Source organism: Klebsiella sp. 141203 (assembly GCF_032601985.1).
GTDB classification, from domain to species: Bacteria; Pseudomonadota; Gammaproteobacteria; order Enterobacterales; family Enterobacteriaceae; genus Klebsiella; species Klebsiella aerogenes.
This window is the reverse complement of record NZ_JAQIRL010000003.1, coordinates 571,191-801,876: the sequence shown is the minus strand read 5'-3', so window position 1 is coordinate 801,876 and position 230,686 is coordinate 571,191. Positions and strand designations below refer to the sequence as shown.

Genomic DNA, 230,686 nt, shown 5'->3' with positions numbered 1-230,686 from the left:
GCAGCAGGCAAACCTGGCCGGCCTGGTTGATGCCGACGAAGCGGTGCGGCATCGCGGCGGCGCGCATGGCGTTGATCGCCGTCGCCAGGCTGCCATCGGTACCGTTTTTAAAACCAACCGGCATCGACAGACCGGATGCCATTTCACGGTGAGTCTGCGATTCAGTGGTACGCGCGCCGATGGCGGACCAGCTGAACAGATCGCCAAGGTACTGCGGGCTATTAGGATCGAGCGCTTCTGTCGCCAGCGGCAGGCCCATATTGACCAAATCAACCAGCAGACGACGCGCTATCTTGAGACCGCCTTCAACATCAAACGAGCCATCCATGTGCGGATCGTTAATCAGCCCTTTCCAGCCAACGGTGGTACGTGGCTTTTCAAAATAGACGCGCATCACCAGGTAGAGGCTATCGCTGACCTCTGCGGCAAGGGCTTTAAATCGACGAGCATATTCGATAGCAGCTTCCGGATCGTGGATTGAGCAAGGACCGCAGACCACCAACAGACGCGGATCGCGGCCGGCAATAATGTTGGAAATAGTCTGGCGGGAATGCGCGATCTGCGCTTCCTGCTCCACGGTTAACGGGAATTCGGCTTTCAGCTGATCCGGGGTAATCAGAACTTGTTCATCGGTAATATGTACGTTATTCAGCGCGTCTTTTTGCATGATGGCGATCCTGTATAGCTCGTTTGCGATAGTTGTTGCCTCAGCGGGCATGACGTAACCATACCATATAAAGTAAAGATATCAATCCATATTACGTAAACATTAATTTACACCAGCAAAATAATTGACATTGGATTAGCAGAAAACTGTTCACATAAATGTACACGTAACGAAAGACTCTTTTTGCCGCCGCGCTTTACGCATTCCTTTACTAAAATTCCTGGTAAGGATTATCTCAAAGCGGCCGGGGCAGCTAATGACGCTTTTTGCCAATAATGCTATTCTCCGCTCAGGCAACTGCGAACTGCGTTTCCCGTGCAATAACGATTTGACGGACCCGTTAATGAAAGAGTTTTACCGTCTATTTTTGCTTTTCTTTTTGCTCATCGCGGGAGTTCCCGCTTTTGCCGCTGAGACATCTGAGAACGTTCGCGCCATAGTTTCGGGGATTGTGACTTATACGCGCTGGCCAAATTTATCCGGCCCGCCGAAGTTATGCGTTTTTTCCACCTCCCGATATATCCGCAGTTTGGCTCAGGAAGCGCCGGAAAATTTACCTTATCAACCGGTGATAGTTCGAAATTCACAGGAAGCCCTAAAGGCCAGCTGCGACGGTTTGTATTTCGGCAGCGAAACCCCGGATCAGCAGTCTGCATTAACAAAAAAATATGGCTCCCGTCCTCTATTACTCATAGCGGAACAAAATACCGATTGCTCTTTTGGCAGCGCTTTTTGCTTGCTCATAAATGACGATAGGGTGAGGTTTTCCGTTAATCTGGATGTCCTGACGCATAGCGGTGTACGGGTCAATCCGGACGTACTGATGCTTGCCCGGAAGAAATCACATGAATAAGGATTTTTCTCAGGCCCCGCGCCCCACTTTCAAAAACGCGTTACGCCGAATCAGTATGATAAGCGTAGTGATTTCGATGACGCTGGTCTGGCTTTTGCTCAGTGCCGCCTCTGTCATCACGTTAAAACAGTACGCGCAAAAAAATCTTGAGCTCACCGCGGCAACCATGGGCCGCAGTCTCGAAGCGGCGCTGGTTTTTGGCGATGCTACCGCCGCAGAAGATACGCTGGCGACGCTTGGAAGACAGGGACAATTTTCCGAAGCTATGCTGCTGGACAGCCGTCAGCGCCATTTCGCCGATTGGCGTAATGACGCCTTAGTTAAAAACGAAAAATTCAGTGGTTATATTAGTAAATGGCTGTTTCCTGAACCGACCGTCCAGCCAATCTGGCATCAGGGGAAAATAATCGGTGAGCTTCGTCTGAAGGCGCTCGATCGGTTAATCAGTCATTTTCTTGGTACTTCGCTGATCGTGTTGACCGGTAGTATTCTGCTGGCGTCCGTTATCGCCCTGATGCTCACCCATTCTCTGCACCGCGGTATTGTCGCCGCACTGCAAAGTATTACCGAAGTGGTACATGATATCCGCGAAAACCGCCATTTCTCGCGCCGTGTACCGGAAGAGCGTATTGAGGAATTCCATCTCTTCGCCCAGGACTTCAATAGCCTGCTCGGAGAAATGGAGGATTGGCAGCGTCAACTACAGGCGAAAAATGCGCAACTGCTGCGCAGCTCGTTGCATGATCCACTAACGGGATTGGCGAATCGCGCGGCGTTTCGCAACGTCATCGGGAAGCTGATGGACGATGACGCGGCACGTCATAGTTCGGCGCTGCTGTTTCTTGACGGCGATAATTTCAAACTCATTAACGATAACTGGGGACACGCCGCCGGCGATAAAGTCCTTATTGAGGTCGCCAGCCGCCTGATGGCATTCGTTGGCGACCAACACCAGGCATGGCGCCTGGGCGGCGATGAATTCGCCATTTTATTGCACGATGTGCATACAGAAACCGAAGTCCAGGCGCTTTGCGCAACGCTGTCCGAACAGTTTCTTCAGCCATTCAACCTCCACAATGGCCACACGGCAACGCTCTCTCTAAGTATTGGCTATGCTTTGACCTGGGAACACACCTCGGTGGAGGAGCTGCAGGAACTGGCCGATCAGAATATGTATCGGATGAAAAACCAGCGTTTTCATCACACACAAAAATAAGAAGGAATTACTATGCTCAGGCAATTTATTGCGCCCACTCTTCTGGCTGCATTTCTCCTCACTGGGTGCCAGGCGCCAGGTAAGTTCTCGAAAGAACAGGTCGCGGCAATGAAGTCTTACGGCTTTACCGAAGCCGCCGGTGATTGGTCTTTAGGTTTGTCTGACAGCATTCTGTTTGACAAAAACGACTATCGCCTGCGTCCCGACAGCCAGCAGCAAATCCACAGTATGGCCGCACGGTTAGCTGAAACCGGTATTACCCATAGCCGTCTTGAAGGTCATACCGATAACTACGGCGAAGACAGCTACAACGAAGCGCTGTCATTAAAGCGCGCCAACAGCGTGGCGGATGCCTGGGCTGAAGGCGCGAAGATTCCGCGCAGTAATTTAACCACCCGCGGGTTAGGTAAAAAGTACCCCATCGCCAGCAACGATACCGCGGCAGGCCGTGCTGAAAACCGCCGCGTTACCGTGGTGATCAGCACGCCTTAAGTACGTTAGTCTACCGACTTTGCCAGCCTCATCGCTGAAGCCGCGCGCCAGCGCAGGTAATCAACCACGAGGCACGCCGCGAGGCTGACGCCCATCAGCGGCACCGCCAGCCCGAGCAGGAGCGCTATTAACAGCGCAAGCGCCCGGGCGGCGACACTTAACCCCAGCCACGCTTGCACCAACGTTTGTGCAGGATTAAACGCACTCTGCGCCGGACGGCGGATCCACCACAGGCGATAGCCGACGACGATCATGACGCACAGGGCCAACCCGAATGCCACCAACAGCAACTGGTTCGCCACCCCGAACAGTAAACCCATATGAAAATCGACGCCCCAACGGGTCAGCTTAGCCATCAACGGGAAATTGCTAAAGCGGGTACGATCCACGACTTGTAACGTCTCGCCATCGATGGCCACCGCATCGACCCGCGTCGGCCAGCTACGGTCAATTTCATTCACCGTCCACGCCATCCCCGCGCCTTTTGGCGGCCGGATCTCCAGCTTGCTGGCCGTCAACCCTGCGGCCTGCGCCACCTGTAATACGCTATCGAACCGATCCGCAGTCACTTTCACCTGTGGCTCATCCATTGCCATATGCGCCATGTGGTGCCCGGCGTGCGGATCGGGCGGCATCGCCTCCCCGCCATGAAGTTGCGTATTGACCTGCGGCGTTAGCCAGCCAAACGCGGCGCGCATCTTATCGACGTTACCGCCCGCCCACTGCGACCAGGTTAAGCCGGTGGCGGAAAACAGTAACATCCCAACCAGTAACATCCAGCCCAGCATCACGTGCAGACGGCGGGTATTTTGCAGCCGATTATTTATCCGCCGTTTCGGACGGGTCATCGCCCATAGCGCAATACCGCCCAACGCCGCAACCCATATCCAGGAGGCCGCCAGTTCGCTGTACAGTCTGCCGCCGTCGCCCAGCAGCAATGATTTATGCGCGTAATCAATCCACTGGCGCAGCGGTAAAATACCGCTGGTACCGTAAACCGTCAGATCGCCTTTGACCCGTAGCGTCACCGGGTCAACAAAAATAGCCCGGTTTTCTGATTCCCCCAGCCGCGGGTCGGCAAACATCACCCGCGTCGTTTCGCCGGCGGTAATACCCGGGCGCACGGCCTGCAGGCGGAGGTTGTTTTGCGTAGCCTCTTTGGCGACGGCAATTTGCGCGCTAAGCGGCTGTTTTTCGCCGTTGAGCGAGCCCTGTAAGGCCTCATGGTACAGCCAGTTTTCCAGTTGCGGCGTGGCGACATACAGCGTGCCGGTCAAGGCCGCGACAAAGATAAATGGTCCAATAAACAGACCAATATAGAAATGGAGGCGCCGCAGCAGGTTTAACCATGCCGCGCGCGAGGTGCAGGTTGTCATACTCTTCCTTTTTTAAAGCAAAAGAGGTCGTTGCGCAGTACGCAGATTCATTTTTATTAAAGGGAAAAAGCAGACAGCCGCGGCGGCGCGCGGGTTTCAGGGTAGAGCCAGGGGAAGTAGTGCCAGTGTTTTAATACCGGGCGAGAAGCCGGCAGGCGAATGCGCCGCAGGATCATGGCGAAGAACAGCGCCAGCGCGAACAGCAGCCCCGGTACGTGCGCTAATAGCACGCAATAGCCGCAGGCTTCGGCGTGATCAACCGGCATGCTATGCGCCGGCTGTGACGCGCTGTCAGCGCCGTGCATCATGGCCATCTCATGCCCGGACATCCCATCATGAGACTCGCCCATCGGCATAGCATGATGCATGCCCGGCATTGCGCTCATTGGATCTTTCTGTAGCGATATGGAGATCAGCGGCGCCACCACGATCAGCAGGATCGCAAACAGCGCCAGCCAGCCGGCCCGCCGTTGAAATGCTGATTGTGAAAAAATAGTGCCGTTCACCGCCCCTCCGAAATCCGGGCGATATTGTAATTGATTTACATCAAAATAGTTAAAATTTAGATAAAAAAAGGGCCAGCCATCTGGCCAGCCCTTTCTATCAGGATGTCGCGAAAGCGAATCTTAGTTAAGACGCTCTTTGATACGAGCAGACTTACCGGTACGCTCACGCAGGTAGTACAGTTTAGCTTTACGTACAGCACCACGACGTTTAACAGCAATGCTGTCAACTACCGGAGAGTGAGTCTGGAAGACACGCTCAACGCCTTCGCCGTTGGAAATTTTACGAACAGTGAATGCAGAGTGCAGACCGCGGTTACGAATAGCGATAACCACGCCCTCGAATGCCTGCAGACGTTTTTTGGAACCTTCAACAACCCATACTTTCACTTCCACGGTATCACCCGGACGGAAGGAAGGTACGTCCTGCTTCATCTGTTCTTGTTCAAGTTGCTTAATAATGTTGCTCATAATTTAATCTCTTATCCTGGGTAAACTGATATTGGGGGCTCACGCCTGCCCATCATGTTTATGCTGCTGTTGCGCGTGTTCGCTTTTGAACTGCGCCAGCAACTTTGCTTGCTCTTCAGTCAGAGCCAGGTTTTCCAGAAGTTCAGGTCTTCTAAGCCAGGTGCGGCCCAGCGACTGCTTCAGACGCCAGCGACGTATCTCAGCATGGTTTCCCGACAGCAATACTGGCGGTACTTCCATCTCCTCTAACACTTCAGGACGGGTATAGTGCGGGCAATCCAGCAACCCATCAGCAAAGGAATCTTCCGTTGCTGAGGCTTCATGTCCCAGTACTCCCGGAATGAACCGGGAAACGGAGTCAATCAGCGTCATTGCCGGTAACTCACCACCGCTGAGAACGTAATCGCCGATTGACCATTCTTCGTCAATTTCGGTTTGGATTACGCGCTCGTCTATCCCTTCGTAGCGACCACACACCAGAATCAGTTTCTGATTCGTTGCCAGTTCGCTGACGCCCGCTTGATCAAGCTTGCGTCCCTGAGGTGACAGATAAATCACCTTTGCGCCTTCACCTGCCGCGGCTTTTGCTGCATGAATGGCATCCCGTAAGGGTTGAACCATCATTAGCATCCCCGGTCCGCCGCCGTAAGGACGATCGTCCACGGTACGGTGCCGGTCATGAGCGAAGTCGCGAGGACTCCAGCTTTCGATGCTCAGCAGGCCATTTTTTACTGCCCGGCCAGTTACCCCGTAATCGGTAATTGCGCGGAACATTTCAGGAAACAGGCTAATTATGCCAATCCACATAGCGCCGTCTTTTACCGTTTATCCGGAGAATTTAAAAACCAGGATCCCAATCTACTTCGATAGTACGAGTAGCGAGATCGACTTTCTTGATAACCTGCCCATCGAGGAACGGAACCAACCGCTCCTTGATGCCAAATGCATCTTTCAGGTTTGCCTTAATGACGAGAACGTCATTCGACCCGGTTTCCATCATATCAATGACTTTACCCAGGCTATAGCCTTCGGTGGTAACTACCTGGCAGCCCATCAGGTCTTTCCAGTAATAGTCGCCCTCTTCCAGCGCCGGCAGCTGCGATGAATCAACGATAATTTCGCAATTAGTCAGGAGATTCGCCGCATCACGATCGTCAATGCCTTTCAGCTTGATGATGATGTCCTGATTGTGGTGGCGCCAGCTTTCCAGCTCAACAACCTGCCACTGACCCGCCTTCTGGATTAACCAGGGCTGATAGTCAAAAATGCTTTCAGCGTCTTCGGTGGAGGAAAACACTCTGAGCCAACCACGGATACCGTAGGAAGAACCCATTTTGCCCAATACAATCGGATCAACAGGTGCTTGTGCGGTGTGTTGCTTGCTCATCATGACCACCGTGACAGATTAAGCTGCTTTGTTAGCGGCTTTGATCAGCGCGGCAACGCGATCGGAAACAGTAGCGCCCTGGCCAACCCAGTGAGCGATACGATCCAGATCCAGGCGGGTGCCTTCTTCTTTCTCGGTAGCGATCGGGTTGAAGAAGCCAACGCGCTCGATGAAGCGACCGTTGCGTGCATTACGGCTGTCGGTGACAACAACCTGGTAGAACGGACGCTTTTTAGCGCCGTGACGTGCTAAACGAATAGTTACCATAACATCCTCTTGTGTGAATAAAACAACCGGGCCCCATCGAGGAACGGAGCCCGGTGTCATATTAAAAGCCCGAAAATTTTACTGATTTCTGGGAAAAATGCAATCAGCATCTTGGTACTGAGCATTAAACAAGGGATAGAAGGCGTATATCGGTGCAGCTAGTTTAGTTCCGGCGTGCGCGCAGAAAGCGGAGCGTACACGTAGTACGTGAGCATTTCGAGCACACCCCGGAGCTAAAATGGCAAACAAGATAGCCTTATACCCTTGTTTTTAGCGGCCAGGGAAACCTGGCGGCATCATCCCTTTCATCCCGCGCATCATCTTCATCATGCCGCCTTTCGACTTCATCTTCTTCATCATGCGCTGCATGTCGTCGAACTGCTTCAGCAAGCGGTTCACGTCCTGCACCTGCATCCCGCAGCCGGCGGCGATACGGCGTTTACGCGAGCCTTTAATGATTTCCGGCTTGGCGCGCTCTTTCATCGTCATCGAGTTGATGATCGCTTCCATACGCACCAGCACTTTGTCGTCCATCTGCGCTTTCACGTTATCGGGAATTTGCCCCATGCCAGGCAGTTTGCCCATCAGGCTGGCCATGCCGCCCATGTTTTTCATCTGGCGCAGTTGCTCAAGGAAGTCGGTCAGGTCGAAACCGTCGCCTTTCTTCAGCTTGGATGCCAGCTTCTCGGCCTGCGCGCGGTCAACTTTGCTCTCGATATCTTCGATAAGCGACAGCACGTCGCCCATGCCGAGAATACGGGAAGCGATACGGTCCGGATGGAACGGCTCCAGCGCTTCGGTTTTCTCGCCGACGCCGAGGAATTTAATCGGCTTGCCGGTGATATGACGAATCGACAGCGCCGCACCGCCGCGGGCGTCGCCGTCCACTTTGGTCAGCACTACGCCGGTCAAAGGCAGCGCTTCGTTAAAGGCCTTCGCGGTATTCGCCGCATCCTGACCGGTCATCGCATCGACGACGAACAGCGTCTCAACCGGATTAATCGCGGCGTGGACCTGTTTGATTTCGTCCATCATCGCTTCATCGACGTGCAAACGGCCGGCGGTATCCACCAGCAGCACGTCGTAGAATTTAAGCTTCGCTTCTTTCAGCGCCGCGTTGACGATATCAACCGGCTTCTGGCCAACGTCGGACGGGAAGAAATCCACACCGACCTGCTCTGCCAGCGTTTCCAGCTGTTTAATCGCCGCCGGGCGGTATACGTCCGCGGAAACGACCAGCACTTTTTTCTTGTGCTTCTCGCGCAGGAATTTGCCCAGCTTACCGACGCTGGTCGTTTTACCCGCACCCTGCAGGCCCGCCATCAGGACGACGGCCGGCGGCTGCGCGGCTAAATCCAGCGTCTGGTTTTCTTCGCCCATCGCCGCAACCAGCTCGTTGCGGACAATCTTGACGAACTCCTGACCTGGCGTCAGGCTTTTATTGACTTCATGGCCTACCGCGCTCTCTTTGACGCGGCTGATGAAATCACGCACCACCGGAAGCGCGACGTCGGCCTCCAGCAGCGCCATGCGCACTTCGCGCAGGGTGTCTTTAATGTTGTCTTCGGTAAGGCGTCCGCGGCCGCTAATGTTGCGCAGCGTACGCGACAAACGATCGGTTAAATTATCAAACATTGTCTCTCGCCTGAGGTGGAAACGGTCGGTCGCCGCAGCGACACAAAAATACGAATTTGGCGCAGTATAACACGACATAAACCTGAATGTGCTGCAACGGTTGGAGCAGACGTCGCGTGACGCTATACTGCTTCTCTTTCTTATTTAGTCAACAGTCGACGCTCCTATGCCTGTGTTTGCTCTACTTGCCCTTGTCGCCTACTCCATCAGCCTTGCGCTGATCATCCCTGGCTTGCTGCAAAAAAACAGCAGCTGGCGGCGGATGGCGATTCTCTCCGCGACGATAGCGCTGATTTGCCACGCCTTCGCGCTGGAGTCACGTATTTTCCCCGGCGGCGAAGGTGGGCAAAATCTCAGCTTACTTAACGTCGGCTCGCTGGTCAGCCTGATGATCTGTACGGTGATGACCATCGTCGCCTCGCGTAATCGCGGCTGGCTATTGCTACCGATCGTATACGCGTTTGCGCTAATCAACCTCGCCTTCGCCACCTTCGTGCCTAACGAGTACATCACCCACCTCGAAACCACTCCGGGGATGTTGGTGCATATCGGCTTGTCGCTCTTTGCCTACGCCACGCTTATCATCGCCGCGCTATACGCGCTGCAGCTGGCGTGGATTGACTATCAGCTTAAAAATAAAAAGCTGGCTTTCAGCAGCGAAATGCCGCCGCTGATGAGTATTGAGCGTAAAATGTTTCATATCACCCAGGTTGGCGTCGTGCTGCTGACCCTGACGCTGTGCACCGGGTTGTTCTATATGCACAACCTGTTCAATACCGAAAATATTGATAAAGCGGTGCTGTCTATCGTGGCCTGGTTTGTCTATATCGTACTGCTGTGGGGGCACTACCACGAAGGCTGGCGCGGCCGCCAGGTGGTCTGGTTTAACGTCGCCGGAGCCGGGCTGCTGACCCTGGCTTACTTTGGCAGCCGCGTCCTGCAGCAGTTTGTTAGTTAAAGACTAAGGAGTCTCTCCTGGAACACATTTCTACCACCACGCTGATCGTCACGCTGATCATCATGGTGATTATCTCCGCCTATTTCTCCGGTTCCGAAACCGGCATGATGACGCTGAACCGCTATCGGCTGCGCCATATGGCGAAACAAGGCAACCGCCCGGCTAAGCGGGTGGAAAAGCTGCTGCGTAAGCCGGATCGCCTCATTAGCCTGGTGCTCATCGGCAACAACCTCGTCAATATCCTGGCCTCGGCGCTGGGAACCATCGTCGGCATGCGTCTGTACGGCGACGCCGGCGTGGCTATCGCCACCGGCGTGCTCACCTTTGTCGTGCTGGTGTTTGCCGAAGTCTTACCTAAAACCATTGCCGCCCTGTACCCGGAAAAGGTCGCCTACCCCAGCAGTTTCCTGTTGGCGCCGCTACAGGTACTGATGATGCCGCTGGTGTGGCTGTTGAACACCATTACCCGCGTACTGATGCGCATGATGGGCATTAAAACCGATCACGTCATTAGCGGCGCATTAAGCAAAGATGAACTACGAACGATTGTGAATGAATCCCGTTCACAAATCTCACGGCGGAATCAGGACATGCTGCTGTCGGTCCTGGATCTGGAAAAGGTCAGCGTTAATGACATCATGGTGCCGCGCAATGAGATCGTCGGTATCGATATCAACGATGACTGGAAATCTATCGTCCGCCAGCTAACCCACTCGCCGCATGGCCGTATCGTGCTGTATCGTGATTCGCTGGACGATGCCATCAGCATGCTGCGCGTCCGTGAAGCCTATCGTCTGATGACGGAAAAGAAAGAGTTCACAAAAGAGATCATGTTGCGAGCGGCAGATGAGATTTACTTTGTGCCGGAAGGTACGCCGCTCAGCACGCAATTGGTGAAATTCCAGCGTAATAAAAAGAAAGTCGGCCTGGTGGTCGATGAATATGGTGATATTCAGGGGCTGGTCACCGTTGAAGATATTCTTGAAGAGATCGTGGGAGACTTCACCACCTCGATGTCGCCGACCCTTGCCGAAGAAGTGACGCCGCTTAATGACGGCTCGGTGATTATTGACGGCGGCGCCAACGTACGGGAAATCAACAAAGCGTTCAACTGGCACCTGCCGGAAGACGACGCGCGTACCGTTAACGGCATTATTCTGGAAGCGCTGGAGGAGATCCCAGTCCCTGGAACCCGCGTACGTATCGAACAGTATGATATCGATATTCTCGACGTACAGGACAATATGATTAAGCAGGTGAAAGTGATGCCGGTGAAATCATTACGCGAAAGCGTGGCGGAATAGCGCAGCCAGCAAAGAACAACGGTGAACTTCGGTTCGCCGTTTTTTATTTAAAGCCAATAAAAACGGCCACCCGCAGGCAGCCGTTACTGGCGAACTAACGAATTACTTCGCTTTCGCGACGGTTACCATCGCGGCGCGAATAGTACGACCGTTCAGGGTATAACCCTTCTGCATCACGCCCAGCACGTTGCCGGCAGCCACATCGTCAGACTCGACCATCGCGATGGCCTGATGCACGTTAGGATCCAGCGGTACGTTGGTATCGGCAACCACTTCCACGCCAAACTTACGCACGACGTCCAGCATCGATTTCAGAGTCAGTTCGATCCCTTCAACCATCGGCGCCATATCCGGGTTAGCTTTATCAGCCACTTCCAGCGCGCGATCCAGGCTATCGATAACCGGCAGCAGTTCGTTAACGAACTTCTCCAGGGCGAATTTATGCGCTTTCTCGATATCCTGTTCGGTGCGACGACGCAGGTTGTCTTCTTCCGCTTTTGCGCGCAGCATCACATCACGTTCACGCTTTTGCGCTTCGGCCAGCTGTGCTTCCAGATTCGCAATTTTTTCATCGCGCGGATCCACCTGCTCAGCAGAAACCTCAGGCTCTACCGCCTCTACGTTGTCGTGCTGCTCCGTGATAATTTCTTCCGGGGCTTGCCCCTCAGGCGTTTTCTGTTCTTTACTACTCATGAATTTCTCCGCGTTTTTTTCGCATTCATCTCGCTAACTTCGCTTATTATGGGGATCAGTTTCCGGGATTCAAGGGAAGCAGACAGATTGTCATCATTCATTTAACCCAAGGACATCCAGATCATGAAGAACCATTTCAAGTGTATCGGCATTGTGGGACACCCTCGTCACCCAACCGCCCTGACCACACATGAAATGCTCTGGCGCTGGCTATGCGGCAAAGGCTATGAGGTGCTGGTCGAGCAGCAAATCGCCCATGAACTCCAGCTTAGCAATGTTAAAACCGGCACGCTGGCGGAAATCGGCCAGCAGGCGGATCTGGCGGTGGTGGTCGGCGGCGACGGCAATATGCTCGGCGCGGCGCGTACCCTGGCGCGCTATGACATCAACGTCATCGGCATTAACCGCGGCAATCTTGGTTTTCTTACCGACCTTGACCCGGATAACGCGCTCCAGCAGTTGGCCGACGTACTTGAAGGCCACTATATCGCCGAAAAACGTTTTCTGCTGGAAGCCCAGGTGTGCCAGCATGACTGCCAGAAGCGGATCAGCACGGCTATCAATGAAGTGGTGCTGCACCCGGGTAAAGTCGCGCACATGATTGAGTTCGAGGTCTATATCGATGAAGTGTTCGCCTTCTCCCAGCGCTCCGACGGCCTGATTATCTCCACGCCTACCGGTTCGACGGCCTATTCGCTCTCGGCCGGCGGCCCTATTCTCACGCCTTCTCTGGACGCCATCACCCTGGTACCGATGTTCCCGCATACGCTATCAGCGCGGCCGCTGGTGATTAACGGCGATAGCACCATTCGCCTGCGCTTCTCGCAGCGCTGCAACGATCTGGAAATCAGCTGCGACAGCCAGATTGCGCTACCCATCCAGGACGGCGAAGATGTGCTCATCCGCCGCTGTGATTATCACCTCAATCTGATTCACCCGAAAGACTACAGCTATTTCAATACATTAAGCACTAAGTTGGGCTGGTCGAAAAAATTGTTCTGATTTTACAAGCTGCCTCTTTACTGGATAAAAAACCAGTCTATACTGTACGAAAACACAGTAATGGTTTTTCATACAGGAAGGCAGCTATGTTGGCGCAACTCACCATCAGCAATTTCGCTATCGTTCGTGAACTGGAAATTGATTTTCACAGCGGCATGACCGCCATCACCGGGGAAACCGGCGCCGGGAAATCCATTGCCATCGACGCGCTGGGGTTGTGTCTCGGCGGCCGAGCCGAAGCTGACATGGTGCGCCGCGGCGCCAGTCGTGCCGACCTGTGCGCGCGCTTCGCGCTGAAAGATACCCCTGCCGCCCAGCGCTGGCTGGAAGAGAACCAACTGGAGAGCGGGCGTGAGTGTTTACTTCGCCGCGTGATCAGCGCTGACGGTCGCTCCCGCGGTTTTATCAACGGTACCGCCGTGCCTCTTTCTCAGCTTCGCGAGCTGGGTCAGTTGCTTATCCAGATCCACGGCCAGCATGCCCATCAGTTACTCACCAAAGCCGAACATCAGAAAACCCTGCTTGATGGTTATACCGGTGAGTATGCGCTTACTCAGCGCATGGCGGAACGCTACCGCCAGTGGCACCAGAGCTGCCGGGAGCTGGCGCAGCATCAGCAGCAGAGCCAGGAACGCGCCGCCCGCGCAGACCTGCTGCAATACCAGCTCAAAGAGCTGAACGAATTTAATCCTCTGCCGGGCGAGTTCGAACAGATTGACGAAGAGTACAAACGTCTGGCCAACAGCGGCCAGTTGCTCAGTACCTGTCAGCATGCGTTAACGGTACTGGCCGACGGCGAAGAGGCCAATTTGCAAAGCCAGCTTTATACCGCTAAACAGCTGGTTAGCGAGCTGGTCGGCATGGATAGCAAACTCTCCAGCGTGCTCGATATGCTGGAAGAAGCCTCTATTCAACTCAGCGAAGCGACCGATGAGCTGCGCCACTACAATGACCGTCTCGATCTCGACCCTAACCGTCTGTTCGAACTGGAGCAGCGCATTTCCCGGCAGATCGCGCTGGCGCGTAAGCATCAGATTGCGCCGGAAGAGCTGCCGGCGTTCTATCAGGCCATGCTGGATGAGCAGCGTCTGCTGGACGACAGCGCCGGTTCGCTGGAATCGCTGAGCCAGCTGGTCGTTGAGCATCACCGCCTGGCGCTGGAAACGGCGCAAGAACTGCACGCCCTGCGTCAGCGCAGCGCCGATGAACTCACCCAGTTGATTACGGAAAGTATGCACTCACTTTCTATGCCGCACGGCGTGTTTGCCATTGATGTCGCCTTTGATGAACGCCATCTGACCGCCGAAGGCGCCGACCATATTGAGTTCCGCGTCACCACCAACCCGGGGCAACCTCTGCAGCCGATCGCTAAAGTGGCCTCCGGCGGCGAGCTGTCGCGTATCGCACTGGCTATTCAGGTTATTACCGCTCGTAAAATGGAAACCCCGGCGCTGATTTTCGATGAGGTCGATGTCGGCATCAGCGGCCCGACGGCGGCGGTTGTCGGCAAACTGCTCCGCCAGTTGGGAGAATCCACGCAGGTCATGTGCGTGACTCACCTGCCGCAGGTTGCTGGCTGTGGTCACCATCATTTCTTTGTCTGCAAAGAGACCGATGGCGAGATGACCGAGACACACATGCATGCGCTGGATAAACGCGCCAGACTGCAGGAACTGGCCCGTCTGCTGGGCGGTAGCGAGGTGACCCGCAACACCCTGGCGAACGCGAAAGAGTTGCTTGCGGCGTAAACTTTTTGATTTTCACAGAGTCATAGTGAACAGCAAATTGCCAATAGACCTGCAGTCGAAGGTTCCCAACCGGGCAAAGGTCTATTATTATCGGCATATTACAGATGAGCCACGTATTGCTCGGGCCCAAAAAGGAATCAAATCACTATGCGCTGTAAAACGCTGACTGCTGCCGCAGCGGTTCTCCTTATGTTGACCGCAGGCTGTTCCACTCTGGAACGAGTGGTTTACCGTCCTGATATCAACCAGGGTAACTATCTGGCACCAACCGATGTCGCAAAAATTCGTGTCGGCATGACACAACAGCAGGTTGCTTATGCGCTGGGTACGCCGATGATGTCAGATCCATTTGGTAGCAACACCTGGTTCTACGTTTTCCGCCAGCAGCCGGGCCATGAGAAAGTGACCCAGCAGACCCTGACCTTGACCTTCGACAGCAGCGGTGTGTTAACCAACATTGATAACAAACCGGCGCTGACCAAGTAATCTCAGGCCAGTAGAAATGCAAAAAGCGCTCAATGAGCGCTTTTTTTAATTGTGCATTCCCGCTTATTTCTCAGCGTGCTTTTCAGCCCGCTGCCGACGCAGCTCTTTCGGGTCAGCAATCAGCGGGCGATAAATCTCTACGCGGTCGCCATCATGGACTTCGTCGTGCAGCTTGACCGGACGGCTGTAGATGCCGACTTTATTCTTCGCCAGATCGATATCTTCGCGCAGCGCCAGAATGCCGCTTGAGATAATCGCCTGCTCGACCGTCGCCCCAGCCTGCAGCTTCACGCGTTGCAGGTACTGTTTTTCCGGCAGCGCATACGCGACTTCAACCACAATATTAGCCGACACGATACACCTCTTTGGCGCGCGTGGTGAACGCCTGCACCATATTGGCGGCCAGCTCTTTAAAGATGCGACCAAAAGCCATTTCAATCAGCTTGTTGGTGAACTCAAAATCGAGATGAAACTCAATTTTGCACGCATCCGGGCTGAGCGGAATAAACTTCCAGCCGCCAATCAGCTTTTTGAACGGCCCATCGACCAGGCTCATCAGGATACTCTGGTTATCGGTCAGCGTATTACGCGTCGTGAAAGTCTTGCTGATGCCGGCCTTGGACACATCAACCGCCGCCGTCATTTGCGTCGGCCCGGCCTCCAGCACTCGGCTACCGGTGCAGCCAGGCAGGAAATCGGGATAGGACTTCACATCATTTACGAGTTGATACATCTGTTCCACGCTGAAAGGCACCAGCGCAGTACGGCTAATCTGAGGCATAGCAGGTTCCACATTTAAACACGGGACAAATAATATCATTTATCTGCTGCTAAAAAAAACGCTGTACCATAACTCGTGCTAAGATAGCCCATTACGCCTCGCAGGAAGGATTGAGGTAACAATGTTTAGAACTAGCGATGACTTCAGGACATTATGACTAAGAAAAAAGCCCACAAACCTGGATCAGCCACCATTGCGCTGAATAAACGCGCCCGTCACGAATACTTTATCGAAGATGAATACGAGGCAGGCCTCGCGCTGCAGGGTTGGGAAGTGAAATCTCTGCGTGCCGGCAAAGCCAACATCGGCGATAGCTATGTCATTCTGAGAGATGGCGAAGCCTATCTTTTCGGCGCCAACTTCACGCCAATGGCGGTCGCCTCCACGCATTACGTTTGCGATCCGACCCGTACCCGCAAGCTGCTGCTCAATCAGCGCGAGCTCGATGCGCTTTACGGCCGCATCAACCGCGAAGGTTATACCGTCGTCGCCCTGTCGTTGTACTGGAAGAACGCCTGGTGCAAAGTGAAAATCGGCGTGGCGAAAGGTAAGAAACAGCACGATAAACGCACCGACGTGAAAGATCGTGAATGGGCGGTCGATAAGGCGCGCATCATGAAGAACGCCGGGCGGTAATCCCCCCTTTCTGCGGGCCAGCTCCCTCTGGCCCCATGCTATATTGCTGTTGTCGCTGATTTTTCACTCGATATGCCGCCAGAATCCTCGCTTCGGGGGCTGGTAACCACCTTCATAAATCTGTTATACTTCAAGTACACATTGGGGCTGATTCTGGATTCGACGGGATTCGCGAAACCCAAGGTGCATGCCGAGGGGCGGTTGGCCTCGTAAAAAGCCGCAAAAAAATAGTCGCAAACGACGAAAACTACGCTTTAGCAGCTTAATAACCTGCTTAGAGCCCTCTCTCCCTAGCCTCCGCTCTTAGGACGGGGATCAAGAGAGGTCAAACCCAAAAGAGATCGCGCGGATGCCCTGCCTGGGGTTGAAGTGCTAAAACTAATCAGGCTAGTTCGTTAGTGGCGTGTCTGTCCGCAGCTGGCGTGCGAATGTAAAGACAAACTAAGCATGTAGTACCGAGGATGTAGGAATTTCGGACGCGGGTTCAACTCCCGCCAGCTCCACCACTTTTTAGTTGTTTGAAGTTCAATGAAGTCTACTAAGCCCGCACAGCACAAGCTCTGCGGGCTTTTTTACGTCTATTGTCGTCCAGTGAGAATTGCTGAGAACTACGAGTTATGGCACCCTGAATGGGACCCACTAAGAAGGGTCCAAAAATCGAGGGTCCCAAATGGCAAAAATCGCTAAGAAGCTCACTGACACTGAAATCAAAAGCACCAAGCCAGCCGATAAAGAAATCAACTTGTTTGACGGAGATGGTTTGATTCTACGAATCGCTCCTTTGGCGAAAGGAGGCAAGAAAAATTGGTATTTCAGGTATGCAGTACCAGTGAGCAAGAAAAGAACCAAAATGAGCCTTGGGACATATCCTCACCTTACCCTTGCAAGAGCCAGAGCCTTACGTGATGAATATCTCTCCTTTCTGGCAAATGGTGTTGATCCCCAAATCCATAACAACGATAAGGCGAAGGCATTAAAGAGTGCTACTGAGCACACTCTCCAAGCCGTAGCGCGGAAATGGTTAGATGAGAAGGTAAAGACATCAGGTATCTCACAAGACCATGCAGAAGACATCTGGCGCAGCTTAGAGAGAAATGTCTTTCCTGGTCTGGGTAATGTCCCTATCAATGAGATCCGACCTAAGCTCTTAAAACAACACCTTGATCCTATTGAGCAACGAGGCGTATTGGAAACTCTACGCCGTATCATTTCACGTCTGAATGAAATCTTCCGGTGGGCAGCCACTGAAGAACTTATTGAGTTCAACCCGGCTGACAACCTTGGTCAAAGATTCAGTAAACCAAAAAAGCAAAATATGCCTGCCCTTCCCCCAAGCGAATTGCCAAGGTTTATGGAATCTTTGACGAATGCGTCAATCCGGTTGGAAACACGTATGCTAATTGAATGGCAATTGTTGACATGGGTTCGTCCGGGTGAAGCTGTTCGCGCAAGGTGGTCTGATATTGATACAACCAACAACATTTGGAACATTCCTGCTGATTTTATGAAAATGAAAAAGCCTCACAAAGTTCCTTTGAGTAAAGAAGCTTTGCACATCCTTGAATTAATGAAATCAATAAGTGGACATAGAGAATGGGTTTTCCCTAGCATTAAAGCGCCTCTTAACCATATGCATGAACAAACAGCCAACGCAGCTATCATCCGAATGGGGTTTGGAGGCGAGCTTGTAGCTCACGGTATGCGTTCTATTGCAAGAACAGCGGCAGAGGAGTCTGGTAAGTTCAGAGCTGAAGTTCTTGAGGCAGCGCTTGCCCACTCAAAAAAAGATGAAATTATCGCAGCATACAATCGTGCAGAATATCTGATAGAGCGACAGAGTTTGATGCAATGGTGGAGTGATTACGTTCAAACTCAAAGAGCTAAAGCTATCGCTGCTTGACTGATACAGGGGATTAGCAAGAAGGATAGGGATAGCCTGAAATGCCCATATGCTGACGAATGCCCCGTAGCTAAAACATGCTCTCGAATTAAAAGCGCACATGTACATAAAACCAGTATAAAAACATAAGGTTATATAACTAAACTTTGATACGTATGCTTCCATATGTTTTTAGTGTTTGATATGGTGAAAAAAAGATACTGATGTTTTTTTATGCTTTCATTGCTTGTTTCCTTAGTGGGCTACCATATGGATTTCTTTGAAAAAACTAATGCTGACAAAAATTCAATAGGTTTTACCTATCAAGATTACGTTGCTTTAAAACATGCCTTAGAGCTTAAACCAGAAGAACACATTGGGATTGAAGTTTATGACGATCTCCATCTTGAGAGCATCGAGGGTCATAAAACTTTGGTTCAAGTTAAACATTCAATTAACAAGTCTAATATAACTAATAAAGACATAGACTTATGGAAAACATTATATAATTGGTCAGAGGCGATTAAGACCATAGGCGACAAAAGCATTAGCCTTATTTTTTACACTAACAAAGGTCTTACCTTAGAGCCTGGTATCGTGCAACTTTTGACTAACGACACTAAGGACATTGAAAAAATAAAAGATGAAATAGAAAAGATAGAACAAGATCATAAAAATAAGTCAGATGACCTCTATAAGTATATTTCTATCATAAACTCACTCGATAGCAATTCTTCTAAACGTTTATTTAATAGTATAAGTTTTCAACACAGCGAAGATGGGATCATCCGCCAAATAAAAACATTACTAAAAACATTAGCAATCCCTGATGATAAAATAGATGATGCTTTTAATTATATTTCAGGTGCTTTTTTTAAACATAAATATGATTTGGTTAAAAATCACACCAAAATAAATATAAGTTATGATGATTTTCGAAATAATTTGGGAATAGATAGGATTATTCAAATTTCAAGAAATTGTATAAATAATTTCGACCAATACTACGATTTTGAATCTGCATACCCAACTAACGTTGAGTCAAAGATATCTTACAAACAACTCAAAGATTTGGATTTGAATAGCGATTCAATCGTAAAATATATAAATGAAATGGCCAAAACAGAAGCTTTCATTCAAAAATTGCAAAGCTCTGGAGATTTAACAACTCAAGAAGAAAGACTAATGTATCTAAAAGCGCTTGATGAATGGCAATCACGTCATTCAGCAACGTATATACGAAGCCGTTTTACAGAAATAAATGAAGATCATCTTAATAAAGCCTTCTCTGTCTATACTGAATTGACAGGAAATTGTAATATTGTGTTGGATAAAAATCAATTACCTAAATCTATGACTACAGGAACGTTCTTGCTCCTTTCAGATAAGCCCAAAATAGGATGGCTTCAAAACTGGGAGTCAGTCTATAAATGAAAATATATAACAATGAGCTTTTGGGTATATTCTCTTTGCAAGAGGTGTTATCAATAGCATCAAATATTGAAATAAGCAATGCAATGCTAATTTTACCAATTATATTTCATAAAAAAAGCTTAGATTACCTTGCCCACAAGAAAACCAATACACTATCTTTTCAAGATCTACTATTAACCAAGCCCGAAATAATAGTATCCATAAATAAAAGATTCTATAATTTCCTTCCATCCTCAGTTAATTGTGTTTCATTGTGCCTTGAAAATGGAATAGCTGAATTAGAACACGGTAAATTAGCATTTAAAAACAAGTTAATATTAGATAATGCGATCCCGTTTATTGGCAAAAGAGCCGTAAAAATACAGGCAGCATCTATAAATGTTGCACGTTTATTATTAGAAGAACCACACAATATATATGACATTTGTGGAGTTAGATTATAATGCAGATTACTAATATTTTAATATGGCAAATTGATTCAACCTTGAGGAATTTAGAACTTGAGGAAAATAAGGTAAATGTAATAACAGGTGATTCTGGCAAAGGGAAATCCTCAATACTGGCTATCATTGATTATTGCCTTTTATCCTCATCATCTGATGGTATATCAAAAACAAATGTCGATAATTTTGTAAATTGGTATGGGATTAGATTAAGTATAAACGGTAAATATTTCACTATTTGTAGAAAAGCGACACACTTTGAAGAAGATGATCTAGTTTACTTTGACAAAAATGGAGACATTCCACAAATCCCTATTAACAATATCAAAAAGGATGTTTTAAAGGAACATCTGAATTATGAGTTTGGTATTAATAGTTCTCTAAAAATCCCTTATGGTGGTAGATTCATACAACAAGGGTCAAAAGTATCCTATAGATATTTTATCCCGCATTGCTTTATAGATCAAACAACACTAACCTCTTCAGAACATCTTTATTCGAAAATCTCCGATTTAAAGACAAGAGAGCGTATTGACCGAACCTTTGACATGGCTCTTGGCAGTGAAAACGCCGAAACTATGATAATGAGAACGCGGTTAGAAGAATTACAAAGGAATCTTGCTCGTATCGAATATAAACAGTCGGCTAGCAAAGACTCTTATTTCAATTTCGAAAGTGAAATAGAATCACTATACGACAGGGCGTATTATTTTGGTTTAATAAATGAAAGCAGCAAGAATGAACCAACTGTAAGTGATAAACTTGAAAATTTGAAAGCGATAGTTAATTACAAGGATATAAACGAAATCCCAGCAATTAATGAAAGAACAAAAATTGAAAAAGAACTTTTCCTCTTAAAAAAAGAACTGACAGACATTAATGAATATATAGAAACAAATACTGAATATAAGAAGTTTTTAAAAGACAACCAAGACTCTCTTTTAATAGCCAAATATTTAGATGATAATTATAGCGAAATATTATATACAAAAAACATCTATTCAATCATTAAATCCTTATTGAACCAAAGCTCAGAGATAAAAAAGGCTATAGCCGAAAAAGGACAAAACTCACTCATATCAAAAACAAATGCTAAGAGAAAAGAGTTAGAACTTAAAATATCATCCTTGAATAAAAAACTTGCAACTGTTAGTGATGAAAAGATCACACCAATCGAGCTTTATCGGTTCATGGGTGAACTCAGCTCTGAAATTAAACGGATAGTTGTTCTCCCTAAATATGATTATACTGATACTATAGAAAAGATAACTACTAAAATTAATGAGTTAGAAAGCAAGATAACAGATAATAATGCCTTTAAAGAATATACATTGAGTTTACTGAACGGAAAAATAAAGGAAATATTCAAACGGATGCCTTTAAAAGGATTTGAGGATGCAACTCCGATATTCAACAAGGCAAAAAAAACACTTGATTTGATAAATAAAAATCAAGTTGAAAAAATGATAGATATTGGAAGTGCTTCTAACTATATGTATGTACATGTAGCTTATTTCCTTGCACTTCACGAATTGGTAAGAGATAGAAAAGTACCGTGGGTTCCACGATTCTTAGTCATTGACCAGCCCAGCACTCCATATTTTAGTACTGCTGGTAAAAAAACTGATGACTTTGCAAGTCTTGATGCAGCCCTAAATGAAATTAATTCTTTTGTTGAGAAAATGCGGCCTCATGGTGGTTTCCAAATAATACTGTTAGAGCATATTGAAGAGTCTTATTGGCTTGACAGAGAAATGACGAACTTTACGCTTGTTGATAATGAATTAAGAGGCAATTATGGTTTAATTCATTTCAAATAAAATCGTACAGAGATTATGAGGGCACTATGATTGCATACATAGTGCCACAACTTATCAGCTACGAGGTTTGTAACCAACATCCAGAAAAAAAATTTGAAAGCTCTGAACGTGTTATTTCAATATGATAGGAATGAAGCCTGCATCACTATTCATTGATACAAATGAGTATTGCATGTTTCGAATAACCACATGCACCTAATAATGCCCTCACTATTACCGAAGCTCAAAAACATGCATTAAATAAGCACCAATGCGCTTACCATCCGAATCTGGTTTTGGGCGAGCTTGTAGTCAATGGTATGCTGTCTAATACAAGAACAGCGGTAGAAGCGTCTGGTCCGTTTAGAATTGAAGCACTTCAAGCTACACTTACACATTTCAAAGAAGTTGAAATATGCAACCGCTCTTCAAGTCCTATAGATTCTTTCGCAATATCAGTTGTGTACGTATGTCCTCTAATTTCTTATGCAAGATACTTCAATAGTTTTCTGGCAGCTCAAAAGCGAGCACTCTAGATCCCCCGCAAAAGCTTTTTGCCGTTACCTTGATGATTATATGGAACTAAGAACCTTATGGTTCAAAAGGGATAAAGAGGTTGTAGTTGTTTAAAACACGATCAACGCTGTTGGAAGTCTATTCGCTTTTGACTGGTCGGGGAAAGGGTGATGGGTGATGGGTGATAAAAATCATAAAAATAGCACAAAAATTTATGCTGATTTGCCAGCTAATAAGACAGTGATCTATTTTTAACCATTGAATCAAAGGCTTATAATTCGAGAGAATTACAAGCCACTTTTCATTCAAGAAACTAATGCTTTATTTGCTGCTAAAAAGCGCTTAAGCTGATTAGTTTTTCGATTCACCTGTTTAGCTTGCTTCATTTCAAGAGCATTACGAGCATTACTGATTACAACAGCGTCATCTCTAGTGAAAAAATTATCATTCGTAAGAGCATCAGGATGTTTTTTTACCGTCAATATGATCGTGCGTTTCGTTTTGTTAGACATAACCCCCTCCGCAACTTTAACAAAATGACTTCATGAAATTATATTGTTGTCCATATAATGAACTTCTAATTAATTCAGATAGTTCCTCTAAAAGAATAGCAAACTTACTGTCAATGTCAAGAATAATTTCTTCAGAACAAGGTAAGCTTTTATCCTCAATGTAAAGACATTCACTATAATGTGAATTGAAGGAAATACTGATTAAAGCAAAGACTTCATCCGAACCATATTGAAAAATTGGATAACACACCCTTGTTTTATTAGCGGAATAAGAAACAGTTATTGATTTTTTTCGCCAGGAGGTAAGGCACTCATTCTTTACCTGTTTTTTATCATTTGATGCGAAATGAAAAACATGATCACTTTGATGAACATACTGGAATATAAAAGGAATTGTAGGCTTATCATTAGAGGGTATTTTTTTTATTATTTTTTGAACATTTAAAAAACCCTTAGCCCATTTGCCTATAGATATAATTTCGCTATCATCAGCAGTTATCGAAGCATATAACCAAATTTTTGTTGTTGACGTAAGTGGAAGATCCCTTCCAAAATAATATAACAATGACTCAGCTCTACCATAGATTAATCTTCCCACTTGATTTTTGGATAAGCTAGAATTATATAAATGCGTCAAATTATGAGAATTAAAAAATTTTTTCGCTTCGTAATAACCACTTTCGTACAGCTGATCTAATTGGGACGATCTTATGTTAAGATCTAATGTATTGATCTCCGCACTGATTTTTATAGGCACTGCTATTCCTTCTACCACATTAGATATTATGTTATTACTAGCATCCAATGCAGCATAAACCATATTTTTGATATGTTTGAATATATTATACCCTCGAAGGTTTTTACTATCCTGAACCGAAGAAACGAGATCGAATGCATAGACAGGCAATCTTTTGTGTTTCTTTTTGTGAAAAATATATGATGGTAAATTACATGAAAGCCCACCATCAACCAAATAATACCCGTTTAATTCAGTTGGCTCGAAGAAAACTGGAAATGCACAGGAAGCACATATCGCTTGTATAACACAAGTATTAGGTGTATCTGCATAGGAGAATTCGATCGCTCTTCCACTGAAGACGTCGGTTGCAATCACACGTAAATCAACTCCTGTTTGATTAAAGTGCTCAATAAAAGTAACTGAGCCAAAAGCTCCCCTATCTTGCGGAAAATAATATCCTAAATTTATTTTAGCCCCGGCTAAATTAGCAAGAAGTCTTACAAGATTATCTTTAGGGAATAGTCCTCTATCTTTATTAAGTTTATTAAATAGTTTTCTTACATCCTTAAACATTTTTATAACAGGTAATCTTGACTTAACTTTGGCGTAATAAAACAACTTCGAAGACAAACCTCTTTTCAAGCCAGATGAATCTATATTCGAAACATCATTATAAACCATTTTTAAATTTTTAATGCTAGAGGCAGTTTCGTTGTTTGCAAATCGTTCAAAATCTAAATTTTTTAATTCATCATAAATTTCTTTACCTGAATATCCTATTGAAGCTAGGAAAGCAATTATTGCACCGGCTGAAGTCCCTGCGTAGCCAACAAAATTTATACCCGATTCATTAGCTGCATCTAAAACACCAGTGAAAGCAAAACCCTTTATCCCGCCACCCTCAAAAACAGCATAACTTTCTAATTTAACCATCTATGAATCCTTACTAAATTTAATAATAAAATTTAAAAGCAAGGGCTAACTCTCCGAAGCGCTTTGCTTTCTTCGATGAGTTGCCTCTTGCTTTCAATAGCTTCGCTTTGAAAGATGTAAAACGAAGCTCCTGAAATAACATCAACTGAAAACATATTCTTTCATTGGGAGATCTTCAGTTGAAGCAGCTCCAGGAATGCTCAACCACTGCCATATTTGTTCTTGCGTAATTGAACCTGAAAGCAATCTTAAAAATGCCTCTCCCAGATCATGAGCTTCAACGACTGATAATCTTCCACATGCTTCAATTACCGATAAAACACTTGGATCAACTCCTGGATGACAGAGGGTTACGCAAAAATGGTCATTTAATCCATGAAGTTCAGAAGCTCTAAGTACATCAGAAGCAGCATTCAAATCAACCAAGTTTCCCCCCAATTTTGATTTTAATTCAACTACAAGCCCTGGAGAGTTTGACAAGTTTAATAAATAATCTGGAGCGCCTAATTTTTTACCATCGTCCAGTTTCGTATAATATATACCAGTTAACTTCAGTAATTCTTCAAAAGCTTGTTCATATTCAACACCCCGTGTAGAATAATAGTTTACGAAATATTTTTCCAAACCTATTTTTTTGGCTTTATAGATATGCCGTTCAGCCGCAAGATTCCTCTGGTTTACTTTCCAAACCTTAGATGCGTCTCTTAACCAATTAGATTTTTTGTGAGGCGTCGGTTTTACATTACGAAATAGTCCTAGCCTAAATTCTTCTGCATCCTTTTCTCCTTGTGAAAGGATTTCAGGACGACTAAATTCGCTAGAAGCTATATTTAACATTTCTACACGAGTTAGTTTGAAGCCTCTCTCTGGAAAGATTTTATTTAGAGAAGTCAACCATAATGCATCATCAGTAAGACCAGTGTTGACCCTATACGCGAGACGGCCTAGAAATCGTGGAAGAAATTTGAGGTTATTTACTATTTGATCATTGAGAAAATCAGGGCGTAATTCAGAAGCTACTCTTGTATCTGCGCAAGCTATAATTACCGATGATACCCCTTTAAGAAGCCATGTTAAGTTTCTATATAGTTCGTTGAGTGTACCCGCAGTAAGTGCATCTAACGATTTTTCAAGCTTACGTAGTTGCTCGCCCTCGATCCAACTAAATGCCAATTTAGCAGCATTCAAGGATGGTAAGTTGGCCTTCCACACAGTTTCATACATTGGTATATTTAAACTAGTTGGATCTAGTAGAACGCTTTTACCTAACATATAAGGAAGATATCTTGTAGCTTTACGCCCCTGATAACTTACGAATTCAGGGCAAGAGAAACAAGCATAAAAAATAGATAGAATTAGTCTGCTATTATTTATAGCAGATTTATTCTCCAAAATGGTCTCGGAAAACCATTCTGAGTTATGGGCAAAAAATTTGAGTAGATTTACACCAGATTCAGGCTTAAATCCTGCAAGGGATATAGCTTTTCCAAACGCAGTTGCATGTAACTTTCCAGTTTCAGTCTTGATCAATAAACCCTCTTTAATTAACATATCGAGTGAAACATCAAGACAATCGCCCCATTGATTAAAGCTTTTTAAGTTAGTATCTTGTTCGACTAGACCACTAAGCGTATTAAAAACAATATCTTTGAGATCAACTATATTATCAGAAAGCCCTGAAGATACTAATTGTAATACTAAACCTTCAAAATTTCTTGGTGCTATTCTACTTTTTAAAGGTGGCATGTCCCCGAACTTTAAATATTTTAGCGCTTGTGTGCGTTCAGTATTATCTTTCGTAAAGAAAATAATATTCCCCTCTACATGTTCAGTGCCCATCCTTCCAACACGTCCTGCCATATTATGAAATTCAGAGCTACTAATAGGAATACTTTTTCCTAAGTCGAAATCCCATCTTTTCCACGAAGCAAAAAATGCTGTACCTAAAGGAAAGTTCACTCCAGCAGCGAGAGTTGAAGTTGCGAAAATGACATCAATTTCATTATTTAGGATTTTCTTTTCTATGATTTCCCGTTCTTCATCGATAAGATCCGCACTATGGTAAGCAACGCGATATTGAACAAACTCTTTCAACATGTTATTAGCAAAAGTCTCAGGAACACCATCAAAATCTAAGCTCATTTGTGAATTTAGTGGTATTTTATGTTCTTTAATTAAAGACTCAGCGAGGGTATATGTTTCCTTTTTGGTCATACAGAAAACAATGATGGGTATCTGTCCCCGATTATTATCGATATAATTCTTTATTGCACTTGCTATTCCAGTGGCTGGCGTTGGATTTCTAACTGACTTGATTTGCTCAGGAAATTGAGTGTTACAACTATATATTTCACCATCATGAGAACGGCACTCATATTGTAAATGTCTTTCTCTTGTGGTTGTATAAATTAAATCTATGTCTAACCATTCTGATAATTTTATAGCATCACGATTATCCAGAACTGCCGACAGACCGACTAACTGCGACCAACCAGCTCGTTTGATTAACGTTAGTAAGATTTCAACCTGCTGGCCCCGATGCTCGTCCCCGATGAGTTGAATTTCATCGCATACAAAAACTGTTCTTGTCATGCTCTTAGGAACGCCAGAAGCAGACAATATACCCAAATATTTTTCGTATGTGGCAACCATTAATCTTGTATTTAATGGTGTAGGAACTGGGTTTCCTATGGCATCCTCAATTACATCTCCGGTTGCCAGAGCTAAAGCGGTCGGGTCATCATCGAGAAAATCTTTAAGCAATTGTTTTTTAAAGTCTTCGAATTTTTGACGAGCCAATGCTCTATGCGTAACCAAAAAAACAGCGTTATCTCCGTCTAAAAGGCCCTTAGTCAGAGCGATCATACCGATCAATGTCTTACCTGTCGAAGTTGGTGATACAACCAGGACACTGCCGCCTCGACCTACTCCTTTTTCAAGGCTGTCATATTGAACATCAGTAAGGCAAATTTCATCATCTTCAGTGTAAAACAGGGGTTTACATTTTTTCAAATCCAAACCGCTATTAGCAGGTAAGCCGTACCTCATACTCCCTCACTTAATCGTTAATTAACAATAACTTAGGGCATATTGTTTAGAATAACTACCGCTTCTTAGTTACATAATGACACACCTTAAAAAAAACTCAATGTCAATGAGAATATACTTATTGATTTTTTGTTCATGTCGTCCTGCCTCAACTATAAGAATTATTATTAAATCCTTACCAAATAATATTTTCAACATTGACTATTTCATTAATTATGTTAATAAAAGATCATCATTTGAAAAGGAGTTCATATGGTCAAAAATAATACTTTTAATATATTAGATGTGAGTAACCATTCCCGTAATCGAAGCTTGAATAAAGCTAAGTTCTCACAAAAACAACTTCGTTCTCATTGCATCAGTGTCAGGCTTAATAATGAAGAGTTAATGCTTCTCAACGAGAAACGTGGCCGTCATCGTAAAGGCGAATGGCTTCGCTTATCTTTACTCAATATACTTCCTACTGTCGTTCCAGCTATCAATATTGATGCCTGGAAATCGCTTAGCGAAATTTCACAGAAGCTGAACAAGATTGTGGCTCATCTTGATAACAAGAGCCATGAAAGCTCTCTGACGCAAACAGAACTCTTCGCGGTGAAGCGTCAGATCTCAGAGCTTCGCTTGCATTTAATTACCGCTGATTTGTGGAGAGCACCTTCTGATGAAAGGGATGCATAAAATCAAAAGAGGTAAGAGCTTCGCTGGCGTAGTGCTTTATGCATTACAGCCTGCTTCTCATCACAAAGTTGATCCAGTTGTTATAGGTGGCAATATGATGGGGAGCCTCGCTAAAGAGCTAATAGCTGAGTTTGGTGCTACAAAAGCACTTCGCCGTGATGTGGTCAAACCCGTATGGCATAATTCGCTTCGCTTGTCGAAGAACGAAGCGCTGACAGATGCTCAGTGGTCAAAAATCGCTGATGACTATATGAAGCGTATGGGTTTCTCTGAAACGCATCTCAGATGCTATGTGTTGCATGATGATAAAGATGGCCAGCACATCCATATCATCGCCAGCAGAGTGTCTATTGATGCCGGAAAGCTCTACCTCGGCAGGAATGAGAACCTGGCAAGCACGAGAATAATTCAGCAACTTGAAAGAGATTACAATCTGACAAGAACCAAAGGACCGAAAGCATCTCCAGCAGCGCCCTCACCTAAACCGAAGCTCAAAAAATCCCGTAATGAGATGATGATAGAGAAGAGAACGGGTGAGCTATGCCCAAAAGCAATCATCCAAAACGCTCTGGAAGTATTCCTTGCCTATAAACCGTCAACCACTGAGTTTGTGCATCAGCTTGTCGCACAAAACATCAGAGCAATCCCGAACATCGCTTCTACTGGACGCATGAACGGCTTCTCATTCGAATACAACGGGATTGTGTTCAAAGCATCTCAATTAGGAAAAGGGTATTCTTGGGCTGAATTACAAAACAAGATCGATTACCAAGCTGAACGCGATAGTGCATTCTTGTTTAAACTGAGAGCCTCTGCCAGCGAATCCCCTAATAAAGCTATTACCCCTGAAATCACAGCAGAAGGCGCTACAGCAACGCTTCTCTTGGAAACTGGTGCTAAAGGCTCGATAGCAATCGGGGAGTTAAAAGAGACTCCCAAGCGAAGCTATACGATTTCAACATTTAGATGGCTGGAAACCATCCCCTATCTCCAAAACATCATTGCTATGTTGAAAAACCTAAAAATCCCCACGCTGAAACGCCCTAAAAAACACAAAACCATCACTGGCATGAGGGTGGTAGAGATTACACCTATCCCCCAAAAAAACCTCATCGAATCTGCACCTCAATCCAAAAGAAGTTCGCTTTCAATGTAAGACTGGCAAGCCTTTTTTGATAAATACAGCCCAACACATTGATCGCTTATACCGATCGATAACCCACCTCTGATAGTTTTTAACTATCATTGATCCGTGATCGATCGGTACAAGTGATTTGCCTTTCCTGCAAACTCAGTCAAAATGTCAATTTACAAGTATTCATCTAATAGACTGATTTAACTAGTCTATTTTCTTATTCCAATAAGAAGAAGGTTTTGAAATGGCAGATACCATCTCATGTGTATTCCTTGATTTCTCCATAAAACGAATATGACTTCATTCAGAACACATAGGAACTTGTATGAGTATCTCCACTACGAAACACCATAACATTGGTCTGTCTGAGCTACAGCAACAAGAAATCATTACTAATAAATTCGAAGGTGAAACTTACACGTTCGTTGAGACTTTCTCTGGCACAGTCATCGATTCCGATCCAGGAAATGGTCAGATCTGGGTAAAAACCGACGCTGGGGATAAGAAGCAGATTTCCGACTATGGTATCCCGTTCAGAAATTCACACACTATCTATAAATACGAGCTTCGCCAGTATAGTCAGAATGGTTCATATGATGTGTATAAAGATGCACTTATCGTTAATAAAAAAACGGGTGAACACAAGGTAAACTTAAAAAGGAAAACCATTATTATCCCCGCTTTTCTGACAATGTTATTTCATACTGCCTCCACAGCATCGTATTACAGAGCTATGCCTGTTCCAAAGATGCTCACCGTTATTTTTATTTTACTTTGTGCTGCTGCGCTTATTTCATTTCTCACACTGCCTTGGGGATTTAAAGACGGCTATATGTGGAGCGACCACAAATACATCTGGTTTACATATCTTTTCTCAAGAATTGGAAGTTTTATTTGTATCAGATGGATTAAAAGAAGAAGCAAGAAATTTGATCATGAACTAAGAAACCTTATCGATTTAATAAAAAGATAAAAATTATCAGCAACAAAGAGTTAGCCCGTAGGTTCCTATTACGGGCTTTTGAATAATCACAATCCATATTTTCTTTTCTTCTCTTTGATGTATAACTCTCTTTTTAGGGTAGAAGCCTCATGTTTCCTTCTCTCATTAATGTAGACTTTTTCGGTTCTACTGCCATTGCTCACAATGAAATCGATAAGTGAAGAACATACACTTTTCATTCGTCCTTTATCGATCATGTCATTTTCAATTTTATTGATATAGCAATAATAAGAAAGAAGCAAAAAACTCAATACCACTTCCCTGTTTGAGAACGTTAGCTTTTCTATTTCAGACTGGTATTTAATGTAAAAACCGGCACAAAACAGGTATGATTGCTCTATAATTTCCTTTTCTTCAAAGCCTGATTCAGAGAGTTTATCAACGAATCTATCAAGCAAAAGAAGATACCTTTCCATGAGATTAATATTTACTTTTTCCATAATATGCATCCTTGCAATTTATTTTGGTCATCCTGACAATTAAAGAAATATCATAATTATTAATCATGTCAATAGTTATAACCTATCAAATTATATTTAAATATCTTTTACGGGTAAGGGTCTATTAAGCTCTTCAACTGTTATTTGCTTCAAATGACAATTATAAAGCCATATCTTGAACTGCTCTAAATATCTGTTATTTAATGCTATCAAAGCTTCGTTTTCAGTTTCGAGCCTTTTTATTCTCTGACAAGCGATTTCTAAATTAGCAGGCTTAATAGAACATTTTTCTTTAATACCACACTTGAGGACCTTCTTTTTTGAATTAAAACAATCCGATACCTTGACATGACTACTTAAAGATTGTCTTGAAGGTCTCTTACCAATGACCTTTACTAACTTGTCGCATAAAGCATCCCAGGTTAGCTTCTCATCTTTATTCCAGTTATTTATAACATTTGTTATGCTTTTTTCATCATAACCAGTAATATGTTTAGCCATTTATTCTCCTTTTATTATTTTAGTTTGAAACTCATACCATTTTTCAGCATTGACATTCCCATCATTTTTATCATGATATGTTTTTTCAATAATTTTATTATGAATTACCAATAGGCGGTCATCATCCTTTCCAGAGTCTTGTATTGGATAATAACCACATAGGTCAAAAGCATATGAGTGCTTGCAGTAACCATGCTTAGTAACGAGCACAGCTCCATCATTCAAAGAATCGAAATCAGTTATGTCCATGATCGCTATTTCTTTTTTCCTATGGCTATTACTTGCCTCGATTGTCGTTTTTTCTCTTATGAGTTTAGTCATTTGTAAGTGTGATCGGTGATCATAAGAAACATTTTGAGAAATAAGCTTACGCCCGGACCATCGAGCGATGCTAAACTCATCCATGCCATTAATTTGAGAAAAAGTATTCAACAGATGCCTTAATTGATGAGTTTTAATAGAATAGGGAATACCATCCTCATTGATATAGCCGTGTCTTTTGAACAGGTTTGTAGTGCCTTTAATACTTGCAAAAGCATTAATATCCATTCTAAAAAACTCAGCTGTTGGTCTGAAAAAAGATGTAAAATATTTTCTTTTCTTCTGACATAGTTGCCTGTCAAATAAAAGACATAAAGCATTTGAATATTTAATTCTTTTTTCTTCATCGTACCAAGGAAAATTCTGAGGCTTTGTGATAACGAGTGCATATTTGGATGACTCAGTGCCTTGACCTTCCATTGTTCTTGAGGCAGACCTTGCATGGTTGGACAGTTTTTTTAATCGGGCTATCGCCTTTTGAGCTATAGGGACCATTACTGTAGGAATCCATTTGATATCCCCAGCATAACCCTTTGCTGAAAAAAATCTTAAACCATATCGTTCAATGCCTTTGTCATCTTTTTCAGTAATCTCACAATCCGCTGGAAGACTTAAAATTTCTGAAATTCTTCCTGGAGCACACATGAGTAGTGCAAGAACAGAAGTAGTGAAAATGTCCCTTGTAGACAATTGGTTTTCATCTTTTGAGAAAATCTCAGCAATAGCTATTATGGATTTTATGTCTGGTAGTTTTGAGTGTCCTTCGAGTGAAGGTTCATAACCTTTCCAGCTCTGAGTTATTTTATACCTTAACGGATTTACCCAGAAAAAGTATGATGAGGTCGTCATTCTGTTTCCAGTTAAAAATGAACATAGTTTCTCAAGTTCTTTACCAATTCCAACTGCTTGTACTTTTGAATATTTGGCAGATGCTAACCTTGCACATTCATCAAATATGCTATTATTACACTTGATAACATTAGCTTCTCCGCATGATTTCATTAAAACAAACTCAATGATTTTCAACATTGACAAAGTATTCTGGTTTGACTTTGACTTGTTAAACGAGTGAATATGCAACATATAAGCTTTAGCAAAATCAATGAAACCACCATCTAATCTATCCTTGCTATTTCGATTATTGTTCATGTCAAACTTATTGAATCTATAATATCTCTTCCATACATTGCTTTCCCATGAAATCGCGAACTTCGAGTTAAAAATATTACTCTTACAAAATTCAATAAATTCATCAACATTTGAACTCGGATTATTAGCATTGACTGGCTCGAATAAGATTATATTGGTCATTGGGAACTCCAGGCTCTAAAGTTTTTACAAGTGAAACATTCAATTTGGTCGTTTTTACCATTTAAAAATCCGAATGAATTTAAAACATATTCAGTAAAGAGCTTCTTGTTTTTTGACTGTTCTTCTCCAAGAAATATCTTTGATAGCGGTTCAAAAAAAGGATTAAGCATCTTGTCTATATAATGAACATTGTCTGGACAATTTTTTATGTATATCCCTGATGAGTTTATAGATTTATGGTCTAATGCTTTAGCGATTACTTCAACTGATGCTCCTTCCTTTGCTAAACGAGTTCCCAGGGTATACCTAAATCGTCTTGCATTAATTCGTATAGGGCCGTTATTACTTGATGACCCAATGTTGAATTTAGTAGTCAAATTATTTAGTTTGTTTGAGATGAAAGAATTCTTCATATGTAAAAAATCAGTTGTCATGATGGTATCTAAACTTTGGCCAGTATCAATTAATACATATTGTTTAATGTCCATGAGTATAGGTAATTCATTTTTTAAATGACTAATATTCCTCTTGACCCTACCTTCGATATGTTTCTGGTTCTGATCAATCAAGGTTATAAGTTCCTCATACAGGCTATCGTCGATTCTCATCATGCTGAACACACTTCTGAAGTTCTTCCTTTGTTTTACTTTCGGTATATTTAGAAAACAACCCTCTTCCGTTCTGATGAGATCTTTCGCTTTCAACGAAGTTAGCTGTGATGGCCTCCTTCCCGTTGTTGCTAATAGAATAACGTAGCAATAAATAAACAGAGGGATTTTATCTTCTTTCAACAATTTTCTGATACTTTCAAGTATGATTTTCAGCTCTTCTTCCGTTAGTGGTCCACTATTCGGATCTCTTCGTTTAACGGCTTCCCCTGTTAAATTAGGTTTAATGGTTATTTTTTCCAGCATTCTTAGAGCTGAGTTATCTACTCCTTCATAACCGAGTTTTTTCCATTTACTAAGAAAGTTCTTTATTGAATTTAGCTTATAGTTTTTCTCAGGACCTAAGCTAACATTAAATTGATAAACCGCTTTGGAATTAATCATTTCAAGATCCATCAATCTTAGCCATTGGCTAAAGATGTGATTTATATTCTTTATGTAGCCTGCACTATATTCAGACGAAAAATATGCCAAGGTATTAAGATAACCAACACGCATCGACTCTGGCATTTTATCGGCAACCTTATGTGGGTAAACACAATTATTTATATCTAATTGCCATTTACTATCAGAAATCCTGAAGCTATACCCCTTCATCATTGAAAATAAATTATTATCTTTTTTTAATGTGCTTGTTTTCATTTCATACCTCCTTAGTTATTTTTCTTAAAGAGTCATAAACCCTTTCAATAACTTCCTTTTCTTTTATTGACATGTGTTTGAAGTTATAATTTTCTGACATCTTTGAATCTTTTGACCATCCCATGAGATAGCACCTCAACCCTGATTTTCGGCTGATGTCTAAATTCGAATCATCAATTTCATTTGAATAGAAATAGTTCCAGGAATGCCTCAGTTTATGACCTGATAAATTTTTTAATACCGGACTTGATTTTTTAATAGTCGAAATTATCTTTTCATATGCGGAAACAGATAAAGGTTCCCCTGTTGTTTTACATGAACTGTGTGTAACAAACAAGAAGTCATGCTTCTTCTTTTTGGTGTATTTATTTCTATAGTTATTTATGTAATCCAAAATCTCCATTGCTAACTCGTCCGACAATGGGATTTCCCTTTCACCAGTTTTGACTAAAGGTTGATTCAGCCTTCGATCTTCAATGCAATCGTGTCTTCTGAAAATATTAAGTGTATAACCTCTGGGATTGAAATCATTAACTTTTAGATTTAATAGCTCTCCTGCTCTTAAACCACAATTCAATAGTAAGGTAAAAATGAGCCTGTTTCTCACCTGAACCTCCTTCTGGAAGGGATTTTGGCTTCCTTCGACTTCCAATAGCTTGAATAGTGTCTTTATTTGTTCTTCACTTAGAGATTTATCTTTTCTGTTATTCACGCTAAGTGATTTATTTCGCGGGAGATGTGCTCTAATACTTTCTATGAAACTCTCGACTTCATATCTAGCATGAATTCCCTTAATAGAATGAAGTAAACCGCACAGCCAATTAAGATAGCTCGAAAAAACATGAATCCTATAACTGAAAGTTCTTTTAGCAACCTGTTCCATTTCTATCACTCTTACATTCGTAATCTTTTGCTTATCGAATCTCTGCCTTGCATACCGTATCAAGTCATCTACTTCTGCTACACTTAAGAACCCCTTGATTTCAATCCTATCAATGATATTTATGTTCCTGCTTTTCAGAAAATTGCTTAGTATAAGTAGGTTTGTTGCGACTATCTCTATCGTTGATGCGGTCGCACTTCTGTTTCTAACATTCGTTGTGAGATAAAGGTTTTGATAGTAAACTGGCAATTGTGTCTCCTTATCGAGAATCAAGCACCCTCTTTCACCATTACTCATCAAAAATTTTTTAATTTTATATGACATAAATAATTAATAGCCCTCCAAAAACTTTACATTTAATAATTACTATGACTTATCATTATTTTATCAATTTAAATTTTGCAAATTTTTTTGTTATATTTAGCTTTATTTATAATGAATTTAAATGCTTAAAAAAACTTCTTTCACGTGAAAGAAACAGGTACGGCTAGTTATAAGTATCCATACCCGATATTAAGAAACCACCTTTAAATACCTATGGCGTAAGCCCTGCCTGAAAAAACGTAAAGAATTACGTTAAATATAAGTTTTGTTAAGATATAAACTTTACAAATCTGAGAATTAATCTTCATAAATATGAAGGCTGTAATTTTATTTCAGGCGACATGCTTTCTTGAATTTTCGATAGTTAATTGAATCCACTCTTCCACTTCACTTTCAATGAAAGCAACTGCACGAGATCCAATTTTCACTGGTGATGGGAAACATCCTTTGCTGATTAGATGATAGATCCAGGCTTTACCGTATCCAGTGCGATGCAGAACCTCTGGTAAACGAATAAGGCGGGTGTTGTGCTGATTCATAGTCGTTTCCTCTTCTTTCGTTTTGATGGAAACGACTATACGAATGAATCAGTGGGAAAGAGACAGAAGCTGGGAATACCAGAGCTAATGGAGGTTGGCCTTAGTCAGAATCAGCGATTTTCATCACGTCTGAAACTCTGATGTTTTTGAGATGGCTGTTTTTGTTGATGAACAGATGAAACTGTCGGATGAAAGGTATACTCGCGGCCTTCAGAGCAAGGGGTCTGTCTGTGTCCCGAATTTGGTGATTAAGGCGGGTCTGTTCTTCATCATCATCGTCTGTGTAAAGGAGGCGTGAAAGACGGTCTTCTGATATCCGAACATTGTGCAGCGTTGACCATACAAGGATGTCGATCATGGGAATGAGTCTGTAGTTGATGATTTTCTTAATCGTTCCATAACCAAAGCGGATCGAGTCAGTAGTGTCAGCCTCAATACCTCTGACCTTACGCCACTGAGGTAGTGCGGCTTTCAGGGATTCAGCTATTTCCTCGTCAGTTCCATTCGCCAAGTCGATTTCGACCATGACAGTATCTCTGAACAGGCGAGGTAGGGACTCTGATACAGGGCTTTCGAGGAATTCACGGTTAACCGAGTACTCATCCCCTCCCTCCCAGAAGAAAAGTGAATTTCGTAGCCCCACAATACTGAGTTGCGCCAGTCTTTCAGTTGTTGTCAGAAAGAAGTGTGGTGGCTGGTAAAGAGTATCCTCTCTTGTGAGATAGCCGAGATGCTTTTCTGTGATGAGAAAGGGCTTTCCAGTGAAGATCCTGTCGATGTAGAGCCTTACGGCTTCTGCTTCAAATTCTTCATGATATGGTTTGAAGAACAATGTCCTTGCCAGCAATTCATGGTAGAGGTGTATAAGCGGAAGCTCTTCGAATCCGCGATATGTATCAATATCCAGCCACTTCTTCACCTCTCTCGTCTGCTCAACTGACCAGTTTTTCATAACGATCTCCAACATGCATTAGACTTAATGTATGTAGCTAACGTAATCGACATGTTAAAGGAAGACCAATGAAATGAGTTCAGATGCCATCAGGAAGTTGAACCAAGAGGTTTGATATTTTTTGATACAGTTTGCTAACGGACTATTTTCAGGGGGTTATGCCGTTACGATTTATGGTTCCTTTATAGAACCAAAGGTAAAGTCAGAAACAACATTTATCTAGAAAATTCAATCAAATAGATATCTAGTTACAGGGACGCCAGCCCAAAATTCTCCATCGGTGATTACCAGAGTCATCCGATGAAGTCCTAAGAGCCCGCACGGCGCAAGCCCTGCGGGCTTTTTTGTGCCTTGAATTTGTCCCGCGAAGTCTGATGCCAACTAATTAAATCCGAACCTTTTAGGCACCTTGTTAGGCACCTCATAAAGCTATATTGTTTTTGAGGTGCCTAAAACTATGGAAACCCGGCAATGGCAAGACAAACCAAACCTCTATCCGTTAAGGAAATCGAATCTGCTAAACCCAAAGAAGTGGACTACGTTCTCTATGATGGTGATGGCCTTGAGCTACTCATCAAATCCAGCGGAAGTAAAATCTGGCAGTTTCGCTACATTCGCCCTGTCACTAAGAAACGAGCGAAGAAGAGTATTGGTCCCTACCCGTCAGTTACCCTTGCCGATGCCAGAAACTACAGAGCAGAGTCTCGCTCTCTCCTGGCGAAACAAATCGATCCACAGGAACATCAGCAAGAACAACTTCGCAGTTCGCTGGAAGCCAAAACCAATACTTTCCAGCTCGTAGCTGAACGTTGGTGGAATGTGAAGAAAGCTAGTGTGACAGATGTTGTGGTCAACTAAAACTGGCCACGGCTTTAGAGTTTTTCCAGTATCGGTTTTCCGATTCGTTTGGAGGTAATCCACCGTTATAGTCATGCGGCCTTAGCGAGCTGTAATACCCGACGATATAGTTTGTGATCGCATGAGCTGCTTCGCTAAAGTTTATATAGCCTGTCACTGGCACCCACTCGTTTTTCAGACTTCTGAAGAAGCGTTCCATCGGGCTGTTATCCCAACAGTTTCCGCGTCGGCTCATACTTTGCCTAATCCGGTAACGCCACAGTAACTGCCGAAACTGCCTGCTTGTGTAGTGGCTACCCTGGTCACTGTGGAACATCACTCCCGCTGGTTTACCTCGGGTTTCCCACGCCATTTCCAGCGCTTTGATGGTTAGCTTGCTGTCCGGTGAGAATGACATTGCCCAGCCTACCGGTTTCCTGGCGAACAAATCGAGAACGACGGCGAGGTAAGCCCAGCGCCTGCCTGTCCAGATATACGTCACATCGCCGCACCATACCTGATTAGGCTCTGTCACTGCGAACTGTCGCTCAAGGTGATTTGGGATAGCGATGTGTTCATGACCACCCCGTTTATACCGGTGGGTGGGTTGCTGACAACTCACCAGTCCCAGTTCTTTCATGAGCCTGCCGGCAAGCCAGCGTCCCATTCTGAAGCCTCTCAGGGTTGCCATAATGGCGATACTTCTCGCGCCAGCAGAGCCATGGCTAATGTTATGCAGCTCCAGAACCTGAGTACGTAATACAGCCCGCTTGCCGTCTGGCTTTTCGAGGCTTTTCACCCAGTATTTGTAGCTGCTGCGATGAACCCCGAACACGTGGCAGAGTGTGACCACAGGATACTGCGCTCTGAGTTTCTCGATTAACGAGAACTGTTCAGGGAGTCTGACATCAAGAGCGCGGTAGCCTTTTTTAATATGTCGTTTTCCATTTCAATGCGTTGTAGCTTTTTCTTTAGCTCACGTATTTCAACCTGTTCTGGGGTTATAGGAGAGGCTTTAGGTATTTTGCCCTGTCGTTCATCCCGTAACTGCTTTACCCATCGCGTCATGGTAGAAAGCCCCACGTCCATAGCACTGGCCGCAGCTGCAACTGTGTAGTTCTGATCAAGGACCAGTTGAGCGGATTCGCGTTTAAACTCTGCGCTGAAATTTCTTTTTTTCATTGGGACACCTGTATTGTTCTGAGATGAGCATATCACCTCTGTTCAGGTGGCCAAATTCAGTAAACCACTACAAAGGGACATCATAGATATACCAAAGGCCATCTACCTGTATCGCCTACTGTGATAGATGACGTTATTGTTTTTCACGTGTATTAGATGAGCATGTTCTACTGTCTGGAAAATTCAAGAGAGTGAACTATTCGACAGAAACGCTCACTTGAGGAAACGAACGACAAGCCAATAACGTCCACCAAAGCCTCAACCAACACGCAAAACCCGGCCTTCAACAATCAACTTAAAAATCATGCCGTTACAAAAAACCTTCCATATCAACATCATCGACTCCCTTTTTGCGCCTTCCCCTTCGCGCAAAAAATCAAAATCCCCAACAAACTCAACCACCTCCCCCACCAATTACAAGGACGCTAGCACCAAAATTCTCCATCGGTGATTATTAGAGTCATCCGATGAAGTCCTGAGAGCCCGCACGGCGCAAGCCTTGCGGGATTTTTTGTGCCCTCAATTTGTCCCGTGAAGTCCGAAGAGAACTAATTAAATCCGAAGCTTTTAGGCACCTCATAAAGCTTTATTGTTTTTGAGGTGCCTAAAACTATGGAAACCCGGCAAAAGTGGACTGAACACCCCCCGGTAGAAGATCCTGCCAGTCTTATACTACGAATAAAACCCAGCACCATATATAAAACTCATAAAATATTGTCTAACAACCTAAAGTGAATCAATCGCCATTGTTTTAAATATACAAAAACGCTATATAAAAAAATTTATAGACACCTCAGTCTATCATATAAAACACAGTTTAAACATAAGTCCAACTTATGGGTTTCACCGACAAAATCCACACATTAAAAAAACAAAAGCCAAGCAGCCATAAATTACTTGTAGAGATTCATTTGCGAATCACGATAATGTTTTTTACTATCGCCAGATAGATATCAGGGGGCACTATGAATAATGGATTATATATTGTAATGTCGCCAGTTCAGTTGGCGGCAGTAATGTCTGATAAAACAGTGACAGAAGCGGAGACACTACAAAACAGATTGCTAGGTGGGCTCGATGTAGCAATGAGTACTGTTGAATTAGCCGGAGCTACGATTTTATGCGCAGCTCCTGACCCAACTATGTTGACCAAAGCGGCCTGTGTCGTCGTTGGCGCCCATGGACTCGATAGCCTTCATGCATCAATTGACCAAATCATCACAGGCCGTGATACCCGTACAGCGGCTTACCAGTTAGCAGTTGAAACTGCGCGTCAGTTCGGCGCCGACGCAAAGACAGCAATGAGCATTGGCCTGACCGTAGATATTGCTGTCCCGGCTGCATTTGGCCTCGCTTTAGGCGCTGCTCGTGTTGCTTATGTCCGCGCAGGAAATTTTAGAATCATAGATCATGAAGCCGTACGCCCAGTAAAAATTGGCGGTCACACGCTATCCAAACACGTATCGATTTCAGAAAAAGAGTTACTGGAACGTTTGGCGCGAAGCCCTCAGATGAGGTCTGCATCATCATTTTATTCTGTACAACATGCGGAAAAGGCTATCAGTAGCGCATTAAAAGCCAATAAACTCAAAGTAGTATATTGGGCAAACTCAGGCGCAGGTTCTCGTCCCCTTGAACTGACCTATAAAACCGGTAGTGCCGTTGGATATGGGTTCCGGCAAGGACTAAATGTCAAAGAAACCAGTTATACTGTCCGTGTAGTGTTACTGAAACAAGTTTATCAGGGGAAACCGTACTATGTTCTCACGTCTTACCCATATATGGGATAAAAACCCGGGCCGCAAGTACCCTGTCATGCAGGATATGCTCACTATTTACTTTAGTAACGAGCACGATGATTTTGGCAATTCGATTAATGAGATTATCGACAGCTATCGTGACTACAGTATTTCATCAATTGAAGATGCTAAATTAGAAATTTCCTCTTTATTAGAAATCGAAGATGAGGAAGCGCTTACCTCCATTATGGAGAAAATTGCGAATGACAGGTTCCATCCCGAACTGTGGGGTGAAACATGGCGTAGCTTCCTGGAGAAAACTCTTTTTTTATTAAAATATTAGTATCAAAAATATCTTATTCAGTAAGTTCTAATCTGCATTGGGAAGAGCGCTTACTGTTAATGTTATTTCAGAGTATCGAGTTATTTATACTCAGGCCAGATATTTTTGCCTTGTAAGTCCGGTGCTATTTCTGACTATCGTTTATTCCGATATCTGACATACACTGTAGCATCGGGCCATTGGGTATTGCCGGCCACAGGGGAGAAACTAATATGCAACTAACAGAAGCTCAACTGATGACCCGAGTTCCTGTCTGGCACGCATTATCGGAGCTGTTTACCGGGCGCGAACTCCAGGACTACGACTACCGATGGATGGCGCAGAAGTTAAAGGAGTCTGGTTTAAGCCGGGAAGAGATCTTTGTGATTCTGGATGAGGAAGTTGCCCCTGCCCTCCAGTCAAATCTTCTCTACAACCCAACGCCGGTGATGGACGGTTGGTCAGAGGAAGATATTAAACAGCTCGTTACAGAGTATGTATATAAGAAGCCGACAATTATCGAGCGCATTATTCCAACCCGCTTACTGCTGAAACAGCGACGTAAACACATTCAGGATGAACTCACCAAGCTTTTCGATGAGCTGGATAAATGCTTCTGAAAGGGTTTTAAGCGAAGCGATTGGCATACGTTTAGGTATACACCCAAAAACCAAGCTCATGCAGTACTGGAAATAAGACGTTGTGGAATTAGCGATGCCGCGAATATATTCACTTTCACCAGATAAACGGACACTCCCTCACGGAAGTGTCCGTTTTGTCTTTCAAACGTTAGCTGCGGGTTACGCGCCTACCGGCACATCGTGCGCGGTGTTTTTCAGCGCCGGTCCGGTGTACTTCTCGATCTGCAGCTGCGACATCTGGCCACAGTTCCCCTGCGCCAGGCTGGAGGAGCCGACGTCAAAGGTCAGACAGTTGACGTTACCGTTTTTACACAGCGATCCCGGCTGTGACGGATCGGCCGGATCAAACCATGCCCCTTCGCTGATGCGCACCACACCTTCGCGAACGTTATCGGTAATCACCGCCCCGACCAGAATCTGCCCGCGATCGTTAAAGGCGCGAACCAGATCGCCTTCGCTGATGCCGCGCGCGCTAGCATCTTTCGGATGGATCCAGATGGCTTCGCGATCGGCCACCGCGTATTTCTTGCGCAGCGGCGTATTATCGAGCTGAGAGTGCAGACGGTTAATCGGGTGACCGGTATTGAGCGACAGCGGATATTTCTCGGCTTCCGGCCCGCGATACCACTCGTGCGGCGGCATCCAGGTTGGAATCGCTTTGCAGTCCTCGTAGCCCATTTTGGCGATGGCGTCAGAGTAGATCTCGATTTTCCCTGACGGCGTTCCCAGCGGGTTGAGCAGCGGGTTCTCGCGGAAATCGGCGAAACGCACCCACTGGGTGTTCTCTTGCGGGATCGGGAAGCGAATGTAGTTGTTGGAAGCCCAGAACATATCAAACGGCGGCAGCGCCACGCGAGCGTTGCGCGCCTGGGCTTTCATCTCGTCATACATGCCCTTCAACCACAGCATCTCATCTTTGCCTTCGGTAAAGGCCTCGTGCACCCCAAGGATCTCGGAAATCCCCGCAAAGACATCAAAATCGTTTTTCGCTTCGTTCTGCGGCGGCACGCACTGGCGCAGCGGGAAGACATAAAGCTGCGAATAGTCACCGCCCATGTCCATGTCGTTGCGCTCGTAGGTGGTGGTCACCGGCAGTACGATGTCCGCGTGTTTCGCCGTCGCCGTCCAGTACGGTTCGTTCACCACCACGGTTTCCGGATGCTGCCAAGCTTTCACCAGGTTGTTGGTATCCTGATGCTGGTGGAAGGTGTTACCGCCCGCCACGTACACCATTTTAATATCCGGATAGGTGACTTTCGTGCCGTTATAGTCGATGGTCTTGCCTGGGTTCGCCAGCGCATCGGCGATGCGCGCCACCGGGAACGGCGTAATATCTTTCGCCGCCGGCGACGTTGGGCTACCGGCGGAAATCCCCGCCAGAATACCGCCGCGCGCGGTTGGGCTACCGCCGGAAGAGTAGTGATAGCTAAAGCCGAAACCGCCGCCGGGCAGGCCAATCTGCCCCAGCATGGCCGCCAGCGTCACCATCATCCAGTGGGCCTGTTCGCCATGATGCTGACGCTGAATGCCCCAGCCGCCCATGATCATGGTGCGATGCTTCGCCATATCTCGCGCCAGCTGCTTGATAGTCTCAGCATCAACGCCGCTGATATCCGCAGCCCAGTTGGCATCCTTAACGACGCCATCTTCTTTACCGTTCAGGTAAGCTTCAAATTTATCGAACCCTACGGTGTAGGTTTTCAGGAAATCAGGGTTATGCAGATTTTCAGCCAGCAGCGTATGGGCCACCCCCGCCATCAGCGCGCAGTCGGTGTAGCTGCGCGGGGCGATCCACTCGGCGCCTAACTCACGCGCGCTGTCGCTGCGCACCGGGTCGATACAGATCATCCGGGTGCCCTTTTTCTTAAGCGCTTCAAAGCCCGTCTGGCCGACGTGATCCGGCAGGTTCCAGCTGTTTTTCAGCGTGATCATGGGGTTACAACCGATCATCACCACCAGCTCGCTGTTATCAATCACGTTTGGCCACGCGGTCTGCTGTTCGTAAACTTCAACAGAGCCGACCACGTGCGGCATAATCACCTGCGCCGCGCCGGTGGAGTAGTCACCGGAATAGCCGACAAAGCCGCCCGCCAGGTTCATCATGCGCTGCAGCAGCGTTCTTGGGTTATGGAACATCCCGACGCTTTTCCAGCCGTAAGAACCGGCATAAATAGATGATGGGCCATGCTCTTTCTGCAGACGGCTGATTTCACCCGCCACCAGATGCAGGGCTTTATCCCAGCTGACACGGACCCACTCATCGCGGCCGCGCAGCTCTGGCTTACTGTTTTTCGCCCCGCCTTCTAACCAGCTTTTACGCACCATCGGATATTTAATCCGGTTTTCGGCGTGAACCTGATACGGCGCCATAGTAATCAGTTCGTTGGGATACGGATCGTCTTTTATTGGGCGAACGTCAACCATTTTGCCGTCGCGGACGATGGCTTCAAACGCGCCCCAGTGGGCGCCGGTGAGAATCCCGCTTTCCGCCTGGCGTAATGCGATAAACTGCGGCATCGCCTGGCTAATGGCCTCCGCCAGCGCCGAACGCGGCCACAGCCCCGCCAGCAGCGGCGCCGCCATCAGGGCGCTGGCGCCAGCCAGAAAACGGCGACGCGTCAGATTCATACCGGGTTCCTGGCTCTGATCCGCCATGTCATAATCGTTATTCTTTTTCATCATGGCTCCTTATTGTTTGTCCTGATTGGCCGCTGCTGGCATGTCGCTCGCATGTTTTTGTACGTACTGGGTCAGGAGACGAACCTGTTCCTGAGTCAGTGAAGTACGGCCGGACATACCTTTAACCACCCCAATCCACTGGTTGGCGTTAAAGCGATTCAACTCGGTCAGGCCATGACAGCCGGTACAGTTGTTAGCCATTAATTCAGAAGCGTAACTCCAGATTTTTTGCTGATCGCCAATCAGATTTTTCGCCGGCAGCCAGACCTGCAGATCGACTTCATGCCAGACCTGTTTGGTCTCTTCATCGGTAACGGAGCCAGACACTTTTAACGCTTTGCGGGCCTCTTCGCCCAGCAGCGCGCTCATAATACGTTTGCCGCGCGCGGCGTAGAAGGCTTCGGTGACGCCATCCTGTTGCCAGCCATGAACATCCGCCAGCACCATGTCGCCTTCACGCTTCACCACTTTCACTTCAGTGGAGGCCATCAGGTTACCGTCGTTATGGTCGCCTGCTTTCTCGCTCAGCCAGAACGGCTGGGTCTGAATGGTGTAAAGGGTGGTCGCGGTCGCCGGGGTTTTCGCCGCCGCGTTAGCGAGCTCGCTGGCCCCTGCCGCCGCCAGGCCGCTCATGTTCGGCAGAATATGCGCCACGCCTTTATGGCAGTCGATGCAGGTTTCGCCCTCTTTGATCGCGACCGGGTGCTGCTTACGGGCTTCAGGAGTCTGCGCCAGAATATCCATCGCTTTATAGTCGTGGCAGGAACGGCAGGTCGCCGAATCGCTCTTCTTCAACCCATCCCAGACGCTCTGGGCCATCGCCAGTTTATGCGCCTCGTATTTTTCCGGGGTGTCGATTTTGCCGGTCATTTCACCCCAGACATCTTTCAGGGCGCCAATTTTGGTCAGCATATAATCGATCGGCTGATGAGGAACGTGGCAATCGGCGCACTCGGCGCGAATACCTTTATCGTTCTGAAAATGCACGCTGCCCTGATATTCCGCCAGAGGCTGCTGCATGGTATGACATGACACACAAAATTCGGTATCGCTGGTTTTATGCATAATAGTCGCGGTACCAGCCAGCAATACCACGCCAATAATGATCCCAACCAGCAAGGCGATAAATATAATTTTTCGCCTACCAGAGCGTTCCAGTGAAAGTTTACTCATCTTATTATTTAACCCTTTTCCTAAATGAAAGACGCAAAAGTCCCTGCCAGATGGCAATCGTTATATAAATAAATCTATAACGATTGCACTCACCTTCTAATCCAACTGTATTTATGGAGATTTTCGGAGCCAGGATAATCAGCCGGGGGTGATTATCCTGTGATTTCAGAGCGATAACCCATTGCAAATCCAATATGCCTTCGAGCAATACTCACGTTATTTTAATTATTTCAGTGTAGCGGCTTGTTCTTTTTTCGCGCGGTCAATACTACGAATGATAATTTCTCGCTGAGCATCATCCGCCGGTAACAGTTGCAGCATCAGCTGCCACGCCGCGATCGCTTTGTCATACTGCTGGTGCTCAAAGGCGTTAAACGCCGCCAGGCTAAGCACCCGTACATCATTATGGTTATTCTTCAGCAACGTATCGAGCAGTTGCTGGGCTTCACGGCTATCGTTGGGATCCGTAGAGTGAAGTAACGCTTCGGTATATCCCAGCTGCGCATCGGCGTTGCCTGGCGCCAGCTGTCGTGCCTTATCAAACGCCTGTAACGCGGCGCCTGGATTATTGAGCACCAGTTGCAGCCTGCCGAGCATCGTCCAGCTCAGCTGGTCGGCCGGGTATTGCTGCAGGCGGGTGCGTAGCCCCAGCGCCAGTCGAAACAGCTCTTCTTCCGACAACGGTTTACCCTGTGGATCCATCACCCGCTGCATCAGCTGCGGCGTTTGCTGGACAACTTGCTGCCACTCAACCACGCGGGTCATGTAACTCGTTCGGATAAAAACCCCTACGCATAAAGAGGTTAGTATAATAACCCCAAGAATATACACCCAATAACTACTATTTTTGTGATTCGTTTCGGCAGATTCGGGCAAATCTTCCAATAAATTCAAGCGTAAATCGTCAACCAGCTGCTGTTGCTGCGCCGCGTTCACCGCTGAAATGTCCTCATCAAGCTCCTGCAGGCGCGCCCGATAAATCATATGGTTCATGGTATTGCGGTCAACGCGCTGTCTGCCGCTCCACGGAATAAACAGCAGCGCCGCCGTTCCCAGCAGTAACACCAACATGATGAGCAAAGCGACAATCATTTCAGGGTCCTTTTATTGTCATCAAGCAGCGCCTTTAAGCGTTCCTGTTCCTGCGCGCTCAGTTCGCTGACGCGTTCAGCCCGTGAGCGACGGCTTAAACGGAAAATCACCAGCGCGCCGCCCACAACAAAACAAGCCGGCAGCAGCCAGAGGATAATCGTCGCGGGGGTCACCGGCGGTTCGTAGGTCACGAAGTTGCCATAGCGCGCCACCATGTAATCGGTGATTTGCTGATTGCTTTGTCCCTGCTCCATCAATTGCCAGACCTTTTTGCGCATGTCGGCGGCAATCATCGAGTTCGAATCGGCAATACTGTTGTTCTGGCATTTCGGGCAGCGCAGCTGTTCGGTCAACTGGCGGAACTGCTGCTCCTGAGCCTCATCTTTAAATGGATAGGTATCAATCGCCGCCAGCGCCTGAAACGAGAACAGCGCCGTCAGTAAAGTGATGAGAAGATATTTCACGCGCCCCCCTGCTGGCTATATTTATTCCACAGCGGCAGAATCTCCTGCTGCCAGACCCGCTCGTTCACATCGCCGGCATGGCGGTAGCGGATAATGCCTTTGCCGTCGATGAGAAAAGTTTCCGGCGCGCCATACACGCCAAGATCCAGCCCCAGCATACCGTCGCCGTCAAACACTCCCAGCGCATACGGGTTGCCCAATTCGTGCAGCCAGTACACCGCTTTCTGGCGATCGTCTTTATAGTTGATGCCAACGATGCGAATGCCCTGCGCCGCCAGAGAGCGCAAATACTGATGCTCCGCCCGACAGGTGGGACACCAGGTGGCCCAGACGTTAATCAGCACCGGTTTACCATTGATAATGTTAGAGGGATCCAGCATGACATCCGGTTTTTCCAGTGACGCCAGGCGGAAATCCGGCAGAGGTTTACCCACCAGCGCAGATTCAAGCACGGTAGGATCGTCGCCGTCGCTATTGCGCATCAGTTGCCACATCAGCGCCGCAGCCAGAATCAGGAAGATAGCCAGCGGTAAATATAAGACTTTGCGGTTCATCACGCGTTCTCCGGCAGTGATTTACGTAAGCGGTAACGTGGGTCCAGGATGCACAGCACGCCGCCAAACGCCATTAACATCCCGCCGAACCAGATCCAGCGAACAAAAGGTTTATAGTACAAGCGCACCGCCCAGCTACCGTCGGCCAGCTCTTCACCCAGCGCAGCGTACAGGTCGCGCGCCAGCCCGCCGTCGATGGCGGCTTCGGTCATCTCCATCCGGCTGCTGCTGTAAATGCGTTTCTCCGCCCGCAGCGTACTCACGTGATGGCCATTCTGCGAAACTTCGATCACCCCTTCACCGCCAAAGTAGTTCGGCCCGGTGATATCCCGCACGTCACGGAACACAAAGTGATACTGGTGGATATCGACGCTATCGCCCGGCTTCATTCGCACGTCGCGTTCGATGCTGTAATTCTGACTGAAGGCGATGCCAATGACGGTGACCACCAGCCCCACATGGCCGGCGACCATTCCCCAGTGGCTGCGTCCGAGGCGGGTCAGCCCGCGCCAGAAGGGGTGGCGGTCGGTGGCGCGCTCCACCACTTCCATCACGGTAAGCACGAATGCCCACAGCGACATCAGCAGGCCAACTACGGTCATGGCTTTAATACGATCCTGCATCAGCCACGGCAGTGCGATGGCCAGTACGACGGCAACCACCGCGGCAATCAGCAGCCGCTTACGCAGCTTGTGGAATTCATCGCGACGCCAGCGCACCAGCGGCCCGATCCCAAGCAGCAACGAGAACGGGATCATCAGCGCAATAAAGAGGGAATTAAAGAACGGCTCGCCGATAGAAATGCTGCCTAGCCCCAGTAGCTTGTGTATCAGCGGCAGCAGCGTCCCCAGCAGTACCACCAGCATGGCGGCAATCAGCAGCACATTGTTGCCCAGCAACAGCGACTCGCGCGACCACAGTTCGTGACGCACCCGGGAACGTACCTTGCCGCCTTTGATGGCGAATAACAGCAGCGAACCGCCGATAGTGATCACCAACAGCGCCAGAATAAACATGCCGCGCGTAGGATCGGAAGCGAAGGAGTGTACGGAAATCAGTACCCCGGAACGCACCAGGAAAGTGCCCAGCAGGCACAGCGAGAACGCCAGAATCGCCAGCAGTACGGTCCAGGATTTAAAGCTGCCGCGCTTTTCGGTGACCGATAGCGAGTGAATCAGCGCCGTTCCCGCCAGCCACGGCATCAGGGAGGCGTTTTCTACCGGATCCCAGAACCACCAGCCGCCCCAGCCGAGCTCATAATAGGCCCACGCCGACCCCAGCACGATACCGACCGTCAGAAAGCTCCACGCCGCCAGCGTCCACGGGCGTGACCAGCGCGCCCACGCGCTATCAAGGCGCCCGGTCATCAGCGACGCAATGGCGAAAGCGAAGGCCACGGAGAAGCCCACATAGCCCATGTACAGCATCGGCGGGTGGAAGATCAGCCCGATATCCTGCAGCATCGGGTTCAGATCGCGCCCCTCGATGGGGAAATCAGGTAGCGTGCGCACGAACGGATTTGAGGTCAGCAGGATGAACGCAAGGAAGCAGAAGGAGATCATCCCCATTACCGCCAGCACCCGCGAAGAGGCTTCCAGCGGAATATTACGGCTCAGGGCCGCGACCGCGCAGGTCCAGCCGCTCATCAGCAATACCCACAGCAGCAACGATCCCTCGTGGGCCCCCCAAGTCGCCGCTACGCGATACCACACCGGCAGCAGCGTATTCGAGTTACTGACGACATACAGAACGGTGAAGTCATTCACCACAAAGGCGTACACCAGAATGAGAAACGCCCCGAGGATGGCGGCAAACATCGCTACCGACAGCGGCTTCGCCAGCGCCATCATCCGCGCATCCTGCCGCATCGCGCCCCAGGAGGGAAATAGCGCCAGCAGGCAGGAAATGCCCAGCGCCAGGCACAGCAGGAAGAGGCCGATTTCAGGGATCATTGCGCGGCTCCCTGCGGCTTCTCAGCGGGATGATGATTCTCTTCCATCGCTTCTTTCACTTCCGGAGGGGTGTAATTTTCATCGTGTTTCGCCAGCACTTCCTTCGCGCGGATATGCGTCCCGTCCTGCAGCGTCCCCTGGGCTACAACCCCCTGCCCTTCGCGGAACAACGCCGGCAGGATCCCGGTATAGCTCACCTCGACGACGCCGCGGGCATCATAGAGTTTGAAGGTCACATCGAGGGTTTTATCGTCACGCTTCACGCTGCCGGGCATCACCATGCCGCCGATACGTAGACGCTGCCCCGGCTCTGGCTTCTGGCCATTTTCCCGTTTGCCGTATATCACTTCGCCCGGTGTATAGAAGAGATCGATATTGGAGCTTAATGCATACATCACCAGACCAACGGTCAGCGCCAGCCCCCCAATCACTCCGCAGGCGAGCCAGAGACGTACTTTACGCCGAGGATTCACAACGCATCTCCCTTCATTGAGCTTTGCTTACGCGCCGCCGATACCCGGCGTTCGCGCGCCATCTGCCGGCGTACATCCGCCAGTAGCGCCCGGCGCTGCCAGCGGGTGTGGATGAACAAAATCAGCAGCGCGATGACCGTCACTGCAACCGCCAGCCAGACATAAAAGGCGTAGCCGCCCATCTGCCAGAAATCGCTCCAGGAGTGAAAAGCGCGGGTCATGAGTTCTCCTCGCGCTTACTAGCGCCAGCCAGCGCCACGACCCACGGGCGGCGGCGCTCCTGCAACAGAATTAAATTACGCATACGCATTAATGTCAGAGTAATAAAGAGGAATAAGAAACCGAAAATGGTTAAACGCAACGGCATGCGCATCGACGGATCGATGGTTTTCTGCATATTGGTCGAGCCCTGATGCAGGGTGTTCCACCACTCCACGGAATAATGAATAATCGGCAGGTTAACCACCCCGACCAGCACCAGTATCCCGGCGGCGCGCCCGGCCAGCCGGCGATCGTCAAAAGCGTGATACAGGCCAATCACCCCGACGTATAAAAACAGCAGGACCAGTTCGGATGTCAGACGCGCATCCCACACCCACCAGGTTCCCCACATCGGTTTTCCCCACGCGGAACCGGTCACCAGCGCAATAAAGGTGTAAACCGCGCCTGGCAGCGCCATCGCCATCACCGCTTTATCCGCCATTTTCATCTGCCAGACCAGGCCGACAAAAGCGGTCACGGCCATTGAGCCGTAAATCCCCATCGACCACATCGCCGCCGGGACGTGTAGATACATGATGCGATAGCTTTCGCCCTGTTGATAATCTGCCGGGGCGAAAACAAATCCCCAGACGCAGCCCACCACCAGAAACAGCGCGCTGAGGATAGCCATTAGCGGAATGAATCGTCCGCATACGCTATACAGGCGCTCTGGAATGGCGAGTTGATGTAACACTTTCCACATTTTCTTTGCCTCATTGCCCCGAGGGAACGGGAATTATTGCACGCTAATTCTGAGTGCCGCCGCGGTAGCAAACGGACTTAAGGTGGCGCTTCCCGCCAGAAAGGCGCCAAGAATGGCCATATAGCCGTCAACCGGCAACTGCATCTGCGCCGCGCCCACGGCGGCGGTGGCGAAAATCAGTAACGGAATCATCAGCGGCAGCACCAGCAGGCTCAGTAATACGCCGCCGCGCCGCAGGCCGACGGTCAGCCCCACGCCGATGGCGCCAATAAAGCTCAGCGTTGGCGTGCCCATTAACAGCGTCAAGGCCAGCACCTGCCACTCCGCCGTCGAAAGTCCGAATAACATAGCGATCAGCGGAGAGATTATCAGCAGCGGCAGCCCGGAGACTACCCAATGCGCGGCGATTTTTGCCAGCACTACCAGCGACAGCGGCACCGGCATCAGCATCAGTTGCTGCAGCGAGCCATCCAGCCAGTCATCGCGAAACAGCCGGTCCATTGCCAGCAGCGAAGAGAGTAACGCGGCCACCCAGACAATGCCCGGCGCAATCTGCCGGAGCAGCTGCGGTTCGGGGCCGATACTGAGGGGGAACAGGGTGATAATGATCAGGAAAAACCACAGCGGGTTGATAATTTCGGCGTAATTGCGAAAGGCGAGGCGCAGGTCGCGCCAGAATATCTGCTTGATCATGCCGCGACCGCCTCATCGTCGCTCAACATAATCGTGCGTAAGGGAACGCAGAGCGGGCGCAGGGGTTGATGGGTGGTCAGGATGACCGCACCGCCCTGGCCGACGTGCTGCTCCAGCCGGGTGGTCAGCGTTTGCACGCCAGTCGCATCGAGCGCGGTGAAGGGTTCATCTAAAATCCAGAACGTCGCGCGGCTGAGCCATAGTCTCGCGAGCGCGACGCGCCGCTGTTGCCCGGCGGAGAGTTGCGCTACCGGAACATCTTCAAAGCCCACCAGCTCAACCTGCGCCAGCGCCTGCCAGCGCGCATCAATGGTCGCCTCGGGATGGTAAAAGCGCAGATTTTCGTCCGCCGTTAGCGCCCCTTTCACCCCCACCTGATGACCGAGCCATAAGAGCTGCGCATGCCAGCCATCGCGAATGCGCCGCAGCGGTTTGCCCTGCCAGAGAATTTCCCCTTCTTCTGGCGTCGATAACCCGGTCAGGAGGTGTAATAACGAGGTTTTTCCCGCGCCGTTGGGGCCTGAAATTTGAATAATCTCGCCGGGCTGTACCGCAAACGATAAGTGGGTAAAAAGGGTTCGTTCATCCCGCAGGCAGGCGATATTTTTTATTTCCAGCATCAGAAAGCAGGTCCAGTCCGGGCGTCAGCGCATTCAAGTGCCTTATTATAACGAAAGAAAACAATCTGTTTTGCTGAATGTATTAAAATTTTTATACCGGAACTAAGCGGGTAAAAATGCTAAAAACACATAATCGAACGTGCCAGTAGCGGTTGCATTTTCACCACTACCGGCATTCCCTTCTTTAGCGATGCAAGCGTAAAGTGCTGGCAATAGAGGATATTGCCGCAATAGCGCAGGCGAAGCCAAACACATAAACGGCAAACTGTGCGCCGCCTGGGCCGGTTAAGCCGTTCAACAGCGCAATGACCATCGCCACCAGCGCCGCACCGATGGACTGCCCTGTCGTCCTGGCCGTTGATAGCACGCCGGAGGCCGTTACCGTGCGATTTGCTGAGACATTGGCAAACATCTCCTTATTGTTTGGCGGCAGGAATAAGCCATACCCCACCCCGCAAACGGCAACGCGCCACAAGAAATCATTCACCGTCGCGGCGTGCGGCAATAGCGCCAACGACCCTAAGCCAAGACAAAAGATAACCACCCCGACGGTAGAAATTTGCGTCGGATTAAAACGGTTTGACAGTCTTCCCGCTACCGGGGCGCAGAAGGCGACAGCTACCGGCCACGGCGTAAAGATAAACGCCGATTCAAGTACTGAATAGTGATAGCTATGTTGCAACACAAACGGTAAGCCGACCAGCGCCATTCCCTGAGCCACGAACATAGAGACGGATGAAAGCACCGCAAAGCTATATTGCCGTGAACGAAATATATCAAGCGGCAATAAGGGGTGCTTTGCTCGCGTCTGGACGATAATAAAGAAGGCAAATAACGCCACTGACGCCGCCGCGCAATAGATAAGCGTCAGGCTCTCCCAGCGGCCAATTTGATCGACTGCCACCACCATCAAGCCCAATGCCGCTGCCGAACTCAGAGCCCCTGCCCAATCAAAGCCCTTCTCCTTTTCGTTATCCGCCCCTAATGAAATCAGGGAGAAAATAATCGCAGCGCCGCCAAGCGGGATATTGATATAGAAAAGCCACGGCCAGGAAAGATACGAAATGATAAGTCCGCCCAACGCCGGACCGATTGCCGTGCCAACCGCAAAGGCCAGCGCATTCAGCCCGAATATCGTTCCTAGCGCGCGAGGTGGAAAAATAACCCGATATAATCCCAGCCCCACGCTTATCATGACCGCATAACTTACCCCTTGTAGTATCCGCATGGTAACCAGTACGCCAAAGGTCGGCGCAAGGCTACAGCCCAGCGAAGAGAGCGTAAATAACACCATTCCCGCCGTGTAAAAACGCTTCTCACCGATTCTGCTGCCCAGCGACGCGCAAATCAGCATCGTCGCCGCGCTGGCTACCTGATAGCCGTTGGTGATCCAGATACTGGACGCCGAATCGACCTGTAACGCACTGGCAATGGTGGGCAATGCGATATTGACAATAGAGCTATCCAGCGCCGCCATCAGCACGCCAATTAATATGGCCGCGGCGGCTAAATAGCGCCTCGGCGCCTCAAAACCTTGATCAAGAGTACTACTACTTACCAACGACATATCCGCAGGTCCTTTATTAGAATGAAATTACGCGCACAGACTTTCGCTCGCGACGCTTGCCCCTTCGAGATAGGTCAGCATCCCAAGCATAAGTACCTCCTCAGGCCGGGCGATAACCGGAGAGCGCGGCGTTTTCCACGGCTGCTTGCTGCCATTAATACGGATGCTCCTGAGGAAGCAGTAAGCGGTGAGGACATAAAAGCGATGACGCATATTCTCGCCCATTATCGGCAGCAGCCCGGAAATACCGCCAATTTCCGGAATTTCGCTGAGAATATTGCCGTAATCCTGTTTCGCCAGAACAAACATGAGCGCGTCAGACATCGGAACCATTTTCATTGCGTCTTCAACCTCGGCTGCCAGCTCATGCCAGAACGAAAAAGCAAAGCGCGAAAAGCCGAAAAGGGGATCGAGGCCACTGACGGAAAAATCAGGATCGATGAAATGAGTCAATGAACGTTCTTCGTCATAAAGCACGTTGCCAAAGTGAAAATTGAAATGAGCCTTTTCTACCGATCGGAATTCTTCACCACGCGCCATCTCGATCGCTTTTTCGATAACCTCTCTGGCGGTAATGCTAAAACGGACGCCATTCAGTAAAACCGGTTTATCAAACAGATCGTGCGCAAATCGCGTAGCTTCCCACTCCTCCTGCAACCTGGCTGGCATATCGCTGACCCGTGCAGGTTGGTTTTCTATCTCCAGTCCAATCGCGGTTTGGATGTTCTCCAGGGCATTCAGAACTATTTTGCGTCGCGCCGCGAGCGTTCTTTGTTCATCAAGCACGATAGCCGATAGCGGAAGTGAGGCTTTCTTTTCCATAACATAAAACTGACGTCCGGCGGCAACCCCCTCGTGTAACACCGGCACCATCAGCTCCGGGTAAAGAGCATGTAACGCGCGGATTTGCTCAACCTCAGCCTTTAGCTTGCTATTGAAATCAGGAGACATGGCGGTTTTCACCACAAAACCAGAATTTAAAAAATCAACGGTATGGGAACGTGTCATTTTTCAATCTCCTGAAAGGTCGCCACCGGTAGACCTTGGGCAATATTGCGCGCAACGGCGCGAACAACTGCGGTATACCCTACCGAATTGTTAACAAAGGACTGGATAATCACTTCGCTCAGATTCTGCTTCGCCAGATATGCGGGTCGAAGAATGAGTAAATGGTTAGCGTCAGAGAGAATTGTCGAACAGCGGCGCTCATAAGCATAAGCGCGTCCCCCAAGAGGCGACCGCGAGGCCATCACTACATGAGGATGCTGCTTGTTCACGCGCTCAATGGCAGCTTCAATTAAACCAGTCGTTAAAGCACCGTTATCTTCGACGATAAAGCGGTTAATCTGATAGCCAGGGGCATGAACTGGCGCGCGAAGCGACACCGTATTCACCAACGGCGCCCACGGCATAACTTTTTTCTGGCTCATGGCAATTTGCGAGAAGCTGGGACGCAGATTGTCGCGAGCATCCTGCATACGGCCTTCAAAGGAGCGAGTGCCAAGTACGCCATTCGGCGTATCTGGATGCACAATATCGGTTTCAACCGACACAATTTGCGAAGCGTTGCCATGGATAGCATTTAGTGCCTCAACCACAACACGTAATGAAGCATGCATCCCATTGGTCTGGCAGGAACCCAAACAGTACATACCAGAACTTACTACCTTACGCTGAATCGTACTGATATCGTCACTCGTCAGATCGCCAAGGCAGCCATAAATACTTTTTAGGCTATCAGCCTCAGCGACACCCAGAACTACATTGGCCAGCTCCTGCATGTTGCGAGCCACAGGACTGTGCTGATCCATATCCTGTTTGCTGGTGGCAATAAAACCGATATCAAAGCGCCCGTTAACGGGTGGGCACACTTTGGCTAAATCGCCAAAGAAGAAATGAATTTCACGACCGTCAATTTGCAGCGTATCGTCATTGATTATCTCGACCCGGGACTGGATGCCAGGTTGCGCCATCGCCAGACGCGCCACAATGCCATCAATCGGACGTAACTCCGGATAGTGTTTATCAGTAGCAGGCGGATTCGTTACTACGGTCTGCACCACGAAACCATCATTCTGCGGATCGTTTTGAATCAACAGATTTGCGCCAATCTCCGCACCACAGCCAACCAGTATTGCCTTTTTCACTTCATTCACCTTTAGCGTTATAAATTTATGTCAATGATTCAGAAATGGATTAATGCCAGGAAAAAAGTTTCAGGAACTCATTAACAGACATAGTCTCAAGCGCCGGGCCAGTGGTCAGGATATCGGCCAGTCTGTCCGCCCGATCGCGTAGCGGGCTGTCTGAAAGATTCAGATGGAATTTGGTTAGCAGTGCGTCAAAACACTCCTCACGACGGCGGACGTGACCAAGCGGATATTCAATAAGCTCGGCAATCTCCTCCGTCATTCCACGACATTTAATGTACAGCGCATTCGGGATCGCGCGTTTTTCTGGGTCGTAGTAGCTTTCGGTAAAAGAAGGACGTTCAGTGCAGGTAATTTTGTGGCGTAAGGCTTCCAGTTGCGGATCGCAGGCCAATGGCTCATGGAAATCCCTAATCGTCAGATTTCCAGTTTGTAGCCCTACCGCTACCATATATTGCAGGCAGTGGTCGCGATCGGCTGAGTTATTCAGCACACCTGATTTATCAATAATTTGAATCGCCGGACGCGTCGTTTCTACGCGAACATATTCGATTGATTCAGGTGAATAACCGGCGGCAAGTATTTTTTCACGCAGGTTAATTGCCGCCTCGACCGCGGTCTGAGCATGATATTCAGCAGGATTGGGAACTTTAAACAATATATTATTGATGACGAAGTCTGAGAGATCTCGCGTCAGGTTGAACGACTGACCGCGTAGCACCGCATCATCAAATCCCCAGCGTTTAGCCGTTAACGCCGTCGGATACCCCATCTCATCTGCCTGGGCAAACAGCGCCAATTGCAGTCCGCGAGCTGTGGCATCGCCGGCGGCCCATGATTTACGGGTGCCTGCATTAGGTGCATGTCGGTAAGTTCTGAGCGCATGGCCATCAATTATCACGTTGGAAAGCGCACTCAGCGCCTGATCCTTCGATAATCCCATGATCTGTGCAGCTGCAATCGCCGAAGCCACCTTGACCAGCACGACATGATCAATACCTAGCGCATTAAAACAGTTCGACAGGCACAGTACGCCATGAATTTCATACGCCCTGACCATGGTGTTCAGAACCGCCGCCATACTCACCTCTGGCTGGGCGCTATCGGAGAGGCTCCGCCACGCGGCAGCGGCCAGGATTGCCCCAAGGTTATCGGACGGATGTCCCCACTCTTGCGCAAGCCAGGTATCGTTAAACTCAAGCCAGCGGATCATCGAACCAATTTGAAAAGCCGCTTCGATTGGCCCTAACCGCAATGGCGTCCCCATGACCGGGACCCCCTGAGGGTTGCGACTGAATTGCGCGCTGCGCATGAGTCTGGAACAGTCGGCATCTGTAGAGGCGGCTATCGCGCAGCCAATTGAATCCAGCAGACAAAAACGCGCCATCCGGAGCGTCTCATTATTAAAGGCTGTTTGCTCGTAGGCATAATCAACCAGATCGATCATTATTTTATCAAACTCAGCGTGCGCCATGTTTTATCCCATAAACGAAATGAAGGTTTCATCAATACGAGTAATAAAGGCCAGAAAAGCGAGATAACTGAATACAAGAGGATGCGTAACCACTTGATTATAAAATGAATAATTGGCCTTACTGATTAAATCGTAATTGGCGCAGCAATAAAAAACCAGCGAATAAAATCGAGGTATTCATCGAAAAGATTGATACCTTAATGATATTCAACAGAGCATGGCTCATTGCAATGGAGATTCAGGACATACGAATTGATATACGAATAAGCTTATTGATGTCGAACGTCTTCGCTGTGACGCTCTCTGGCCAGCACTACCAACACTGGCAATTAGAAACATGATGACAAAACAAACATCACAAATTATAAATACAATTGCAACATTAAACTAACTTTTAGCATGAGGTCTCAAATGAAGCTAAGTGAACTTCTTGCGTTCGTGACGGTGGTGGAGACAGGGAATATAACCCAAGCCGCAGAGCGCCTGAATCGAGTGCAATCAAGCATTTCCCACCGAATACGAAGTCTCGAGGACAACCTGGATGTCACCCTGTTAGACAGGAAAACCGAAGGATGCACTCCCACAGCGCAAGGCCAGATACTTTATGAGTATGCACTCAAAATTCTGAACCTGGCGGACGATTGCAAAAACAACATTTCCTACTCTAAAAGCAGTCAGTTGACGATAAGAGTTGGAATAATTGAATGTTTACCCCCCTATATTATTAGTTCCTTGATTGATTTAGGCCAGGAGCTGGGCTGGAACATCGACATATCAATCGGCAACACAATTAGTTTGCTCAGCGCCTTTGATAAAAACGAATTTGATGCGGTAATTATTGGCGCCGGATTTTCCAATACACAACATGCACGTTCCATATTGCTCTCAAGCGAGCTGGTAATTATCACCGAGAAAAATCAACCTCCCATTACTGATATCTCCAGTCTGGATGGCGAAGTCTTTTTGCTCAGTAGTAAAAAATGTGCAACGTCTACGCGCAACTTCAATGTGCTGTTCAATGAAGGCAATATCACGCCAAAACGTGTCGTTGAATGCGGATCTTATCCAGTGCTGTTCTCAAGCATTGCCGCGGGTAAAGGGGTATCGTTGGTGTTGCGCTGTTCTATTAGTAGTGAAGTTAAGAACAAGATTAAGATTCATCAGCTCTCCGGGCAGTTCAATGACTTCAAAATAGAGTTGGTGTACCGAACAGACTGTGCCTATCTGGATATCGCCAAATTCACCGGTATGATGACCTCTGTGTTCCAGGATCCTCGGCTGCGCGATATCGGTTATTAACTAACTCATATGAACTGCATAAATTATGCTCGCACCACATTATAAAATACACCTACCTATTGAAGACGATCGGTAAAGGTGATTAGCGGGGATATGTTGTCATTCAAGGAAAATCTTGTAGAAAGCTACGGCTTTCATACTGATTAAGCAGTAAAGCGTGGGAGTGCATCTCATTGACGCATGCCTCCCACCAGAAATGCTGAATATTCAATCTGTCATCATGAGGGTTCGCGCAGGCTGACCAACCTTCTTTCCCGAAACTTTGCCAGAATCGTTTTCATCATTGGTACTTCGAAGTATTTGTATAAAAAAGCGGCGAAAGCAATTGACAGAACCAGAGCAACAGCGATAAGCCCTATTCCTTCAGCTAAATCAAACTTTCTCCCTGCCGTTAAATTCAAAAAATAAAACAGTACTAAGAAATGAACCATATAGAATGCATAAGAGATCTCTCCTAACCAAACCGAGGTTGGCGAATTCAATGCAGTTTTCCTGGTTTTCAAGTCATCGCCGGCAAAAGAGGTAATTAACAAGCAAACAGGAATGATAAATACGACACTCATACTAAATTGGTATGGAATATACATAGAAGCAATATACGTTGCCACCAGTAAGGCAAGTGATACCGTTTTCGACAACATAATTGCCCGGCCATTGATGAGTAGTCGTGCAGCAAACATACCGGCCAGAAACTCAAAAATACGTGCCGGAGGGAAAATATACGAAATCCAGAAATGATGTTGAGAAATAGGGAATGCTCCCATCATTTTATTCGGTTCAGCCCACAGATAGATCGCAACCTGGACTGCTAACGATGTCATTGTGACCAACAACAGGGCAAGTAAATCATGCTTTGTCGGGATCGTCTTCATAATCCGGTAAAGGAATGGAAAAGAGAGATAAAACATCGCTTCGATGCATAAAGACCAACTCGGCCGGTTACCAACGAAAAAGTAATGTACATCGTTAAACCAGGTATTCACCAACAGCAGATTGGTCGACCATAATTTATATTGATAAACACTGACTGCACCAATTAAAAATGCAACCAACCATGTCAGGAAATGTGTTGGATAAATTTTAGCAAAACGCCGCAGATAAAAATCACCAACGGTATCCGTATCTTTCGCGGACCATACCATGATAAACCCGCTCAAAATAAAGAAGTATGACACTCCCAGCCAACCAGCTTTACCGACAATAACGGTATAGATATGTTGAATCGTCGGATTGGCGAATGGGGCGAGATCGCTGGGCAGTGATGCATGAAATAAAAAAACTAAAAAAGCAGCCCAAAACCTGCTTCCGGTGATGGAAGGAAGCTTAGGCCGCACTGAAAATGCTCCTGCCGCTATTGATTGCATCCCTGGCGTGATATGTGCTTCACCGTAAAGCTTATCACTACTCATTTCTTTTGTTATTACAGAACTCATTACACTCCTCCACAGATGGTATTTTTATATCACCAAGTTATTCTGAAATAGAAAGATGATTACTGGTATAAAAATTAATAACGGCAAAGCAGTATCGACTCAGATTAATGTCTATTACTCATCGGTAATAATGCAATATCCTGTGTTAAGCTTTTTAATATAACCAAAACCCTGCTGACCAAAATGCATACCGCCAACAAGAACTTGATCGGAGCTGGCCATCTCAAGGATGCGCGCACGCGTCTCCGCTGCCAACAGTGGATCATAATCAAAGGCGATAGTGACATCCGGCTTTAATAGCTGAATATGTGGGAAATGCACAATATCCCCCCAAATCAATAGGCTGTTATGACTCCCGACAATGCTATAGCCGGTATGTCCAGGTGTATGGCCTTTCAAGGGAATAGCACGTATGCCGGCAAGCACTTCACCATCATCAATTAACTGAAGCCGATCTTGATACTGTTTAAAAACGCTGCGCGCCAACAGGAAATTACCTTTAACGCGATCGCTGACCGTCGCAAACTGGTTATCGTCTTGCAGATAATCATATTCATCACGACTGATGAATAGCTCCGCGCGAGGAAATATAGCTTCTCCCTGAGCATTAACCAGGCCACCAATATGATCGGGATGAGCATGAGTGAGTAGAACGGCATCAATATCATCTGGTTGCAAGCCCAGTTTAGCTAAATTCTTAACTAAACCGCCCCCCCAACCTTTAATGCCACCAGCACCGCTATCAATGAGGATATTCTTCCCCTGCTGCTGCACTAAAAAGGTATTGATATGAACTGAATTTGGTTCCTCAGGACAGGATTTTTGCTGAATGGCCCTGCACTCCGTTTCATCTACATTTGCCAGTAGCCCGAAGTCAACCTGCAAGTAGCCATCGCTAACCGCAGTCACTAAGACATCCCCAAGGTCCTTCATTGGCAATTTTTCATTCATATTTTATCCTTTAATTTTTAGCGAAAATATTATTGGCTTGATAAAGGAAACAGCGAATTCTCGCCACAACGCCGATCCTCTCTTTAATTAACAAATCTACCTGATGTAAAAATTCATTCATCACCGGTTCGCTACGAAATATTTCTTGTCTGAGTTTTGCCTCGACATAAACCGGCGTACCATAGCCGATTTCAGCAGTGAGATAAGTAATGTGGATATTATTGTCTTTAGCTTGCAGTATCTCTTTGGCTAAATTTGCCAGGGCAATCGAAAATTCAGCAAAGGCGGCGGAATCCAACCGATATCTTGCTGATGTATATACAGTAATACTGGGCATTTAGAAACTACTCCTGCAACAGGTATTTTAGCAACGTGGAACTACACGGTATGGGTAGTCACCAGACGCATGCGTTTAATCACATCCGGATTAACCACCGTGCCCAACTCGGCATCACCACGGCGGAGTTTATCCACCCATTCCATTCCTTTGGTAACCTGACCAACGACGGTATAGTTTTGATCTAAATATCGAGCGCGGGTTGAGGTGATAAAAAATTGATGGCAAGCACTGTGCGGATTTCGCGATCTGGCCATGCCAATAGTGCCGCGTTCAAACGGCAAATGATTAATCTCCGCAGCCAGTTTTGGCATTACGCGGGGATCAAACCGTGTATTTTGTAGCGGCTCACCAGTTTGCGCCATAAACCCATCAATAACCCTGGAAAAAGGCATACCATCATAAAATTTAGACTGTACGAGTGTCTTAATCCGCGCCACATGATTAGGGGCAATATCAGAAAATAACTTTATCGTGACGATACCACTATCCAACTCCATCTCAATAGTATCATCTGCAGAACCTAGCCATTTTAACGCGGCAGGCAACGCGACGGCGCCCGCACATAATCCCAGGCAGCCGCCAATAAATAACCGACGATTCATATCATTTACTCCATTCTGGCGACAGAAATTACCGCCTGTCGCTGCATTTGCTCATTAGCCGCGCTGATTGGCCCCTTATCGCGGCATTGATCTATTAATGTGTTTGCGCTTTCTCAATAAATGTAATGATCTCATCGGTAAGCGCATCCGGTTTTTCTAAATTAGGTAAATGTGAAGCGCCGGGGATAACATGTAATTCGGCATTACGCTTTTTCGCCAGACGTTGCGCGTAGTCTTGCGGAGTCAGCTTATCTTCCGCTCCCCTGACTATAACCGCACTAACGCCATGGATATCCATATTAGTCAAATCAGTATCGGCAATAGCTAAAGAACACCCGGAGAAAGCTTCGACCGTTGTATTGCGCAGCATTTTCCTCAGACCGTCAGCCTCAGGCGAGTCGATAAATTGCGGCGTGACCCAATTACTGATAATTCCTCTCTCAAGGTGCTCAAGACCATGCTGGAAAACATCCTCCGCCCTTGCGCGCCATAGCGAGGGCGGAGCGGCATTCACCAGCGAAGTATCAATAATCACCATCCCCTGTACGCGTTGCGGTAATTTGAAGCCAATCCATTGTGCTATCGTGCCGCCAATTGAAACACCGACGACATAAAACTTATTGATGTTCAGATGATCGACGACAGCAATAACATCATCGGCAAGATCTTCCATTGAAAAAGGCAACGCGTCGACGGCACTGAGCCCATGTCCGCGAATATCCAGGCGGACTACTCGATAACGCTCGGTTAATCGCGGCATTTGCAGATCCCAAAGATGCATATCCGTTCCTAACGAGTGAAGAAGAATCACTGTCGTCGCATTTTCTGGGCCCTGTACATCGACATGCTGAGTTAATTTCAGTGGTCGGATAAACATTTAAAATCTCCGTATGCTTATTTTTACTTTTATCATTGACTCCGGATGCCGGTACACAGGCTCAGACGCACGGTTATACCAAAGAAATGTTTATCTGTTTAAGCTATCCCGCAAGCGCACTCATCAGGAAAAACGTGAGGTTATTTCCCGCATTAACATCGGATAAATGTTCTTATCTTGTTAGTACTGCTAGTATTATTAGAGTAATTTAATCCTGTGCTCTAACGGATAATTTCGATATCGCTATCGAATTTGTTGATGTGGTAAAGCCCCCCAATTCCCACCTGCTACGCTTACTACTCCATTCCATAAAAAAGGCTCAACCATGAATATTGATTTATCGGGGAAAGTCGCGCTGGTGACGGCATCCACGGCCGGCATCGGTTATGCCATTGCCAAAGGGCTGGCGACAAGCGGCGCTGAAGTGATAATCAACGGCCGCAGCGAACATAGCGTTAATGCGGCGATGGCGCGACTGCAACAGGAGGTGCCGGGATTCCGGCCCTATCCCGCGGTGGCCGATCTCAGTGACGCCGCGGGCGTCAGCCAACTGCTGCAGGCGGTGAATGAAGTCGATATCCTGGTGAATAACGCCGGTATTTACGGCCCGCAGGACTTTTACGCCACCGATGACGCCACCTGGGAAAACTATTGGCAAACCAACGTGATGTCCGGCGTTCGCCTGTCACGCGCGCTGTTGCCCGCCATGGTGCGTAAAGGCTGGGGACGGGTGGTCTTTATCTCCTCCGAATCGGCACGCAATATTCCCGCCGACATGATCCACTACGGCGTGACCAAAACCGCGCAGCTGTCGCTGGCCCGCGGGCTGGCGAAATACGTCGCCGGCAGCGGCGTCACCGTAAACAGCGTGCTGCCCGGCCCGACCCTTTCTGACGGTTTTGCCGAAATGATGAAAGAGGAAGTCGCCCGCACCGGTAAGCCGCTGGAACAACTGGCGAAAGAGTTTGTTATGGCGCAGCGCCCCGCTTCCGTTATTCAGCGTGCAGCCTCGGTGGACGAGGTGGCCAATATGGTGGTCTACGTCTGTTCGCAGCAGGCTTCTGCCACCTCCGGCGCCGCGCTGCGGGTCGATGGCGGCGTGGTCGATGATATTGTCTGAATTGTCCGCTAAGCAAGGGGAGCAAAGCTCCCCTGAGATTGATGACAAACCTCATGCAACCGTTGGACTTACAGATTGCAAGAGACAAATAACAAGGAAAATCAATTTATTGGTTTTCGGCTGATAACCACAAAGAAGGAAAAACCACGCTTTTTCCTTCTTTGTCAGCAGTCTGGGGGGAGTAAAGCTCCCCTTTCTCACCTGCAGTTGCGCTATTTAGCGCTAAATAGCTCAAAAGGTTTAAAACACGCCGCGATGTCGCACAAAGTGAACAGGAAGTCACATTCACGATATTTATCATTACTGTTTTGAATATAAATAGTGGTGTTAATGTCTGTCATCAGAAGCTTACTTTTCTTTCTCGGCGCGGCGGCGGCTTCCGCCATTGCGGTACTTTGTCTATGGATGGATATCCGGGTGTTTGGCAACGATATTCCGGAGATTTCGCTTACCGAGGTGGTGCAGGAGGTCGTGCTGACGATAATCGTGCTGATTCACTTCCTGCTGGCGAAAAAATATGAGCTCCTGCGCTACTGTAATATCCTCGTTGGCGGCTTCTTCCTGGCGATGCTGATCCGCGAACTGGATGCGCTGTTTGATCTTATTACTCACGGTAGCTGGGTGTGGTTCGCGCTGGCAGCGACGATAGCCGCGCTGATCGCTCCGCTGCGCCACGCTCGTCAAACGCTGTCGCAACTGGCGCAATACACCCGCACGCCTTACTACGGCATGATGATAAGCGGCCTGCTGGCGATTCTGGTCTTCTCACGGCTGTTCGGCATGCATGGCTTATGGTATGCCGTACTCGATGAAAATTACGCGCGGGTGGTGAAAAACACCGTTGAAGAGGGTAGCGAATCGTTCGGCTACATGCTTTGTCTGACCGCCTCGATTGGCTACTACTGCTACTTCCGCTATCAGGCGCGGCAGAAAAGCTAATCCACTGCGCCGCCAGAATGTCGCATTCGGGCGGCTGCGCGAATCATGAATTACCCCTGAATTTTCCACTTCCGCTTGAGCACATTTTTGTCCTGGCTGTCCAGCCACTGGTTCACTTTCTCAAGCAGCGCCGGATTATCCTTATTCATCATATAGACCTTATAGCTGGCGGTGCCGGGGAACGGCTTCTCATTCGCCACGCAGAACACGCCGGGCTCCTTACTCTGGTAGTAATCCCCTTCTATCAGGTCGGTCACCATCATATCGGCCGTTTTTTGCCGCAGCGCCTGCAGATTATCGACATTGTTCTGCACGCGGATGATCTGCGCATGCTTGATGTGCTCATCAACAAAACTTTGGTTGGTGCCGCCGGGGTTCACAATCACCTTCACATTCGGCTGGTCGATTTTTTCAAGGCTGCCGAGCGCTGGCGCGGCGCTGCAGTTCGCCAGGGCGATTTTACCATTGGCCACCACCGGATGGCTCAGGGAGAAATCTTTCGCCCGTGCCGCCGTCTCCGTTACGCCGCCCATAGCGATATCAAACTTATCGGCTTTTAAATCAGTCGATAACGTTGGCCAGCTGGTGATAATAAACGTCACCTTCACACCCAGCGTTTTCCCCAGATCGTGCGCCATATCGACGTCGTAGCCGATAAGTTCGCCGGCGCCGTTATGAAACGCCAACGGCGCATAATCCCCCGGCACGCCAACCTTTAACTCGCCGCTTTGTTGAATCGACTGCATATCACGCGCATGGCCCGCCAGTGCGGCCAGGGATAGCGTCAGGGCAAGCACCGCCTTCACTTTCATTTCATGATCCTTTTTTAATCATCAGGTTTTTGGTTATCACTCTGTCTGTCGCTGACGGCAAGCAAAAATATCTCTCTACCGCTCCGGCTTATAACCATTTTGTTAACCATATGTTTTATTTTTGTGATGCACAACCAGGATTCATTGCACCTTCTTTGTGCAATGAATCGCCAAAATCTACGCTCAAGATCCGACACTTCCCCATTACATTCGCGATATTGCTGGAAACAGCGCTTTCTGGCACAGCTGGCACGCATCGTGCTTTGTTAATTGAGTATCAGAATTCTGTTAAATGAGAGCGAACTATCATTAAGGGCAGAGATGAACGATAGCAACGGCTTGTTTCACATTATTGAATCCACTTTCAGCCAGCTCACGCCGAGCGAAAAGCGTATTGGCAGTTGGTTGTTAAGCCATCGGGAGCATATCCCGTTTGAGACCGCCGACAGCATTGCGCAGGCCACCGGCACCAGCGGGATAACCGTAGGCCGCTATCTGCGCAAGCTGGGCTATCGCAATCTCGATGACGTGAAGCACAGCCTGAAGGAGCCCGCTTCAACGCCCTACCGCCAATGGGGAGTGATTGACCGGCTTGACTCCTGGTCACAGCAGCAGGCGCAGCCAGATCGCGCCAGCCTGTCGTTGCAGATGGAGCTGGATGCCATTCGCTATGTCTACCAACTGGCGCAGGAACCGATCTTCGCCCGCGTCAGTCAACGCATCGCCGAAGCCGACGCGGTTATCATCATTGGCATTCAGTCGACCCGCGGCATCGCCAACACGTTCTTCAGCCATCTGGAATACCTGCGCCCGCGCGTGACCTACGCCGACGGCAGCTCCGGTAGCTGGCTGGAATCATTAAATTCTGAATACCAGCGCCCCTATGTGGTGCTGACCGATACCCGCGCTTACTCCGTCGCCGCGCGCCAGTTTTGCCGGGTCGCCTGCGAGCGCGGGGTTGCCACCGCGCTGGTCACCGATATCTGGTGCCCATGGGCACGCGACTATCCGGTTGATTTATTACAGGTGAAAACCGATACCGGCCACTTCTGGGATTCACTGGCGCCGATCGGTTGTCTTTTTAATCTGCTGCTCTCCGCGGTGGTGGAACGGCTGGGACCGAGCCTCTCCAGCCGCCTTGCCGCGAACCGCGCGCTGCAGCAGGAATTTGGTCAGTTTGAACGTTAAGGAAATTTTCGATGAGCCATCTTTCCCTGGTGGATATCGCCGCGCGTTTTCCCACGCTGCCTGTCGACCTGAAATACGCCACCGCAGATAACATTACCGGCCAACCGATTTATCGCGAAGCCCGCTGCCTGCTGCACCCCGACGCGGCCGCCGCGCTGGAGAAATCTATCGCCATCGCCGCGCTGGCGGGCTATCGCCTGCTGGTGCTTGACGCCTATCGTCCACAGCGCGCCCAGCAACTGTTGTGGAATGCCTGCCCGAACCAGGATTATGTCGTACCGGCCAATATCGGCTCCAACCACAGCCGCGGCACCGCCATCGACGTAACGCTACTCGATGACCACAACAACCTACTCGACATGGGCACCGCCTTTGACGAAATGGACGATCGCTCGCATCCCTACCACCCGGCGGTAGCGCAGGAGGCCCAGCGCAATCGCCTGTTGCTGAACGCCATTATGTTCGGCGGCGGATTTAAAGGTATTACCACGGAATGGTGGCACTTCGAACTACCGGACGCGGCCGGTTATCCGCTACTCGATGATGTTTTCGCCTGTTTCTCCCCCGCTCAGATTGACGGAGTTTCACCATGAACATGACTCGCCCAGCATCCGTAGGTTTTCGCCCGTTACTGTTAGCCGCCGCGCTCTGCGCCGCTGTCCCCTCCGCCTTTGCCGCGGTGCCAAAAGATATGCTGGTGATAGGCAAAGCCGCCGACCCGCAAACGCTCGACCCGGCCGTCACCATCGATAACAACGACTGGACGGTGACCTACCCGGCCTATCAGCGGCTGGTCAAATACAAAACCGATAATGGCAAAGGTTCAACCGATGTCGAAGGCGATCTCGCCGAAAACTGGCAGGCCTCCGACGACGGCAAAACCTGGACCTTCACTCTGCGCAAAGGCGCGCAGTTTGACGACGGCTCGCCGGTGACGGCAGAGGCGGTCAAACTCTCTTTCGAACGGCTAATGCGCATTAAACAGGGGCCATCGGAGGCGTTTCCCAGCGGGTTGAAGGTGGATGCCGTCGATCCGGCCACCGTTCGCTTCACGCTGCCGGAATCTTTCGCGCCGTTCCTGCATACGCTCGCCAATGACGGCGCCTCCATCATTAACCCGGCGGTGCTGAAAGCCAACGCCGCCGATGACGCCCGCGCCTATCTGGCCGAGCACACCGCGGGCTCCGGCGCGTATAGCCTGCAGCGCTGGCAGAAAGGGCAACAGTTGGTGCTGGTGCCCAACCCGCACTTCAGCGGCAACAAGCCGGCCTTTAAGCGCGTCACGGTGAAAATCATCGGCGAAAGCGCCGCCCGTCGTCTGCAGTTGACCAAGGGCGATTTGGATATCGCCGACGCCCTGCCGGTCGATCAGTTTGCGGCATTGAAGAAAGAGGACAAGGTCGCGGTCTACGACTACCCGGCGCTGCGCGTCACCTACCTGTATCTCAACAACAGCAAAGCGCCGATGAACCAGGCGGATCTGCGCCGCGCGGTGTCGTGGGCAACGGACTATAAAGGCATGGTCGACGGCATTCTTGGCGGTAATGGTAAGCAGATGCGCGGGCCGATCCCCGATGGCATGTGGGGCTACGACGCCAGCGCCATGCAGTATTCATTAGATCCCGACAAAGCCAAAGCGGCGCTGGATAAGGTGGCGGATAAGCCGAAAACGCTGACGTTCCTCTACTCCGATAACGATCCGAACTGGGAGCCGATTGCGCTCTCCACTCAGGCCAACCTGCAGGCGCTGGGTATCCAGGTCAAGCTGGAGAAACTGGCCAACGCCACCATGCGCGAGCGCGTGGGTAAAGGTGATTACGACATCGCTATCGGTAACTGGAGCCCGGACTTCGCCGACCCCTATATGTTTATGAACTACTGGTTCGAGTCGGACAAAAAAGGGCTGCCGGGAAACCGCGCATTCTACGACAACCCGCAGGTTGATGCGTTATTGAAACAGGCGGTCGCCACCACCGATCAGGCGGCGCGAACCAAAGATTATCAGCAGGCGCAAAAGACCGTCATTGATGACGCCGCCTACGTCTACCTGTTCCAGAAAAACTATCAGGTCGCCATGAACAAAGAGGTGAAAGGCTTCGTTTTCAACCCGATGCTTGAGCAGATTTACAATATCGCCGACATGCACAAGTAGCGGGCCGTCTCTCCATCTTGTCTGGTCGGGCCGTCGCAGGCCCGGCCGAGGAGCGCCATCATGAGTTTCTGGGGTTTAATACGACAGCGCTGTTGGGGGCTGATTTTAGTCGTCGCCGGCGTCTGCGTGATTACGTTTATTATTTCGCACCTGATTCCCGGCGACCCGGCGCGGCTGCTGGCGGGCGATCGCGCCAGCGATGAAATCGTCCGCCATATTCGCCAGCAGCTGGGGCTGGATTTACCGCTATGGCAGCAGTTTGCCCGCTACGTTGACGCCCTGCTCCACGGCGATCTCGGCACCTCGATTCGCACCGGCCGCCCGGTCCTGGAAGATTTGAAAACCTTCTTCCCGGCGACGCTAGAACTGGCCTTTTGCGCGCTGCTGATTGCCCTGCTGGTCGGTATCCCGCTCGGCGTGCTGTCGGCGGTATACCGCAATCGCTGGACCGATCACCTGGTGCGCCTGATGGCGCTGACCGGCATTTCAACCCCGGCGTTCTGGCTCGGTCTCGGAGTGATCGTGCTGTTTTACGGCAAGCTCGATTGGCTGCCCGGCAGCGGCAGGCTCGATGACTGGTTCGATCCGCCCACCCGCGTCAGCGGCTTTTATCTGCTGGATTCACTACTGGAAGGCAATATCGAGGTCTTCTTCAATGCCCTGCAGCACCTCATTTTGCCGGCGGCCACCCTTGCCTTCGTTCATCTTGGCATCGTCGCCCGGCAGATCCGCTCGGCGATGCTCGAACAGCTCAATGAGGATTACATTCGGACCGCGTTGGCCAGCGGCCTGCCGAAATTCACCATTGTGGTGCGCTATGCGCTACCCAACGCGCTGATCCCCTCCATCACCGTGCTCGGGCTGGCGCTGGGCGATCTGCTGTACGGCGCGGTGCTCACGGAAACGGTGTTCGCCTGGCCTGGAATGGGCGCTTACGTGGTGTCTTCGATTCAGGCGCTCGATTTCCCCGCCGTGATGGGCTTCGCCATCGTGGTCTCCTTTGCTTACGTACTGGTCAACCTGGTAGTCGACCTGCTCTATTTATGGATCGACCCGCGCATGGGTCGGGGAGAAAGCTAAGTGATGATGACTCAGGAACAACTGCTTCCACGGCCAAAGGCTGAAAAAAGCGGCCACTGGAAGCGTCGTTGGTGGTTGATCCGCCAAAGTCCTCTAACGCTAATTGGCGCGGCGATCATGCTGATCATGCTGTTTTTAATGATCTTCTCGCCGTGGCTGACGCCGCACGATCCTAACGCTATCAACCTTGCCGCGCGTCTGCAGGCGCCGTCGTTCGCTCACTGGTTTGGTACCGACGAGGTCGGCCGCGATCTGTTCAGCCGCGTGCTGATCGGCAGCCAGCAGTCGGTAGCCGCCGGGCTGGCGGTGGTATTGATCGCCGGGATCAGCGGCTCGCTGCTGGGCTGTCTCTCCGGGGTGCTTGGCGGGCGCAGCGACGCGCTGATTATGCGTCTGATGGACATTATGCTGTCGATTCCGTCTCTGGTGCTGACCATGGCGCTGGCGGCGGCGTTAGGTCCGAGCCTTTTCAACGCGATGCTGGCGATCGCCATCGTGCGTATTCCATTTTACGTGCGGCTGGCCCGCGGCCAGACGCTGGTCGTGCGTCAGCATACTTTCGTCGAGGCCTCGGTGACGTTTGGCGCCTCGCGCTGGCATCTGATCAGCTGGCATATTCTGCGTAACGCCCTGCCGCCGCTGGTGGTGCAGGCCTCGCTGGATATCGGCAGCGCGATCCTGATGGCCGCCACGCTCGGTTTTATTGGCCTCGGCGCCCAGCAGCCCACTGCGGAGTGGGGCGCGATGGTCGCTAACGGCCGCAACTACGTGCTCGATCAGTGGTGGTACTGCGCCTTCCCCGGCGCGGCGATCCTGATCACCGCCGTCGGCTTTAACCTGTTTGGCGATGGCATTCAGGATCTGCTGGATCCCAAGGCCGGAGGGCGCAACTAATGGAAAATCGGGTCTTAACTATCGATAACGTTCGCCTGAGTTTCCCGGTCTATCAGGGCCAGGTCAACGTGCTGAATAATATCTCGCTGCACATCGATCGCGGTGAAATCGTCGGCGTGGTGGGCGAGTCGGGTTCCGGTAAATCGGTGACCGCGATGCTGGCGATGCGTCTGCTCCCCGCCGGTAGCTATCAGATTCATAGCGGCGCTATCACCCTGATGGGTCACGATATGCTCAACCTAACGGAAAAAACGCTGCGCGATATTCGCGGCAGTAAGGTCGCGATGATTTTTCAGGAGCCGATGACCGCGCTAAACCCTACCCGACGCATCGGTAAGCAGATGGTAGACGTCATTCGCCAGCACCGTCCCATGTCGATGCGTGAGGCGCGCGCACGCGCCGTCGAACTGCTGGCGGATATGCAAATTGCCGACCCGCAAAGCGTGCTCAAGCGCTATCCCTTCGAACTCTCCGGCGGCATGCGCCAGCGGGTGATGATCGCTATCGCCTTTTCTTGCGAGCCCGACCTGCTGATTGCCGACGAACCAACCACCGCGCTGGACGTCACCGTGCAGCGTCAGGTGCTGCGCCTGTTAAAGCAAAAGGCCCAGGCGACCGGTGCCGCCGTGCTGTTTATCAGCCACGATATGGCGGTGGTCTCTCAGGTGTGCGATCGGCTGTACGTCATGTACGCCGGCGCGGTCATTGAAAGCGGCAACACCGGGGAAGTGCTGCAGCAGCCGCAGCATCCCTACTCTATCGGCCTGTTAAACAGCGCCCCCGATAATGGCGAACCGCGCGCGCCGCTACGTTCTATTCCCGGCACCGTGCCGAATCTGGCGCGTCTTCCTGCCGGCTGCGCCTTCCGCGAACGCTGCTTCGCCGCGGGTGAAGCCTGCGGTATCACCCCCACGCTGCAGGCTCATGGTAGCGCCGCCGATAGACAGGCTGCCTGCTGGTACCCGCAACGGGAGAACGCCCATGTCTGAGACGCTATTAACCCTCAATGATGTGCACCTGACCTTTGCCGCGCAGAAAAACTGGCGCGGGAAAGTCATCGAACGCGTCTATGCGCTAAATGGTCTGGATATGACGGCCAGGCGCGGCGAAACCTTAGGGATCGTTGGCGAATCCGGCTGTGGAAAAAGCACCCTGGCGAAGCTACTGATGGGCATGTTAAAGCCCTCTTCCGGCCACTTCACCCGCGCGCCGGCGCGCGGCGAAAACCAGAGCGGACGCATGCAAATGGTGTTTCAGGATCCGCTCTCATCGCTGGATCCGCGGCTACCGGTCTGGCGCACCATTACCGAACCGGTGTGGATCCAATCGCGCATGCCTGAAAAGGCGCGTCGCGATCTCGCCGAGCAGCTGGCGCTACAGGTGGGGATCCGTAGCGAATATCTCGATCGGCTGCCGCACGCTTTTTCCGGCGGCCAGCGCCAGCGTATCGCCATCGCCCGCGCGCTCTCGTCACAGCCGGAGATAATCGTGCTCGATGAGCCGACTTCGGCGCTGGATATCTCGGTGCAGGCGCAGATCCTTAATCTGCTGGTCGAACTGCAGCAGCGGCAGAATCTCACCTACGTGCTGATTTCGCATAACGTCTCGGTGATACGCCATATGAGCGATCGGGTGGCGGTGATGTATCTCGGGCAAATCGTTGAGATGGGGGAGGCCCGGCAGGTACTGGATAATCCCGCGCATCCTTATACCCGGCTATTGATGGAGTCGGTACCACGCATCGGTTCGCCATTAGGCGAAGGTGTGCGCAATACCGAACTACCGGGTAACCGCCGGCTGCCGACGGGCTGCTACTTTCGGGAACGCTGTCCTTACGCCAGCCAGGGCTGCGAACGGCCGCAGCCGCTGGAGGCACAAGCGAATGGCGCGCAGGTCCGCTGCTGGAAAGCGCAAACAATAAGATGAGACCGGTCGCCGCCCGGTGCTACTGTTATCGGTTTGCAACTTTTTCGCTTGAGAAAACGTTTATCGCATGTCGCTTCAGAGGACATTGCGCTCCCGGTTGATTTTTATGCAATATGCTTTACGTGGCGCAGGGTGCGCACAGACCGTAGGCCGGATAAGGCGAAGCCGCCATCCGGCGCAAAAGCGGCGCCTTATCCGCGGATATTGCCCGGCGGCGCTGCGCTTGCGCGGGCCTACAGATCCAGTGCAATGGGTGGCCCATTGCCATAGGTAGCCCGGGGAAGGCGGTTACGCCGCCCCCGGGTTAGCCGTTATAAATGAATCAGAACAGCCCCAACGGCGCGGTGCTGTAGCTCACCAGCAGGTTTTTGGTCTGTTGATAGGCTTCCAGCGCCATTTTGTGGGTTTCTCGCCCGACGCCGGACTGCTTATAGCCACCAAACGCGGCATGCGCCGGATAAACGTGATAGCAGTTGGTCCACACTCGACCGGCCTTGATGCCACGCCCCATGCGGTACGCCAGGTTGGTATCCCGCGTCCATACCCCGGCCCCTAAACCAAACTGCGTCTGGTTCGCGATAGCCAGCGCCTCCGCCTCGTCCTTAAAGGTAGTCACGCCGATGACCGGGCCAAAGATCTCCTCCTGGAAGCTGCGCATCTCGTTGTGCCCTTTAATCAGCGTCGGCTGAATATAGAAGCCGCTATCCAGCTCGGCGGTAATGCTCGCCCGATCGCCGCCGGTGAGGATCTGCCCGCCTTCATCACGAGCGATCTTGATATACGACAGGATCTTATCGAACTGCTGACGTGACGCCTGAGCGCCGATCATCGTTTCGGTATCAAACGGATCGCCGCGACGGATCTGCATCACTTTCGCCATAACCCGCTCCATAAACGGCTCATAGATCGATTCGTGGATCAACGCGCGCGATGGACAAGTACAAACTTCACCCTGATTGAAGAAGCCCAGTACCAGCCCTTCCACCGCCTTCTCAATAAACTCCTCCTCGCCATCCATCACGTCGGCGAAATAGATATTCGGCGACTTGCCGCCCAGCTCAACGGTGCAGGGAATAATATTCTCTGCCGCGCAGGCCATAATGTGACGGCCCACCGGCGTCGAACCGGTAAAAGCGATTTTAGCGATCCGCTTGCTCGTCGCCAGCGCTTCGCCGGCCTCTTTGCCAAAGCCCTGCACCACGTTCAACACCCCTGCCGGGAAGAGATCGCCGATGATTTCCATCAGCAAAGTAATACTCAGCGGCGTCTGCTCCGCCGGTTTTAAGACCACGCAGTTGCCTGCCGCCAGCGCGGGCGCCAGTTTCCATGCCGCCATCAGCAGCGGGAAGTTCCACGGAATAATTTGCCCGACCACGCCCAACGGTTCGTGGAAATGATAAGCCACGGTGGTGTCGTCAATTTCAGCAGTACTGCCTTCCTGCGCGCGCAGACAACCGGCGAAATAGCGGAAATGATCGACCGCCAGCGGCAGATCGGCGTTCAGGGTTTCACGGATAGGTTTGCCATTATCCCAGCTCTCCGCGACCGCCAGATACTCGAGGTTCTCCTGAATGCGGTCAGCGACCTGCAGCAGAAGATGGGAACGCTGTTGTACCGAGGTTCGCCCCCAGGCGTCCGCCGCCCGGTGTGCCGCATCAAGGGCCAAATCGATATCTTTGGCGTCGGAACGGGGAAACTGCGCAATGTTGCTCCCATCGACGGGAGAAGTATTCATGAAATATTCGCCGCTTAACGGCTCGACGAATTTACCGTCTATGAAGTTGCCGTAGGCCGATTTGAATGAAACCAAAGCGCCCGGTTTGCCAGGATGGACATAACGCATTGCAATCTCCTTCTGTAGGGTTAAGGCGCAGCGGCGTAGTGGTTTTTGCTATTGTCCGCTGCACGCTTTCTCCTGTAGCAGGGGTTATGCCAATTTTGCGTACTTCACATAAAATTCATAACTTCCAAATAATTACATATATCCCTCTGCCGATTCGCGTCCTCTTTGTCGCACAAGATCCCGCTTCTGTGTTGCGAATCGCAACATCAAGAAAACCAAATCGCTACAATATTGCAACACAACCCAGCCGACCACGAGGTGCGCCGTGCAAGGAAATCCGTTCACTATCACCGCCGAGACGCAGTCAAGCGCCCTGCTGAGCGACTCCTGGCAACGCAGCCAGCGCTACGGCCTGCAGCCGACGAGCGACGAATTTCCGCGCCTGCGCGGCGGCGAACTGGCCGACGTGCTGGAAAGCAACCGCAGCCTGCAACGACTGGCGCAACCGGTGGCGACGCCGCTGGCGCAACGTGCCGCCGGGTTGCAATCGGTAGTGATTCTCTCCGATGCCAGCGGGCTGGTGCTCCAAACCTTCGGCAATAGCGCGGCAATGAAAAAAGCGCAAAGCTTCGCGCTAGAGCCTGGCAATATCTGGAGCGAAAGCGGTCGCGGCACCAACGCTATCGGTACCGCGCTGGCGATTGACGACAGCTGCGAAGTCGAAGGCCGTCAACACTATTTAACCCGTAATCAGGATTTGTACTGCGCGGCGGTTCCCCTACAAAGCCCCGATGGCCAGATTGCCGGGGCGCTGGATATTTCCGGCCCGGCGCATATCCCGCATCCCCACTCTCTGGCGTGGATTAAAGAGGCGGCCAAACAGATTGAATATCTGTGGGTGAAACAGAGCCTGCATCCGCAGCAGTGGTTAATGAGCCTGCACTCGCGGGTGCAGAAGCTCGATAGCGCCGAAGAGCTGCTGCTGGTCTTCTCCGATAACCTGCTGACCGCGGCCAATCGGCTGGCCATTCGCGAACTGGGCCTGCAGTCCGGTCAGATAGGGCAAATGACCTTCCAGCAGTTGTTCCCCCGCCTGACGCAAACGGCGGTTAGCGTGCCGCTGCCGATGACCTTCCAGCAACGTGGCTACTACTACCGCCTGCGTGCGCCAACCTGCACCAGCGTCGCTGTCCCCGCGCAACCAGCGCTTAACCTGCCGTTTTGCCCGTCCGGCGAAGGCGAGAAAATGGTCCGCCTGCTCAATGCCGGTATCGCGCTGTGTATCGAAGGAGAAACCGGCTGCGGTAAAGAGTTCCTCAGCCGCGAACTACATGCACATAGCCGCTGGCGCAGCGGTAAATTCGTCGCCATCAACTGCGCGGCCATCCCCGAATCGCTGATTGAATCGGAGCTTTTCGGTTATCAGGCGGGCGCTTTTACCGGCGCGAATAAAAACGGCTATATCGGCAAAATTCGCGAAGCCGATGGCGGGGTGCTGTTTCTCGATGAAATCGGCGATATGCCGCTGGCTCTGCAAACCCGTCTGCTGCGGGTGCTGCAGGAAAAAGAGGTCATGCCGCTGGGCGGGAATCGCAGCGCGCCGGTAAACTTCGCCTTGATTTGCGCCACCCACCGTCATCTCGCACAGCGCGTCGCCGAAGGTGCATTTCGCGAAGACCTGCTCTATCGCCTGCGCGAGTATGCTTTTACCATCCCGCCGCTACGCCAATGGCCTGAACTCAAGCAGTTTATTCCAGCGCTGTGGCGTTCGCTTGGCGCGGCAGAACGCCATATCACTCTCTCCGATGCCCTGATTAATCAACTGACATTATGCCGTTGGCCGGGTAACGTGCGTCAGTTGCAAAGCCTGCTCAAAGTTCTGTTGGCGCTGGCGGACGATGGCGAATGCCTGGGCGTCGCGGCGCTGCCGGAGGAGTATCAAAGCGCGCCGCAAACCAGCGCTCCAGGCGGGCTTCAACAACATGATGCAAAGCTGATTGCCGATACGCTGGCCAGCTTTAACGGCAACGTGAGTAAAGCGGCGCAGGCGTTAGGCGTCGCGCGCAGCACGCTGTATCGGCGGGCCGCGCGCGTACAAAGGAAGTGACTACGGCGTAAAGCGCGCCGGCAGCCAGGAGAAGAGACGGCGACTCAGCGCTTCGCACAAGGCCACTAGCGTCTGCCCCAGCCGTTGCCAGACCACTTTCGCCACGCAGACGCCCAGTGCTGAAATCAACGCAGCGCCCAGCATATCCAGCGGGAAATGGACGCCGAGAAAAATACGCGCCCACGCCACTGGCAGCGCCGCCGCCAGCACCAGCAGCCCCATGCCGCGCAGGCGTAATGATAGCAGCGCGAAAGCGGCGCTGAACATCACGGTGCCGTGATCGCTTGGGAAAGAGTTATCCGCCGGGTGGCTTATCCAGGTATGGCCCAGCGGGATCATAAACGGCCGCGGATGGAACCACAGCGTTCCGCAGGCAAACCCAAGCCCTAACGCTATCAAAATCGTCATGGCGCAAAACAGCGCCTGTCGATGTCCCTGACGACCGCCGAGGAACCATAATCCCAGCAATATCGCCGGGACTAAAAGGATAATCCAGCTGGCGGAGAATCGCGCCAGCAGCAATAGGCTGTCCGGCGTACCAGGCCCGGCATTCAGCGCGAGGAAGGCGCTCTGGTTAAACGTTTCTAACAGGTTCATGGCGAGTTCTCGTCACAGTCATCATGCTGTCATTATCGCCGGGATACCTTAAGCCAGGATTAACCTGGCGCTGAAGAATCCTCCTGGTTTCCTCCACCAGCTAACTGCTGCGGCAGCCGCGCCAGCAGTTCATCTACCACTACGCGAATTTTCTGCGGTACCCATGCCGCTTCCGGCCAGACGGCGCTAATCGCAAAACTGCCGCTGACGGACGACGGCAATATTTGCTGAAGTTCTCCCCGCGCTATCTCGTCTGCCGCCAGCCAATCCGGCAGCCAGGCGATTCCCAGTCCGCTTTTCGCCGCCGCGGCGATGGCGGCGAAATCATCCATTGCCAGCCCGGGCTGCGGGCGGAACGCGAGCGCCGCTCCCTGCGCATCGCGCAGATGCCATTTCTGCATCTGCCCGGCGTAGAGATAGCCAATGGTAAGATGCCCGTGTAGTTCTTCCGGCGCCTGCGGCGCTGGCCGATGTCGTAGATATAACGGCGATGCGCAGAGAATCATGCCATGCTGGCCTAAACGCCGGGCCTTAAGAAAGCTGGAGTCGCTCAAGGTGCCGATCCGTATCGCCATATCGAATCCTTCTTCAAACAGATTGACCTGGCGGTCGCTAAACGACAGCTCGAGCTTAAGCTCAGGATAACGTTGGCTAAGAGGAAACAAGATCGGCGCCACGCAGCGCTGGCCAAACAGCACAGGCAGGCTGATTCGCAGTCGCCCTTGTACCTGGGTTTTTCCACGCTGTATTTCATTTTCCGCATCACGCAGGTTATCCAGCGCCCGGCGGGATTGTAGATAAAAAACCTCGCCTTCTTCGGTCAACGCCTGCCGGCGAGTAGTGCGCTGGAACAACGCGACGCCGAGCCGCTGCTCCAGCCGGGAAATCGTCTTGCCGACGGCGGATCGCGTCACGTTTAGCTTCTCTGCGGCTTGCGCAAAGTTACCGCATTCGACGACGGCGACAAATACCGGGATCGCGTTCAAGTCACTGCGCATTGATTGGTTCCTGAGTGGATACAATTATAAAAAATAATGTCACTACTGGAGAAAAAAAGACAGTGTTACCCTGCGGACCATCAACTTTATGAGGAGTCCGTCATGAGTAACGTATTGATTTTAAAATCCAGCATCAACGGCCCGGCGTCGCTAACTAACCAGCTAATAGATGAATATATGCAGATTCGCCGCGAAGCCGGCCATCAGGACTCGGTTGTTGAACACGATCTGACCACCCTCGCCTTGCCGAAACTCGATGGCGCGCTGTTTGCCGCGCTGCGCGGCGCGCAAGATACGCGCCCGGCGATCCAGCAAGGAGTTACCCTCTCTGATTCACTCATCGCCGAGTTAAAGGCTAGCGATCTGCTAGTGATCGGCGCGCCGATGTATAACCTCAACGTGCCAACCGATCTCAAAAACTGGTTCGATCTGGTGGCGCGAGCGCGGGAAACCTTCCGCTATACCGAGACCTGGCCGCAGGGGCTGGTTGAAGGCGTGCGTGCGGTGGTTATTAGTTCGCGCGGCGGCGTCCATGACGGGCAACCCAGCGATGCGGTCACCCCTTACCTGAGCGCGGTGCTGGGATTGATGGGGATTAGCGACGTCGAATTTATCTATGCTGAAGGGATGGATATTCGCCCGCACGGCCGCGACGCGGGCATCGCCCACGCCCGCCAGCATATCGCCAGGGCTGCTCAGCTGGCGTGAGGTCGATTCTTTATGCGGGCTGGTAAAGGGTCATCTTTTACTTTAGAATAATCTAAATTTAGAAAAGACTAAAATAAAATGACCACAGCACAACAACTGCAGGCCAGCGCCGGGGAAGCCGCTGTCCTGCTGAAAGCGATGAGCAATCCCCACCGATTACTGATTCTATGCATGCTCTGCGAAGCCCCGCGTACAACCGCAGGCGAGCTGGCGCAAATCACCGGCCTGAGCCCTTCAGCCACCTCTCAGCACCTCGCGCGAATGCGCGATGAAGGGCTAATCGACTGCGAACGCGATGCGCAGCGCCTGCGCTATTTCATTACCCATCCCGCCGTTCAGCAGGTCATCGCCACGCTGAAAACCATCTACTGCCCGTAAGGAGTCCTTATGAGTATCGCCACCGTTTCAGCCAGCGAAGCCCAGGCGCTTATCGCCCAGGGCGCACGGCTGATTGATATCCGCGCTGCCGACGAATATGCCCGCGAGCATATTCCGGCGGCGACGCTGCTGCCATTAGAGCAACTGACTCACGGCGCGGCGCTCAATGCGCAGCCGGGAGAAACAATCATTTTTCACTGTCAGGCCGGCTCGCGCACGCAAAATAACGCCAGCCTTCTGGCCGCCGCCGCCGCGCCCGCGCAGGTTAAGCTACTGGCTGGCGGTATTCAGGCATGGCGAGCGGCGGGTTTGCCGATAGTCGAAGATAAATCCCAGCCGCTGCCGCTAATGCGCCAGGTGCAAATCGCCGCAGGCGCACTGATTTTACTGGGAGTAGTGCTGGGATACGCCGTCAACAGCGGCTTTTTCTTGCTGAGTGGTTTCGTTGGCGCGGGGCTCACTTTCGCTGGCCTCACCGGTTTCTGCGGCATGGCGCGCCTGCTGGCGGTCATGCCGTGGAACCGACGTTAAAACGCCTGCCAGATGAGTAGCGCAATGCCGCCGAAAAGTAGCCATTTGACGATGTAGTAAACCGTTTTATTCCATTTTTTCAATCGCTTGCCGATAATGCGGATTTGATAAATGTAACGGAAGCTGCGGTTAATCCCGCCAGTACGGTCACCGATATCGTTCGGCGCGGCGGCGGCGCTCATTAAATTTCGCCCCAGCCAGTGGTTTACCTTCTGCGCCCAACGGTAACGCATAGGCCGTTCGATATCGCAAAACAGAATCAGTCGGTTCTCACCGCTGGTATTTTCCGCATAGTGAATATAGGTTTCGTCAAATAGCACACCTTCGCCATCGCGCCAGCTATAGCGTTCGCCGTCCACTTCAATAAAACAGCGATCGTCATTCGGCGTCGCCAGCCCAAGATGGAAACGCAGCGACCCGGCATAAGGATCGCGGTGGCGAGGCAAACGGCTACCATCGGGTAACGTGGCGAACATCGCAGCTTTAACCGAAGGAATACCGCGCAGCAGTTCGGTCGTTTTTGGACACAGCTGGCTGGCGGAGGGATGTGCATCTTCATACCATTTCAGGTAAAACCGTTTCCAACCGGTTTTAAAGAATGAGTTAAATCCGGCATCATTATATTTTTCCGCCGCTTTTATTTGCTCCAGTCGCTGCAGGTTAATCCCCTCTTCACGAATAACCAGCCAGTTCTTTTGTAATATCGCAAGCTCCGGAAACGTTTCAGGACGCAGAAACGGGGTGTTCGGCACACGTGAAAAGAGGTACATAAACCCGTTAAGTGGGGCAGTAAAAGTTGAATGGTCGGAAAGCTGACGCCAGAAACGATAGCGAACTTTTCCGCGATAATGGACGTAGAGCACAGCAATTATAATAATCAGTAAAATGATATACTTCATATTCGCTTATCTGACCATGTTCTGTTTTGAATCATTCCGCGCCAACAGTATAAGTTTCCCTCACCGCAGCGCCACAAAAACCATTAACAAAGATAATACATCTACCCATAAATTGTTTTAACAAAAAGCAGCACGACCATTGAATCCGTCAGCATCGTTGAGCTATCGTTTAGATTCTTAGTTGTTACCCATGCTCAGGAGAAACACCATGTTTGCAACAGGCGATCTGGTACAACCGCGCGTCGGCGGGCCAAAATTGAAGGTAGTGGAAGTGAATGGCGATAGTCTGATCGTTGTTCAGGCAAGTAACGAACAGGGTGAGAAATTTACTCTGAAAGCGGTTGATGTCACGCCTTATACAGAAGAAGGCGATTTCGGCGTCTGCTAAGTAAAACGGTGGGTTTCCCCACCGTTGAAACAAACGTTGTTTAAATCAGGAAGCTCTCAAGCGATTTCCCTTGCGCGACAGCCATAGCGATCGGCTTCGGCATACGTCCCTGACCAGTCCAGGTTTTTTCTGCGCCGGTATGATCGGTATAACGATATTTAGCCGGGCGCGGCTGACGTTTTTTACTGCTTTTCGCCGGAGCCATTTCATGCAGCGCTAATTCATCAGGTGAAATACCATCAGCAACCATTAATTCCAACCAGGTATTAATTTTTTCCTGATATTCCGCCTGCTGCTGTTGCATCTTCTGCTGCTCTTCACGTTTTTCTTCAGTGACGATCCTGAGTTTTTCCAGCATCTCTTCAAGCACGTCAGTGGAGAATTCACGCGCCATAGCACGCAGTGAGCGAATATTATTCAGTTTTTGTAACATAAAAGACATAAAGATCAAAAATCCCAAATCGAAAAAATAAAACAAGAATTACCTGGGCAGTTTAATATATATGTATATATATTTCCAGCCTTTGATTATTCAAATAAATATGAACAGGTTTGCGCCCATAGACTCACTAAAATTTATTGGCGGTTAATATCGAAATAGAACACAAACTCTGACTAGCGCAGATGAATAATGCATAGCGCGACATAATAATATATTTATAGCCACGTCAGTGAGTTATAAAATCAACGCCCATGCAGGGGAACGCCAATGGCTTTGTGGTAATGAATTAAAATTCATATAATCAGAATAAAACACACACTTTGCATGCAGCAGTAAATGCTGGAAAATCGGCATTTATACGGTAAATAACGCCAATAGTGACCACTATCACATAACGCAATCAGGCATCCGCTTTACCAACCCTACTTCTCCTGCCATGCGTACTCGCCACCTGACAAAACAAAATCATATATAATTGATATTAAACGATATAATAAATTAAAGGAACAAAAGTAGCGCAAGCTGAGAAAAACGCCAGTTCACAGAGTGTTTTATCGACAAAAAGGCGATAAATAAAAATTTATAGCTAGTTGTCACTTACAACACAGAGATATACTCTACACACATCAAAACAGGCAGCCCAAAACCGCTACACCATGCGCACTTTTCGGCGTTATTGACTTCATTTTCGAGGAGCATACCGATGTTCTCTGCTCAATCCCGCTTGCGTCATGCGGTAGCAGACACCTTTGCAATGGTGGTCTACTGCACCGTTGTCAACATGATGATCGAAATTTTCCTCTCCGGAATGACCTTTGAGCAGTCGTTATCTTCACGACTGGTCGCGATCCCGGTCAACATTATTATTGCAGTGCCTTATGGTTTCTATCGCGACTTCGCCATGCGACAGGCGCGCCGGATCAGCACCTCGGGATGGATGAAAAACATTGCTGATGTCGTCGCGTATGTGACTTTCCAGTCACCGGTGTATGTATTGATTCTGTTGTCGGTAGGCGCGGACTGGCATCAAATTGCCGCCGCGGTCAGTTCAAACATTCTGGTATCAATGATGATGGGCGCAGTGTACGGCTACTTTCTCGACTTCTGCCGTCGCCTGTTCCGCGTCAGCCCTTATCAGCAAGCTAAAGCCTGATCCCCCTCTTTCGGCGACTGGTCGCTGCCAGTCGCCTGCTTCAAAGCAGCCCGCATTAGACTATTCAGCCGTGAGACATCTGCGGCTGCGCTTCGCCAAACAGCCCATTCAGAAAACGCTCAAGCGCCATCCGCGAACTAAAACCATGTGGAATGCCGTAATGCTGCTGCGCATCCCCCGCCAAATAGAGCGGAAACTGTTCATAATGGTCGCAAGTTTTAATCTCGCTGGCAGGTTCAGCCAGTGAATTACTGCGCTCTTTGAGCGCCGGATGAATAACTAAAGCGGTACGCCCCATGCGCGCTTCGCGGTTCACATAAACATAATTATCGCCACGGCGATATCCATACGCTTTTTGCGTCACAACATCCATGGTGAAGCCGGCTTTTTCAAGAACACGCGCCACCTCATCGGGTCTTAAATACATACTGATTCCTCGTTATCTTTTACCGCACATTTACCTTACCTTATTCACGAATAGCAGCGCTTTCAGAAAATTCCATAAACTCCCGCAAAAGCATAATGCAAAATCATGTCCTACACTTAATAACTCGAATGGAACAAAGGGAGAAACCAATGGCTAACCGTGTGAACCGCAACGACATTGATGAAAGCGCCGAGGATATTCATAACGAAGTCAGCCAATTAGCGGATACGCTGGAAGAAGTGCTGAAATCATGGGGCAGCGATGCGAAAGATGAAGCTGAGAATGCGCGCAAAAAAGCGCAGTCGCTGCTGAAAGAGACGCGTGCCCGCCTGAACGGCAATACCCGCCTGCGCCAGGCGGCCTATGATACCGTTGAACGCGCCCGCGATGCCGCCGGCTGCGCCGACAGCTACGTGCGTGATAAACCCTGGCAGAGCGTTGGCGCCGCCGCCGCCGTTGGGGTGTTTATTGGCGTTTTGCTTAATTTGCGTCGATAATAGTATCGATAGACTACATGTGAAGATAACAAATACGCGTCTAACCCTGCGTCCCAATGGTGCGCAGGGTTTTTTATTATTCCACGCTGGCCAGCGCTTGTTTAAGTTCGCCTACGACTTCACGTGCCATCACCGCCGACGTGATATTCGTAAAACTCATCAATAACCCGCCCTCACCACGGCTAAGCATGCGCCAGTCGCTCAACGCCTGCACCGCCAGCCCGGCATGTTGGCAGCGGCGGGCCTGCTCGCGATCGTCCCCCTTTACCTCCATCACCAGTTGAATCCCGCCGGACTGCGGTACCACCTGAAAACCCTGCGCCTGCAGCGCCGACTCCAGCCACTGCCTGCGCAACGCGTAGCTGGCGCGCATTTTTTTTAGATGACGCCAGAAATGCCCGTCATTGATGAAGTCCGCTAACGTCTGCTGCCATAAGGTCGGTACATTACAATGGCTCAATTCGGCCTGACGGCGAAACCGCGCCGCCAACGGCAGCGGAACCACCAGCCAGGCAGTGCGCAGCGCGGGAAACATCGATTTACTAAATGACCCGGCGTACAGTACCCGCTGCGGCGCATCAAGGCTTTTCAGCGGCGGTAGCGGCTTCCCCTGATAGCGAAATTCACTGTCGTAATCATCTTCAATAATCCAGCTATCGCGCTGCGCCGCCCACTGTAATACCTGTCGACGTCTCTCCAGCGATAGGGCCACGCCGAGCGGGCTTTGATGCGCTGGAGTTAACAGCGCAAAGCGCGCCTGAGGATAGTGTGCCTGCGCCCAGTCGATATTCATTCCCTGTTGGTCAACCGGTACCGGATCGATATTGACCCCCGCCGCGCTAACCACCGGGCGAATGAACGGATATCCCGGATCCTCCATCCACATATGCTGCCCCGGCTGCGCAAGGGTACGCAAAATCAACGCCATCGAGGCCGCATAGTTGCCGCTAATCACAACCTGCTCCGGCTGGCACTCGATGCTGCGCGACAGGCGCAAATAGTCGACAATCGCCTGACGGAGAACCGGTTCGCCGCAGGGATCGCCGGGCGCGAGGTCGAAGCGCGATTGCGTCCGTAGCCGCCGCCCCATCACCCGCGCCCACAGCCCGCGCGGGAAAAGATCCAGTGCCGGCAACCCCATTTGAAAAGGCTGCGGCGCGGAGGATCCCCGGCCCGTCGCCGGTCGCTGAGCCGTGACCTGCCGCGGGCTCAGCCGCTCGCTGACAAAGGTGCCCGCCTGGCCGCGGCGCTCCAGCCAGCCCTGTGCCACCAGCTCGCCCCAGGCATTTTCAATCGTCGCCCGCGATACGCCAAGCTCCTGCGCATAAACTCTGCTCGCGGGCAGACGGCTTCCCGGCGCCAGCTCGCCATTCTCAATCGCTGATTTCAGCTGGCGGGCGATACGCTGGTAGTGCGGCACTTTTTTGGCTTCCATTATGGTCTGCTTTTTTCATCACAATATGGCTATCTAATGCAGTCCATTATAGTGCTATTTTGCCCGGGTCTTAGAGAGGAGAACTGCAAGATGACCACATTACGTCAGCCGTATAGCGAACTGAGCCCGGAAATCTATAAGGGGTTGGTTCAGGCCAGCATAGCGCTGGAAAAAAGCGAATTGGGCAGCACGATGGTGGAGCTGGTCTATTTGCGGGTGTCGCAAATTAACGGCTGCGCTTTTTGCCTTGAGATGCACAGCAAAGCGCTACGCAAAGCCGGCGTTGACCAGAGCAAACTGGATGCGCTGGCAGGCTGGCGCGTAAGCGCCCACTTCAGCGCCGCGGAACGCGCGGCCCTGGCATGGGCGGAATCGGTAACCGATATCGCAGCCAGCCACGCCGAAGATGAGGTGTACCTGCCTTTAGAAGAGCATTTTACGCCCCGCCAGATTAGCGATTTAACCTTCGCCATCAGCCTGATGAACGCCTTCAACCGTCTGGCGATCGCGATGCGGATGTAATTTTCGCGTATCGACTTCCCTCCCCCGCCAGGCTAGTTGGTGGGGGATAACTTATCGAAAAACTCTATATATTGCGTGGTTGAAGTTTTAAATAACTACATCTAGTATTTCCTGAACGGTAAGCCCATAACGTTCGGCGCGATGTTTTACGCCGTCTTGCTATCTTAAATGGAAATACGAATCATGCGCATTATTATTTACACTCGAAGTGACTGCGTGCAATGCCATGCCACCAAACGCGCGATGGAGAGCCGCGGTTTCGCCTTCGATATGGTCAACATCGACCAACACCCGGAAGCCATCGACATGCTGCGCGAGCAGGGATTCCAGCAATTACCGGTGGTGATGGCCGGGGAAACCCGCTGGTCTGGCTTCCGCCCCGATATGATTAATCGCCTGCGTCCCGCCGCGGCTACGGCCAGCCTATGAGCCTCATCGTCTACTTCTCCAGCAGCTCTGAAAATACGCATCGCTTTGTGCAGCGTCTGGCGCTGCCTGCCGTGCGCATTCCGCTCAACGAGCGCGAGCGAATTCAGGTAGACGAACCCTATATTCTCATCGTCCCCAGCTACGGCGGCGGCGGAACGGCAGGCGCCGTGCCGCGCCAGGCGATCCGCTTTTTAAACGACCCGCATAATCGCCGGCTGATTCGCGGCGTCATCGCCGCCGGTAACCGTAACTTCGGCGAGGCCTATGGCCGGGCGGGAGAGGTCATCGCGCAGAAATGCGGCGTGCCGTATCTGTATCGTTTTGAGCTGATGGGTACCCAGCAAGATGTCGACAACGTGCGTAAAGGAGTAAGCGAATTTTGGCAACGACAACCGCAGAACGTGTAACCGCCGGGGCGTCTGATTTCCACGCCCTCAATGCGATGCTGAACTTATACGACAGCAATGGCCGCATTCCCCTGGAAAAGGACCAACAGGCGGTCGAAGCATTTATCCATAGCCACGTGCGCCCCAACAGCGTACCGTTCGCCGGGCTGGAGGAGAAACTGCAATGGCTGAGCGACGAAGGTTATTATGATCCGGCAGTGCTGGCCCGCTATGAACGTCGTTTCGTGCTGGCCCTCTTCGCCCACGCGCATCAACACGGTTTTCGCTTCCGTACTTTCCTCGGCGCGTGGAAGTTCTACACCAGCTATGCCTTACGCACTTTCGACGGCAAACGCTACCTGGAGCATTTCGCCGACCGCGCCTGCATGGTGGCGCTGACCCTGGCGCAGGGCGATGAAACCCTGGCGCGACAGCTGGCCGACGAGATCCTCTCCGGGCGCTTTCAGCCAGCGACGCCGACCTTCCTCAACGCCGGTAAACAGCAGCGCGGCGAACTGGTCTCCTGCTTTCTGCTGCGTATCGAAGATAATATGGAGTCTATCGGCCGGGCGGTGAACTCCGCCCTGCAGCTGTCGAAACGCGGCGGCGGCGTGGCGTTCCTGCTCTCCAACCTACGCGAAGCGGGCGCGCCGATTAAACGTATCGAAAACCAATCCTCCGGGGTGGTGCCGGTGATGAAAATGCTGGAAGACGCCTTCTCTTACGCCAACCAGCTGGGAGCACGTCAGGGAGCCGGCGCGGTTTACCTTCACGCCCATCACCCCGATATTTTGCGCTTCCTCGATACCAAGCGGGAAAACGCGGATGAAAAGATCCGCATTAAAACCCTGTCGCTGGGGGTAGTCATTCCGGATATCACCTTCCAGCTGGCGAAAGAAGACGCGCAGATGGCGCTGTTCTCTCCCTATGACGTTGAGCGACTGTACGGCAAAGCCTTTGGCGATATCGCGGTCAGCGAGATGTATGCGCAACTGCTGGCCGACGACCGCGTTCGCAAACGCTGGATCCGCGCCCGCGATCTGTTCCAGCGGCTGGCGGAAATTCAGTTTGAATCCGGCTATCCGTACATCATGTTCGAGGATACGGTGAACCGCGCCAACCCGATTGCCGGTCGCATTAATATGAGCAACCTGTGTTCGGAGATCCTGCAGGTCAACAGCGCCTCCACCTTTGACGAAAATCTCGATTACGCCACCGTTGGCGAGGACATTTCCTGCAATCTTGGCTCGCTGAATATCGCCCACGCCATGGATTCGCCGGACTTCGCCCGCACCGTCGAAGTGGCGGTCCGCGGCCTGACGGCGGTCTCCGATATGAGCGATATCCGCTCGGTGCCATCGGTGGCGGCGGGTAATGCCGCATCGCACGCCATTGGCCTTGGGCAGATGAACCTGCACGGCTATCTGGCCCGCGAAGGGATCGCCTACGGCAGCCCGGAGGGGCTGGACTTCACTAATCTCTATTTCTACACCGTCACCTGGCACGCCCTGCGCACTTCTATGGCGATGGCGCGCGAGCGCGGAGTACGTTTTGCCGGGTTTGAGCAGTCGCGTTACGCCAGCGGCGACTATTTCCAGCAGTATTTGCAGGGTGAATGGCAGCCGAAAACCGCCAGGGTACGCGAACTGTTCGCCCGTGCGGGGATAACCCTGCCCGACCGTGAGATGTGGCGACAGCTACGCGACGACGTGATGCGCTACGGCATTTATAACCGCAATTTGCAGGCGATCCCGCCGACCGGTTCGATCTCTTATATCAATCATGCCACCTCCAGCATTCATCCGATTGTGGCGAAAATCGAGATCCGTAAAGAAGGTAAAACCGGCCGCGTGTACTATCCAGCGCCGTTTATGACTAACGACAATCTGGCGCTGTATCAGGATGCCTGGGAAATCGGCCCGCAAAAAATTATCGATACCTATGCCGAAGCCACGCGACATGTCGATCAGGGGCTGTCGCTGACGCTGTTCTTCCCGGATACCGCCACCACCCGCGATATCAACAAAGCGCAAATCTACGCGTGGAAGAAAGGTATCAAGACGCTGTATTACATTCGCCTGCGCCAGCTGGCGCTGGAAGGTACCGAAATCGAAGGCTGCGTGTCCTGCGCGCTGTAAGGAGAACAGGATGACCCACTTATCGCGCATCAGCGCCATCAACTGGAACAAAATCGAGGATGACAAAGACCTCGAGGTGTGGAACCGCCTGACCAGCAACTTCTGGTTGCCGGAGAAGGTACCGCTGTCCAACGACATTCCACACTGGCAGACTCTGACGGCTCAGGAGCAGCAGTTGACCATCCGCGTCTTTACCGGACTGACGCTGCTCGACACCATCCAGAATACCATCGGCGCCCCGGCGTTGATGACCGACGCCCTCACTCCACATGAAGAGGCGGTGCTGTCGAACATCAGCTTTATGGAAGCGGTGCATGCTCGCTCCTATAGTTCGATATTCTCGACCCTGTGCCAGAGCAAGGATGTCGATGCCGCCTACGCCTGGAGCGAGGAGAACGCTCCGCTACAGCGCAAAGCGCAGTTGATGCTCAATTACTACCAGGCCGATGAGCCGCTGAAGAAAAAAATCGCCAGCGTGTTCCTCGAATCTTTCCTTTTCTATTCAGGGTTCTGGCTGCCGATGCATTTTTCCAGCCGCGGCAAGCTGACCAATACCGCCGATTTAATCCGTCTGATTATTCGCGACGAAGCGGTGCACGGTTATTATATTGGCTATAAATATCAAAAAGGGCTGGAAATCGTCAGCGCCGCGAAGCGCGAAGAGCTAAAAAATTTCGCCTTTGATCTGCTGATGGATCTGTACGATAACGAACTGGCCTATACCCGCGAATTGTATGCCGACAGCCCGTGGCTCGACGACGTCAACGCTTTCCTCTGTTACAACGCCAATAAAGCATTGATGAACCTTGGCTATGAGGCGTTATTCCCGGCGGAAATGGCCGCCGTAAACCCAGCCATCCTCGCGGCGCTGTCGCCAAACGCCGATGAAAATCACGACTTTTTCTCCGGCTCCGGTTCTTCTTATGTCATGGGTAAAACCGAAGCAACCGCCGACGACGATTGGGACTTTTAACCTCGCAATCGCTGGGGAATATATCAACATATTCTCCAGTGATCTATTTCACATTATTCTTTATTATCACACAAATAATCCACTGGCCATTCCCTCGTCATATTTCCTTCATTTAAGCCAATTTCCCCATTCATTATTCATGCATAATCAAAAAATATCACCAGCCGTATATGATGTCTCAGCCCTTATATCATGGGCAATTCAGACAGAGTTCCCCATTCAGATTTTGGCTAGCTATTCACATCGAGGGTTGTCACAGAATCTCAGTATGTTAGGGTGTAAACAGGTAATAAACTTCACCAGGTACGATATCGATATAATTAAAGACAGGAAATCATTTATTGCATGGCAATTAAATTAGAAATTAAGAATCTCTATAAGATATTTGGCGAGCACCCGCAACGCGCGTTCAAATATATTGAAAAAGGACTTAGCAAAGAGCAAATACTGGAAAAAACGGGGCTATCGCTTGGCGTTAAAGACGCCAGTCTGGCCATTGAAGAAGGCGAGATATTCGTCATCATGGGACTTTCCGGTTCAGGGAAATCCACCATGGTTCGCCTTCTCAATCGCCTGATTGAACCCACCCGCGGACAGGTGCTGATTGACGGCGTCGATATCGCCAAAATCTCAGATGCCGAGCTTCGCGAGGTGCGCAGGAAAAAGATTGCGATGGTGTTCCAGTCATTCGCCCTGATGCCGCATATGAACGTGTTGAATAACACCGCGTTCGGTATGGAACTGGCCGGCGTTTCCGCCGAAGAGCGCCAGCAGAAAGCACTGGATGCGCTACGTCAGGTGGGGCTGGAAAATTACGCTCACGCCTATCCCGACGAACTTTCCGGCGGGATGCGCCAGCGCGTCGGCTTAGCCCGCGCATTAGCGATCAATCCCGATATTCTGCTAATGGATGAGGCCTTCTCAGCGCTTGATCCGTTAATTCGTACCGAAATGCAGGATGAGCTCACCAAATTACAGGCGAAGCATCAACGTACCATCGTTTTTATTTCCCACGACCTCGATGAAGCTATGCGTATTGGCGATCGTATTGCCATTATGCAAAATGGCGAAGTGGTGCAAATTGGCACCCCTGACGAAATTCTGAATAACCCGGCGAATGATTACGTTCGTACTTTCTTCCGCGGCGTGGATATTAGCCAGGTATTTAGCGCTAAAGATATTGCCCGCCGTAGCCCGGTTGGCCTGATTCGTAAAACCCCCGGTTTCGGCCCGCGTTCGGCGCTGAAATTATTGCAGGATGAAGACCGCGAATATGGTTACGTCATTGAACGCGGTAATAAGTTTGTCGGCATTGTCTCCATCGACTCCCTGAAAAGCGCGCTGAGCGAAAATCAGGGGCTCGATGCGGCGTTAATTGACTCCCCGCAGGCGGTGGAGGCACAAACGCCGCTCAGCGACCTGCTCTCCCACGTCGGCCAGGCGCCCTGCGCCGTCCCGGTGGTGGATGAAGGGCACCAGTATCTCGGCATTATTTCAAAACGCATGCTGCTACAGGCTTTAGATCGCGAGGGGGCAAACAATGGCTGATCAATCAAACCCATGGGATACCGCTGCGCCAGCGGATAACGCAGCGCAGTCCGCCGACTCCTGGGGCAATCCAACACCCGCGCCCGCTGATGGCGGCGGCGCCGACTGGCTTAACAGCGCGCCTGCGCCGCAGCCAGAACATTTCAATATTATGGATCCGTTCCATAAAACGCTGATTCCGCTCGATAGCTGGGTCACCCACGCCATCGACTGGATCGTGCTGCACTTCCGTCCGCTGTTCCAGGGGATCCGCGTGCCGGTGGATTATATTCTCAGCGCCTTCCAGCAGTTGTTGCTGGGAATGCCGGCGCCGGTGGCGATTATTCTCTTCGCGCTGATCGCCTGGCAGATCTCCAGCGTCGGCATGGGCATAGCCACTCTGGTCTCGCTGGTAGCCATCGGCGCTATCGGCGCATGGTCGCAGGCGATGGTCACCCTGGCGCTGGTGCTTACCGCGCTGCTGTTCTGCATGATAATCGGCCTGCCGCTGGGGATCTGGCTGGCGCGTAGCCCGCGGGCGGCGAAAATCATCCGCCCGTTACTCGATGCGATGCAGACCACGCCGGCGTTCGTCTACCTGGTGCCGATCGTCATGCTGTTCGGTATCGGCAACGTTCCGGGCGTGGTGGTGACCATTATCTTCGCCCTGCCGCCAATTGTCCGCCTGACGATCCTTGGGATTAACCAGGTGCCGGCAGACCTCATTGAGGCTTCACGCTCCTTCGGCGCCAGCCCGCGCCAGCTGCTGTTCAAAGTCCAGCTGCCGCTGGCGATGCCGACCATCATGGCCGGCGTCAACCAGACGCTGATGCTGGCCCTGTCGATGGTCGTTATTGCCTCGATGATCGCCGTCGGCGGCCTCGGTCAAATGGTGCTGCGCGGTATTGGCCGCCTGGATATGGGGCTGGCGAGCGTCGGCGGGGTCGGGATCGTTATCCTCGCGATAATCCTTGACCGCCTGACGCAGGCCGTCGGCCGCGATTCCCGCAGCCGCGGTAACCGCCGCTGGTACACCACCGGACCTCTGGGGCTGATTACCCGCCCTTTCTGTAAATAAGAGAAGGAATAACGATGCGACATACTACACTCCTTGCCACAGCGTTTACCGCCCTCGTCACGACCAGCGCGTTTGCTGCCGAGCTGCCGGGTAAAGGCATCACCGTGAAACCGGCGCAGAGTACCATTTCAGAAGAAACTTTCCAGACGCTGCTGGTCAGCCGCGCGCTGGAAAAACTGGGCTATACCGTCGAAAAGCCGAGCGAAGTCGACTATAACGTCGCCTATACCTCCATCGCCTCTGGCGATGCCACCTTTATTGCCACCAACTGGCAACCGCTGCACGATGATATGTACGCGGCGGCGGGCGGCGATAAAAAATTCTACCGTGAAGGAACCTTCGTCACCGGCGCGGCGCAGGGCTATCTGATCGACAAGAAAACCGCCGAGCAGTACCACATTAAGTCCATCGACCAGTTGAAAGATCCGAAGATCGCCAAACTGTTTGATACCAACGGCGATGGCAAAGCCGATCTCACCGGCTGTACCCCCGGCTGGGGCTGCGAAGCGGTCATCAACCATCAGATTGATGCCTATGGGTTGAACAATAAAGTGGTCCATAACCAGGGCAACTACGCAGCGATGATGGCCGATACCATCGCCCGTTATAAAGAAGGCAAACCGGTTCTTTATTATACCTGGACGCCGTACTGGGTCAGCGACGTGCTGAAACCGGGTAAAGATGTGGTCTGGCTGCAGGTGCCGTTCTCCTCTCTGCCGGGAGAACAGAAAGATATCGACACCAAGCTGCCGAACGGCGTCAACTATGGCTTCCCGGTGAACACCATGCACATCGTCGCCAACAAAGCCTGGGCTGAGAAGAACCCGGCGGCGGCGAAGCTGTTTAGCCTGATGAAGCTGCCGATTGCCGATATCAACGCCGAAAACGCGATGATGCATGCCGGCCATGCCTCAGAAGCCGACATCAACGGCCACGTTGATGGTTGGATTAAAGCCCACCAGCAGCTGTTCGACGGCTGGGTGAAAGAAGCGCTGGCGGCGCAAAAGTAATTTCTCCCCTCTCCCCACGGCGTTTACCGTCGTGGGGACCGCCCTTCCCCAGAACCAATACGAAACAGATATGCCTAAAAAGGGATTTTCTGATTTCCCATTTTAGCGATTGTGAAGCCGTCACGCCGTCTGCTAAGGTGAACAAATCTTTCCAGGCGTAATTTTCACCAGCGTTATCAATAAGTCACCGATATGGAAACGCCTGCTCCCCGACGTCAGCGCCATTGGCTACCAACACGGGTAGGTTGCGCCGCGTTCAGGTTGAGCTTACAGGCGACGAACAGCATTATTATCCCTACGCAACTCAGCGCTTTAGCCTATGGTTTGGCATGGAAAATCGGCGACTCGCCGGAGATTTTAAGTATTAATAGTGACCGATAATTCATTTGCTTTATTTGTCACAATAGTTATTATATCGGCTGTAATTAATGAGGTTATACCCAAATGGATAGTTCGTTTACTCCCATTGAGCAGATGCTCAAATTCCGCGCCAGCCGCCATGAAGATTTCCCTTTCCAGGAGATTCTCCTCACCCGTCTCTGTATGCACATGCAGGGTAAGCTGCTGGAAAACCGTAACAAAATGCTGAAAGCGCAAGGGATTAACGAGACATTATTTATGGCGCTGATAACGCTTGAGTCTCAGGAAAATCACAGCATTCAACCTTCCGAGCTGAGCTGCGCGCTGGGTTCGTCACGCACTAATGCCACCCGCATTGCCGACGAACTGGAAAAACGCGGCTGGATCGAGCGCCGTGAAAGCGACAACGATCGTCGCTGCCTGCATCTGCAGCTAACCGACAAAGGTCATCAATTCTTGCGCGAGGTATTACCTCCGCAGCACAACTGCCTGCACCAGCTGTGGTCTTCTTTGAGCACTGCGGAAAAAGACCAGCTGGAGCACATCACCCGCAAACTGCTTGGCCGCCTCGACCAAATGGAAGAAGACGGCGCGCTGGCGGGATCCCTGCGCTAAGCACGGAGCCGCACAACATTTTGAGTTGCAAGGAACACGGTCAGGCCAGCAGATCTTCTGCTGGCCTTTCTGGTAAACAGGTCGGCTCAGCCGATGTGAAATAATAAGAATGTAAAATTGTGGAGAATCAGATGAGCGAAAATGCGGCGAGCCAAACTCCGCAGCAATCAGGCAGCAAGAAAGGGAAACGCAAAGGCGCCCTTCTGCTCCTGACCTTGCTCTTTGTTATTGTGGCCGTAGCCTACGGCATTTATTGGTTTTTAGTCCTGCGTCATTATGAAGAGACCGATGACGCTTATGTGGCAGGGAACCAGGTACAGATCATGGCGCAGGTTTCTGGTAGCGTCACCAAGGTCTGGGCCGACAACACCGACTTTGTGCAACAAGGCGATCCGCTGGTTACTCTCGACCAGACCGACGCCCAACAGGCGTTTGAAAAAGCCAAAACCCAGCTGGCGGCAAGCGTGCGTCAGACTCGCCAGCAGATGATCAACAGCAAGCAGCTGCAGGCGAATATTGACGTCAAAAAAACCGCCCTCGCCCAGGCGCAGGCAGACCTTAATCGCCGCATCCCGCTGGGCGCCGCGAACCTGATTGGTCGCGAAGAGCTGCAGCACGCTCGTGACACCGTCGCCAGCGCCCAGGCCGAACTCGACGTCGCTATTCAGCAGTACAACGCCAACCAGGCGATCGTACTGGGCACCAAACTGGAACAGCAGCCTGCGGTGCTGCAGGCGGCGACCGAAGTCCGCAACGCCTGGCTGGCGCTGCAGCGTACGCAAATCGTCAGCCCGATTAGCGGCTACGTTTCCCGCCGCTCGGTGCAGCCTGGCGCGCAGATTGGCACCACTACCCCGCTGATGGCGGTGGTTCCGGCCACCAACCTGTGGGTTGACGCCAACTTTAAAGAGACCCAGCTTGCCCATATGCGTATCGGCCAGCCGGCGACCATCGTCAGCGATATCTACGGCGATGACGTGAAGTACACCGGTAAAGTGGTCGGCCTGGATATGGGTACCGGCAGCGCCTTCTCCCTGCTGCCGGCACAAAACGCCACCGGTAACTGGATCAAAGTCGTCCAGCGTCTGCCGGTTCGTATCGAGATAGATGCTAAACAGCTGGCGCAACATCCGCTGCGCATCGGCCTGTCGACGCTGGTTGAAGTAGACACCAGCAATCGCGAAGGCGAGATGCTGGCAAGCCAGGTACGTAGCTCGCCGGTCTATGAAAGTAATGCCCGTGAAATCGGCCTTGAGCCGGTAAATAAACTGATCGACGGTATCATCCAGGCCAACGCCGGATAATTCGGGGTGAGCGTAATGCAACAGCAAAAACCGCTCGAAGGCGCGCAACTGGTCATCATGACCATTGCGCTGTCGCTGGCGACTTTCATGCAGGTGCTGGACTCCACTATCGCCAACGTGGCTATTCCTACCATTGCCGGTAACCTTGGCTCGTCGCTGAGTCAGGGAACCTGGGTCATCACCTCGTTTGGGGTGGCGAATGCTATCTCCATCCCGATTACCGGCTGGCTGGCGAAGCGCGTCGGCGAAGTGAAACTCTTCGTCTGGTCGACGGTGGCATTCGCCATCGCCTCCTGGGCCTGCGGGGTGTCGAATAGCCTGACGATGCTGATTTTCTTCCGCGTGATTCAGGGGATCGTCGCCGGTCCGCTGATCCCGCTATCGCAGAGTCTGCTACTCAGCAACTACCCGCCAGCGAAGCGCTCAATCGCGCTGGCGCTGTGGTCGATGACGGTCATCGTCGCGCCGATTTGCGGCCCAATTCTCGGCGGCTATATCAGCGATAACTACCACTGGGGCTGGATCTTCTTCATCAACGTGCCGATTGGCGTGGCGGTGGTTCTCATGACGCTGCAAACCCTGCGCGGCCGCGAAACCCGCACCGAACAGCGGCGTATCGACGGCGTCGGGCTGGCGCTGCTGATTATCGGGATCGGCAGCCTGCAGGTTATGCTCGACCGCGGTAAAGAGCTCGACTGGTTCGCTTCCAACGAGATTATCATCCTGACCATCGTGGCGGTGGTGGCGATAAGTTTCCTTATCGTCTGGGAGCTGACCGACGATAACCCGATAGTCGACCTGTCGCTGTTTAAGTCGCGTAACTTTACCATCGGCTGTTTGTGTATCAGCCTGGCCTATATGCTCTACTTCGGCGCCATTGTATTACTGCCGCAGCTTTTGCAGGAGGTATACGGCTACACCGCCACCTGGGCCGGTTTGGCTTCGGCGCCGGTCGGGGTGATCCCGGTCATTCTGTCGCCGATTATCGGCCGCTTTGCTCATAAGCTCGATATGCGGCGGCTGGTGACCTTCAGCTTTATTATGTATGCGGTGTGCTTCTACTGGCGCGCGTGGACCTTTGAACCGGGAATGGACTTCGGCGCATCGGCCTGGCCGCAGTTTATCCAGGGTTTTGCGGTGGCCTGTTTCTTCATGCCGCTGACCACCATCACTCTCTCTGGCCTCCCGCCGGAGCGGCTGGCGGCGGCGTCGAGCTTGTCGAACTTTACCCGAACCCTTGCCGGCTCCATCGGTACCTCAATTACCACCACCATGTGGACCAACCGCGAGGCGCTGCACCATGCGCAGCTCACCGAGTCGGTGACGCCGTTCAACCCCAACGCCCAGCAGATGTACGATCAACTACAGGGCATGGGAATGACCCAGCAGCAGGCTTCCGGCTGGATTGCCCAGCAGATAACCAACCAGGGGTTGATTATCTCCGCCAACGAAATCTTCTGGGTCTCGGCGGGGATCTTTATCCTGCTGCTAAGCCTGGTCTGGTTCGCCAGGCCGCCGTTCAGCGCCGGCGGCGGTGGCGGAGGCGCGCACTAAGTATCAACAAAAGGGACCTACGGGTCCCTTTTTTATTGCCGCGACCTTGTCCATTTCGCGCTAGCTTCTGTCTATTTCGCTAAAGCCGCCGATGGGTTATGTCATGCAGGATAAAGCTCCGACTACAGGAGAACACCATGCTGACCAATCCTTGCGAAAAATACAGCCCTTATCCGCCTATCGCCCTGCCCGATCGTCGCTGGCCCGAGCGGCAAATCACTACCGCGCCGCGCTGGCTTTCCACCGATTTGCGCGACGGCAACCAGGCGCTGGCCGAACCAATGGACGCCGCGCGTAAGCTGCAGTTCTGGGATCTGTTGCTGGAGTGCGGTTTTAAAGAAATAGAGGTCGCCTTCCCCTCCGCCTCGCAAACCGATTTCAACTTTGTGCGCCAGCTGATTGAGGAGCAGCGCATCCCTGAAGATGTCACCATTCAGGTACTGACTCAGGCGCGGGAAGAACTCATAGCACGAACCTTTGAAGCGCTGCGCGGCGCCCGGCAGGCGACCATCCATCTCTACAATGCCACCGCGCCGCTGTTTCGCGAGCTGGTTTTCGGCATGGAAAAGGCCGAAGTGATCGAGCTCGCCACCCGCGCCACCCGGCTTATTCGTCAGCATTGCGAGCAGCAGCCGGACACCCGTTGGCAATATGAATATTCACCGGAAACCTTCTGTTTTACCGAGCCGGAATTCGCCCTTGAAATCTGCGAAGCGGTGGCGGAAATCTGGCAGCCCTGTGGCGAACGGCCAATGATTATTAATCTCCCGGCAACGGTCGAAGTCAACACGCCGAACGTCTACGCCGATCGGATTGAATATTTTTGCCGCCACTTCTCGCGCCGCCAGGATGTGTGTATCAGCGTGCATCCGCATAACGATCGCGGTACCGGCGTTGCCAGCGCCGAACTGGCGGTGATGGCCGGCGCCGATCGCGTTGAAGGCTGTCTGTTCGGCAATGGCGAGCGTACCGGCAACGTCTGTCTGGTCACGCTGGCGATGAATCTCTATAGCCAGGGCGTGGATCCGCAGTTGCGCTTTACGCAGATGAATCGGGTAGTGGAGATCGTCGAGAACTGCAACCAGCTCCCGGTACATCCACGGCATCCCTGGGCAGGCAGTCTGGCCTACACCGCCTTTTCCGGTTCGCATCAGGATGCCATTAAAAAAGGGTTTGATGCCCGTAAGCCGGGAGATCGCTGGCAAATGCCGTATTTACCTATCGATCCACAGGATATCGGCTGCAGCTATGAAGCGGTGATCCGCGTTAACAGCCAGTCAGGTAAAAGCGGCAGCGCATGGCTGATTGAGCAGAACCACGGTCTTAAGCTGCCGCGGGCGTTGCAGCAGGACTTCAGCCAGTACGTTCAGCAAGAAACGGATAGCCATGGTAAAGAAATGACCCATAACGCGTTATGGCAGCTGTTTCGCAGCCGTTACGGCCTGCTGGCGCAGCCGACGCTGGCGTTACTCGACTATCAGAGCGACAGCCAGCAGGATGGCGAACTGACGTTACAGGCTGCGCTGCGGATGAATGGCGAAACCCGCCGCTTGAACGGACGCGGGAACGGTTTGTTATCCGCCGCCGCCAACGGCCTGAGCGCACTGTTAAAACGTCATTTCGTTATCAAGGATTACCACGAGCATACCCTTGGGGCGCGCAGCGACAGCCGCTCCGTTGCCTATATTCGCTGCGTCTTTGCCAATGGCGAAAGTCGATGGGGCGTAGGCATTGATAATGACGTTGCCCGCGCCTCGTTACAGGCGTTGTGTAATGCCGTTCACGCCAGGGATTAATCCAACGAGCGAAAATAGTCGCTGGGCGCGGTCCCCATGACCCGGCGGAACATGGCGCTAAAAGCGCTGTGGCTGCCGTAACCCAGATCCAGCGCTACCCGTAGTACCGACTGCCCCTGCGCCAGGCGAACCAGCGCCTCCATCAGCTTCGCCCGGCGCACCCATTCGCTCCAGGTCAGGCTGGTCTGCTGTTGAAAATGACGGTTCAGCGTACGCTCGCTCATTCCGCCTACTTGCGCCGCCTCTCGACTGCCCCACGGCTCACCGGGCGCTTCGCGCACCCGCTGGCATAACCGACGCAGGCTATCGCTATGCGGTTCCGGCAAACCGAAAGGTAATACCGACATCCCGCGAATTTCATCCAGCATCAGCTCATAGATACGTTCATCGCGGGTGCCGGGGAAATAGCGCTCTTCCAGCGCCAGCGACGCGACGATAAGCTCACGCAGCAGCGGTGAGATCTGCACGATCTGGCAGGTAGAGGGCAGATCGGCACGGGCCAGCGGATCGATAAATAGCGTCCGCGCGGCCACATTGCCGGTTATACGTAACGCGTGCGGCGTATGTGCCGGCAGCCAGACGCCGCGCCCCGGCGGTACGACCCAGAACCCGACCGGCGTTTCCACCCGAACCACGCCGCTGAGAATATGCAATAACTGAGCGCAGTCGTGGCTATGCATCGGTTCGCTATCGCCGTGGGCATAATCATGGGCAAATGGCACCAGCGCGCGGTGCAGGAAGGAAAAGGAGAGCGTTGTCGACATGATAAGCGGAGAGCGGCCCGACGCGATGGCCGGGCCGACGCATGCGCACTAGATGTGCAGTTCTTGCAGTTTTTCTTTCGGCAGCGCCAGCTCATCGTTGCTGTTGATGCGAACATCACGCTCAATGATGTGGCGGGCGATATCCTGCGCTTCCTCCAGCGAGTGCATGGTGTAGGTTCCGCACTGGTAGACGTTCAGCTCAGGGATCTGATTCTGATCTTTGACTTTCAGCACGTCAGCCATCGCCGCTTTCCAGGCATCGGCCACGCGTTGCTCTTCCGGCGTACCAATCAGGCTCATGTAGAAACCGGTACGGCAGCCCATCGGAGAAATGTCGATAATTTCCACGCCATTACCGTTCAGGTGATCGCGCATGAAACCAGCAAACAGGTGCTCCAGTGTATGAATACCGCGCTCCGGCATCACTTCCTGGTTCGGTACGCAGAATCGCAGATCGAAAACGGTGATTTGATCGCCGTGCGGCGTGTTCATTTTCTTCGCGACGCGCACCGCAGGCGCTTCCATTCGGGTATGGTCGACTGTGAAACTATCTAACAACGGCATTCTTCACCTCCGATAGTGATTTTTTTTAAAATAAAATGAACTCTTCGTTCAACAGCGAGTCTGAGTATATGAAAGACGCGCATTTATTATCATCATCATCCCTGAATCAGAGATGAAAGTTTGGCCACAGTGATGTGGCCTTTTTCTTTTGTAGCGCTTTTTACTACGCGTGTCGTGCTAAAAGTGCCTCGAACGGCTCGCTATCTTCCGCTTCCACTTTCTTCTGTCGCGCGACCGACGCATCACGTTCGGCGATAAAATCTTCTTCGCTTAAAATTTCCAGCGGTTCATCGCGCAGCATCGTACGATACTCATCAGCCAGCTTACGCCCGGTACCGCCAATCCCTTCTTCAATCATAGAACGCAGAATGCGCGCTGAGAACGTTAATTCCGGATCGTCAAAGCACGCCAGCAGCTCATCGCACACTTGTTGATAGGCCTCGCCGCCGTGGATGCTGTCCAGCGTTTGCGCCACGCGACGTAAATCACGGAACAGATCTTTACCCACCTGCGCCAGCGGGAACTGCGCGCTTTCACAGCCAATCCCCAACGTCAGGCCCGGTTTACGGCCCTCAAGAATCACCCGGTTCCAGTTAGTGCGGGTACACAGCAGTTCGCTGCTGCTCATCTCCGGCGCATCGGCCAGCACGCACCAGACCATAAACAGATCGAGGAAGCGCACCTGCTGCTCATCCACGCCGATCGGCGAGAACGGGTTGATATCCAGCGAACGCACTTCGATGTACTCGATGCCGCCGCGCAGCAGCGCATCGGACGGCGTTTCACCGCTACGGGTCACCCGTTTCGGGCGAATCGGCGCGTACAGCTCGTTTTCAATCTGCAGAATATTGCTGTTGATCTGCAGATGTTTACCGTCTTTCTCAAGCCCGATTTTAGCGTACTCTTCCGATGGCGTTTTAATCGCCCGCTTCAATCCTGCCACATACTCGTGCAGATCGTTAAACGTAATTCCGAGATTGCTTTGCGACTTATTGGTATAACCGAGGTCGCTAAGACGCAGAGAAGTGGCGTATGGCAGGTAATACATGCCGTTTCCGGCCTTCTCAAACGGCAGAGTCGTCGGTTTGCCTTGCAGGAACGAGGAGCAAATCGCCGGCGACGCGCCGAACAGGTACGGGATCACCCAACCGAAACGGTAGTAGTTACGAATCGAGCGGAAATAACCAGCCGAGATCGCCTCTTTGCCGCTTTCGGCGTCTTCCACGCCGCACTTGGCCTGCCAGAACGCCATCGGCAGCGAAAAGTTATAGTGCACGCCAGAAATGGTTTGCATCAGCGCGCCGTAGCGATTTTTCAGCCCTTCGCGATACAACGTCTTCAGCCGACCAACGTTAGAGGTACCGTACTGCGCCAGTTCAATTTCCTGGCCCGGCGCGATATAGCACGGCATGCTCAGCGGCCACATCCGCTCGTCGCCAAGCTGGCGGGCGGTGTAGCGATGCACATCGCGCAGGAAAGTCAGCATATGATCGACATCGCCATCCACTGGGGTAATAAACTCCAGCAGGGCTTCGGCAAAATCAGTGGTAATCCATTTATGGGTCAGCGCCGAACCTAAAGCTAAAGGATGGCCGGTAGTGGCCAATGTGCCGTCGGCGTTAACGCGCAGCGTTTCGCGCTCAAGCCCACGTTTAATGCCTTGCAGCGCCTGCGGATTTTTTTCCAGCCAGGCCAGCGCCTGTGATACATCCGGGATCAATTTGACCTCCCGCCTGTCGAAATCGTTTGAATTAGCATAATTGTAATGGTTGAACAATCAGTCCAATTAGTGCCACCACGTCATGCCCTGAAGGGTTGCCGCCGCAATGACGATATAACGCAACGCCTTACCAAGGCATAAAAAAAAGAGCACTGGTCCCCAGGAAATGCGCATCCATCCCGCCAGTAAACACAGCAAATCGCCTATAACAGGCGCCCAGCTCAATAATAATGTCACCGCGCCATAGCGTTTAAGCCAGCCGGTTGCCCTCTCCTGCCAGCGCGATTGCTTGCGCAGCGGGAACAGGCGCCCCAGAATAACGTTAGTTACCCCTCCAAGGCTATTGCCGATTGTTGCTATTAATACCAGCAGCCACGGTTGACTTGCCCCCGTAAGAAGCATAGCAACCAGCACCACTTCCGAGTTGCCGGGCAGTAAAGTGGCGCTTAAAAAGCTGCTGGCAAAGAGCGACAGGAGCGACAGCGCGTCGCTCACAACAGACGCACATCCACAGCATCCATACCCGCGCGCTTCGCCGCTTCGAGACCGAAGTCGGCATCTTCAAAGACTACGCAGGTTTCCGGCGCGACGCCCATGCGCTCCGCGCACAGCAGGAAGGTATCGGGCGCGGGTTTATGCTGCGTCACGTGATCGGCAGCCACCACCGCGGAGAAATAGTGACGCAGGCCAAGATGCGCCAGTAGCGCTTCGGCGACAGCGCTTTCGCTACCGGTGCCGACCGACATAGGTCGACGCCCATGCCACTCTTTTACCACGTCTATCAGCGGTAACGGGCGTACGCTATCCAATAGCATCGCTTTGACGGCGACGGTTTTTTCCTGCGCCAGACGATGCGGATCTAAATCAGCCTGATTCAGCTCGATAATCGCCTGGGCAATACGCCAGGTTGGAGAACCGTTGAGCGCGACCACGGCCTGCTCATCAAAACGCATACCGTAACGGCCCAGTACTTCACGCCATGCCTTACGATGCGTCGGCTCGGTATCGAGGATGGTGCCATCCATATCGAAAATCAGTCCTGCGTAACGTTGGTACATCGTGTTCTCACAAACCGGATAAGGAAACGTTACTGTATCGCAAAAGGCGGGTTTTGTCGCGGGGGAGCCAGAGACAGCAAAGGCGCCTGCAGGCGCCTTAATCAACTCAGAATAGCGAAAACCGTATTATTTGATTCTCAGGTCGTTCTCAACCACGCGCACGCCCTGCACGCGACGGGTGACCTCTACCGCCCGTTTAGCGCTCTCAGCCGACGATACGAAACCGCTCAGCTGTACGCGGCCTTTAAAGGTCTGCACGCTAATTTCTGAGGATTTGATATCTTTTTCGTTAAACAGCGCGCTTTTTACCTTGGTAGTTACCACGGTATCGTCAATATAACCGCCGGTGCTTTCTTTGGTGGACGATCCGGCACAGCCTGCCAGAGATACGGCGACCAGAAGCGTTGCGCAAAAGGCAGGTATTGCTTTGAACCATTTCATTGATTTCTCTCCTTGCATTCATCACACCCGGTTCAGGTAGATCTACAGGGATAAATTATAGTGGAAAGAGCGACTTGCCAATAAGAAATGTGTTGATTATCGAGGAGATAAAATGCGTCGTACTGATGGGATGAAAATTGGAGAGTTTTATTGAAGAGAAGATGGTGCATCCGGGAGGATTCGAACCTCCGACCGCTCGGTTCGTAGCCGAGTACTCTATCCAGCTGAGCTACGGATGCATCGGAAAAGCTATTTAACTGCGAGGTTATTCTGTTGCAAATCTCGTGGCGAGAATATGGTGCATCCGGGAGGATGACTCGGCTGCGCCTCGCCCTTCGGGCCGCTGCTTACGCAACGTTATCCTCCCTGGTGCTGGCGATAATTTCGCAGACCATTAAACAACATCGTCGCTGTTGCTAAGGAGAATATGGTGCATCCGGGAGGATTCGAACCTCCGACCGCTCGGTTCGTAGCCGAGTACTCTATCCAGCTGAGCTACGGATGCATCGGAATAACTAGTTTACTACAGAATTCATCTGAATAATTCAGAATCAGGCAAGAATGGTGCATCCGGGAGGATGACTCGTCTACGCCTCGCCCTACGGGCCGTTGCTTACGCAACGTTATCCTCCCTGGTGCTGGCGATAATTTCGCAGACCATGTAACAACGATATTGCTGTTACTAAGGAGAATATGGTGCATCCGGGAGGATTCGAACCTCCGACCGCTCGGTTCGTAGCCGAGTACTCTATCCAGCTGAGCTACGGATGCATCGGGAAACTTGCTTTACTACGCGTCAGTGTCACAACTAACACATGCCACACTGAGTATGATGGAGTAATCGGTAGAGTGACTCGATTACGCCTCGCACTGCGGGCCGCTGCTTTCACAGCGTTCTTCTTTCTGTTTACAGAGAGAAGATGGTGCATCCGGGAGGATTCGAACCTCCGACCGCTCGGTTCGTAGCCGAGTACTCTATCCAGCTGAGCTACGGATGCAAAATGGCGGTGAGGCGGGGATTCGAACCCCGGATGCAGCTTTTGACCGCATACTCCCTTAGCAGGGGAGCGCCTTCAGCCTCTCGGCCACCTCACCACACAACACGCCTCTTGCGAGTGCTTCGAAGAACTTGTTTCTGCTCTTCGTCGCTGCGATGGCGCACATATTACTTTCTGAGACTTATAAGTCAAACAATTTTTCGAGAGCTTTTTCCGTTTGCACACTTCACGCGCAATTAGCCTGCAAAAACGGCAAAAAGAGTATTTTATCAACAGGAAATAGCCCTTTACGGCCACTCAAAAGCGACAACGAAAAATGACGCACGGCGAATAAAAACAAAAGAGAGGATGTCGCGAGAGAAGAAAAAGGAGAAGAAAAGAGAAAAACGACCGCCGGAGGGATGCGCCTCACAATAAAGCGAGGCGCGGAAAGCTTAGTAACTGGACTGCTGGGATTTTTCAGCCTGGATACGCTGGTAGATTTCTTCACGATGTACAGAGACTTCTTTAGGGGCGTTGACACCAATACGTACCTGGTTACCCTTAACCCCTAAAACTGTCACAGTGACCTCATCTCCAATCATGAGGGTCTCACCAACTCGACGAGTCAGAATCAGCATTCTTTGCTCCTTGAAAGATTAAAAGAGTCGGGTCTCTCGCATCCCGGCATTATCCATCATATAACGCCAAAAAGTAAGCGATGACAAACACCTCGCGGTGTAAGCAGTCACGGCATCACATTCTGTTAAACCTAAGTTTAGCCGATCTACACAACTTCAACCCGACTTTATCGTTATCAGTACTTATGACGCAAGATGCCGCTCCCATCAGGTTACGGCATCTATACCCGTCATACTTCAAGTTGCATGTATGTTGGCTTTCCTCACTCACCCCAGTCACTTACTTAAGTAAGCTCCAGGGGATTCGCTGCGTCGCCGCCTTCCTGCAACTCGAATTATTTAGGGTAAATGCGTTTATAGTTATTACAGTTTTGCGCTGACCCAGCCTTTCACACTGGCTAACGCAGCAGGGAGAGCAGACGCATCGGTACCGCCGGCTTGCGCCATATCCGGACGACCGCCCCCTTTACCGCCCACCTGCTGGGCGACCATACCAACCAGCTCCCCTGCTTTCACGCGGTCTGTCACATCCTTAGACACACCTGCAATCAGAGAAACCTTACCATCCGCTACCGTAGCTAATACAACGACCGTCGAACCGAGCTGGTTTTTCAGATCATCAACCATGGTACGCAGCATTTTCGGCTCAACGCCGGCCAGTTCACTGACCAGCAGCTTAACACCGTTAATTTCTTCCGCTTTACTGGAGAGATTAGCGCTCTCCTGCGCCGCAGCCTGCTCTTTCAGCTGCTGCAGCTCTTTTTCCAACTGACGGGTACGCTCAAGCGTCGCGCGAACTTTATCGCCGATGCTGTGGCTATCGCCCTTCAGCAGTTGGGCGATATCGCTGAGCTGATCGCTCTGCGCATGCAGGCTGGCAATTGCCCCTTCGCCGGTCACCGCTTCAATACGGCGCACGCCTGCGGCGGTACCGGATTCAGAGGTAATACGGAACAGGCCGATATCACCGGTACGCGCTGCGTGAGTACCGCCGCACAGCTCGGTGGAGAAATCACCCATCCGCAGTACGCGAACGCGATCGTCGTATTTCTCGCCGAACAGCGCCATGGCGCCGGATTCACGCGCGGCATCGATATCCATGATATTGGTTTCGATAGCCAGGTTACGGCGGATCTGGGCGTTCACCAGATCTTCCACCGCTCTAATTTCTTCCGGCTTCATCGCTTCAAAATGCGAGAAGTCAAAACGTAGCGCTTTATCGTTAACCAGAGAGCCTTTCTGCGCCACGTGGGTACCGAGAACCTGGCGCAGCGCCGCGTGCATCAGGTGCGTCGCGGAGTGGTTGAGACGAATACGCTGACGGCGAGCCTGATCGACATCGGCCTGCACCGCGTCACCCACTTTCAGGGAGCCGCTGGCGACTTTACCGATATGACCAATAGCCTGGCCGTACTTCTGCGTATCGCTGACCGTGAAGGAGAAGCCAGCGCCTTTCAGTTCGCCTTTATCGCCTACCTGACCGCCGGATTCCGCGTAGAACGGCGTCTGGTCAAGGACGACTACAGCATCCTGACCCGCGCTGACGCTATCAACCGCTTTGCCGTCGATGAACAGCGCAGTAACTTTGCCGTTCAGCTCCAGATGATCGTAGCCTTTAAATTCCGATGCGCCGTCAACGCGAATCATCGCGTTATAGTCAGCGCCGAAACCGCTGGACTCACGCGCGCGGCGGCGCTGCTCTTCCATCGCGGCTTCAAAGCCTGCTTCGTCAACCTTGATGTTGCGCTCGCGGCAGACATCCGCCGTCAGGTCAACCGGGAAGCCATAGGTGTCATACAGACGGAAGGCGGTTTCGCCGTCCAGCGTGTCGCCTTTAAGCTTCGACAGTTCCTCGTCCAGCAGCGCCAGCCCGCGCTCCAGTGTGCGCGCAAACTGCTCTTCTTCGGTTTTCAGCACCTGCTCTACCAGAGCCTGCTGCTGTTTCAGTTCTTCGCCGGCGGCGCCCATCACGTCGATAAGCGGAGCAACCAGTTTCCAGAAGAAGGTATCCTTCGCGCCCAGCATGTTACCGTGGCGAATCGCGCGGCGAATGATACGACGCAGCACGTAGCCGCGGTTTTCATTCGACGGGATCACGCCATCAGCAATCAGGAATGCGCAAGAACGAATGTGGTCGGCGATAACGCGCAGCGACTTGTTAGTGAGATCGGTCGCGCCGGTGACTTTCGCCACGCTCGCAATCAGGTTGCGGAACAGGTCGATGTCATAGTTGGAGTTAACGTGCTGCAGAACAGCGGCAATACGCTCCAGCCCCATACCGGTATCAACGGAAGGCTTCGGCAGCGGCTCCATGGTACCGTCAGCCTGACGGTTGAACTGCATGAAGACGATGTTCCAGATCTCAATGTAACGGTCGCCATCTTCTTCCGGGCTTCCCGGAGGGCCGCCCCAGATGTGATCGCCATGATCAAAGAAGATTTCGGTGCACGGACCGCACGGACCGGTATCGCCCATCTGCCAGAAGTTATCAGAAGCAAACGGCGCGCCTTTGTTGTCACCGATGCGGATAATACGCTCACGCGGAACGCCCACTTCATTGGCCCAGATGTCGAAAGCTTCGTCATCGGTCTCGTAAACGGTAACCCACAGTTTTTCTTTTGGCAGGGCGAACCAGTTCTCACCGGTCAGCAGTTCCCATGCGTATTTGATGGCATCCTGCTTGAAGTAATCGCCGAAGCTGAAGTTGCCCAGCATTTCGAAGAAGGTGTGGTGACGCGCGGTGTAACCGACGTTTTCCAGATCGTTGTGTTTACCGCCCGCACGCACGCAACGCTGCGCGGTGGTCGCGCGCGAATAATTACGTTTGTCGAGACCAAGGAAGACATCCTTGAACTGGTTCATCCCGGCGTTGGTAAACAGCAGGGTCGGATCGTTGTGCGGCACCAGGGAGCTGCTGGCAACTACCTGATGTCCCTTACTATGGAAAAAGTCGAGAAACGCCTGACGGATCTCAGCGGTGCTCTTGCTCATAATTATCCTGAAATCAAGCTACACTTCATCCTTCAAGTCGCCTCTGACCTGGCGGAACGTCCTCTCCCGGTAGTGAACTCACGTACGCCCCAGAAGCTGTTCTCTCTTGCCGCCGTGATGCAGCTTGAATGATTTTGTGTATAAGGAATAATCGCCCTGGACGCTGATTATGCAATCACAAGCAGCGGCCCGACGGAATAAAGTGGGAATAAGATAAGTTTTCTTTAGAGGGAAGTAAAATCCCCGATGGGTCAATCTGCAAAATTTCGCCAGATTTCCTGGATATCTTCCATCAGATAGCCGCGGTACAGCAAAAATCGCTGGATTTTAACTTTTTCAGTAAAGGCGGAAGGTAACGGTTCGCCGTATTTACGCTGCGCCTGCTCTTTGGCCAGCGCCGCCCAGTCGATTTCACACTCGCGCATCGCGCTTTCGATGTCGCTGCGGCCAATGCCCTTTTGATTCAACTCCTGGCGGATACGTGCCGGCCCATAGCCCTTGCGGCTCCGGCTGGCGATAAACTGGCGAACAAAACGCTGGTCATCAAGATAGCGGTTTTCCAGGCACCAGCCGACAACCTGTTCGAGCTCTTCCGGCGTAATGTCCAGCTTTTCAGGGCCGTTTTTACTCATTACCGGCGCCGCCAGCTTACGCCGCAGCTCCTGTTCGCTATGATCGCGCATCGCCAGAATACGAATTGCGCGATCCAACAGACGCGCATAGCCGGAGCGGCGTGGTGAAGTCTCAGTCACAGGCACCTCGATAATCTAAGAAAAGCAAAAGGGCCGCATCAGCAGCCCTTTGTCACTCTTTTAGACGATATCAGAAATCTTGTTCGGTTTCTTCTGCGTCGTTGCCGTCAACCGCGAAGTCCGGCGTGGAGTCCTGGTTGTTGAGCAGCAGTTCGCGAACTTTCTTCTCAATTTCTTTCGCCGCCGCCGGGTTATCTTTCAGCCAGGAGATAGCGTTCGCTTTACCCTGACCGATTTTGTCGCCGTTGTAGCTATACCAGGCGCCCGCTTTTTCAATCAGCTTCTCTTTCACGCCGAGGTCAACCAGCTCGCCGAAGAAGTTGATGCCTTCACCGTAGAGGATCTGGAATTCAGCCTGTTTGAACGGCGCGGCGATTTTGTTTTTCACCACTTTCACGCGGGTTTCGCTGCCGACAACGTTGTCGCCCTCTTTCACCGCGCCGATGCGGCGAATGTCCAGACGCACGGAAGCGTAGAACTTCAGCGCGTTACCACCGGTGGTGGTTTCCGGGTTACCGAACATCACGCCGATTTTCATACGGATCTGGTTGATGAAGATCAGCAGCGTGTTGGACTGCTTCAGGTTACCAGCCAGTTTACGCATCGCCTGGCTCATCATACGCGCCGCGAGGCCCATGTGAGAGTCGCCGATTTCGCCTTCGATTTCCGCCTTCGGCGTCAGCGCCGCCACGGAGTCGACGACGATAACGTCTACCGCGCCGGAACGCGCCAGCGCGTCACAGATTTCCAGCGCCTGCTCGCCGGTATCCGGCTGGGAGCACAGCAGGTTGTCGATATCAACGCCCAGCTTGCGGGCATATACCGGATCCAGCGCGTGTTCGGCATCGATGAACGCACAGGTTTTGCCTTCACGCTGCGCTGCGGCGATAACTTGCAGCGTCAGGGTAGTTTTACCCGATGATTCCGGCCCGTAGATCTCAACGATACGGCCCATTGGCAGACCGCCTGCGCCGAGCGCGATATCCAGAGAAAGCGAACCGGTGGAGATGGTTTCCACGTCCATGGAACGGTCTTCACCCAGGCGCATGATGGAGCCTTTACCGAATTGCTTTTCGATCTGGCCCAGTGCTGCCGCCAACGCTTTCTGTTTGTTTTCGTCGATCGCCATTGTTACTCCTGTCATGCGAGGTGAAGCGCGTTCGCTTCGCCGTTAATATTTGTTCAGTTGAGGCAATTATACTGTATGGTCATACAGTATCAAGTATTTTGTAGAAATTGTTGCCAGAGCAGATTTAACGCATAGGCCGTCGCCTGACGACGCACCGCTTCGCGGTCTCCGGCAAAGCATTCGCGGCGGGTCACGCCCTGCCCGTTCGCACAGGCGACGCCGAACCACACGGTGCCGACGGGCTTCTCCGCGCTGCCGCCGTCCGGGCCGGCGACACCGCTGACCGATACCGCATAGGTGGCGCGCGCCGCGCGTAGCGCGCCAATCGCCATCTCGACAACCACCGGTTCGCTCACCGCGCCGTTATCCAGTAACGTCACTTCGCTCACGCCAATCATCTGCGATTTGGCTTCGTTGCTATAGGTCACGAAACCGCGCTCAAACCACGCTGAGCTACCGGCAATATCGGTCAGCGCTTTGGCTATCCAGCCGCCGGTGCAGGACTCCGCGGTGGTCACCGTCGCGCCCTGCGCTTTCAGCGCCAGCCCAACCTGTTCGCTTAGCTGCATTAATTCTGAATCGGTCATTTTTGCCCCGCTTAAGCCAGATAAAGAGGCCATCAAAGATAGCACTTTCGGCAGAGATATGGGGACGAGCTGGTGATTTTACGAGGGGGGATCTAAAAATGGGCCGTCCCGCTGCAACCGGGACGACCAGACAACCTGTTACTTCATACTATTGGCGATGAGCTCGACGTTATGGCGCAGCATTTTAACGTAGCTATCGGCCACGCCGCCCGGCTTAGACAGCGCTTCCGGATAGAGTTCGCCGCCCGGTTGCGCCCCCGTTGCGCCAGCGATTTGCTGCACCAGACGCGGGTCAAGCTGGTTCTCCATAAACCAGGTATGTACGCCATCGACTTTGATTTGCTTAATCAACGCCGCCACCTGCGCCGCGCTGGCTTCGCTCTCGGATGAGAGCCCCTGCGGCGCAAGGAACGTCACGTTGTAAGCGCGGCCAAAATAGCCGAAAGCATCATGGCTGGTCAGCACTTTACGCTTCGCCTGCGGGATGGCGCTAAACTGCGCCTTCGCCCAGCCGTCAATTGCCGTCAGCTGCTCGATATAACGCTTACCGCTGCTCTGGAGCGCCGCTTTATCCTGCGGGTCGGCTTTCACCAGGCCATCAAGGATATTCTGCGCGTACAACGCGCCATTAGCGGCGCTATTCCAGGCGTGCGGATCGGTCACCGTTTTACCGTCTTCATCAAGGGTATGCGTCTTAACCCCTTTTGAAGCCACCACTAATTCGCCCTTAAAACCGGACGCTTTCACCAGCCGATCCAGCCACCCTTCCAGGCCAAGCCCGTTGACCACCACCACGTCGGCTTTGCTGAGCAGCGCGCTATCCTTCGGTGAGGGTTCAAAGGTGTGCGGATCGCCATCCGGCCCTACCAGCGTATCGACATGAACATGCTCGCCTCCGACCTGCTGCACCATATCGCCCAACACCGAAAAACTGCTTACCACGTTCAGCGTTTTTGCCATCGCCCCCTGCGCCATCAGCCCCACGGCTAACGCCATCACCACTGCACTTCGTTTCATCATTTCCTTACCCCATCAATTTGCGCCAGCCAACGACCAGCCGGCTGCGCGTGCCAAAAAACACTGAAATAAAAAACAGTACGCTGGCGGTCAGCACGATGGCGGGCCCGGCGGGTAAATTCACTGCCCACGAAAGGCTCAATCCCATCCAGGCGCAAAACGCGCCGATCGCCGCCGCCAGCAACAAAATGCCCGGCAGCGTTCGTGCCCAGCAGCGCGCCGCTACCGCGGGCAACATCATCAGCCCTACCGCCATTAGCGTGCCGAGCACCTGAAACCCCGCCACCAGGTTCAGTACCAATAGCGCGAGAAACAGGCCGTGCAGCAGCGCCGGTAGCCGCCGCGCGTTGACCTGTAGCCAGGCGCTATCGAATGCCTCGCTGACCAGCCCGCGATAAAACAGCGCAATGCACAGCAGCGTCAGGCTCGCCACGCCGGTGACAAAGAACGCCGCGTCGCTATCCACCGCCAGAATCGAACCGAACAGCAGGTGCAGCAGATCAACGCTGGAGCCGCGCAGCGAGACCAGCGTGACGCCAAGCGCCAGCGAGCCGAGGTAAAACCCGGCAAAACTGGCGTCCTCTTTCAGCGGCGTTCGCCGGCTGACCCAGCCTGCCACCAGCGCCACCGCGATCCCGGCGATAAATCCGCCAACGCTCATCGCCAGCAGCGACATGCCGTTAAGGAGATAACCCGCCGCCACCCCCGGCAGAATGGCGTGCGACAGCGCATCGCCCATCAGGCTCATCCGTCGCAGCAGCAATAGCACGCCTAACATGGTGGTGCTCAGCGACAGCGCGAAGCACACCACCAGCGCCCGGCGCATAAAGCCAAATTCAATAAAAGGTTGAAAAAAGGTATGCCAGATCATGCCTGCCTCGCGGTGTTGAAGGCAGGAAGCACACTTGACGTCTCGCCCCAGCGCGCGTGCTGGGGTTCAAGCAGCAGCGTCTCGGGAAAGAAATCGGCCACGCACTGGTTATCGTGCAGCACCGCCAGTATCGTTTGCCCCTCGCGATGCATATCGACGATAAGCGCCATCAGCTCGCGGCTGGTGGCCTCATCGACGCCGGTAAACGGCTCGTCCAACATCACCAGCGGCGCCTGTTGCACCATCACCCTGGCAAAGAGCATGCGCTGGAACTGGCCGCCCGAGAGTTCTTCAATCGGCGTATTGGCCAGCGCGCTGAGCCCCACCCGCTCGAGCGCCGCCTTGATGCGCTGACGCTCGCCGCCGCCCAGACCGCGCAGCAGCGAGACTCGCGGCCATGCCCCCTGGCTGACGACATCGCGCACCAGCAGCGGAAACTGTGATTCCAGGGCATGGCGCTGCGCCAGCCAGCCGACCACTGGCCGCCCTTTGCGCCAGTTCAGCCGGCCGCTAACCGGTGGAATAAATCCAGCCAGCGTTTTCAGCAGCGTCGATTTACCACAGCCATTAAGCCCGACAATCGCCATCAGGCTTCCCGCCGCAATCACGCCGCTTAGCGCCGGAGTGATTGCCATGCCTTCATACCCGGCAACCAGGTGATCCAGCTCAATCATGGCAGCGCCACCGCCCACCATGTGGCCAGCCATAACGCCGCCAGCAGTCCGCAGGCGATTGCCACGCGCGCCGCGCCGGATGCCATAAAAACCGATGTGAACATATTCCCGCCCCAATAAAATGTTATAACATAACAATATGTGATTCAGAAAAGAATGTAAATCTGCGTCAGCGAGAGGAAATGTAACAAAGGTCAACAAGAGGCACGCAGACGGGAAAAAACCGGAGGATAAGCGCAGCGTCCCAGGAAGATGTCCCCGGTCGCGCTGCGCTTACCGGGGCTACCAAACGGATACCAGACCGTAGCCCGGATAAGGCGCTACGCGCCGCCATCCGGGGAACTCGAAATTTGTCGGCTGGATGAAAGGATCAATACCCGCCGCGGGCCTGCGAAACCGCCAGCCCCAGTTGCCAGACAGCCATCGCGTAGTGAGTGCTGTGGTTATAGCGGGTGATAGTGTAGAAGTTCGGCAGGCCATACCAGTACTGGTACCCGGTGCCGATATCCAGCCGCAGCAGGCTGGCCTGCTGATGATTTCCCAGCGGCTGCGTTGGGGTTAACCCCGCCGCCGACAGCTGTGAAACGCTGTATTTGGTTTTAAAGCCGTTATCCAGACCCGGCGCCTGGCCCAGCGCCTGCACCGCGACGGTATCGCCGCTCACCCAACCGTGCTGTTTAAAGTAGTTCGCCACGCTACCGATGGCATCAACCGGATCCCACAGGTTGATATGACCGTCGCCGTTGAAGTCCACCGCGTATTGCTTATACGACGACGGCATAAACTGGCCGTAGCCCATCGCGCCGGCAAAGGAGCCTTTCAGATCCAGCGGGTCATCGCTTTCGCTGCGCGCCATCAGCAGGAAGGTTTCCAGCTCAGAAGAGAAGTATTCCGCGCGACGCGGATAGTTAAACGACAGCGTCGCCAGCGCATCAAGGATGCGCGTTTTGCCCATCACCCGGCCCCAGCGGGTTTCCACGCCGATAATGCCGACGATGATTTCCGGCGGTACGCCGTAGACCTGATACGCGCGGTTCAGCGCGTCCTGATACTGGTTCCAGAACACCACGCCGTTCTGCACGTTATCCGGCGTAATAAACTGTTTCTTATAGCGTAACCAGGCGCCGTTTGGCCCGGTCGGCGGCAGCCCGCTCGGCGCCTGGCGATCCATCAGCCGCAGCACGTAGTCCAGGCGCTTAGCCTGCGACAGGATCTCCTGGAGCTGCTGTCTATCGAAGCCGTGCTTCGCCACCATCTTATCGATGAACTGCGCCGCCGCAGGGTTATTGGCGAAATCGCCGCCCATCTGCATCACGTTATGCTGCGGTTCCAGCAAAAAGCCGCCGGTTCCGCTCGCCATCTCCGCTTCCGCGGGGGTCTTAGGTTTGCTGCTGCAGGCAGCCAGAAGTGCACATAAAGGGAGTAAAGCCAGATAGCGACGCTTCAACATGGGAATTCCATTTAACAAAATCGGCAAAGGGTAATTATGGTAAAGCATGCGCCCGCCAACAAGGAAGCGGCAATACATTTGCAGACAAAATAGTCCTTTTTTTGCACGTTCTCCGAGTTCGATCTGCACGTTAATTTTTTCACTCATCGCGCACAAACTTTCAAAATAAAATATTTATCTTTCATTTTGCGATCAATTTAACACTTTTAAACCTTTCAAAGTGATTAAAATCAGCCTCCAGTTAGCAAGAAAAATAATACGCTGAAGGAGAGAACAATGATTGAAATCGTTACCCATGGCGCTGAGTGGTTCATCGGCCTGTTTCAGAAAGGCGGCGAGGTGTTTACCGGTATGGTGACCGGGATCCTGCCGCTGCTGATAAGCCTGCTGGTGATCATGAACGCGCTGATCAACTTTATCGGCCAGCAGCGGATCGAAAAGCTGGCGCAGCGCTGCGCCGGCAACCCGCTTACCCGTTACCTGCTGCTGCCTTGCATCGGTACCTTTGTCTTCTGCAACCCCATGACCTTAAGCCTTGGCCGCTTTATGCCGGAGAAATACAAACCGAGCTACTACGCGGCGGCCTCCTATAGCTGTCATTCGATGAACGGGCTGTTTCCGCACATCAACCCCGGCGAGCTGTTTGTTTATCTCGGCATCGCCAACGGCCTCACCACGCTGGGCCTGCCGCTTGGCCCGCTGGCGGTGAGCTACCTGCTGGTTGGCCTGGTGACCAACTTCTTCCGCGGCTGGATCACCGACCTGACCACCTCTATTTTCGAAAGAAAAATGGCGATTCAACTTGACCAGAAAGTGCATCTGTCAGGAGCGACATCATGACCCGTATTCGTATTGAAAAAGGGACCGGCGGTTGGGGCGGCCCGCTTGAGCTCGACATCGTTGAGGGCAAAAAGATTGTCTATATCACCGCAGGCACCCGCCCGGCGATCGTCGATACGCTCGCCAGCCTGACCGGTTGGCAGGCGGTTGATGGATTTAAAGAAGGTGAACCGGCAGAAAGCGAAATTGGCATCGCCATTATTGACTGCGGCGGCACCCTGCGCTGCGGCCTCTACCCGAAGCGCCGTATTCCGACCATCAACATCCACGCCACCGGTAAATCCGGGCCGCTGGCGCAGTACATCGTCGAAGATATTTACGTCTCCGGAGTAAAAGAAGAGAACATCAAACTGCTGGAAGATAGCGGCGAGACGGCAGTGCAACCACTCCCCGCCGCGGGCCGCGATTACGATACCAGCAAGAAGATTACCGAACAGAGCGACGGCCTGCTGGCTAAGGTCGGGATGGGGATGGGTTCGGTAGTGGCGGTACTGTTCCAGGCCGGGCGTGACACCATTGATACGGTGCTGAAAACCATTCTGCCGTTTATGGCCTTCGTCTCGGCGCTGATCGGCATCATCATGGCCTCCGGCATCGGCGACTGGATTGCCCACGGCCTGGCGCCGCTCGCCAGCCATCCGCTGGGGCTGGTGACGCTGGCGCTGATCTGTTCCTTCCCGTTGTTATCGCCGTTTCTCGGCCCCGGCGCGGTTATAGCCCAGGTGATCGGCGTACTGATTGGCGTCCAGATCGGTCTGGGCAACATTCCACCGCATCTCGCCCTACCCGCGCTGTTTGCCATTAATGCCCAGGCCGCCTGCGATTTTATCCCGGTAGGCCTGTCGCTGGCCGAAGCCCGTCAGGAGACGGTACGCGTCGGCGTGCCGTCGGTACTGGTCAGCCGCTTCCTCACCGGCGCGCCAACCGTGCTGATCGCGTGGTTCGTTTCCGGATTTATTTACCAATAAGAGGTTCCTGAAGATGACCGTCATTTACCACACCACCATTACCCGTATCGGCGCCAGCGCGGCGACGGCGCTGGAAGAACAGATGCTCATTACCTTCCGCGAAGGCGCACCGGCGGATATCGAAGAGTATTGCTTTATTCACAACCACGGTGAGCTATGCGGCGCGCTGCGCCCGGGCGCAGAGCTACAGCTCGGCGATCGGCATTATCCGGTGACCGCCGTCGGCGAGGTCGCCGAGCAAAACCTGCGCGAGCTGGGCCACATCACCCTGCGCTTTGACGGTCATCGTCAGGCGGAGTTTCCCGGAACCGTTCACGTCGCGGGCCCGGTGCCGGACGCCATCGCGACCGGCTGCGTACTGAAATTTGTTGCTTAGAAGGAGAGAAAGATGAATCAGGTTGCTGTTGTCATTGGTGGCGGACAAACCTTAGGAGAGTTTCTGTGCCGCGGTCTGGCCGCCGAGGGCTACCGCGTGGCGGTGGTTGATATCCAAAGTGAAAAAGCCAACCGCGTCGCCCAGGAGATCAACACTGAATATGGCGAAGGTACGGCATACGGCTTCGGCGCCGACGCCACCAGCGAAGCCAGCGTCACGGCCCTGGCCCACGGCGTAGATGAGATTTTCACGCGCGTCGATCTCCTGGTCTACAGTGCCGGTATCGCTAAGGCCGCGTTTATTAGCGACTTCGCGCTGGGCGATTTTGACCGCTCGCTGCAGGTCAACCTGGTGGGCTATTTCCTCTGCGCCCGCGAGTTCTCACGGCTGATGATCCGCGACGGCATTAAAGGTCGCATCATTCAGATCAACTCGAAATCCGGCAAAGTCGGCAGTAAGCATAACTCAGGCTATAGCGCGGCGAAGTTCGGCGGCGTCGGGCTTACCCAGTCGCTGGCGCTGGATCTGGCGGAATACGGCATTACCGTGCATTCGCTGATGCTCGGCAATCTGTTGAAATCACCGATGTTCCAGTCGCTGCTGCCGCAGTACGCCACCAAGCTCGGCATTGATGAGAGCGAAGTCGAGCAGTACTACATCGATAAGGTGCCGTTGAAACGCGGCTGCGATTACCAGGATGTGCTGAACGTGTTGATGTTCTACGCCAGCCCGCAGGCGTCGTACTGCACCGGGCAGTCGATTAACGTCACCGGCGGCCAGGTGATGTTTTAAAAGGTTCCCGGATGGCGCTGCGCTTATCCGGGCAACAAAACTGTAGGTCGGGCAAGGCGTTAGCCGCCACCCGACAAAAAACGGTACCCGGGTTGTACCCGGCATCACACCTTCAGGAGACATTATGGTTACCGCACTCATTACCGTCGCCGCTATTGCCTGGCTTTGCCAACTGGCGTTCGGCGGCTGGCAGATCCGCCGCTTCAATCGCGCCTTTGATAGCCTTTGCCAGCAGGGCCGCGTTGGCGTAGGCCGTTCCTCCGGGCGCTTTAAACCGCGCGCGATTGTCGCTATCGCCGTCGATGAAAACGATCGTATTTGCGATACGCTGTTGATGAAGGGACTCACCGTCTTCGCCAGCCCGCAAAAAATCCCCATGCTTAGCGGTAAACATCTCGAGGAATTGCAGCCTGATGTGATCTTTCCCAATGATCCGCTCTGTCAGAATGCACTATCATTAGCGCTTAATCCGAAACATGCATAATTTCGTTGTGAAAGTTAATATCTTGCGAAATTATCACTTCGAAACTTAAACGCAGGATACAACGCCTATGAAACCACGTCAGCGCCAGGCAGCCATTCTCGAGTACCTGCAATCGCAGGGCAAATGCTCGGTCGAAGAGCTGGCGCAACACTTCGACACCACCGGCACCACTATCCGTAAGGATCTGGTGATACTGGAGAATGCCGGGACCGTCATCCGCACCTACGGCGGCGTAGTGTTAAATAAAGACGAGGCCGACCCGCCTATCGACCACAAGACGCTGATCAACACCCACAAGAAAGCGCAGATTGCCGAGGCCGCCGTGCGATACATCCACGATGGCGATTCAATTATCCTCGACGCCGGCAGCACCGTGCTGCAGATGGTGCCGTTGCTGAGCCGCTTCAATAACATCACGGTGATGACAAACAGCCTGCATATCGTCAACGCGCTTTCCGAGCTCGATAACGAGCAGACCATCCTGATGCCGGGCGGCACCTTCCGTAAAAAATCAGCCTCTTTTCACGGCCAACTGGCGGAAAACGCCTTCGAACAATTCAGCTTCGACAAGCTGTTTATGGGCACCGACGGCATTGATCTGGTCGCGGGCGTCACCACCTTTAACGAGGTCTATACCGTAAGTAAGGCGATGTGTAACGCCGCCCGCGAAGTGATCCTGATGGCCGACTCATCCAAGTTTGGCCGTAAAAGTCCCAACATTGTCTGCGGCCTTGAACGCGTGGATAAATTGATTACCGATGCCGATATTGACCCTGAATTCCAGCGGGCGCTGGAAGCCAAAGGTATTGAAGTCATTATTACTGGAGAACATCATGAGTAACTTTTTGTTAGAGGCCGGACGCCAGACCCTGATGCTTGAGCTGCAGGAGGCGAGCCGCCTGCCGGAACGCCTGGGCGACGACTTCATCCGCGCGGCGGAAACCATCATCCACTGCGAGGGCAAACTGATTGTCTCCGGTATCGGTAAATCCGGCCACATCGGTAAAAAGCTAGCGGCAACCTTCGCCAGCACCGGCACCCCGGCCTTTTTCGTCCATCCGGCGGAAGCCCTGCACGGCGATCTCGGCATGCTCGATAGCCGCGACGTGATGCTGTTTATCTCCTACTCCGGCAGCGCGAAAGAGCTGGATCTCATCGTACCGCGGCTGGAAGAGAAATCCATTCCGCTGCTGGCGATGACCGGCAAATCCACCTCGCCGCTGGCGCTGGCGGCGAAAGCGGTGCTGGATATCGCCGTAGAGCGCGAAGCCTGTCCGATGCATCTGGCACCGACCTCCAGCACCGTCAACACGCTGATGCTGGGCGACGCGTTGGCGATGGCGGTGATGCAGGCGCGCGGTTTCAATGAAGAAGATTTCGCCCGTTCCCACCCGGCGGGCGCCCTCGGCGCGCGGCTGCTGAACAAAGTGCATCATCTGATGCGCCGCGATGAAGAAGTGCCGCGGGTCAATGCTGACGCCAACGTCATGGACGCCATGCTTGAACTAAGCCGAACCGGGCTCGGCCTGGTGGCGGTCTGCGATGAAGCCAACCGCGTGCAGGGCGTTTTCACCGACGGCGACCTGCGCCGCTGGCTGGTTGCTGGCGGTACGCTCAACGATGGCGTCACTCAGGCGATGACCCGCAACGGCGTGACGCTGCAGGCGGAAAGTCGCGCGGTGGAAGCCAAAGAGCGGTTGATGAAACATAAAATCAGCGCCGCGCCGGTAGTGGATGAAAACGGCCTGCTGGTCGGCGCCATCAACCTGCAGAACTTTTACCAGGCAGGGATCCTTTAAGCCCCAGACGTTTCGCCAGCCGATGCAGGTTGGCGACGTCCAGTTCCAGCGCACGGGCGGTCGCCGCCCAGTTGCGCTGGTTCGCCTCCAGCGCGCGGCTAATCGCTTCTCGCTGAAAAGAGTCGGTCGCCTCGCGCAGATTGACGTTTCCCGTCGCGGGCGCCGCTGCGGCCGTCTCAGTCGGCAACATCGGCGCTGCCACCGCAAACTGGAAATGCTGCGGCTCTAGTACCACTTCATCGCCGGTCTGGGTGGCCCGCGCCAGCACTACCGCCCGGTGAATAGCATGCTCCAGTTCGCGCACGTTGCCCGGCCAGGACCACTGCTGCAGCCTGTTTCGCGCCGCCTCAGCCAAAATGACCCGCGCCAGCCCCATCCGCAGGCGGCACTGCTCACAGAAATAGCCCGCCAGCAGCACCACATCGTTTTCCCGTTCGCGTAGCGCCGGAACCGACAGCGGGAAGACGCTCAGCCGATGGTACAGATCGGCGCGAAAGCGCCCTTCCACCACCTCCTGGCGCAGATCGCGGTTCGTCGCCGCCAACACCCGCACATCGACCCGCAGGCTGCGGTCATCGCCGACGCGCTGAATATCGCCATACTGCAGCACGCGCAGCAGCTTCGCCTGCAACGCCAGCGACAGTTCGCCAATTTCATCAAGGAACAGGGTGCCGTTATCAGCCATCTCAAATTTACCGCTGCGGTTGCTGATAGCGCCGGTAAATGCCCCTTTCACATGGCCGAACAGCTCGCTCTCCGCCACGCTTTCCGGTAGCGCCGCGCAGTTGAGATAGACCAGCGGATTGGCGGCTCGCGGCGACCCCTGATGCACCGCCTTCGCCACCAGCTCTTTACCGGTGCCGGTTTCGCCGCTTATCAGCACGTTTAAATCTGATGCGGCGACGATATCGATCTCTTTTTTCAGCTGCAGCATGGGCGCCGACAGGCCGATAATCTCCTGACGCTCAGGCTGCGCGTAATGCACCGGCTGCGCCGGCAGCACGTTTTGCGCTTCAAGACGGGCGATGAGCAGCGCGTTATTCAAGGCGCCAGCCACCAGCGCAGCAATTAGCCGCAGCTCTTCATCGCTAAAGCTATCGAAACGGTCGGCATCCATGCCGTCAAGGGTCAGCGCGCCAATCAGCGTCTGCCCTGCGAACAGCGGCAGGCCAACGCAGGCGTGAACCTTCAGACTCTCATGACCGGGGATCAGCCCGTCGTAGGGGTCAGGCAGATCGCTATCCGCCGGGAAGCGCACCACATCCCCGGCACGCGCAATCGCCTCAAGCCGCGGGTGTCCTTCCAGGGCAAAGCGCCGACCGAGCACATCCTGCGCCAGGCCATCGATCGCCAGCGGCACAAACTGATGCGCCTCGTAGCGCAGCAGCGCCGAGGCATCGCAGCCGAGAATCTGCCGCAGGGTAGTAATCAGACGCGAAAAACGGTCGGTGTGACCAATATCGCTTTGTAAATCAATGGCGATTCTCGCCAGCTCGTCGACGGAAAAACTCATTGCCGCTCCATTGTCATTTTGACAATACGCATTGTCATATCGACTATTTTAATCATTGTCATTTTGACAGCAACAAAAATCATAAAAAATTAAAAATAGATAGTTATCAATGAATTAAAAAGTTGGCATGCAACTTGATATAAGCCAATCAACTGAGTTTAAACACACTGTATTGATTGAGGTTGCTATGTCTATTGCGGTTAAAAATAACATTCTTTGGGTTGGCCAACGCGATTGGGAAGTGCGTGATTTCCACGGCACCGAATATAAAACGCTGCGCGGCAGCAGCTACAACAGCTATCTCATCCGCGAAGAGAAAAACGTGCTGATCGATACCGTCGATCATAAATTCAGCCGCGAGTTCGTGCAGAACCTGCGCAGCGAAATCGATCTGGCTGACCTCGACTACGTCGTCATTAACCACGCCGAAGAGGACCATGCCGGCGCGCTGACCGAACTGATGATGCAGATCCCGGATACGCCGATTTACTGCACCGCCAACGCCATCGACTCGATCAACGGCCACCATCATCATCCGGAGTGGAACTTCCACGTGGTGAAAACCGGCGATACTCTCGATATCGGTAATGGTAAACAGCTGATCTTCGTGGAAACGCCGATGCTGCACTGGCCTGACAGCATGATGACCTACCTGACCGGCGACGCGGTGCTGTTCAGCAACGACGCCTTCGGCCAGCACTACTGCGACGAACACCTGTTCAACGATGAAGTGGACCAGATTGAACTGTACGAACAGTGCCAGCGCTACTACGCCAACATCCTGACGCCCTTCAGCCGCCTGGTGACGCCGAAAATTACTGAAATCCTCGGCTTCAACCTGCCGGTGGATATGATTGCCACCTCCCACGGCGTGGTCTGGCGCGATAACCCGACGCAAATCGTCGAGAAATATCTCGAGTGGGCGGCGGATTACCAGGAAGATCGCATCACTCTCTTCTACGACACCATGTCCAATAACACCCGCATGATGGCGGACGCCATCGCTCAGGGGATCACTGAAGTCGACCCGCGGGTAGCGGTAAAAATCTTCAACGTCGCCCGCAGCGACAAAAACGACATTCTCACCAATGTTTTCCGCTCGAAAGGCGTGCTGGTGGGCACCTCCACCATGAACAACGTGATGATGCCGAAAATCGCCGGGCTGGTGGAAGAGATGACCGGGCTGCGTTTTCGCAATAAACGCGCCAGCGCCTTTGGCTCACACGGCTGGAGCGGCGGCGCGGTAGACCGTCTGTCCACCCGCCTGCAGGATGCCGGTTTTGAGATGTCGCTGAGCCTGAAAGCCAAATGGCGCCCGGATATCGACGCGCTGGAATTGTGCCGCCAACACGGACGCGACATCGCCCGCCAGTGGGCCCTCTCGCCGCTGCCTGTTGCTGAAGCAGCGACAACGCCGGAACAACAAGACTGCGCCTGCGCCGCCGCCGCGGCCGCCGATCTCGGTCCCATGATGCAGTGCAGCGTGTGCCAGTGGGTCTATGACCCGGCGAAAGGCGAACCTAACCAAGATGTACAGCCGGGTACGTCGTGGAGTGAAGTGCCGGACAATTTCCTCTGCCCTGAGTGTTCTCTTGGCAAAGATGTCTTTGACGTACTGGCGACGGAGGCAAAATGAGTGATGGCATCGTCATCATCGGCTCGGGCTTCGCGGCCCGCCAGCTGGTGAAAAATATCCGTAAGCAGGATACGCAAATCCCGCTGACGTTAATCGCCGCCGATAGCATGGATGAGTACAACAAACCGGACCTCAGCCATGTCATCAGCCGCGGGCAGAAGGCCGACGATCTGACCCTGCAAAGCGCCGGCGAGTTCGCAGAGCAGTACAATCTGCGTCTGTTTCCCCATACCTGGGTAAGCGATATCGACGCCGAAAACCGGTTAGTGAAGAGCCAGGATAACCAGTGGCGCTACGACAAACTGGTGCTGGCCACCGGCGCGACGCCGTTTATCCCGCCGGTGCCGGGACGCGAGCTGATGCTGACGCTGAACAGCCAGCGCGAATATGGCGCAGCGCAGAGCCAGCTGCACGACGCGAAGCGCGTGCTGATCGTCGGCGGCGGCCTGATTGGCTGCGAACTGGCGATGGATTTCTGTCGCGCCGGTAAAGCGGTAACGGTAGTCGATAACTCAGCCAGCGTGCTGGCGGCGCTGATGCCGCCGGAAGCCAGCAGCCGCCTACAGCATCGGCTTACCGAGATGGGCGTACATCTGATGCTCAAAACGCAGCTTGAGAGGTTAGAGCAAACCGCCGACGGCATTCGCGTCAGCCTCGATCGCCAGCGCGCGATAACCGTCGATGCGGTGGTGGCCGCTGCCGGCCTGCGCCCGGAAACGTCGCTGGCGCGCCATGCCGGATTGCAGATTAACCGCGGCGTGGTGGTCAATAACCAACTGCAAACCAGCGACCCGGCGATTTATGCGCTCGGCGACTGTGCGGAAATCAACGGTACGGTACTGCCGTTCCTGCAGCCGATTTTACTCAGCGCCATGTGCCTGAGTAAAAACCTGCTGGCGCAAGCGGGCGAGCTCACATTGCCGCCAATGCTGGTGAAAGTGAAAACACCGGATCTGCCGCTGCATCTGGCCGGCGACACCCGCCGCGACGATCTGACGTGGAATATCGTGGCCGCCAAAGAGGGGCTGGTGGCGAAAGGCCTGGATGCCGAAAACCAGCTGCGGGCCTTTGTGGTGAGTGAAGACAAAATGAAGGAAGCTTTTGTGCTGCTCAAGCAACTGGTAAGGTGATTACCGTCCAGGCGACCCTGTTTTGCCGGGTGGCGCTACGCTTACCCGGCCTACGGTCCGTGCGGCCTGCCTTTAATTTATTCACCATGCTGGCTGAAACTGCCGCTGTTGGTGGCCTCAAAATCGCTGAGACGTTACCGGAAGGCCGGGGCAGCCCGCATGGATGCGGGCTGAGGGCCGTGTTTTGCAAGGACGCTGCCTCGGCCCGACCCGAAGCCTGCCGGGATAAGTCGAAGGCACCACGAAGTGGCGATTTTGGCGGCCAGAGCCCGGGGGTACAGGGGGCGGCGGCGACTGGCCGCCCCCTGTGCGCTCCCTGCGCTACGGAAAACATATTGCAGAAAAATTAACCGGGAGCGCAATATCCTCTGAAGCGACACGCGATAAACGTTTTTTCAAGCGAAAAAGTTGCAAACCGATAACAGTATTTACAGTTCTGGTGAGGTGATTGTTTTCCAGGCTAGCGCGCCAAATTATCGTAGCCGCGCCAGCGATAATTTAGCACCGACAGCGCCCAACAAACGACGAACAGCCCCACCACCACAAACCCGGCATCGCCGAGGTTGTCGTTTAACGCTCCTACCCAGCGCCACACCCCGCCGCTTAGGGCGAACTTATCCATTAACAGCCCCAGCGCTTCCAGGCCGCCGATAAACAGCGCCACGACTACCGAGGTACCGGTGATGGTCATATTGTAATAGAGCTTGCGCTGCGGCTTGCTGAACGCCCAGCCGTAGGCGCCGACCATCAGCACATTATCAAGCGTATCCACCAGCGCCATACCGCTGGCGAACAGCGCCGGGAAGACCATAATCGACCAAATCGAAATGCCGCTCGACGCGCCGGCAGCGGAAATACCCAGCACGCCGATTTCGGTGGCGGTATCAAAGCCAAGACCGAACAAAAAGCCCACCAGATACATCTGCCAGCTGCGGCTTATCAGCCGGAAGGTCTTGCCAAACAGCCAGCTCATCATACCGCCGCCGCTAACGATTTCGTCGCTGACCTTTTCACCGCGCTTCCATGCCTGGAAGCTGCGCCACACGCTGCGCAAAATCACCAGATTGACCAGCGCCATTGCCAGCAGAAACAGCGCCGATACCGCAGTGCCAATCACGCTGCCGGTTTCGTGTAGCCAGCTCATCTGCTGGCTGAAGGCGGTGGCCGTCGCGGCGATCGCCGCCGACGCCAGCACCACGATCGACGAATGCCCTAGCGAAAACCACGCCCCGACGCCAAACGGCCGCCGCCCCTGCTGCATCATCTTGCGGGTGACGCTATCAATCGCCGCAATATGGTCGGCGTCGACCGCATGGCGCAGACCGTAACCCCAGGCCAGCAGACTGGCGGCCATCAATGCCCCGCTATCGCCAAACGCCTGAAACGCCCATAGCCAGGCCAGGGCGTTCGCGGCGATAAGTCCCAATACCAGCGCCGCCGCACGCGGCTGTTGGCGTAAAATCATCGTTATCATCTTAAATCCTTTGAGACTGCCAGCGGGCGGCGGCCACCACCGCCTGACCGTAGGCGATCGCGCCATCGCCAGCGGGAAGCTGCTGCGGCAAAAGCAAAGTAAAATCAGAGAGGTAATCGCTGAGGCGGGCGGCGAGCAGCTGATTATGCAGTACGCCGCCGCTACAAACGATCGTCGCTATCCCGCGGGAAGCGGCGCGGTCGCGCGCCAGCGCCGCCAGCCCGCAGGCCAGCGCATCATGAAAGGCCCAGGCTTTCTGCGCGGGCGTCGCCTGCCAGCGCAACCACTGTCGCCAGAAGGTGGCTAAATCCAGCTCGCCGCCGCGCCAGGGCAGCGTGACCGGATGGCTGACGCCCGGACAGCTGGCGGCCAGCGCCTCCAGCCGACAGGCCGCCTCGCCTTCGTAGCTCAGGCTCTCCGGCGCGCAATCCAGCGCGTAGGCGACGGCATCAAACAGCCGTCCGCAGGAAGAGGCGCGCGGCGAATTAATACCGCGTTCGATGGCCTGCGCCAACAGCGGCCAGTTTCGCTGCCCCAGCGCGGCGGTTTGCGGGTATGACTGCCAGTCGGGAATAAATGCCAGGCACTGGGCCAACAAATTTCGCCACGGCTGGCGCGCCGCCAGATCGCCGCCCGGCAGAGCCACGGCCGGGAGGCCGCCAAGATGTTCGCATTCGCGGTAGTTCACCCGCAGGCATTCGCCGCCCCACAGCGCGCCGTTTTCCCCCATGCCAATGCCATCAAGGGTCAGGGCAATCACATCGCCGCCGTCGAGCGGCCAGCGGTGTTCCGCCAGGCAAGCCGCCGCGTGGGCATGGTGATGCAGTACCGGCTCGACCGGTAACGACATTGACGCCGCCCACCGTGTCGAGCGATAGCCGGGATGGGCGTCAACCGCCATCCGCTGCGGCGCAAATGCATAAATGCTCTGCATTAACTGCAGCGCACTGCGCCACTGTTGCTCGACGCCCTCCTCGCCGAGATCGCCAAAATGCTGGCTCAGCACCGCCTCGTCGCCGCGCGCCAGACAGAAGGTATTTTTCATATCCGCCCCCAGCGCCAGCAACGGCGGAATATTATCCAGGCCCGGCGGCAGCGGCAGCGCATCCGGCACATAGCCACGGGCGCGGCGCAGCATCTCACCGCTTGAGCGCACCAGCGAATCGTCCATACGCTGCACGATATCGCGATTATGTAGCAGAAAACCGTCGACGATATCGGCTAAGTCGGTGAGCGCTTCGCGATTACTCAATGCCGGAGGGCGGCCGCTGAGGTTGCCGGAGGTCATCACTATCGGGCGCGCCAGCGCCTGCAGAAGTAAATGCTGCAGCGGATTAGACGGCAGCATCACCCCAACTTCCGCAAGCCCTGGCGCAATCTCGTCACACAGGCCGGGAACCTGCGCTTTAGCCAGCAATACAATCGGCGCGGCGGGCGAGCGCAGCAGCGTTGCCGCCGCGGCGGGTAATCCCGTGGCCGTCGGCAGCATTACCGCCAGCGGTTTTGCCGGGCGCCGTTTTCGCGCGCGCAGCGCTGCCACCGCCACGCTATTACCGGCATCGCAGGCCAGATGAAAACCGCCAATCCCTTTTATCGCCACAATATCGCCCGCAGCCAGCCGCGCGATGGCCGCCTGCAGCGCCGCTTCAGCGAATAGCGTTAGCGTTCCCGCCCGCCACTCCAGCTGTGGGCCGCAATCGGCACAGGCCACCGGCTGGGCGTGAAAACGGCGATCGGCAGGCTCCCGGTACTCGGCAGCGCAGCGCGGACAAAGTGGGAACGGCGCCATCGCCGTAAAGGGACGATCGTATGGCATGGCGCGAATAATGGTGAAACGCGGCCCGCAGTGGGTACAGTTGATAAAGGGGTAACGGTAACGGCGTTCTTGCGGATCGTTCATCTCCGCCAGGCACGCCGGGCAGGTTGCGGCATCGGGAACAATCTGCGTGCGCATACTGCCGCCGCCGCTGTGGCGAATGGTGAAATCCTGAGGAAGCTTATGCCAGTGAAACGGGGTGCAGTCGGTGCTGTCAATACGCGCCAGCGGCGGACAGTGACGGGCCAACGCGGCGGTAAAACCACCGTCGTCGCCGATCAGCCTGACCAGCACGCCGTCGCCGTCGTTACAGACATCGCCGCCGCGCGCCATTTGTCGCGCCAGTTGCCAGACGAAGGGGCGGAAACCCACCCCCTGCACTTTACCGCGAATGCGGATTTGCACCCCGTTCATGCGGCGTATTACCAGGCCAGCGCCGTACGGCGACGTTTTTCGAGGTTCATCTGCTCAAGCTTGTTGCGGTCAACGCAAACCAGCGCGTGCGTCGGGCAGGCTTCAATGCAGGCCGGGCCGCTATCGCGCTGGTGGCACAGGTCGCACTTGTTGGCTTCGGCTTTTTCCGCCATGACGTTCAACCCGGCGCCGCTGTGGCGAACGACCGGGCGCACCACCACTTCCATCGCCCCATACGGGCAGGCGACAACGCAGGTTTTACAGCCGATGCAGCGCTCCTGCATCACGTGGACAAAGCCTTTATCGCGGCTGATGGCGCCGTTCGGGCAGACGTTGGCGCATGGCGCGTCTTCACATTGACGACAGGCCGTCGCCGTCGACACATTGACGCCTTTGATCACGTGAATACGCGGCAGGAACGACTGCGGCGTCAGCGCGGCGCAATCCTGATTTTCCTGATGAGAGACCACGCAGGCCACTTCACAGGTGCGGCAGCCGATGCATTTGCTCGCATCGGCGATAATGAAACGGTTCATCCATTTCTCCAGCGGAAAGAAGTTAACGCGCCGGATTATGCATAATACGTTCCAACTTTTATTTCATTGAAATTTAAGGGAATTAAATTAACAGTCGCTGTCATCGTCACAACTGACGATGACAGATGACGACATCAGGCATGCGGGCCGCGCGCCAACGACTCGCGTTCAATCAGCTCGCCGGGGAAAGTTTGCTGATATTTAAATTCGCCGCCGTCGAGCATAAAGATCAGCCTGTTGATGCTCTCTTTCATCATTTCGGTGACCGGGATTTTAACGCTGGAGAGCGAAGGGATCACATACGGCGCCAGCGCGATGTCATCGAAACCGATCACCGATACCAGCTGCGGCACCGCGATCCCCTGCTGGTGCAGTTGCTTAATCGCACCGATCGCCATGTCGTCATTACTGGCGACCAGCGCGCTGAAACTGACGCCGCGTTGGCTGAGCGCTTCGACAGCGGCGGCGCCGGTCTGCGGCGTCCAGCGCCCTTCAACGATCAGTTCTTGCCGCACGGGAAGCCCCTGGCCTGCCAGCGCGTCTTTATAACCAGAGAGACGCTCAACCCCGGTAGGCGAATCCAGCGAACCGGTGATAAACGCAATGTCGCGATGACCGCTGGTAATTAACTTTTCAACCGCCATCCGCGCCGAGGCTTTGTGATCGGACCATACGCAGTGGCTGGCGTGGCGGCGCAGGCGACGGTTCAGCACCACAATCGGCTGCTGATGATTGTCGATTATCTCATCCATCTCATCGACGCTAAGAAAGCGCGGATAGATGATGATCGCATCACAGCGCATATCGAGCAGATACTGAATCGCCTCGCGCTCCTCTTGCGCGCTGTGTTTGCCGTCGGCAAGGATCAGCTGCCGCCCCTGATCTTCCGTCAGCCGCGCCACGTGAAACAGCAGCTCGCTGAAATAGACGCCGTGATAAAGGGTGTTGGTTACCACCAGCCCGATGGTCTGGCTTTTTTTGGTCGCCAGATTGCGCGCCAGCAGATTCGGCCGATAGCCGCTTTCGGCAATTGCCTGAAACACCCGGTCTTTGGTCTCCTGGCTAACATAGCCATTGCCCGACAGCACCCGCGAAACGGTCGCCTTTGATACTCCCGCGCGCTTCGCAACCTCCAGCATCGTTGCCATGGGGTTCTTCCTGTAACTTAAGTTGCCTGCAGTGTACTGCACGTCTCGCCGTTTTTCAGCAGTCGGCATCGCCCTGATGTTGCTCTGCCCCTGCCTACAAAGCGATCAAAATCACAAATTTGCAAAGTGATTTTTTTAATTCTTGTATGACTCAATGAAACTCATCATGATTTTGTGGAACCGGTTTCCTATGCATATACCGCGCATAGCCGCCGTCAGGCGCTGGCGTGTAATCAGTACCCTATTGATAAAACAGGATAAAATCCGATGTCTAAAAATTATGCAGCCCTGGCGAACCAGATCCTGACGGCGATCGGCGGCGCAGACAACGTCGTTGCCGTAACCCACTGCATGACCCGCCTGCGCTTTGTGGTGAAAGATAACCAACGCGTGGACGCCCCGGCGCTGAAAGCGCTGCAAGGGGTACTTGGCGTCGTGCGTAGCGATAACCAGTGCCAGGTGATCATCGGCAATACCGTATCGCAGGCGTATCGCGAAGTGCTGAATCTGCTGCCCGGCGAGTTGCGCCCGGCTGAGCCGCAGGGGAAACCGCCGCTGACCTTAAAACGCATCGGCGCCGGGATCCTTGATGCGCTGATCGGCACCATGTCGCCGCTGATCCCGGCGATTATTGGCGGATCGATGGTCAAACTGCTGGCGATGATCCTGGAAATGAGCGGCGCGTTGCCAAAAGGCTCGCCGACGCTGACCATTCTGACGCTTATCGGCGACGGCGCGTTCTTCTTCCTGCCGCTGATGGTTGCCGCTTCCGCGGCGGTAAAATTCAAAACCAATATGTCGCTGGCTATCGCCATCGCCGGGGTGCTGGTGCATCCGGGGTTCATCGAATTAATGGCCAAAGCCGCGCAGGGTGAGCACGTTGAGTTCGCCTTCATTCCGGTTACCGCCGTGAAATACACCTACACGGTGATCCCGGCGCTGGTGATGACCTGGTGTCTCTCTTATATCGAGCGCTGGGTCGATCGCATCACCCCGGCGGTGACAAAAAACTTCCTTAAACCGATGCTGATCGTGCTGATTGCCGCGCCGCTGGCGATCCTGCTGATTGGCCCGCTCGGCATCTGGATCGGCAGCGCGATCTCCGCGCTGGTGTACACGATCCATAGCTATCTCGGCTGGCTGTCGGTGGCGATCATGGGCGGACTCTGGCCGCTGCTGGTGATGACCGGGATGCACCGCGTCTTTACGCCAACCATCATTCAGACCATCGCCGAAACCGGCAAAGAGGGCATGGTGATGCCATCGGAAATCGGCGCCAACCTGTCGCTGGGCGGCTCGTCGCTGGCGGTGGCGTGGAAAACCAAAAACCCGGAGCTGCGCCAGACCGCATTAGCGGCAGCGGCATCGGCGATTCTGGCCGGGATTTCCGAACCGGCGCTGTACGGCGTGGCGGTACGTCTGAAACGCCCGCTGGTCGCCAGCTTAATCAGCGGCTTTATTTGCGGGGCGGTGGCGGGGATCGCCGGGCTGGCCAGCCATTCGATGGCGGCGCCGGGGCTGTTCACCAGCGTCCAGTTTTTCGATCCGGCCAATCCGATGACTATCGTTTGGGTCTTTGGCGTGATGGCGCTGTCGGTGGTGCTCTCCTTTGCGCTGACGCTGCTGCTCGGTTTTGAAGATATCCCGGTAGAAAATGCCGCCGCCGACGCCAGACAGCGCCAGGGCGCGGCCACTCACGCCTGAACACTTTTTTGAACGCGAGGTAACGCATGTCGAGTTTTCCACACGGATTTTTATGGGGCGGCGCTCTGGCCGCTAACCAGTCTGAAGGCGCTTATCTTGAGGGCGGCAAAGGGCTGACAACCGTTGATACTATTCCGCACGGCGCCCATCGCCTGGCGGTGAAGCTGGGCCAGGAGAAGCGCTTTACGCTTCGCGAAGATGAATTCTACCCAAGCCACGTGGCGATTGATTTTTACCATCGCTATAAAGAGGATATCGCCCTGATGGCGGAGATGGGGTTTAGCGTCTTCCGCACCTCTATCGCCTGGAGCCGACTGTTCCCGCGCGGCGATGAACAACAGCCAAACCCGGAAGGTATCGCCTTCTATCGTGCGATGTTTGAAGAGTGCAGAAAGTACGGGATCGAACCGCTGGTCACCCTGTGCCACTTTGATGTCCCGATGCATCTGGTGACGGAATATGGCTCCTGGCGTAACCGGAAGATGGTCGATTTTTTCAGCCACTATGCGCGCACCTGTTTTGAAGCGTTTGACGGACTGGTGAAATACTGGCTCACCTTCAATGAAATCAACATTATGCTGCATAGTCCCTACTCCGGCGCCGGTCTGGTGTTTGAGGAAGGAGAAAATCAGGAACAGGTGAAATACCAGGCCGCGCATCACGAGCTGGTGGCCAGCGCGCTGGCGACAAAAATCGCCCATCAGGTTAACCCGCAAAACCAGGTCGGCTGCATGCTGGCGGGCGGTAATTTCTACCCGTATTCCTGTAAGCCGGAAGATGTCTGGATGGCGCTGGAAAAAGATCGTGAAAACCTGTTCTTTATCGATGTGCAGGCACGCGGCGCGTATCCGGTGTGGGCCGCGCGGGTATTCCGCGAGAAAGGCGTCACTATTGCCAAACAGCCGGGCGACGACGAAATCCTCAAAAACACCGTTGATTTTGTCTCCTTTAGCTATTACGCCTCGCGCTGCGCGTCAGCGGAGATGAACGCCAGCAACACCAACGCCGCCAATATCGTCAAGTCGCTGAAGAATCCGTACATTGCCGCCAGCGAATGGGGCTGGGGCATCGATCCGCTCGGCCTGCGCATCACCATGAACATGATGTATGACCGCTATCAGAAACCGCTATTCCTCGTGGAAAACGGGCTCGGCGCGCGCGATGAAATTGACGCCAACGGCGAAATCAACGACGACTACCGCATTAGCTATCTGCGCGAGCATATCAAAGCGATGCGCGACGCCATCGATGACGGCATTCCGGTCATCGGCTATACCAGCTGGGGCTGTATCGATTTGGTATCCGCCTCCACCGGCGAGATGAGCAAGCGCTACGGTTTCGTGTATGTCGATCGCGACGATGCCGGTAACGGCACGCTTGCGCGCAAGCGCAAGAAATCGTTCTGGTGGTATAAGAAGGTCATCGCCAGCAACGGGGCGGATCTGGAGTAGTCGGTATTGCCGGGTGGCGGCTTACGCCTTACCCGGCCTACGGTCCCCCGGCGAAGCATTAGCGCAAGCCGGGGAACGCCTGTTCCTCGGCCGCTTCCAGCGCGGCAAAACCGCCCTGCCCCTGCCAGCCATCAAGCCGCGCGTATACCGTCGAGACGGCATCCTTAACAGGCTGAGTCATCGGGTAATAGAAACCGACTATATCGGGCTGAATGCCCACAAAAATCACCTCGCCAATATCCTCTTTTAACTGATCGATAAGATAGTTAAGCGGCATATTGTGGGTGGTCATCATAAACATGTCGGCGATATCGTCCGGGTCGACAATGCGAATTTCGCCAGGGTTGAGCCCCATATCGGTTGCATCGACGATCAGCAGCCGGGCTGGGCGCAGTTCGCGGATGGCGACGATATCGTTTTCCGGCGCGCTGCCGCCGTCAATCACCACCCAGCCGCCGACCGGATTGGCCGCGCACATTTCCGCCAGCAGCGGGCCTGCGCCGTCATCGCCCATCATGCTGTTGCCAACACACAGTAAAACGTCAGTCACGTAGTCTCCTCACCATCAGATAGATGGCGCTTTCCTGGTGAATATCGTGCAGCATGCTGAGCAGGGTTTTACTCCACGCCTGCTGCTGCGGGGTCTGCGCGGACTGCGCTTTATCAAAGGCATTAGCCAGCATCGCCACGTGATTACTGTCGATAACAATCTCGCCATACTTCGGCACGCCTTCCATTTTGCGCCGCGCGGCGCTGCCCGCCTCCAGCGTGCCAATCCACGCCAGATAGTCCTCCCACGGGCAGCTTAACGCCGCTTCCAGGCAGTCAATGACGCCGAGGTGGTGGCCAATCGCCAGGCTGTAATAGACCACCTGCTGCGCCTGATCCGGCGTCGCGTCGTTCTCATCAATAAATTTACGGCTCAGCTGACTGAACACCACCGTCTCGCTCATCGGATACGCGCCCCCTCGACCACCTGATTCAGGTGCGTGACGATCTCGGTCAGACGCGGATCTTTCTCCGCCTCCAGCCAGCGTAGTACCTGGTTATCGCCCTGCCCCAGTAGACGCATATAGTCGTCGGCAATCTGGCGACCATAGCGATAGCCGGCCAGACGGCGCGCTTCGCGATCGATACGCACCCGCAGCGGCTGCACCATGTTGGGATGCAGCAATTCGGTTGGCTGGTCGTCAAGCTCGCCCGGCTGGCGGGCATGGATTTTTTGCTCCAGCAGACCAAGCGCCATCGCAAAACCGTACAGCGTGGCGGCAGGCGTCGGCGGACAACCCGGAATATAGACGTCGACCGGCACGATTTTGTCGGTGCCGCCCCATACGCAGTACAGATCGTGGAAGATACCGCCGCTGTTGCCGCAGGCGCCGTAAGAGATGCAGATTTTCGGATCCGGCGCCGATTGCCAGGCGCGCAGCGCCGGCGAACGCATCGCGCGGGTCACCGCGCCGGTGAACAGCAGAATATCGGCATGGCGCGGCGACGGCACTACTTTAATTCCGAAGCGTTCGGCATCGAATAGCGGCGAAAGGGTGGCGAAAATCTCGATTTCACAGCCGTTACAGCCGCCGCAGTCGACGCGATAAACGTAGGCGGAACGTTTGATTTTTTTCAGCAGCGAGGCCTTCATGCTGGCGATGGATTCCTCCACCGTCATCGGCAGCGGAATGCCGTTTTCATCGCGCGGGCCTAATAAATTGCTCATCAGCTGGCCTCCCTCATGTGGCGAGTCAGTTCAATACGATCGGATGGCACCAGGCATTTCTGACGCTTGCATTCCGGGCAGGTCTCAAAGCTTTCGCGGTGCAATTCGGCGCGGGTATCGCCGTTGTGCTTAAGCAGCGCGATAGCGTAGTCGATCTCTTTTTGTACCGCGAAAGGCCGTTCGCAGACCCGACAGTGGCAAATGGCAAAGCGCGATTGCTGGAGGAAATCCTCTTTTTTCCACACCGCCAGTTCATACTCCTGCGACAGCTTAATCGCCGCCGTCGGGCAAACTTCTTCACAGCGGCCGCAGAAAATGCAGCGCCCGAGGTTGAACTGCCACGCCAGCTGGTTAGTCGCCAGGTCGGTCTCTACCGTCAGGGCGTTAGACGGACACGCATTCACGCAGGCCGCGCAGCCGATGCACTGCTGCGGATTGTGTTCCGGTTTGCCGCGGAAGTTTTTATCCACCGGCATCGGCTCCAGCGGATAGGAGTGGGTCGCGGTGCCGGTCTTGATGACTTTTTTGATAAAGGTAAACATTGTTGCTCCCAGGTTGTGTGTGGCCTTTTACCCTCACCCTAGCCCTCTCCCTAAAAGGGAGAGGGGACAGTTGTGCACGGTCAGTGAATTCGCGCTCGATCTGCCCTTCCCCCTCTCCCCTGCGGGGAGAGGGTCGGGGTGAGGGGCCCCACGCAATGGCTCAATTATTTCAGCGGCGAGTTTTTACGCTCGATGCTGTAGCGCTCCAGCTCTTTGTACGGCACCACTTTGCTTTTCTTCTTACGCACATCGACCACCGTCATGCGGTCGGTACAGGAGTAGCAAGGGTCGAGGCTGCCAATAATCAGTGGCGCGTCGGAGACGGTGTTGCCGCGCAGCATATAGCGCAGGGTCGGCCAGTTGGCGTAGGTCGCCGCACGGCAGCGCCAGCGGTACAGTTTTTGGTTGTCGCCGGTCATGCTCCAGTGAATATCGTCGCCGCGCGGCGCTTCCGAGAAGCCCAGCGCGAAGCGGTGCGGAATATAGGTGAAGCCATCCACCATCAGCGGGCCGCCGGGCAGATTGTCGAGACCGAAATCAATCATATTCAGCGCGGTATAAACCTCGTTGATACGCACCTTGAGGCGGGAAATCACGTCGCAGCCCTGCTCGCTGTGAACTTCCATCGGCAGCAGACCGTAACCAACGAACGGGTGATCGGCGCGAGTATCGCGGGCGTGGCCGCTGGCGCGGACCATCGGGCCGACGTTACTGAAGTCGCGGGCGATTTCTGGATCCAGACGGCCAATACCGACGGTGCGCTGTTCCATGTTCGGCGTGCTGAGCAGCATATCCACCAGCTCCTGCACATCGCGGCGCATCTGCTGCGCCAGCTGGCGGGTCTGGATCATGTCCTCTTTCAGCAGATCGCGGCGAATCCCGCCGATCAGGTTCATACCGTAGGTTTTACGCGCGCCGGTGAGGATCTCCGCCATCTTCATTGAGGTTTCGCGCACGCGGAAGAACTGCATAAAGCCGGAGTCAAAGCCGGTGAAGTGGCATGCCAGACCAAGGTTCAGCAGGTGCGAGTGCAGGCGTTCCACTTCCAGCAGAATGGCGCGGATCATCTGCGCGCGCTCCGGCACCACGATACCCATCGCGTTTTCTACCGACGTGGTATAAGCAGTGCTGTGGGCGAAGCCGCAGATGCCGCATACCCGGTCCGACAGGAACGTTACTTCGTTGTAGCCCATGCGGGTTTCCGCCAGCTTTTCCATGCCGCGATGGACATAGAACAGGCGGTAATCGGCGTCGATAATGTTCTCGCCGTCGACAAACAGACGGAAATGGCCTGGCTCATCGGAGGTGACGTGCAGCGGGCCAATCGGCACCACGTTGTTTTTCTTACTGCCGAGCTCGTTAATGAATTCGTAGGTCTCCGCGTCGGTGGTCGGCGCCGGGCGCTGGCGGTAGTCCATGCTGTCCTTACGCAGCGGATAGAGTTCATCCGGCCAGTCGTCCGGCAGCACCAGGCGGCGCTCGTCCGGCAGGCCCACCGGCACCAGACCGTACATATCGCGTACTTCGCGCTCGCCCCATACCGCCGCCGGCACGCGCGGGGTCACCGACGGATATTCCGGTTTATTAGCGTCGACTTCCACGCGCACGGTGATCCAGCACTTCGTGCCCTGCTCCATCGACAGCACATAGTAAACCGCGTAGTGGCCGTTCAGCTTACGTTCGTCGTTGCCGAACAGTACCGACAGCCAGCCGCCCTGCTTGTAGTACAGGAACTCGACCACTTCCGGCAGGTAGTTAACCTTCACGGTGACGGTTAGCTGATCTTTGGTCTGCCAGGCTTCGTCCAGCACCACGCCAGGGAAGGCCTGGTGCAGCGCCGCAAGATAGTGTTGACCGATTTTTTCTTCAGACATGCTCAAATTCTCTTAATCACGCCACCAGCAAGGAGACGAAAGCTAAAAAGGCGAAACCAAACCCGGCCCAGGTGACGCGGGAAGTGGCACAGAAGCGCAGACGCGCCATGCTGTTTTCGAACAGCGCGATAATCAGCACTCCCGCCACCAGCTTGACGATGGCGACCACCAGCGCCAGCAGCAGTCCCGGCGTGCTGAAGCTGGTCATCTGTCCCCACGGGATAAACACGCCGACGAACATCTGCAGTACCACTAGCTGTTTCAGGCTGATGCCCCACTTCAGCACCGCGAAACCGCTACCGCTGTACTCGGAAAGCGGTCCTTCCTGCAGCTCCTGTTCGGCCTCGGCTAAATCGAACGGCAGTTTGCCCATTTCGATAAAGGTGGCGAAGGCGCAGGCGCACAGCGCCAGGATCAGCGGGATGCTGCGCGCGGCGGGCCAGTGGTAAATGGTGTCGGTAATCGCGCTAATATGGGTGGAACCGGCTACCTGCGCCGCGACCCACAGCCCAAGCAGCAGGATCGGTTCGACCAGCACGCCGAGCATCGCTTCACGGCTGCTGCCGATGGCGGTGAACGGACTGCCGGTATCCAGGCCGGAAATGGCGAAGAAGAAACGGGCGATGGCGAACAGGTAGATAAGCGTAATCAGGTCGCCCAGCCCCGGCAGCGGTGAATCTATGGTCACCACCGGCAGCGCGGCGGCGATGGTCAGCATCACGCCAACCATCACAAACGGCGTCAGGCGGAATACCCAGCCGGAAGCGTCCGGGCCCACGCTCTGGCGGCCCAGCAGTTTCAGGATATCCCGATACTCCTGCAGTACCCCCGGCCCGCGGCGGTTATGCAGGCGCGCGCGGGCAACGCGGGTCAGGCCGGACAGCAGCGGCGCGACGGCAAAAAGTACCAGCGCCTGTATTAATGCAACGAATAGGTTCACTCTCAGGCTCCTCGCGAAATCACAATCACCACCAGTACCGCCAGTTCGATCAGCGCCACGCCACGCAGCAAGGCGGGCGCGGAGGCGTTCTGCCAGCCGGGCACCAGCCGTACCGGATTCAACCAGTGACGCAGCTTCAGCAGCGGCGCAAAGGCTTCTTTCACCGGCATGGCGAAGCCGTGGGCGGTGACCACCATTGCTTGTTCATGGTCGTAGCCGCAGACCCACGCCGCGCCGCGCGAGCGCGCCGGCAAGCGGTCGCCTTTGAAGAAGATCATCAGCAGGAACGGCAGCAGCGGACAGGCAATCAGCAGAATGGCGATCAGCGGCTGCGATACGACGCTAGTGGCCTGCGCTGGAACCGGAATGACGTGGCCGACCAGCGGCAACAGCCACGGCGCCGCCACGCCGCCGATGACGCAGGACGCGGCGGCCAGCATCACGCTTAAGGTCATCAGCCAGGGCGCGCAGGTGGCGTTTTCCGCCTCTTTACTGCGCGGCGCGCCGAGGAAGGTGACGCCGTAGACTTTGGCCATACACATCACCGCCAGCGCCCCGGTAATCGCCAGGCCAACCGCCAGCAGCGGCCCCAGCAGACGGCCGATAAACACCTCGCCGGTGCTCAGCTTGAAGAAGGATTGATAGATAACCCATTCGCCGGCAAAGCCGTTCAGCGGCGGCAGCGCGGCCATCGCCATCAGCCCCACCAGCATGGCGAGTGAAATCAGCGGCATTTTTTTACCGATGCCGCCCAGCTTCTCGATATCGCGATGCCCGGTACGGAACCACACCGCCCCCGCGCCAAGGAACAGCGTGGTTTTGAACAGGCTGTGGTTGATCAGGTGGTACATGCCGCCGATAAAGCCCAGCACCATCAGCGCATTATTGCCGGTAGCAATACCGGTGACGAACGCGCCGAGGCCAAGCAGAATAATGCCGATGTTTTCCAGGGTGTGGTAAGCCAGCAGGCGCTGGATATTATGTTCCATCAGCGCGTACAGCCCGCCGATAAAGGCGGTAATCATCCCCAACACCAGCAGCAGCACGCCCCACCACAGCGGCGGCACGCTACCGGCCAGCGACACGGTCAGGATGCCGTACAGACCGACCTTCATCACCACCGTAGAAAACAGCGCGGCGGCCGGGGCGCTGGCGCCCGCATGCGCCTGCGGCGCCCAGCCGTGCAGCGGAATCACCCCGGCGAGCAGGGCAAAACCGAGCAGACCCGGCAGCCACAGCGCCATGTTCTGCGGCGCGCCGGCGGCCAACTGGCTAATCGCCGCCAGATCGAGAGTGCCGTAGAACGACCACACCAGCCAGCAGGTCCACGCCAGCAGCAGGGTACCGAGACGCCCCAGCGCAAACCACAGTTTGCCGGACTGCGCGCAGCCGGTAAGGAACGCGGCGCACAGCGCCATGATTTCCGCCATCACCACCAGGCTGCCGAAGTTAGTCACCACCACCGCGCAGGTGGCGGCAGCCAGCAGCAGGTTAACCAGCAGGCCGTTGGATTTGACCTGCGGATGACGATGCCAGGAAATGTTAAACAGCGAAATCGGCAGCGCCGACAGGCCGATAGCCAACAGCCACAGAGCGTTAATCCCGCCCACCCGCATCGCCAGATGCAGATACTGCAGCATGCCGCCGTTGATCCGCTCCGGCGCGATCAGCGCCGAGAAGCCGGCGACGATTAACATCGCGCTGGCGACCGCGCCGCCGATCCCGGCAATCGCGCCGCTCAGCGGTTTTCGCAAACTAAATAAAAACGCCAGCACCGCGCTGGCGGCATACCAGGCAACCGCCTGATTCACTAATGCAACCACGCTCATTTCACGCCCCCTTGTTGCGCCTGAAACAGCGACAAATCGCCGAGGTCGGTATTAAAGGTCAGTTCGCGCTTACGCTTGCTGGACTTAGCAATATCGCGAATATCCACCAGCAGTAAGGCTTTGGTCGGGCAGGTCCGTACGCAGGCCGGGCCCTGCTCATCAAAGTGGCAGAGGTCGCATTTCACGGCGATAGCGCGAACGCCAGGCACCCAGTCGAGCAGCGAGCTGACGCGGGCCGGAGCCGGCGGCGCGGCGGGCGCCATCGGCGTGTTAGCGTTGGCGGGAATATCCAACGGGCGGCTGCCGGAGAATTCAATCGCGCCGAACGGGCAGGCGATGCCGCACAGTTTGCAGCTCACGCACAGGCTTTCATTGAGCTGTACCGCGCCGTCGACGCGAGTAATGGCGTTGACCGGGCACACCGCGGCGCAGGGCGCGTCTTCGCAGTGGTGGCACATCTGCGGCGCAGACTCTTTTTCATTACGCATGACCTGCAGGCGCGGCATACTTTGCAGGCCATACTGGCGATGCGTCTCGGAACAGGCGGCTTCGCAGGTGCGGCAGCCAATACAGACGCTGGAATCAGCAATTACAAAACGGTTCACCGGGTCATCCTCGGGTGAAAGTCACTTTTGACGAAATCAGGCCGCGCAGGTGTCGGTTTCGACACTTGTCGACACTTCACAATTAATGGACCTGCGCCAGATGGCTTAAATCCACCGGCTGGTCGCGCTCCATGGCCTCATACAGACGGTCATAGACGGTGGCGATGATCGCCAGGTAGTGTTCCAGCACCGCTTCGCGGGAACGGTTACTGATGCGACCGTCAATCACCCCTTCCGCATCCAGCGTCGCCTGGGCGATCAGCCGTTTGTCATCGCCATTTTTGCTTTCTACGTAGTATTCGATGGTGTGGCTGTTAAAGCCTTCCGCCAGCGCGACATATACCTGAAAGTGGCCGAACAGCACGAAGCACAGCTCTTTGTCCGGCGCGCAGCTCATCGCGTGATGCAGACGCGCTTTCGACAGGGTGATGCCCTGAACCAGCGAGTTGCAGTATGTGTGCCACTGCTCCTGATGCTGGCGGTGACGATCGGCGATGTAGTCCGCCTTTTCACTTAATTCCCAAATTGTCATCCCGGATCCTCCCGTTACATGAGATGCACCGGTTAAGCATTTTCCATGCCAAAATTTATTTATATGAATTTAAAGGAATTATTAAAAATACTGGCGCCATCGCGACATGTCGATGACAGCCATCCGTCGTCGTCATCGACAGTTCCCCCACCGTTTATGGTCTCCTGGCATCGTTATTGCATATAGCCGCCATAGTATTAACGGAGGCCAACATGCACGAAATCACGCTAAGCCAGCGGGCGCTGGAAATCATTGAGCAACAGGCGCGGCAAAACGGCGCGCGCCGGGTCACCGGCGTGTGGCTGAAGGTCGGCGCGTTTTCCTGCGTGGAGGCCAGCGCCCTCACCTTCTGTTTTGAACTGGTGTGCCGCGGCACGCTGGCGGAAGGCTGCGCGCTGCACATTGCCGAGCAACAGGCTGAATGCTGGTGTGAACGCTGTCAGCAGTATGTGCATCTTGTCTCTCAGCATGTCCGCCGCTGCCCGCACTGCGATAACGACCAGTTGCAGATCGTGGCGGATGATGGCTTACAGATTCAGCGTTTAGAATTGGAGTAAAAATTATGTGTACGACTTGCGGATGCGGAGAAGGCAACCTTTATATCGAAGGCGATGAACATAACCCGCATTCGGCGTTTCGCAGCGCCCCCTTCGCTCCCGCCCCGCGTCAGACCATGACCATCACCGGCGTGAAAACCGATAACTTCACCCCGACCCGGAGCGCGCAAGGCGATCTGCACTACGGCCACGGCGAAGCGGGTACCCATGCGCCGGGGCAAAGCCAGCGGCGGATGCTGGAAATCGAAATCGACGTGCTGGATAAAAACAACCGCCTGGCGGCGCGCAACCGCGCGCGCTTCGCGGCGAACAATCAACTGGTACTGAATCTGGTCTCCAGCCCCGGCTCCGGTAAAACCACCCTGCTCACCGAAACCCTGACGCGCCTGAAAGGCATCGTCGACTGCGCGGTCATTGAAGGCGATCAGCAGACGGTCAACGATGCCGCGCGTATCCGCGCCACCGGCACGCCGGCGATTCAGGTCAATACCGGCAAGGGCTGCCATCTCGATGCGCAAATGATTGCCGACGCCTCTGCGCGTCTGCCAGCTGGCGATAACGGTATTCTGTTTATCGAAAACGTCGGCAACCTGGTCTGCCCGGCCAGCTTCGACCTTGGCGAACGTCATAAAGTGGCGGTGCTGTCGGTTACCGAGGGGGAAGATAAACCGCTGAAGTATCCGCATATGTTTGCCGCCGCGAGCCTGATGCTGCTCAACAAAGTCGACCTGCTGCCGTACCTCAACTTTGACGTCGAGAAGTGCCTCGCCTGCGCGCGGGAAGTGAATCCACATATCGAGATTATTTTGCTCTCCGCCACCAGCGGCGAAGGCATGGATCAGTGGCTTAACTGGCTGGAGGCGCAGCGATGTGCATAGGCATTCCGGGGCAAATTCGCACGATTGACGGCGTGATGGCGAAGGTGGAAGTGTGCGGCATTCAGCGCGAAGTCGATCTGACGCTGGTCGGCGCCGTCGACGAGCAGGGCCAGCCGCGCATCGGTCAGTGGGTGCTGGTCCACGTCGGATTCGCCATGAGCGTGATTAACGAAGCCGAAGCGCGCGATACCCTCGAGGCGCTGCAAAACATGTTCGAGGTTGAACCGGACGTCGGCGCGCTGCTGTACGGCGAGGAGCGATAATGCGTTTTGTTGATGAATACCGCGCGCCGGAGCAGGTGCTGCAGCTGGTCGAACATCTGCAGCAGCGCGCCCGGCTGCTGGACTACAGTGAAGCCCGCCCGCTGCGGATGATGGAGGTCTGCGGCGGCCATACCCACGCCATCTTTAAATTCGGCCTCGACCAGCTATTACCGAGTAATATTGAATTTATTCACGGCCCCGGCTGCCCGGTGTGCGTCCTGCCGATGGGCCGCATTGATGCGTGTATCGAGATAGCCAGCCGTCCGGATGTGATTTTCTGCACCTTTGGCGATGCGATGCGCGTGCCGGGAAAAAACGGGTCGCTGCTGCAGGCGAAGAGTCGCGGCGCCGATGTGCGAATCGTTTACTCGCCGATGGACGCCCTGCGGCTGGCGCAGCAGAATCCGCAGCGCGAGGTGGTGTTTTTCGGTCTTGGTTTCGAAACCACCATGCCCGCCACCGCGCTGACGCTGCGTCAGGCCCGCGAGCGCAACGTCGGCAACTTCTACTTTTTCTGTCAGCACATCACCTTACTGCCGACGCTGCGCAGCCTGCTGGACCAGCCGGACAACGGTATCGATGCGTTTCTCGCCCCCGGCCACGTCAGTATGGTGATTGGCACCGACGCCTACGGTTTCATCGCCAGCGACTATCATCGGCCATTAGTCGTTGCTGGATTTGAACCAGTTGATCTACTGCAAGGCGTGATCATGCTAGTTGAGCAGAAAATAGCGCAGCGCAGTCGGGTAGAGAATCAGTACCGTCGCGTGGTGCCGGATGCCGGTAACGCGCTGGCGCAGGCGGCAATCGCCGAGGTCTTTTGCCTGAGCGGCGATAGCGAATGGCGCGGCCTGGGGACGATCAACGATTCCGGCGTTTGCCTGACGCCAGATTATCAACGCTTTGACGCCGAGGCCCATTTCCGCCCGGCGCCGCAGCGCGTTTGCGACGACCCGCGCGCCCGCTGCGGTGAAGTGCTGACCGGGCGTTGTAAACCACACCAGTGCCCGCTGTTTGGCCGCGTCTGCAATCCACAGAGCGCCTTTGGCGCGCTGATGGTCTCCTCAGAGGGCGCCTGCGCCGCCTGGTATCAATATCGCAGTCAGGAAAATAAAGCATGAAAAGCATTCAGTTAGCTCACGGTAGCGGCGGTCAGGCGATGCAGCAACTCATTGGCGAGCTGTTTATGCAGGCCTTCGCCAACCCCTGGCTGACCGAACAGGAAGATCAGGCGCGTTTAGATCTCGCCGGGCTTGCCGCCCAGGGCGATCGGCTGGCCTTCTCAACGGACAGCTACGTCATTGATCCGTTATTTTTCCCCGGCGGCGATATCGGCAAGCTGGCGGTCTGCGGCACCGCCAACGACGTGGCGGTCAGCGGCGCCGTGCCGCGCTATCTCTCCTGCGGGTTTATCCTCGAAGAGGGGCTGGAGATGGCGACGCTGGAAGCGGTGGTGCGCAGCATGGCAACTACCGCGCAGCAAGCCGGGATTGCCATTGTGACCGGCGATACCAAAGTGGTGCCGCGCGGCGCAGCGGATAAATTATTCATCAATACCGCCGGTATTGGCGCCATCCCCGGCGATATTCACTGGGGAGTGCAGCAGATTAGCGCCGGCGATGTGCTGCTGGTCAGCGGCACGTTAGGCGATCACGGCGCCACCATTCTTAACCTGCGCGAACAGCTGGGGCTGGACGGCGCGTTATCCAGCGACTGCGCGGTGCTGACGCCGCTTATCCAAACCCTGCGCGAGATTCCGGGCATCAAAGCGCTACGCGACGCCACCCGCGGCGGCGTCAACGCGGTGGCGCACGAGTTCGCCGCTACCAGCGGCTGCGGTATCGAACTGCATGAAGCGAAGCTGCCGGTCAACGATACGGTACGAGGCGTCTGCGAACTGCTGGGGCTCGACGCGCTGAATTTCGCCAACGAAGGTAAACTGGTAATTGCCGTCGCCAGAGAAGCCGCGCTGCGCGTACTTGAGCATTTACGGTCTCACCCGCTCGGACAGAATGCCGCGATAATTGGCGACGTTGTCGAGCGCGCCGGCGTGCGCTCCGTAGGGTTATATGGCGTTAAACGGACGCTCGATCTTCCCCACGCCGAGCCGCTACCGAGAATTTGCTAACCACTGAACCGGCCCGGAGGGCGGAGGTCGCCTTATCAGGTCGACCTCAACGACGGCAACAATTGTTTTATTAACAGACTATTATTTGATTCATCTCTTTATTCTGCGCCGCGCTGCGGCGCTTTTTGGACTTAAGCAATGTCGTATACACCAATGGGCGATCTCGGGCAGCAGGGTCTGTTTGATATCACCCGTATTTTATTACAGCAGCCCGATCTGGCCGCGCTGAGCGAAACGCTAACCCGTCTGGTGCAGCAATCCTCGCTTGCCGACCGGGCGGCGATTATCTTGTGGAACCACGGCAACCATCGCGCCGCCAGGTACGCCTGCGACGACGCCGGACAGCCGGCAAGCTACGAAGATGAAACCGTACTGGCACATGGCCCGGTACGCCGCCTGCTGTCGCGCCCCGACGCGCTACATTGCGACAACGCGACCTTCGCCGAAACCTGGCCGCAGCTGGCCGCCAGCGGCATTTACCCGGAATTCGGCTACTACTGCCTGCTGCCGCTGGCGGCGGAAGGCCGCATCTTCGGCGGTTGTGAGTTCATCCGCGACGACAACCGGCCATGGAGCGAAAAAGAGTACCAGCGCCTGCATACTTTCGCGCAGATTGTCGCCGTCGTGACCGAGCAGATCCAAAACCGGGTCAGCAACAACGTCGATTACGATCTACTGTGCCACGAGCGCGATAATTTCCGCATCCTGGTGGCCATTACCAACGCCGTCCTGTCGCGCCTCGATATTGACGAACTGGTCAGCGAGGTGGCGAAAGAGATCCACCGCTATTTCCGCATCGACGCGATCAGCGTGGTGCTGCGCAGCAACCGCAAAGGCAAGCTCAACATTTACTCCACCCACTATCTCGACGCCAGCCATCCGGTCCACGACCAAAGCGAAGTCGATGAAGCCGGCACGCTAACCGAGCGGGTGTTTAAGAGCAAAGAGATGCTGTTGCTCAATCTGCATGAGCACGACTCGTTGGCGCCGTATGAGAAAATGCTCTTCGAGATGTGGGATAATCAGATCCAGACCCTGTGCCTGTTACCGCTCATGTCCGGCAATACGCTGCTCGGGGTGCTGAAGCTGGCGCAGTGCGATGAGCAAGTGTTTACCACTACCAACCTTAAACTGCTGCGGCAAATCGCCGAACGCGTATCGATAGCTATCGATAACGCCCTCGCCTATCGCGAGATCCAGCGGCTGAAAGAACGGCTGGTAGATGAAAACCTGGCGCTCACCGAACAGCTCAATAATGTCGAAAGCGAGTTCGGCGAAATCATTGGTCGCAGCGAAGCGATGCACAGCGTGCTCAAGCAGGTGGAAATGGTAGCGCAGAGCGACAGTACGGTGCTGATCCTCGGTGAAACCGGCACCGGTAAGGAACTGATCGCTCGCGCTATTCATAACCTGAGTGGACGCAATGGCCGACGGATGGTGAAAATGAACTGCGCGGCGATGCCCGCTGGCCTGCTGGAAAGCGATCTGTTCGGCCACGAGCGCGGCGCTTTTACCGGCGCCAGCGCCCAGCGTATCGGCCGTTTCGAACTGGCGGACAAAAGCTCGCTGTTCCTCGATGAAGTCGGCGATATGCCGCTGGAGCTGCAGCCGAAGCTGCTGCGCGTTCTCCAGGAGCAGGAATTCGAACGCCTGGGCAGTAATAAACTGATTCAGACCGATGTACGGTTGATCGCCGCCACCAACCGCGATCTCAAACAGATGGTTATCGATCGTGAATTCCGCAGCGATCTTTACTATCGGCTCAATGTGTTCCCGATCCACCTGCCGCCGCTGCGCGAACGCCCGGATGATATTCCACTGCTGGTGAAAGCGTTCACCTTCAAAATCGCCCGCCGTCTGGGGCGCAACATCGACAGTATTCCGGCGGAGACACTGCGCACCCTTTCGCGCATGGATTGGCCGGGCAACGTGCGCGAGCTGGAAAACGTCGTCGAGCGCGCGGTGTTGTTAACCCGCGGTAACGTACTGCAACTGTCGCTGCCGGAAATGCATATTGAACAGGAGACGCTAGCGCCGGAAGTGCTGCCGGAGGAAGGCGAAGATGAATATCAGCTCATCGTCCGGGTATTGAAAGAGAGCAACGGCGTGGTGGCCGGGCCAAAAGGTGCCGCCCAGCGCCTGGGGCTCAAGCGCACGACGCTGCTGTCGCGCATGAAACGTTTAGGCATTAATAAGGATCGGTTAGTCTAGCCCGACGATATGTCTCTCATGGCGTAGGGATTTTCCCGGAGGCGGCGCATTGCGCCTTCTCCGGGCTACCAAATCGCACAGGATCGTAGGTCGGATAAGCGTAGCGCCATCCGACAAAATAACGCGGCGACTCATCGAATACCGGGCCGCCCCTGATTTAATCCCCTTCACAATCCTTCTCAACCTAATCATTACCTCAACATTTAAATAAGAATTATTTTCATTTATAAATAGCTTGTGCTATATAACATAGCAAAGGCTATAAACGATGATTAAATAATCGCAATACCGTGAGGGATCCTATGACGCATCTGCCGCCGTTCAAGCACCTGTTGTTCTCCGCCGCATTAGCGCTGCTTGCCATCGCCCCCGCTCAGGCGCAAGAAAAATTCAAAGTCATTACCACCTTCACCGTGATCGCCGATATGGCGCAGAACGTCGCCGGCGACGCCGCCGACGTCAGCTCTATCACCAAGCCGGGCGCGGAAATTCACGAATATCAGCCGACGCCGGGCGATATCAAACGCGCGCAGGGGGCGAAGCTTATTCTCGCCAACGGCCTCAACCTCGAACTGTGGTTCGCCCGTTTTTATCAGCACCTGAACGGCGTACCGGAAGTCGTGGTCAGTAACGGTATTCAGCCGATGGGCATCAGCGATGGCCCCTACAACGGCAAACCTAATCCGCACGCGTGGATGTCGGCGGATAATGCGCTGATCTACGTCGATAACATTCGCGATGCGCTGGTGAAATACGATCCCGTCAATGCCGACACCTATCGCCGCAACGCCGACGCCTACAAAGATAAAATCCGCCAGACCATGGCGCCGCTGAAGGCCGAACTGGCGAAACTGCCGGCGGACAAACGCTGGCTGGTTACCAGCGAAGGCGCATTCTCCTATCTGGCGCGCGATAACGGCCTGCAGGAGCGTTATCTGTGGCCGATTAACGCCGACCAGCAGGGCACGCCGCAGCAGGTGCGTAAAACCATCGACACCATGAAGAAGGAGCATATCCCGACCATCTTCAGTGAAAGCACCATCTCCGACAAACCGGCGCGACAGGTCGCCCGTGAAGCCGGCGCCCACTATGGCGGCGTGCTGTATGTTGACTCGCTAAGCGCCGCCGACGGCCCGGTGCCGACTTATCTTGACCTGCTGCGCGTCACCACCGAAACCATCGTCAAAGGGATCAACGATGGCCTGAGGAAACAGTCATGATTGCGCCGCAAGCGGGACTTATCGTCGACCAGGTCACGGTGACCTATCGCAACGGCCACACCGCCCTGCGCGATGCCTCGTTCAGCGTACCGCGCGGATCGATTGCCGCGCTGGTGGGGGTCAACGGCTCCGGTAAATCCACGTTGTTCAAAGCGCTGATGGGTTTCGTGCGCGTCGGCCACGGCGATATCGCCATTCTCGGCCAGCCGGTCAACCGCGCGCTACGGCAAAATCTTGTTGCCTACGTACCGCAATCGGAAGAGGTGGACTGGTCTTTTCCGGTGCTGGTGGAAGATGTAGTGATGATGGGCCGCTATGGTCATATGGGCTGGCTGCGGCGGGCGAAGCCCCGCGACCGGCAGATTGTCGATGCCGCGCTGGCCCGCGTAGGGATGAGCGAATACCGCAAAAGACAGATTGGCGAGCTCTCCGGCGGGCAGAAAAAGCGCGTGTTCCTCGCCCGCGCCATTGCTCAGGAAGGCAAAGTCATCCTGCTCGATGAGCCTTTTACCGGCGTCGATGTGCAGACCGAGGCGCGGATCATCACCCTACTGCGAGAACTGCGCGACGAAGGCTGTACCATGCTGGTCTCTACCCATAACCTCGGTTCAGTCAGCGAATTTTGCGATTATACGGTGATGGTGAAAGGCACCGTGCTGGCCAGCGGCCCGACGGAAACCACCTTCACCGCCGAGAATCTGGAGCTGGCCTTCAGCGGCGTATTGCGTCACGTCACGCTCACCGGCGCGGAAGAGCGCATTATCACCGACGATGAGCGACCGTTTATCAGCCATCGCGCGGCGGGGGGGCAACGATGAGCTGGCTGCTGGAGCCGTTTGGCTATCAATACATGCTCAACGCGATGTGGGTCTCGGCATTAGTCGGCGGCGTCTGCGCCTTTCTCTCCTGCTACCTGATGCTCAAAGGCTGGTCGCTGATTGGCGACGCCCTCTCCCACTCGATCGTTCCCGGCGTCGCCGGCGCTTATATGCTCGGCCTGCCCTTTGCGCTCGGCGCGTTTCTCTCCGGCGGCCTGGCGGCAGGCAGCATGCTGTTTCTTAACCAGCGTTCGCGACTAAAAGAGGACGCCATCATCGGGCTGATTTTCTCCTCGTTTTTCGGCATCGGCCTGTTTATGGTGTCGCTGAATCCGACCTCGGTGAACATTCAGACCATTATTCTCGGCAATATCCTCGCCATCGCTCCGGAGGATATTATCCAGCTGGCGGCGATTGGCTTTATTTCGATGGCGATCCTGTTGCTGAAGTGGAAAGACCTGATGGTCACCTTCTTCGACGAAAACCACGCCCGCTCGATTGGCCTTAACACCAGCGGCCTGAAGCTGCTGTTCTTCACTCTGTTGGCCGCCTGCACCGTGGCGGCGCTGCAAACCGTCGGCGCGTTTCTGGTCATCTGTCTGGTCGTGACGCCCGGCGCCACCGCCTGGCTGTTAACCGACCGCTTCCCGCGTCTGCTGGCCATCGCCGTCGCTATCGGCAGTCTCACCAGCTTCTTCGGCGCGTGGCTGAGCTACTATCTTGATGGCGCCACCGGCGGCATCATCGTGGTGGCGCAGACGCTGCTGTTCTTAGCTACCTTTGTCTTTGCGCCGAAGCACGGCCTGCTGGCCAACCGCCGTCGCGCCAGGGAGGCCTCATGCTAACGATGCTCCTTGAACCATTACAGTTTCCGTTTATGGTCAACGCGATGCTAGTGGCGACGATCGTCGCCGTCCCCTGTGCGCTGCTGTCGGTATTTCTGGTGTTAAAAGGCTGGGCGCTGATGGGCGATGCCATGAGCCACGCGGTGTTTCCCGGCGTGGTGGTGGCCTACATTATTGGCATCCCCTTCGCCATCGGCGCGTTTATTGCCGGCTTATTTTGCGCCGTCGCCACCGGTTTTCTCGACGATAACAGCCGCATCAAGCGCGATACCATTATGGGGATCGTCTTTTCGGGGATGTTCGGCGCCGGGCTGGTGCTGTACGTGGCGATTCAATCCGAGGTCCATCTCGACCACATTCTGTTTGGCGATATGCTGGGAATATCCGTTAGCGATATCGGGCAAACAGCGGTGATTGCGCTGGCGATTGCGCTGATTATCGGGCTAAAGTGGCGCGATTTTTTACTGCACGCCTTTGATCCCAATCAGGCCAAAGCCAGCGGCCTGCGCTGCGGGCTGCTGCATTATGGTCTGCTGTGCATGATCGCGCTGACTATCGTCGCGACGTTAAAGTCGGTGGGGATTATTCTGTCGATTTCGCTGCTGATAGCGCCCGGCGCTATCGCTCTGCTGCTGACGCGGCGCTTTGTCAGCGCATTATTGCTGGCAACGGTAATCGCCGTGGGCTGTTCGCTGACGGGCGTCTGGCTGTCGTTTTATCTCGATAGCGCCCCGGCGCCAACCATCGTGGTGCTATTTACCGCGCTCTTCGTGCTGGCCTTTGTCGCCAGCACGATCCGTGACGGTCAGAAACAGAGGGGGTCAGCAACGATCTCCGATGGCGGTTAACGCCAGCGCGAGCAGGGAGAATTGTCGGATGGCGCTACGCTTATACGACCTACAGTCCGTGCGGCCTGCCTTTAATTTATTCACCATGCTGACCGAAACTGCCGGTGCTGGCGATCTCAAAACCCCCGGTGGCGCTGCCGCTTACCGGGGCTACAGCGCTGTGCGATTTGGTAGCCCGGAGAAGGCGCAACGCGCCGCGTCCGGGAAAAACACTTAAAAAAGTTGCCAACCGATAACAGTATCTACGATCCTCAAAATCGCTGAGACGTTCCCGGAAGGCCAGGGAAAGGCCGCTATTTTTTCGGCCGATATTTTTCCGGCAGCTCCGGCACCGGCCGCCTGTCGTCAATCAGGTGACGAATGGTCAGAATCGGATGCCGCCAGAGCATCCGCGGCCCGGCCCAGCGCATGATCCGCTTCATCTCTTCTCGCTTCGCCGGCTGATAGCAGTGTACCGGACACTGTTTACAGGCCGGCTTCTCTTCGCCAAATACGCACTTATCCAGCCGCTTGTCGGCGTAGATATTAAGCGCCTGGTAATGCTCACCTTCGTCACGGGCGTCCGGGCGGCGGCGTTGATACAGCCGAATCATACAGCTGATAGTCTTTTTTTCACGTTCGATGCGTTTGACCATGTCACAGCCTCAAGCTAATAAGATGCATTGATTATACACCTTTGTATCTGTCAGGGCATCTCACTGCTTCAGATGCTGGATTAACTGCAGCGCGGCTCCGGATAACACGCCAAAATGGCTCCAGGCATAGAAATCTCTGACAAACACGCTGCCCTCCGCTTCCAGCGGTCGCAACAATCCAAGCTTCTCTTCCAGTCGATAGACGGGGGCAGGCATTGACGTTAAAAGATCGCTCTCAGCAATAAAGGATTTTATCGCCGCGGATGAAGCGCACTCGATAATGGGAACCGGACAGGGTAACTGATGCGAGCGAAAAATATCTTCAAGGATAAGCATCGGCGTGCTTAACGGCGGCGGCATGATCCACGGATAGTCGAGCATCGCCGCCAGCGACAAATGCCTGGCCTTTTGCAATGGATGATCTGGCCTCGAGATGATGCAAATACGGTCCTGCCAGTTAATCTTTCCACGCACCACGATTTTATCGTCATGAGGTAAAGGCCCGCAGAGGGCGATGTCTATTTCATGCATCAGCAGCAACTTAAACAACTCTGAGTCAATGCGGTCGAATATTTTGATGTGTATCTGGGGATGGCGTTTATGAAAGGCGGCTAATTTATCAATAAAATGGCTGGTTAACAGACTGGATACGCAGCCGATTCTCAAAATCCCCTTGCCCGCCCCGCGGATCAGCGCCATTTCCTCTCTGGCTTTGTTCTCCGTGTTCAACATTGTCATGGCATAGGGTAAAAACGCGCTGCCGTACTCGCTTAACGCCATTCCATGCTTATGCCGTTCAAATAAGGTAGCATTCAGATCCTCCTCCAGGGTCAGCAACAATCGGCTTAGCCCGGATTGCGTAATCCCCATTTTCTCCGCTGCCAGAGTTAAATTCCCTTCGCTGGCGACGGTAAGAAAGGCTTGTATTTGTTTAATTTTCATAGCCATGACAATTACTCATTGAACGAATTATTTTTACATTTCCCTCACGCTTCTTTTTGGGTCAAGAATGCAGTAAGCAACGAAAAAAAAGAATAGTGCAACAGCGGCGCATTTCCGGGGTGAACACTCTCAATATTTATAGTTCAACACCCTGCCCCTAACGATAATTTATAATGAGAATAAATCACTATGACACAGAACAACATCCTATTAATCCTCGGCGCTATTTTACCCGTTATCATTACCGTTCTCATTGGCTATATCAGCGGTAAACGCAAAGACTTTAACTGGCAGCAGGCTGGTGATATTAATAAAATTGTGATGCTGTATGCTTTACCGCTGAGCATTTTCAGTAATATGGTCATGACGCCGCGGCATATCGTGATGAGTATGGGCCCTGTCGCTATCGCTATTATCCTGGCGCTAATTCTGAGTTTCCTTATTCCCTTAGCTATCGCCCGTTATGTCTGTAAACGCTCCCTGGCGCTCAGTACGCTACAGGCTCTGGCCATCGGCTCGCCGGCCGTTCCCTTCATTGGCACCTCGGTACTGGCTTTTTTATTCGGCACCGTCAGCGCCTCATTAATTACTGTTTCCAGTATTACGCAAAATGTCTTCCAGCTCCCGCTGGTGATGATTCTGATGTCCATTGCAACGGGGGATAAAAGCCAGAATATCTCTTTTGCCACGCGGGTCCTCAACGCCATCAAGCAGCCGGTGGTATGGTCGCCGGTTGTCGCGCTGATATTAGTATTAATGGATATTCATATTCCAGAAACCGTATCAATGTCGCTAGGTCTGCTGGGTAAGGCCTCCGGCGGACTGGCGCTCTTTGCCGCAGGCATCGTGCTCTATACTCGCAGCATTGTCATCACCTCCGCCACCATTATTACCGTCATCGCCCGTAATATTCTGGTGCCCGGCGCCTGCTACCTCATTTTGTTAAAAATGGGTTTCAGCATGGAGCAAATAAAACAAGTGGTATTAACGATGGCGATTCCTGTGGGCTCGATCGCCATTATTATTGCCATGCAATATAGGTCCGGCGAGCAAGAAATGGCCTCGACCATGGCGCTAAGTATTATTACTTCCATCATTACGATGGGCGCATTTATTTTCCTGACCTTTTAATCACGGCGATAACATCGCGTTAATCCGGAGAGAATATGACTTCTATCACTGTATCGGCCGCTGAATTATTACTGCACCGGCTTCAGGCCCTCGACGTGGCCTATATTTTTATTAATTCGGGTACCGATTATCCCCCGGTTATTGAAGCGTGGGCCAAAATGCGCGCCACGGGACAACAGGTACCGGAGCTGGTGATATGTCCCCACGAGAACGCCGCCATCGGCATGGCCCACGGCTATTATCTCGGGAGCGGGAAAGTGCAGGCCGTCATGGTTCACACCAACGTAGGCCTGGCCAATGCCGCCTGCGGCGTCATCAATCTGGCCAACAGCAATATTCCGGTGCTGATTTTTGGCGGACGCACGCCGATTAGCGAGCATTCACACTTTGGTTGTCGCAACACGCCGATTGGCTACGGCCAGGAGATGCGCGATCAGGCGGCGCTCATTCGCGAGTCGGTGAAATGGGACTTCGAATTACGCATTGCCGATCAGGTCGGCGAGCATGTTGACAGAGCATGGGCGATAGCCCGTTCATTGCCAAAGGGGCCGGTGTATTTGAGCCTGCCCCGCGAGCCGCTATGCGAAACGTTCACCATCGATGAACAAGCGCTTTATGCCTCCCCCACCCAGCAGCCGGTCCGCTATGCGCCAACGCGGGCGGATATTGCCAGCACCGCCGATGCGATAGCCAATGCCAGACAGCCGGTCATCTTCGCCCAGCGCGGCGCGAGAACGGCTGGAGGCTTTGCGCGACTCAATACCCTGGTTAAGGAGTGGGCTATTCCGGTGGTGGAATACTGGGGTACTGAAGTCACCCTTAGCAGCGACAATCCTATGCTGGCCGGCAGCGATCCCAAAGGTTGGCTTTCCGCCGCCGATGTCATCATCGTTATCGACTCACAGGCCCCGTGGATCATCGAAGAAAGCCGCTGCAACGAAAGCTGTAAGGTGATCCAGATCGGCCCCGACCCGCTTTTTTCCCGCTACCCCGTCCGCGGCTATCGCGCCGATATCAATCTGGCCGGAGAAACCGACGAGGTATTCGAACTTTTACAAGAGGCGCTCCAGCCGCTTGTGGCGGCGAAGCAACAGCAGGTGGCTGAACGTGAAAAGCATGTGCTTAGCCTGATACAACACGCGAAGAACCAACGGGAAGCCCTCCTCCACGCCGGTCAAAAAGGGGCGATTGGCAAACCCTGGCTGAGCTACTGTCTGGGTCAACTTGCCAATCAACATCAGGGGAAGATCGTCTCCGAACTGACAACAATGCCGCAGTTCGCCGGCCTGACTCAGGCGGACAGTTATTACCAGGAAGCGCTGGCGGGTGGTCTGGGTGAAGCGTTCCCCATCGCCTTAGGGCTGCAGCTCGCCCGGCGGGGCGAGCTAATCATCGCCGCCGTGGGCGACGGCTCCTATCTCTTTGCCAATCCGGCGGTATGTCATCACATCGCGGAAGTGATGAAGCTTCCCGTACTGGTGGTGGTTGGCAACAATGGCGGCTGGGGAGCGGTAGCGGGCGGCACCAAAGCGCTCTATCCCGACGGCTATGCCGCCAAAATGGAAGCTATTCCGGCCACCGCGTTTTCGTCGTCGCCAGATTTCGCCGCGCTCGCCGCCTCCAGCCGCGCGGCTGCGCTGACGGTTTCGCTGGCGGAAGATCTCCCCGGGGTACTGGAAGAGGCGGTCGCTATTATTCGCACTCGCCGACAAAGCGTACTGGTCAACGTTGAACTAGGACGTTAATCGCAGCCAGCCGTTTTAGATCTGCTTCCCGGCATTATCCACGTGTCCCAGCGCTTTTTCCGGGAAGCAGACATCCCTCACTCGCCGTTTCAGTTCGGCCGCGTCCGGGAAACCGCCGTCCCGTTTGCGCTCCCAAATGAGCGCCTCATCGACGCTCACCGTAAAAATGCCGCCGGTACCGGGCACCAGCGTGACCGAAGCGATATCGGTACTAAAGGTATGCAGCAGCTCCTGGGCCATCCAGCTGGCGCGCAGCATCCAGTTGCATTGGGAACAATAGTGAATGGTAATCACCGCTTTATGACTCATGTTGGCTTGCTCCCGTCCGAAGGAATGTAAACAAAATGCAGAATATACCCGTCATACTTCAAGTTGCATGTGCGTTGGCTTCCTCGCTCACCCCAGTCACTTACTTGAGTAAGCTCCTGGGGCTTCTCTGCGTCGCCGCCTGCCTGCAACTCGAATTATTTAGGGTATAGGTAAATATTTTGTTGCAAACGATAATACCTATCATTACCATTCGCAATTACTAAATCAGGAATACCACTGTCCGCCAGGGAAAACACGGACCAACCTGCACTCTGGAAGTAACGCGTGAGCCGATACTAATAATTATCAAGGCGTGGCTACAAATGTACAAATCGACTCAATCAGCAGCATGGTGTAAGAAAAGCCTGCTGGCGACTTCTCTGCTCGCAGCAATCACGCAGAATGCCGCTATCGCGGCCGTGACCCAGGATAACACGACGGATAGCGCGGAACAGATGGTGGTGACCGCCCCGGCCCCACAGCTGAAAGCCGGCAGCGAGCACTCGGTGAGCGCGCAGGAACTGCAGGACAAAGGCGCCAACGACTTCGGCTCAATCATGCGTTATGAACCCCTCATCAGCGCCACCGGCGCCAGCGGCGGTTCCGGCAATGGTAAAAGCGGTTTCGATCGCGGCGGCTATACCGGCTACAACATCCGCGGTCTTGAAAGCAACCGCGTCGGCATCGATGTTGACGGCATTGCCCAGCCGAACGCCACCGGCCGCGGCTACGTCGGCCGTTCCGGCCTCAACACCTTTGGCATTGGCCGCGATTATATCGACCCCTATATGTACGGCAGCGTGGATATTCAGTCCGGCGCCACCTCAACCGAGACCGCTAACAGCTCAATCGGCGGCAACGTCTCCTTCCGCCCGAAATCGGCGGATGACTATCTGCGCCCGGGCAAAACCAGCGCCTTTGGCTACCAGAGCGGCTACGACTCTTCCGACCGCAGCTGGCATAACGGCGTCACCGTCGCCGGCGGCGATGAAACGCTGCGCGGCATTTTCGTCTACAGCCGCCGCGATGGCCAGGAAACCGAGAACAACAGCGGCAGCGTCGACGCTTACCCGGCAAACTGGCACTCTGACGCGTTTATGGCCTCCGGCATCTGGCAGCCGAACGATGAACATAAGTTCACCAGCACCTTCGACTACTATCACAAGACCAATCACAGCCACTTCGACTCATGGGACTCCAGCGGTAACAGCGTGATCGGTACCGCCAACCAAACCAACCAGACGCGGCGCTGGGGGCTGAGTCTGAAAGATGACTGGACGCCGCTGAACGATTACATCGACAGCGTCTCGACCAAGGTGTATTACCAGCATACCGAGGCTCACGACTGGACCTGGATGCCGGATAGCGTCACCCGCAAAATGCAGACGGTCAATTCAGACTACGATACCGATACCTGGGGCCTGCAGACTATGCTCGCGAAAAGCATCGGCCGCCACGATCTGAGCGCCGGTTTTAACGCCAGCACGACCAAAACCCAGCGGCCGTTTAGCCAGTCGCCGATCCCCAGCGTTTACAGCGAAATTATGCAGCCGGAAGCGGACAGCCGCAGCTACACCCTCGGCGGCTACGTGCAGGATAAGATCAACTTCGATCTCGATAGCCACAACTTCGCGATTATTCCCGGCGTACGCGTGACGCATCAGTCCACTAAACCGGAAGATCTGTCCGATCTTAGCGCCAACAGCAGCGTGCTCACCGAATCGTCGGTGGCGAATCTGTATGGTAAAAACAGCGACACCCAGGTGCTGCCATCATTGACGTTCCAGTACGACATTACGCCGCGGCTGATGACCTATCTGCAGTACCAGCGCGGCGCGCAGTTCCCGAATGCCAGCCAGCTGTATGGTTCGTGGAACCTGGGCTCCAGCTATGCCGGCAGCCAGCAGTACGCGCTAATCGGCAACAACGATCTGAAAACCGAGACCAGCGACAATATTGAATGGGGTATCAAGGGCGAAGTCACCGAAGGCATCACCGTGCGTACCGCGCTGTTCTACAACAGCTATAAGAACTTTATCGCCTATACGCGCTATTCGCGCGCCAACAATCCGGGCAAATTCACTAATGTCCCGTCGAATATTTACACCATTTATCAAGCGGAAAACCGCGATAAGGCCTATATCTACGGCGGCGAGATCAGCACTAAATTTAACTTCGGCACCTGGTTTGAGCAGGTAGATGGCCTGAGCGCCACCCTCGCCTGGGGCTATAGCGAAGGGAAATCGAAATCCAGCTACTACGGCGATAAATACGTCGACCTCGACAGCGTCGCGCCGATGAAAACGATCGTCGGCGTGGCGTGGGACGATCCGGCTAAGCGCTACGGTACGGCGCTGACCGCCACCTTTGTTAAGGGCAAACAGGCCACCGCCACCAGCCGCGAGAGCTATAACAATACCGGCTCCGCCATTGCCGATTCCAGCACCGAATATATGCGCGTGCCGGGCTACGGCATGCTGGACTGGACCGCTTACTGGCAGGTGGCGAAGAACGTTCGCCTCAACGGCGGGGTTTACAACATTACCGACCGTAAATACTGGGACTACCTGAGCAGCCGCAACATCGAGACCAGTACCAATCAGGATGCCAACGATAAAGCGCTGGCTGTGATGCCCGGAAGGACCTGGCAACTGGGCGTGAATATCGATTTCTGATCGCCCGAATAATAACAAACCTGCCCCCCGGCCCGCGGGCCGGGGAAATTCATCGTAGAGAAGGATGTGAATTATGCAAAACGCACACGACGATCTGTGGCAGCGCTACCAGGCCACCAAAGCTCGCTCCACCGCCAAATATGCCCGCGACATCGCCGCAGAGATGGGAATTAGCGAAGCCGAATTAACCGCCGCGCGCGTCGGTCACGATGCCGTGCGTCTGCACGACGACGTACGGGCGATTATCGCCGCCCTGGAGAGCGTCGGCGAAACCAAATGCATCTGCCGCAACGAATACGCGGTGCACGAGCAGGTCGGCGAATTTACCCATCAACACCTGAGCGGCCACGCCGGGCTGGTGCTCAACCCGCGGGCGCTCGACCTGCGCCTGTTCCTCAGCCAGTGGTCGAGCGTGTTCCACCTCAACGATAACGGCCGCCAGAGCATCCAGTTCTTCGACCCGCACGGCGACGCCCTGCTTAAGGTCTATGCCACCGGGCAAACCGATATGGCGGCATGGCAAACGCTGGTAGCCAAATTCAGCGAGACGGCGCCCGGCGCGCTGACGATTCGCCCGGCCGACCGCGTGAAGTACGCCGACTCCGCCGACGCCGCGGCGCTGGAAAAGGAGTGGCGCGCGATGACCGATGTGCACCAGTTCTTCGGTCTGCTGCGTAAACACAATCTTTCCCGTCAGCAGGCCTTCCGCCTGGTGAGCGACGATCTGGCCTGCCGCATTGACAATAATGCGCTGCCGGGACTGCTGGAAACGGTGCGCCAGGACGGCAATGAAATCATGATCTTCGTCGGCAACCGCGGCTGCGTGCAGATCTTCACCGGCGCGCTGGAAAAGCTGGCGCCGATGCGCGGCTGGATCAACATCTTCAACAGCGCCTTTACCCTGCATCTGCGCGAAGACAGCGTGGATGAAATCTGGGTCACCCGTAAACCGACCTCCGATGGCCACGTCACCAGCGTCGAACTGTTTGCCAAAGACGGTACGCAAATTGCCCAGCTGTACGGCCAGCGCAGCGAAGGTCACCCGGAGCAACAACAATGGCGCGCGCAGGTGGCGCGTCTGTGCGCGGAAGGGCTGCCGGCATGAAACGTTGGGGAATACTGCTTGCCGCACTGCCGCTGTTCGCCAGCGCGGCCGCCGAACGGGTGATTTCCCTCGGCGGCGACGTTACCGAAATCGTCTACGCGCTGAACGCCGGGCAGCAACTGGTGGCGAAGGACAGCACCAGCACCTGGCCTGCCGCCGCGCAAAAGCTACCGGACGTCGGCTATCTACGGCAATTAAGCGCCGAGGGGATCCTCTCCTTACGCCCGCAGCTGGTACTGGCCAGCGCGCAGGCGCAGCCGTCGCTGGTGCTGCAGAAAGTGCAGGACAGCAAGGTGACGGTCGTCAACGTGCCGGGCGGCGATAACCTTGCCGCCATCGATAACAAAATCGCCGTTATTGCCAAAGCATTAGGTAAAACTCCGGCAGGCGACGTGCTGCGCCAGCAGGTCAAGCAGCGGATAGCCGCCATTCCCTCACGGCCTATCGCCAAACGGGTGCTGTTTATCCTCAGCCACGGCGGGATGAATACCATGGTGGCCGGACAGCACACCGCCGCCGATGGCGCGATCCGCGCCGCCGGGCTGCAAAACGCGATGCAGGGCTTTGACCATTATCGCGCGATGTCGCAAGAAGGGGTGGCCGCAAGCCAGGCGGATCTGGTGGTAATTTCCGCCGATGGCCTCAAAGGGATGGGCGGCGAAAGCGGGTTATGGAAATTGCCCGGTCTGGCGCAAACGCCCGCTGGCCGCCATAAACAACTACTGGCGATCGACGATATGGCCCTGCTCGGCTTCGGCCCGCGTACGCCGCAGGCGATCCTCGAACTGCGGAAAAAAGCGGAGCAGCTGCCCTGATGCGCCCTGCCCTCGTTCGCCATTTGCTGTTAATGGCGCTGCTGCTGGTCGCATTGACGCTCTACGCCACCACCCTCGGCGCAATGCGATTGCCATTGGTCAACCTGCTGCCCTCCGGCGATGAAATCCTGCGCCATATCTGGCTGACGATCCGTCTGCCGCGGGTGCTGCTGGCGCTGCTGGTCGGCGCCGCGCTGGCCCTGTCCGGCTGCGTGATGCAGGGGCTATTTCGCAACCCGCTCGCCGACCCGGGGCTGCTGGGCATCAGCAGCGGCGCGGCGCTGGCGGTGGCCTGCTGGCTGGTGCTGCCGCTGAGCGTGCCGGCGCTGTTAGCCCTGTATATGCCGATGCTGGCGGCGTTTATCGGCAGCCTGGCGGTGATGGCAGTGATTTTTATCCTCAGCCGCGCAGGTGACGGTTCGCTGTCGCGGCTGCTGCTGGTGGGGATCGCCATCAACGCCTTATGCGGCGCGCTGGTCGGCGTGCTGGCGTGGCTAAGCAACGATTCTCAGCTACGCCAGCTGTCGCTGTGGGGGATGGGAAGCCTCGGCCAGGCCGAATGGCCGACGCTGCTGGTGGCGGCCAGCCTGATTATTCCGGCGTCAATAGCGGTGTGGTGGATGGCGTCACGCCTTAACCTGCTGCAACTCGGTGATGAAGAGGCGCACTACCTCGGCGTTAACGTGCGGGCGCTGCAACGGCTGCTGTTGTTATGTAGCGCGGTGCTGGTTGCCGCGGCGGTGGCGATAAGCGGCGTCATCGGTTTTATCGGCCTGGTGGTGCCGCATCTGATGCGACTGTGGCTGGGGGCGGACCACCGCGGTCTCATCCCCGGCTCGCTGCTGGCGGGCGCGATTCTGCTGCTGATTGCCGATACCCTGGCGCGCACCGTCGCCGCGCCGGCGGAGATGCCGGTGGGGCTGCTGACCAGCCTGTTGGGCGCGCCGTGGTTCCTGTGGTTGATATTTCGTCGGGAGAAACCAATCCATGGATAAAGACTATCGGGCGCAAGGGCTGTCGCTGCGGCTCGGCCAACGACAGGTGATTGACCAGGTTTCGCTGACGCTTCGCGGCGGCGAGATGACCGCGCTGATCGGCCCGAACGGCGCGGGCAAATCCACCCTGCTGCGGCTGCTAACCGGCTTCCTTACCCCGGATAGCGGCGAACGCATGATGGACGGCAAAGCGCTGGAGCGTTGGTCGCCGCAGGCGCTATCGCGCCGCCGGGCGGTGATGTTGCAGCGCACTCAACTCCAGGCCGACTGGACGGTGGAAACGGTTATCGCCATGGGGCGCTCGCCATGGGAAGCGACCGCCAGTCCGCAGACTCTGCGCGATGTTATGGCGGAAACCGGCTGCGATCATTTGCGCGGCAGGCGCTATCCGTCGCTTTCCGGCGGCGAGCAGCAGCGGGTACAGCTGGCCCGCTGCCTCGCGCAACTGTGGCAAAACGGCGCGCCGCAGGGCTGGCTGTTTCTGGACGAACCTACCTCGGCGCTGGACCTCTATTACCAGCAACATCTGTTACGCCTGCTCAAGCGTCTGACCGCTACCGGCCAGCTACATGTCTGCGTGGTGCTGCACGATCTCAACCTCGCCGCCCTGTGGGCCGACCAGATTCTGCTGCTACACCAGGGACAGGTGGTGGCGCAGGGCACGCCGCATCAGGTTATCCAGCAGGATATCATTAGCCGCTGGTACGGCGCGGACGTGCGCCTCGGCCAGCATCCGGAAAAAGCGATTCCGCAGGTTTATCTGGCGCCCTGAACGTCACGCGCGGCCAGCTTAGCGATGGCCGCGCGTTCGAGAAGTGGAATCAGGATCGCTGCGTCCACTTCGTCACTTTCCCTCAAATGCCTATCTCCGTTATCATGTCTTCCTCATGCGATAACGACGACAATAATAAAATCGCACTCCATTAAAAATCAGGGACCTGGATAACACCCTATGAGCACAATCGACAATTTAGACGCCCATACCCCGATGATGCAGCAGTACCATTTTTCAGTGATTAAATTGTTGAAACTGAGAAATAAAAAAACCACACATTGGTTATTTACTCACCTTCACTCAATAGATAAACTATTTACAGGGATTTATAAAAACATAAGGAAATAAGGACATGGCTATTCCCGGTAATATGTGGCTCTATGACGATGGCGGAGCACTAATCAAAGGTGGCTGTGATGTTGCAGACAGGGAGTTCAGTATAGAGTTTAAAGGGTTTCACCATAATCTCTCCATTCCCACTGATAATTCCACTGGCAAACCTACTGGCACTCGTCAGCATTCTCCAATGATCATCGTTAAAGAATTCGACTATTCCAGCCCATACCTATACAAAGCAGTTGCTACTGGTCAAAACCTGAAATCTGCCGAAATTAAATGGTACAAAATCAACGATTCTGGTCAGGAAGTGGAATACTTCAATATGCTACTTGAAGGAGTTCGAATCGTATCAATCTCCCCTACGATGGCTTCCCCAGAGGACAAGAACAACAACCATCTTGAATCTGTGGAGCTAAGATACGAGAAAATCACCTGGAAACATTGTGATGGAAACATAATTTTCACAGATGCCTGGAATGAACGACAAACAGCCTAACAGGTGATTGAATGGATACGACAGAAGAACTAAACGGAACCTACTTCTACCACGGACAATCGAACCTGTCAGCAGGTGAACTATTTGATGTGATTTTCCTTGAGCAATTTTGTGATGAACTTGAAATTGGCATTGAGTCAGGTGCTGCTATCCTCGCTGGGCAACCGTGGTTAAAAACCAGAACGAAACCGGGAGAGGCAATCAAAGGGACAAGTGTTATTTCCAGGTATGGGAGAATGCTTTTACGAAATGCACGAACTCCTTTTGGTATTAGAGTTCCAACACCAGTTGGTGTAAGAATGCGAAAAACAAATAATCTTGCCGCAGTCATAGCAAGATATGTTCCGTGGTTAGGCTGGGTTGGTCTTGTGAATTCAATTTACCAAGTATCAAGGAAAACTCAGGCCAAATACAACCTAATAGCACGCCCTAAAGATCGTATACAATGGACATCCTTTTGATGGATACAATTCAACAAGAGGTATTAGCACTTTTCCGTGAAGAGATCCCCGGATATTTAGACAGCAATTGGAAAGAAATCCCTTTAGAACTTGATTCTGATTTATTTGAAGCTCCCGGTGATGACCTGCATGAAGCTTTGAATAAATTTGAAAAAAAATTTAATATAGATTTATCAGAAATTAAATGGTCGTATTATTTCCCTTGGGAAAATACTCCACTACTAACACGGTGGTTTAAATTAAAACGGGAAGATGTAGAACGAAATCGCAAACCTTTAACAATCAGAATGTTTTCGGAATCAGCGAAAGCTGGAAAGTGGCTTTATGACTGATAGAAATATAACATATTAATCAGAGGTGGATATGTAAGCATCCCAGCTTCAGTTCCATGCACTTTTTGAGTGTTCCGGTTTTTCAGCCATCAGCCGGTACTCTTCCCGCATCAGGTTATCCAGCAGGATATCATTAGCCGCTGGTACGGCGCGGACGTGCGCCTCGGCCAGCATCCGGAAAAAGCGATTCCGCAGGTTTATCTGGCGCCCTGAACATCACGCGCGGCCAGCTTAGCGATGGTCGCGCGTTCTAGAAGTGGAATCAGGATCGCTGCGTCCACTTCGTCACTTTCCCTCAAATGCCTATCTCCGTTATCATGTCTTCCTCATGCGATAACGACGACAATAATAAAATCGCACTCCATTAAAAATCAGGGACCTGGATAACACCCTATGAGCACAATCGACAATTTAGACGCCCATACCCCGATGATGCAGCAGTACCTGAAGCTGAAGGCTCAGCATCCGGAGATCCTGCTGTTTTACCGGATGGGCGACTTTTACGAGCTGTTTTATGACGACGCCAAACGCGCCTCGCAGCTGCTCGATATCTCGCTGACCAAACGCGGCGCTTCCGCGGGCGAACCGATTCCCATGGCCGGCATCCCCCACCACGCGGTGGAAAACTATCTGGCTAAACTGGTGAATCAGGGCGAGTCGGTCGCGATTTGCGAACAGATTGGCGATCCGGCTACCACCAAAGGGCCGGTAGAACGCAAAGTGGTACGCATCGTCACGCCGGGCACCATCAGCGATGAAGCGCTGCTGCAGGAGCGTCAGGACAACCTGCTGGCCGCCATCTGGCAGGACAGCAAGGGCTTCGGCTACGCGACGCTGGATATCAGCTCCGGGCGCTTTCGCCTGAGCGAACCGGCCGACCGCGAGACCATGGCGGCGGAACTACAACGTACCAATCCGGCGGAACTGCTGTATGCGGAAGATTTTGCCGAATCTTCACTGATTGAAGGCCGCCGCGGCCTGCGCCGTCGCCCGCTATGGGAGTTCGAAATCGACACCGCGCGCCAGCAGCTCAACCTGCAGTTCGGCACCCGCGATCTGGTGGGCTTCGGCGTTGAAAACGCCCCGCGCGGGCTGTGCGCCGCCGGCTGCCTGTTGCAGTACGTCAAAGATACCCAGCGCACCTCGCTGCCGCACATTCGTTCCATCACCATGGAACGCCAGCAGGACAGCATCATTATGGATGCCGCCACCCGTCGCAATCTGGAGATCACCCAGAATCTCGCCGGCGGCGTTGATAACACTCTTGCCTCGGTACTCGACTGCACGGTCACGCCGATGGGCAGCCGCATGCTCAAACGCTGGCTGCATATGCCGGTACGCGATACCGCGGTGCTGGTTGAACGCCAACAAACAATTGGCGCCTTACAAGAACGCTATACCGAGCTGCAGCCGGTGCTGCGTCAGGTCGGCGATCTCGAGCGTATTCTGGCGCGTCTGGCGCTGCGTACCGCCCGCCCGCGCGATTTAGCCCGCATGCGCCATGCCTTCCAGCAGCTGCCGCTGCTGCGCGAGCTGCTGGCCGACGTTGACTGTCAGCCGGTGCAACAGCTGCGCGAGAAAATGGGCGAATTCGCCGAGCTGCGCGAATTGCTGGAACGCGCGATCATCGACGCGCCGCCGGTACTGGTGCGTGACGGCGGCGTTATCGCTCCGGGTTATAATGAAGAGCTGGATGAGTGGCGAGCGCTGGCCGATGGCGCGACCGATTATCTCGACAAACTGGAAATCCGCGAACGTGAGCGCCTGGGCCTTGATACCCTGAAGGTCGGCTACAATGCCGTTCACGGTTACTACATCCAGATCAGCCGCGGCCAGAGCCAGCATGCGCCGATTCACTACGTGCGCCGCCAGACGCTGAAAAACGCCGAGCGCTACATTATTCCTGAACTGAAGGAATACGAAGATAAGGTACTGACGTCTAAAGGCAAGGCGCTGGCGCTGGAAAAACAGCTCTATGACGACCTGTTCGAAAAGCTGCTGCCGCATCTGGCCGACTTACAAACCAGCGCCAGCGCGCTGGCCGAGCTGGACGTACTGGTGAACCTCGCGGAACGCGCGGAGACCCTGAACTACTGCTGCCCGACCTTTATCGATAAACCCGGTATTCGCATTACCGAAGGCCGTCACCCGGTAGTGGAACAGGTACTGAAAGAGCCGTTTATCGCCAACCCGCTGCAGCTGGCGCCGCAGCGCCGCATGCTGATCATCACCGGCCCGAACATGGGAGGTAAAAGTACCTATATGCGCCAGACCGCGCTGATTGCGCTGCTGGCCTATATCGGCAGCTACGTGCCGGCGCAGAAGGTAGAAATTGGCCCGATCGACCGCATCTTTACCCGCGTCGGCGCGGCGGATGACCTGGCGAGCGGCCGTTCCACCTTCATGGTGGAGATGACCGAAACCGCCAATATTCTGCACAACGCCACCGAACACAGCCTGGTGCTGATGGACGAGATCGGCCGCGGTACGTCTACCTACGACGGTCTGTCGCTGGCGTGGGCCTGCGCGGAGAATCTGGCAAATAAGATCAAAGCGTTGACCCTGTTCGCTACCCACTACTTCGAGCTCACCCAGTTGCCGGAAAAAATGGAAGGCGTGGCCAACGTGCACCTCGATGCGCTGGAGCACGGCGATACCATCGCCTTTATGCACAGCGTGCAGGACGGCGCGGCCAGCAAGAGCTATGGCCTGGCGGTCGCCGCGCTGGCAGGGGTGCCGAAAGAAGTGATCAAACGCGCGCGACAGAAACTGCGCGAGCTGGAGAGCATTTCGCCAAATGCCGCCGCCACGCAGGTTGATGGTACGCAGATGTCGCTGCTCTCCGCGCCGGAAGAGACCTCACCGGCGCTGGAAGCGCTGGAGAATCTTGACCCGGATTCACTGAGCCCGCGTCAGGCGCTGGAGTGGATTTACCGCCTGAAAAGCCTGGTGTAATTAGCCGCTAAATAGCAAAAAGCCTGGCGTCATCGTCAGGCTTTTTGTTTTTAGCATCAGTTATATTGCAGGGTGATCGTCCCGGTGGCATTGGCGGTACCGGGGGTAATGGTTTCCCCTATTTTATGGTAGTTAGCCCGGAAGGTCAGAGTTTCATTGGCGGAAGCGCCGCCAGGGTTGGTCGCGTCAGCATAGGTACTAGCCGTGTCGGTATCACCGGAAAAGGGAGTAGCGCCATCAGCGTCGGTCCCCGCAGACCAGGTTGAAGTGTCGCTGCGCTTTGAGTAAAAGATCGGTACCGTCTGGCCTGCGCTCATCAACACATAGAATCCGCCATTGGGAAGTTTTCTTTCCAGCTGTACCCCCACCCCCGTCGCCGTACTCCCGTCGCCATTATCGGATAGCGCAATAGTTGAGTTATCGCCGGACACCGTCGCCGCATTCATGGTCATCGAGACATTGGTTCCCGGCTCGCAGGTCAGATTGACGTTTTTTTCCGGACCGGAATAGACGTAGCCGGTACTATCAAATGCCGACACTTCGACATCCCCCATTGGGAAGTTGAGACTCGCCACATCCGCCGTACAGCCCATCGCATGTACTTCAACCGTGGTGGTCGACAGCGTCAGCGTGGAGGCGATGTCGCCATCACTGCTATCAATACTCTGCGTTTCGCGATAGTCGACCCGCGCCAGCGGGCTCGGTACGTTAAACGTGCCGCTGGTTATCGGCCCGCCGGTGGCGATAATTTGCACCCGATAAGCGGAATTGTTGAGGGTGTGGTCGGAGCCCGCCCCGGCATCGTGTTCCTGCCAGCTGTTATCGATCGCCCGTTCGTCATCAAACGGACCCGCCTGATTAATGGTATAGACGCGAATACCGAGCCCGGTGGCGGTTGAGCCATTACTCAGCGGATAAACATTATCCTGCAGCGGGCTGGCGGTGGTTAACGCGCCGGCGTAGTGAAAGCCGACGTAATAGGTCCCCGCACAGTTCTTGATGGTTGTCGTGCCGCCGGACATATATCCGGAGTCATAAAGGATCTCGCCCGGCGCATAATTTTTACTGGAGACCAGTAGCTGCTGCGGCATCGCAACATAAGATTGCGATGGCGTGTCGTCGATACGATGACAAACCGCCTGGGCCGCCAGCGGAAACAGCCCCAACAATAACAGGGTGGCATATAAAAATTTTAACACGTTGTTTGCCTTAAATCGGGGTTAGTTATAGGTCACGTTCAACGTGACCGCGGAGCTGAATTTACCCGCCGTTGGGGCGCCATGAGGGGTGTACATGCGGGCAATAAATTTCAATGCGCCCGCGCCATTTTCAATGGGTACCGGATAACTCACCCCATTGGCCAGCGCCACGTGGATAGCTGGATAATCGAACAACTGCAATCCAACATCGGTAGCGCCATCGGCATCAGGCGTCACCTGATTGGCATAAATGACCGAGCCATAGGTCGAGTCTTCGGAATAGGGTGTGCCGGTGAAAGTGACGGTGGCCTGGCTGATTTCAGCAGTACAGCTGTCAAAACTGATGGTGACTGGAACGTTGCCGGTGTTACCGCCGGCAACAGAAAAGTCTCCTTTATAGTATTTCCCCAGATCTACGGTTTCAGGAGTGGTGACATTACAGGTCCCTGCGGCAATCCTGCCGTGAAAGGTAATATCACGTGTCTGCTGGAGATTATTATCCCGAGCCAGAGCTGGCATTGCGCTAACCAGCATCCCCGTTAAAAACAGAACAGCATATAAAAATTTTGACATCTCTCCTGCCTTTTATCAGGTAACTAGTTATAAACAACGTTCAGGGTGACGACGCTCTGGAACTCCCCGGTGCCGGGGTTGTGGCCTGGGGTTGCCATTCTTGCGACAAAAATTATCTCACCGGCATGACTGTCTGACTCGAGAGTGACGTCATGACTCTGCCCGTTAGACATTTGCCAGTGATCCGCATCGGTTAATAATTCCAGTGCAACATCGGTTGCCCCGCCCCCCTCTGCCGTAATCCCGTTGGCAAAATAGAATGGCTGGGTTCCATCTACGGCACCGGTAAACGCTACCGTCGCTTTAGTCAGCGAGGGAGAACAGTTAGTGAAAGAGACGGTGAACGGGACATTGTCCGTGCTATCGCCCTCATTAATAAAATCCGTTGGCAGATAGGTTCCCAGTTCAACGGTCGCGGGATAGCTAACATTACAGCTGCCTGCCACAATATTCCCCGTGACGCTGAAGTTAATGACATCCTGTGTGTTGTACGCCAGCGCAGACGGCAGCCCGGCAACGAAGAGCAGGCCCGTCGCCGCCATGCGTCGGACGGTAGCAAAATGAAAGCGTGACATCAGTGAGCCCCCGGGACGGGATGACATATCCCGTTGATAAACAGAATATCGGCCTGCGACTTCGCGCCCGCCAGTGAGTAGTCAACGGCACACTGTTTGTTCGCCCCGTCGCCCCACTTGACCATCAGTTGCCCTTTATCGGCGAGACCAACCAGGTACACTTCGCCACTGTCGCCGACGATGCTGCTGCGGGTGTCGTCCGAATCATCACTGGTTTGCGTGACTACCGCGCCGAACGGCACCGGCTTACCGTTGAAGATCAACGTCATCATCGCCTTCCGGCCAATCCAGGTGTTGTACTTCACGCGGACCACCGCGCCTTTGGTCGGCACCACGGTTTTGGCGACGTTATCAATGGCCGCAGTGGCATCGCTGGCCTCCACGGTATTGAGCGAAATCTGGTTACTGTGGTACGGACGCACGTACGGCACAATCGCATTACCAAAGTAGTCGGTATGGACGTTAGTCTGACCGTTGATCGGCACCCCGGAGACGCCCGGCGTTTCCACCAGCGCTACGCTGTCATTCAACTGACGGGCCAGGGTAATACCGCCGCTGTGAACCACCATTCCGCCGCGCAGGCTATAGTTCAGACGACGGCTGTAGTCGTCGTAGCTGTAACCGGCGGACACATCGGCATACGAGCTCTGGTAGCCGACGGTAACGTTGCCGTTGGTCGCTTCTGCATCGGCGTTATAGCCTTCCGATACCTGCCAGTTGAGCTGGTTTTGCTGCATTGCGGTGCCGGAAATACCGATGTTATGCGTGGTATCGCCGTGTTTGCTGCTGTTCATCGAGTAGTTAGCCGAAATCGACTGCGCCGCTTCACTATTGCTGAAGGCGCTGAACGGTACGCTAAAGTTAAGCGAGAAGACGTTATCGTCATCGTATTCATCAGAATCGTTGCCATAACCGCCATCAACGTTTTTCGTGTGCGCATAGTTCAGCGAGTACGATACCGGCCCCAGCGTGCTGCTGAAGCCGAGGTTCAGCGAGTCGGCGTGCTGGCTGTTCCAGTAGGAGGCGTCATACATGGTCAGGGATAACGTACCGAAAGGCAGCGTCTGCGAGATAGTCACGTCGAAACGGTTACGTTCGCGACCGTTATCGATGGCGCTGTTGCCCGGGTCCCAATCATTGAGGAAATCCTGGAACGACAGATAACCGCGGGTTGAGAATTTGTAGCCAGCCACCGCAATATCGGTGTTGGTCTGCTGCAGCGTCTTGCTGTAGCGCACGCGGTACGACTGGCCGCTATGGTGTTCCATCTGCCGTATATTGTCCGGCTGCGGGACATCCGCCCACGACTGTGAAATATCAAAAGAGAGCGCCCCGGCGCTGCCGAGGTTAAAACCGGTACCGGCAATCAGGTTAGAGTATTTGTCTTCCGCCTGAATATAGCCGCCATACAGCGTCACGCCTTTGCCGACGCCCCAGGCCGCCGATCCCTGGACAAAGTTAAAGTCTTCCGCCCGCGAATCCGAGCCGTCCTGGCGGGTTTTACCCGCCACCAGGCCATACTGCACCTGTCCTTCGCGCTGTAGCACCGGCAATGTGGCGTAAGGGACGATGAAGCTACTTTGCGAACCATCAGACTCTTTGATCACCACTTTCAGGTCGCCGGAGCTACCGGTCGGGTACATATCGCTGAATTCGAATGGCCCCGGCGGCACCGTAGCCTTATAGATGCTGTGTCCGTTCTGGTACACCGTGACCTCGGCGTTGCTGCGGGCGATACCGCGGATCACCGGCGCGAAGCCCTGCATGCTGTCCGGCTTCATATCATTATCGGAATACATCTGTACCCCGGTAAAACCCACGCTATCGAACACGCCGCCACGGGTGGTGCCCTGCCCGAGAACCAGTTGGCTTTTCAGAGATTTAATATCGCGGGAAGCGTAGGTGTACACCGAATCCCACTCACTTTCGGATTCAGAGTGGCTGTAGGTGGAATAGTTACGCAAACGCCACGCCCCCAGGTTCAGCCCCGGCTGTAGGCTGACGAACTGGTTGCTACTGTCCACGCCATTACGGTGGTGCAAATCCTGCTGACCAGAGACGCTGTAGTTAAGCAAACCGGCGGCAATACCTTCATCCCATCGTTCTGGCGAAACGTAGCCACGGGCGGTGTTGAGCAGGGCAACCTGCGGGATAGTGAGATCAAAGCGCTGATTCGCCAGATCCATTTTCTGTTCCAGACCCGGAATAGCCTGCAGGCTGGCGCACTCGCTGGCTTTGTCCTGTTCGCTAAAGTAGTTATCGACCCGCACATTCCAGGCTTTCAGCTCAGACACGCTCAGGCACGCTCCAACAACCTGCCCGGCAGTGGTGTTTTTGTCGTCCGACAGCTTGCGAAAGGAAATGGTTTTAGTATCCACCAGGCTACCGTTGATATAAATATCGACGTTATAGTCACCAGGCGGTACCTCATCTTTGGCAAACAGACTGAGATCCATCATTGGCCTCTCTGTACTATCCGTTTCCAAAAGACGAGGGTTAAAATGTTCCTGAGCATTGGTGCTGAAAGAACTGAAGGCAATACTGAGCCCCAGCCCTAAAGAAAGGACATAGGTATGCTTAACTTTTTCCATTATTACCCTGTATCCGTACGGGATACGTACCGTGCCGATTAATATGAAGAGACTTTGTCCTGACCTTTCACGCCGTAATCATTAATCAGCGACCAGGTCACTTTGCCGTGGGAGGGGATCTTCCCTTCGGAAATATTCAGCGTGGAGAACGGTGCGACAAAATATTGGCCGCTGAGCGCATGATTATTAATTTCTATGCGGGAGAAGTTCATATAAAACGGCGTCGGGTTATTGACCTGCACACCACCGGCAGCCGGCTTCCATACCACTTTATTTGCACTGCTTTCCGGCGACTGGCCTTTGAGCGCAACCGGGCGATAGATCAGCTTAATTTTCGAATTGATGGCAATCTGCATGGTATTTTTGCCAGCAGAACTATCATCCGTAGCGGGAATACCTTTTACGTTTAGCCACAATAATGATTCGCGATCTTCCGGAACCGGCATCCCTGAACGAACAATACGGATCGACGCTTTTTTCCCGGCTTCGAGGCGAAACAGCGGCGGCGTAATAATCATAGTTTCTTTTTTCAGCGCGCTACCTTCGGCGGGACTGACCCAGGATTGCACAAGATTGGTAACTTTGTCCGAGTTTTCCACGGATAACGAGGCGGCCTGATGGGAGCCGTCAAAAATCACCCGCGTTCCGCCGGTAACGATACTGGCAGACGCATTCAGGCTGGCAACGGCGGCCACACAAAAAACAAAAGCTGCGATGGGTTTCATTATGCACTCACAAAAATATAAGGAGGGTTTCCCCTCCTTCAGGATTAGTTATAACGGACGTTATAGGTCACGACGGACTGAACCGTACCAGCAACAGCCTGATCAACAGCAATCATCGATGCGGTGTAGGTCTCGGTAGCAGAACCAGAGTCCAGGGTAATAGGATCGTTGTCTGCATTGTTCTTCACGATGGTGCCATTAGAACCGCCTTGCTTCAGTTGAACGGCAACGTTTTGTGCAGCAGTGACACCAACCCCACTGGCAGTATTCGCGAAGTACGAGTCATCACCAGCCACCGGGTCAACCGGCGCAGAGAAGACAATATTGACATTGGACGCAGTCGGGCACTGGTCCAGATTAAAAACGAACTGTTTCGGCGCGCCGAGGTCACCTTTTGCTACCAAATCAGTTGCTGCCACGCTGCCCAGTTCAACGGTTGCATCCGGAGTACCGCCATCAACAGTGATATTGCAACCCGTCTCCAGCACTTCACCGTTAAAGGTAATGGTGTTAGATGCCATCGCTGCCGCGCTCATGCCAAAAGTCAGAACCAGAGCTGCGCCGATTTTAGTAAGTTTCATTCTTTAATATCCCAATAAAAATAATAAACATCGCAATTATTAACGCTGTCATCATGACAATCGAAAAGCATTATCACCAAACGCCCATTAAATAATGCACGTTCAGTGATAATGCTTATTAACTCGCTTCGAAAAAAATGGGCGTTAATATGTATTTCTAAATACTCGTTCGAGTCCATATTTAGACTACAAGATATTTACAGATTGATTCAAACTGGATGTATTTAATTAAAAACTTACGCAGGGTTGACTGTTTGAAAAAACGACCAGGGAGAAGAAAAAATGAGTAATGATAGCTGACAAGATGTGAATTATAACCATTAATGATTACGTCATTAGTTATAATCTAATTAAAAATACTTGTCACGCCCTTTAATTCTACATAAAAAGGCCCGGAATATCCGGGCCAGTCATTTAACGCTTATCTTCCGCCAACAGCGGTGGAATATGCGGCACCTGCGGCGCCTCATCAATATCTTTCTGCGTCATGCGAAACGCTTGCGGATAATGTTCGCGGCTGGTACGACGCAGCGGTTCGGTATTACGCCAGGTATAGAGGCAGTGCTGGCACTGATAAACGATCCATACCCCTTTTACCGGCGACGTCGCCATCACTTCAATCTGTTCATCAGCGCAACGTGGACAAATCATCTTCTTCTCCTTATTTACGGTTGGCCAACATGGCGGTCAGTTTTTCAGCCCAGGCTTTGGTTTCCGGTAAATCCTGCACCGGCTGGCTGTAGTGACCGCGAAGGTCCGGCGCAACCGGGGTGGTGGCGTCGATAATCAGTTTGTCGGTGATCCCCGCCGGGCTGGAACCAGGGTCGAGCTCCAGTACCGACATGTTCGGCAACTGCACCAGGTCGCCCGCCGGGTTGACCTTCGAGGAGAGTGCCCACATCACCTGCGGCAGGTTGAACGGGTCGACATCTTCATCAACCATAATGACCATTTTCACGTAACCGAGGCCATGCGGGGTAGTCATCGCCCGTAATCCCACCGCGCGGGCAAAACCGCCGTAGCGTTTTTTGGTGGAGATAATCGCCAGCAGGCCATGGGTGTACATGGCGTTGACCGCCTGCACTTCCGGGAACTCGGCTTTCAGCTGCTGGTACAGCGGCACGCAGGTCGCCGGGCCCATCAGATAGTCGATTTCGGTCCACGGCATTCCGAGATACAACGATTCAAAAATCGGTTTTGTGCGATAAGAGACTTTATCGATACGCACCACCGTCATATTGCGGCCGCCTGAGTAGTGGCCGGTGAACTCGCCGAACGGCCCTTCAATTTCACGCTTGCGCCCTTCAATCACCCCTTCAAGGATCACTTCCGAGCCCCAGGGTACGTCAAAGCCGGTCAGCGGTGCGGTGGCGATGGGATACGGGCTTTCGCGCAGCGCGCCCGCCATCTCATATTCTGACTGGTCATATTTCAGCGGCGTGGCGCCCATCAGGGTAATAATCGGATCGTTACCCAGAGTGATGGCAATGGGCAGATCCTCACCGCGCTCTTCCGCTTTATGCAGATGCAGCGCAATATCGTGCATCGGTACCGGCTGCAGGCCCAGCTTGCGCTTGCCTTTCACTTCCATCCGGTAAATGCCGACGTTCTGTTTACCGAAGTTGTCCGGGTCAAGCGGATCGCGAGAAACCACGCAGGCTTTGTCGAGATAGAAACCACCGTCGCCATCGTTCAGGCGGAACAACGGCAGAATATCGAACAGGTTGATATCGTCGCCATCAACGGTGTTTTCCGCCCACGCTGGATTAGCGCGACGCTCCGGCGTTACCGGGAATTTATCCCAGCGGCGAATAAATTCATCAATCTGTTTTTTCACCGGCGTGTTTGGCGGCAGCCCCAGCGAAATCGCGTGGTTTTGCCAGGAACCGATGGTGTTCATGGCGACACGGGCATCGGTAAAGCCGCGAATGTTATCGAACCACAGCGCTGGCGCGCCGTCGCCGATGCGCCCTGTGGCGTTAGCGGCAGCGGCGAGATCCGGCTCGGCATTCACCTCTTCGCTAATTTTTAGTAGTTGCCCCTGCTCATCCAGCGCCTGCAAAAAGCTGCGTAAATCATCAAAAGCCATGACTAATTCTCCTGTGATAAATTCTCGACCGCGCGCAGGCCGTTCCAGCGGCGCGCTTTGCGGTATTCGAGACCAAACTGATCCAACACCCGCGTCACGATATGGTTGGTGATATCCTCCACCGTTTCCGGGTGGTTGTAGTAGGCAGGCATCGGCGGCACCATCGCCACGCCCATGCGCGACAGCGCCAGCATGTTCTCCAGATGAATGGTGCTCAGCGGCATTTCACGCGGCACCAGAACCAGCTTGCGCCCCTCTTTCAGCACGACATCCGCCGCGCGGCCGACTAACCCTTCCGCATAGCCTGCGCGGATACCTGCCAGCGTTTTCATGCTGCAGGGGATAACAATCATGCCGTCGGTACGAAACGATCCTGATGAGATGGTCGCGGCCTGATCCGCCGGGCTATGGCAGAAGTCCGCCAGCGCGGCGACTTCACGAGCGCTATAGGGCGTTTCCAGCTCAATAGTGGTTTTTGCCCATTTCGACATCACCAGGTGCGTTTCCACATCCGGCATTTCGTTCAGCGCTTGCAATAGCGCGACGCCCAACGGCGCGCCGGTCGCCCCGGTCATCCCAATAATCAGTTTCATTCACTACCTCATACATTGTTCGTATACGAACCTTTGTATTAAAACTACGCTCATTTTTACGGGATCTCAATATCGTTCGCATACGATCCGCATCAATAATCAAAAAAATGAGATGTGAAAAGAAGCCGTAAATGCGGCTATCATAAAGGTGATATTTTTGTGACGGAGTGTTCATGGAGTTACGTAACGAGGCGTTCCACCTTCTGCGCCAGCTTTTTCAACAGCACACCGCGCGCTGGCAACATGAATTACCGGAACTGACCAAGCCGCAATACGCGGTGATGCGCTCGGTCGCCGAACATCCTGGTATCGAGCAGGTGACGCTTATCGAAGCGGCCGTCAGCACGAAAGCGACGCTGGCGGAGATGCTAAGCCGGATGGAAAAACGCGGGCTGGTGCGCCGCGAACACGATCCGACAGATAAACGTCGCCGCTTTGTCTATCTGACGAATGAAGGACAGGCGCTGCTCGCAAATTCCATGCCGCAGGGCAACCGTGTCGATGAAGAGTTTTTGAGCCGCCTTAACGAAGAGGAGCGCGCGCAGTTTTCCCGGCTGGTGCTGAAAATGATGGAAAGTAAAACCGCGGATTAAGCGGTTCGCTCGCGCAGAAAATCGATAAATGCCCGGACCTTGGTTGGCACATGCTGCGCGTCCGGGTAGACGGCGTATACCCCCTGAGAGGGAAAAATATACTCCGGCAATACCCGCACTAGCTCCTGCCGCGCGATGGCTTCAGCCACCAGCCACTCCGGGAGCAGCGCCACCCCGCTTCCCGCCAGCGCAAAGCCCATTAACGCTTGTGCGCTATCGGCTGAGATCCGCGGTGGTTGCGTAATTTCAAAAGCGATCGATTGCCCTTCGACGGTCAGGAGCTGCCAGCGTAGCGGGGTCGCTAAGCGCTCGTTAACAATCCACGCCGCCTGCGCCAGGTCGGCAAGCGTGCGCAGCGGATGTTTATCCAGCCAAATCGGCGAGGCCACGGGCACGATGGCGAAACGCGAAATCCGAGCCGCGTGATAGCGTGAATCGGCCAGGGTACCGAGGCGGATCGCGACATCAAAACGTTCAGAGATCAAATCCGCGTGATACGACGATGAGACGTGGCGCACCCGCAGCGCCGGATGTCGACGAGCGAATTCCGCCAGCGCCGGGATGATCACCTGCGCGCCATATTCCGGGGTGGTGGTGATCCGCAGTTCACCACTTAACCCGGTGTGGCTGGCGCGCACCTCGTCCTGTAAATTCTCCGCGGCTTTCAGCAGCCCAACGCCGCGCTGGTAAAACACCGCCCCGGCTTCGGTGAGCGTTAACCGGCGCGTCGAACGCAGAAGCAACGTCACCCCCAGCTCACTCTCAAGCTGGCGAACGTTAAAACTGACCACCGCTTTGGTCTGGCCAAGCGCCGTCGCCGCGGCGGTAAAGCTCCCGGCATCAACAACGGCGACAAACATGGTAACGCGCTGCAGGTTTAGCATTTGAATAGTGCTTATTGTCAAAAATTTTTAGACAGTATATCCCTGAAAAGCGCGTTTATCCGCCCCTGAGGCGCGGTTTACAGTAATCGCCTGCATTGCCTGCAGCTTAACCTGGAGTAAACATGAACCCATGGATCCAAGAAGTTATCGACGCCCACGTAATCATTGAACAATGGTTGGGCCGGAAAGAAGGTAGCGCGCAAGCGCTAATGAGCCGCTTTGCGCAAGAATTTACAATGGTCCCTATCAGCGGCGCAAAGATGGATTACCCAACGGTAAGCGGTTTTTTCCATAGCGCAGGCGGCAGTCGCCCGGGATTAAGTATCGTGGTTGATAATGCGCAGGTGTTGAGCGAATGGCATGACGGCGGCGCGGTGCTGTACCGCGAAAGCCAGACCCTGCCGGAACAAGGCGAAGTCGTGCGCTGGTCGACGGCGATATTTCAACGCATTGAGGGAAAAATCCTCTGGCGTCACCTGCAGGAAACCCGTATCGGTTAATACAAAGGAAAAGGCCCAATCGCTGGATTGGGCCTTTTTGAGAGAAAACGATTTATTCGCGGAATAGCGCTTCGATGTTTAGCCCCTGTCCCTGCAGGATCTCCCGCAGGCGGCGCAGGCCTTCCACCTGAATCTGACGCACGCGTTCGCGGGTCAGGCCGATTTCACGACCCACATCTTCAAGCGTTGCGGCTTCATATCCCAGCAGCCCGAAACGACGAGCCAGTACTTCACGCTGTTTGGCGTTCAGTTCGAACAGCCATTTGACGATGCTTTGTTTCATATCATCGTCCTGCGTGGTGTCTTCCGGGCCGTTGTCTTTTTCATCGGCCAGAATATCCAGCAGCGCTTTTTCTGAATCACCGCCCAGCGGGGTATCCACTGAGGTAATGCGCTCGTTCAGACGCAGCATACGGCTAACGTCATCAACCGGTTTATCCAGCTGTTCGGCTATCTCTTCGGCGCTTGGCTCGTGGTCCAGCTTATGCGACAACTCGCGCGCGGTACGCAGATAAACGTTCAGCTCTTTCACAATATGGATAGGCAAACGAATGGTACGGGTTTGGTTCATAATCGCCCGTTCAATCGTTTGACGGATCCACCAGGTGGCGTAGGTTGAAAAACGGAACCCACGCTCCGGGTCAAACTTCTCAACTGCGCGGATCAGGCCGAGGTTACCTTCTTCAATCAGATCCAGCAGCGCCAGACCACGATTGCTATAACGACGAGCAATCTTCACCACCAGACGCAGGTTACTTTCAATCATGCGACGGCGTGAAGCAACATCTCCACGTAGTGCGCGACGGGCGAAATAGACTTCCTCTTCGGCCGTCAGCAGCGGGGAATAACCAATCTCACCAAGATACAGCTGTGTCGCATCGAGAACGCGTTGGGTGGCGCCTTGCGACAGCAGCTCTTCCTCAGCCAGATCGCTATCACTGGGTTCCTCTTCTACTAAGGCTTTCTCGTCGAAAACCTCCATTCCGTTCTCATCAAATTCCGCGTCTTCATTTAAATCATGAACTTTCAGCGTATTCTGACTCATAAAGGTGGCTCCTACCCGTGATCCCTGAGCAAAGCACCTTCCGCGACCCATCACTAAACGACGCCGGAGTTATCCTCTTTATACCTCCACTGAAGGAGGCATATCGCGACCGCCCTGGCGCCTTTCATGGTGTTACGCTTATCCGTACTTTGCCAAATTATCGCTGCGGTAAGTACTGCAGCGGGTTGACGGATTTCCCCTTGTAACGAATTTCAAAATGTAATCTTGTTGAGCTGGTTCCGGTGCTACCCATGGTAGCGATTTTCTGCCCCGCTTTGACTTCCTGTTGCTCCCGAACCAGCATGGTATCGTTATGAGCGTAGGCACTCAGGTAATCATCGTTGTGTTTGATGATAATAAGATTACCGTAACCGCGCAGTGCGTTACCGGCATAGACGACGCGCCCATCGGCGGTCGCGACAATAGCCTGTCCTTTACTGCCTGCAATGTCGATACCTTTATTGCCGCCTTCCGCGCCGCTAAAGTTCTCGATAACCTTGCCATCAGTCGGCCAGCGCCATGATGAGATCGGCGAACTGGTAGACGTACTGCTTGCAGTCGGTTGGGTTGTGCTAACGGTTGATGGCGCCGTAACCGGAGCGACCGTTGTTGTGGTCGTTGCTGGTTTATTATTCGGCAACATCTTAGTAGCACTCTGTTCACCTGAAGATTCAGAATACGTAATAGTCGGTTGTGACGCAACCACTGCGGTGGATTTTTGTGCAGAAGTTGTGGTGGCCGTCGCACCGCCGCTTGCCTGCGCGCTAGCCTGAGATACCGGGTTTTCGCCGGTGATCGGCTGGCCTGCGGAGTTGCCGACCTGCAGCACCTGGCCCACGTTCAGCGCGTACGGCGCCGGGACGTTGTTGCGTTCCGCAAGGTCGCGGAAATCGTTGCCGGTGACCCACGCGATATAGAACAGGGTATCGCCGCGCTTAACGGTATAGGTACTGCCGCCGGTATAGCTACCTTTCGGAATATCGCCATATTTACGGTTGTAAACAATCTTACCGTTCACCGTCTGCACCGGTTGTTGAGCCATCGGCTGAACCTGAGTCGGCTGGGTCTGAATTGGCTGGGTCTGCATCGGTTGAATCGGCTGAGCCGGAGGAACTTGCTGCGCGCCGGAGGATGGCGGTGTAATCAGCATCCCGGAATTGGTGCTGGAGGACGCAGCGCCGCTTGCCGAATTCACCGGCGCAGGCGGATTATTGGTATTTGTACACCCGGCCAGCCAGAGTGAAACCAGTGACAACGCCGCAATACGGCTTACGGTAAATTTTGGGCTTCCCGCGCTCATTTATCCCCCAGGAATATGTTAACTGCCAATATCTTGCTTACCGGGCAGCGCCCGGCCAGGACACTGAAAAATGTGTCCACCCTACGCCTAAACTTAGGCAAAAAAAACCTGGAATAATCCGGGTTCAGGCCAGTTCCCCTCTGACGAGCGGAACAAAGCGAACGGCCTCGACGGTATCGATGAAAAATTCGCCGCCGCGGCGACGGATCCGCTTCAGGTACTGATGTTCTTCACCTACCGGTAAAACCAGCACGCCGCCTTCATCAAGCTGCGCCATCAGCGCGGCCGGAATTTCCGGCGGCGCGGCGGTGACGATAATCGCGTCAAAAGGCGCGCGAGCCTGCCAACCCTGCCATCCATCGCCATGACGGGTTGAAACATTATGTAAATCAAGTTGTTTAAGACGCCGACGCGCCTGCCACTGCAGGCTCTTAATCCGCTCAACCGAGCAGACGTGGTGCACGAGGTGCGCCAGGATCGCCGTCTGATAGCCGGAGCCGGTGCCGATTTCCAGCACTTTTGAGTCCGGCGTCAGTTCCAGAAGCTCCGTCATCCTCGCCACCATATAAGGCTGCGAGATAGTTTGCCCCTGGCCAATCGGCAGCGCGGTGTTTTCCCACGCCTTATGTTCAAAGGCTTCATCAACGAATTTCTCGCGCGGAACCTGCGCGATTGCCTCGAGGACTCGCTCATCGACGATGCCCTGAGTACGTAGCTGATTCAACAAACTTTCAACACGTTTACTTACCATTGCGTATCAACCCCGACGCGTTCTAACCAATCGGTTACCACCTCATGTGCCTGATGAGCGGTTAAATCGACATGCAATGGCGTGACGGAAACATAGCCTTCATCCACCGCCGCAAAATCGGTTCCCGGCCCGGCATCGCGCTTATCGCCCGGCGGGCCGATCCAGTACAGCGTATTGCCGCGCGGATCTTTTTGCGGAATGACCTGGTCGGCCGGATGCCGGTTGCCGCAGCGGGTCACGCGAATGCCTTTGATTTGCTCGAGGGGAAGATCCGGCACGTTGATGTTGAGGATCCGCCCGGTACGCAGCGGCTCGCGGCTTAACGCGCGCAAAATCGTACACGTCACTGCCGCCGCGGTATCGTAATGTTGATAGCCGTTCAGCGAAACGGCAAGGGCGGGAAAACCAAGATGGCGGCCTTCCATCGCCGCCGCAACGGTACCGGAATAGATAACGTCATCGCCAAGATTGGGGCCCGCGTTGATTCCTGAGACCACGATATCCGGGCGCGGACGCATCAGCGCGTTAACGCCAAGATAAACGCAGTCGGTCGGCGTGCCCATCTGGACGGCGATATCGCCATTTTCAAAGGTGAACGTGCGTAGAGAAGATTCCAGCGTGAGCGAATTTGAGGCGCCGCTGCGATTACGATCGGGTGCAACAACCTGGACCTCGGCAAATTCGCGTAAGGCCTTCGCCAGGGTTTGGATCCCCGGCGCGTGGATACCGTCATCGTTACTCAGCAATATTCGCATAGTCACCCGTTGTATTGATAAGTTCCCTTACCACGCTGGTGGCAAAACTTCCCGCTGGCAGCCAGAAGCGCAGTTCAACAGTGACATCATCCCACCAGTTCCAGCACAATTGCTGCGGATACAGCAGCATCGCCCGGCGCGCGGCTTCGACTTTTTCGCGCGCCAGCAGCGCCTGTAGCGACGTTTCTTCGGCTATCGCGGCTTGCTCGGCGGCCAGCGCGTCGCGTTGGCTGCCCCAGTCGCCGCTGCCCGGCAGCGCAGCGGTAATCATCAGCTCGCGGTTATCGACCCGCGCCTGCAATTCCGCCAACTCTTCGGTGGTTGCCACAAACCAGCTTCCGCGCCCCGCTAATTGTAGCGCATCGCCATCAACAACCTGATTAAATTCCGTTTTTTTTAATCTAATTGCAACTTGCTGATTAAACAACGCGCTGCGTGCCGCCGACAACCAAAAACTGCGTTTATTGCGATCGCGCACCGGCTCGCCGCTCTCGGCCCAGCGCAATGCGCCCTGCAAGTTACTGCCGCCGATACCAAAGCGCTGCGCGCCGAAATAGTTCGGCACGCCGGCGGCGGCTATCGCCTGCAAGCGCTTTTCGACATCGTCGCGATCGCTGATTTCCCGCAGGATCAGCGTGAACTGGTTGCCCTTCAGCGCGCCTAAACGCAGCTTACGCTTATGGCGGGCATACTCCAGCACCTGGCAGCCTTCGAGCTGAAATTTGCTCAGATCCGGCATCTCTTTGCCCGGCACGCGGGCGCACAGCCACTGTTCGGTGACCGCGTGCTTATCCTTTTGCCCGGCAAAGCTCACTTCGCGCGCATGGATTTTAAGGAATTTCGCCAGCGCGTCGGCAACGAAACGGGTGTTGCAGCCATTTTTCAGAATCCGCACCAGCACATGTTCGCCTTCGCCATCAGGGGCGAAACCGAGGTCTTCGACCACCAGAAAGTCTTCCGGATTAGCCTTCAGCCGCCCCTGGCCCAGCGGCTTGCCGTGCAGGTATGTTAAGTCATCAAAGGCGATCATTGCGCAGCCTTACGCAGCAGCGCCACCGCTTCACAGGCGATGCCTTCGCCACGGCCGGTGAAGCCAAGCTTCTCGGTGGTGGTCGCTTTCACATTGACGTCGTCCATATGGCAGCCGAGATCTTCGGCGATAAACACGCGCATCTGCGGGATATGCGGCAGCATTTTTGGCGCCTGGGCGATGATGGTGACGTCAACGTTGCCAAGGGTATATCCCTTAGCCTGAATCCGCCGCCACGCTTCACGCAGCAGCTCCCGGCTATCCGCGCCTTTAAAGGCCGGATCGGTATCCGGGAACAGTTTACCGATGTCGCCGAGCGCCGCGGCGCCCAGCAGCGCGTCGGTCAGCGCATGCAGCGCGACGTCGCCATCGGAATGGGCGAGCAGCCCTTTCTCATAAGGAATACGTACCCCGCCAATAATAATTGGCCCTTCACCGCCAAAAGCGTGTACGTCAAAACCGTGTCCAATTCGCATTAAGCCTTCTCCTGGTGTCGGGAACGGGTAAGGTAAAATTCGGCCAGCGCCAGATCTTCCGGGCGCGTTACTTTAATATTATCAGCTCGTCCGGCGACCAATTCGGGATGGAAGCCACAGTACTCCAGCGCCGACGCTTCATCGGTGATGGTCGCGCCTTCATCCAGCGCGCGCGTCAGGCAGTCAAATAGCAGTTCACGCGGGAAAAATTGCGGCGTCAGCGCATGCCATAAATCATTGCGTTCGACGGTATGGGCGATCGCGGTTTTGCCCGGTTCGGCACGCTTCATGGTATCGCGCACCGGCGCCGCAAGTATGCCGCCGACGCGGCTGGTCGCGCTTAGCGCCAGCAGCCGCGAGAGATCGTCCTGATGCAGGCACGGCCGCGCGGCATCATGAACCAGCACCCATTGCGCATCCGCTAACGCTTTCAGCCCCGCCAGTACCGAATCGGCACGCTCGGCGCCGCCGTCAACGACGGTGACCTGCGGATGGTGGGCTAAGGGAAGTTGACTAAAGCGGATATCGCCGGGGCTAACGGCGATGACCACTCGCTGAACGCGCTCGTTCGCCAGCAGCGCGGCGACCGAATGTTCGAGAATCGTTTTGTTACCGATTGAGAGATATTGTTTCGGGCACTCCGTTTGCATACGGCGGCCAAAACCGGCTGCCGGCACCACGGCGCAAACGCCCGGAAAAGTGGCTGCCATATTGTCATCCTGGGCTTGTTTATCGATTATTCTGCGCAGAACCCTGATTGCGTTTTGATGCATCCGGCACCAGACGATAGAAGGTTTCGCCCGGGCGGGTCATGCTGAGTTCATTGCGCGCGCGTTCCTCGATCGCCTCCTGACCGCCGTTGAGATCGTCAATTTCGGCGAAAAGCTGATCGTTGCGCGCTTTTAATTTGGCGTTAGTGGCCTGCTGAGCGGAGACATCGTCATTAACCCGGCTATAGTCGTGCAAACCATTTTTGCCAAACCACAGCGAGTACTGTAGCCAGACCAGCAAAGCTAATAATAGCAGCGTTAATTTACCCATCCTGCCCCCTGAAAAACGGCATCATCATCCCATAACTCGCCGGAGTACTCTACCCTGGCGCGCGGACGATGCCGCGTAACGCGGGGACTGTACCACATTTTTGCGATGGATACCCAGGCTTGATTCATCCCAAAAAGGCTATCCCAACAGCCAGAGGAACAGCAGACCAAACATCAGCCCGACGGTTAAAATCGTCGCGCAAACGCTGTAAATCAGCTTGCCGTCCAGTAATGAATGTAGCGCAATACCGACCACCACGGCGACCGGCATAATGGCAAGGAAGAAAGGCCAGGTATAGAGGAAGAAAAAGAGCGTATTACCGCCATACATGAGGAAGGGAATACCCAGCGCCAGCAGCCATGAAATAAAGCCCACGGCGGCGCCCGACAAAGACCAGGTGGTCTCGTCGCCGGCCGCCGGAGGCGGTTCTGAACGAATAATACTGAGGTTCTGGGTATTGCGCATATCGAATCCTGTTGACCGGGCGACCGGCACCCCTCGATGCCGTTGCCTTTTCAGGATCTGATAATATCGCTCTGTCGAAGCAGGTCTAATAGTTGGTGCACCAAATTTGTTACCAATTGTTCACCATCCAGATGAATTTCAGCGTTCTCCGGGGATTCATAGACCGAATCAATACCGGTAAAATTACGCAGCTCCCCTGCCCGCGCCTTCTTGTACAGTCCTTTCGGATCCCTCGTCTCACAAGTGGCCAGAGGAGTATCGACAAACACTTCGATAAAGCGTCCTTCCCCCAAACGCTCGCGCACCATCTGCCGTTCCGCTCGATGCGGAGATATAAACGCCGTCAATACAACCAGCCCGGCATCGACCATCAGCTTAGCCACTTCACCGACGCGGCGAATGTTCTCTTTGCGATCGTCGTCACTGAATCCCAGATCGCTACACAGCCCGTGGCGCACATTATCGCCGTCAAGCAAATAGGTGCTCACGCCAAGCTCGTGCAGCGCCTCTTCCAGCGCCCCGGCGACGGTGGATTTACCCGACCCCGAGAGGCCGGTAAACCACAGCACCACGCCGCGATGGCCATGATGCTGTTCGCGCTGCTCGCGGGTGACAGGATGCGCATGCCAGACGACGTTTTCGTCATGTCGGGCCATTACTTACCTCCCAGCAGATCGCGCGCGTCCCAGTGCGGGAAGTGTTTACGAATCAGCTGATTCAGCTCCAGCTCAAAGGGGCTGTACTGTGACGTCGGAGCCTGCGCCTGCAGGTGCGGTTCGTTGACCATTCCCGCGCCCACCGTCACGTTGCTCAGGCGATCGATAAAGATAAGCCCGCCGGTCACCGGATTGTCCTGATACGGATCGAGCACCAGCGGCTCGTCAAAGGTCAGCTCCACCAGCCCGATGCCGTTCAGCGGCAGGGTTTCGACTTCACGCTGGGTCAGATTATTGATGTCCACCTGATAGCGGATAGCGTCAACGCGGGCGCGGGTTTTCTTGCCAGCCACTTTAATGTCATAGCTCTGGCCCGGCGACAGCGCCTGTTCCGCCATCCACACGACGTCGATGCTGGCGCTTTGTACCGCAGGTAACGAGGCTTCGGCGTCAACCAGCAAATCGCCGCGGCTGATGTCGATTTCATCTTTCAGGACGATAGTGATCGCTTCCCCCGCTCCGGCCTGCGGCAGATCGCCGTCAAAGGTGACAATACGCGCCACGTTCGACTCCACGCCCGACGGCAATACTTTCAGGCGCTGGCCAACGGTGACCGTACCGGAAGCGACGGTGCCGGAGAAGCCGCGGAAATCCAGGTTCGGACGGTTCACGTACTGCACCGGGAAGCGCAGCGGCTGGCTTTCAACCTCGCGCTGAATGTCAACGGTTTCCAGCACTTCCAGCAGCGTCGGGCCGCTGTACCACGGCATTTTATCGCTCTGGGTGGCGACGTTATCCCCTTCCAGCGCCGACAGCGGCACGAAACGGATATCAAGCTTGCCCGGCAGCTGTTCGGCGAAAGTCAGATAATCTTCACGAATTTCATTGAAGCGCGCTTCGCTGAACTCGACGAGATCCATTTTGTTCACCGCGACCACCAGGTGCTTAATCCCCAATAGTGTGGAGATAAAACTATGGCGGCGAGTCTGGTCGAGCACGCCTTTGCGGGCGTCAATCAGCAGGATCGCCAGATCGCAGGTGGACGCGCCGGTCGCCATATTACGGGTGTACTGCTCATGGCCCGGCGTGTCGGCAATGATAAATTTGCGTTTCTCAGTCGAGAAGTAGCGATAGGCGACATCAATGGTGATGCCCTGCTCGCGCTCGGCCTGCAGGCCATCCACCAGCAGCGCCAGATCCAGTTTCTCGCCCTGAGTACCGTGACGCTTGCTGTCATTGTGCAGGGAAGAGAGCTGATCTTCATAAATCTGGCGCGTATCGTGCAGCAGGCGGCCAATCAAGGTACTTTTGCCGTCATCGACGCTGCCGCAGGTCAGAAAACGCAGCAGGCTTTTGTGCTGTTGCGCGTGCAGGTAAGCTTCTACGCCGCCTTCATTAGCAATTTGTTGTGCAATCGTAGTGTTCATGGCGGCTCCTTAGAAATACCCCTGACGTTTTTTCAGCTCCATGGAGCCTGCCTGGTCGCGGTCAATGACGCGCCCCTGACGTTCGCTGGTGGTGGATACCAGCATCTCTTCAATAATTTCCGGCAGCGTTTGCGCGTTGGACTCTACCGCGCCGGTCAGCGGCCAGCAGCCGAGGGTACGGAAGCGCACCATCTGCTTTTTGATCATCTCGCCCGGCTGCAGATCGATACGGTCGTCATCGATCATCATCAGCATGCCGTCGCGCTCCAGTACTGGCCGCTCTGCCGCCAGATACAGCGGAACGATTTCAATATTTTCCAGGTAGATGTACTGCCAGATATCCAGCTCGGTCCAGTTAGAGAGCGGGAAGACGCGGATGCTTTCGCCTTTGTTAATCTGGCCGTTGTAGTTGTGCCACAGCTCCGGACGCTGATTTTTCGGGTCCCAGCGGTGGAAGCGGTCGCGGAAGGAATAGATACGCTCTTTAGCGCGGGACTTCTCTTCGTCGCGGCGCGCGCCGCCGAATGCGGCATCAAAGCCATATTTGTTCAGCGCCTGCTTCAGGCCTTCGGTTTTCATGATATCGGTGTGCTTGGCGCTGCCGTGGACGAACGGGTTGATGCCCATCGCCACCCCTTCCGGGTTTTTATGCACCAACAGTTCACAGCCGTAGGCTTTGGCGGTACGGTCACGGAACTCGTACATCTCACGGAATTTCCAGCCGGTATCGACGTGCAGCAGCGGGAACGGCAGGGTTCCCGGATAAAACGCTTTGCGCGCCAGATGCAGCATTACGCTGGAATCTTTACCGATGGAGTACATCATCACCGGGTTAGAGAATTCGGCGGCCACCTCACGAATGATATGGATGCTTTCCGCCTCCAGTTGCCGCAGGTGAGTGAGTCGTTTTTGGTCCATAACCGTTCCTTAAGCCAGATTTACCACCGAAGAGTTAAACCCCTCGCTAGATGTTGTGTGTTGAAACCAGGCGAGCTGCTGATGCAGCTGTACCACTTCGCCCACCACCAGTAGCGCGGGCATTGGGGCATCTTTCGCCAGATGTTCGAGCTGTTGTAACGTGCCGGTCAGCGTCTGCTGATCCTCGCGGGTGCCGCGGGAAATCACCGCCACCGGGGTATTCGCGTCGCGGCCATGGGCGATCAGCTGAGCGCTGATGTCCGCCGCTTTCATGGTGCCCATATAAATCGCCAGCGTTTGTTGGCTCTTCGCCAGCAGCGCCCAGTCAAACGGCGCGCTGTCTGATTTATAGTGACCGGTGACAAAGACAGCGCTTTGCGCGTAATCGCGATGGGTCAGCGGGATGCCGGCATAGGCCGTCGCGCCCGCCGCGGCGGTAACGCCAGGCACCACCTGGAACGGGATCCCGACGGCGGCGGCGGCCTGCAGCTCTTCAGCGCCGCGCCCGAAGATAAACGGATCGCCGCCCTTCAGGCGCACTACCGTTTTCCCCGCTTTGGCGGCCTCCACCAGCATTTGATTCGTTTCGTGCTGCGGTACGGAGTGCTCGCCCGCGCGCTTGCCAACGCAGATCATTTCGGCATCGCGGCGCACCAGTTCCCGCACGCTCTCGGTCACCAGGTGGTCATAAAACACCACGTCCGCCTGCTGAATCGCCTGCAGGCCGCGTAGCGTCAGCAAGCCGGCATCCCCCGGCCCGGCGCCTACCAGAATAATTTCGCCCACGCTGCGTTCCGGCCTGTCGAGTTCATCCTGCAGCGCCCGTTCCGCCGCCGCGTGGTTACCGGCCACCATCAGGCTGGCAAAACGCCCGGTGAAAACGCGCTCCCAGAAGCGACGACGCGCTTCGGTGGTGGTCAGCCGGGTTTTCAGATGATGGCGCCAGTAGCTCGCCGTTTCAGCCAGTCGCCCCAAATTTGTGGGCAGTAGCGCTTCGATTTTTTCACGCAGAATGCGCGACAGCACCGGCGCCTTGCCGCTGGAGGATATAGCCACCAGCAGCGGCGATCTGTCGACAATAGAAGGAAAGACGAATGAGCACAGTTGCTGGTCATCCACCACGTTCACCAGGCGGTAGCGCGCGTTAGCCGCGGCAAACACCCGCTGGTTGAGTTCACGATCGTCGGTGGCGGCAATGACCAGAAATACGTCGTCCACCTGCTGTTCATCAAAGGCGGTTGCCCGCCAGCTGATTTGCTGACGTTCAACCTGTTCAGCGAGCTCTGGCGACAGGACGGCGGCGACCACCTGTACCTTCGCCTGCGCCCGCAGCAAGAATTTAATCTTGCGGACGGCAATTTCACCACCGCCGATAACCAGCACGGGTCTCTCTTTCAACTCGGCAAACAGGGGCAAGTAATCCACGGCGCAACAACTCTCTTACATTCAGCAATAGAGGGACTATAGGGGGCGGCTTTGAGCAAATGAAATTACGAAATGGAATGAGTTGTGACGCAAAAGAATAACGAGCTGGAAATCTAAATATCAAAAAGTGCTTAACGCGCGAGTTTTCCGCTATTTAAGAGCAAATGAAATTGTTTAAGCGGCGTCACAGTTTCATACTAACGCGGTCGAAATGTTTCGCTCGTGTAAGGACCCATTATGTTTTCCGCGATGTGCCGTCGTCTGCTTCCGCTGACGCTTGGCGCAGGTTTTGTCTTCTCCGCCGCCCCGGCATTCAGCGCTCTGGGCGACACCGCAAATACTCAGGCCCGCCATATTGCCACCGTCTTCCCCGGAAGAATGACCGGTACGCCGGCCGAGATGCTTTCAGCCGATTATCTTCGCCAGCAGTTTGCCCAGATGGGTTATCAAAGCGACGTGCGTAACTTTAATACCCGCTACATCTATACCGACAGCAACCAACGTAAGAACTGGCACAACGCCACCGGCAGCACGGTTATCGCCGCGCATGAAGGCCAGTCTCGTCAGCAAATTATCATTATGGCGCACCTCGATACCTATGCGCCGCAGAGCGATAAAGACGTAGAAAACAACCTCGGCGGCCTGACGCTGCAGGGGATCGACGATAACGCGATGGGGCTCGGGGTGCTGCTGGAACTGGCGGAACATTTAAAGAACGTCCCCACCCGTTACGGCATTCGCTTTATCGCCACCAGCGGCGAGGAAGAAGGCCGCCTGGGCGCGCAAAATTTGCTGAAACGCATGAGCGAGGCGGAAAAGAAAAACACGCTGCTGGTGATTAATCTCGACAACCTGGTGGTCGGCGATAAGCTCTATTTCAACAGCGGGCGCAGTACGCCGGCATCGGTACGCAAGCTGACCCGCGATCGCGCGCTGGCTATCGCCCGGAGCCACGGCATCGCCGCGTTCACCAATCCAGGGCTGAATCCCGAGTTCCCGAAAGGTACTGGCTGCTGTAACGACGCTAGCGTTTTTGACAGCGCCGGGATCCCGGTACTCTCCGTGGAAGCGACTAACTGGTCGTTGGGTAAAAAGGATGGATACCAGCAGCGCAGTAAAACCCGTAGCTTCCCGCAGGGTACCAGCTGGCATGACGTGCAACTGGATAACCAACAGTATATCGACAAAGCGCTGCCGGGAAGGATCGAGCATCGCGGGCGCGATGTAGTCAAAGTGATGCTGCCGCTGGTGAAAGAGCTGGCGAAGGCAGAACAAGGTAAAACAGGGAAATCCTGATTATTCTGATACCGGGGCCAAAGCATGGCCCCAGTGATTATTCATCAAGAAAGCTATTCTTTTTCAGACTCTGCTCTTCGTAGTATTCTCGCCGGGCTAAACCGGCAATCAAGATAACCACTTCAAGTACCGCCGCCGTCGCGGATATTTTCACGAAGGTAAGCGCTTCCATTGGCGTCAGCCATAGCTGGATAATCGCCAACAGCGCCCAGCCAGTCAGAATAATCAGGCTGGTAATAACGGTTTTTTTCATGCGTCTTTTTCAAGAATAACAACATAGGCTTCACGTTTGAAAAAGAGCATCATACGGCGGATGTCCTTTTCCATGGTCACGACACGCCAGCCCTCTTTCGCATTCTTGTTCAGGAAGTCAGAGAATTTTACCGGATTAACTTTAGATGCACCAAACAACATGCTACCCAACATACCTTCCTGATAAATAACAGTTTTATATTGCTTCACAGAGTTTTCCTTTATCCATTACAAATAATACACCAGATTCCATTCATATTGCATATAATACCTTTAAATAACTATTGAATCAGTAATTAATGCAATTTCGACATATTAAATGCATAAAAAGAAAAATAACAAGTTTTTTTTACAATGTCGTTTAATATTATCAATTAGGTTTAACTATTTATTAAAGGAATGATTCTCCAGAGCTATATTATTTTTTTATTAGATACATAAGTTAAATAGAGAGTGAAATTGTGGGCGTAGATATATTGTGTAGGATTGCAACAGTAAGAATGGAGAATACGGTTCTGATTTTACCTTAGACTCATTGCAGACGGTTTATCTCCGACCCAATGACTGATATCCAGATCCAGTATCGCCTGCTGAAGCGGTGTAGGGTGCTCAATTAAAGGAAATATAGCCTTAATACCGCAGACGGCGGGAAGATGCTCACCTCCCGCTCGGTGATGGCGATTACCTTTCGCCAGCAGACCTGCAGCGGCATTGGTTGGCTGACTTGAGAGAAAAAACAGGTCGATGAGCTACTCCAGTCGGACAGCACGACCGTAGCGGGAATAAATCACGACAGCTGATTGAACCGTTCATTACCTTCATCGTCATCCCAGCACAACGGAATATTAATGCGCGGAAACAGCGCCTTCGACAGCCGCGGCAAGATTGTCATTGGTATAGAGTTGCTGGAAGGAACGGGCAAACTTTCCACAGTCATGCCAGCATAGCAGGTGATAATCGTCGCCTCCGCCAGCATCTCCCCGTCGGTTTTTCCCCCAGTGCTTATAAATTGACACGGCATATCCAGTGGTATAATAAAAATCGAATATGCAATTTACTCTTTTAAACCATTTAAAAGATGACCTCCCTCAATATAATTACTTATTATTCACACACATAAACAGCCATATAACATTCATAAAACCAATCAAACAACCGCATCAACACAAATATCATAACCAGGAAAACAGACATTCTTATGAAAAATGATATGAATCAGTCTAAACATCAAACAATGAAACCTCATTAATACAAAGATGATGTTATAGAAAAATATCGCCTCTAAATTCACAAAACTCAACAATTCAAACTTCAAAATTATAAATTAACATTTAGCAATATCACTTACAAAAGCATTCGCTCGGATTATCATTGACAATAAAAATCACCCGCCATCTTCGCCATCCACATACCCATAATAACTAATATGAGTTAAACACATTCTTCAAAAAAATGAGAGGAAAGCAAAGAAAACCATTCGACGTACTAAAGTGAATTTAGGAAAAACGAACAATATGTAAAATCAAAAAACGAACAAACACACGCATTCATTTGAAATAAAAAGAAATTTAACAACCCATAAAAAGAATAAAATTGAAGCTGATAAATAGAAATTCATATACCACACCCTTTAATCATAACCGTGCATGATTACATCACAATATTGATGAAGACACCACATTGACTTGTTCATGTTAAGCGAATACATTTTATCTCATCGACAACACGCTATCTCAAAAAAAATAATAAGCCTTATTCTATTAAGCATATAATTGATAACATGGCATTGCAGGTGTTTATAAAATTAATGGGTGCAATAAAATTAATACATATATTCATGTAACATAATTCATATACGCCAGTCGCAGGCAGCCCCATTACTTAAAAGACCAATTAATAAAAGCTCGTTGATTTGATTATAGAAATTTAAAAACCTCTGGGATAAAGAACCATATAAAACATAGTCAGGATGGTTCTTTGAGTAATTAACTAAACCATTTGTATTACTGCGTATTAATGACTAATGCGTAATCTAGGGCTCCGGTCCTTAATTTTAAATCAGGATGAATTGTTATGAATAAAAAGGTTCTTGCTATAGCTCTGGTCGCTGCATTTGCAGGTATGGGTGTGGCTCAGGCAGCAACAAGCGTCACCGCGCAATCCGTAGCCACCTGGTCCGCAACCGCCAAAAAAGATACCGCCAGCAAACTGGTTGTTACTCCGCTGGGAAGCCTGACTTTCCAGTATGCTGATGGCATCAAAGGCTTTAACACTCAGAAAGGTCTGTATGACGTTACCGTTGAAGGCGACACCACTGCAACTGGCTTCAAACTGACCTCCCGTCTGCTGACCAACACCCTGACTCAGCTGGATACTTCCGGTTCCACCCTGAGCGTGGGCATCGATTATAACGGCACCGCCATTGATAAGGCTTCCGATACCGTGATGATCGATACCGCGAACAACATTCTGGGCGGTAACCTGAGCGCCCTGTCCAACGGTTATAACACCGCGGGCCGTACCAGCGCACAGGATAGCTTCACCTTCTCCATCAATGGCGGCACCTCCGACGGTAAGACTGCTGTAACTGATTACAGCACCCTGCCGGAAGGTATCTGGAGCGGCGACGTTAGCGTGCAGTTCGACGCAACCTGGACCAGCTGTTTTTTTTATATTGCATCAAGCAGGGGTCGCTCCCCTGCTTTTTCATGGATGAAATCATATGAAATATCGTCTTCTGGCAGTCTGTCTGTTTTTAAGCGGGATCGCTCCCGCCAGTGCGCTGGACGTGGGGGATATTTCCTCTTTTATGAACAGCGGCAGCAGTACGCTAAGTAAAGAAGTTAAGAATACGACCGATAGCGGTCGCCTGATTACGATTCAGCTTGAACGCCTCTCCTCCCCGCTGGAAGATGGCCGCGTGATCCCAATGTCATCGCGAGATGAAGTGCTACAAACTCCCGCCAGCCTGCTGATGCCGGCAAAGAGCAGCGAACAAATCCGCTTTTTCTATAAAGGCCCTGCCGATGACCAGGAGCGCTATTACCGCATCGTCTGGTTCGATCAGGCCCTGGGCGACGCGCAAAAAACCGGCGCCCGGCGCAATGCAGTAGCCACGGCTTCCGCCCGCATCGGCACCATTCTGGTCGTCGCGCCGCGCAAGGTGAACTTCCGCTATCAGTATAACAACGGCTTAATGACCAATACCGGTAACGCCACGTTGCGCATCCTGGCCTACGGCCCCTGCCTGAAAGCCGCCGACGGTAAGGAATGCAAAGAGAGCTATTTCCTGATGCCGGGCAAAGACCGCCACTTCACCCGCGTGAATGTCGCAGATAAAAAAGGGCGAGTCGCGCTGTGGCAGGGCGAGCAGTTTGTACCGGTAAAATAGATTAATAACCATGGGATAGGGATATGTCCTCATTATGGAATCGTCATGGACGTCGTGTATTAATCACGTCCGGAATTGTCGTGTTTTCGTCTCCCTGTTTCGTTATGGCTGACGCAGAAAAAATATCGCAGATTGGCGGCGTTATTATTCCCCAAACGTTTCGCGTGGCGCTGCAAGACGGCATGAGCCTGCCGCTGTTTATTCACTTCGAAGGCAATAGTGGAACGCAGGACGACCAGCGCATCGGTAGCGCTTTTATCTGGCTGGATAACGGTAAGGTGCGCCTACGACAAATCCGTCTGGAAGATAAAGAGCAAAACGCCACCGTCAGCGATCAGATCAGGCAAACGCTGACGCAAATGGCGGATGAACCCTTTAACAAATCGCTGAGCATCCCGCTGTCCGCCGACGCTAAGCTTCAGTTCGACCTGCGCAGGCTACTGCTGCAGTTGGTGGTTAAAAAAGGGGCGCTTGGCACCGTGCTGCGCTCGCGTAGCGAAGATATCGGCCAGTCCAGCGTGGAAGGCCTGAGCAGTAGCCTCACCTACAACCTCGGGGTCTACAACAACCAGATGAGCAGCGGCGGCGACAGCACCTCCAGCTATCTGTCATTGAACAACGTTATCGCATTGCGCGAACACCATCTGGTACTGGACGGTTCGATATACGGCGCCGGGACCAGCAATCAGAATCAGCAGTTGTATAAAGCAATGTACGAGCGAGATTTCGCTGGCCACCGTTTTGCCGGCGGTATGCTCGACACCTGGAATTTACAGTCGCTCGGCCCAATGACCGCCATTTCCGCGGGTAAAATATATGGCGCCTCCTGGGGGAACCAGGCCAGCTCTACGGTATTTGATAACAGCCAGTCGGTCACCCCGATTGTCGCCTTTTTATCCGCCGCCGGTGAAGTACACCTGAAGCGCGATGGACGACTGCTCAGCGTGCAGAACTTCGCGATGGGTAACCACGAAGTCGATACCCGCGGGCTGCCCTACGGGATCTACGATATTGAAGTTGAAGTCATCATTAACGGCCGCTCGGTCAGCAAACGCACGCAGCGAGTCAACAAATTGTTCTCCCGCGGGCGCGGCGCGGGCGCGCCGCTGGCCTGGCAGGTATGGGGCGGCAGCTTCCATATGGACCGCTGGTCGCAAAGCGGCAGAAAAACACAAGAGGCGAAAGATACCTGGCTGGCTGGCGTGTCTTCCTCCGGCGCTATCAGCACCCTCAGCTGGTCCGCGACCGGTTATGGCTACGACACCAGCGCGGTGGCCGAAGCGCGCTTTACCCTGCCGCTAACCAACGCCATTAACGTCAATTTGCAAAATATGGCGGCCAGCGACGGCTCATGGAGCACCATCAGCAGCGTAAGCGCTACGCTGCCGGGCGGTTTCAGCTCCGTATGGGTTAACCAGGAGAAAACCTCGATTGGCGACACGCTGCGCCGTAGCGATGCCGATAACCGGGCCATTGGCGGCTCGTTAAACCTTGGTTCGCTGTGGTCAAAACTGGGTACTTTCAGCATCAGCTACAACGACGACCGAGAAAACAACAGCCACTACTATACCGCGGATTACTATCAGACTATCTATAGCGGGTCATTCGGCTCTCTGGGTCTGCGCGCCGGGATCCAGCGTTTTAACAACTCGGGAAGCAGCAGCAATAGCGGCAGCGATACCGGGAAATATATCGCCCTTGACCTGTCGCTGCCGCTCGGCAACTGGCTCAGCGCCGGTATGTCGCACCAGAACGGCTATTCAACGGCTAACCTCTCCGCGCGTAAGCGCTTTAAAGAAGGCCCAATTCGTACCATCGGCGCCAATATGTCGCGGGCGGTTTCCGGCAATACCGGCGATGACAAAACCCTCAGCGGCGGCGCCTATGCGCAGTTCGAAACCCGCTATGCCAACGGCACGCTGAACGTCAACAGCGGCGCCGATGGCTATGTGAATACCAACCTGAGCGCCAGCGGCAGCGTCGGCTGGCAGGGAAAACATATCGCCGCCAGCGGCCGCACCGACGGCAACGCCGGGGTGATTTTCCATACCGGTCTGGAGGATGACGGTCAGCTGAGCGCCAAGGTTAATGGCCGCATCGTGCAGCTCTCCGGCAATCGCAACTATCTGCCGCTGTCGCCGTACAACCGTTATGAAGTGGAACTGCAGAACAGCAAAAACTCGCTGGACAGCTACGACATCGTCAGCGGACGTAAAAGCCGCCTCACGCTCTATCCGGGCAACGTGGCGGTGCTGGAGCCGGAAGTGAAGCAGATGGTCACGGTGTCCGGGCGCATCCGCGCCGAGGACGGCAGCCTGCTGGCGAATGCCCACATCAGCAACCATATCGGGCGTACCCGCACCGACGATAACGGCGAGTTTGTGATGGATGTTGATAAAAAATTCCCGGTCATCGACTTCAACTACGGCAAAGGACAGAGCTGCGAAGTGGCGCTGGATCTGAACCAGGCGCGCGGCGCGGTATGGGTTGGCGACGTGGTGTGCAGCGGCCTGCAGAGCTATGCGGGCGTGCAGGGGAAGGAAGATGGTCATGAAAGCTAACGGGTTGTTAGGGTTAATTTCGCAGAACACGCTGGATAACAGCGTGTGGTACGGCGACGTAAGCGTCTCAGGAGAAATTCATGTACAAACGACGTGGCGCGACAGTAATTAGCCGCCTGCGGGCGGCAATTTGCATGCTGGCGCTGGGTCTGCCGCTGGCCGCGCAGGCGATGTCGGTCGGTAATCTGACCTTCTCCCTCTCCCCGGAGGCGGCGTTTGCCGCCAAGCGGGTGCTGAACAACAACAAAAGCGCGCGCCTGTACCAGGTGTCGGTGAGCGCCATCGACCGCCCCGGCGGCAAAGAGGTGCGCTCCCGCCCGGCGGACGGCGAGCTGCTGTTCGCCCCGCGGCAAATAACCCTGCAGGCCGGAGAAGGCGAATATTTCAAATTTTACTACCACGGCCCGAAGGATAACCGCGAACGTTATTACCGGGTCATGTTCCGCGAAGTTCCCTCCTTTAACCACGTGGCGCGTAAGGCATCGGGTGCCGGCGTCAGCATGGAGCCGGTTGTGGTAATGGACACTATCCTGGTGGTGCGCCCGCGCGAAGCGAACTTCAAATGGACCCTCGACCGGGCGAGTGGCACCCTCAGCAATACCGGCAATACCTGGTTCAAGCTGCTGATTAAGCCGGGATGCAACACCACGGAAGAAGAAGGGGACGCCTGGTATCTGCGCCCTGGCGATGTCGTCCGCCAGCAGGGGCTGCGCCAGCCGGGCAACCACTATATCGTCTATAACGAAAAATTTATCAAAATAACCGACGACTGCCCGCTGAAGTGAAATACCGGCGCGGTGATCGACATGGCAGGAGGCCAGTATGAAAATTAAAGGATTAGCAGGGTTAATGGCGCTGGTCGCGGCGCTGTACGTAGCGCAGGCGGGGGCGGCGACGAAAGTTGTCCAGGGGGCGAAGTCCAACGGTTTTGTCTACATTGAAGACCAGATCGATGGCGGTTTTTTTGTGTCTCCTGATGGAACGGGAGAGGCAGTAATCGGCGGCACCAACCACTATATCAATACCCTGAATTACGATAACGGCGGCGATGTATCTCTCCAGGATTCATTGGGCTATATCAGTACCAATAATAAATTGGATCCAGCGCTGTCAGTTTTAAGCGATATGTGGCTGGATAACTCGCCGGTAGCCTATCCACTGCAGGGTTTCATTTGCTCGTTCTGGTTTAATGGTTGTGAAAGCATTTCCGTGCTCCAGGGGCAGGTAACGGATGCTCGGGGGTTTTATGGCGCAGAGGGGAGAAAGGGAAGTTGGAATTATGCCTTTGATGGCGCCATGTCGGATGCGTTTTATTCTCACCTGCAGCAGATGGGAGTAAACAGCAGCTTTACCGTGACAATCAATGAGTGTGCTTCATCGTATCATGAATATGATGCCAGTAAGGGCGAACGCTGCACGGATCAGAGCGACGCCACCTGGTACGCAACGGATGTGACCTACACTAAAAGCGGGCACCTGCGGTTAATTAATACCAACGCCATGGATGAAGTCTTCATCAACAGCGATGGCGTTCCCACCCCCGGCGAAGGTAATACCAACTGCTGGGTGCAAACCGTCAACGGTAAAAACGGTCTTGCCTGTAAGATGGTGAACTACAGCCTGCAGAGTACCGGTTCAGGGGATAAAATTCGTATCGCTCCGGTGATTAATAATCTGGCATTGCAAACATCAACGGCGGTAGGCGATATGCAATTCAGCCTTGATGGCAATAGCTGGAAAGCCGTAGATACCACCCGCCCGACGAAAGGGATCTATTTTTCAAACTCGGCTTACTTTTACACCCTCAATGAAATGGCCTCTTCCGGCACAATCTACGTATTCTTTTCGCAGACGTTTTTCAAGCAGATGGTTGCCTCTGGTATCAGCGATATTAATAGCCACGATATGCTCTATTTTCGCATTATGAGTATCCAAAATTCCTACATGGAAGCGGGAAAAGCCTTCGACTTCAACTCCTCCAATTCACTGGAGATAAAACCCCGCGAATTCAGCATCAATATCTCCTCTGAAGACTACAGCGACGCCCCAACGCGCGAAGGCTACGTTGGCCGTGATGAACCCTCGCTCGACTTTAACTATATCGTCACCACCAGCGGTAAGACCGCCGCCGACGAGGTGCTGATTAAAGCCACCGGCCCGACGCAGCAAATTAACGGCCGCGCCTACTGTATCTTCAGCGCCGACGACAGCACCATCAAGGTTCCCTTCCCGGCCACGCTCTCCTTCACCAAACAGGATGGCAGCATCAAGACCTATGACGCGGGCTGCGACGGCAGCTGGCGCGATATGACCGACGCGCTGTGGCTCACTTCGGCATGGACCGATATCTCCGGCGAACCCGGCGTCATGGATAAAGCCACGGTGAAATTTTCGATTCCCATGAATGATGATATTTCGCAGAAAACGCTGGATAACAACGAGTGGTACGGCGACGTCAGCGCCTCAGGAGAAATTCACGTGCAGGCCACGTGGCGCGATATTAATTAACCTCCGGGCTGATTCAGACCTGGAATCACGCTAAAAATTGGTAAACAGAGAATTACCATGAAAATAAACCACTGGGGCATTTTGGGGCTGGCCGGCGCGTTATTTCACGTCGCGCCATCGGCTATGGCTGATACGCAGCAAACGACGTTATTCGTTGAAAATAATATCGACAGTAGCTTTTTTATTACTTACACCGGTAGCGAAGTTGTTATTTCCGGCTCCAACCGCTGGGGCAGCATGCGTTTGCGCTCGGCAGGATATCAAACTTCCCTCGGATATATTTCAGACAACCAATATTTTGCTACACAAACCGAGGGAGATTTATGGCTGGATAACCCGCCAATTTCCTATCTGATGGCAGGACAAAGTTGTGATTCATATGGGCCGTCAGCCAGAAGCGGTTGTGATGAAAGCACCTCGACCCTACCCGGAGCTGTTGTGGAGAAGAACGGTATTTACGGTGCCAAAGTGGATACAAACCTCAGAGGGACCTTATCAGAGGCTTTTTACCAGTATATGCAGCAAATGCCAACCGGCAGCAGCTTTTCAATGGTGATGTATACCTGTGCGACAAGCACAACCTACGACCCGACGAGCACCTGGCGCTGTTCCCGGGTAGCCCCTTTCTATAGCTCTGGCACTGTAACTATTACTAAAAGCGCTCACCTTACGCTTATTAACACCAATTCTGTTGATGAAGTCTTTATCAATAGCGATGGCGTACCCACGCCCGCCGAAGGAAATACCAACTGCAAATTGCAAACCGTAGGCGCCCATTCAGGATTGGCCTGCAAGATGGTCTCTTATAGTCTGGACGGCGGTGGCGGGGCGCAAAGCGTTCTGGTTTATCCGATGATCCTTAATAGTGCGCTGGCGGCGATGGTTCCTTCGCAGGGATCGTATGATATGCAGTTTAGTCTTGACGGCAGTACGTGGAAACCGGTGAGCAATTCGAGCGTACAGAGCTACACACTAGGGGAACTGACGTCGTCCAGCGCGATTTATTTCTTTTTTTCCGAAAGATTATTTAAAAAAATGGTGGAGGCAGGCATTACTGACACCGATAGCAAAGATTTGTTGAATTTACGCATCGAAAGGCCGAACGGCACTCCTACAATCAGTAGGATGTATGAATTTACCACGTCTAATTCACTGTTAATTAAGCCGCGCGATTTCAGTATTAGCATTACCGCTAAAGACTATAGCGACGCCCCTTCGCTTGCTGGTTACGTTGGCGAGGACGAACCCTCATTAGATTTTAACTACATTGTCACTACTACCGGTAAAACCGCCGCCGATGAGGTACTGATTAAAGCCACCGGCCCGACGCAGCAAATTAACGGCCGCGCCTACTGCATCTTCAGCGCCGACGACGGCAGCATTAAAGTGCCCTTCCCGGCTACGCTTTCCTTCAGCAAACAGGATGGCAGCATCAAGACCTATGACGCGGGCTGCGACGGCAGCTGGCGCGATATGACCGATGCGCTATGGATAACCTCAGCGTGGACCGATATCTCCGGCGAGGCAGGGACGATGGACAAAGCTACGGTGAAATTTTCTATTCCGATGAACGATGAAATTTCGCTGAAAACGCTGGATAACAATGAGTGGTACGGTGATGTCAGCGCTTCCGGAGAGATCTACGTTCAGGCCACGTGGCGCGATATAAATTAAGCCTTTGGCGGCTTTCGCCGCCAAGTCTGCCACATAACACTTAGCCTTCGTGTAATCCGCACTCGCGCTTGAGGCCAAAGAAGCGGGTCTCTTCTTCCGCCATACCGGGTTCCCATTTACGGGTGGTGTGAGTGTCACCGACGGACAAATACCCCTGCTCCCAGAGCGGGTGGTATTTCAGGCCGTGCTTTTGCAGATACTGATAAACCGTCCGGTTATCCCAGTCGATAATCGGCAGCAGCTTAAAGACGCCGCGCTGGATAGCCAGTACCGGTAAATGCGCCCGGCTGCCGGACTGCTCGCGGCGCAGGCCCGCGAACCAGGTGCGGGTATTGAGCTCCTTCAGCGCCCGGTTCATCGGCTCAACTTTGTTGATTTCATTGTACTTCTCAATGCCTTCAACGCCCTGCTCCCACAGTTTGCCGTAACGCGCTTCCTGCCAGGCGGCGCTTTCCGTCGCCCGGTAGACTTTAAGGTTCAGGTTGAGCTTCTCGGTTAATTCATCAATAAACTGATAGGTTTCCGGGAACAGATAGCCGGTATCGGTCAGGATCACCGGAATGTCCGGGCGCAGCTGGTTCACCAGATGCAGGCTGACCGCCGCCTGAATACCAAAGCTTGAAGAGAGCGCATAGTCGCCGGGCAGGTTTTCCAGCGCCCATGCCACGCGTTCTTCGGCGCTGAGTTTTTCCAGCTGAGTGTTAACTTCCGCCAGCGCCATGACGCGTTCTACTTTCGGTAGCTCATTCAGCGCGTTTAGATCGAGTTTGGACATAGATTCCTCACTGTGTGCCTTGCCTGATGGCGCTTCGCTTATCAGGCCTACGCGAACGGTAGGCCGGATAAGGCATTCATGCCGCTATCCGGCAATTCAGGTTATTCCCAGAAATCACGCGCCGGGTCGAGCACCGGACGAATGATGCCCGCACGCACCGTAAAGTCGCCGAAGCCTTCACCCGCTTCGCGCTCTTTCGCCCAGCGCCCAACCAGCTCATCGAGCGAGGCCAGGATCTCCGGCTCGGTGATATTTTCGCGATACATCCGTGGGATGCGCGTCCCGCTGCGGTTGCCGCCGATATGCAGGTTATAGCGGCCAGGCGCTTTACCCACCAGGCCAACTTCCGCCAGCATCGCGCGGCCGCAGCCGTTCGGGCAACCCGTGACGCGGGTTACAATATGCTCATCACCGACGCCGTGCTTACTCATCACCTCTTCGACCTTGTCGATAAATGACGGCAGGAAACGTTCGGCTTCGGCCATCGCTAACGGACAGGTCGGGAACGACACGCAGGCCATTGAGTTCTCACGCTGCGCCGTGACGGCATTCATCAGGCCATGATCGCGCGCCAGTTTCTCAATCCGCGCTTTCTGATCTTCCGGTACGCTGGCGATGATCAGGTTCTGGTTGGCGGTAATGCGGAATTCACCTTTGTGAATCTTCGCGATCTCCAGCAGGCCAGTTTTTAGCGGGCGGCTCGGATAATCCAGAATACGGCCGTTCTCAATAAACAGCGTCAGGTGCCAGTTATTATCGATACCCTTAACCCAGCCGATGCGGTCGCCGCGGCCGGTAAACTCGTACGGACGAATCGGTTCGAATTTGATCCCGGCACGACGCTCAACTTCCGCCTTGAAGGTCTCCACGCCGACGCGCTCAAGGGTATATTTGGTTTTCGCGTTTTTACGATCGGTACGATTACCCCAGTCGCGCTGGGTGGTCACGACCGCTTCCGCCACTGCCAGGGTATGCTCCAGCGGCAGATAGCCAAACTCGCTGGCGGTACGCGCATAGGTTTTCTTATTACCGTGCTCGATAGACAAACCGCCGCCCACCAGCAGGTTAAAGCCGACCAGCTTACCGTTTTCCGCAATCGCCACGAAGTTCATGTCATTGGCGTGCAGATCGATATCGTTCTGCGGCGGGATCACCACCGTCGTTTTGAATTTACGCGGCAGATAGGTCTGGCCGAGGATCGGTTCCTCGTCGGTAGTGGCGACCTTTTCCTGATCCAACCAGATCTCAGCATAGGCGCGGGTACGCGGTAACAGATGCTCAGAGATCTTCTTCGCCCACTCGTAGGCTTCGGCGTGCAGCTGCGACTCAAACGGGTTCGAGGTGCACAGCACGTTGCGGTTCATGTCGTTGGCGGTCGCCAGCGCGTCCAGCCCAACAGAGTGCAGCATCTGATGCACCGGCTTCACATTCTTCTTCAGAATACCGTGGAACTGGAAGGTCTGACGGTTAGTGAGGCGAATACTGCCGTAGATGGTGTTATCCGCCGCGAATTTATCAATCGCCTGCCACTGTTTGGTGGTGATAACGCCGCCCGGCAGACGGCAGCGCAGCAGCATCGCGTGGCGCGGCTCCAGTTTCTGCGCCGCGCGTTCCGCGCGAATATCGCGGTCGTCCTGCTGGTACATGCCGTGAAAGCGGATGAGCAGGAAGTTGTCGCCTTTAAAACCGCCGGTCAGGCCGTCATTTAAATCTTCCGCAATGGTGCCGCGCAGGTAGTTGCTCTCGATCTTCATACGCTCGGCGTCGGAGAGTTTACCTTCGACCACCAGCGGGCCAGGATGTTTTTCGCTCATTAGTAGACATCTCGCTGATAACGGCGCTCAACGCGCAGCTCACTTAAAAATTCGTCCGCCGCTTCGGCGTCCATCGCGCCGTATTCGGCAATCACTTCCAGTAACGCCTGCTCGACGTCTTTCGCCATTCGATTGGCATCGCCGCAGACATAAATATGGGCGCCGTCGTTAATCCAACGCCACACTTCAGCCCCCTGCTCGCGCAGTTTGTCCTGTACATAGACTTTTTGTTGTTGATCGCGAGACCAGGCCAGGTCGATTCGGCTCAGCACGCCCTCTTTGACGTAGCTCTGCCATTCCACCTGATAAAGGAAATCTTCCGTGAAGTGCGGATTGCCGAAGAACAACCAGTTCTTCCCTTCCGCCCCTTCCGCCGCGCGCTGCTGCATAAAGGCGCGGAACGGCGCGATACCGGTTCCAGGGCCAATCATGATAACCGGCGTTTGCGGGTTAGCAGGCAGACGGAAGTTGTCATTGTGTTCGATAAAGATGCGCACTTCGCCATCTTCTTCCACGCGGTCAGCGAGGAAGCTGGACGCACCGCCGGCGCGAGCACGGCCTTCAATGTCATAACGCACAACGCCAACGGTGACGTGGACTTCGTTTTCCGCTTCCGCCTGCGAAGAAGCAATCGAGTAGAGGCGCGGCGTTAGCGGGCGCAGCAGGCCGATTAAGGCTTCGGCATCCAACTGTGCCGGCGAGAAGCGCACCATATCGACGATAGGCGTCGTCGCGGCGTAGTGCTGCAACTGCGCTTTATCGCCGACCAGCGGCAGCAGCGTTTCGCTGCGGGTCAGGGTGGCATAGTTCTCAACAATATTGGCGGTGTTGACCGTCAGCTCGAAATGCCACTCCAGCGCTTGCGCCAGCGGCAGCGTTTTGCCTTCTACCGTGACCGGTTCATCACCCTTAAGCCACAGCAGCTCCACCAGCTCTTTGACCAGCGCCGGATCGTTCTGATACCACACGCCTAGCGCATCTCCCGGCTGATAACGCAGACCGGAATCACCCAGATCGATCTCGATATGACGGACATCTTTTTCCGAGTCGCGACCGGTTATTTTCTGATTCACAGCAAGCGTCGCCGTCAGCGGCGCTTCTTTGGTATACGGACTGGTATGAATTTCATTCACGGCGCCGCTGGTCGCAAGCTGGGCCGGCGCAGCCGTCGGCGCGCGCGCTTTCAGCACATCCACTACGCGAGCGCGCCATTCCGCCGCCGCGGCTTGATATTCAACGTCGGCGTCAACGCGATCGAGCAGACGTTCGCCGCCCAGTTCGGCCAGTTTGCTATCGAAATCTTTGCCGGACTGGCAGAAAAACTCATAGGAGGTATCGCCGAGACCAAACACCGCGAAGGCGGTGCCATCGAGCTTCGGCGCTTTCTTTGAAAACAGGAACTTATGCAATGCGACGGCTTCTTCCGGCGGCTCACCTTCACCCTGAGTCGACGTCACCACGACCAGCAGTTTTTCACCGGCGATTTGTTTGAATTTATAGTCGCCAGCGTTCACCAGTTTCACGTTCAGCTGCGCGGCCTGTAAATCGTCGCGCAGCGCTTCGGCAACCCGACGCGCGTTGCCGGTCTGCGAAGCGGAAATCAGGGTGATGGCCGGCGCTTCTACCGCCTGAACGGGCGCGCTTACCGCGGCGCCGGGCTGCTGATTCAGCATGCCCCAGAAGTAGCCGGACACCCAAGCCAGTTGGGTTGGCGTAAAGTCAGTCGTGGCCGCCTGTAGGCGCGCCAGTTGCTCCGGGTTTAGCGGCAGCAGATTGGAAGGTGGGGCCTGTGTCGTCATGCGTCGTTATGTTCCAGTAAGCAAAGCTGTTATTCACGCCCTGTCAGCGCGACAAAAACAGAAGAGATTGTAAGGTTAACGGCGGGCATACTAACAATTAAAGAAGGGATGGAAATATCAAATAACCAAATGGACTAACCTGTTTTAGTTATAGTTATTAACAACAAAAGCGATTAGTTAACCAATTGAAAAACAATAGATTAAATCATCAAAACACCACAAAAACGGCGATTTTGCGTTCAGGGCCGTTTTAGTTAATGCTAAAAAATGTACTTTCCGGTACCCTACGGCGGTTTTTTTCGTCCTGTTGAGAGTTAATGATGTCCACCACGCTGTTTAAAGATTTCACCTTCGAAGCCGCCCACCACCTGCCGCACGTACCGAAAGGCCACAAATGCGGTCGCCTGCATGGTCACTCTTTTATGGTGCGTCTGGAGATTACTGGTGAAGTCGATCCCCATACCGGGTGGATCATGGATTTCGCCGAGCTGAAAGCCGCGTTTAAACCGACCTACGATCGTTTAGACCACTATTACCTGAACGATATCCCAGGACTGGAGAACCCAACCAGCGAAGTGCTGGCCAAATGGATTTGGGATCAAATGAAACCGCTGGTTCCTCTGCTGAGCGCGGTAATGGTAAAAGAGACCTGCACCGCAGGCTGCGTCTATCGCGGCGAGTAATTCCCTGCCTTATCCGCCATCGGGCTGCTGCCATGGCGGTTTTCTATTTCATCCAACACCGTGTGAATCAGCGCACCAGATAGCCGCCATCCACCGCCAGAATATGACCGTTAACGTAATCCGAGGCCCGGCTGGCGAGGAAAACAACGGCGCCCATTAAATCCTGCGCTTCTCCCCAACGGCCTGCGGGTATATGCGCCAACACGCGTCTGTTTTCCTTTGGGATACTGCGGGTGATAGCGGTCATGGCGGTTTCATAATAGCCCGGCGCGATGCCGTTAACCTGAATATTATGCGGGCCCAGCTCATCGCAGTAGGCTTTGGTTAAGCCAGCCAGCGCATGCTTGGTGGCGGCATAGGCCGGCGACCAGCTGCCGCCGAGATAAGAAAACACCGAGCAGATATTAATAATCTTACCGCTTCGCCGCGGAACCATAATTTTCGCGGCTTCGTGGCTAAGCTCAAACGCTGCCGTCAGGTTAGTCTCGATCATCGGATCCCAGTCTGTGCGACCAAAGCGCAGCACCTTATTCAACTGGCAAATACCGGCATTATTCACCAAAACATCAACGGTACCGAAACGCTCGCAGCAGGCGGCGATAATACGCTGTGGCATACCGCCATCGGTGATATCCGCCAGCATGAATTCCATCTCAACGCCCTGCTGTTCGATAAGTTCTCGGGTTTGAGCGTGTTCTTCGCGCAGAGCAGGAATAAACAGATTCGCGCCGGCGGTCGCCAGGGCGACGGCAAAGGCCTGCCCCAGGCCGCTATTGCCGCCGGTAACGATAGCGGTTTTCCCTTTGAGCGAGAAGAAGTCCATAGAGAAGGCCGTGGGTGGATCAATTAGCTGCATGGTTAACTCGTTCCTTAAGTCAACGTATCAGCCGCCCGCCTCAGGCGGCTGAATTAACGCGCCAATGATAGCATTGCTGTCATTGGCGCGTATCTCAACACCATGCTGAAGTCGAGGGTTAAGATGAATTCATATATGAAGAAGAGAGCTGCCGGGCGGTGAGCACCCTACCCGGCAAAGAAAGCGGGGGTCAGGCGATGTTCAGATATTTATGCGTCTGCATGGATAACCGCCAGTTTCGGGCGATACAGGTCTCAATGCACAGCCGCGTGGCGTCTTCCTTTTGGCTAATCGGCTGTAATGCAATAATTCGCGGCTTTTCATCAGCCAGCGTTTCCAGCAGCTCATCAAGCGCTTCGATATCACGCACGCGGCCAACCGGATGCTTGATTTCATCAGCACGCTGCAGCGCCTGCGACAGCACATCGTAGCCGCCGCGCATGTTCACTTTTGGCGAAACCGTGACCCAGGTATTGTGGCTGCAGCGGACTTCATGGGTGCCGCTGGTTTCAATCTGACAGCTGAAACCATTTTGCTCAAGCAACTCTGTCAACGGCGTGAGATCGTGAATACAGGGCTCGCCGCCGGTAATCACGACATGTCGGGCGGTCCACCCCTGACGGCCAATGATCGCCAGCAGATCGTCGCTGGTCGCCGGGCCCCATTTATCGCTCTCTTTGGTTTTAGCGAGGATACTAAATAGAGACACTTCCCGATCGGCCAGCTTATCCCAGGTATGTTTGGTATCGCACCAAGCGCAACCAACCGGGCATCCCTGCAAACGAATAAAAATGGCAGGCACGCCGGTAAAGTAACCCTCGCCTTGCAAGGTCTGGAACATCTCGTTAATCGGGTACTGCATAGTCATCTCTGTTCAGGTGGTAAAAAGGTATTATCGCAGATTCAGGCGCTCAGGTCTTGTCCTCAGCTGCGCTTACCAGAGCCCATTGTCAGCCGGGTGCAAGCCCTCTTTTTATATTAGTTAGCAAACTATGAAATAAGCACAAAATGTATTTACGATACATTGAGTATTATTTTAGCATGCATCGCGTCCAGTCATTAAGCCGCGCATTGATAACTTTCTTGCGACGTATCTTCTCGCGGATAAAGATGTAACAAAGAATGTTTTTCATGACCGTAACGGTCGTTATTTATTGCTGCTCAAACGAATAAAAAGAAACTATTAATCAAAGATGTACAAACCGATACATGAAACAATGAATCTTTTATCTACGCTCAGGGTCAAATTCAATTCACTTGATTTCCATAGCTTAAAATAAGCTTAAGAAACCGATTATTGCCGCCTGTTTTTATTTAATCTCCGTTTAATTTTCCGCGCCTAGAATCCAGTCGACCAACCATGAGAGACTGCATTCATGAATACATTATTAATTACAGGCGTTACCGGATTTCTGGGCGGAGCGGTATTAGAGAATATCCTTAATAATGAAAATGGGATTAATCTACTGCTCCTGGTGCGAGCCAATAACGATGAAGCGGCTCTGACCCGGGTGAAGGAAAACCTGCGTAAATTCAATATTGCAGAGGAGAAGCTGGCCGCATTAACCACCCGGCAGATCCTGCTCGGCGATTTGTCATCCCCGGAGGCATTTCTGGACGACCCCCGTCTGGAGCGGGTTACTCACGTTATCAACAGCGCTGCCGTTGCCTCATTTGGCAATAACCCGCTCATCTGGAAGGTGAATGTCGAAGGAACGTTCAAATTTGCTCAACGAATGTCCCGCGTGGCAGGACTACAGCGTTTTCTCCACGTCGGGACCGCGATGTCCTGTACCCCGGAGCCAGATTCACTGGTCGCAGAAAGCGCTGAATTCCGCGAGCACGCCGAGCATCTGGTGGAGTATACGCACTCCAAATCGACCATTGAGCGCCTGATGCAGGAGCAGTGTCCGACGTTGCCGTTAATCATCGCCCGCCCTTCTATCGTCGTTGGTCATACTCATCACGGCTGCCAGCCCTCCAGCAGCATTTTTTGGGTGTTCAGCATGGGGCTGATGCTGCAAAAATTCCTTTGTTCAATGGAAGACCGCGTTGACGTCATCCCGGTCGACTACTGTGCCGACGCGCTGCTGATGTTATTACAACGCCCGCTGGCGCGCGGTGAAGTGGTGCATATCTCCGCCGGTGAAGAGAATAGCGTCAAGTTTGCGGAAATCGATCGCGCGATGGCCTCGGCGCTGGAGCAAGCCCCGGTAGGCGACCGATACGCGCAGGTCAGCTATGAGACGCTGGTAAAAATGCGCCGCGAATTGAAGGATATTTTTGGCCCGTGCAACGAGCGCTTAATGCTTAAAGCGATGCGCCTGTATGGCGCCTTTGCGACGCTTAACGTCCGCTTCAGCAATGATAAACTGCTCAGCATGGGCATGCCCAAACCGCCGCGTTTCACCGATTATATCGACCGCTGCGTACAAACCACCCGCGGGCTTTCTATCCCGCAGCAAATGGCCGTCGATTTTAAGTAAACACGATGCGCAGGTAAAAAAAATGCCAGTCCGCAGACTGGCATTTTTATTTCACAAAAAGTCAGGATTACGCCTGGCCTTTGATCTCTTTACGACCGTTGTACGGCGCTTTTTCACCCAGAGCTTCTTCGATACGAATCAGCTGGTTGTATTTAGCAACGCGGTCAGAACGGCTCATAGAACCAGTTTTGATCTGGCCTGCAGCGGTACCAACAGCCAGGTCAGCGATGGTAGCGTCTTCAGTTTCGCCAGAACGGTGAGAGATGACAGCGGTGTAGCCAGCGTCTTTCGCCATCTTGATTGCAGCCAGAGTTTCGGTCAGAGAACCGATCTGGTTGAATTTGATCAGGATGGAGTTAGCGATGCCTTTTTCGATGCCTTCTTTTAGGATCTTGGTGTTGGTTACGAACAGATCGTCACCAACCAGCTGGATTTTGTCGCCCAGTACTTTGGTCTGGTATGCGAAACCGTCCCAGTCAGACTCGTCAAGACCATCTTCGATGGACACGATCGGGTACTGTTTGGTCAGTTCTTCCAGGAAGTGGGTGAATTCTTCAGAGGTGAAAGCTTTGTTGCCTTCGCCAGCCAGAACGTATTTACCGTCTTTGTAGAATTCAGAAGCTGCGCAGTCCATCGCGAGAGTGATGTCTTTGCCCAGTTCGTAGCCTGCTGCTTTAACCGCTTCAGCGATAACAGCCAGCGCTTCAGCGTTGGAACCCAGGTTCGGCGCGTAGCCGCCTTCGTCACCAACTGCAGTGTTCATGCCTTTGGACTTCAGAACTTTCGCCAGGTGATGGAACACTTCAGAACCCATACGTACGGCTTCTTTCAGAGTCGGCGCGCCAACCGGCTGAATCATGAATTCCTGGATGTCGACGTTGTTGTCAGCGTGCTCACCGCCGTTGATGATGTTCATCATCGGAACCGGCATAGAGTATTTGCCCGGAGTGCCGTTCAGTTCAGCAATGTGTTCGAACAGCGGCTGGCCTTTAGAAGCAGCAGCTGCTTTGGCGTTCGCCAGGGATACCGCCAGGATTGCGTTCGCACCGAAGTTGGATTTGTTTTCAGTACCGTCCAGGTCGATCATGATCTTATCGATGCCAGCTTGATCTTTAGCATCTTTACCCAGGACTGCCTGAGCGATCGGGCCGTTTACCGCAGCAACAGCTTTGGTTACGCCTTTACCCAGGAAACGGGATTTGTCGCCATCGCGCAGTTCCAGCGCTTCGCGGGAACCAGTAGAAGCACCTGACGGAGCAGCTGCCATACCGACGAAACCACCTTCCAGGTGTACTTCGGCTTCAACAGTCGGGTTACCACGGGAGTCGATGATTTCACGACCGATGACTTTAACGATTTTGGACATTAGGTTTTCCTCAGTACAAGTTAAACTAAAACTCCAGACAAACAATGCACCCAATTGGGTGCATTGCCGTTCTAACTCTTTTACTTCGCCTGACGCTTCTGGTACTCGCTCGCGGCTTTCACAAAGCCTGCAAACAGCGGGTGGCCGTCACGCGGCGTCGAAGTAAACTCCGGGTGGAACTGGCAGGCCACAAACCACGGATGGTTCGGCACTTCGATGATCTCGACCAACTGATCATCCCCGGAACGGCCCGCAACGCGCAGGCCGGCAGCTTCAATCGGTTTCAACAACATGTTGTTGACTTCGTAGCGGTGACGATGGCGCTCGGTGATTGTCGGCTCGCCGTACAGCTGGCGAACCAGAGAATCATCACCCAGCTGGCACTGCTGCGCGCCAAGGCGCATGGTGCCGCCGAGGTCGCTCTTCTCGGAACGCACCTCAACGTTGCCTTCTTCGTCACGCCATTCGGTAATCAGCGCCACCACCGGGTACTTACAGTCTGGCACAAATTCCGTAGAGTTGGCGTTTTCCATGCCCGCTACGTTGCGCGCGAACTCAATCAGCGCAACCTGCATACCCAGGCAGATGCCCAGATATGGAATATTGTTCTCACGCGCATAGCGCGCGGTGGCGATCTTGCCTTCAACGCCGCGGTAGCCGAAGCCGCCCGGGATGAGGATCGCGTCCAAATCTTTGAGGATTTCGACGCCGCGCGTTTCAACATCCTGCGAATCAATAAGCTTGATGTTGACGGTCACGCGGTTTTTCAGACCACCGTGTTTCAGCGCTTCAATCACCGATTTGTAGGCATCCGGCAGTTCAATGTACTTACCGACCATACCAATGGTGACTTCGCCTGCCGGATTAGCTTCTTCATAGATTACCTGTTCCCATTCGGCCAGGTTTGCTTCCGGACAAGTTAAGCTGAATCGTTTACAAATATAATCGTCCAGCCCCTGAGATTTCAACAGGCCTGGAATTTTATAAATGGAATCGACATCTTTCAGAGAAATCACAGCCTTTTCCGGGACGTTACAGAACAATGCAATTTTTGCACGTTCGTTGGCCGGAACCGCGCGATCGGAGCGGCAAATCAGGATATCAGGCTGGATACCGATGGAGAGCAGCTCTTTTACAGAGTGCTGAGTCGGTTTAGTTTTGACTTCACCCGCTGCCGCCATGTATGGCACCAGGGTCAAGTGCATGAACAGGGTATGCTCACGGCCGATTTCTACCGCCATCTGGCGAATAGCTTCGAGGAACGGCAGGGATTCGATATCGCCTACGGTACCGCCGATTTCAACCAGCACCACGTCATGGCCTTCGCCGCCAGCCAGTACGCGCTCTTTGATGGCGTTGGTGATGTGCGGGATAACCTGTACGGTTGCGCCGAGATAGTCGCCACGGCGCTCTTTACGCAGAACGTCGGAGTAGATACGACCGGTAGTGAAGTTGTTGCGGCGAGTCATCTTGGTACGGATGAAACGCTCGTAGTGACCCAGGTCCAGATCGGTTTCAGCGCCGTCTTCAGTAACGAACACTTCCCCGTGCTGGATTGGGCTCATGGTGCCCGGATCGACGTTGATGTACGGATCCAGTTTCATGATAGTTACGTTGAGCCCACGGGCTTCAAGAATGGCTGCCAGGGAAGCTGCGGCAATGCCTTTACCCAGAGAGGATACGACCCCGCCGGTCACAAAAATATAGTTCGTTGTCATGCTGAACCTGAGAAGTTAGGGTAAAACGATGGAATAACCAGGACGGGAAAGTAGTATACCCGAACATGCGTGACGCCACAAACTTTCATTCTCCCCTCCTCTTCTTTCTACCAGCCGCACCTGCGTTGCGACTCGAACAACTCGAAGAGGCAGGCTACATGGTGTTTCAACAACATAACGGAATGAGAAAATAGCCGCTTTTGGCGAAATGTTTTTGACGTAAATCAAGCGCTTGTTATTTATAAAATCACACAAATAGCGCTTGATCACGAAAACTCGTTAGAGATCAGTTTCCTGGCGTTTTACTTCCTGCCACACTTCTTCCATGGTTTCGAGGTCAACGCCGGTCATTTCCAGACCTCTGGCGGCGACAATACGCTCAACTTCGCGAAAGCGGCGCTCAAATTTAAGGTTCGCTTTCTGCAATGCGACCTCGGCTTTAACCCCTAAATGACGGGACAAATTCACCGTGGCGAACAGCAAATCGCCCACTTCTTCCTCAAGTTTAGCTTCATCAACCACCGCCTGCTGCGCTTCATGCATGACTTCATCTATCTCTTCATGCACTTTATCGAGCACCGGGCCAAGCGAGGTCCAGTCAAAGCCCACCGCCGAGCAGCGACGCTGAATTTTATGCGCGCGCATCAGCGCCGGCAGGCTATGCGGAATATCATCCAGCGCCGAGTGTTGCGCCTTTTCCGCTCGCTCCGCGCTCTTGATCTGCTCCCAGCGCGCCAGCACTTCCGCACTGTTCCCGGCTGAAGCATCGCCAAAGATATGCGGATGACGACGTTCCAGTTTGTCGCTGATGGCGGCGCAGATATCGTTGAAATCAAAACGCCCTTCTTCCTGCGCCATCTGCGCATAGAACACCACCTGGAATAACAGATCGCCAAGCTCGCCGCGCAGATCGTCAAAATCTTCGCGCGCAATGGCGTCCAGCACTTCATAGGTCTCTTCAAGGGTGTAAGGGGCAATAGTGGCAAAGGTCTGTTCTTTATCCCACGGGCAGCCGTTTTCCGGGTCGCGCAGGCGGCGCATGATGCCGAGCAAGCGGTCAATTTGAGTCATGTGACAATCCTGGAAATTTAAAAAAGGTAGGCCGGATAAGGCATTGATACCTTATCCGACGTTACGAAATTGCCGGATGGCGGCTTCGCCTTATCCGGACTACGGACGAATTAACCGCCGTGCAGACGACGCGCGTCGATGACATCCGGCACCTGGTTCAGCTTGCCGAGCACCCGGCCCAACACCTGCAGGTTGTAGATTTCAATGGTCATATCGATGGTCGCCAGCTGCTGTTTGGTATCGCTGCGGCTGGCCACGCCCAGCACGTTCACCTTCTCGTTGGCAAGAATAGTGGTAATGTCGCGCAGCAGGCCGCTGCGGTCGTTGGCGACCACGCGCACCACCAGCGAATATCCCGCCGAATAGCTCTCGCCCCATACCGCATCAACGATACGTTCCGGCGCGTGAGACTGCAGCACAGCCAGCTGATCGCAGTCGGCGCGGTGTACTGAAATCCCGCGCCCCTGGGTGATAAAGCCGACGATTTCGTCACCGGGAATCGGCTGGCAGCAGCGGGCAATGTGATGCATCAGATTGCCAACGCCCTCAACCACCACCCGGCCATTGTCTTTGCTGCGGTTCTGCGGGGTATAGGTTTTCTGCTGCAGCTGCTTCAGCGCGGCCGCATCCTGCTCGGCGGCGCTCGGTTTGTTGAACTGCGCCTGCAGGAAGTTGACCATCTGATTAAGGCGAATGTCCCCGCCGCCGATGGCCGCCAGCAGTTCATCCAGTTCATTAAAGTTGTAGCGCGGCAGCAGATGTTTCTCGGCATCCTTCAGGCTGATGCCCAGATGCTCGAGCTCATCGTCAAGGATCTGCCGCCCGGCGAGAATGTTCTTGTCGCGATCCTGTTTACGGAACCAGGCGTGAATTTTTGAGCGCCCGCGGCTGGTGGTTACATAGCCGAGGTTCGGGTTCAGCCAGTCGCGGCTTGGGTTCGGTTGCTTCTGGGTGATTATCTCAATCTGATCGCCCATCTGCAGCTGATAGGTGAACGGCACAATGCGTCCGCCGATTTTGGCGCCGATGCAGCGGTGCCCGACATCGCTATGGATATGGTAGGCAAAGTCGAGCGGAGTTGAGCCCGCCGGCAGGTCAACCACGTCACCCTTCGGCGTAAACACATAGACCCGGTCGTCAAAGACCTGGCTGCGCACTTCGTCGAGCATTTCGCCGGAGTCGGCCATCTCTTCCTGCCAGGCGATCAGCTTACGCAGCCAGGCGATACGGTCTTCATGGCCGCGACCGCCGCTCGCCCCGGCGCTGGCGCCCTCTTTATACTTCCAGTGCGCCGCCACGCCGAGCTCGGCATCTTCATGCATCTGTTTGGTGCGAATTTGGATCTCGACCGTTTTCCCGCCTGGCCCGAGCACCACGGTATGAATAGACTGGTAGCCGTTCGGCTTCGGGTTGGCGACGTAATCATCAAATTCGTCAGGCAGATGACGATAGTGAGTATGCACGATCCCCAGCGCCGCGTAGCAATCCTGTAAACGTTCGGCGACGATACGAACCGCGCGCACGTCAAACAGTTCATCAAAAGCGAGATGCTTCTTCTGCATTTTGCGCCAGATGCTATAGATATGCTTCGGACGCCCATACACCTCAGCTTTTACGCCTTCGGTTTTCATTTCTGAACGCAGATGGCCGACAAACTCATCGATGTAATGTTCGCGGTCGATACGGCGTTCGTGCAGCAACTTAGCAATGCGCTTGTATTCGGCTGGATGCAGATAACGGAAGCAATAGTCTTCCAGCTCCCACTTCAGTTGACCTATTCCTAAGCGGTTCGCCAGCGGCGCATAGATATTGGTACACTCTTTTGCGGCCAGTACGCGCTCATCTTCGGGTTCATCTTTTACCTCGCGCAGGTGAGCGATACGTTCCGCAAGCTTGATGACCACGCAGCGGAAATCATCGACCATCGCCAGCAGCATGCGGCGAATATTGTCGACCTGTTCTGAGGAGACGGTATCGGTGTGGGTGGCTTTGAGCTGGCGAATCGCCGCCATATCACGCACGCCGTGAATCAGGGTAACGACGGATTTGCCGACGCTCTCTTGCAGGACCTCTTCGCTGACAACATTGCCGTCCGCCAGCGGAAACAGTAAAGCGGCCCGCAAGGTATCGATATCCATATTGAGCATGGAGAGAATTTCTACCATCTCCACGCCACGCCATAACAGGAGATCTGCCTGCGGGTGTCCCTGCGTTGTTATGCGACAATAATCCCAGGTCTCGGCTAAGCGCTCACACGACTGCTGGCTGGAAATCCCCAGACTCGCGATCCATTTCTTCGGGTCAAACTCACCAGCTTTATTAAGATGTGCACTTCTTACCGCAACCATTGTCCTCTCCTTAAGGGACTCAGCCTACCGAAGTCAGCAAGCCATATTTTAAACCCGTCATCCTTCAGTCCACACCGCCATCAGGCATCTTCACTGTCGCCTCGATGCGGGCTGAACAATTTTATGTAAGCTCGCGTTCAAACAATACTATCGATTCCAGGTGCCCGGTGTGCGGGAACATGTCCAGCATCGCCAGACGTTGAATATGATATCCTGCCTGAAGCAACGCCTCACTATCGCGCGCCAGCGTCGCCGGGTTACATGAAACATAGACCACCCGCCGCGGAGCCAGCTTGATAATATGCGCCATCACGCCCGGCGCGCCGGCTCTTGCCGGGTCGAGCAGAATTTTATCAAAGCCATGCTTCGCCCAGGCCTGCCGGGTGACATCCTCTTCCAGGTTTTCATGAAAGAAAGTCACGTTCTGCAACCCATTGAGGGCGGCATTTTCTCGTCCCTTCGCCACCAGCGCGGGCACGCCTTCGACGCCCACCACGCTCGCCGCCGCTTTGGCCAACGGCAGGGTGAAATTGCCCATACCGCAAAACAGATCCAGAACGCGGTCCTGCGGCTGAATATCTAACCAGGCCAGCGCCGTACGCACCATCTTCTGGTTTACGCCATCGTTGACCTGGATAAAATCGCGCGGACTGAACACTAAGCGTAGTCCGTCTGACGTGTACCAGGGTTTATCGCCGCGAATATGTTCAAGTATCTCGCTTTGCGGCGCGAGGTACAGGGATAGACCGTGAGTTTGCGAAAAACGTTCCAGTTTTTCTTTATCCGCCGCCGTCAGCGCGGCGGTATGGCGTAAAACCATCAGCGGTCCATTGTCCGCCTGCACCAGTTCAACGTGGCCAAGTTGACGTTGTGATTGCAGGCTGGTTAAACACTCGCGCACCGCGGGTAACAACGCCTCAAGTTGGGGCACCAAAACAGGGCACTGCACCACATCGATGATTTCGCTGGAATTGGCCTTGCGAAAACCCATCTGCAGTTGTTGGGTCTTTGGCTGATAATTCAAGCTCAAACGCGCCCGACGACGGTAGCCCCAGGGTTCAGCGGCTATAATGTCGTCAACGTCACGTTTCATCAGGCGGGAGAGCGCGGCGCGCTTGCTTTGCTGCTGTAGTTCAATGCTCGCATGTTGCTGCTGACATCCGCCGCAGACGCCGAAATGCGGACAGCGCGGCGCGACGCGCTGTGGACTGTCGTTCAGGCGGCGTTTAACCTGAGCGCGGGCATACTGTTTTTTATCCTCTACCAGCACGACTTCCGCCTGCTCTTGCGGCAACAGGCCGGGGACAAACAGCGCCTTACCCTGATGACGGGCTACGCCCTGGCCAAAGGGATCAAGGTCATTTACCGTCACGGTTATGATCTGGCGCGTCGTCACACGCCGTTTTGCAGAGTAGAATTGCGCCATCGTAGAGGATTATCTCAAAAATATACTGACTCTATACATGAAATCATTCGGGCTACCAATGCAGAAGCCGTCTGAAGGTTGATATGTATATTCTCCCATAATGGAACCGCATGACCAACTACAGCCTACGTGCTCGCATGATGATTCTTATTCTGGCGCCGACCGTTTTGATTGGTTTGCTGCTCAGTATTTTCTTCGTCGCCCACCGCTATAACGACCTGCAGCGGCAGCTGGAAGATGCCGGCGCCAGTATTATTGAACCGCTGGCGGTATCCAGCGAATACGGTATGAATTTGCAAAATCGCGAGGCGATCGGCCAACTTATCAGCGTGCTTCACCGCCGCCATTCCGATATTGTGCGGGCCATTTCCATTTATGATGCTAAAAACCGGCTGTTCGTTACCTCTAACTTCCAGCTCGATCCGCGAGAAATACAGCTCCCGCGCGGCGCGCCCTTCCCTCGCCGCCTGAGCGTCACCCGCCACGGCGATATTATGGTGCTGCGCACGCCTATTGTGTCAGAAAGCTATCTGCCCGATGAGTCGCCGGAAAGCGATGCTAAAATGCCGGGCAACATGCTTGGCTATGTGGCGCTGGAGCTCGACCTTAAATCTGTGCGCCTGCAGCAGTACAAAGAGATATTTATCTCAAGCGTCATGATGCTGTTTTGTATCGGCATTGCGCTGATTTTCGGCTGGCGCCTGATGCGCGACGTGACCGGGCCGATTCGTAATATGGTCAACACCGTTGACCGCATCCGCCGCGGCCAGTTGGATAGCCGCGTTGAAGGTTTTATGCTCGGCGAGTTGGATATGCTGAAAAACGGCATTAACTCGATGGCGATGTCGCTTGCGGCATACCACGAGGAGATGCAGCACAATGTCGATCAGGCGACTTCGGATCTGCGCGAAACGCTGGAGCAGATGGAGATTCAGAACGTCGAGCTGGATCTGGCGAAAAAGCGCGCCCAGGAGGCCGCGCGCATCAAGTCAGAGTTCCTTGCCAATATGTCGCACGAGCTACGAACCCCGCTTAACGGCGTCATTGGCTTTACCCGCCTGACGCTGAAAACCGATCTCAACGCTACCCAGCGCGACCACCTGACCACCATCGAACGTTCGGCGAATAATCTGCTGGCCATCATCAATGACGTGCTGGATTTCTCCAAGCTCGAAGCGGGCAAGCTGATTCTGGAAAGCATTCCTTTCCTGCTGCGCAATACCCTGGATGAAGTGGTGACCTTGCTGGCGCACTCGGCGCACGATAAAGGCCTTGAGCTCACCCTCAACATCAAAAATGATGTCCCGGATAATGTGATTGGCGATCCGCTGCGCCTGCAGCAGGTGATCACAAATCTGGTGGGTAACGCGATTAAATTCACCGAGCACGGCAATATTGATGTGCTGGTTGAACAGCGGGCGATAAGCAATTCCAGAGTACAAATTGAAGTACAGATCCATGATACCGGTATCGGCATTCCGGAACGCGATCAGTCGCGGTTGTTCCAGGCCTTCCGCCAGGCCGATGCCAGTATCTCGCGCCGCCACGGCGGCACCGGCCTGGGGCTGGTTATCACCCAGCGTCTGGTCAAAGAGATGGGCGGCGATATCTCATTCCATAGTCAGCCGAACCGCGGTTCCACCTTCTGGTTCCATATCAGTCTTGACCTGAATCCGAACGCCATTACTGACGGTTTCGATACCCATTGCCTGGCGGGCAAGAAGCTGGCCTACATTGAAGCCAATGCTACCGCCGCGCAAAGCACGATGGAACTGCTGGCGACCACGCCGCTGGAAGTGGTCTACAGCCCGACGCTATCAGCGCTGCCGGATGCGCACTACGATATTTTACTGGCCGGTATTCCGGTGTCGATGCGCGATCTCAGCAACCAGCGGGATAAGCTGGTCCGCGCCTGCTCGCTATCCGATACCCTGGTGCTAGGGCTACCGTGCCACGCGCAGGTTAGCGCCGAAGAGCTGAAAAGAAACGGTGTTACCGCCTGCCTGCTTAAACCATTGACCTCCACGCGGCTTTTCCCGGTGCTGATGGCCTCTTGCCGCGCGCAGCCGCCGGTGCCACAGCCCTATATCGATAGCGATAAACTGGCGATGACGGTAATGGCGGTAGATGATAACCCGGCCAACCTTAAGCTTATTGGCGCGCTGCTGGACGATCTGGTGCAGCATGTCATTCTGTGCGATAGCGGCCAGGATGCCGTAGAGCAGGCCAAACAGTCGCAATTGGATCTCATTCTGATGGATATTCAAATGCCGGATATGGACGGTATTCGCGCCTGCGAATTGATCCGCCAGCTCCCGCATCAGCAGCAGACTCCAGTGATCGCGGTGACCGCTCATGCCCTTGAGGGGCAACGCGAGAAACTGCTGGCCGCCGGGATGAACGATTATCTGGCGAAGCCGATTGAAGAAGATAAGCTCAGCACCCTGCTGTTGCGCTATCAGCCCGGCATGCACGTCGCCGCCCCGCAAATCGCTGAACCGGTGGAGCCGGTTATCGATCATAACGTCACGCTCAACTGGCAGCTGGCGCTGCGTCAGGCGGCCATGAAACCAGACCTCGCTCGGGAGATGCTGCAAATGCTGCTCGCCTTTATGCCGGAGGTGCGCAATAAAGTTGAAGAACAGCTGGTTGGCGAGACGCCGGAAGGTCTGCTGGATTTAATCCATAAGCTGCACGGTAGCTGCAGCTACAGCGGCGTACCGCGGCTGAAAAAACTGTGCCATACCCTTGAAAGCCAGTTGCGCGCCGGTACCGCGCCGGAAGAGCTGGAGCCGGAACTGCTGGAACTGTTAGACGAGATGGATAACGTCGCCCGCGAAGCGTGCAAGATGGGAGTGTAAACCCCGGATAGCGGCGCTGCGCGCCTTATCCGGGCTACCTATGGCACTGGGCCCACCCATTGCACTGGATCTGAAGGCCCGCGCAAGCGCAGCGCCGCCGGGCAATATCCGCGGATAAGGCGCCGCTTTTGCGCCGGATGGCGGCTGCGCCTTATCCGGCCTACGGTCCGTGCGGCCTGCCGGGATAAGTCGAAGGTACCACGAAGTGGCGATTTGGCGGCCAGAGCCCGGGAGTACAGAGGGCGGCGGCGACTGGCCGCCCTCTGTGCGCTCCCTGCGCCACGGAAAACATATTGCAGAAAAAATTAACCGGGAGCGCAATATACTCTGAAGCGAAACGGGATAAACGCCTTTCTCAAGCTATAAAGTTGCAAACCGATAACAGTTGGTAGCCCCGGTAAGCGTAATGTACGACCGGATACATAGGTTACAGATCAGACCGGGAACATAGGTAACACTTTCCTAGTCTATCCGGATAATACTCTGCGCTCTCCGGTCATAGTAAGCCAGTGTCATTCCGTTAAAGATGATGGCCTCAATACCATCATCTTTTTCTTCCAGCATGATGTATTCCCCAAGCAGTGACTCGCTCAGGAACACTTCCTTCCCGATATGTATTACCCCCTTTGACATTACCCTGTACAGTCGGGCACCCTCAGGCCACTCATAGTCAGGGACCTTTCCATTCCAGCGCCTCAGGGAAGGACGCCACACCTGATCGGGGGTGGCGCCGTCCAGCGCTTCATGCGGACGTTCATGGTTGAACTCTTTTCGGTAATGACTGAACCAGACCTGCTGCTCCTCCAGTGTTCTGAAGATATTCCCGTGCTTCAGTGCACTTTTCAGCGAGCGGTGCATTCGTTCATGGCGGCCATTTTCCTCCGGATGCCCCTTCCTGATACGCTCCGGCCTGATGCCCAGTTTGATTAGCCAGACCGACAGACGACTGAGTCCCGCCACGCCGACACCAGCAAAGGGCTGCCCGTTATCCGTCCGCAGCACATCGGGCAGGCCATATTCCAGGAACGCATCGGTGAGGCACTGCCGGGCGAAAGCGGTGTTCTCATGATGGTTACCTCTGCAGCTCAGAAGATAGCGGCTGTGGTTATCCGTCAACGTAAACGGATGGCAGTATTCCCGGCTCAGCAACCTGAACTTACCTTTAAAATCAGCGCTCCAGACCTGATTGATTTCCCGGATGGGGGTCAGCGGCTGTCGGTTACCTGGGGCTCTGTGCTTTCGCTTTCTGTCCGGCACGAGACCTTCGCGTTTGAGAATATCGCCGATAGTGCTGGCTGCCGGAACCGGAAAGTCGACCCGATGATTCAGAGGCCACATACGCAGCTTTTTCGGCCCCCAGTCAGGGTGTTTTTGTCGTAATGCGATCAGATGCGTGATGATATCAGGTGGAACAATACGGGAATGAGAATGTGGCGCGCGTGAGCGGTCAAAAAGGGAAGCGGGTTCGGACGGGTCAAATCGTTCGAGCCACTTATACCCGGTTTTACGACTGATGTCGAAGCGACGGCACAGTGCGGAAAAAGAGTCCGTACCAGCGAAGCTGGCACGGATAAAATCAAGACGTTGCATCGGTAGGGTCTCAGCCCAGGGCATAGCGAGTCTCCTCTTCTATGCCAGTTATAACTGTTACCCATGTGTCCGGTCTAAAGTGTTACCTATGTTTCCGGTTTGTACCTAAGCGCCACCGGGGAGGGTTCCCGGATAGCGGCGCTGCGCGCCTTATCCGGGCTACAAATACCACTGCGCCGGCCGGGTTACCGCCTACCGCCCATCTGCAATACCGCGGCCACGTTACGTGCCGTCATCCGCACGTTGGCGGCGGCGTTCGCCAGCGCCTCTTCCAGGGTACAGACGGTATACAACACGCTAAAGACCGCATCCAAACCATGCTGATGCACGACGCCAACATCGGCGGTCAGGCTGCCGGCAATCCCAATCACCGGCACGTTGAAGCGTTTCGCGACCTTCGCCACCCCCACCGGTACCTTGCCGTGAATGGTCTGGCTATCGATACGCCCTTCACCGGTAATCACCAAATCGGCATCAGCCACTAGCTCTGCCAACCCCAGCGCGTCGGTCACAATCTCAATTCCCGGGCGCAGGTTGGCGCCGCAAAACGCATACAACGCCGCCCCCATACCACCCGCCGCGCCGCCCCCTTCCAGGCTCAGCACGTCGATATCCAAATCGCGGGCGATAGTCTGCGCAAAGTGTTGCAGGCCGTGGTCAAGACGCTCAATCATCGCCGCCGTCGCCCCTTTTTGCGGGCCAAACACCGCGCTTGCCCCCTGCGGGCCGGTTAACGGGTTGGTGACGTCGCAGGCGACATCAATCCGGCAATCCGCCAATCTCGGATCCAACTCGCTAAGATCGATCCGCGCCAGCGTCTCCAGCGCGCCGCCGCCAGGCGCAATTTGCTGTTGCCCAGCGGTCAATAATTTCGCCCCCAGCGCCTGTGCCATACCGGCACCGCCGTCATTGGTCGCGCTACCGCCGATACCAATAATAATCTGCGAAACCCCTGCATCCAACGCGTGACGAATCAGCTCGCCGGTTCCCCAGGAGGTGGTCAGTAGCGGATTACGTCGCGTGGGTGGCACGCTTTCCAGTCCGCTGGCCGCCGCCATTTCGATATAGGCGCAGCGCATATCGCCGGACAGGCCATAAAAGGCTTCGACCGGTTCGCCAAGCGGCCCGGTAACGCTGACCTGTACGATATGCCCTTGCGTCGCGGCAACCATCGCCTCAACGGTACCCTCGCCGCCGTCGGCAACCGGGACTTTAACGTACTCCGCATGGGGATAAATCTCGCGAAACCCCGTTTCTATCGCGGTAGCGACATCCAGCGCACTCAGGCTCTCTTTGTAAGAATCCGGCGCGATCACTATCTTCATAAGTGTCCTTAATATGAATAACCCCGGCGACCGGCAGTTGCCGACCCCAACAGGGTCGGCGTTATCTTAGCGAACCATGCAAGGACGTTTGTTATCAAAGGTCCAGTTCGGGATTAAATATTGCATCGCCATGGCGTCATCACGAGCGCCCAGGCCATGTTTCTTATATAGCTCATTAGCCTGCATCACGCGGTCCATATCCAGCTCAACCCCCAAACCTGGCGCCGTCGGCATTTGCACCATACCGCCTTTGATTTCAAACGGTTGTTTGGTCAGACGCTGGTTGCCCTCCTGCCAGATCCAGTGGGTATCGATAGCGGTAATTTTACCCGGCGCCGCCGCAGCCACATGGGTAAACATCGCCAACGACACGTCAAAGTGGTTATTGGAGTGCGAACCCCAGGTCAGGCCAAATTCATGACACATTTGCGCCACGCGCACCGAGCCCTGCATGGTCCAGAAGTGCGGATCCGCCAGCGGAATATCCACCGATTGTAACGACAGCGTATGGCCCATCTGCCGCCAGTCGGTGGCGATCATGTTGGTCGCGGTCGGCAGCCCGGTCGCCCGACGGAATTCGGCCATCACTTCGCGCCCGGAGAAGCCTTGTTCAGCGCCGCAAGGATCTTCCGCATAGGCCAGCACGCCTTTCAGCTGTTTACCTATCTGGATGGCTTCATCAAGCAACCAGGCGCCGTTCGGGTCGAGGGTCACGCGCGCATCAGGGAAACGCTTCGCCAGCGCGCTAATCGCTTCGGCTTCTTCAAAACCGGCCAACACCCCGCCCTTCAGTTTAAAATCATTGAAGCCATATTTTTCGTAAGCGGCTTCCGCCAGACGAACCACCGCCTCCGGCGTCATCGCCTCTTCATGACGAATACGGTACCAGTCGCACTGTTCATCCGGCTGGCTTTGATAATCCAGCGGTGTCGCGTGGCGGTTACCGACAAAGAACAGGTAGCCCAGCATTTCGACTTCGCTCCGCTGCTGGCCGTCGCCAAGCAGAGAAGCAACGTTCACGCCCAGATGCTGGCCCAGCAGATCCAGCAGCGCCGCTTCAATCCCGGTCACCACATGAATGGTGGTGCGCAGATCGAAAGTTTGCAGGCCACGGCCGCTGGCATCACGGTCAGCAAACTGGTTACGCACGGCGTTCAGCACATTTTTGTACTCGCCCAGTGTCTTACCTACCACCAGCGGCGCGGCATCTTCCAGGGTCTGGCGGATCTTTTCGCCGCCGGGGATTTCGCCAACGCCGGTATGCCCGGAGTTATCTTTGATGATAACGATATTACGGGTGAAGTACGGCGCGTGCGCGCCGCTGAGGTTCATCAGCATGCTGTCATGCCCGGCAACCGGGATTACCTGCATGGCAGTCACAATTGGCGTTGAAGATGATGTAGTCATAGCGTAATCCTTTTTAATTAATGACGGCCGAAAACGGGGCGTTTACGGTCGAATGTCCAACCGGGAATCAGATACTGCATCGGGCCCGCATCGTTACGCGCGCCGCCTGGCAGCGCCTTATAGGCCTCATGAGCTTTATGCACCTGTTCCCAGTCCAGCTCCACGCCGAGTCCCGGCGCGTCTGGCACGGCGATTTTGCCGTTGATAATCTGCAGCGGATTTTGCGTCAGGCGCGCATCGCCCTCCTGCCAAATCCAATGGGTATCGATAGCGGTCGGATTGCCCGGCGCCGCGGCGCCGACGTGGGTAAACATCGCCAGCGAAATATCAAAGTGGTTGTTCGAATGACAGCCCCAGGTCAGCCCCCAGTCATCGCACAACTGCGCCACCCGAACCGCGCCGGAGAGCGTCCAGAAGTGCGGGTCCGCCAGCGGAATATCGACGGCGTTGAGCATGACCGCATGCCCCATCTCGCGCCAGTTGGTGGCTATCATGTTGGTCGCCACCGGCAGCCCGGTGGCGCGACGGAACTCGGCCATCACTTCCCGGCCGGAAAAGCCCTGTTCCGCGCCGCACGGATCTTCGGCATAGGTCAGGACATCCTGCAGACCTTTACACAGCGTAATCGCTTCATCCAGCAGCCAGGCGCCGTTCGGATCGACGGTAATGCGCGCGTCAGGGAAGCGTTTTTTCAACGCGCGGGCGGTATCAATCTCCTGCTCGCCAGGTAACACGCCGCCTTTTAGCTTAAAGTCTTTAAAACCGTAGCGATCCTGCGCCGCCTCCGCCAGTCGCACCACCGCGTCGCTATTCAGCGCCTGCTGGTGACGAAGACGGTACCATTCGTGGTCGCCCGGCGTCCGCGCAAGATAGCCCAGATCGGTTTTTTCGCGGTCGCCGATATAGAACAGGTAGCCCAGCACGGTCACCGCATCACGCTGTTTGCCCGGCCCCAATAGTTCGCAGACCGGGACATTCAACACCTTGCCAAGCAGGTCGAGCAGCGCGGCTTCCAGCGCCGCCACCGCATTGACTTTCAATTCGAAGGTCCATGCCCCTTTGCCGAAGGTGTCGAAATCCGCCGCCTGATTGCCTTTATGTACCTGCTGCACGACGCGGTTGAGGCGAGCGACCTCCTGTCCAACCACCAGGGGAATGGCATCGACCAACGTCTGGTAGATGACTTCGCCGCCGGGCGCTTCGCCGACGCCGGTATGCCCGGCGTTATCGGTTAACACCACTATGTTGCGGGTAAACCAGGCGTTATGCGCGCCGCCGATGTTCATCAGCATGCTGTCGTGCCCGGCGACAGGAATCACCTTCATTTCGGTAACGATTGGGCTGGATTGGGTATTCATGATTAACGCCCCGCAACCGGTTTAAGTTCGATACGTTTGATATCGCCAACCAGCACCAGGTAGCTGAGAACCGCCACCAGAGCGTGGATACCGACGTAAATCAGCGCGCCGTTGAAAGAGCCGGTGGTGCCGACGATATAGCCGATAGCGATAGGGGTGACGATGCCGGAAATATTGCCGAACATGTTGAACAGACCGCCTGAGAGGCCGCTAATCTCTTTCGGCGCGGTGTCCGCCATTACCGCCCAACCCAGCGCGCCAATGCCTTTACCGAAGAAGGCCATCGCCATAAAGCCGATGATCATCCATTCCACGTTGACGTAGTTACACATCAGCATGGTCATGGACAACAGCATACCCAGTACGATCGGCGTTTTACGCGCGATATTCAGCGAGCCGGTACGGCGCATCAACCAGTCGGAAATAATCCCGCCCAACACGCCGCCGACAAAGCCGCACACCGCCGGGATTGAGGCGACAAAGCCCGCTTTGAGGATCGACATGCCGCGCGCCTGCACCAGATAAACCGGGAACCAGGTGATAAAGAAGTAGGTTAACGCGTTGATGCAGTACTGGCCGATATAGATCCCGACCATCATTCGCGAGCCGATCAGTTGCTTGATTTGGCCCATTTTGACGTTAAAGGGCACCTTCTGCGCACTGCTCTTTTGATCCATATTGATCAACGCGCCGCCTTCGGCAATGTAGTCCAGCTCTTTCTGGTTAACGCCTGGGTGGTTATTGGGATCGTGGATCACTTTCAGCCACACGAAGCTAATGACAATACCCAATCCGCCCATAAAGAAGAATACGTGCGACCAACCCACTTCATGGGTCAACCAACCCATAATCGGCGCGAAAATAACGGTGGCAAAATACTGCGCGGAGTTAAAAATCGATACCGCCGTCCCTCTCTCCTGCGCCGGGAACCAGGCGGCCACAATCCGGCTATTGCCAGGGAACGAGGGCGATTCGGCAAGGCCGACGAGGAAGCGCAGGGTAAACAGCGCGATGATAATGCCAAAACCGCTAAAGATATCGACGAAGCCCTGCAGCAGGGTAAACACGGACCAGATAAAGATGGACCAGAAATAGACGCGTTTAGAACCAAAGCGGTCAAGCAGCCAGCCGCCTGGGATCTGTCCGATCACATAGGCCCATGAAAACGCGGAGAAAACATAACCCATGCCAACAGGATCGAGGCCGATATCCCTGGCCATTTCAGAACCGGCAATCGACAACGTCGCGCGGTCGCCATAGTTAAAGGATGTGACGATAAACAGCATCACCACTATCCAATAGCGAGCATTGGTGCGCTTTTCAGCGGCGCTCGCAGCCTGACTTAATGAACTCATTGTTGTACTCCTGAATCATAGCGTTTAGCTACGTTCATTCTGAACAGCACAACCTGTAGGGTAATCAGAATGACGTGTTAGTGTTTTTTTCGTTATATCTGGCGTACTGCTTTTGTCACTGGCAGGAAAAGTATAAAAAGAGGCGTCGGCGGGCTCACCGTGCATATACACAGCTTTAGCGGGTGATACTGCGTTAGTTTGTGGCGTATGCCTAAGGTTATGGGGAGTAGTTCACGGAAATGGAAAACCGTCACCCGCTGATGGGTCGATGAACGACATTACCTTCAGAGTGTGAATCGGCTCTCTTGACGCCGGGGAAACGCAAAGAAAAAAGCCATAACGATAAAGTGGTTATCAGGCAGATGCCCGAAGCCGGGCGCGATGGAGAACGTTAAGATAACCCTGACCGTTTATCCGGCCACTGGCGGCTTAAGCGCGCCCTCTACGTAGGGAGAGGGCGTACTTAACATGATTACTCGAGCAGTTTAGCCCACGCTTCTACCCAAGGGTTGGAAACGCTTTCTGGTTCCGGGTCTTCGCTGGCGTCGATGGTGAGCATCTCGCCAATACGACGCGCGCCCTGCTCCTGCAGCAGCGCATCAAAGGTTTTACCGCCGCCGCAGAAGTTAGCGTAGGTGCTATCGCCAAGCGCGATAATGCCGTAGCGCAGATGCGGCTGATACATATCTTTAATGCCTTCATACAGCGGAACGATGCTGTCCGGCAGATCGCCCTGCCCGGTGGTCGAGGTCACGACCAGCACGTATTTGCCGGTATAGGATTCCCAGTCTTTCACTTCCGGGTCCTCAAATACCGTCGCTTTATGCCCCAGCCCGCTCAGAATGGCTTCCGCCTCCTCGGCGACCAACAGCGAGTTTCCATACATCGTGCCGACAAAAATTCCGACTTCTGCCATAGTGATTATCTCCCTGGATTATCCGCGATACTCTCATCCTGACCGCTGTCGTCGGCAAACTCAACCCTTTCATTTAACGGGAGAAGCCCGCGCCAGCCAAACTGCGACAGCGCGCGCATCCAGACATCATCCAGACCCGCGCGAATCGTTAGCGGCTCGCCGGTAAACGGGTGTGTTAACGATAGCTGGCTGGCATGCAGCATCAGACGATTGCAGCCGAAATGTTCAGCGGCGCTGCGGTTTTGCCGTAGATCGCCATGTTTGCTGTCACCGAGGATTGGATGGCGCAGATGGGCCAAATGGCGACGCAGCTGATGTTTACGCCCGGTTTTCGGCTCCAGCTCCACCAGCCCGTAGCGGGTGGTCGGGTAACGGCCGGTGGCGACCGGCATTTCTACCGTCGCCAGTCCGCGATAGTGGGTCACCGCCGGCTGCGGGCCTTTATCTTCACGAGCGAATTTATCGGCGATTTTGTCCAGCTCTTCTACAAGCGGATAATCCAGCACCGCCTCTTCAGTCAACCAGCCGCGAACGATGGCGTGATAGCGTTTTTGCATCTGGTGTTGTTCAAACTGCTGCGCCAGCAGCCTGCCCGCCTCGCTCGATAATCCCATCAGCAGCACGCCGGAAGTCGGCCGGTCCAGACGATGAGCGGTGAAGACGTGCTGGCCGATTTGATCGCGCACGGTCTGCATCACCACCACTTTCTCATCGCGATCCAGCCAGCTGCGGTGCACCAGCCAGCCGGAAGGCTTATTCACCGCCACCAGCCACTGGTCCTGATAAATAATCTCCAGCATCAGGCGTTTTCGTCCGCGAATAATGCATCCAGCAGCAGTAGTTCAGCCACGATAGCTTCGCGCGCCGGATGAGCTTTATCCAGCGCCATCTCGTAATAGGGCGCGACGGCAAAGTTCTGCGGCAGCGGCATACCGCTGGCAATCAGTTGATGCATACGCGGGATCAGCACCCACTGTAGCCATTCCAGCGGCTCGAGCGTGTCCAGGCAAAACGGCTGCTCGCTGGCGAAAGCGCTGCTATCCGGCGCCTGTTCCTGCCAGTGGTTTGTTTCGCGCAGCAGCGCTTCAATGGCGTGCAGGCGATCGCGCACGCTAGCGTGAAGGGTCATGGGGAAACCTCGATGAATTGTAAACCGGGCGCAGGATAGCAAATCCGCGAGAGAAATAAAAAAAGGGAGCACTGTATAAACAGTGCTCCCGGTTCGTTTTGCAGCATTCCAGCTACATTGGTGCTCCCTGCTCGTCCTTGAAAACTTTTCCTGAGGTCTCCTGACCAAGTTCATCCATAAACTAGCGCATCCTGCTTTCACACCACCCCGATGTGAAATAACTTATCCCTAAGTGTGTCCAGATCTTCCTGATCCACCGTTCATCCTGAGCGGCTCTCGTTCTCCATCCTGGAGGTGTCCTTTACGCGTTCCTGCGTTATCCTTGCTTCATCCTGAAGCCTGTCCTTGCAACGCCATCCTGGCGGGTCCTGTAGAAGAGCCATCATCCTGATGTTCTCTTCATTTGCGACTTCCTGTCGACGTACATAGGATCACTGATTCCGCCTCTTCTTACAAGACTTACTACGACAATCTCTTAAGATTAGTGGCCAAACTAAAAGACCACATAATTACCAAATCATTTTATAACAATAAGTTAGATGTAATCACTACGTAAAAAATTGCTGAAAATGATGACGATCTCTTACAGGTCTTGTAAGAGATCTCTCACAAACCACCAGGGTAAATGGATTACAGAAGGGGCTCAAGCTGATTCAGGAAACTCGCAAGCGAGTGAGAAAGGGTCTCTCTTTTTCGGGTTCCGAGCGTCTCTTTAATGACTTCGCCGCTCAGGTTGCAAACCGAAATAACCTCCAGTTCGCTATCCAGCGTGGCGATAAACAGCGTCGGCGATAGCTTGAGGCGTTTTTGCACCACCAGGTGACCAATAAGGTTTTCCTGCACTCGCTGGAAATCATCCGGGCTCCAGGCCTGCAGCAAAGTAAGGTTCTGTGCCGCGAAGCGGGCGTGCATATCGCCAGCGAACTGAGTGGTATAATAACTATGAATTGGCTGTTGTACCACAATCTCCAGCGCTCGTTCAACTCCATCGAGATGGTGTTCTAACGTAAACGGCTGCGGCTGCCAGAAAACGGCATCGTCTTCACTGGCGCTAATACAGGGAGATGGGATGCCATAAAGGTCTTCGCTGCGCGGCAGACTGGCATAACGCTGCTGCCAGGCATCGCAGTAACGTTGGGTAAATGATTGCAGCGCTTCTATGGTCTGATGATCCACCGGTTTCTCTCTTCACGTTAGACAGGATACACTTGGCATATAGTGTACCCGCTTTACTATGGTGAAACATGTCTTCTTACGATAATCATCAGGCGCTGGCCGGCCTGACGCTCGGTAAATCAACGGATTACCGCGATACCTATGACGCTTCGTTGCTGCAGGGCGTGCCGCGCAGCCTGAACCGCGACCCGCTCGGCCTGCACGCTGATAATCTACCGTTCCACGGCGCCGATATCTGGACGCTGTACGAGCTGTCGTGGCTGAACGCCAAAGGCCTGCCGCAGGTCGCCGTCGGCTACGTGGAGCTGAGCGATACCACCGTCAATCTGGTGGAATCGAAAAGCTTTAAACTGTACCTGAACAGCTTCAACCAGACCCGCTTCGCCGACTGGCAGGAAGTCCAGGCCACGCTGACCCGCGATCTCAGCGCCTGCGCCCAGGGCGAGGTCAAGGTTTCGCTGTACCGACTCGATGAGCTGGAAGGGCAACCGGTCGCCCATCTGCATGGCGCCTGCATCGACGATCAGGATATCGAGATTGATAACTATCAGTTCAGCGCCGACTACCTGCAGGATGCTGCCAGCGGCAAAGTCGTCGAAGAGACGCTGGTCAGCCATCTGCTGAAATCGAATTGTCTGATCACCCACCAGCCGGACTGGGGCTCGGTACAGATTCAATATCGCGGGCCGAAAATCGATCGCGAAAAACTGCTGCGCTATC

The 230,686-nt window shown here is 53.8% G+C and carries 219 protein-coding genes, 5 tRNA genes, 1 other RNA gene and 4 pseudogenes (2 of these 229 only partly in view); 97 read left to right on the top strand and 132 right to left on the bottom strand.

Going from position 1 to position 230,686, the window contains the following annotated elements; translation table 11 throughout:
• Window positions 1–667: the 5' portion of a 3-deoxy-7-phosphoheptulonate synthase AroF gene (gene aroF, locus PGR29_RS16425; RefSeq protein WP_015370264.1), read on the bottom strand. Its footprint begins 404 nt before the window's first position; the window shows 667 of its 1,071 coding nt (coding positions 1–667); it begins with the start codon at window positions 665–667; its stop codon lies beyond the left edge, outside the window.
• A gap of 343 nt (window positions 668–1,010) precedes the next feature.
• On the opposite strand from aroF, the gene PGR29_RS16420 reads away from it, so the two are divergent.
• Genes PGR29_RS16420 through PGR29_RS16410 form a run of 3 tightly spaced genes read left to right on the top strand, consistent with a single transcriptional unit; the run spans window position 1,011 to window position 3,228 of the window.
• Window positions 1,011–1,520, top strand: a complete 510-nt coding sequence (locus PGR29_RS16420; protein ID WP_026612240.1) for a YfiR family protein — start codon at window positions 1,011–1,013, stop codon at window positions 1,518–1,520.
• Window positions 1,513–2,736 (top strand): diguanylate cyclase DgcN, encoded by a 1,224-nt coding sequence (dgcN, locus tag PGR29_RS16415; protein ID WP_087858625.1) that lies wholly within the window; start codon window positions 1,513–1,515, stop codon window positions 2,734–2,736. The genes PGR29_RS16420 and dgcN overlap by 8 nt, the downstream gene beginning before the upstream one ends.
• Window positions 2,737–2,748: 12 nt before the next feature.
• On the top strand, window positions 2,749–3,228 hold the full coding sequence (locus tag PGR29_RS16410; protein ID WP_047066771.1) for an OmpA family protein: 480 nt from the start codon (window positions 2,749–2,751) through the stop codon (window positions 3,226–3,228).
• A gap of 5 nt (window positions 3,229–3,233) precedes the next feature.
• On the opposite strand, the gene PGR29_RS16405 is transcribed toward PGR29_RS16410, so the two are convergent.
• From PGR29_RS16405 to ffh, 7 genes are all read right to left on the bottom strand, one after another.
• Entirely contained in the window at window positions 3,234–4,604 is a 1,371-nt protein-coding gene (locus tag PGR29_RS16405) for a PepSY-associated TM helix domain-containing protein (RefSeq protein ID WP_316424907.1), read from the bottom strand.
• Between the two features lie 56 nt (window positions 4,605–4,660).
• Window positions 4,661–5,110, bottom strand: a complete 450-nt coding sequence (locus PGR29_RS16400) for a DUF2946 domain-containing protein (protein WP_316424906.1) — start codon at window positions 5,108–5,110, stop codon at window positions 4,661–4,663.
• A gap of 120 nt (window positions 5,111–5,230) precedes the next feature.
• A complete protein-coding gene (gene rplS, locus PGR29_RS16395; RefSeq protein WP_002914145.1) occupies window positions 5,231–5,578 on the bottom strand; it encodes a 50S ribosomal protein L19 in 348 nt (115 codons plus the stop codon).
• A gap of 39 nt (window positions 5,579–5,617) precedes the next feature.
• Window positions 5,618–6,385, bottom strand: a complete 768-nt coding sequence (gene trmD, locus PGR29_RS16390; protein ID WP_008806092.1) for a tRNA (guanosine(37)-N1)-methyltransferase TrmD — start codon at window positions 6,383–6,385, stop codon at window positions 5,618–5,620.
• A gap of 31 nt (window positions 6,386–6,416) precedes the next feature.
• Complete coding sequence (gene rimM / locus PGR29_RS16385; RefSeq protein ID WP_015703198.1) at window positions 6,417–6,965, bottom strand: ribosome maturation factor RimM; 549 nt, start codon at window positions 6,963–6,965, stop codon at window positions 6,417–6,419.
• Window positions 6,966–6,983: 18 nt separating this feature from the next.
• Entirely contained in the window at window positions 6,984–7,232 is a 249-nt protein-coding gene (gene rpsP, locus PGR29_RS16380; protein ID WP_015370257.1) for a 30S ribosomal protein S16, read from the bottom strand.
• Window positions 7,233–7,502: 270 nt separating this feature from the next.
• Window positions 7,503–8,867, bottom strand: a complete 1,365-nt coding sequence (ffh, locus tag PGR29_RS16375; protein ID WP_020078159.1) for a signal recognition particle protein — start codon at window positions 8,865–8,867, stop codon at window positions 7,503–7,505.
• 166 nt (window positions 8,868–9,033) lie between these two features.
• On the opposite strand from ffh, the gene PGR29_RS16370 reads away from it, so the two are divergent.
• Entirely contained in the window at window positions 9,034–9,825 is a 792-nt protein-coding gene (locus PGR29_RS16370) for a cytochrome C assembly family protein (protein WP_316424905.1), read from the top strand.
• A 17-nt stretch (window positions 9,826–9,842) separates the two neighbouring features.
• On the top strand, window positions 9,843–11,129 hold the full coding sequence (locus PGR29_RS16365; RefSeq protein WP_026612238.1) for an HlyC/CorC family transporter: 1,287 nt from the start codon (window positions 9,843–9,845) through the stop codon (window positions 11,127–11,129).
• 102 nt (window positions 11,130–11,231) lie between these two features.
• On the opposite strand, the gene grpE is transcribed toward PGR29_RS16365, so the two are convergent.
• A complete protein-coding gene (gene grpE / locus PGR29_RS16360) occupies window positions 11,232–11,822 on the bottom strand; it encodes a nucleotide exchange factor GrpE (RefSeq protein ID WP_015370253.1) in 591 nt (196 codons plus the stop codon).
• A 123-nt stretch (window positions 11,823–11,945) separates the two neighbouring features.
• Here grpE and nadK point away from each other — a divergent pair, with 123 nt between their 5' ends.
• From nadK to bamE, 3 genes are all read left to right on the top strand, one after another.
• Window positions 11,946–12,824 (top strand): NAD(+) kinase, encoded by an 879-nt coding sequence (gene nadK / locus PGR29_RS16355; RefSeq protein ID WP_015370252.1) that lies wholly within the window; start codon window positions 11,946–11,948, stop codon window positions 12,822–12,824.
• 86 nt (window positions 12,825–12,910) lie between these two features.
• Entirely contained in the window at window positions 12,911–14,572 is a 1,662-nt protein-coding gene (gene recN / locus PGR29_RS16350; RefSeq protein WP_045366812.1) for a DNA repair protein RecN, read from the top strand.
• A 147-nt stretch (window positions 14,573–14,719) separates the two neighbouring features.
• Window positions 14,720–15,058: an outer membrane protein assembly factor BamE gene (gene bamE / locus PGR29_RS16345; RefSeq protein WP_047044418.1), complete on the top strand. Its 339-nt coding sequence runs from the start codon at window positions 14,720–14,722 to the stop codon at window positions 15,056–15,058.
• Window positions 15,059–15,121: 63 nt separating this feature from the next.
• Here the strand turns inward: bamE and PGR29_RS16340 are convergent, their stop codons facing one another.
• Complete coding sequence (locus PGR29_RS16340) at window positions 15,122–15,412, bottom strand: RnfH family protein (protein WP_015370249.1); 291 nt, start codon at window positions 15,410–15,412, stop codon at window positions 15,122–15,124.
• Entirely contained in the window at window positions 15,402–15,839 is a 438-nt protein-coding gene (locus PGR29_RS16335) for a type II toxin-antitoxin system RatA family toxin (protein WP_015370248.1), read from the bottom strand. Before PGR29_RS16335 ends, PGR29_RS16340 begins: the two co-directional genes overlap by 11 nt.
• Window positions 15,840–15,992: 153 nt before the next feature.
• Between PGR29_RS16335 and smpB the strand changes: the two genes are divergently transcribed.
• The 6 genes from smpB (at window position 15,993) to PGR29_RS16305 (ending at window position 22,051) form a co-directional block, all read left to right on the top strand.
• The gene (gene smpB / locus PGR29_RS16330; RefSeq protein WP_015370247.1) at window positions 15,993–16,475 is read left to right on the top strand and encodes an SsrA-binding protein SmpB; all 483 of its coding nucleotides are present in this window, start codon (window positions 15,993–15,995) and stop codon (window positions 16,473–16,475) included.
• 143 nt (window positions 16,476–16,618) lie between these two features.
• Window positions 16,619–16,981, top strand: a transfer-messenger RNA (tmRNA) gene (gene ssrA / locus PGR29_RS16325).
• A 164-nt stretch (window positions 16,982–17,145) separates the two neighbouring features.
• Window positions 17,146–18,375: an integrase domain-containing protein gene (locus PGR29_RS16320; protein ID WP_316424904.1), complete on the top strand. Its 1,230-nt coding sequence runs from the start codon at window positions 17,146–17,148 to the stop codon at window positions 18,373–18,375.
• A gap of 249 nt (window positions 18,376–18,624) precedes the next feature.
• Window positions 18,625–19,788 carry a hypothetical protein gene (locus tag PGR29_RS16315; RefSeq protein ID WP_316424903.1) on the top strand — a complete coding sequence of 388 codons (1,164 nt, stop codon included), beginning with the start codon at window positions 18,625–18,627 and terminating at the stop codon, window positions 19,786–19,788.
• Window positions 19,785–20,231 carry a three component ABC system middle component gene (locus tag PGR29_RS16310; RefSeq protein ID WP_021469938.1) on the top strand — a complete coding sequence of 149 codons (447 nt, stop codon included), beginning with the start codon at window positions 19,785–19,787 and terminating at the stop codon, window positions 20,229–20,231. The genes PGR29_RS16315 and PGR29_RS16310 overlap by 4 nt, the downstream gene beginning before the upstream one ends.
• Complete coding sequence (locus PGR29_RS16305; RefSeq protein ID WP_316424902.1) at window positions 20,231–22,051, top strand: DUF3732 domain-containing protein; 1,821 nt, start codon at window positions 20,231–20,233, stop codon at window positions 22,049–22,051. Before PGR29_RS16310 ends, PGR29_RS16305 begins: the two co-directional genes overlap by 1 nt.
• An 800-nt stretch (window positions 22,052–22,851) precedes the next feature.
• On the opposite strand, the gene PGR29_RS16300 is transcribed toward PGR29_RS16305, so the two are convergent.
• From PGR29_RS16300 to PGR29_RS16290, 3 genes are all read right to left on the bottom strand, one after another.
• Window positions 22,852–23,058 carry a hypothetical protein gene (locus PGR29_RS16300; RefSeq protein ID WP_125176992.1) on the bottom strand — a complete coding sequence of 69 codons (207 nt, stop codon included), beginning with the start codon at window positions 23,056–23,058 and terminating at the stop codon, window positions 22,852–22,854.
• Window positions 23,059–23,074: 16 nt separating this feature from the next.
• Entirely contained in the window at window positions 23,075–24,730 is a 1,656-nt protein-coding gene (locus PGR29_RS16295; RefSeq protein ID WP_071844019.1) for a patatin-like phospholipase family protein, read from the bottom strand.
• Between the two features lie 141 nt (window positions 24,731–24,871).
• The gene (locus PGR29_RS16290; RefSeq protein ID WP_316424901.1) at window positions 24,872–27,778 is read right to left on the bottom strand and encodes a DEAD/DEAH box helicase; all 2,907 of its coding nucleotides are present in this window, start codon (window positions 27,776–27,778) and stop codon (window positions 24,872–24,874) included.
• A 252-nt stretch (window positions 27,779–28,030) separates the two neighbouring features.
• Between PGR29_RS16290 and PGR29_RS16285 the strand changes: the two genes are divergently transcribed.
• The 3 genes from PGR29_RS16285 (at window position 28,031) to PGR29_RS16275 (ending at window position 30,564) form a co-directional block, all read left to right on the top strand.
• The gene (locus PGR29_RS16285; protein ID WP_316424900.1) at window positions 28,031–28,456 is read left to right on the top strand and encodes a hypothetical protein; all 426 of its coding nucleotides are present in this window, start codon (window positions 28,031–28,033) and stop codon (window positions 28,454–28,456) included.
• Window positions 28,440–29,612, top strand: coding sequence for a relaxase/mobilization nuclease domain-containing protein (locus PGR29_RS16280; RefSeq protein WP_316424898.1), 1,173 nt, complete (start codon window positions 28,440–28,442; stop codon window positions 29,610–29,612). Before PGR29_RS16285 ends, PGR29_RS16280 begins: the two co-directional genes overlap by 17 nt.
• Before the next feature lie 304 nt (window positions 29,613–29,916).
• A complete protein-coding gene (locus tag PGR29_RS16275; protein WP_029884405.1) occupies window positions 29,917–30,564 on the top strand; it encodes a hypothetical protein in 648 nt (215 codons plus the stop codon).
• Between the two features lie 56 nt (window positions 30,565–30,620).
• Here PGR29_RS16275 and PGR29_RS16270 read toward each other — a convergent pair whose 3' ends face one another.
• The 7 genes from PGR29_RS16270 to PGR29_RS16240 form a co-directional block, all read right to left on the bottom strand.
• Window positions 30,621–31,034: a hypothetical protein gene (locus tag PGR29_RS16270; protein ID WP_029884404.1), complete on the bottom strand. Its 414-nt coding sequence runs from the start codon at window positions 31,032–31,034 to the stop codon at window positions 30,621–30,623.
• 96 nt (window positions 31,035–31,130) lie between these two features.
• The gene (locus PGR29_RS16265) at window positions 31,131–31,535 is read right to left on the bottom strand and encodes a hypothetical protein (RefSeq protein WP_029884403.1); all 405 of its coding nucleotides are present in this window, start codon (window positions 31,533–31,535) and stop codon (window positions 31,131–31,133) included.
• Complete coding sequence (locus PGR29_RS16260; protein ID WP_316424895.1) at window positions 31,536–33,167, bottom strand: DNA-binding protein; 1,632 nt, start codon at window positions 33,165–33,167, stop codon at window positions 31,536–31,538.
• Complete coding sequence (locus PGR29_RS16255; RefSeq protein ID WP_229997019.1) at window positions 33,164–34,477, bottom strand: site-specific integrase; 1,314 nt, start codon at window positions 34,475–34,477, stop codon at window positions 33,164–33,166. The genes PGR29_RS16260 and PGR29_RS16255 overlap by 4 nt, the downstream gene beginning before the upstream one ends.
• Window position 34,478: 1 nt before the next feature.
• Window positions 34,479–35,684 (bottom strand): tyrosine-type recombinase/integrase, encoded by a 1,206-nt coding sequence (locus tag PGR29_RS16250; RefSeq protein ID WP_316424892.1) that lies wholly within the window; start codon window positions 35,682–35,684, stop codon window positions 34,479–34,481.
• Window positions 35,685–36,016: 332 nt separating this feature from the next.
• A complete protein-coding gene (locus PGR29_RS16245) occupies window positions 36,017–36,223 on the bottom strand; it encodes a helix-turn-helix transcriptional regulator (protein ID WP_033830513.1) in 207 nt (68 codons plus the stop codon).
• 100 nt (window positions 36,224–36,323) lie between these two features.
• Window positions 36,324–37,175: a DUF6387 family protein gene (locus PGR29_RS16240; RefSeq protein WP_029884399.1), complete on the bottom strand. Its 852-nt coding sequence runs from the start codon at window positions 37,173–37,175 to the stop codon at window positions 36,324–36,326.
• A 471-nt stretch (window positions 37,176–37,646) separates the two neighbouring features.
• Here PGR29_RS16240 and PGR29_RS16235 point away from each other — a divergent pair.
• Window positions 37,647–38,018 (top strand): annotated as a pseudogene (locus tag PGR29_RS16235) (integrase arm-type DNA-binding domain-containing protein); the annotation flags it as partial.
• 7 nt (window positions 38,019–38,025) lie between these two features.
• On the opposite strand, the gene PGR29_RS16230 reads toward PGR29_RS16235, so the two are convergent.
• A protein-coding gene (locus PGR29_RS16230) for an IS3 family transposase (RefSeq protein WP_316424888.1) occupies window positions 38,026–39,194 on the bottom strand; the annotation gives its coding sequence in 2 pieces (ribosomal slippage) (window positions 38,026–38,945 and window positions 38,945–39,194; 1,170 coding nt in all).
• 965 nt (window positions 39,195–40,159) lie between these two features.
• On the opposite strand from PGR29_RS16230, the gene PGR29_RS16225 reads away from it, so the two are divergent.
• From PGR29_RS16225 to PGR29_RS16215, 3 genes are all read left to right on the top strand, one after another.
• Complete coding sequence (locus PGR29_RS16225; protein ID WP_308953239.1) at window positions 40,160–40,984, top strand: RNase A-like domain-containing protein; 825 nt, start codon at window positions 40,160–40,162, stop codon at window positions 40,982–40,984.
• Window positions 40,953–41,276: a contact-dependent growth inhibition system immunity protein gene (locus tag PGR29_RS16220; RefSeq protein WP_308953238.1), complete on the top strand. Its 324-nt coding sequence runs from the start codon at window positions 40,953–40,955 to the stop codon at window positions 41,274–41,276. The genes PGR29_RS16225 and PGR29_RS16220 overlap by 32 nt, the downstream gene beginning before the upstream one ends.
• Window positions 41,277–41,488: 212 nt before the next feature.
• The gene (locus PGR29_RS16215; RefSeq protein ID WP_064736906.1) at window positions 41,489–41,875 is read left to right on the top strand and encodes a DUF7079 family protein; all 387 of its coding nucleotides are present in this window, start codon (window positions 41,489–41,491) and stop codon (window positions 41,873–41,875) included.
• 180 nt (window positions 41,876–42,055) lie between these two features.
• Here the strand turns inward: PGR29_RS16215 and torA are convergent, their stop codons facing one another.
• The 15 genes from torA to PGR29_RS16140 all read right to left on the bottom strand — a co-directional run bounded on the left by torA (window position 42,056) and on the right by PGR29_RS16140 (window position 57,751).
• A complete protein-coding gene (torA, locus tag PGR29_RS16210; protein ID WP_072206485.1) occupies window positions 42,056–44,575 on the bottom strand; it encodes a trimethylamine-N-oxide reductase TorA in 2,520 nt (839 codons plus the stop codon).
• Window positions 44,576–44,584: 9 nt separating this feature from the next.
• On the bottom strand, window positions 44,585–45,748 hold the full coding sequence (locus PGR29_RS16205) for a NapC/NirT family cytochrome c (protein ID WP_006798114.1): 1,164 nt from the start codon (window positions 45,746–45,748) through the stop codon (window positions 44,585–44,587).
• A gap of 225 nt (window positions 45,749–45,973) precedes the next feature.
• Window positions 45,974–46,840: a c-type cytochrome biogenesis protein CcmI gene (ccmI, locus tag PGR29_RS16200; protein WP_087858643.1), complete on the bottom strand. Its 867-nt coding sequence runs from the start codon at window positions 46,838–46,840 to the stop codon at window positions 45,974–45,976.
• Window positions 46,837–47,304, bottom strand: a complete 468-nt coding sequence (locus PGR29_RS16195) for a cytochrome c-type biogenesis protein (RefSeq protein WP_032708925.1) — start codon at window positions 47,302–47,304, stop codon at window positions 46,837–46,839. Before PGR29_RS16195 ends, ccmI begins: the two co-directional genes overlap by 4 nt.
• Window positions 47,301–47,858: a DsbE family thiol:disulfide interchange protein gene (locus PGR29_RS16190; RefSeq protein ID WP_316424886.1), complete on the bottom strand. Its 558-nt coding sequence runs from the start codon at window positions 47,856–47,858 to the stop codon at window positions 47,301–47,303. Before PGR29_RS16190 ends, PGR29_RS16195 begins: the two co-directional genes overlap by 4 nt.
• Window positions 47,858–49,810 carry a heme lyase CcmF/NrfE family subunit gene (locus PGR29_RS16185; protein WP_020078141.1) on the bottom strand — a complete coding sequence of 651 codons (1,953 nt, stop codon included), beginning with the start codon at window positions 49,808–49,810 and terminating at the stop codon, window positions 47,858–47,860. Before PGR29_RS16185 ends, PGR29_RS16190 begins: the two co-directional genes overlap by 1 nt.
• Complete coding sequence (gene ccmE, locus PGR29_RS16180; RefSeq protein ID WP_015703212.1) at window positions 49,807–50,283, bottom strand: cytochrome c maturation protein CcmE; 477 nt, start codon at window positions 50,281–50,283, stop codon at window positions 49,807–49,809. The genes PGR29_RS16185 and ccmE overlap by 4 nt, the downstream gene beginning before the upstream one ends.
• A complete protein-coding gene (ccmD, locus tag PGR29_RS16175; protein WP_316424881.1) occupies window positions 50,280–50,504 on the bottom strand; it encodes a heme exporter protein CcmD in 225 nt (74 codons plus the stop codon). The genes ccmE and ccmD overlap by 4 nt, the downstream gene beginning before the upstream one ends.
• Window positions 50,501–51,247 carry a heme ABC transporter permease gene (locus PGR29_RS16170; protein ID WP_087858648.1) on the bottom strand — a complete coding sequence of 249 codons (747 nt, stop codon included), beginning with the start codon at window positions 51,245–51,247 and terminating at the stop codon, window positions 50,501–50,503. The genes ccmD and PGR29_RS16170 overlap by 4 nt, the downstream gene beginning before the upstream one ends.
• A 33-nt stretch (window positions 51,248–51,280) precedes the next feature.
• Window positions 51,281–51,940 (bottom strand): heme exporter protein CcmB, encoded by a 660-nt coding sequence (gene ccmB, locus PGR29_RS16165; protein ID WP_015370111.1) that lies wholly within the window; start codon window positions 51,938–51,940, stop codon window positions 51,281–51,283.
• Window positions 51,937–52,560 (bottom strand): cytochrome c biogenesis heme-transporting ATPase CcmA, encoded by a 624-nt coding sequence (gene ccmA, locus PGR29_RS16160; protein ID WP_316424877.1) that lies wholly within the window; start codon window positions 52,558–52,560, stop codon window positions 51,937–51,939. Before ccmA ends, ccmB begins: the two co-directional genes overlap by 4 nt.
• A gap of 184 nt (window positions 52,561–52,744) precedes the next feature.
• Window positions 52,745–54,127 (bottom strand): MFS transporter, encoded by a 1,383-nt coding sequence (locus tag PGR29_RS16155; protein ID WP_047050258.1) that lies wholly within the window; start codon window positions 54,125–54,127, stop codon window positions 52,745–52,747.
• Between the two features lie 27 nt (window positions 54,128–54,154).
• A complete protein-coding gene (locus PGR29_RS16150; protein WP_316424875.1) occupies window positions 54,155–55,135 on the bottom strand; it encodes a hypothetical protein in 981 nt (326 codons plus the stop codon).
• Window positions 55,132–56,274, bottom strand: a complete 1,143-nt coding sequence (locus tag PGR29_RS16145; protein WP_113374602.1) for a hypothetical protein — start codon at window positions 56,272–56,274, stop codon at window positions 55,132–55,134. The genes PGR29_RS16150 and PGR29_RS16145 overlap by 4 nt, the downstream gene beginning before the upstream one ends.
• 49 nt (window positions 56,275–56,323) lie before the next feature.
• On the bottom strand, window positions 56,324–57,751 hold the full coding sequence (locus PGR29_RS16140; RefSeq protein WP_045395151.1) for a bifunctional 2-methylcitrate dehydratase/aconitate hydratase: 1,428 nt from the start codon (window positions 57,749–57,751) through the stop codon (window positions 56,324–56,326).
• Between the two features lie 411 nt (window positions 57,752–58,162).
• On the opposite strand from PGR29_RS16140, the gene PGR29_RS16135 reads away from it, so the two are divergent.
• On the top strand, window positions 58,163–59,050 hold the full coding sequence (locus tag PGR29_RS16135) for a LysR family transcriptional regulator (RefSeq protein ID WP_316424873.1): 888 nt from the start codon (window positions 58,163–58,165) through the stop codon (window positions 59,048–59,050).
• A 218-nt stretch (window positions 59,051–59,268) separates the two neighbouring features.
• Here the strand turns inward: PGR29_RS16135 and PGR29_RS16130 are convergent, their stop codons facing one another.
• The 5 genes from PGR29_RS16130 to PGR29_RS16110 form a co-directional block, all read right to left on the bottom strand.
• Window positions 59,269–60,483, bottom strand: coding sequence for an acyltransferase family protein (locus tag PGR29_RS16130; RefSeq protein ID WP_087858655.1), 1,215 nt, complete (start codon window positions 60,481–60,483; stop codon window positions 59,269–59,271).
• A gap of 114 nt (window positions 60,484–60,597) precedes the next feature.
• Window positions 60,598–61,434 carry an MBL fold metallo-hydrolase gene (locus PGR29_RS16125; protein ID WP_316424871.1) on the bottom strand — a complete coding sequence of 279 codons (837 nt, stop codon included), beginning with the start codon at window positions 61,432–61,434 and terminating at the stop codon, window positions 60,598–60,600.
• A 10-nt stretch (window positions 61,435–61,444) separates the two neighbouring features.
• Window positions 61,445–61,771 (bottom strand): hypothetical protein, encoded by a 327-nt coding sequence (locus PGR29_RS16120; RefSeq protein WP_316424870.1) that lies wholly within the window; start codon window positions 61,769–61,771, stop codon window positions 61,445–61,447.
• Window positions 61,772–61,812: 41 nt separating this feature from the next.
• Window positions 61,813–62,376 carry a peptidylprolyl isomerase gene (locus PGR29_RS16115; protein WP_045395159.1) on the bottom strand — a complete coding sequence of 188 codons (564 nt, stop codon included), beginning with the start codon at window positions 62,374–62,376 and terminating at the stop codon, window positions 61,813–61,815.
• A gap of 94 nt (window positions 62,377–62,470) precedes the next feature.
• On the bottom strand, window positions 62,471–63,253 hold the full coding sequence (locus tag PGR29_RS16110; protein ID WP_087858658.1) for an alpha/beta fold hydrolase: 783 nt from the start codon (window positions 63,251–63,253) through the stop codon (window positions 62,471–62,473).
• Window positions 63,254–63,578: 325 nt separating this feature from the next.
• Here PGR29_RS16110 and PGR29_RS16105 point away from each other — a divergent pair, with 325 nt between their 5' ends.
• Both PGR29_RS16105 and PGR29_RS16100 read left to right on the top strand, forming a co-directional pair.
• Window positions 63,579–64,373 (top strand): SDR family NAD(P)-dependent oxidoreductase, encoded by a 795-nt coding sequence (locus PGR29_RS16105; RefSeq protein ID WP_087858659.1) that lies wholly within the window; start codon window positions 63,579–63,581, stop codon window positions 64,371–64,373.
• A gap of 330 nt (window positions 64,374–64,703) precedes the next feature.
• Window positions 64,704–65,312 carry a transporter gene (locus PGR29_RS16100; RefSeq protein ID WP_113374606.1) on the top strand — a complete coding sequence of 203 codons (609 nt, stop codon included), beginning with the start codon at window positions 64,704–64,706 and terminating at the stop codon, window positions 65,310–65,312.
• A gap of 50 nt (window positions 65,313–65,362) precedes the next feature.
• Here PGR29_RS16100 and PGR29_RS16095 read toward each other — a convergent pair whose 3' ends face one another.
• A complete protein-coding gene (locus PGR29_RS16095) occupies window positions 65,363–66,124 on the bottom strand; it encodes a transporter substrate-binding domain-containing protein (RefSeq protein WP_316424865.1) in 762 nt (253 codons plus the stop codon).
• A 321-nt stretch (window positions 66,125–66,445) separates the two neighbouring features.
• On the opposite strand from PGR29_RS16095, the gene PGR29_RS16090 reads away from it, so the two are divergent.
• The 7 genes from PGR29_RS16090 to PGR29_RS16060 are packed head-to-tail and all read left to right on the top strand — an operon-like array spanning window position 66,446 to window position 73,364.
• Window positions 66,446–67,312: a MurR/RpiR family transcriptional regulator gene (locus PGR29_RS16090; protein ID WP_087858664.1), complete on the top strand. Its 867-nt coding sequence runs from the start codon at window positions 66,446–66,448 to the stop codon at window positions 67,310–67,312.
• 11 nt (window positions 67,313–67,323) lie between these two features.
• Window positions 67,324–67,905: a D-alanyl-D-alanine dipeptidase gene (gene ddpX / locus PGR29_RS16085; protein ID WP_113374609.1), complete on the top strand. Its 582-nt coding sequence runs from the start codon at window positions 67,324–67,326 to the stop codon at window positions 67,903–67,905.
• Window positions 67,902–69,464: an ABC transporter substrate-binding protein gene (locus PGR29_RS16080; protein ID WP_113374610.1), complete on the top strand. Its 1,563-nt coding sequence runs from the start codon at window positions 67,902–67,904 to the stop codon at window positions 69,462–69,464. Before ddpX ends, PGR29_RS16080 begins: the two co-directional genes overlap by 4 nt.
• A 60-nt stretch (window positions 69,465–69,524) precedes the next feature.
• Window positions 69,525–70,544, top strand: a complete 1,020-nt coding sequence (locus tag PGR29_RS16075) for an ABC transporter permease (protein WP_015370098.1) — start codon at window positions 69,525–69,527, stop codon at window positions 70,542–70,544.
• Window positions 70,545–71,438, top strand: coding sequence for a D,D-dipeptide ABC transporter permease (gene ddpC, locus PGR29_RS16070; protein WP_410477034.1), 894 nt, complete (start codon window positions 70,545–70,547; stop codon window positions 71,436–71,438).
• The gene (locus PGR29_RS16065; protein ID WP_213317219.1) at window positions 71,438–72,427 is read left to right on the top strand and encodes an ABC transporter ATP-binding protein; all 990 of its coding nucleotides are present in this window, start codon (window positions 71,438–71,440) and stop codon (window positions 72,425–72,427) included. The genes ddpC and PGR29_RS16065 overlap by 1 nt, the downstream gene beginning before the upstream one ends.
• A complete protein-coding gene (locus PGR29_RS16060) occupies window positions 72,420–73,364 on the top strand; it encodes an oligopeptide/dipeptide ABC transporter ATP-binding protein (protein ID WP_015370095.1) in 945 nt (314 codons plus the stop codon). Before PGR29_RS16065 ends, PGR29_RS16060 begins: the two co-directional genes overlap by 8 nt.
• A gap of 322 nt (window positions 73,365–73,686) precedes the next feature.
• Here PGR29_RS16060 and exaC read toward each other — a convergent pair whose 3' ends face one another.
• A complete protein-coding gene (gene exaC, locus PGR29_RS16055) occupies window positions 73,687–75,207 on the bottom strand; it encodes an acetaldehyde dehydrogenase ExaC (RefSeq protein ID WP_171829684.1) in 1,521 nt (506 codons plus the stop codon).
• A 265-nt stretch (window positions 75,208–75,472) separates the two neighbouring features.
• Between exaC and PGR29_RS16050 the strand changes: the two genes are divergently transcribed.
• Window positions 75,473–77,254, top strand: a complete 1,782-nt coding sequence (locus tag PGR29_RS16050; protein WP_316424860.1) for a sigma-54-dependent Fis family transcriptional regulator — start codon at window positions 75,473–75,475, stop codon at window positions 77,252–77,254.
• On the opposite strand, the gene PGR29_RS16045 is transcribed toward PGR29_RS16050, so the two are convergent.
• Together PGR29_RS16045 and PGR29_RS16040 are read right to left on the bottom strand one after the other, a co-directional pair.
• A complete protein-coding gene (locus PGR29_RS16045; RefSeq protein ID WP_087858671.1) occupies window positions 77,255–77,851 on the bottom strand; it encodes an undecaprenyl-diphosphatase in 597 nt (198 codons plus the stop codon).
• 59 nt (window positions 77,852–77,910) lie between these two features.
• Complete coding sequence (locus PGR29_RS16040; protein ID WP_316424859.1) at window positions 77,911–78,849, bottom strand: LysR family transcriptional regulator; 939 nt, start codon at window positions 78,847–78,849, stop codon at window positions 77,911–77,913.
• A gap of 102 nt (window positions 78,850–78,951) precedes the next feature.
• Between PGR29_RS16040 and PGR29_RS16035 the strand changes: the two genes are divergently transcribed.
• From PGR29_RS16035 to PGR29_RS16025, 3 genes are all read left to right on the top strand, one after another.
• Complete coding sequence (locus PGR29_RS16035; protein ID WP_316424858.1) at window positions 78,952–79,557, top strand: FMN-dependent NADH-azoreductase; 606 nt, start codon at window positions 78,952–78,954, stop codon at window positions 79,555–79,557.
• Between the two features lie 78 nt (window positions 79,558–79,635).
• A complete protein-coding gene (locus PGR29_RS16030; protein ID WP_015370089.1) occupies window positions 79,636–79,935 on the top strand; it encodes an ArsR/SmtB family transcription factor in 300 nt (99 codons plus the stop codon).
• A gap of 9 nt (window positions 79,936–79,944) precedes the next feature.
• The gene (locus PGR29_RS16025; RefSeq protein ID WP_316424857.1) at window positions 79,945–80,466 is read left to right on the top strand and encodes a rhodanese family protein; all 522 of its coding nucleotides are present in this window, start codon (window positions 79,945–79,947) and stop codon (window positions 80,464–80,466) included.
• Here the strand turns inward: PGR29_RS16025 and lpxO are convergent.
• Window positions 80,463–81,365, bottom strand: coding sequence for a lipid A hydroxylase LpxO (gene lpxO, locus PGR29_RS16020; protein ID WP_087858675.1), 903 nt, complete (start codon window positions 81,363–81,365; stop codon window positions 80,463–80,465). The genes PGR29_RS16025 and lpxO overlap by 4 nt on opposite strands.
• A 208-nt stretch (window positions 81,366–81,573) precedes the next feature.
• Here lpxO and PGR29_RS16015 point away from each other — a divergent pair, with 208 nt between their 5' ends.
• Window positions 81,574–81,753, top strand: a complete 180-nt coding sequence (locus tag PGR29_RS16015; protein WP_087858676.1) for a hypothetical protein — start codon at window positions 81,574–81,576, stop codon at window positions 81,751–81,753.
• Between the two features lie 40 nt (window positions 81,754–81,793).
• On the opposite strand, the gene stpA is transcribed toward PGR29_RS16015, so the two are convergent.
• Window positions 81,794–82,195, bottom strand: coding sequence for a DNA-binding protein StpA (gene stpA, locus PGR29_RS16010; protein WP_213317215.1), 402 nt, complete (start codon window positions 82,193–82,195; stop codon window positions 81,794–81,796).
• A 703-nt stretch (window positions 82,196–82,898) separates the two neighbouring features.
• Here stpA and alaE point away from each other — a divergent pair.
• The gene (alaE, locus tag PGR29_RS16005; RefSeq protein WP_015370082.1) at window positions 82,899–83,348 is read left to right on the top strand and encodes an L-alanine exporter AlaE; all 450 of its coding nucleotides are present in this window, start codon (window positions 82,899–82,901) and stop codon (window positions 83,346–83,348) included.
• A 64-nt stretch (window positions 83,349–83,412) separates the two neighbouring features.
• Here alaE and PGR29_RS16000 read toward each other — a convergent pair whose 3' ends face one another.
• A complete protein-coding gene (locus PGR29_RS16000; protein WP_015370081.1) occupies window positions 83,413–83,775 on the bottom strand; it encodes a DUF2002 family protein in 363 nt (120 codons plus the stop codon).
• Between the two features lie 149 nt (window positions 83,776–83,924).
• Here PGR29_RS16000 and PGR29_RS15995 point away from each other — a divergent pair, with 149 nt between their 5' ends.
• Complete coding sequence (locus PGR29_RS15995; RefSeq protein WP_015370080.1) at window positions 83,925–84,272, top strand: DUF883 family protein; 348 nt, start codon at window positions 83,925–83,927, stop codon at window positions 84,270–84,272.
• A 76-nt stretch (window positions 84,273–84,348) separates the two neighbouring features.
• Here PGR29_RS15995 and PGR29_RS15990 read toward each other — a convergent pair whose 3' ends face one another.
• Complete coding sequence (locus tag PGR29_RS15990; protein WP_316424854.1) at window positions 84,349–85,707, bottom strand: PLP-dependent aminotransferase family protein; 1,359 nt, start codon at window positions 85,705–85,707, stop codon at window positions 84,349–84,351.
• Between the two features lie 90 nt (window positions 85,708–85,797).
• Here PGR29_RS15990 and PGR29_RS15985 point away from each other — a divergent pair, with 90 nt between their 5' ends.
• The 13 genes and pseudogenes from PGR29_RS15985 to leuA all read left to right on the top strand — a co-directional run bounded on the left by PGR29_RS15985 (window position 85,798) and on the right by leuA (window position 99,399).
• Complete coding sequence (locus PGR29_RS15985; RefSeq protein ID WP_316424852.1) at window positions 85,798–86,229, top strand: carboxymuconolactone decarboxylase family protein; 432 nt, start codon at window positions 85,798–85,800, stop codon at window positions 86,227–86,229.
• 183 nt (window positions 86,230–86,412) lie between these two features.
• On the top strand, window positions 86,413–86,658 hold the full coding sequence (gene nrdH / locus PGR29_RS15980) for a glutaredoxin-like protein NrdH (protein WP_308957880.1): 246 nt from the start codon (window positions 86,413–86,415) through the stop codon (window positions 86,656–86,658).
• On the top strand, window positions 86,655–87,065 hold the full coding sequence (nrdI, locus tag PGR29_RS15975; protein ID WP_015370076.1) for a class Ib ribonucleoside-diphosphate reductase assembly flavoprotein NrdI: 411 nt from the start codon (window positions 86,655–86,657) through the stop codon (window positions 87,063–87,065). The genes nrdH and nrdI overlap by 4 nt, the downstream gene beginning before the upstream one ends.
• Window positions 87,038–89,182 carry a class 1b ribonucleoside-diphosphate reductase subunit alpha gene (gene nrdE / locus PGR29_RS15970; protein WP_316424849.1) on the top strand — a complete coding sequence of 715 codons (2,145 nt, stop codon included), beginning with the start codon at window positions 87,038–87,040 and terminating at the stop codon, window positions 89,180–89,182. Before nrdI ends, nrdE begins: the two co-directional genes overlap by 28 nt.
• Window positions 89,183–89,192: 10 nt before the next feature.
• A complete protein-coding gene (gene nrdF, locus PGR29_RS15965) occupies window positions 89,193–90,155 on the top strand; it encodes a class 1b ribonucleoside-diphosphate reductase subunit beta (protein WP_316424848.1) in 963 nt (320 codons plus the stop codon).
• A 345-nt stretch (window positions 90,156–90,500) separates the two neighbouring features.
• A complete protein-coding gene (gene proV, locus PGR29_RS15960) occupies window positions 90,501–91,703 on the top strand; it encodes a glycine betaine/L-proline ABC transporter ATP-binding protein ProV (protein WP_260841906.1) in 1,203 nt (400 codons plus the stop codon).
• Window positions 91,696–92,760 (top strand): glycine betaine/L-proline ABC transporter permease ProW, encoded by a 1,065-nt coding sequence (gene proW / locus PGR29_RS15955; RefSeq protein ID WP_316424843.1) that lies wholly within the window; start codon window positions 91,696–91,698, stop codon window positions 92,758–92,760. The genes proV and proW overlap by 8 nt, the downstream gene beginning before the upstream one ends.
• 14 nt (window positions 92,761–92,774) lie before the next feature.
• Entirely contained in the window at window positions 92,775–93,770 is a 996-nt protein-coding gene (gene proX / locus PGR29_RS15950; protein ID WP_087858681.1) for a glycine betaine/L-proline ABC transporter substrate-binding protein ProX, read from the top strand.
• Between the two features lie 225 nt (window positions 93,771–93,995).
• A pseudogene (locus tag PGR29_RS24940) lies at window positions 93,996–94,151 on the top strand (hypothetical protein); the annotation flags it as partial.
• 63 nt (window positions 94,152–94,214) lie between these two features.
• Entirely contained in the window at window positions 94,215–94,745 is a 531-nt protein-coding gene (gene mprA, locus PGR29_RS15945) for a transcriptional repressor MprA (protein ID WP_015370069.1), read from the top strand.
• 131 nt (window positions 94,746–94,876) lie between these two features.
• A complete protein-coding gene (emrA, locus tag PGR29_RS15940) occupies window positions 94,877–96,049 on the top strand; it encodes a multidrug efflux MFS transporter periplasmic adaptor subunit EmrA (protein WP_015370068.1) in 1,173 nt (390 codons plus the stop codon).
• A gap of 15 nt (window positions 96,050–96,064) precedes the next feature.
• Window positions 96,065–97,603: a multidrug efflux MFS transporter permease subunit EmrB gene (emrB, locus tag PGR29_RS15935; protein WP_045395214.1), complete on the top strand. Its 1,539-nt coding sequence runs from the start codon at window positions 96,065–96,067 to the stop codon at window positions 97,601–97,603.
• 137 nt (window positions 97,604–97,740) lie between these two features.
• The gene (gene leuA / locus PGR29_RS15930; protein ID WP_316424840.1) at window positions 97,741–99,399 is read left to right on the top strand and encodes a 2-isopropylmalate synthase; all 1,659 of its coding nucleotides are present in this window, start codon (window positions 97,741–97,743) and stop codon (window positions 99,397–99,399) included.
• Here leuA and PGR29_RS15925 read toward each other — a convergent pair.
• The 20 genes from PGR29_RS15925 to mltB form a co-directional block, all read right to left on the bottom strand.
• Entirely contained in the window at window positions 99,396–100,163 is a 768-nt protein-coding gene (locus tag PGR29_RS15925) for an AraC family transcriptional regulator (RefSeq protein WP_316424838.1), read from the bottom strand. The genes leuA and PGR29_RS15925 overlap by 4 nt on opposite strands.
• A 48-nt stretch (window positions 100,164–100,211) precedes the next feature.
• Entirely contained in the window at window positions 100,212–100,727 is a 516-nt protein-coding gene (gene luxS, locus PGR29_RS15920) for an S-ribosylhomocysteine lyase (protein ID WP_015370064.1), read from the bottom strand.
• A gap of 163 nt (window positions 100,728–100,890) precedes the next feature.
• Window positions 100,891–102,447 (bottom strand): glutamate--cysteine ligase, encoded by a 1,557-nt coding sequence (gene gshA, locus PGR29_RS15915; RefSeq protein ID WP_316424836.1) that lies wholly within the window; start codon window positions 102,445–102,447, stop codon window positions 100,891–100,893.
• A 66-nt stretch (window positions 102,448–102,513) separates the two neighbouring features.
• Window positions 102,514–102,942: a YqaA family protein gene (locus PGR29_RS15910; protein ID WP_047044328.1), complete on the bottom strand. Its 429-nt coding sequence runs from the start codon at window positions 102,940–102,942 to the stop codon at window positions 102,514–102,516.
• Entirely contained in the window at window positions 102,939–103,505 is a 567-nt protein-coding gene (gene yqaB, locus PGR29_RS15905) for a fructose-1-phosphate/6-phosphogluconate phosphatase (protein WP_045395223.1), read from the bottom strand. The genes PGR29_RS15910 and yqaB overlap by 4 nt, the downstream gene beginning before the upstream one ends.
• A gap of 126 nt (window positions 103,506–103,631) precedes the next feature.
• Complete coding sequence (locus PGR29_RS15900) at window positions 103,632–103,946, bottom strand: BON domain-containing protein (protein ID WP_015370060.1); 315 nt, start codon at window positions 103,944–103,946, stop codon at window positions 103,632–103,634.
• A gap of 162 nt (window positions 103,947–104,108) precedes the next feature.
• Window positions 104,109–104,185 (bottom strand) — tRNA-Arg (locus PGR29_RS15895).
• 189 nt (window positions 104,186–104,374) lie between these two features.
• Window positions 104,375–104,451: transfer RNA gene (locus PGR29_RS15890), tRNA-Arg, on the bottom strand.
• Window positions 104,452–104,640: 189 nt separating this feature from the next.
• Window positions 104,641–104,717 (bottom strand) — tRNA-Arg (locus PGR29_RS15885).
• A 150-nt stretch (window positions 104,718–104,867) separates the two neighbouring features.
• Window positions 104,868–104,944, bottom strand: a tRNA-Arg gene (locus tag PGR29_RS15880).
• A 4-nt stretch (window positions 104,945–104,948) separates the two neighbouring features.
• A tRNA-Ser gene (locus tag PGR29_RS15875) sits at window positions 104,949–105,041 on the bottom strand.
• A gap of 337 nt (window positions 105,042–105,378) precedes the next feature.
• Entirely contained in the window at window positions 105,379–105,564 is a 186-nt protein-coding gene (gene csrA, locus PGR29_RS15870) for a carbon storage regulator CsrA (protein WP_000906486.1), read from the bottom strand.
• 363 nt (window positions 105,565–105,927) lie between these two features.
• Window positions 105,928–108,555, bottom strand: a complete 2,628-nt coding sequence (alaS, locus tag PGR29_RS15865) for an alanine--tRNA ligase (RefSeq protein WP_087859290.1) — start codon at window positions 108,553–108,555, stop codon at window positions 105,928–105,930.
• 251 nt (window positions 108,556–108,806) lie between these two features.
• Window positions 108,807–109,307 carry a recombination regulator RecX gene (gene recX, locus PGR29_RS15860; protein ID WP_015370056.1) on the bottom strand — a complete coding sequence of 167 codons (501 nt, stop codon included), beginning with the start codon at window positions 109,305–109,307 and terminating at the stop codon, window positions 108,807–108,809.
• A 70-nt stretch (window positions 109,308–109,377) separates the two neighbouring features.
• A complete protein-coding gene (gene recA, locus PGR29_RS15855) occupies window positions 109,378–110,436 on the bottom strand; it encodes a recombinase RecA (protein ID WP_015370055.1) in 1,059 nt (352 codons plus the stop codon).
• A gap of 89 nt (window positions 110,437–110,525) precedes the next feature.
• The gene (pncC, locus tag PGR29_RS15850) at window positions 110,526–111,023 is read right to left on the bottom strand and encodes a nicotinamide-nucleotide amidase (RefSeq protein ID WP_087859292.1); all 498 of its coding nucleotides are present in this window, start codon (window positions 111,021–111,023) and stop codon (window positions 110,526–110,528) included.
• Between the two features lie 138 nt (window positions 111,024–111,161).
• On the bottom strand, window positions 111,162–112,040 hold the full coding sequence (locus tag PGR29_RS15845; protein WP_316424919.1) for a metal ABC transporter substrate-binding protein: 879 nt from the start codon (window positions 112,038–112,040) through the stop codon (window positions 111,162–111,164).
• A gap of 7 nt (window positions 112,041–112,047) precedes the next feature.
• Window positions 112,048–112,911, bottom strand: coding sequence for a metal ABC transporter permease (locus tag PGR29_RS15840; RefSeq protein WP_015370052.1), 864 nt, complete (start codon window positions 112,909–112,911; stop codon window positions 112,048–112,050).
• Window positions 112,908–113,618, bottom strand: coding sequence for a metal ABC transporter ATP-binding protein (locus tag PGR29_RS15835; RefSeq protein ID WP_213317205.1), 711 nt, complete (start codon window positions 113,616–113,618; stop codon window positions 112,908–112,910). Before PGR29_RS15835 ends, PGR29_RS15840 begins: the two co-directional genes overlap by 4 nt.
• Before the next feature lie 337 nt (window positions 113,619–113,955).
• Window positions 113,956–115,035 (bottom strand): lytic murein transglycosylase B, encoded by a 1,080-nt coding sequence (gene mltB / locus PGR29_RS15830; RefSeq protein ID WP_020078114.1) that lies wholly within the window; start codon window positions 115,033–115,035, stop codon window positions 113,956–113,958.
• A gap of 276 nt (window positions 115,036–115,311) precedes the next feature.
• On the opposite strand from mltB, the gene srlA reads away from it, so the two are divergent.
• The 7 genes from srlA to gutQ all read left to right on the top strand — a co-directional run bounded on the left by srlA (window position 115,312) and on the right by gutQ (window position 120,294).
• Window positions 115,312–115,875, top strand: coding sequence for a PTS glucitol/sorbitol transporter subunit IIC (srlA, locus tag PGR29_RS15825; RefSeq protein ID WP_087859294.1), 564 nt, complete (start codon window positions 115,312–115,314; stop codon window positions 115,873–115,875).
• Window positions 115,872–116,843: a PTS glucitol/sorbitol transporter subunit IIB gene (gene srlE, locus PGR29_RS15820; RefSeq protein WP_316424829.1), complete on the top strand. Its 972-nt coding sequence runs from the start codon at window positions 115,872–115,874 to the stop codon at window positions 116,841–116,843. The genes srlA and srlE overlap by 4 nt, the downstream gene beginning before the upstream one ends.
• A gap of 13 nt (window positions 116,844–116,856) precedes the next feature.
• Entirely contained in the window at window positions 116,857–117,219 is a 363-nt protein-coding gene (gene srlB / locus PGR29_RS15815; protein WP_113374629.1) for a PTS glucitol/sorbitol transporter subunit IIA, read from the top strand.
• Window positions 117,220–117,231: 12 nt separating this feature from the next.
• The gene (srlD, locus tag PGR29_RS15810) at window positions 117,232–118,011 is read left to right on the top strand and encodes a sorbitol-6-phosphate dehydrogenase (RefSeq protein WP_213793444.1); all 780 of its coding nucleotides are present in this window, start codon (window positions 117,232–117,234) and stop codon (window positions 118,009–118,011) included.
• A gap of 124 nt (window positions 118,012–118,135) precedes the next feature.
• Window positions 118,136–118,495, top strand: coding sequence for a transcriptional regulator GutM (gene gutM, locus PGR29_RS15805; RefSeq protein WP_101739302.1), 360 nt, complete (start codon window positions 118,136–118,138; stop codon window positions 118,493–118,495).
• Window positions 118,496–118,562: 67 nt separating this feature from the next.
• Window positions 118,563–119,336, top strand: coding sequence for a glucitol operon DNA-binding transcriptional repressor SrlR (srlR, locus tag PGR29_RS15800; RefSeq protein WP_032708956.1), 774 nt, complete (start codon window positions 118,563–118,565; stop codon window positions 119,334–119,336).
• Window positions 119,329–120,294, top strand: coding sequence for an arabinose-5-phosphate isomerase GutQ (gene gutQ, locus PGR29_RS15795; RefSeq protein WP_087859297.1), 966 nt, complete (start codon window positions 119,329–119,331; stop codon window positions 120,292–120,294). Before srlR ends, gutQ begins: the two co-directional genes overlap by 8 nt.
• Here the strand turns inward: gutQ and norR are convergent.
• Window positions 120,257–121,807 carry a nitric oxide reductase transcriptional regulator NorR gene (norR, locus tag PGR29_RS15790; RefSeq protein WP_316424826.1) on the bottom strand — a complete coding sequence of 517 codons (1,551 nt, stop codon included), beginning with the start codon at window positions 121,805–121,807 and terminating at the stop codon, window positions 120,257–120,259. The genes gutQ and norR overlap by 38 nt on opposite strands.
• Before the next feature lie 187 nt (window positions 121,808–121,994).
• Between norR and norV the strand changes: the two genes are divergently transcribed.
• Both norV and norW read left to right on the top strand, forming a co-directional pair.
• Window positions 121,995–123,443, top strand: coding sequence for an anaerobic nitric oxide reductase flavorubredoxin (gene norV, locus PGR29_RS15785; RefSeq protein WP_316424825.1), 1,449 nt, complete (start codon window positions 121,995–121,997; stop codon window positions 123,441–123,443).
• A complete protein-coding gene (gene norW, locus PGR29_RS15780; RefSeq protein ID WP_316424824.1) occupies window positions 123,440–124,573 on the top strand; it encodes an NADH:flavorubredoxin reductase NorW in 1,134 nt (377 codons plus the stop codon). Before norV ends, norW begins: the two co-directional genes overlap by 4 nt.
• Before the next feature lie 460 nt (window positions 124,574–125,033).
• Here the strand turns inward: norW and PGR29_RS15775 are convergent, their stop codons facing one another.
• The 4 genes from PGR29_RS15775 to PGR29_RS15760 form a co-directional block, all read right to left on the bottom strand.
• A complete protein-coding gene (locus PGR29_RS15775; RefSeq protein ID WP_316424823.1) occupies window positions 125,034–126,047 on the bottom strand; it encodes a HoxN/HupN/NixA family nickel/cobalt transporter in 1,014 nt (337 codons plus the stop codon).
• 1 nt (window position 126,048) lies between these two features.
• On the bottom strand, window positions 126,049–128,277 hold the full coding sequence (gene hypF / locus PGR29_RS15770; protein WP_316424822.1) for a carbamoyltransferase HypF: 2,229 nt from the start codon (window positions 128,275–128,277) through the stop codon (window positions 126,049–126,051).
• Window positions 128,278–128,285: 8 nt separating this feature from the next.
• On the bottom strand, window positions 128,286–128,813 hold the full coding sequence (hydN, locus tag PGR29_RS15765) for an electron transport protein HydN (protein ID WP_015370036.1): 528 nt from the start codon (window positions 128,811–128,813) through the stop codon (window positions 128,286–128,288).
• A gap of 134 nt (window positions 128,814–128,947) precedes the next feature.
• Window positions 128,948–129,961: a LacI family DNA-binding transcriptional regulator gene (locus PGR29_RS15760; RefSeq protein ID WP_316424821.1), complete on the bottom strand. Its 1,014-nt coding sequence runs from the start codon at window positions 129,959–129,961 to the stop codon at window positions 128,948–128,950.
• A 267-nt stretch (window positions 129,962–130,228) separates the two neighbouring features.
• Between PGR29_RS15760 and ascF the strand changes: the two genes are divergently transcribed.
• Both ascF and PGR29_RS15750 read left to right on the top strand, forming a co-directional pair.
• On the top strand, window positions 130,229–131,665 hold the full coding sequence (gene ascF / locus PGR29_RS15755) for a PTS cellobiose/arbutin/salicin transporter subunit IIBC (protein ID WP_087859304.1): 1,437 nt from the start codon (window positions 130,229–130,231) through the stop codon (window positions 131,663–131,665).
• 26 nt (window positions 131,666–131,691) lie between these two features.
• Complete coding sequence (locus PGR29_RS15750; RefSeq protein ID WP_015703258.1) at window positions 131,692–133,116, top strand: 6-phospho-beta-glucosidase; 1,425 nt, start codon at window positions 131,692–131,694, stop codon at window positions 133,114–133,116.
• Between the two features lie 58 nt (window positions 133,117–133,174).
• Here the strand turns inward: PGR29_RS15750 and hycI are convergent, their stop codons facing one another.
• The 9 genes from hycI to hycA form a co-directional block, all read right to left on the bottom strand.
• Window positions 133,175–133,666 (bottom strand): hydrogenase maturation peptidase HycI, encoded by a 492-nt coding sequence (gene hycI, locus PGR29_RS15745; protein WP_316424820.1) that lies wholly within the window; start codon window positions 133,664–133,666, stop codon window positions 133,175–133,177.
• Entirely contained in the window at window positions 133,659–134,069 is a 411-nt protein-coding gene (locus tag PGR29_RS15740) for a formate hydrogenlyase maturation HycH family protein (protein WP_015370031.1), read from the bottom strand. The genes hycI and PGR29_RS15740 overlap by 8 nt, the downstream gene beginning before the upstream one ends.
• A complete protein-coding gene (locus PGR29_RS15735; protein ID WP_045377369.1) occupies window positions 134,066–134,833 on the bottom strand; it encodes an NADH-quinone oxidoreductase subunit B family protein in 768 nt (255 codons plus the stop codon). The genes PGR29_RS15740 and PGR29_RS15735 overlap by 4 nt, the downstream gene beginning before the upstream one ends.
• A complete protein-coding gene (locus tag PGR29_RS15730) occupies window positions 134,833–135,375 on the bottom strand; it encodes a formate hydrogenlyase complex iron-sulfur subunit (protein ID WP_015370029.1) in 543 nt (180 codons plus the stop codon). Before PGR29_RS15730 ends, PGR29_RS15735 begins: the two co-directional genes overlap by 1 nt.
• A 164-nt stretch (window positions 135,376–135,539) precedes the next feature.
• Window positions 135,540–137,249, bottom strand: coding sequence for a formate hydrogenlyase subunit HycE (hycE, locus tag PGR29_RS15725; RefSeq protein ID WP_015370028.1), 1,710 nt, complete (start codon window positions 137,247–137,249; stop codon window positions 135,540–135,542).
• Between the two features lie 16 nt (window positions 137,250–137,265).
• Complete coding sequence (locus tag PGR29_RS15720; protein WP_316424819.1) at window positions 137,266–138,189, bottom strand: respiratory chain complex I subunit 1 family protein; 924 nt, start codon at window positions 138,187–138,189, stop codon at window positions 137,266–137,268.
• A 2-nt stretch (window positions 138,190–138,191) separates the two neighbouring features.
• Entirely contained in the window at window positions 138,192–140,018 is a 1,827-nt protein-coding gene (gene hycC / locus PGR29_RS15715; protein ID WP_087858551.1) for a formate hydrogenlyase subunit 3, read from the bottom strand.
• Window positions 140,015–140,623: a 4Fe-4S dicluster domain-containing protein gene (locus tag PGR29_RS15710; protein ID WP_047044110.1), complete on the bottom strand. Its 609-nt coding sequence runs from the start codon at window positions 140,621–140,623 to the stop codon at window positions 140,015–140,017. The genes hycC and PGR29_RS15710 overlap by 4 nt, the downstream gene beginning before the upstream one ends.
• 82 nt (window positions 140,624–140,705) lie before the next feature.
• Window positions 140,706–141,155: a formate hydrogenlyase regulator HycA gene (hycA, locus tag PGR29_RS15705; RefSeq protein ID WP_015370024.1), complete on the bottom strand. Its 450-nt coding sequence runs from the start codon at window positions 141,153–141,155 to the stop codon at window positions 140,706–140,708.
• 212 nt (window positions 141,156–141,367) lie between these two features.
• Here hycA and hypA point away from each other — a divergent pair, with 212 nt between their 5' ends.
• The 10 genes from hypA (at window position 141,368) to PGR29_RS15655 (ending at window position 150,923) form a co-directional block, all read left to right on the top strand.
• The gene (gene hypA / locus PGR29_RS15700; protein ID WP_015370023.1) at window positions 141,368–141,712 is read left to right on the top strand and encodes a hydrogenase maturation nickel metallochaperone HypA; all 345 of its coding nucleotides are present in this window, start codon (window positions 141,368–141,370) and stop codon (window positions 141,710–141,712) included.
• A 5-nt stretch (window positions 141,713–141,717) separates the two neighbouring features.
• Window positions 141,718–142,590, top strand: coding sequence for a hydrogenase nickel incorporation protein HypB (gene hypB / locus PGR29_RS15695; RefSeq protein WP_316424818.1), 873 nt, complete (start codon window positions 141,718–141,720; stop codon window positions 142,588–142,590).
• Entirely contained in the window at window positions 142,581–142,853 is a 273-nt protein-coding gene (locus PGR29_RS15690; RefSeq protein ID WP_015703264.1) for a HypC/HybG/HupF family hydrogenase formation chaperone, read from the top strand. The genes hypB and PGR29_RS15690 overlap by 10 nt, the downstream gene beginning before the upstream one ends.
• Window positions 142,853–143,974: a hydrogenase formation protein HypD gene (gene hypD / locus PGR29_RS15685; protein ID WP_316424817.1), complete on the top strand. Its 1,122-nt coding sequence runs from the start codon at window positions 142,853–142,855 to the stop codon at window positions 143,972–143,974. Before PGR29_RS15690 ends, hypD begins: the two co-directional genes overlap by 1 nt.
• Window positions 143,971–144,981, top strand: coding sequence for a hydrogenase expression/formation protein HypE (gene hypE / locus PGR29_RS15680; RefSeq protein ID WP_316424816.1), 1,011 nt, complete (start codon window positions 143,971–143,973; stop codon window positions 144,979–144,981). The genes hypD and hypE overlap by 4 nt, the downstream gene beginning before the upstream one ends.
• A 138-nt stretch (window positions 144,982–145,119) precedes the next feature.
• Complete coding sequence (gene flhA / locus PGR29_RS15675) at window positions 145,120–147,192, top strand: formate hydrogenlyase transcriptional activator FlhA (RefSeq protein ID WP_087858555.1); 2,073 nt, start codon at window positions 145,120–145,122, stop codon at window positions 147,190–147,192.
• A 302-nt stretch (window positions 147,193–147,494) separates the two neighbouring features.
• Window positions 147,495–148,412: a metal ABC transporter substrate-binding protein gene (locus PGR29_RS15670; protein WP_087858556.1), complete on the top strand. Its 918-nt coding sequence runs from the start codon at window positions 147,495–147,497 to the stop codon at window positions 148,410–148,412.
• Window positions 148,409–149,230, top strand: coding sequence for a manganese/iron ABC transporter ATP-binding protein (locus tag PGR29_RS15665; protein ID WP_047740375.1), 822 nt, complete (start codon window positions 148,409–148,411; stop codon window positions 149,228–149,230). Before PGR29_RS15670 ends, PGR29_RS15665 begins: the two co-directional genes overlap by 4 nt.
• Window positions 149,227–150,075: an iron/manganese ABC transporter permease subunit SitC gene (gene sitC / locus PGR29_RS15660; protein WP_015370015.1), complete on the top strand. Its 849-nt coding sequence runs from the start codon at window positions 149,227–149,229 to the stop codon at window positions 150,073–150,075. The genes PGR29_RS15665 and sitC overlap by 4 nt, the downstream gene beginning before the upstream one ends.
• Window positions 150,069–150,923: a metal ABC transporter permease gene (locus PGR29_RS15655; protein ID WP_316424814.1), complete on the top strand. Its 855-nt coding sequence runs from the start codon at window positions 150,069–150,071 to the stop codon at window positions 150,921–150,923. The genes sitC and PGR29_RS15655 overlap by 7 nt, the downstream gene beginning before the upstream one ends.
• 293 nt (window positions 150,924–151,216) lie before the next feature.
• Here the strand turns inward: PGR29_RS15655 and PGR29_RS15650 are convergent, their stop codons facing one another.
• Window positions 151,217–151,558: a nitrous oxide-stimulated promoter family protein gene (locus tag PGR29_RS15650; RefSeq protein ID WP_316424813.1), complete on the bottom strand. Its 342-nt coding sequence runs from the start codon at window positions 151,556–151,558 to the stop codon at window positions 151,217–151,219.
• 60 nt (window positions 151,559–151,618) lie between these two features.
• Window positions 151,619–152,506 carry a LysR family transcriptional regulator gene (locus PGR29_RS15645; protein ID WP_101705353.1) on the bottom strand — a complete coding sequence of 296 codons (888 nt, stop codon included), beginning with the start codon at window positions 152,504–152,506 and terminating at the stop codon, window positions 151,619–151,621.
• Window positions 152,507–152,689: 183 nt separating this feature from the next.
• Between PGR29_RS15645 and PGR29_RS15640 the strand changes: the two genes are divergently transcribed.
• Both PGR29_RS15640 and PGR29_RS15635 read left to right on the top strand, forming a co-directional pair.
• Window positions 152,690–153,631, top strand: a complete 942-nt coding sequence (locus PGR29_RS15640) for an AEC family transporter (protein WP_316424812.1) — start codon at window positions 152,690–152,692, stop codon at window positions 153,629–153,631.
• Window positions 153,632–153,666: 35 nt separating this feature from the next.
• On the top strand, window positions 153,667–155,376 hold the full coding sequence (locus PGR29_RS15635) for a thiamine pyrophosphate-requiring protein (protein ID WP_271032885.1): 1,710 nt from the start codon (window positions 153,667–153,669) through the stop codon (window positions 155,374–155,376).
• 15 nt (window positions 155,377–155,391) lie between these two features.
• Here the strand turns inward: PGR29_RS15635 and PGR29_RS15630 are convergent, their stop codons facing one another.
• Entirely contained in the window at window positions 155,392–155,685 is a 294-nt protein-coding gene (locus PGR29_RS15630; RefSeq protein ID WP_045377407.1) for a SelT/SelW/SelH family protein, read from the bottom strand.
• Between the two features lie 323 nt (window positions 155,686–156,008).
• Between PGR29_RS15630 and PGR29_RS15625 the strand changes: the two genes are divergently transcribed.
• From PGR29_RS15625 to mutS, 10 genes and pseudogenes are all read left to right on the top strand, one after another.
• Window positions 156,009–158,360: a TonB-dependent receptor domain-containing protein gene (locus PGR29_RS15625; protein ID WP_316424811.1), complete on the top strand. Its 2,352-nt coding sequence runs from the start codon at window positions 156,009–156,011 to the stop codon at window positions 158,358–158,360.
• A gap of 73 nt (window positions 158,361–158,433) precedes the next feature.
• Entirely contained in the window at window positions 158,434–159,465 is a 1,032-nt protein-coding gene (locus PGR29_RS15620; protein ID WP_271032883.1) for a hemin-degrading factor, read from the top strand.
• Entirely contained in the window at window positions 159,462–160,280 is an 819-nt protein-coding gene (locus PGR29_RS15615; RefSeq protein ID WP_271032882.1) for a heme/hemin ABC transporter substrate-binding protein, read from the top strand. The genes PGR29_RS15620 and PGR29_RS15615 overlap by 4 nt, the downstream gene beginning before the upstream one ends.
• Entirely contained in the window at window positions 160,280–161,275 is a 996-nt protein-coding gene (locus PGR29_RS15610; protein WP_271032881.1) for a FecCD family ABC transporter permease, read from the top strand. Before PGR29_RS15615 ends, PGR29_RS15610 begins: the two co-directional genes overlap by 1 nt.
• Window positions 161,268–162,047, top strand: a complete 780-nt coding sequence (locus PGR29_RS15605; RefSeq protein ID WP_316424810.1) for a heme ABC transporter ATP-binding protein — start codon at window positions 161,268–161,270, stop codon at window positions 162,045–162,047. The genes PGR29_RS15610 and PGR29_RS15605 overlap by 8 nt, the downstream gene beginning before the upstream one ends.
• A gap of 355 nt (window positions 162,048–162,402) precedes the next feature.
• Window positions 162,403–162,885 carry an Hcp family type VI secretion system effector gene (locus tag PGR29_RS15600; RefSeq protein ID WP_047044296.1) on the top strand — a complete coding sequence of 161 codons (483 nt, stop codon included), beginning with the start codon at window positions 162,403–162,405 and terminating at the stop codon, window positions 162,883–162,885.
• 11 nt (window positions 162,886–162,896) lie between these two features.
• Window positions 162,897–163,346 (top strand): STM2901 family protein, encoded by a 450-nt coding sequence (locus tag PGR29_RS15595; protein WP_113372921.1) that lies wholly within the window; start codon window positions 162,897–162,899, stop codon window positions 163,344–163,346.
• Window positions 163,331–163,678, top strand: coding sequence for a DUF1493 family protein (locus PGR29_RS15590; RefSeq protein ID WP_088389772.1), 348 nt, complete (start codon window positions 163,331–163,333; stop codon window positions 163,676–163,678). The genes PGR29_RS15595 and PGR29_RS15590 overlap by 16 nt, the downstream gene beginning before the upstream one ends.
• A 105-nt stretch (window positions 163,679–163,783) precedes the next feature.
• Window positions 163,784–163,891 (top strand): annotated as a pseudogene (gene hmuV, locus PGR29_RS15585) (heme ABC transporter ATP-binding protein); the annotation flags it as partial.
• A 180-nt stretch (window positions 163,892–164,071) separates the two neighbouring features.
• A complete protein-coding gene (gene mutS / locus PGR29_RS15580) occupies window positions 164,072–166,633 on the top strand; it encodes a DNA mismatch repair protein MutS (protein ID WP_042895300.1) in 2,562 nt (853 codons plus the stop codon).
• Window positions 166,634–166,689: 56 nt separating this feature from the next.
• Here the strand turns inward: mutS and PGR29_RS15575 are convergent, their stop codons facing one another.
• The 9 genes from PGR29_RS15575 to PGR29_RS15535 form a co-directional block, all read right to left on the bottom strand.
• Window positions 166,690–167,832, bottom strand: a complete 1,143-nt coding sequence (locus PGR29_RS15575) for a type 1 fimbrial protein (RefSeq protein ID WP_316424809.1) — start codon at window positions 167,830–167,832, stop codon at window positions 166,690–166,692.
• 21 nt (window positions 167,833–167,853) lie between these two features.
• Entirely contained in the window at window positions 167,854–168,405 is a 552-nt protein-coding gene (locus tag PGR29_RS15570; RefSeq protein WP_213317180.1) for a fimbrial protein, read from the bottom strand.
• A 23-nt stretch (window positions 168,406–168,428) separates the two neighbouring features.
• A complete protein-coding gene (locus tag PGR29_RS15565) occupies window positions 168,429–168,980 on the bottom strand; it encodes a fimbrial protein (RefSeq protein ID WP_087858568.1) in 552 nt (183 codons plus the stop codon).
• Window positions 168,980–171,571 carry a fimbria/pilus outer membrane usher protein gene (locus PGR29_RS15560; RefSeq protein WP_087858569.1) on the bottom strand — a complete coding sequence of 864 codons (2,592 nt, stop codon included), beginning with the start codon at window positions 171,569–171,571 and terminating at the stop codon, window positions 168,980–168,982. The genes PGR29_RS15565 and PGR29_RS15560 overlap by 1 nt, the downstream gene beginning before the upstream one ends.
• Window positions 171,572–171,609: 38 nt before the next feature.
• Window positions 171,610–172,296, bottom strand: coding sequence for a fimbria/pilus periplasmic chaperone (locus PGR29_RS15555; RefSeq protein WP_015703286.1), 687 nt, complete (start codon window positions 172,294–172,296; stop codon window positions 171,610–171,612).
• A gap of 44 nt (window positions 172,297–172,340) precedes the next feature.
• Window positions 172,341–172,877: a fimbrial protein gene (locus PGR29_RS15550; protein WP_015703287.1), complete on the bottom strand. Its 537-nt coding sequence runs from the start codon at window positions 172,875–172,877 to the stop codon at window positions 172,341–172,343.
• 414 nt (window positions 172,878–173,291) lie between these two features.
• On the bottom strand, window positions 173,292–173,528 hold the full coding sequence (locus tag PGR29_RS15545; protein WP_087858570.1) for a non-oxidative hydroxyarylic acid decarboxylases subunit D: 237 nt from the start codon (window positions 173,526–173,528) through the stop codon (window positions 173,292–173,294).
• A 10-nt stretch (window positions 173,529–173,538) separates the two neighbouring features.
• A complete protein-coding gene (locus PGR29_RS15540; RefSeq protein WP_045361374.1) occupies window positions 173,539–174,966 on the bottom strand; it encodes a non-oxidative hydroxyarylic acid decarboxylases subunit C in 1,428 nt (475 codons plus the stop codon).
• Between the two features lie 2 nt (window positions 174,967–174,968).
• On the bottom strand, window positions 174,969–175,559 hold the full coding sequence (locus PGR29_RS15535) for a non-oxidative hydroxyarylic acid decarboxylases subunit B (RefSeq protein ID WP_087858571.1): 591 nt from the start codon (window positions 175,557–175,559) through the stop codon (window positions 174,969–174,971).
• Window positions 175,560–175,732: 173 nt separating this feature from the next.
• Between PGR29_RS15535 and PGR29_RS15530 the strand changes: the two genes are divergently transcribed.
• Window positions 175,733–176,152: a MarR family winged helix-turn-helix transcriptional regulator gene (locus PGR29_RS15530; protein ID WP_087858572.1), complete on the top strand. Its 420-nt coding sequence runs from the start codon at window positions 175,733–175,735 to the stop codon at window positions 176,150–176,152.
• Here PGR29_RS15530 and PGR29_RS15525 read toward each other — a convergent pair.
• Window positions 176,149–177,036 carry a LysR family transcriptional regulator gene (locus PGR29_RS15525; protein ID WP_087858573.1) on the bottom strand — a complete coding sequence of 296 codons (888 nt, stop codon included), beginning with the start codon at window positions 177,034–177,036 and terminating at the stop codon, window positions 176,149–176,151. The genes PGR29_RS15530 and PGR29_RS15525 overlap by 4 nt on opposite strands.
• Before the next feature lie 122 nt (window positions 177,037–177,158).
• On the opposite strand from PGR29_RS15525, the gene PGR29_RS15520 reads away from it, so the two are divergent.
• Entirely contained in the window at window positions 177,159–177,536 is a 378-nt protein-coding gene (locus tag PGR29_RS15520) for a DUF4440 domain-containing protein (RefSeq protein ID WP_015703291.1), read from the top strand.
• Between the two features lie 52 nt (window positions 177,537–177,588).
• On the opposite strand, the gene rpoS is transcribed toward PGR29_RS15520, so the two are convergent.
• The 13 genes from rpoS to cysG form a co-directional block, all read right to left on the bottom strand.
• Complete coding sequence (gene rpoS / locus PGR29_RS15515) at window positions 177,589–178,581, bottom strand: RNA polymerase sigma factor RpoS (RefSeq protein ID WP_015703292.1); 993 nt, start codon at window positions 178,579–178,581, stop codon at window positions 177,589–177,591.
• A gap of 157 nt (window positions 178,582–178,738) precedes the next feature.
• Window positions 178,739–179,881 (bottom strand): murein hydrolase activator NlpD, encoded by a 1,143-nt coding sequence (nlpD, locus tag PGR29_RS15510; protein WP_045361378.1) that lies wholly within the window; start codon window positions 179,879–179,881, stop codon window positions 178,739–178,741.
• Window positions 179,882–180,005: 124 nt separating this feature from the next.
• Window positions 180,006–180,632 (bottom strand): protein-L-isoaspartate(D-aspartate) O-methyltransferase, encoded by a 627-nt coding sequence (locus PGR29_RS15505; RefSeq protein WP_087858575.1) that lies wholly within the window; start codon window positions 180,630–180,632, stop codon window positions 180,006–180,008.
• Window positions 180,626–181,387 carry a 5'/3'-nucleotidase SurE gene (gene surE / locus PGR29_RS15500; protein ID WP_015369987.1) on the bottom strand — a complete coding sequence of 254 codons (762 nt, stop codon included), beginning with the start codon at window positions 181,385–181,387 and terminating at the stop codon, window positions 180,626–180,628. Before surE ends, PGR29_RS15505 begins: the two co-directional genes overlap by 7 nt.
• A complete protein-coding gene (truD, locus tag PGR29_RS15495) occupies window positions 181,368–182,417 on the bottom strand; it encodes a tRNA pseudouridine(13) synthase TruD (protein ID WP_087858576.1) in 1,050 nt (349 codons plus the stop codon). Before truD ends, surE begins: the two co-directional genes overlap by 20 nt.
• Complete coding sequence (ispF, locus tag PGR29_RS15490; protein ID WP_015703296.1) at window positions 182,414–182,893, bottom strand: 2-C-methyl-D-erythritol 2,4-cyclodiphosphate synthase; 480 nt, start codon at window positions 182,891–182,893, stop codon at window positions 182,414–182,416. The genes truD and ispF overlap by 4 nt, the downstream gene beginning before the upstream one ends.
• Window positions 182,893–183,603 carry a 2-C-methyl-D-erythritol 4-phosphate cytidylyltransferase gene (ispD, locus tag PGR29_RS15485; RefSeq protein ID WP_047039060.1) on the bottom strand — a complete coding sequence of 237 codons (711 nt, stop codon included), beginning with the start codon at window positions 183,601–183,603 and terminating at the stop codon, window positions 182,893–182,895. The genes ispF and ispD overlap by 1 nt, the downstream gene beginning before the upstream one ends.
• A gap of 19 nt (window positions 183,604–183,622) precedes the next feature.
• A complete protein-coding gene (gene ftsB / locus PGR29_RS15480) occupies window positions 183,623–183,934 on the bottom strand; it encodes a cell division protein FtsB (protein ID WP_015369983.1) in 312 nt (103 codons plus the stop codon).
• Between the two features lie 138 nt (window positions 183,935–184,072).
• Window positions 184,073–184,399: a DUF3561 family protein gene (locus PGR29_RS15475; RefSeq protein WP_047044281.1), complete on the bottom strand. Its 327-nt coding sequence runs from the start codon at window positions 184,397–184,399 to the stop codon at window positions 184,073–184,075.
• A 50-nt stretch (window positions 184,400–184,449) separates the two neighbouring features.
• On the bottom strand, window positions 184,450–185,055 hold the full coding sequence (gene cysC / locus PGR29_RS15470) for an adenylyl-sulfate kinase (protein ID WP_047044279.1): 606 nt from the start codon (window positions 185,053–185,055) through the stop codon (window positions 184,450–184,452).
• Window positions 185,055–186,482, bottom strand: coding sequence for a sulfate adenylyltransferase subunit CysN (gene cysN, locus PGR29_RS15465; protein ID WP_087858578.1), 1,428 nt, complete (start codon window positions 186,480–186,482; stop codon window positions 185,055–185,057). Before cysN ends, cysC begins: the two co-directional genes overlap by 1 nt.
• Before the next feature lie 9 nt (window positions 186,483–186,491).
• The gene (gene cysD, locus PGR29_RS15460) at window positions 186,492–187,400 is read right to left on the bottom strand and encodes a sulfate adenylyltransferase subunit CysD (protein WP_015369979.1); all 909 of its coding nucleotides are present in this window, start codon (window positions 187,398–187,400) and stop codon (window positions 186,492–186,494) included.
• Window positions 187,401–187,409: 9 nt separating this feature from the next.
• Window positions 187,410–188,816 (bottom strand): siroheme synthase CysG, encoded by a 1,407-nt coding sequence (gene cysG / locus PGR29_RS15455; RefSeq protein ID WP_316424918.1) that lies wholly within the window; start codon window positions 188,814–188,816, stop codon window positions 187,410–187,412.
• Between the two features lie 246 nt (window positions 188,817–189,062).
• On the opposite strand from cysG, the gene PGR29_RS15450 reads away from it, so the two are divergent.
• The gene (locus PGR29_RS15450; protein WP_087858580.1) at window positions 189,063–190,121 is read left to right on the top strand and encodes an aminopeptidase; all 1,059 of its coding nucleotides are present in this window, start codon (window positions 189,063–189,065) and stop codon (window positions 190,119–190,121) included.
• Window positions 190,122–190,158: 37 nt separating this feature from the next.
• On the opposite strand, the gene PGR29_RS15445 is transcribed toward PGR29_RS15450, so the two are convergent.
• The 3 genes from PGR29_RS15445 to PGR29_RS15435 all read right to left on the bottom strand — a co-directional run bounded on the left by PGR29_RS15445 (window position 190,159) and on the right by PGR29_RS15435 (window position 191,389).
• Window positions 190,159–190,374 (bottom strand): hypothetical protein, encoded by a 216-nt coding sequence (locus tag PGR29_RS15445; RefSeq protein ID WP_087858581.1) that lies wholly within the window; start codon window positions 190,372–190,374, stop codon window positions 190,159–190,161.
• Entirely contained in the window at window positions 190,371–190,583 is a 213-nt protein-coding gene (locus PGR29_RS15440) for a DUF4177 domain-containing protein (protein ID WP_271032875.1), read from the bottom strand. Before PGR29_RS15440 ends, PGR29_RS15445 begins: the two co-directional genes overlap by 4 nt.
• A 635-nt stretch (window positions 190,584–191,218) precedes the next feature.
• Complete coding sequence (locus PGR29_RS15435) at window positions 191,219–191,389, bottom strand: hypothetical protein (protein ID WP_316424806.1); 171 nt, start codon at window positions 191,387–191,389, stop codon at window positions 191,219–191,221.
• Window positions 191,390–192,446: 1,057 nt separating this feature from the next.
• Here PGR29_RS15435 and ecpA point away from each other — a divergent pair.
• From ecpA to PGR29_RS15405, 6 genes and pseudogenes are all read left to right on the top strand, one after another.
• A pseudogene (gene ecpA / locus PGR29_RS15430) lies at window positions 192,447–193,034 on the top strand (common pilus major fimbrillin subunit EcpA); the annotation flags it as partial.
• A gap of 61 nt (window positions 193,035–193,095) precedes the next feature.
• Window positions 193,096–193,764, top strand: coding sequence for a hypothetical protein (locus PGR29_RS15425; RefSeq protein WP_316424804.1), 669 nt, complete (start codon window positions 193,096–193,098; stop codon window positions 193,762–193,764).
• A 23-nt stretch (window positions 193,765–193,787) separates the two neighbouring features.
• Window positions 193,788–196,325 (top strand): fimbrial biogenesis outer membrane usher protein, encoded by a 2,538-nt coding sequence (locus PGR29_RS15420; protein ID WP_316424803.1) that lies wholly within the window; start codon window positions 193,788–193,790, stop codon window positions 196,323–196,325.
• Window positions 196,326–196,405: 80 nt separating this feature from the next.
• Window positions 196,406–197,110, top strand: coding sequence for a fimbria/pilus periplasmic chaperone (locus tag PGR29_RS15415; RefSeq protein ID WP_271032873.1), 705 nt, complete (start codon window positions 196,406–196,408; stop codon window positions 197,108–197,110).
• A gap of 37 nt (window positions 197,111–197,147) precedes the next feature.
• Window positions 197,148–198,833 carry a hypothetical protein gene (locus tag PGR29_RS15410; RefSeq protein WP_316424802.1) on the top strand — a complete coding sequence of 562 codons (1,686 nt, stop codon included), beginning with the start codon at window positions 197,148–197,150 and terminating at the stop codon, window positions 198,831–198,833.
• A gap of 57 nt (window positions 198,834–198,890) precedes the next feature.
• Complete coding sequence (locus PGR29_RS15405) at window positions 198,891–200,507, top strand: hypothetical protein (protein WP_410477033.1); 1,617 nt, start codon at window positions 198,891–198,893, stop codon at window positions 200,505–200,507.
• A gap of 40 nt (window positions 200,508–200,547) precedes the next feature.
• Here PGR29_RS15405 and cysH read toward each other — a convergent pair whose 3' ends face one another.
• The 3 genes from cysH to cysJ all read right to left on the bottom strand — a co-directional run bounded on the left by cysH (window position 200,548) and on the right by cysJ (window position 204,895).
• Window positions 200,548–201,282, bottom strand: coding sequence for a phosphoadenosine phosphosulfate reductase (gene cysH / locus PGR29_RS15400; RefSeq protein WP_032709016.1), 735 nt, complete (start codon window positions 201,280–201,282; stop codon window positions 200,548–200,550).
• 101 nt (window positions 201,283–201,383) lie between these two features.
• Window positions 201,384–203,096: an assimilatory sulfite reductase (NADPH) hemoprotein subunit gene (gene cysI, locus PGR29_RS15395; RefSeq protein ID WP_271032870.1), complete on the bottom strand. Its 1,713-nt coding sequence runs from the start codon at window positions 203,094–203,096 to the stop codon at window positions 201,384–201,386.
• Complete coding sequence (gene cysJ, locus PGR29_RS15390; protein WP_113372945.1) at window positions 203,096–204,895, bottom strand: NADPH-dependent assimilatory sulfite reductase flavoprotein subunit; 1,800 nt, start codon at window positions 204,893–204,895, stop codon at window positions 203,096–203,098. Before cysJ ends, cysI begins: the two co-directional genes overlap by 1 nt.
• Window positions 204,896–205,212: 317 nt before the next feature.
• On the opposite strand from cysJ, the gene queD reads away from it, so the two are divergent.
• Window positions 205,213–205,578, top strand: coding sequence for a 6-carboxytetrahydropterin synthase QueD (gene queD, locus PGR29_RS15385; RefSeq protein ID WP_015369973.1), 366 nt, complete (start codon window positions 205,213–205,215; stop codon window positions 205,576–205,578).
• A 67-nt stretch (window positions 205,579–205,645) separates the two neighbouring features.
• Here queD and PGR29_RS15380 read toward each other — a convergent pair whose 3' ends face one another.
• The gene (locus PGR29_RS15380) at window positions 205,646–206,434 is read right to left on the bottom strand and encodes an SDR family oxidoreductase (RefSeq protein WP_087858593.1); all 789 of its coding nucleotides are present in this window, start codon (window positions 206,432–206,434) and stop codon (window positions 205,646–205,648) included.
• Between the two features lie 190 nt (window positions 206,435–206,624).
• On the bottom strand, window positions 206,625–207,296 hold the full coding sequence (gene queE / locus PGR29_RS15375; RefSeq protein ID WP_087858621.1) for a 7-carboxy-7-deazaguanine synthase QueE: 672 nt from the start codon (window positions 207,294–207,296) through the stop codon (window positions 206,625–206,627).
• Window positions 207,297–207,810: 514 nt separating this feature from the next.
• On the opposite strand from queE, the gene PGR29_RS15370 reads away from it, so the two are divergent.
• Window positions 207,811–208,920: an SDR family oxidoreductase gene (locus tag PGR29_RS15370; RefSeq protein ID WP_113372946.1), complete on the top strand. Its 1,110-nt coding sequence runs from the start codon at window positions 207,811–207,813 to the stop codon at window positions 208,918–208,920.
• A gap of 67 nt (window positions 208,921–208,987) precedes the next feature.
• On the opposite strand, the gene eno is transcribed toward PGR29_RS15370, so the two are convergent.
• The 5 genes from eno to rlmD form a co-directional block, all read right to left on the bottom strand.
• A complete protein-coding gene (gene eno, locus PGR29_RS15365) occupies window positions 208,988–210,286 on the bottom strand; it encodes a phosphopyruvate hydratase (RefSeq protein ID WP_015369968.1) in 1,299 nt (432 codons plus the stop codon).
• Window positions 210,287–210,366: 80 nt separating this feature from the next.
• Window positions 210,367–212,004: a glutamine hydrolyzing CTP synthase gene (pyrG, locus tag PGR29_RS15360; protein WP_015703305.1), complete on the bottom strand. Its 1,638-nt coding sequence runs from the start codon at window positions 212,002–212,004 to the stop codon at window positions 210,367–210,369.
• Window positions 212,005–212,283: 279 nt separating this feature from the next.
• Entirely contained in the window at window positions 212,284–213,075 is a 792-nt protein-coding gene (gene mazG / locus PGR29_RS15355) for a nucleoside triphosphate pyrophosphohydrolase (RefSeq protein WP_015703306.1), read from the bottom strand.
• A gap of 110 nt (window positions 213,076–213,185) precedes the next feature.
• Entirely contained in the window at window positions 213,186–215,423 is a 2,238-nt protein-coding gene (relA, locus tag PGR29_RS15350; protein WP_316424798.1) for a GTP diphosphokinase, read from the bottom strand.
• Window positions 215,424–215,544: 121 nt separating this feature from the next.
• Window positions 215,545–216,849, bottom strand: coding sequence for a 23S rRNA (uracil(1939)-C(5))-methyltransferase RlmD (gene rlmD / locus PGR29_RS15345; RefSeq protein WP_316424797.1), 1,305 nt, complete (start codon window positions 216,847–216,849; stop codon window positions 215,545–215,547).
• 110 nt (window positions 216,850–216,959) lie between these two features.
• Here rlmD and barA point away from each other — a divergent pair, with 110 nt between their 5' ends.
• Window positions 216,960–219,710, top strand: a complete 2,751-nt coding sequence (gene barA / locus PGR29_RS15340) for a two-component sensor histidine kinase BarA (protein WP_213793481.1) — start codon at window positions 216,960–216,962, stop codon at window positions 219,708–219,710.
• 462 nt (window positions 219,711–220,172) lie between these two features.
• On the opposite strand, the gene PGR29_RS15335 is transcribed toward barA, so the two are convergent.
• The 9 genes from PGR29_RS15335 to syd all read right to left on the bottom strand — a co-directional run bounded on the left by PGR29_RS15335 (window position 220,173) and on the right by syd (window position 229,966).
• The gene (locus PGR29_RS15335; RefSeq protein ID WP_316424796.1) at window positions 220,173–221,300 is read right to left on the bottom strand and encodes an integrase core domain-containing protein; all 1,128 of its coding nucleotides are present in this window, start codon (window positions 221,298–221,300) and stop codon (window positions 220,173–220,175) included.
• Between the two features lie 185 nt (window positions 221,301–221,485).
• On the bottom strand, window positions 221,486–222,625 hold the full coding sequence (locus PGR29_RS15330; RefSeq protein ID WP_316424795.1) for a glycerate kinase: 1,140 nt from the start codon (window positions 222,623–222,625) through the stop codon (window positions 221,486–221,488).
• 66 nt (window positions 222,626–222,691) lie between these two features.
• Entirely contained in the window at window positions 222,692–224,032 is a 1,341-nt protein-coding gene (gudD, locus tag PGR29_RS15325) for a glucarate dehydratase (protein WP_316424794.1), read from the bottom strand.
• Window positions 224,033–224,049: 17 nt separating this feature from the next.
• Window positions 224,050–225,390 carry an enolase C-terminal domain-like protein gene (locus PGR29_RS15320; protein ID WP_316424793.1) on the bottom strand — a complete coding sequence of 447 codons (1,341 nt, stop codon included), beginning with the start codon at window positions 225,388–225,390 and terminating at the stop codon, window positions 224,050–224,052.
• Between the two features lie 2 nt (window positions 225,391–225,392).
• Complete coding sequence (locus PGR29_RS15315) at window positions 225,393–226,745, bottom strand: MFS transporter (protein WP_087858600.1); 1,353 nt, start codon at window positions 226,743–226,745, stop codon at window positions 225,393–225,395.
• A gap of 472 nt (window positions 226,746–227,217) precedes the next feature.
• A complete protein-coding gene (locus PGR29_RS15310) occupies window positions 227,218–227,661 on the bottom strand; it encodes a flavodoxin (protein WP_087858601.1) in 444 nt (147 codons plus the stop codon).
• A 5-nt stretch (window positions 227,662–227,666) separates the two neighbouring features.
• Complete coding sequence (truC, locus tag PGR29_RS15305) at window positions 227,667–228,461, bottom strand: tRNA pseudouridine(65) synthase TruC (RefSeq protein ID WP_015703313.1); 795 nt, start codon at window positions 228,459–228,461, stop codon at window positions 227,667–227,669.
• Window positions 228,461–228,790: a YqcC family protein gene (locus PGR29_RS15300; RefSeq protein ID WP_113372950.1), complete on the bottom strand. Its 330-nt coding sequence runs from the start codon at window positions 228,788–228,790 to the stop codon at window positions 228,461–228,463. The genes truC and PGR29_RS15300 overlap by 1 nt, the downstream gene beginning before the upstream one ends.
• A gap of 630 nt (window positions 228,791–229,420) precedes the next feature.
• Window positions 229,421–229,966, bottom strand: a complete 546-nt coding sequence (gene syd / locus PGR29_RS15295; protein ID WP_032712431.1) for a SecY-interacting protein — start codon at window positions 229,964–229,966, stop codon at window positions 229,421–229,423.
• Window positions 229,967–230,034: 68 nt separating this feature from the next.
• On the opposite strand from syd, the gene queF reads away from it, so the two are divergent.
• Window positions 230,035–230,686, top strand: the 5' portion of a protein-coding gene (gene queF, locus PGR29_RS15290) for an NADPH-dependent 7-cyano-7-deazaguanine reductase QueF (protein WP_045377479.1). It continues 194 nt past the right edge of the window; only the first 652 of its 846 coding nucleotides appear in the window; it begins with the start codon at window positions 230,035–230,037; the stop codon falls past the right edge of the window.

Coding starts and splice junctions, on each gene's coding strand:
- PGR29_RS16420 (WP_026612240.1), top strand. CDS start 1,011: ATGAAAGAGTTTTACCGTCTATTTTTGCTTTTCTTTTTGCTCATCGCG.
- dgcN (WP_087858625.1), top strand. CDS start 1,513: ATGAATAAGGATTTTTCTCAGGCCCCGCGCCCCACTTTCAAAAACGCG.
- PGR29_RS16410 (WP_047066771.1), top strand. CDS start 2,749: ATGCTCAGGCAATTTATTGCGCCCACTCTTCTGGCTGCATTTCTCCTC.
- PGR29_RS16405 (WP_316424907.1), bottom strand. CDS start 4,604: ATGACAACCTGCACCTCGCGCGCGGCATGGTTAAACCTGCTGCGGCGC.
- rplS (WP_002914145.1), bottom strand. CDS start 5,578: ATGAGCAACATTATTAAGCAACTTGAACAAGAACAGATGAAGCAGGAC.
- trmD (WP_008806092.1), bottom strand. CDS start 6,385: ATGTGGATTGGCATAATTAGCCTGTTTCCTGAAATGTTCCGCGCAATT.
- rimM (WP_015703198.1), bottom strand. CDS start 6,965: ATGAGCAAGCAACACACCGCACAAGCACCTGTTGATCCGATTGTATTG.
- rpsP (WP_015370257.1), bottom strand. CDS start 7,232: ATGGTAACTATTCGTTTAGCACGTCACGGCGCTAAAAAGCGTCCGTTC.
- ffh (WP_020078159.1), bottom strand. CDS start 8,867: ATGTTTGATAATTTAACCGATCGTTTGTCGCGTACGCTGCGCAACATT.
- PGR29_RS16370 (WP_316424905.1), top strand. CDS start 9,034: ATGCCTGTGTTTGCTCTACTTGCCCTTGTCGCCTACTCCATCAGCCTT.
- grpE (WP_015370253.1), bottom strand. CDS start 11,822: ATGAGTAGTAAAGAACAGAAAACGCCTGAGGGGCAAGCCCCGGAAGAA.
- nadK (WP_015370252.1), top strand. CDS start 11,946: ATGAAGAACCATTTCAAGTGTATCGGCATTGTGGGACACCCTCGTCAC.
- recN (WP_045366812.1), top strand. CDS start 12,911: ATGTTGGCGCAACTCACCATCAGCAATTTCGCTATCGTTCGTGAACTG.
- bamE (WP_047044418.1), top strand. CDS start 14,720: ATGCGCTGTAAAACGCTGACTGCTGCCGCAGCGGTTCTCCTTATGTTG.
- PGR29_RS16335 (WP_015370248.1), bottom strand. CDS start 15,839: ATGCCTCAGATTAGCCGTACTGCGCTGGTGCCTTTCAGCGTGGAACAG.
- smpB (WP_015370247.1), top strand. CDS start 15,993: ATGACTAAGAAAAAAGCCCACAAACCTGGATCAGCCACCATTGCGCTG.
- PGR29_RS16320 (WP_316424904.1), top strand. CDS start 17,146: ATGGCAAAAATCGCTAAGAAGCTCACTGACACTGAAATCAAAAGCACC.
- PGR29_RS16315 (WP_316424903.1), top strand. CDS start 18,625: ATGGATTTCTTTGAAAAAACTAATGCTGACAAAAATTCAATAGGTTTT.
- PGR29_RS16310 (WP_021469938.1), top strand. CDS start 19,785: ATGAAAATATATAACAATGAGCTTTTGGGTATATTCTCTTTGCAAGAG.
- PGR29_RS16305 (WP_316424902.1), top strand. CDS start 20,231: ATGCAGATTACTAATATTTTAATATGGCAAATTGATTCAACCTTGAGG.
- PGR29_RS16300 (WP_125176992.1), bottom strand. CDS start 23,058: ATGTCTAACAAAACGAAACGCACGATCATATTGACGGTAAAAAAACAT.
- PGR29_RS16295 (WP_071844019.1), bottom strand. CDS start 24,730: ATGGTTAAATTAGAAAGTTATGCTGTTTTTGAGGGTGGCGGGATAAAG.
- PGR29_RS16290 (WP_316424901.1), bottom strand. CDS start 27,778: ATGAGGTACGGCTTACCTGCTAATAGCGGTTTGGATTTGAAAAAATGT.
- PGR29_RS16285 (WP_316424900.1), top strand. CDS start 28,031: ATGGTCAAAAATAATACTTTTAATATATTAGATGTGAGTAACCATTCC.
- PGR29_RS16280 (WP_316424898.1), top strand. CDS start 28,440: ATGAAAGGGATGCATAAAATCAAAAGAGGTAAGAGCTTCGCTGGCGTA.
- PGR29_RS16275 (WP_029884405.1), top strand. CDS start 29,917: ATGAGTATCTCCACTACGAAACACCATAACATTGGTCTGTCTGAGCTA.
- PGR29_RS16270 (WP_029884404.1), bottom strand. CDS start 31,034: ATGGAAAAAGTAAATATTAATCTCATGGAAAGGTATCTTCTTTTGCTT.
- PGR29_RS16265 (WP_029884403.1), bottom strand. CDS start 31,535: ATGGCTAAACATATTACTGGTTATGATGAAAAAAGCATAACAAATGTT.
- PGR29_RS16260 (WP_316424895.1), bottom strand. CDS start 33,167: ATGACCAATATAATCTTATTCGAGCCAGTCAATGCTAATAATCCGAGT.
- PGR29_RS16255 (WP_229997019.1), bottom strand. CDS start 34,477: ATGAAAACAAGCACATTAAAAAAAGATAATAATTTATTTTCAATGATG.
- PGR29_RS16250 (WP_316424892.1), bottom strand. CDS start 35,684: ATGTCATATAAAATTAAAAAATTTTTGATGAGTAATGGTGAAAGAGGG.
- PGR29_RS16245 (WP_033830513.1), bottom strand. CDS start 36,223: ATGAATCAGCACAACACCCGCCTTATTCGTTTACCAGAGGTTCTGCAT.
- PGR29_RS16240 (WP_029884399.1), bottom strand. CDS start 37,175: ATGAAAAACTGGTCAGTTGAGCAGACGAGAGAGGTGAAGAAGTGGCTG.
- PGR29_RS16225 (WP_308953239.1), top strand. CDS start 40,160: ATGAATAATGGATTATATATTGTAATGTCGCCAGTTCAGTTGGCGGCA.
- PGR29_RS16220 (WP_308953238.1), top strand. CDS start 40,953: ATGTTCTCACGTCTTACCCATATATGGGATAAAAACCCGGGCCGCAAG.
- PGR29_RS16215 (WP_064736906.1), top strand. CDS start 41,489: ATGCAACTAACAGAAGCTCAACTGATGACCCGAGTTCCTGTCTGGCAC.
- torA (WP_072206485.1), bottom strand. CDS start 44,575: ATGAAAAAGAATAACGATTATGACATGGCGGATCAGAGCCAGGAACCC.
- PGR29_RS16205 (WP_006798114.1), bottom strand. CDS start 45,748: ATGAGTAAACTTTCACTGGAACGCTCTGGTAGGCGAAAAATTATATTT.
- ccmI (WP_087858643.1), bottom strand. CDS start 46,840: ATGATTGTCGCTTTGCTCATCATGTTGGTGTTACTGCTGGGAACGGCG.
- PGR29_RS16190 (WP_316424886.1), bottom strand. CDS start 47,858: ATGAACCGCAAAGTCTTATATTTACCGCTGGCTATCTTCCTGATTCTG.
- PGR29_RS16185 (WP_020078141.1), bottom strand. CDS start 49,810: ATGATCCCTGAAATCGGCCTCTTCCTGCTGTGCCTGGCGCTGGGCATT.
- ccmD (WP_316424881.1), bottom strand. CDS start 50,504: ATGACCCGCGCTTTTCACTCCTGGAGCGATTTCTGGCAGATGGGCGGC.
- PGR29_RS16170 (WP_087858648.1), bottom strand. CDS start 51,247: ATGTGGAAAGTGTTACATCAACTCGCCATTCCAGAGCGCCTGTATAGC.
- ccmB (WP_015370111.1), bottom strand. CDS start 51,940: ATGATCAAGCAGATATTCTGGCGCGACCTGCGCCTCGCCTTTCGCAAT.
- ccmA (WP_316424877.1), bottom strand. CDS start 52,560: ATGCTGGAAATAAAAAATATCGCCTGCCTGCGGGATGAACGAACCCTT.
- PGR29_RS16155 (WP_047050258.1), bottom strand. CDS start 54,127: ATGTCGTTGGTAAGTAGTAGTACTCTTGATCAAGGTTTTGAGGCGCCG.
- PGR29_RS16150 (WP_316424875.1), bottom strand. CDS start 55,135: ATGACACGTTCCCATACCGTTGATTTTTTAAATTCTGGTTTTGTGGTG.
- PGR29_RS16140 (WP_045395151.1), bottom strand. CDS start 57,751: ATGGCGCACGCTGAGTTTGATAAAATAATGATCGATCTGGTTGATTAT.
- PGR29_RS16135 (WP_316424873.1), top strand. CDS start 58,163: ATGAAGCTAAGTGAACTTCTTGCGTTCGTGACGGTGGTGGAGACAGGG.
- PGR29_RS16130 (WP_087858655.1), bottom strand. CDS start 60,483: ATGAGTTCTGTAATAACAAAAGAAATGAGTAGTGATAAGCTTTACGGT.
- PGR29_RS16125 (WP_316424871.1), bottom strand. CDS start 61,434: ATGAATGAAAAATTGCCAATGAAGGACCTTGGGGATGTCTTAGTGACT.
- PGR29_RS16120 (WP_316424870.1), bottom strand. CDS start 61,771: ATGCCCAGTATTACTGTATATACATCAGCAAGATATCGGTTGGATTCC.
- PGR29_RS16115 (WP_045395159.1), bottom strand. CDS start 62,376: ATGAATCGTCGGTTATTTATTGGCGGCTGCCTGGGATTATGTGCGGGC.
- PGR29_RS16110 (WP_087858658.1), bottom strand. CDS start 63,253: ATGTTTATCCGACCACTGAAATTAACTCAGCATGTCGATGTACAGGGC.
- PGR29_RS16105 (WP_087858659.1), top strand. CDS start 63,579: ATGAATATTGATTTATCGGGGAAAGTCGCGCTGGTGACGGCATCCACG.
- PGR29_RS16100 (WP_113374606.1), top strand. CDS start 64,704: ATGTCTGTCATCAGAAGCTTACTTTTCTTTCTCGGCGCGGCGGCGGCT.
- PGR29_RS16095 (WP_316424865.1), bottom strand. CDS start 66,124: ATGAAAGTGAAGGCGGTGCTTGCCCTGACGCTATCCCTGGCCGCACTG.
- PGR29_RS16090 (WP_087858664.1), top strand. CDS start 66,446: ATGAACGATAGCAACGGCTTGTTTCACATTATTGAATCCACTTTCAGC.
- ddpX (WP_113374609.1), top strand. CDS start 67,324: ATGAGCCATCTTTCCCTGGTGGATATCGCCGCGCGTTTTCCCACGCTG.
- PGR29_RS16080 (WP_113374610.1), top strand. CDS start 67,902: ATGAACATGACTCGCCCAGCATCCGTAGGTTTTCGCCCGTTACTGTTA.
- PGR29_RS16075 (WP_015370098.1), top strand. CDS start 69,525: ATGAGTTTCTGGGGTTTAATACGACAGCGCTGTTGGGGGCTGATTTTA.
- PGR29_RS16065 (WP_213317219.1), top strand. CDS start 71,438: ATGGAAAATCGGGTCTTAACTATCGATAACGTTCGCCTGAGTTTCCCG.
- PGR29_RS16060 (WP_015370095.1), top strand. CDS start 72,420: ATGTCTGAGACGCTATTAACCCTCAATGATGTGCACCTGACCTTTGCC.
- exaC (WP_171829684.1), bottom strand. CDS start 75,207: ATGCGTTATGTCCATCCTGGCAAACCGGGCGCTTTGGTTTCATTCAAA.
- PGR29_RS16045 (WP_087858671.1), bottom strand. CDS start 77,851: ATGAACCTGTTAGAAACGTTTAACCAGAGCGCCTTCCTCGCGCTGAAT.
- PGR29_RS16040 (WP_316424859.1), bottom strand. CDS start 78,849: ATGCGCAGTGACTTGAACGCGATCCCGGTATTTGTCGCCGTCGTCGAA.
- PGR29_RS16035 (WP_316424858.1), top strand. CDS start 78,952: ATGAGTAACGTATTGATTTTAAAATCCAGCATCAACGGCCCGGCGTCG.
- PGR29_RS16030 (WP_015370089.1), top strand. CDS start 79,636: ATGACCACAGCACAACAACTGCAGGCCAGCGCCGGGGAAGCCGCTGTC.
- PGR29_RS16025 (WP_316424857.1), top strand. CDS start 79,945: ATGAGTATCGCCACCGTTTCAGCCAGCGAAGCCCAGGCGCTTATCGCC.
- lpxO (WP_087858675.1), bottom strand. CDS start 81,365: ATGAAGTATATCATTTTACTGATTATTATAATTGCTGTGCTCTACGTC.
- PGR29_RS16015 (WP_087858676.1), top strand. CDS start 81,574: ATGTTTGCAACAGGCGATCTGGTACAACCGCGCGTCGGCGGGCCAAAA.
- stpA (WP_213317215.1), bottom strand. CDS start 82,195: ATGTCTTTTATGTTACAAAAACTGAATAATATTCGCTCACTGCGTGCT.
- alaE (WP_015370082.1), top strand. CDS start 82,899: ATGTTCTCTGCTCAATCCCGCTTGCGTCATGCGGTAGCAGACACCTTT.
- PGR29_RS16000 (WP_015370081.1), bottom strand. CDS start 83,775: ATGTATTTAAGACCCGATGAGGTGGCGCGTGTTCTTGAAAAAGCCGGC.
- PGR29_RS15995 (WP_015370080.1), top strand. CDS start 83,925: ATGGCTAACCGTGTGAACCGCAACGACATTGATGAAAGCGCCGAGGAT.
- PGR29_RS15990 (WP_316424854.1), bottom strand. CDS start 85,707: ATGGAAGCCAAAAAAGTGCCGCACTACCAGCGTATCGCCCGCCAGCTG.
- PGR29_RS15985 (WP_316424852.1), top strand. CDS start 85,798: ATGACCACATTACGTCAGCCGTATAGCGAACTGAGCCCGGAAATCTAT.
- nrdH (WP_308957880.1), top strand. CDS start 86,413: ATGCGCATTATTATTTACACTCGAAGTGACTGCGTGCAATGCCATGCC.
- nrdI (WP_015370076.1), top strand. CDS start 86,655: ATGAGCCTCATCGTCTACTTCTCCAGCAGCTCTGAAAATACGCATCGC.
- nrdF (WP_316424848.1), top strand. CDS start 89,193: ATGACCCACTTATCGCGCATCAGCGCCATCAACTGGAACAAAATCGAG.
- proV (WP_260841906.1), top strand. CDS start 90,501: ATGGCAATTAAATTAGAAATTAAGAATCTCTATAAGATATTTGGCGAG.
- proW (WP_316424843.1), top strand. CDS start 91,696: ATGGCTGATCAATCAAACCCATGGGATACCGCTGCGCCAGCGGATAAC.
- proX (WP_087858681.1), top strand. CDS start 92,775: ATGCGACATACTACACTCCTTGCCACAGCGTTTACCGCCCTCGTCACG.
- mprA (WP_015370069.1), top strand. CDS start 94,215: ATGGATAGTTCGTTTACTCCCATTGAGCAGATGCTCAAATTCCGCGCC.
- emrA (WP_015370068.1), top strand. CDS start 94,877: ATGAGCGAAAATGCGGCGAGCCAAACTCCGCAGCAATCAGGCAGCAAG.
- emrB (WP_045395214.1), top strand. CDS start 96,065: ATGCAACAGCAAAAACCGCTCGAAGGCGCGCAACTGGTCATCATGACC.
- leuA (WP_316424840.1), top strand. CDS start 97,741: ATGCTGACCAATCCTTGCGAAAAATACAGCCCTTATCCGCCTATCGCC.
- PGR29_RS15925 (WP_316424838.1), bottom strand. CDS start 100,163: ATGTCGACAACGCTCTCCTTTTCCTTCCTGCACCGCGCGCTGGTGCCA.
- luxS (WP_015370064.1), bottom strand. CDS start 100,727: ATGCCGTTGTTAGATAGTTTCACAGTCGACCATACCCGAATGGAAGCG.
- yqaB (WP_045395223.1), bottom strand. CDS start 103,505: ATGTACCAACGTTACGCAGGACTGATTTTCGATATGGATGGCACCATC.
- PGR29_RS15900 (WP_015370060.1), bottom strand. CDS start 103,946: ATGAAATGGTTCAAAGCAATACCTGCCTTTTGCGCAACGCTTCTGGTC.
- csrA (WP_000906486.1), bottom strand. CDS start 105,564: ATGCTGATTCTGACTCGTCGAGTTGGTGAGACCCTCATGATTGGAGAT.
- alaS (WP_087859290.1), bottom strand. CDS start 108,555: ATGAGCAAGAGCACCGCTGAGATCCGTCAGGCGTTTCTCGACTTTTTC.
- recA (WP_015370055.1), bottom strand. CDS start 110,436: ATGGCGATCGACGAAAACAAACAGAAAGCGTTGGCGGCAGCACTGGGC.
- pncC (WP_087859292.1), bottom strand. CDS start 111,023: ATGACCGATTCAGAATTAATGCAGCTAAGCGAACAGGTTGGGCTGGCG.
- PGR29_RS15845 (WP_316424919.1), bottom strand. CDS start 112,040: ATGAAACGAAGTGCAGTGGTGATGGCGTTAGCCGTGGGGCTGATGGCG.
- PGR29_RS15840 (WP_015370052.1), bottom strand. CDS start 112,911: ATGATCTGGCATACCTTTTTTCAACCTTTTATTGAATTTGGCTTTATG.
- PGR29_RS15835 (WP_213317205.1), bottom strand. CDS start 113,618: ATGGCTGGCCACATGGTGGGCGGTGGCGCTGCCATGATTGAGCTGGAT.
- mltB (WP_020078114.1), bottom strand. CDS start 115,035: ATGTTGAAGCGTCGCTATCTGGCTTTACTCCCTTTATGTGCACTTCTG.
- srlA (WP_087859294.1), top strand. CDS start 115,312: ATGATTGAAATCGTTACCCATGGCGCTGAGTGGTTCATCGGCCTGTTT.
- srlE (WP_316424829.1), top strand. CDS start 115,872: ATGACCCGTATTCGTATTGAAAAAGGGACCGGCGGTTGGGGCGGCCCG.
- srlB (WP_113374629.1), top strand. CDS start 116,857: ATGACCGTCATTTACCACACCACCATTACCCGTATCGGCGCCAGCGCG.
- srlD (WP_213793444.1), top strand. CDS start 117,232: ATGAATCAGGTTGCTGTTGTCATTGGTGGCGGACAAACCTTAGGAGAG.
- gutM (WP_101739302.1), top strand. CDS start 118,136: ATGGTTACCGCACTCATTACCGTCGCCGCTATTGCCTGGCTTTGCCAA.
- srlR (WP_032708956.1), top strand. CDS start 118,563: ATGAAACCACGTCAGCGCCAGGCAGCCATTCTCGAGTACCTGCAATCG.
- gutQ (WP_087859297.1), top strand. CDS start 119,329: ATGAGTAACTTTTTGTTAGAGGCCGGACGCCAGACCCTGATGCTTGAG.
- norR (WP_316424826.1), bottom strand. CDS start 121,807: ATGAGTTTTTCCGTCGACGAGCTGGCGAGAATCGCCATTGATTTACAA.
- norV (WP_316424825.1), top strand. CDS start 121,995: ATGTCTATTGCGGTTAAAAATAACATTCTTTGGGTTGGCCAACGCGAT.
- norW (WP_316424824.1), top strand. CDS start 123,440: ATGAGTGATGGCATCGTCATCATCGGCTCGGGCTTCGCGGCCCGCCAG.
- PGR29_RS15775 (WP_316424823.1), bottom strand. CDS start 126,047: ATGATAACGATGATTTTACGCCAACAGCCGCGTGCGGCGGCGCTGGTA.
- hypF (WP_316424822.1), bottom strand. CDS start 128,277: ATGAACGGGGTGCAAATCCGCATTCGCGGTAAAGTGCAGGGGGTGGGT.
- hydN (WP_015370036.1), bottom strand. CDS start 128,813: ATGAACCGTTTCATTATCGCCGATGCGAGCAAATGCATCGGCTGCCGC.
- PGR29_RS15760 (WP_316424821.1), bottom strand. CDS start 129,961: ATGGCAACGATGCTGGAGGTTGCGAAGCGCGCGGGAGTATCAAAGGCG.
- ascF (WP_087859304.1), top strand. CDS start 130,229: ATGTCTAAAAATTATGCAGCCCTGGCGAACCAGATCCTGACGGCGATC.
- PGR29_RS15750 (WP_015703258.1), top strand. CDS start 131,692: ATGTCGAGTTTTCCACACGGATTTTTATGGGGCGGCGCTCTGGCCGCT.
- PGR29_RS15740 (WP_015370031.1), bottom strand. CDS start 134,069: ATGAGCGAGACGGTGGTGTTCAGTCAGCTGAGCCGTAAATTTATTGAT.
- PGR29_RS15735 (WP_045377369.1), bottom strand. CDS start 134,833: ATGAGCAATTTATTAGGCCCGCGCGATGAAAACGGCATTCCGCTGCCG.
- PGR29_RS15730 (WP_015370029.1), bottom strand. CDS start 135,375: ATGTTTACCTTTATCAAAAAAGTCATCAAGACCGGCACCGCGACCCAC.
- hycE (WP_015370028.1), bottom strand. CDS start 137,249: ATGTCTGAAGAAAAAATCGGTCAACACTATCTTGCGGCGCTGCACCAG.
- hycC (WP_087858551.1), bottom strand. CDS start 140,018: ATGAGCGTGGTTGCATTAGTGAATCAGGCGGTTGCCTGGTATGCCGCC.
- hycA (WP_015370024.1), bottom strand. CDS start 141,155: ATGACAATTTGGGAATTAAGTGAAAAGGCGGACTACATCGCCGATCGT.
- hypA (WP_015370023.1), top strand. CDS start 141,368: ATGCACGAAATCACGCTAAGCCAGCGGGCGCTGGAAATCATTGAGCAA.
- hypB (WP_316424818.1), top strand. CDS start 141,718: ATGTGTACGACTTGCGGATGCGGAGAAGGCAACCTTTATATCGAAGGC.
- PGR29_RS15690 (WP_015703264.1), top strand. CDS start 142,581: ATGTGCATAGGCATTCCGGGGCAAATTCGCACGATTGACGGCGTGATG.
- hypD (WP_316424817.1), top strand. CDS start 142,853: ATGCGTTTTGTTGATGAATACCGCGCGCCGGAGCAGGTGCTGCAGCTG.
- hypE (WP_316424816.1), top strand. CDS start 143,971: ATGAAAAGCATTCAGTTAGCTCACGGTAGCGGCGGTCAGGCGATGCAG.
- flhA (WP_087858555.1), top strand. CDS start 145,120: ATGTCGTATACACCAATGGGCGATCTCGGGCAGCAGGGTCTGTTTGAT.
- PGR29_RS15670 (WP_087858556.1), top strand. CDS start 147,495: ATGACGCATCTGCCGCCGTTCAAGCACCTGTTGTTCTCCGCCGCATTA.
- PGR29_RS15665 (WP_047740375.1), top strand. CDS start 148,409: ATGATTGCGCCGCAAGCGGGACTTATCGTCGACCAGGTCACGGTGACC.
- sitC (WP_015370015.1), top strand. CDS start 149,227: ATGAGCTGGCTGCTGGAGCCGTTTGGCTATCAATACATGCTCAACGCG.
- PGR29_RS15655 (WP_316424814.1), top strand. CDS start 150,069: ATGCTAACGATGCTCCTTGAACCATTACAGTTTCCGTTTATGGTCAAC.
- PGR29_RS15650 (WP_316424813.1), bottom strand. CDS start 151,558: ATGGTCAAACGCATCGAACGTGAAAAAAAGACTATCAGCTGTATGATT.
- PGR29_RS15645 (WP_101705353.1), bottom strand. CDS start 152,506: ATGGCTATGAAAATTAAACAAATACAAGCCTTTCTTACCGTCGCCAGC.
- PGR29_RS15640 (WP_316424812.1), top strand. CDS start 152,690: ATGACACAGAACAACATCCTATTAATCCTCGGCGCTATTTTACCCGTT.
- PGR29_RS15635 (WP_271032885.1), top strand. CDS start 153,667: ATGACTTCTATCACTGTATCGGCCGCTGAATTATTACTGCACCGGCTT.
- PGR29_RS15630 (WP_045377407.1), bottom strand. CDS start 155,685: ATGAGTCATAAAGCGGTGATTACCATTCACTATTGTTCCCAATGCAAC.
- PGR29_RS15625 (WP_316424811.1), top strand. CDS start 156,009: ATGTACAAATCGACTCAATCAGCAGCATGGTGTAAGAAAAGCCTGCTG.
- PGR29_RS15620 (WP_271032883.1), top strand. CDS start 158,434: ATGCAAAACGCACACGACGATCTGTGGCAGCGCTACCAGGCCACCAAA.
- PGR29_RS15615 (WP_271032882.1), top strand. CDS start 159,462: ATGAAACGTTGGGGAATACTGCTTGCCGCACTGCCGCTGTTCGCCAGC.
- PGR29_RS15610 (WP_271032881.1), top strand. CDS start 160,280: ATGCGCCCTGCCCTCGTTCGCCATTTGCTGTTAATGGCGCTGCTGCTG.
- PGR29_RS15605 (WP_316424810.1), top strand. CDS start 161,268: ATGGATAAAGACTATCGGGCGCAAGGGCTGTCGCTGCGGCTCGGCCAA.
- PGR29_RS15600 (WP_047044296.1), top strand. CDS start 162,403: ATGGCTATTCCCGGTAATATGTGGCTCTATGACGATGGCGGAGCACTA.
- PGR29_RS15595 (WP_113372921.1), top strand. CDS start 162,897: ATGGATACGACAGAAGAACTAAACGGAACCTACTTCTACCACGGACAA.
- PGR29_RS15590 (WP_088389772.1), top strand. CDS start 163,331: ATGGACATCCTTTTGATGGATACAATTCAACAAGAGGTATTAGCACTT.
- mutS (WP_042895300.1), top strand. CDS start 164,072: ATGAGCACAATCGACAATTTAGACGCCCATACCCCGATGATGCAGCAG.
- PGR29_RS15570 (WP_213317180.1), bottom strand. CDS start 168,405: ATGTCAAAATTTTTATATGCTGTTCTGTTTTTAACGGGGATGCTGGTT.
- PGR29_RS15565 (WP_087858568.1), bottom strand. CDS start 168,980: ATGTCACGCTTTCATTTTGCTACCGTCCGACGCATGGCGGCGACGGGC.
- PGR29_RS15560 (WP_087858569.1), bottom strand. CDS start 171,571: ATGGAAAAAGTTAAGCATACCTATGTCCTTTCTTTAGGGCTGGGGCTC.
- PGR29_RS15555 (WP_015703286.1), bottom strand. CDS start 172,296: ATGAAACCCATCGCAGCTTTTGTTTTTTGTGTGGCCGCCGTTGCCAGC.
- PGR29_RS15550 (WP_015703287.1), bottom strand. CDS start 172,877: ATGAAACTTACTAAAATCGGCGCAGCTCTGGTTCTGACTTTTGGCATG.
- PGR29_RS15545 (WP_087858570.1), bottom strand. CDS start 173,528: ATGATTTGTCCACGTTGCGCTGATGAACAGATTGAAGTGATGGCGACG.
- PGR29_RS15540 (WP_045361374.1), bottom strand. CDS start 174,966: ATGGCTTTTGATGATTTACGCAGCTTTTTGCAGGCGCTGGATGAGCAG.
- PGR29_RS15535 (WP_087858571.1), bottom strand. CDS start 175,559: ATGAAACTGATTATTGGGATGACCGGGGCGACCGGCGCGCCGTTGGGC.
- PGR29_RS15530 (WP_087858572.1), top strand. CDS start 175,733: ATGGAGTTACGTAACGAGGCGTTCCACCTTCTGCGCCAGCTTTTTCAA.
- PGR29_RS15525 (WP_087858573.1), bottom strand. CDS start 177,036: ATGCTAAACCTGCAGCGCGTTACCATGTTTGTCGCCGTTGTTGATGCC.
- PGR29_RS15520 (WP_015703291.1), top strand. CDS start 177,159: ATGAACCCATGGATCCAAGAAGTTATCGACGCCCACGTAATCATTGAA.
- rpoS (WP_015703292.1), bottom strand. CDS start 178,581: ATGAGTCAGAATACGCTGAAAGTTCATGATTTAAATGAAGACGCGGAA.
- nlpD (WP_045361378.1), bottom strand. CDS start 179,881: ATGAGCGCGGGAAGCCCAAAATTTACCGTAAGCCGTATTGCGGCGTTG.
- PGR29_RS15505 (WP_087858575.1), bottom strand. CDS start 180,632: ATGGTAAGTAAACGTGTTGAAAGTTTGTTGAATCAGCTACGTACTCAG.
- surE (WP_015369987.1), bottom strand. CDS start 181,387: ATGCGAATATTGCTGAGTAACGATGACGGTATCCACGCGCCGGGGATC.
- truD (WP_087858576.1), bottom strand. CDS start 182,417: ATGATCGCCTTTGATGACTTAACATACCTGCACGGCAAGCCGCTGGGC.
- ispF (WP_015703296.1), bottom strand. CDS start 182,893: ATGCGAATTGGACACGGTTTTGACGTACACGCTTTTGGCGGTGAAGGG.
- ispD (WP_047039060.1), bottom strand. CDS start 183,603: ATGGCAGCCACTTTTCCGGGCGTTTGCGCCGTGGTGCCGGCAGCCGGT.
- ftsB (WP_015369983.1), bottom strand. CDS start 183,934: ATGGGTAAATTAACGCTGCTATTATTAGCTTTGCTGGTCTGGCTACAG.
- PGR29_RS15475 (WP_047044281.1), bottom strand. CDS start 184,399: ATGCGCAATACCCAGAACCTCAGTATTATTCGTTCAGAACCGCCTCCG.
- cysC (WP_047044279.1), bottom strand. CDS start 185,055: ATGGCCCGACATGACGAAAACGTCGTCTGGCATGCGCATCCTGTCACC.
- cysN (WP_087858578.1), bottom strand. CDS start 186,482: ATGAACACTACGATTGCACAACAAATTGCTAATGAAGGCGGCGTAGAA.
- cysD (WP_015369979.1), bottom strand. CDS start 187,400: ATGGACCAAAAACGACTCACTCACCTGCGGCAACTGGAGGCGGAAAGC.
- PGR29_RS15450 (WP_087858580.1), top strand. CDS start 189,063: ATGTTTTCCGCGATGTGCCGTCGTCTGCTTCCGCTGACGCTTGGCGCA.
- PGR29_RS15445 (WP_087858581.1), bottom strand. CDS start 190,374: ATGAAAAAAACCGTTATTACCAGCCTGATTATTCTGACTGGCTGGGCG.
- PGR29_RS15425 (WP_316424804.1), top strand. CDS start 193,096: ATGAAATATCGTCTTCTGGCAGTCTGTCTGTTTTTAAGCGGGATCGCT.
- PGR29_RS15420 (WP_316424803.1), top strand. CDS start 193,788: ATGTCCTCATTATGGAATCGTCATGGACGTCGTGTATTAATCACGTCC.
- PGR29_RS15415 (WP_271032873.1), top strand. CDS start 196,406: ATGTACAAACGACGTGGCGCGACAGTAATTAGCCGCCTGCGGGCGGCA.
- PGR29_RS15410 (WP_316424802.1), top strand. CDS start 197,148: ATGAAAATTAAAGGATTAGCAGGGTTAATGGCGCTGGTCGCGGCGCTG.
- PGR29_RS15405 (WP_410477033.1), top strand. CDS start 198,891: ATGAAAATAAACCACTGGGGCATTTTGGGGCTGGCCGGCGCGTTATTT.
- cysH (WP_032709016.1), bottom strand. CDS start 201,282: ATGTCCAAACTCGATCTAAACGCGCTGAATGAGCTACCGAAAGTAGAA.
- cysI (WP_271032870.1), bottom strand. CDS start 203,096: ATGAGCGAAAAACATCCTGGCCCGCTGGTGGTCGAAGGTAAACTCTCC.
- cysJ (WP_113372945.1), bottom strand. CDS start 204,895: ATGACGACACAGGCCCCACCTTCCAATCTGCTGCCGCTAAACCCGGAG.
- queD (WP_015369973.1), top strand. CDS start 205,213: ATGATGTCCACCACGCTGTTTAAAGATTTCACCTTCGAAGCCGCCCAC.
- PGR29_RS15380 (WP_087858593.1), bottom strand. CDS start 206,434: ATGCAGCTAATTGATCCACCCACGGCCTTCTCTATGGACTTCTTCTCG.
- queE (WP_087858621.1), bottom strand. CDS start 207,296: ATGCAGTACCCGATTAACGAGATGTTCCAGACCTTGCAAGGCGAGGGT.
- PGR29_RS15370 (WP_113372946.1), top strand. CDS start 207,811: ATGAATACATTATTAATTACAGGCGTTACCGGATTTCTGGGCGGAGCG.
- eno (WP_015369968.1), bottom strand. CDS start 210,286: ATGTCCAAAATCGTTAAAGTCATCGGTCGTGAAATCATCGACTCCCGT.
- pyrG (WP_015703305.1), bottom strand. CDS start 212,004: ATGACAACGAACTATATTTTTGTGACCGGCGGGGTCGTATCCTCTCTG.
- mazG (WP_015703306.1), bottom strand. CDS start 213,075: ATGACTCAAATTGACCGCTTGCTCGGCATCATGCGCCGCCTGCGCGAC.
- relA (WP_316424798.1), bottom strand. CDS start 215,423: ATGGTTGCGGTAAGAAGTGCACATCTTAATAAAGCTGGTGAGTTTGAC.
- rlmD (WP_316424797.1), bottom strand. CDS start 216,849: ATGGCGCAATTCTACTCTGCAAAACGGCGTGTGACGACGCGCCAGATC.
- barA (WP_213793481.1), top strand. CDS start 216,960: ATGACCAACTACAGCCTACGTGCTCGCATGATGATTCTTATTCTGGCG.
- PGR29_RS15335 (WP_316424796.1), bottom strand. CDS start 221,300: ATGCAACGTCTTGATTTTATCCGTGCCAGCTTCGCTGGTACGGACTCT.
- PGR29_RS15330 (WP_316424795.1), bottom strand. CDS start 222,625: ATGAAGATAGTGATCGCGCCGGATTCTTACAAAGAGAGCCTGAGTGCG.
- gudD (WP_316424794.1), bottom strand. CDS start 224,032: ATGACTACATCATCTTCAACGCCAATTGTGACTGCCATGCAGGTAATC.
- PGR29_RS15320 (WP_316424793.1), bottom strand. CDS start 225,390: ATGAATACCCAATCCAGCCCAATCGTTACCGAAATGAAGGTGATTCCT.
- PGR29_RS15315 (WP_087858600.1), bottom strand. CDS start 226,745: ATGAGTTCATTAAGTCAGGCTGCGAGCGCCGCTGAAAAGCGCACCAAT.
- PGR29_RS15310 (WP_087858601.1), bottom strand. CDS start 227,661: ATGGCAGAAGTCGGAATTTTTGTCGGCACGATGTATGGAAACTCGCTG.
- truC (WP_015703313.1), bottom strand. CDS start 228,461: ATGCTGGAGATTATTTATCAGGACCAGTGGCTGGTGGCGGTGAATAAG.
- PGR29_RS15300 (WP_113372950.1), bottom strand. CDS start 228,790: ATGACCCTTCACGCTAGCGTGCGCGATCGCCTGCACGCCATTGAAGCG.